Source organism: Acinetobacter sp. KH_038, from assembly GCF_057839405.1.
On record NZ_CM174489.1, the window covers coordinates 115,343 to 346,028 of the forward strand.

Annotated in this window: 195 protein-coding genes, 12 tRNA genes, 3 pseudogenes and 1 riboswitch (1 of these 211 only partly in view); of the genes and pseudogenes, 123 read left to right on the plus strand and 87 right to left on the minus strand. The window is 45.8% G+C overall.

What is annotated here, in order from left to right:
• Positions 1-24: 24 nt before the first annotated feature.
• Entirely contained in the window at positions 25-375 is a 351-nt protein-coding gene (locus AC3IT7_RS00535; RefSeq protein WP_489249964.1) for a Spx/MgsR family RNA polymerase-binding regulatory protein, read from the minus strand.
• Positions 376-818: 443 nt separating this feature from the next.
• Positions 819-1,637 (minus strand): exodeoxyribonuclease III, encoded by an 819-nt coding sequence (locus AC3IT7_RS00540; RefSeq protein ID WP_489249038.1) that lies wholly within the window; start codon positions 1,635-1,637, stop codon positions 819-821.
• Between the two features lie 40 nt (positions 1,638-1,677).
• On the opposite strand from AC3IT7_RS00540, the gene pyrE reads away from it, so the two are divergent.
• Positions 1,678-2,328, plus strand: a complete 651-nt coding sequence (pyrE, locus tag AC3IT7_RS00545) for an orotate phosphoribosyltransferase (protein WP_475654172.1) — start codon at positions 1,678-1,680, stop codon at positions 2,326-2,328.
• Between the two features lie 636 nt (positions 2,329-2,964).
• Here the strand turns inward: pyrE and AC3IT7_RS00550 are convergent.
• Entirely contained in the window at positions 2,965-3,174 is a 210-nt protein-coding gene (locus AC3IT7_RS00550) for a cold-shock protein (protein ID WP_004281299.1), read from the minus strand.
• Positions 3,175-3,722: 548 nt separating this feature from the next.
• Between AC3IT7_RS00550 and AC3IT7_RS00555 the strand changes: the two genes are divergently transcribed.
• Entirely contained in the window at positions 3,723-4,055 is a 333-nt protein-coding gene (locus tag AC3IT7_RS00555; protein WP_475654171.1) for a hypothetical protein, read from the plus strand.
• 203 nt (positions 4,056-4,258) lie between these two features.
• Here the strand turns inward: AC3IT7_RS00555 and AC3IT7_RS00560 are convergent, their stop codons facing one another.
• Positions 4,259-4,459 carry a DUF3565 domain-containing protein gene (locus tag AC3IT7_RS00560; RefSeq protein WP_475654170.1) on the minus strand — a complete coding sequence of 67 codons (201 nt, stop codon included), beginning with the start codon at positions 4,457-4,459 and terminating at the stop codon, positions 4,259-4,261.
• Positions 4,460-4,591: 132 nt separating this feature from the next.
• On the opposite strand from AC3IT7_RS00560, the gene gshB reads away from it, so the two are divergent.
• Positions 4,592-5,542 (plus strand): glutathione synthase, encoded by a 951-nt coding sequence (gene gshB / locus AC3IT7_RS00565; protein WP_475654169.1) that lies wholly within the window; start codon positions 4,592-4,594, stop codon positions 5,540-5,542.
• A gap of 47 nt (positions 5,543-5,589) precedes the next feature.
• Here the strand turns inward: gshB and AC3IT7_RS00570 are convergent, their stop codons facing one another.
• Complete coding sequence (locus AC3IT7_RS00570) at positions 5,590-6,792, minus strand: MFS transporter (protein WP_489249039.1); 1,203 nt, start codon at positions 6,790-6,792, stop codon at positions 5,590-5,592.
• A 423-nt stretch (positions 6,793-7,215) separates the two neighbouring features.
• On the opposite strand from AC3IT7_RS00570, the gene murG reads away from it, so the two are divergent.
• From murG to lpxC, 7 genes are all read left to right on the plus strand, one after another.
• A complete protein-coding gene (gene murG, locus AC3IT7_RS00575; RefSeq protein ID WP_489249040.1) occupies positions 7,216-8,313 on the plus strand; it encodes an undecaprenyldiphospho-muramoylpentapeptide beta-N-acetylglucosaminyltransferase in 1,098 nt (365 codons plus the stop codon).
• A gap of 12 nt (positions 8,314-8,325) precedes the next feature.
• The gene (gene murC, locus AC3IT7_RS00580; protein WP_475654167.1) at positions 8,326-9,774 is read left to right on the plus strand and encodes a UDP-N-acetylmuramate--L-alanine ligase; all 1,449 of its coding nucleotides are present in this window, start codon (positions 8,326-8,328) and stop codon (positions 9,772-9,774) included.
• A 57-nt stretch (positions 9,775-9,831) separates the two neighbouring features.
• Positions 9,832-10,761 carry a D-alanine--D-alanine ligase gene (locus AC3IT7_RS00585; RefSeq protein ID WP_489249041.1) on the plus strand — a complete coding sequence of 310 codons (930 nt, stop codon included), beginning with the start codon at positions 9,832-9,834 and terminating at the stop codon, positions 10,759-10,761.
• Positions 10,762-10,763: 2 nt separating this feature from the next.
• Positions 10,764-11,618 (plus strand): cell division protein FtsQ/DivIB, encoded by an 855-nt coding sequence (locus AC3IT7_RS00590; protein ID WP_475654165.1) that lies wholly within the window; start codon positions 10,764-10,766, stop codon positions 11,616-11,618.
• A 69-nt stretch (positions 11,619-11,687) separates the two neighbouring features.
• Positions 11,688-12,950 carry a cell division protein FtsA gene (gene ftsA / locus AC3IT7_RS00595; RefSeq protein ID WP_475654164.1) on the plus strand — a complete coding sequence of 421 codons (1,263 nt, stop codon included), beginning with the start codon at positions 11,688-11,690 and terminating at the stop codon, positions 12,948-12,950.
• 159 nt (positions 12,951-13,109) lie between these two features.
• Positions 13,110-14,300, plus strand: coding sequence for a cell division protein FtsZ (gene ftsZ / locus AC3IT7_RS00600; RefSeq protein WP_475654163.1), 1,191 nt, complete (start codon positions 13,110-13,112; stop codon positions 14,298-14,300).
• A 126-nt stretch (positions 14,301-14,426) separates the two neighbouring features.
• Positions 14,427-15,329, plus strand: a complete 903-nt coding sequence (gene lpxC / locus AC3IT7_RS00605; RefSeq protein WP_475654162.1) for a UDP-3-O-acyl-N-acetylglucosamine deacetylase — start codon at positions 14,427-14,429, stop codon at positions 15,327-15,329.
• 99 nt (positions 15,330-15,428) lie between these two features.
• On the opposite strand, the gene AC3IT7_RS00610 is transcribed toward lpxC, so the two are convergent.
• Positions 15,429-15,869, minus strand: coding sequence for a DciA family protein (locus tag AC3IT7_RS00610; protein ID WP_475654161.1), 441 nt, complete (start codon positions 15,867-15,869; stop codon positions 15,429-15,431).
• A 107-nt stretch (positions 15,870-15,976) separates the two neighbouring features.
• Here AC3IT7_RS00610 and AC3IT7_RS00615 point away from each other — a divergent pair, with 107 nt between their 5' ends.
• From AC3IT7_RS00615 to recJ, 10 genes are all read left to right on the plus strand, one after another.
• The gene (locus AC3IT7_RS00615; protein WP_489249042.1) at positions 15,977-16,660 is read left to right on the plus strand and encodes a M23 family metallopeptidase; all 684 of its coding nucleotides are present in this window, start codon (positions 15,977-15,979) and stop codon (positions 16,658-16,660) included.
• 329 nt (positions 16,661-16,989) lie between these two features.
• Positions 16,990-19,692 carry a pyruvate dehydrogenase (acetyl-transferring), homodimeric type gene (gene aceE / locus AC3IT7_RS00620; protein WP_475654159.1) on the plus strand — a complete coding sequence of 901 codons (2,703 nt, stop codon included), beginning with the start codon at positions 16,990-16,992 and terminating at the stop codon, positions 19,690-19,692.
• Positions 19,693-19,694: 2 nt separating this feature from the next.
• On the plus strand, positions 19,695-21,698 hold the full coding sequence (locus AC3IT7_RS00625) for a 2-oxo acid dehydrogenase subunit E2 (protein WP_489249043.1): 2,004 nt from the start codon (positions 19,695-19,697) through the stop codon (positions 21,696-21,698).
• Positions 21,699-21,806: 108 nt separating this feature from the next.
• A riboswitch (yybP-ykoY riboswitch) is annotated at positions 21,807-21,948 on the plus strand.
• A 72-nt stretch (positions 21,949-22,020) separates the two neighbouring features.
• Entirely contained in the window at positions 22,021-22,596 is a 576-nt protein-coding gene (locus tag AC3IT7_RS00630; protein ID WP_489249044.1) for a TMEM165/GDT1 family protein, read from the plus strand.
• A gap of 188 nt (positions 22,597-22,784) precedes the next feature.
• Positions 22,785-23,582: an oxygen-binding di-iron domain-containing protein gene (locus AC3IT7_RS00635; RefSeq protein ID WP_489249045.1), complete on the plus strand. Its 798-nt coding sequence runs from the start codon at positions 22,785-22,787 to the stop codon at positions 23,580-23,582.
• A 96-nt stretch (positions 23,583-23,678) separates the two neighbouring features.
• Positions 23,679-24,044 (plus strand): YkgJ family cysteine cluster protein, encoded by a 366-nt coding sequence (locus AC3IT7_RS00640; protein WP_475654156.1) that lies wholly within the window; start codon positions 23,679-23,681, stop codon positions 24,042-24,044.
• Between the two features lie 235 nt (positions 24,045-24,279).
• A complete protein-coding gene (guaB, locus tag AC3IT7_RS00645) occupies positions 24,280-25,746 on the plus strand; it encodes an IMP dehydrogenase (RefSeq protein ID WP_005095051.1) in 1,467 nt (488 codons plus the stop codon).
• A 122-nt stretch (positions 25,747-25,868) separates the two neighbouring features.
• Positions 25,869-27,200 carry a phosphoglucosamine mutase gene (glmM, locus tag AC3IT7_RS00650; RefSeq protein WP_489249046.1) on the plus strand — a complete coding sequence of 444 codons (1,332 nt, stop codon included), beginning with the start codon at positions 25,869-25,871 and terminating at the stop codon, positions 27,198-27,200.
• A gap of 11 nt (positions 27,201-27,211) precedes the next feature.
• Entirely contained in the window at positions 27,212-27,868 is a 657-nt protein-coding gene (pdxH, locus tag AC3IT7_RS00655; RefSeq protein WP_489249047.1) for a pyridoxamine 5'-phosphate oxidase, read from the plus strand.
• A gap of 2 nt (positions 27,869-27,870) precedes the next feature.
• Positions 27,871-29,571, plus strand: a complete 1,701-nt coding sequence (gene recJ / locus AC3IT7_RS00660; protein ID WP_489249048.1) for a single-stranded-DNA-specific exonuclease RecJ — start codon at positions 27,871-27,873, stop codon at positions 29,569-29,571.
• 51 nt (positions 29,572-29,622) lie between these two features.
• Here the strand turns inward: recJ and AC3IT7_RS00665 are convergent, their stop codons facing one another.
• Both AC3IT7_RS00665 and AC3IT7_RS00670 read right to left on the minus strand, forming a co-directional pair.
• The gene (locus tag AC3IT7_RS00665; RefSeq protein WP_489249049.1) at positions 29,623-30,378 is read right to left on the minus strand and encodes a putative porin; all 756 of its coding nucleotides are present in this window, start codon (positions 30,376-30,378) and stop codon (positions 29,623-29,625) included.
• A gap of 177 nt (positions 30,379-30,555) precedes the next feature.
• On the minus strand, positions 30,556-31,341 hold the full coding sequence (locus AC3IT7_RS00670; protein WP_489249050.1) for a putative porin: 786 nt from the start codon (positions 31,339-31,341) through the stop codon (positions 30,556-30,558).
• Between the two features lie 503 nt (positions 31,342-31,844).
• Between AC3IT7_RS00670 and prfB the strand changes: the two genes are divergently transcribed.
• From prfB to AC3IT7_RS00695, 5 genes are all read left to right on the plus strand, one after another.
• A protein-coding gene (gene prfB, locus AC3IT7_RS00675) for a peptide chain release factor 2 (RefSeq protein WP_475654151.1) occupies positions 31,845-32,940 on the plus strand; the annotation gives its coding sequence in 2 pieces (ribosomal slippage) (positions 31,845-31,916 and positions 31,918-32,940; 1,095 coding nt in all).
• Between the two features lie 146 nt (positions 32,941-33,086).
• The gene (locus AC3IT7_RS00680; protein WP_180077970.1) at positions 33,087-33,386 is read left to right on the plus strand and encodes an ArsR/SmtB family transcription factor; all 300 of its coding nucleotides are present in this window, start codon (positions 33,087-33,089) and stop codon (positions 33,384-33,386) included.
• 21 nt (positions 33,387-33,407) lie between these two features.
• The gene (locus AC3IT7_RS00685; protein ID WP_180077972.1) at positions 33,408-34,493 is read left to right on the plus strand and encodes an alkene reductase; all 1,086 of its coding nucleotides are present in this window, start codon (positions 33,408-33,410) and stop codon (positions 34,491-34,493) included.
• Positions 34,494-34,572: 79 nt separating this feature from the next.
• Positions 34,573-35,871 carry a 3-deoxy-D-manno-octulosonic acid transferase gene (locus tag AC3IT7_RS00690; protein ID WP_489249051.1) on the plus strand — a complete coding sequence of 433 codons (1,299 nt, stop codon included), beginning with the start codon at positions 34,573-34,575 and terminating at the stop codon, positions 35,869-35,871.
• A gap of 389 nt (positions 35,872-36,260) precedes the next feature.
• Positions 36,261-36,974 carry a 16S rRNA (uracil(1498)-N(3))-methyltransferase gene (locus AC3IT7_RS00695; RefSeq protein ID WP_489249052.1) on the plus strand — a complete coding sequence of 238 codons (714 nt, stop codon included), beginning with the start codon at positions 36,261-36,263 and terminating at the stop codon, positions 36,972-36,974.
• On the opposite strand, the gene AC3IT7_RS00700 is transcribed toward AC3IT7_RS00695, so the two are convergent.
• Both AC3IT7_RS00700 and AC3IT7_RS00705 read right to left on the minus strand, forming a co-directional pair.
• Positions 36,948-37,928, minus strand: a complete 981-nt coding sequence (locus AC3IT7_RS00700; protein ID WP_475654148.1) for a mechanosensitive ion channel family protein — start codon at positions 37,926-37,928, stop codon at positions 36,948-36,950. The genes AC3IT7_RS00695 and AC3IT7_RS00700 overlap by 27 nt on opposite strands.
• Positions 37,929-38,035: 107 nt before the next feature.
• Positions 38,036-38,614, minus strand: a complete 579-nt coding sequence (locus AC3IT7_RS00705; RefSeq protein WP_489249053.1) for a DUF805 domain-containing protein — start codon at positions 38,612-38,614, stop codon at positions 38,036-38,038.
• Positions 38,615-38,888: 274 nt separating this feature from the next.
• Here AC3IT7_RS00705 and acs point away from each other — a divergent pair, with 274 nt between their 5' ends.
• Entirely contained in the window at positions 38,889-40,835 is a 1,947-nt protein-coding gene (acs, locus tag AC3IT7_RS00710) for an acetate--CoA ligase (protein WP_489249054.1), read from the plus strand.
• Positions 40,836-40,967: 132 nt separating this feature from the next.
• Complete coding sequence (locus AC3IT7_RS00715; RefSeq protein WP_489249055.1) at positions 40,968-42,149, plus strand: acyl-CoA dehydrogenase family protein; 1,182 nt, start codon at positions 40,968-40,970, stop codon at positions 42,147-42,149.
• Between the two features lie 249 nt (positions 42,150-42,398).
• Here the strand turns inward: AC3IT7_RS00715 and AC3IT7_RS00720 are convergent, their stop codons facing one another.
• The 4 genes from AC3IT7_RS00720 to msuE form a co-directional block, all read right to left on the minus strand.
• On the minus strand, positions 42,399-43,814 hold the full coding sequence (locus AC3IT7_RS00720; protein ID WP_489249056.1) for a cryptochrome/photolyase family protein: 1,416 nt from the start codon (positions 43,812-43,814) through the stop codon (positions 42,399-42,401).
• Between the two features lie 131 nt (positions 43,815-43,945).
• The gene (locus AC3IT7_RS00725) at positions 43,946-44,560 is read right to left on the minus strand and encodes a riboflavin synthase subunit alpha (protein WP_489249057.1); all 615 of its coding nucleotides are present in this window, start codon (positions 44,558-44,560) and stop codon (positions 43,946-43,948) included.
• Between the two features lie 186 nt (positions 44,561-44,746).
• Positions 44,747-45,850 carry a dimethylsulfone monooxygenase SfnG gene (gene sfnG / locus AC3IT7_RS00730; RefSeq protein WP_489249058.1) on the minus strand — a complete coding sequence of 368 codons (1,104 nt, stop codon included), beginning with the start codon at positions 45,848-45,850 and terminating at the stop codon, positions 44,747-44,749.
• Positions 45,851-45,876: 26 nt separating this feature from the next.
• The gene (msuE, locus tag AC3IT7_RS00735) at positions 45,877-46,611 is read right to left on the minus strand and encodes an FMN reductase (RefSeq protein ID WP_489249059.1); all 735 of its coding nucleotides are present in this window, start codon (positions 46,609-46,611) and stop codon (positions 45,877-45,879) included.
• A 376-nt stretch (positions 46,612-46,987) separates the two neighbouring features.
• On the opposite strand from msuE, the gene AC3IT7_RS00740 reads away from it, so the two are divergent.
• A complete protein-coding gene (locus tag AC3IT7_RS00740) occupies positions 46,988-47,638 on the plus strand; it encodes a response regulator (RefSeq protein WP_218208566.1) in 651 nt (216 codons plus the stop codon).
• An 80-nt stretch (positions 47,639-47,718) separates the two neighbouring features.
• Here the strand turns inward: AC3IT7_RS00740 and AC3IT7_RS00745 are convergent, their stop codons facing one another.
• A complete protein-coding gene (locus tag AC3IT7_RS00745; protein ID WP_489249060.1) occupies positions 47,719-48,480 on the minus strand; it encodes a hypothetical protein in 762 nt (253 codons plus the stop codon).
• A 412-nt stretch (positions 48,481-48,892) separates the two neighbouring features.
• Positions 48,893-52,384 (minus strand): hybrid sensor histidine kinase/response regulator, encoded by a 3,492-nt coding sequence (locus tag AC3IT7_RS00750; RefSeq protein WP_489249061.1) that lies wholly within the window; start codon positions 52,382-52,384, stop codon positions 48,893-48,895.
• A 181-nt stretch (positions 52,385-52,565) separates the two neighbouring features.
• On the opposite strand from AC3IT7_RS00750, the gene AC3IT7_RS00755 reads away from it, so the two are divergent.
• The 4 genes from AC3IT7_RS00755 to AC3IT7_RS00770 all read left to right on the plus strand — a co-directional run bounded on the left by AC3IT7_RS00755 (position 52,566) and on the right by AC3IT7_RS00770 (position 57,704).
• Positions 52,566-52,898, plus strand: a complete 333-nt coding sequence (locus tag AC3IT7_RS00755) for a DUF485 domain-containing protein (RefSeq protein WP_475654138.1) — start codon at positions 52,566-52,568, stop codon at positions 52,896-52,898.
• A 1-nt stretch (position 52,899) separates the two neighbouring features.
• Positions 52,900-54,606: a cation acetate symporter gene (locus tag AC3IT7_RS00760; RefSeq protein ID WP_475654137.1), complete on the plus strand. Its 1,707-nt coding sequence runs from the start codon at positions 52,900-52,902 to the stop codon at positions 54,604-54,606.
• A gap of 232 nt (positions 54,607-54,838) precedes the next feature.
• Positions 54,839-55,555 carry an ion channel gene (locus AC3IT7_RS00765; protein WP_475654136.1) on the plus strand — a complete coding sequence of 239 codons (717 nt, stop codon included), beginning with the start codon at positions 54,839-54,841 and terminating at the stop codon, positions 55,553-55,555.
• A gap of 178 nt (positions 55,556-55,733) precedes the next feature.
• On the plus strand, positions 55,734-57,704 hold the full coding sequence (locus tag AC3IT7_RS00770; RefSeq protein ID WP_489249062.1) for a BCCT family transporter: 1,971 nt from the start codon (positions 55,734-55,736) through the stop codon (positions 57,702-57,704).
• A gap of 76 nt (positions 57,705-57,780) precedes the next feature.
• Here AC3IT7_RS00770 and omp33-36 read toward each other — a convergent pair whose 3' ends face one another.
• Positions 57,781-58,671, minus strand: a complete 891-nt coding sequence (gene omp33-36, locus AC3IT7_RS00775) for a porin Omp33-36 (protein ID WP_489249063.1) — start codon at positions 58,669-58,671, stop codon at positions 57,781-57,783.
• A gap of 1,127 nt (positions 58,672-59,798) precedes the next feature.
• Between omp33-36 and AC3IT7_RS00780 the strand changes: the two genes are divergently transcribed.
• On the plus strand, positions 59,799-61,505 hold the full coding sequence (locus AC3IT7_RS00780; RefSeq protein ID WP_489249064.1) for a GGDEF domain-containing protein: 1,707 nt from the start codon (positions 59,799-59,801) through the stop codon (positions 61,503-61,505).
• 120 nt (positions 61,506-61,625) lie between these two features.
• Here the strand turns inward: AC3IT7_RS00780 and AC3IT7_RS00785 are convergent.
• Both AC3IT7_RS00785 and AC3IT7_RS00790 read right to left on the minus strand, forming a co-directional pair.
• A pseudogene (locus AC3IT7_RS00785) lies at positions 61,626-61,742 on the minus strand (AbiJ-NTD4 domain-containing protein); the annotation flags it as partial.
• A gap of 216 nt (positions 61,743-61,958) precedes the next feature.
• Positions 61,959-62,075: pseudogene (locus AC3IT7_RS00790) on the minus strand (AbiJ-NTD4 domain-containing protein); the annotation flags it as partial.
• Between the two features lie 216 nt (positions 62,076-62,291).
• Here AC3IT7_RS00790 and AC3IT7_RS00795 point away from each other — a divergent pair.
• On the plus strand, positions 62,292-62,777 hold the full coding sequence (locus AC3IT7_RS00795) for an HIT family protein (RefSeq protein WP_489249065.1): 486 nt from the start codon (positions 62,292-62,294) through the stop codon (positions 62,775-62,777).
• A 122-nt stretch (positions 62,778-62,899) separates the two neighbouring features.
• Here the strand turns inward: AC3IT7_RS00795 and uvrA are convergent, their stop codons facing one another.
• From uvrA to tenA, 3 genes are all read right to left on the minus strand, one after another.
• Positions 62,900-65,731, minus strand: coding sequence for an excinuclease ABC subunit UvrA (gene uvrA, locus AC3IT7_RS00800; RefSeq protein ID WP_489249066.1), 2,832 nt, complete (start codon positions 65,729-65,731; stop codon positions 62,900-62,902).
• Positions 65,732-65,912: 181 nt separating this feature from the next.
• Positions 65,913-66,281, minus strand: a complete 369-nt coding sequence (locus tag AC3IT7_RS00805) for a hypothetical protein (RefSeq protein ID WP_489249067.1) — start codon at positions 66,279-66,281, stop codon at positions 65,913-65,915.
• Between the two features lie 216 nt (positions 66,282-66,497).
• Complete coding sequence (tenA, locus tag AC3IT7_RS00810) at positions 66,498-67,169, minus strand: thiaminase II (protein ID WP_475654129.1); 672 nt, start codon at positions 67,167-67,169, stop codon at positions 66,498-66,500.
• A 219-nt stretch (positions 67,170-67,388) separates the two neighbouring features.
• Here tenA and AC3IT7_RS00815 point away from each other — a divergent pair, with 219 nt between their 5' ends.
• The 4 genes from AC3IT7_RS00815 to ahpC all read left to right on the plus strand — a co-directional run bounded on the left by AC3IT7_RS00815 (position 67,389) and on the right by ahpC (position 71,535).
• Entirely contained in the window at positions 67,389-68,477 is a 1,089-nt protein-coding gene (locus AC3IT7_RS00815; RefSeq protein WP_475654128.1) for a DUF475 domain-containing protein, read from the plus strand.
• A 152-nt stretch (positions 68,478-68,629) separates the two neighbouring features.
• Positions 68,630-69,994 carry an MFS transporter gene (locus AC3IT7_RS00820; RefSeq protein ID WP_475654127.1) on the plus strand — a complete coding sequence of 455 codons (1,365 nt, stop codon included), beginning with the start codon at positions 68,630-68,632 and terminating at the stop codon, positions 69,992-69,994.
• A gap of 51 nt (positions 69,995-70,045) precedes the next feature.
• Positions 70,046-70,636 (plus strand): single-stranded DNA-binding protein, encoded by a 591-nt coding sequence (ssb, locus tag AC3IT7_RS00825; protein WP_475654126.1) that lies wholly within the window; start codon positions 70,046-70,048, stop codon positions 70,634-70,636.
• Between the two features lie 335 nt (positions 70,637-70,971).
• Positions 70,972-71,535, plus strand: a complete 564-nt coding sequence (gene ahpC / locus AC3IT7_RS00830) for an alkyl hydroperoxide reductase subunit C (RefSeq protein ID WP_475655105.1) — start codon at positions 70,972-70,974, stop codon at positions 71,533-71,535.
• A gap of 79 nt (positions 71,536-71,614) precedes the next feature.
• Here the strand turns inward: ahpC and AC3IT7_RS00835 are convergent, their stop codons facing one another.
• Complete coding sequence (locus tag AC3IT7_RS00835; RefSeq protein ID WP_489249068.1) at positions 71,615-72,538, minus strand: LysR substrate-binding domain-containing protein; 924 nt, start codon at positions 72,536-72,538, stop codon at positions 71,615-71,617.
• Between the two features lie 143 nt (positions 72,539-72,681).
• Positions 72,682-73,308: an isochorismate family cysteine hydrolase YcaC gene (gene ycaC, locus AC3IT7_RS00840; protein WP_489249069.1), complete on the minus strand. Its 627-nt coding sequence runs from the start codon at positions 73,306-73,308 to the stop codon at positions 72,682-72,684.
• A gap of 309 nt (positions 73,309-73,617) precedes the next feature.
• On the opposite strand from ycaC, the gene AC3IT7_RS00845 reads away from it, so the two are divergent.
• From AC3IT7_RS00845 to AC3IT7_RS00855, 3 genes are all read left to right on the plus strand, one after another.
• Entirely contained in the window at positions 73,618-74,496 is an 879-nt protein-coding gene (locus AC3IT7_RS00845) for a pirin family protein (protein WP_489249070.1), read from the plus strand.
• Between the two features lie 414 nt (positions 74,497-74,910).
• Positions 74,911-76,218 (plus strand): FAD-dependent oxidoreductase, encoded by a 1,308-nt coding sequence (locus AC3IT7_RS00850; RefSeq protein ID WP_489249071.1) that lies wholly within the window; start codon positions 74,911-74,913, stop codon positions 76,216-76,218.
• 3 nt (positions 76,219-76,221) lie between these two features.
• Positions 76,222-77,070, plus strand: a complete 849-nt coding sequence (locus tag AC3IT7_RS00855; protein ID WP_489249072.1) for an SAM-dependent methyltransferase — start codon at positions 76,222-76,224, stop codon at positions 77,068-77,070.
• Between the two features lie 76 nt (positions 77,071-77,146).
• On the opposite strand, the gene AC3IT7_RS00860 is transcribed toward AC3IT7_RS00855, so the two are convergent.
• From AC3IT7_RS00860 to AC3IT7_RS00870, 3 genes are all read right to left on the minus strand, one after another.
• Positions 77,147-77,222, minus strand: a tRNA-Thr gene (locus AC3IT7_RS00860).
• Between the two features lie 200 nt (positions 77,223-77,422).
• A complete protein-coding gene (locus tag AC3IT7_RS00865) occupies positions 77,423-77,650 on the minus strand; it encodes a hypothetical protein (RefSeq protein ID WP_475655102.1) in 228 nt (75 codons plus the stop codon).
• A 363-nt stretch (positions 77,651-78,013) separates the two neighbouring features.
• Positions 78,014-78,104: transfer RNA gene (locus AC3IT7_RS00870), tRNA-Ser, on the minus strand.
• A gap of 122 nt (positions 78,105-78,226) precedes the next feature.
• On the opposite strand from AC3IT7_RS00870, the gene AC3IT7_RS00875 reads away from it, so the two are divergent.
• Positions 78,227-80,107: a potassium transporter Kup gene (locus AC3IT7_RS00875; protein ID WP_489249073.1), complete on the plus strand. Its 1,881-nt coding sequence runs from the start codon at positions 78,227-78,229 to the stop codon at positions 80,105-80,107.
• Between the two features lie 74 nt (positions 80,108-80,181).
• Here AC3IT7_RS00875 and AC3IT7_RS00880 read toward each other — a convergent pair whose 3' ends face one another.
• The gene (locus AC3IT7_RS00880; protein ID WP_489249074.1) at positions 80,182-80,739 is read right to left on the minus strand and encodes a hypothetical protein; all 558 of its coding nucleotides are present in this window, start codon (positions 80,737-80,739) and stop codon (positions 80,182-80,184) included.
• A gap of 265 nt (positions 80,740-81,004) precedes the next feature.
• Here AC3IT7_RS00880 and AC3IT7_RS00885 point away from each other — a divergent pair, with 265 nt between their 5' ends.
• Together AC3IT7_RS00885 and AC3IT7_RS00890 are read left to right on the plus strand one after the other, a co-directional pair.
• Positions 81,005-82,087, plus strand: coding sequence for a DNA/RNA non-specific endonuclease (locus AC3IT7_RS00885; RefSeq protein ID WP_489249075.1), 1,083 nt, complete (start codon positions 81,005-81,007; stop codon positions 82,085-82,087).
• Between the two features lie 79 nt (positions 82,088-82,166).
• Entirely contained in the window at positions 82,167-82,412 is a 246-nt protein-coding gene (locus tag AC3IT7_RS00890) for a hypothetical protein (RefSeq protein ID WP_489249076.1), read from the plus strand.
• 138 nt (positions 82,413-82,550) lie between these two features.
• On the opposite strand, the gene AC3IT7_RS00895 is transcribed toward AC3IT7_RS00890, so the two are convergent.
• The gene (locus AC3IT7_RS00895) at positions 82,551-83,564 is read right to left on the minus strand and encodes an AraC family transcriptional regulator (protein ID WP_489249077.1); all 1,014 of its coding nucleotides are present in this window, start codon (positions 83,562-83,564) and stop codon (positions 82,551-82,553) included.
• Between the two features lie 108 nt (positions 83,565-83,672).
• Between AC3IT7_RS00895 and AC3IT7_RS00900 the strand changes: the two genes are divergently transcribed.
• Positions 83,673-84,317, plus strand: a complete 645-nt coding sequence (locus AC3IT7_RS00900; RefSeq protein WP_489249078.1) for a hypothetical protein — start codon at positions 83,673-83,675, stop codon at positions 84,315-84,317.
• 283 nt (positions 84,318-84,600) lie between these two features.
• Here AC3IT7_RS00900 and hisF read toward each other — a convergent pair whose 3' ends face one another.
• Complete coding sequence (gene hisF / locus AC3IT7_RS00905) at positions 84,601-85,359, minus strand: imidazole glycerol phosphate synthase subunit HisF (protein ID WP_475655095.1); 759 nt, start codon at positions 85,357-85,359, stop codon at positions 84,601-84,603.
• A 113-nt stretch (positions 85,360-85,472) separates the two neighbouring features.
• On the opposite strand from hisF, the gene AC3IT7_RS00910 reads away from it, so the two are divergent.
• Genes AC3IT7_RS00910 through AC3IT7_RS00920 form a run of 3 tightly spaced genes read left to right on the plus strand, consistent with a single transcriptional unit; the run spans position 85,473 to position 87,489 of the window.
• On the plus strand, positions 85,473-86,420 hold the full coding sequence (locus tag AC3IT7_RS00910; protein WP_489249079.1) for a homoserine kinase: 948 nt from the start codon (positions 85,473-85,475) through the stop codon (positions 86,418-86,420).
• A gap of 26 nt (positions 86,421-86,446) precedes the next feature.
• Positions 86,447-87,073 (plus strand): DUF1294 domain-containing protein, encoded by a 627-nt coding sequence (locus tag AC3IT7_RS00915; protein WP_489249080.1) that lies wholly within the window; start codon positions 86,447-86,449, stop codon positions 87,071-87,073.
• Between the two features lie 20 nt (positions 87,074-87,093).
• The gene (locus AC3IT7_RS00920; protein ID WP_489249081.1) at positions 87,094-87,489 is read left to right on the plus strand and encodes a DUF4870 family protein; all 396 of its coding nucleotides are present in this window, start codon (positions 87,094-87,096) and stop codon (positions 87,487-87,489) included.
• Positions 87,490-87,547: 58 nt separating this feature from the next.
• On the opposite strand, the gene AC3IT7_RS00925 is transcribed toward AC3IT7_RS00920, so the two are convergent.
• The 7 genes from AC3IT7_RS00925 to hisB form a co-directional block, all read right to left on the minus strand.
• Positions 87,548-88,480: a DMT family transporter gene (locus AC3IT7_RS00925; RefSeq protein ID WP_489249082.1), complete on the minus strand. Its 933-nt coding sequence runs from the start codon at positions 88,478-88,480 to the stop codon at positions 87,548-87,550.
• A gap of 66 nt (positions 88,481-88,546) precedes the next feature.
• Positions 88,547-89,281, minus strand: a complete 735-nt coding sequence (gene hisA / locus AC3IT7_RS00930) for a 1-(5-phosphoribosyl)-5-[(5-phosphoribosylamino)methylideneamino]imidazole-4-carboxamide isomerase (protein WP_475655092.1) — start codon at positions 89,279-89,281, stop codon at positions 88,547-88,549.
• Positions 89,282-89,480: 199 nt separating this feature from the next.
• The gene (locus tag AC3IT7_RS00935; RefSeq protein WP_489249083.1) at positions 89,481-90,251 is read right to left on the minus strand and encodes a hypothetical protein; all 771 of its coding nucleotides are present in this window, start codon (positions 90,249-90,251) and stop codon (positions 89,481-89,483) included.
• A 409-nt stretch (positions 90,252-90,660) separates the two neighbouring features.
• Positions 90,661-91,323, minus strand: coding sequence for a 3'-5' exonuclease (locus tag AC3IT7_RS00940; protein ID WP_489249084.1), 663 nt, complete (start codon positions 91,321-91,323; stop codon positions 90,661-90,663).
• Between the two features lie 107 nt (positions 91,324-91,430).
• The gene (locus AC3IT7_RS00945) at positions 91,431-91,964 is read right to left on the minus strand and encodes a DUF805 domain-containing protein (RefSeq protein WP_489249085.1); all 534 of its coding nucleotides are present in this window, start codon (positions 91,962-91,964) and stop codon (positions 91,431-91,433) included.
• A 161-nt stretch (positions 91,965-92,125) separates the two neighbouring features.
• The gene (gene hisH, locus AC3IT7_RS00950) at positions 92,126-92,743 is read right to left on the minus strand and encodes an imidazole glycerol phosphate synthase subunit HisH (RefSeq protein WP_475655088.1); all 618 of its coding nucleotides are present in this window, start codon (positions 92,741-92,743) and stop codon (positions 92,126-92,128) included.
• Positions 92,743-93,336, minus strand: coding sequence for an imidazoleglycerol-phosphate dehydratase HisB (hisB, locus tag AC3IT7_RS00955; protein ID WP_005095198.1), 594 nt, complete (start codon positions 93,334-93,336; stop codon positions 92,743-92,745). The genes hisH and hisB overlap by 1 nt, the downstream gene beginning before the upstream one ends.
• A 97-nt stretch (positions 93,337-93,433) precedes the next feature.
• Between hisB and AC3IT7_RS00960 the strand changes: the two genes are divergently transcribed.
• The 7 genes from AC3IT7_RS00960 to tehB all read left to right on the plus strand — a co-directional run bounded on the left by AC3IT7_RS00960 (position 93,434) and on the right by tehB (position 97,464).
• The gene (locus AC3IT7_RS00960) at positions 93,434-93,811 is read left to right on the plus strand and encodes a GNAT family N-acetyltransferase (RefSeq protein WP_004278652.1); all 378 of its coding nucleotides are present in this window, start codon (positions 93,434-93,436) and stop codon (positions 93,809-93,811) included.
• A gap of 203 nt (positions 93,812-94,014) precedes the next feature.
• Positions 94,015-94,090 (plus strand) — tRNA-Phe (locus AC3IT7_RS00965).
• A 135-nt stretch (positions 94,091-94,225) separates the two neighbouring features.
• Positions 94,226-94,301, plus strand: a tRNA-Phe gene (locus AC3IT7_RS00970).
• 223 nt (positions 94,302-94,524) lie between these two features.
• Complete coding sequence (locus tag AC3IT7_RS00975) at positions 94,525-95,028, plus strand: hypothetical protein (protein WP_489249086.1); 504 nt, start codon at positions 94,525-94,527, stop codon at positions 95,026-95,028.
• Positions 95,029-95,251: 223 nt separating this feature from the next.
• Positions 95,252-96,001 (plus strand): hypothetical protein, encoded by a 750-nt coding sequence (locus AC3IT7_RS00980; protein ID WP_489249087.1) that lies wholly within the window; start codon positions 95,252-95,254, stop codon positions 95,999-96,001.
• A 108-nt stretch (positions 96,002-96,109) separates the two neighbouring features.
• On the plus strand, positions 96,110-96,382 hold the full coding sequence (locus tag AC3IT7_RS00985) for a hypothetical protein (RefSeq protein WP_489249088.1): 273 nt from the start codon (positions 96,110-96,112) through the stop codon (positions 96,380-96,382).
• A 215-nt stretch (positions 96,383-96,597) separates the two neighbouring features.
• Positions 96,598-97,464 (plus strand): SAM-dependent methyltransferase TehB, encoded by an 867-nt coding sequence (gene tehB / locus AC3IT7_RS00990; protein ID WP_489249089.1) that lies wholly within the window; start codon positions 96,598-96,600, stop codon positions 97,462-97,464.
• A gap of 93 nt (positions 97,465-97,557) precedes the next feature.
• Here tehB and AC3IT7_RS00995 read toward each other — a convergent pair whose 3' ends face one another.
• The 5 genes and pseudogenes from AC3IT7_RS00995 to fadB form a co-directional block, all read right to left on the minus strand.
• A complete protein-coding gene (locus tag AC3IT7_RS00995; RefSeq protein ID WP_489249090.1) occupies positions 97,558-97,983 on the minus strand; it encodes a hypothetical protein in 426 nt (141 codons plus the stop codon).
• A gap of 126 nt (positions 97,984-98,109) precedes the next feature.
• The gene (locus tag AC3IT7_RS01000; RefSeq protein ID WP_489249091.1) at positions 98,110-98,901 is read right to left on the minus strand and encodes a hypothetical protein; all 792 of its coding nucleotides are present in this window, start codon (positions 98,899-98,901) and stop codon (positions 98,110-98,112) included.
• A 92-nt stretch (positions 98,902-98,993) separates the two neighbouring features.
• Positions 98,994-99,378, minus strand: a pseudogene (locus AC3IT7_RS01005) (YidX family protein); the annotation flags it as partial.
• A gap of 188 nt (positions 99,379-99,566) precedes the next feature.
• On the minus strand, positions 99,567-100,739 hold the full coding sequence (gene fadA, locus AC3IT7_RS01010; protein WP_475653828.1) for an acetyl-CoA C-acyltransferase FadA: 1,173 nt from the start codon (positions 100,737-100,739) through the stop codon (positions 99,567-99,569).
• A 12-nt stretch (positions 100,740-100,751) separates the two neighbouring features.
• Positions 100,752-102,902 (minus strand): fatty acid oxidation complex subunit alpha FadB, encoded by a 2,151-nt coding sequence (gene fadB, locus AC3IT7_RS01015; RefSeq protein ID WP_489249092.1) that lies wholly within the window; start codon positions 102,900-102,902, stop codon positions 100,752-100,754.
• A 584-nt stretch (positions 102,903-103,486) separates the two neighbouring features.
• Between fadB and AC3IT7_RS01020 the strand changes: the two genes are divergently transcribed.
• Positions 103,487-103,906 carry a PH domain-containing protein gene (locus tag AC3IT7_RS01020; protein WP_475653830.1) on the plus strand — a complete coding sequence of 140 codons (420 nt, stop codon included), beginning with the start codon at positions 103,487-103,489 and terminating at the stop codon, positions 103,904-103,906.
• Positions 103,907-103,912: 6 nt separating this feature from the next.
• Here AC3IT7_RS01020 and AC3IT7_RS01025 read toward each other — a convergent pair whose 3' ends face one another.
• Entirely contained in the window at positions 103,913-104,977 is a 1,065-nt protein-coding gene (locus tag AC3IT7_RS01025) for an AAA family ATPase (RefSeq protein ID WP_489249965.1), read from the minus strand.
• A gap of 224 nt (positions 104,978-105,201) precedes the next feature.
• Here AC3IT7_RS01025 and uvrC point away from each other — a divergent pair, with 224 nt between their 5' ends.
• The 3 genes from uvrC to pgsA all read left to right on the plus strand — a co-directional run bounded on the left by uvrC (position 105,202) and on the right by pgsA (position 108,606).
• Complete coding sequence (gene uvrC / locus AC3IT7_RS01030; RefSeq protein ID WP_475653831.1) at positions 105,202-107,001, plus strand: excinuclease ABC subunit UvrC; 1,800 nt, start codon at positions 105,202-105,204, stop codon at positions 106,999-107,001.
• 115 nt (positions 107,002-107,116) lie between these two features.
• A complete protein-coding gene (locus AC3IT7_RS01035) occupies positions 107,117-107,911 on the plus strand; it encodes a thioesterase family protein (RefSeq protein ID WP_489249093.1) in 795 nt (264 codons plus the stop codon).
• A 107-nt stretch (positions 107,912-108,018) separates the two neighbouring features.
• Complete coding sequence (pgsA, locus tag AC3IT7_RS01040; protein ID WP_475653833.1) at positions 108,019-108,606, plus strand: CDP-diacylglycerol--glycerol-3-phosphate 3-phosphatidyltransferase; 588 nt, start codon at positions 108,019-108,021, stop codon at positions 108,604-108,606.
• Positions 108,607-109,596: 990 nt separating this feature from the next.
• On the opposite strand, the gene AC3IT7_RS01045 is transcribed toward pgsA, so the two are convergent.
• A complete protein-coding gene (locus tag AC3IT7_RS01045) occupies positions 109,597-109,866 on the minus strand; it encodes an oxidative damage protection protein (protein WP_475653834.1) in 270 nt (89 codons plus the stop codon).
• A gap of 11 nt (positions 109,867-109,877) precedes the next feature.
• Positions 109,878-111,308 carry an argininosuccinate lyase gene (argH, locus tag AC3IT7_RS01050; RefSeq protein ID WP_475653835.1) on the minus strand — a complete coding sequence of 477 codons (1,431 nt, stop codon included), beginning with the start codon at positions 111,306-111,308 and terminating at the stop codon, positions 109,878-109,880.
• Here argH and AC3IT7_RS01055 point away from each other — a divergent pair.
• The 29 genes from AC3IT7_RS01055 to AC3IT7_RS01195 all read left to right on the plus strand — a co-directional run bounded on the left by AC3IT7_RS01055 (position 111,299) and on the right by AC3IT7_RS01195 (position 140,029).
• Positions 111,299-112,453: a sensor histidine kinase gene (locus AC3IT7_RS01055; RefSeq protein ID WP_489249094.1), complete on the plus strand. Its 1,155-nt coding sequence runs from the start codon at positions 111,299-111,301 to the stop codon at positions 112,451-112,453. The genes argH and AC3IT7_RS01055 overlap by 10 nt on opposite strands.
• A gap of 69 nt (positions 112,454-112,522) precedes the next feature.
• A complete protein-coding gene (locus tag AC3IT7_RS01060; protein ID WP_489249095.1) occupies positions 112,523-113,263 on the plus strand; it encodes a LytR/AlgR family response regulator transcription factor in 741 nt (246 codons plus the stop codon).
• A 107-nt stretch (positions 113,264-113,370) separates the two neighbouring features.
• Positions 113,371-114,294 carry a hydroxymethylbilane synthase gene (hemC, locus tag AC3IT7_RS01065; protein ID WP_489249096.1) on the plus strand — a complete coding sequence of 308 codons (924 nt, stop codon included), beginning with the start codon at positions 113,371-113,373 and terminating at the stop codon, positions 114,292-114,294.
• Complete coding sequence (locus tag AC3IT7_RS01070; protein WP_489249097.1) at positions 114,294-115,073, plus strand: uroporphyrinogen-III synthase; 780 nt, start codon at positions 114,294-114,296, stop codon at positions 115,071-115,073. Before hemC ends, AC3IT7_RS01070 begins: the two co-directional genes overlap by 1 nt.
• Positions 115,070-115,906, plus strand: a complete 837-nt coding sequence (locus AC3IT7_RS01075; RefSeq protein WP_489249098.1) for a hypothetical protein — start codon at positions 115,070-115,072, stop codon at positions 115,904-115,906. The genes AC3IT7_RS01070 and AC3IT7_RS01075 overlap by 4 nt, the downstream gene beginning before the upstream one ends.
• A 6-nt stretch (positions 115,907-115,912) precedes the next feature.
• Entirely contained in the window at positions 115,913-117,106 is a 1,194-nt protein-coding gene (locus tag AC3IT7_RS01080) for a heme biosynthesis protein HemY (RefSeq protein ID WP_489249099.1), read from the plus strand.
• 8 nt (positions 117,107-117,114) lie between these two features.
• Positions 117,115-117,543: an acyl-CoA thioesterase gene (locus AC3IT7_RS01085; protein WP_489249100.1), complete on the plus strand. Its 429-nt coding sequence runs from the start codon at positions 117,115-117,117 to the stop codon at positions 117,541-117,543.
• A gap of 143 nt (positions 117,544-117,686) precedes the next feature.
• Positions 117,687-118,013, plus strand: a complete 327-nt coding sequence (locus AC3IT7_RS01090) for an H-NS histone family protein (RefSeq protein WP_475653851.1) — start codon at positions 117,687-117,689, stop codon at positions 118,011-118,013.
• 180 nt (positions 118,014-118,193) lie between these two features.
• Positions 118,194-118,937 carry a type II secretion system protein N gene (gene gspN, locus AC3IT7_RS01095; RefSeq protein ID WP_489249101.1) on the plus strand — a complete coding sequence of 248 codons (744 nt, stop codon included), beginning with the start codon at positions 118,194-118,196 and terminating at the stop codon, positions 118,935-118,937.
• A complete protein-coding gene (locus tag AC3IT7_RS01100; protein WP_489249102.1) occupies positions 118,937-119,800 on the plus strand; it encodes a type II secretion system protein N in 864 nt (287 codons plus the stop codon). The genes gspN and AC3IT7_RS01100 overlap by 1 nt, the downstream gene beginning before the upstream one ends.
• Before the next feature lie 38 nt (positions 119,801-119,838).
• Entirely contained in the window at positions 119,839-122,091 is a 2,253-nt protein-coding gene (gene gspD, locus AC3IT7_RS01105; RefSeq protein WP_489249103.1) for a type II secretion system secretin GspD, read from the plus strand.
• A gap of 63 nt (positions 122,092-122,154) precedes the next feature.
• Positions 122,155-122,814: an FHA domain-containing protein gene (locus tag AC3IT7_RS01110; protein WP_489249104.1), complete on the plus strand. Its 660-nt coding sequence runs from the start codon at positions 122,155-122,157 to the stop codon at positions 122,812-122,814.
• A gap of 77 nt (positions 122,815-122,891) precedes the next feature.
• Positions 122,892-123,560 (plus strand): phosphoglycolate phosphatase, encoded by a 669-nt coding sequence (locus tag AC3IT7_RS01115; RefSeq protein ID WP_489249105.1) that lies wholly within the window; start codon positions 122,892-122,894, stop codon positions 123,558-123,560.
• A gap of 108 nt (positions 123,561-123,668) precedes the next feature.
• Positions 123,669-125,162 carry an anthranilate synthase component I gene (gene trpE / locus AC3IT7_RS01120; protein WP_489249106.1) on the plus strand — a complete coding sequence of 498 codons (1,494 nt, stop codon included), beginning with the start codon at positions 123,669-123,671 and terminating at the stop codon, positions 125,160-125,162.
• A 98-nt stretch (positions 125,163-125,260) separates the two neighbouring features.
• Positions 125,261-125,336, plus strand: a tRNA-Thr gene (locus tag AC3IT7_RS01125).
• Between the two features lie 54 nt (positions 125,337-125,390).
• Positions 125,391-125,474, plus strand: a tRNA-Tyr gene (locus AC3IT7_RS01130).
• Between the two features lie 38 nt (positions 125,475-125,512).
• Positions 125,513-125,588 (plus strand) — tRNA-Gly (locus tag AC3IT7_RS01135).
• Between the two features lie 17 nt (positions 125,589-125,605).
• Positions 125,606-125,680: transfer RNA gene (locus AC3IT7_RS01140), tRNA-Thr, on the plus strand.
• Between the two features lie 151 nt (positions 125,681-125,831).
• Positions 125,832-127,022 carry an elongation factor Tu gene (gene tuf, locus AC3IT7_RS01145; protein WP_489248589.1) on the plus strand — a complete coding sequence of 397 codons (1,191 nt, stop codon included), beginning with the start codon at positions 125,832-125,834 and terminating at the stop codon, positions 127,020-127,022.
• 52 nt (positions 127,023-127,074) lie between these two features.
• Positions 127,075-127,150 (plus strand) — tRNA-Trp (locus AC3IT7_RS01150).
• Positions 127,151-127,224: 74 nt separating this feature from the next.
• On the plus strand, positions 127,225-127,665 hold the full coding sequence (gene secE, locus AC3IT7_RS01155; RefSeq protein WP_489249107.1) for a preprotein translocase subunit SecE: 441 nt from the start codon (positions 127,225-127,227) through the stop codon (positions 127,663-127,665).
• A 7-nt stretch (positions 127,666-127,672) separates the two neighbouring features.
• Complete coding sequence (nusG, locus tag AC3IT7_RS01160; protein WP_475653724.1) at positions 127,673-128,206, plus strand: transcription termination/antitermination protein NusG; 534 nt, start codon at positions 127,673-127,675, stop codon at positions 128,204-128,206.
• A gap of 119 nt (positions 128,207-128,325) precedes the next feature.
• Entirely contained in the window at positions 128,326-128,754 is a 429-nt protein-coding gene (gene rplK, locus AC3IT7_RS01165; RefSeq protein ID WP_004278614.1) for a 50S ribosomal protein L11, read from the plus strand.
• A gap of 3 nt (positions 128,755-128,757) precedes the next feature.
• Positions 128,758-129,453: a 50S ribosomal protein L1 gene (rplA, locus tag AC3IT7_RS01170; RefSeq protein ID WP_475653723.1), complete on the plus strand. Its 696-nt coding sequence runs from the start codon at positions 128,758-128,760 to the stop codon at positions 129,451-129,453.
• Positions 129,454-129,777: 324 nt separating this feature from the next.
• Positions 129,778-130,284, plus strand: coding sequence for a 50S ribosomal protein L10 (gene rplJ / locus AC3IT7_RS01175; protein WP_475653722.1), 507 nt, complete (start codon positions 129,778-129,780; stop codon positions 130,282-130,284).
• Positions 130,285-130,332: 48 nt separating this feature from the next.
• Positions 130,333-130,698 (plus strand): 50S ribosomal protein L7/L12, encoded by a 366-nt coding sequence (gene rplL, locus AC3IT7_RS01180; protein ID WP_475653721.1) that lies wholly within the window; start codon positions 130,333-130,335, stop codon positions 130,696-130,698.
• A gap of 309 nt (positions 130,699-131,007) precedes the next feature.
• Positions 131,008-135,096 (plus strand): DNA-directed RNA polymerase subunit beta, encoded by a 4,089-nt coding sequence (gene rpoB, locus AC3IT7_RS01185; protein WP_489249108.1) that lies wholly within the window; start codon positions 131,008-131,010, stop codon positions 135,094-135,096.
• Between the two features lie 174 nt (positions 135,097-135,270).
• On the plus strand, positions 135,271-139,461 hold the full coding sequence (gene rpoC / locus AC3IT7_RS01190; RefSeq protein WP_489249109.1) for a DNA-directed RNA polymerase subunit beta': 4,191 nt from the start codon (positions 135,271-135,273) through the stop codon (positions 139,459-139,461).
• Between the two features lie 202 nt (positions 139,462-139,663).
• Positions 139,664-140,029, plus strand: coding sequence for a glycine zipper domain-containing protein (locus AC3IT7_RS01195; RefSeq protein ID WP_005095281.1), 366 nt, complete (start codon positions 139,664-139,666; stop codon positions 140,027-140,029).
• Positions 140,030-140,086: 57 nt separating this feature from the next.
• Here AC3IT7_RS01195 and AC3IT7_RS01200 read toward each other — a convergent pair whose 3' ends face one another.
• Complete coding sequence (locus AC3IT7_RS01200; RefSeq protein ID WP_489249110.1) at positions 140,087-140,581, minus strand: DUF4442 domain-containing protein; 495 nt, start codon at positions 140,579-140,581, stop codon at positions 140,087-140,089.
• Between the two features lie 116 nt (positions 140,582-140,697).
• Between AC3IT7_RS01200 and AC3IT7_RS01205 the strand changes: the two genes are divergently transcribed.
• The 5 genes from AC3IT7_RS01205 (at position 140,698) to htpG (ending at position 146,582) form a co-directional block, all read left to right on the plus strand.
• Complete coding sequence (locus tag AC3IT7_RS01205; RefSeq protein ID WP_489249111.1) at positions 140,698-141,579, plus strand: alpha/beta fold hydrolase; 882 nt, start codon at positions 140,698-140,700, stop codon at positions 141,577-141,579.
• Positions 141,580-141,679: 100 nt separating this feature from the next.
• The gene (locus tag AC3IT7_RS01210) at positions 141,680-143,044 is read left to right on the plus strand and encodes a Na+/H+ antiporter family protein (RefSeq protein WP_489249112.1); all 1,365 of its coding nucleotides are present in this window, start codon (positions 141,680-141,682) and stop codon (positions 143,042-143,044) included.
• Positions 143,045-143,374: 330 nt separating this feature from the next.
• Positions 143,375-143,977 carry an OmpW/AlkL family protein gene (locus tag AC3IT7_RS01215; protein ID WP_489249113.1) on the plus strand — a complete coding sequence of 201 codons (603 nt, stop codon included), beginning with the start codon at positions 143,375-143,377 and terminating at the stop codon, positions 143,975-143,977.
• Between the two features lie 182 nt (positions 143,978-144,159).
• The gene (locus AC3IT7_RS01220) at positions 144,160-144,504 is read left to right on the plus strand and encodes a lysozyme inhibitor LprI family protein (RefSeq protein WP_475653714.1); all 345 of its coding nucleotides are present in this window, start codon (positions 144,160-144,162) and stop codon (positions 144,502-144,504) included.
• A 158-nt stretch (positions 144,505-144,662) separates the two neighbouring features.
• Positions 144,663-146,582: a molecular chaperone HtpG gene (gene htpG / locus AC3IT7_RS01225; RefSeq protein ID WP_489249114.1), complete on the plus strand. Its 1,920-nt coding sequence runs from the start codon at positions 144,663-144,665 to the stop codon at positions 146,580-146,582.
• Positions 146,583-146,650: 68 nt separating this feature from the next.
• Here the strand turns inward: htpG and AC3IT7_RS01230 are convergent, their stop codons facing one another.
• The 4 genes from AC3IT7_RS01230 to AC3IT7_RS01245 form a co-directional block, all read right to left on the minus strand.
• Complete coding sequence (locus AC3IT7_RS01230) at positions 146,651-147,772, minus strand: hypothetical protein (protein ID WP_489249115.1); 1,122 nt, start codon at positions 147,770-147,772, stop codon at positions 146,651-146,653.
• Positions 147,773-147,864: 92 nt separating this feature from the next.
• A complete protein-coding gene (locus AC3IT7_RS01235; protein WP_489249116.1) occupies positions 147,865-149,247 on the minus strand; it encodes a hypothetical protein in 1,383 nt (460 codons plus the stop codon).
• 9 nt (positions 149,248-149,256) lie between these two features.
• Positions 149,257-149,436 (minus strand): hypothetical protein, encoded by a 180-nt coding sequence (locus AC3IT7_RS01240; RefSeq protein ID WP_475653710.1) that lies wholly within the window; start codon positions 149,434-149,436, stop codon positions 149,257-149,259.
• 266 nt (positions 149,437-149,702) lie between these two features.
• A complete protein-coding gene (locus AC3IT7_RS01245) occupies positions 149,703-149,870 on the minus strand; it encodes a hypothetical protein (RefSeq protein ID WP_475653709.1) in 168 nt (55 codons plus the stop codon).
• Positions 149,871-150,267: 397 nt separating this feature from the next.
• Between AC3IT7_RS01245 and AC3IT7_RS01250 the strand changes: the two genes are divergently transcribed.
• On the plus strand, positions 150,268-150,468 hold the full coding sequence (locus tag AC3IT7_RS01250) for a dodecin family protein (RefSeq protein WP_420937484.1): 201 nt from the start codon (positions 150,268-150,270) through the stop codon (positions 150,466-150,468).
• Between the two features lie 69 nt (positions 150,469-150,537).
• Here the strand turns inward: AC3IT7_RS01250 and AC3IT7_RS01255 are convergent, their stop codons facing one another.
• From AC3IT7_RS01255 to ompR, 4 genes are all read right to left on the minus strand, one after another.
• Positions 150,538-151,230 (minus strand): DsbA family oxidoreductase, encoded by a 693-nt coding sequence (locus AC3IT7_RS01255; RefSeq protein WP_489249117.1) that lies wholly within the window; start codon positions 151,228-151,230, stop codon positions 150,538-150,540.
• A gap of 233 nt (positions 151,231-151,463) precedes the next feature.
• Positions 151,464-152,981 carry a succinyl-CoA:acetate CoA-transferase ScpC gene (gene scpC / locus AC3IT7_RS01260; protein WP_489249118.1) on the minus strand — a complete coding sequence of 506 codons (1,518 nt, stop codon included), beginning with the start codon at positions 152,979-152,981 and terminating at the stop codon, positions 151,464-151,466.
• Between the two features lie 205 nt (positions 152,982-153,186).
• The gene (locus tag AC3IT7_RS01265) at positions 153,187-154,647 is read right to left on the minus strand and encodes an ATP-binding protein (RefSeq protein ID WP_489249119.1); all 1,461 of its coding nucleotides are present in this window, start codon (positions 154,645-154,647) and stop codon (positions 153,187-153,189) included.
• A 424-nt stretch (positions 154,648-155,071) separates the two neighbouring features.
• Entirely contained in the window at positions 155,072-155,836 is a 765-nt protein-coding gene (gene ompR / locus AC3IT7_RS01270) for an osmolarity response regulator transcription factor OmpR (RefSeq protein ID WP_280560924.1), read from the minus strand.
• Positions 155,837-156,172: 336 nt separating this feature from the next.
• On the opposite strand from ompR, the gene AC3IT7_RS01275 reads away from it, so the two are divergent.
• On the plus strand, positions 156,173-158,527 hold the full coding sequence (locus AC3IT7_RS01275) for a Tex family protein (RefSeq protein ID WP_489249120.1): 2,355 nt from the start codon (positions 156,173-156,175) through the stop codon (positions 158,525-158,527).
• Positions 158,528-158,581: 54 nt separating this feature from the next.
• Here the strand turns inward: AC3IT7_RS01275 and AC3IT7_RS01280 are convergent, their stop codons facing one another.
• The 6 genes from AC3IT7_RS01280 to AC3IT7_RS01305 form a co-directional block, all read right to left on the minus strand.
• Positions 158,582-158,899: a hypothetical protein gene (locus AC3IT7_RS01280; protein WP_489249121.1), complete on the minus strand. Its 318-nt coding sequence runs from the start codon at positions 158,897-158,899 to the stop codon at positions 158,582-158,584.
• A gap of 60 nt (positions 158,900-158,959) precedes the next feature.
• A complete protein-coding gene (locus AC3IT7_RS01285; protein WP_489249122.1) occupies positions 158,960-160,039 on the minus strand; it encodes a patatin-like phospholipase domain-containing protein in 1,080 nt (359 codons plus the stop codon).
• Positions 160,040-160,193: 154 nt separating this feature from the next.
• The gene (locus tag AC3IT7_RS01290) at positions 160,194-161,813 is read right to left on the minus strand and encodes an ABC1 kinase family protein (protein WP_489249123.1); all 1,620 of its coding nucleotides are present in this window, start codon (positions 161,811-161,813) and stop codon (positions 160,194-160,196) included.
• A gap of 12 nt (positions 161,814-161,825) precedes the next feature.
• Complete coding sequence (locus tag AC3IT7_RS01295) at positions 161,826-162,503, minus strand: ubiquinone biosynthesis accessory factor UbiJ (RefSeq protein WP_489249124.1); 678 nt, start codon at positions 162,501-162,503, stop codon at positions 161,826-161,828.
• 12 nt (positions 162,504-162,515) lie between these two features.
• On the minus strand, positions 162,516-163,460 hold the full coding sequence (gene ubiE, locus AC3IT7_RS01300) for a bifunctional demethylmenaquinone methyltransferase/2-methoxy-6-polyprenyl-1,4-benzoquinol methylase UbiE (RefSeq protein WP_159516177.1): 945 nt from the start codon (positions 163,458-163,460) through the stop codon (positions 162,516-162,518).
• Positions 163,461-163,606: 146 nt separating this feature from the next.
• On the minus strand, positions 163,607-164,311 hold the full coding sequence (locus tag AC3IT7_RS01305) for a DUF8198 family protein (RefSeq protein WP_489249125.1): 705 nt from the start codon (positions 164,309-164,311) through the stop codon (positions 163,607-163,609).
• Between the two features lie 211 nt (positions 164,312-164,522).
• Here AC3IT7_RS01305 and pap point away from each other — a divergent pair, with 211 nt between their 5' ends.
• Positions 164,523-165,935 (plus strand): polyphosphate:AMP phosphotransferase, encoded by a 1,413-nt coding sequence (pap, locus tag AC3IT7_RS01310; RefSeq protein ID WP_489249126.1) that lies wholly within the window; start codon positions 164,523-164,525, stop codon positions 165,933-165,935.
• A 54-nt stretch (positions 165,936-165,989) separates the two neighbouring features.
• Here the strand turns inward: pap and AC3IT7_RS01315 are convergent, their stop codons facing one another.
• Entirely contained in the window at positions 165,990-166,490 is a 501-nt protein-coding gene (locus AC3IT7_RS01315; protein ID WP_004278581.1) for a hypothetical protein, read from the minus strand.
• Between the two features lie 175 nt (positions 166,491-166,665).
• On the opposite strand from AC3IT7_RS01315, the gene AC3IT7_RS01320 reads away from it, so the two are divergent.
• The 5 genes from AC3IT7_RS01320 to pnp all read left to right on the plus strand — a co-directional run bounded on the left by AC3IT7_RS01320 (position 166,666) and on the right by pnp (position 179,857).
• Complete coding sequence (locus tag AC3IT7_RS01320; protein ID WP_489249127.1) at positions 166,666-170,370, plus strand: exodeoxyribonuclease V subunit gamma; 3,705 nt, start codon at positions 166,666-166,668, stop codon at positions 170,368-170,370.
• Positions 170,371-170,374: 4 nt separating this feature from the next.
• Positions 170,375-174,499 (plus strand): UvrD-helicase domain-containing protein, encoded by a 4,125-nt coding sequence (locus tag AC3IT7_RS01325; protein WP_489249128.1) that lies wholly within the window; start codon positions 170,375-170,377, stop codon positions 174,497-174,499.
• A 71-nt stretch (positions 174,500-174,570) separates the two neighbouring features.
• On the plus strand, positions 174,571-176,340 hold the full coding sequence (gene recD / locus AC3IT7_RS01330; protein WP_489249129.1) for an exodeoxyribonuclease V subunit alpha: 1,770 nt from the start codon (positions 174,571-174,573) through the stop codon (positions 176,338-176,340).
• Positions 176,341-177,250: 910 nt separating this feature from the next.
• Positions 177,251-177,520, plus strand: a complete 270-nt coding sequence (gene rpsO / locus AC3IT7_RS01335) for a 30S ribosomal protein S15 (protein WP_004637724.1) — start codon at positions 177,251-177,253, stop codon at positions 177,518-177,520.
• 249 nt (positions 177,521-177,769) lie between these two features.
• Positions 177,770-179,857, plus strand: coding sequence for a polyribonucleotide nucleotidyltransferase (gene pnp, locus AC3IT7_RS01340; RefSeq protein ID WP_475655390.1), 2,088 nt, complete (start codon positions 177,770-177,772; stop codon positions 179,855-179,857).
• Between the two features lie 198 nt (positions 179,858-180,055).
• On the opposite strand, the gene AC3IT7_RS01345 is transcribed toward pnp, so the two are convergent.
• From AC3IT7_RS01345 to AC3IT7_RS01365, 5 genes are all read right to left on the minus strand, one after another.
• Entirely contained in the window at positions 180,056-180,319 is a 264-nt protein-coding gene (locus tag AC3IT7_RS01345; RefSeq protein ID WP_475655378.1) for an HP1242/YdcH family protein, read from the minus strand.
• An 89-nt stretch (positions 180,320-180,408) separates the two neighbouring features.
• Complete coding sequence (locus tag AC3IT7_RS01350) at positions 180,409-180,741, minus strand: chaperone modulator CbpM (protein WP_475655379.1); 333 nt, start codon at positions 180,739-180,741, stop codon at positions 180,409-180,411.
• 918 nt (positions 180,742-181,659) lie between these two features.
• Positions 181,660-182,535, minus strand: coding sequence for an Hsp33 family molecular chaperone HslO (gene hslO, locus AC3IT7_RS01355; protein WP_489249130.1), 876 nt, complete (start codon positions 182,533-182,535; stop codon positions 181,660-181,662).
• Positions 182,536-182,585: 50 nt separating this feature from the next.
• Positions 182,586-184,439 carry a cation:proton antiporter domain-containing protein gene (locus AC3IT7_RS01360; protein WP_489249131.1) on the minus strand — a complete coding sequence of 618 codons (1,854 nt, stop codon included), beginning with the start codon at positions 184,437-184,439 and terminating at the stop codon, positions 182,586-182,588.
• Between the two features lie 75 nt (positions 184,440-184,514).
• Complete coding sequence (locus AC3IT7_RS01365; RefSeq protein ID WP_489249132.1) at positions 184,515-186,737, minus strand: primosomal protein N'; 2,223 nt, start codon at positions 186,735-186,737, stop codon at positions 184,515-184,517.
• 150 nt (positions 186,738-186,887) lie between these two features.
• Between AC3IT7_RS01365 and gspF the strand changes: the two genes are divergently transcribed.
• From gspF to AC3IT7_RS01380, 3 genes are all read left to right on the plus strand, one after another.
• Positions 186,888-188,093, plus strand: coding sequence for a type II secretion system inner membrane protein GspF (gene gspF, locus AC3IT7_RS01370; RefSeq protein WP_489249133.1), 1,206 nt, complete (start codon positions 186,888-186,890; stop codon positions 188,091-188,093).
• A 79-nt stretch (positions 188,094-188,172) separates the two neighbouring features.
• Complete coding sequence (gene gspG / locus AC3IT7_RS01375) at positions 188,173-188,607, plus strand: type II secretion system major pseudopilin GspG (protein ID WP_475655384.1); 435 nt, start codon at positions 188,173-188,175, stop codon at positions 188,605-188,607.
• 284 nt (positions 188,608-188,891) lie between these two features.
• A complete protein-coding gene (locus AC3IT7_RS01380; protein ID WP_489249134.1) occupies positions 188,892-189,224 on the plus strand; it encodes a hypothetical protein in 333 nt (110 codons plus the stop codon).
• Between the two features lie 150 nt (positions 189,225-189,374).
• On the opposite strand, the gene lnt is transcribed toward AC3IT7_RS01380, so the two are convergent.
• Together lnt and AC3IT7_RS01390 are read right to left on the minus strand one after the other, a co-directional pair.
• Entirely contained in the window at positions 189,375-190,934 is a 1,560-nt protein-coding gene (lnt, locus tag AC3IT7_RS01385) for an apolipoprotein N-acyltransferase (RefSeq protein WP_489249135.1), read from the minus strand.
• The gene (locus AC3IT7_RS01390; protein ID WP_489249136.1) at positions 190,931-191,770 is read right to left on the minus strand and encodes a CorC family transporter; all 840 of its coding nucleotides are present in this window, start codon (positions 191,768-191,770) and stop codon (positions 190,931-190,933) included. Before AC3IT7_RS01390 ends, lnt begins: the two co-directional genes overlap by 4 nt.
• A gap of 202 nt (positions 191,771-191,972) precedes the next feature.
• On the opposite strand from AC3IT7_RS01390, the gene tusA reads away from it, so the two are divergent.
• Positions 191,973-192,233: a sulfurtransferase TusA gene (gene tusA / locus AC3IT7_RS01395; RefSeq protein WP_475655388.1), complete on the plus strand. Its 261-nt coding sequence runs from the start codon at positions 191,973-191,975 to the stop codon at positions 192,231-192,233.
• 169 nt (positions 192,234-192,402) lie between these two features.
• On the opposite strand, the gene AC3IT7_RS01400 is transcribed toward tusA, so the two are convergent.
• Positions 192,403-194,115 carry an electron transfer flavoprotein-ubiquinone oxidoreductase gene (locus tag AC3IT7_RS01400; RefSeq protein ID WP_489249137.1) on the minus strand — a complete coding sequence of 571 codons (1,713 nt, stop codon included), beginning with the start codon at positions 194,113-194,115 and terminating at the stop codon, positions 192,403-192,405.
• Positions 194,116-194,301: 186 nt separating this feature from the next.
• Between AC3IT7_RS01400 and AC3IT7_RS01405 the strand changes: the two genes are divergently transcribed.
• From AC3IT7_RS01405 to AC3IT7_RS01425, 5 genes are all read left to right on the plus strand, one after another.
• The gene (locus AC3IT7_RS01405; RefSeq protein WP_489249138.1) at positions 194,302-194,913 is read left to right on the plus strand and encodes a DUF1285 domain-containing protein; all 612 of its coding nucleotides are present in this window, start codon (positions 194,302-194,304) and stop codon (positions 194,911-194,913) included.
• Positions 194,914-194,962: 49 nt separating this feature from the next.
• A complete protein-coding gene (murI, locus tag AC3IT7_RS01410; RefSeq protein ID WP_489249139.1) occupies positions 194,963-195,835 on the plus strand; it encodes a glutamate racemase in 873 nt (290 codons plus the stop codon).
• Positions 195,836-195,951: 116 nt separating this feature from the next.
• Positions 195,952-196,980: a DUF4062 domain-containing protein gene (locus AC3IT7_RS01415; protein WP_475655078.1), complete on the plus strand. Its 1,029-nt coding sequence runs from the start codon at positions 195,952-195,954 to the stop codon at positions 196,978-196,980.
• Positions 196,981-197,045: 65 nt separating this feature from the next.
• Positions 197,046-198,059: a ferrochelatase gene (hemH, locus tag AC3IT7_RS01420; RefSeq protein ID WP_489249140.1), complete on the plus strand. Its 1,014-nt coding sequence runs from the start codon at positions 197,046-197,048 to the stop codon at positions 198,057-198,059.
• A gap of 24 nt (positions 198,060-198,083) precedes the next feature.
• On the plus strand, positions 198,084-198,728 hold the full coding sequence (locus AC3IT7_RS01425; RefSeq protein ID WP_489249141.1) for an MBL fold metallo-hydrolase: 645 nt from the start codon (positions 198,084-198,086) through the stop codon (positions 198,726-198,728).
• Between the two features lie 38 nt (positions 198,729-198,766).
• Here the strand turns inward: AC3IT7_RS01425 and AC3IT7_RS01430 are convergent, their stop codons facing one another.
• A complete protein-coding gene (locus AC3IT7_RS01430; RefSeq protein WP_244783109.1) occupies positions 198,767-198,949 on the minus strand; it encodes a hypothetical protein in 183 nt (60 codons plus the stop codon).
• A gap of 177 nt (positions 198,950-199,126) precedes the next feature.
• Positions 199,127-199,300 carry a DNA gyrase inhibitor YacG gene (locus AC3IT7_RS01435; RefSeq protein ID WP_475655081.1) on the minus strand — a complete coding sequence of 58 codons (174 nt, stop codon included), beginning with the start codon at positions 199,298-199,300 and terminating at the stop codon, positions 199,127-199,129.
• An 85-nt stretch (positions 199,301-199,385) separates the two neighbouring features.
• Here AC3IT7_RS01435 and AC3IT7_RS01440 point away from each other — a divergent pair, with 85 nt between their 5' ends.
• A complete protein-coding gene (locus AC3IT7_RS01440; protein ID WP_489249966.1) occupies positions 199,386-200,030 on the plus strand; it encodes a class I SAM-dependent methyltransferase in 645 nt (214 codons plus the stop codon).
• Positions 200,031-200,034: 4 nt separating this feature from the next.
• Complete coding sequence (locus AC3IT7_RS01445) at positions 200,035-201,234, plus strand: TIGR03862 family flavoprotein (protein WP_489249142.1); 1,200 nt, start codon at positions 200,035-200,037, stop codon at positions 201,232-201,234.
• 153 nt (positions 201,235-201,387) lie between these two features.
• Here AC3IT7_RS01445 and AC3IT7_RS01450 read toward each other — a convergent pair whose 3' ends face one another.
• Both AC3IT7_RS01450 and AC3IT7_RS01455 read right to left on the minus strand, forming a co-directional pair.
• Positions 201,388-201,972, minus strand: coding sequence for a hypothetical protein (locus AC3IT7_RS01450; protein ID WP_489249143.1), 585 nt, complete (start codon positions 201,970-201,972; stop codon positions 201,388-201,390).
• A gap of 15 nt (positions 201,973-201,987) precedes the next feature.
• Positions 201,988-202,764 (minus strand): class I SAM-dependent methyltransferase, encoded by a 777-nt coding sequence (locus tag AC3IT7_RS01455; protein ID WP_489249144.1) that lies wholly within the window; start codon positions 202,762-202,764, stop codon positions 201,988-201,990.
• 113 nt (positions 202,765-202,877) lie between these two features.
• On the opposite strand from AC3IT7_RS01455, the gene AC3IT7_RS01460 reads away from it, so the two are divergent.
• The 3 genes from AC3IT7_RS01460 to AC3IT7_RS01470 all read left to right on the plus strand — a co-directional run bounded on the left by AC3IT7_RS01460 (position 202,878) and on the right by AC3IT7_RS01470 (position 205,515).
• The gene (locus AC3IT7_RS01460; RefSeq protein ID WP_489249145.1) at positions 202,878-204,149 is read left to right on the plus strand and encodes a hypothetical protein; all 1,272 of its coding nucleotides are present in this window, start codon (positions 202,878-202,880) and stop codon (positions 204,147-204,149) included.
• Positions 204,150-204,274: 125 nt separating this feature from the next.
• Positions 204,275-204,472, plus strand: coding sequence for a hypothetical protein (locus tag AC3IT7_RS01465; protein WP_475654009.1), 198 nt, complete (start codon positions 204,275-204,277; stop codon positions 204,470-204,472).
• 89 nt (positions 204,473-204,561) lie between these two features.
• Positions 204,562-205,515 (plus strand): 2-hydroxyacid dehydrogenase, encoded by a 954-nt coding sequence (locus AC3IT7_RS01470; protein ID WP_489249146.1) that lies wholly within the window; start codon positions 204,562-204,564, stop codon positions 205,513-205,515.
• Positions 205,516-205,583: 68 nt separating this feature from the next.
• Here AC3IT7_RS01470 and AC3IT7_RS01475 read toward each other — a convergent pair whose 3' ends face one another.
• From AC3IT7_RS01475 to glyQ, 5 genes are all read right to left on the minus strand, one after another.
• Complete coding sequence (locus AC3IT7_RS01475) at positions 205,584-206,078, minus strand: hypothetical protein (RefSeq protein ID WP_489249147.1); 495 nt, start codon at positions 206,076-206,078, stop codon at positions 205,584-205,586.
• Between the two features lie 227 nt (positions 206,079-206,305).
• The gene (locus AC3IT7_RS01480; protein ID WP_370981842.1) at positions 206,306-206,695 is read right to left on the minus strand and encodes a hypothetical protein; all 390 of its coding nucleotides are present in this window, start codon (positions 206,693-206,695) and stop codon (positions 206,306-206,308) included.
• 149 nt (positions 206,696-206,844) lie between these two features.
• Positions 206,845-208,773 carry an AAA family ATPase gene (locus AC3IT7_RS01485; protein WP_489249148.1) on the minus strand — a complete coding sequence of 643 codons (1,929 nt, stop codon included), beginning with the start codon at positions 208,771-208,773 and terminating at the stop codon, positions 206,845-206,847.
• 73 nt (positions 208,774-208,846) lie between these two features.
• Positions 208,847-210,916: a glycine--tRNA ligase subunit beta gene (gene glyS / locus AC3IT7_RS01490; protein ID WP_489249149.1), complete on the minus strand. Its 2,070-nt coding sequence runs from the start codon at positions 210,914-210,916 to the stop codon at positions 208,847-208,849.
• Positions 210,916-211,899 carry a glycine--tRNA ligase subunit alpha gene (glyQ, locus tag AC3IT7_RS01495; protein WP_489249150.1) on the minus strand — a complete coding sequence of 328 codons (984 nt, stop codon included), beginning with the start codon at positions 211,897-211,899 and terminating at the stop codon, positions 210,916-210,918. The genes glyS and glyQ overlap by 1 nt, the downstream gene beginning before the upstream one ends.
• A 303-nt stretch (positions 211,900-212,202) precedes the next feature.
• On the opposite strand from glyQ, the gene AC3IT7_RS01500 reads away from it, so the two are divergent.
• Positions 212,203-213,024: a transglutaminase-like domain-containing protein gene (locus AC3IT7_RS01500; protein ID WP_489249151.1), complete on the plus strand. Its 822-nt coding sequence runs from the start codon at positions 212,203-212,205 to the stop codon at positions 213,022-213,024.
• Between the two features lie 254 nt (positions 213,025-213,278).
• Entirely contained in the window at positions 213,279-214,388 is a 1,110-nt protein-coding gene (locus AC3IT7_RS01505) for an HPP family protein (RefSeq protein WP_489249152.1), read from the plus strand.
• A gap of 39 nt (positions 214,389-214,427) precedes the next feature.
• Here AC3IT7_RS01505 and AC3IT7_RS01510 read toward each other — a convergent pair whose 3' ends face one another.
• The 4 genes from AC3IT7_RS01510 to AC3IT7_RS01525 form a co-directional block, all read right to left on the minus strand.
• Positions 214,428-214,592 (minus strand): hypothetical protein, encoded by a 165-nt coding sequence (locus AC3IT7_RS01510; RefSeq protein ID WP_489249153.1) that lies wholly within the window; start codon positions 214,590-214,592, stop codon positions 214,428-214,430.
• Between the two features lie 432 nt (positions 214,593-215,024).
• Positions 215,025-216,437 carry an SLC13 family permease gene (locus tag AC3IT7_RS01515; RefSeq protein WP_475653413.1) on the minus strand — a complete coding sequence of 471 codons (1,413 nt, stop codon included), beginning with the start codon at positions 216,435-216,437 and terminating at the stop codon, positions 215,025-215,027.
• An 84-nt stretch (positions 216,438-216,521) separates the two neighbouring features.
• Positions 216,522-217,307, minus strand: coding sequence for a sulfite exporter TauE/SafE family protein (locus tag AC3IT7_RS01520; protein WP_489249154.1), 786 nt, complete (start codon positions 217,305-217,307; stop codon positions 216,522-216,524).
• Positions 217,308-217,524: 217 nt separating this feature from the next.
• Positions 217,525-217,800 (minus strand): PspC domain-containing protein, encoded by a 276-nt coding sequence (locus AC3IT7_RS01525; protein WP_489249155.1) that lies wholly within the window; start codon positions 217,798-217,800, stop codon positions 217,525-217,527.
• Positions 217,801-218,041: 241 nt separating this feature from the next.
• On the opposite strand from AC3IT7_RS01525, the gene AC3IT7_RS01530 reads away from it, so the two are divergent.
• On the plus strand, positions 218,042-218,734 hold the full coding sequence (locus AC3IT7_RS01530; protein WP_489249156.1) for a hypothetical protein: 693 nt from the start codon (positions 218,042-218,044) through the stop codon (positions 218,732-218,734).
• Between the two features lie 168 nt (positions 218,735-218,902).
• On the opposite strand, the gene AC3IT7_RS01535 is transcribed toward AC3IT7_RS01530, so the two are convergent.
• The 5 genes from AC3IT7_RS01535 to AC3IT7_RS01555 form a co-directional block, all read right to left on the minus strand.
• Positions 218,903-218,978, minus strand: a tRNA-Lys gene (locus AC3IT7_RS01535).
• Between the two features lie 72 nt (positions 218,979-219,050).
• Positions 219,051-219,126 (minus strand) — tRNA-Lys (locus tag AC3IT7_RS01540).
• A gap of 21 nt (positions 219,127-219,147) precedes the next feature.
• Positions 219,148-219,223: transfer RNA gene (locus tag AC3IT7_RS01545), tRNA-Lys, on the minus strand.
• 195 nt (positions 219,224-219,418) lie between these two features.
• The gene (locus AC3IT7_RS01550; protein WP_489249157.1) at positions 219,419-221,260 is read right to left on the minus strand and encodes a long-chain-acyl-CoA synthetase; all 1,842 of its coding nucleotides are present in this window, start codon (positions 221,258-221,260) and stop codon (positions 219,419-219,421) included.
• Positions 221,261-221,433: 173 nt separating this feature from the next.
• Positions 221,434-224,925 (minus strand): Rne/Rng family ribonuclease, encoded by a 3,492-nt coding sequence (locus tag AC3IT7_RS01555; protein ID WP_489249158.1) that lies wholly within the window; start codon positions 224,923-224,925, stop codon positions 221,434-221,436.
• Positions 224,926-225,691: 766 nt separating this feature from the next.
• On the opposite strand from AC3IT7_RS01555, the gene AC3IT7_RS01560 reads away from it, so the two are divergent.
• From AC3IT7_RS01560 to dmpG, 5 genes are all read left to right on the plus strand, one after another.
• A complete protein-coding gene (locus AC3IT7_RS01560) occupies positions 225,692-226,663 on the plus strand; it encodes an RluA family pseudouridine synthase (protein ID WP_489249159.1) in 972 nt (323 codons plus the stop codon).
• A gap of 200 nt (positions 226,664-226,863) precedes the next feature.
• Positions 226,864-227,532 carry an HAD-IA family hydrolase gene (locus AC3IT7_RS01565; RefSeq protein ID WP_489249160.1) on the plus strand — a complete coding sequence of 223 codons (669 nt, stop codon included), beginning with the start codon at positions 226,864-226,866 and terminating at the stop codon, positions 227,530-227,532.
• 407 nt (positions 227,533-227,939) lie between these two features.
• Positions 227,940-228,737 carry a 2-keto-4-pentenoate hydratase gene (locus tag AC3IT7_RS01570; protein ID WP_475653480.1) on the plus strand — a complete coding sequence of 266 codons (798 nt, stop codon included), beginning with the start codon at positions 227,940-227,942 and terminating at the stop codon, positions 228,735-228,737.
• Positions 228,738-228,761: 24 nt separating this feature from the next.
• Positions 228,762-229,658, plus strand: coding sequence for an acetaldehyde dehydrogenase (acetylating) (locus AC3IT7_RS01575; RefSeq protein WP_475653821.1), 897 nt, complete (start codon positions 228,762-228,764; stop codon positions 229,656-229,658).
• Between the two features lie 12 nt (positions 229,659-229,670).
• Positions 229,671-230,686, plus strand: the 5' portion of a protein-coding gene (gene dmpG / locus AC3IT7_RS01580) for a 4-hydroxy-2-oxovalerate aldolase (protein ID WP_475653820.1). It continues 4 nt past the right edge of the window; only the first 1,016 of its 1,020 coding nucleotides appear in the window; its start codon is at positions 229,671-229,673; its stop codon lies off the right edge, out of view.

The following is a 230,686-nucleotide window of genomic DNA, read 5'->3' on the forward strand; positions in this document are numbered from 1 at the left end:
TTGCAGATATGCTTTGCCCAATATTTAAGTGCTGAGACCGCGATAGGTTGCCTCATCAAAACCGGCAATAAATCCTGTCGCTGTCGCCAGGATCGGACGTTTAATCAAACTGGTATGGGTGGTTAATGCGCCAATCAATGCATTTTCACTAGATAATGCTGCTTGCTGCTCTGCTTCACTGAGTTTGCGCCAGGTCGTACCTTTTTTATTCAACACCACATCCTGACCCAGGGCATCCAGCCAGGTCTTGACCGTCTCGGCATCGATGCCCTGTTTCTTATAATCATGAAACTCATAACTCAGACCTTGCTCTGTGAGCAGATCAAAAGCTTTTTTCATCGAACTGCAGTTTTTAATCCCGTAAATTTTTAACATATTTGCCATCTAACCCATCTTCAGTCATGTCCTAGCTTAACCAAATTTTAATTGGCTGCAAAATCAAATCAGGCAGGGCAACAATTTAAGAGAGATAGACAGGGGCGTCATCAAAATGACATCAATGCGCTTTAAACTGATCAGCAAGAAAAATAATAATTTTAGGCAGTGGAAATAGAAAACCCGCATTTAATCATCCTGATCATGCGGGTCTCAATCCAACGTCCATTGTCACATCCATGCAAAACAGGCTACATCTATAGTCTGTTTTATTTTCGTCCTACGGCGTCCTGTCCTTATTTGGTCATCCTGACCTGTCCCTGTGCCGTAGCGCTATAATGCTAGGTTATGACTTTGAGATAAACCCAAAATATACGTCATGTGATGTAAGTTATAAGCCTTAATTGAGTGAACAGGTATTCACTCAATTGGCCAGATACATTTTAGAGCTTATAGTCGATGATCACAGGGGCATGATCACTAAACCATTGTTCTTTATAGACCCAGGCATTGACAGTACGTTCTTTCCAGTCGGGTGAACAGGCCTGGTAATCAATCCGCCAACCCACGTTCTTGGCTCGGGCTTGTCCTCGGTTCGACCACCAGGAATACAGTTCGGCTTCTTTGCGGACCTCACGGAAAGTATCGACGTAACCCAGCTCATCATAGATATGATCCAGCCAGGCACGTTCATGCGGTAGACAGCCAGAAGCTTTCTGGTTGCCTGACCAATTCTTGATATCAATGCGTTTATGCACAATGTTGTAATCACCGCAAACAATGACCGACTTATCTTCATCGCGCCACTGTTTCAGGATTTTTGCGTATTCTTCCAGAAAATGGTCTTTACGCGCTTGAGCTTCTTCTCCAGATGAACCGGAAGGCAGGTACAAGGAACAGATCTGGGCGGTTTTTTCCAGACCCAAATCAAATTCGGCTGCAATAAAACGGCCTTGCGAATCTGCCAGTTCAAAGCCCAAGCCATCGGTTATCGAAACAAAGGGCAGGCGGCTATAAATGGCAGTGCCAGCATAACCCGGGCGTTCAGCAGGGAACAGATGGGTATACCAGCCTTCCGGTTTGAATTTATCAATCCATTGCACATGGGTGATGCGGCTTTCCTGCATGCAGATCACATCGGCATCTGACTGTTCCATCCATTCCAATAAACCTTTGCTCACGGATGAGCGTAAGCCGTTGACATTAATTGAAACGACACGAAGAATTTTTTGATCACCTGGATAGCTACTCTTTGGTATCATGCGCAAGTCTTACCTTAATTAATGGATTTAGGAGCACCTCATGTCAACGCCAGCTCAGTTTAACCCGCAAGCTTTTATCGAACTCGCATTATCACGCGGTGTGCTTAAATTTGGTGAGTTTACTTTAAAATCGGGACGTGTGAGTCCCTATTTTTTTAATGCGGGTCTGCTCAATGACGGTGAAGCCTTGACATTATTGGCTTCTGGCTATGCAGCAAAATTAACTGAATGTGACCAGGTCGAAGTGGTATTTGGCCCGGCTTATAAAGGTATTCCTTTTGTGGCTGCGACGGCAGTGGCCCTATCGCAAAATCATGGCATCAGTGTGCCTTGGGGCTTTAACCGCAAAGAAGCCAAAGATCATGGCGAAGGCGGAGTCTTGGTAGGTGCGTCTGTAGAAGGTAAAAAAGTCTGGATTATTGATGATGTGATCACGGCAGGTACGGCCATTCGTGAAGTGGTGACGATTCTGAAAAATGCCGGCGCACAAATTGCCGGTGTACTGGTTGCGCTTGACCGTCAGGAAAAAGGTCAGGGTGATTTATCTGCGATTCAGGAAGTGCAGCAAGAGCTGGAAATTCCTGTACATGCCTTGATTACTATGAAAGATTTAATGGATTATCTGGAAGCTAAAGGCGATCTAGAGGCTTTGGCTAAAATGGAAGATTACCGGGTTAAATACGGCATCTAAGTTTTGATCATGCTACAAGAGGAAGCTTAGGCTTCCTTTTTTTATTGGCACCTCAAGGATTCTGGCTTTACAGGAAATTTACCCAGACAGCAGGCCAAAACCATACAGTGATATTTTAAGATTCAATTGATTTGCAAATTAAAATCTATATGAAATAATCCAAATTAATACTTATAAATTCAAATAGATGGTTGGGTTTTGTGGATTAAGAAAACTTAAACTACTGGAAATAGAAAACAATATTTAGTGATTTTTGTAGGCATTTGCTTACGTCCATGCAAGTCTTTTGCCTCTATTCGAGTCGAGCATGATTTCCTATGATGAACTCATCAGGAACAGGATGTTCCATAAAAGAATAACAATAAATAAATACAAGGACAGTCAGGTACGACAGGAGTTATACCGAGCGAACCAACACGAAAAACCCTTGGCAGGATGCCAGGGGTTTTTTATTTTGCACAGGTTATTTTGTCGGCTTTAAACACTTAGGCATTGAAAGGATCAATGAAGCGATCGCGCTGATTTGAGCGATAGCTATTGTTTATAAAGTAGCAAAAATTGATGGCGGGCTGAAAATTGTTAATCTGCAGAGCTAAAAAAAGCACCTCAAGGTGCTTTTTTTATTGCTGGGCTAAATTATAGCGCAACGATATTGATTGCATTCGGGCCTTTTTGACCATCAACTACGCTGAAAGAAACGCGTTGACCTTCAAACAATGTTTTGAAGCCAGAACTGCTGATTTCTTTAAAATGAGCAAAAACATCAGGACCTGATTCTTGTTGAATAAAACCAAAACCTTTAGTTTCGTTAAACCATTTAACTGTACCGGTAACTGTAGTAGACATAATATAACCTATTAAATTTTTAATAATTTTAGTCATGTAAATGACTATGGATAACTTTGAAAAACAACAAGAATTGAAATAAAGATCTGAAAAAACTGAGGATTATAAAATAACACTGCGGTACTTAAAGAAGTTTAACTAAACAACACTTTTTTCTAGTTAAGTACAGCATAACCTAAATTAGAAAATATTCAAGTTTTTTATATTTATTATTTATTTTTCTTATAAATATGCATGAATTTTTTATCTGCCAATTTCTTCTACTCGCTAAGTTTTTATGATTACCAATTGCAGTAAAGTTTTACATACCTAAACAACAAACCAACATTGCATTTACGATAGTTTAGGTTAGTCAAAATTGGTCAGTAAGTGACAAGATTTTCTTAAGTCAATGTATTTTAAATCTTTGGGTAAATTTATGGTTGTGAGATTAAGGTAGTTATAGTCATTGTGGATATACAAAAACAAACCTATATTAAAACTCAATGGAAAAATTAACTATAAGAATTTCTTAATTTTAATTTGAAATCAGAATAAGAGTGAGTTCCATGGATTACTGGAATAGTGTGTTACTTATATCTATCATGACAGTAGTAGGCCTGACCATAATTATCTTTGTGGTGGGCTGTAAAATGTGGAAAAACCTGGTGGTTACCTTACTGATTGCGACCCTCATCGGTTTTCTGATTATGGGTGCCATCAACTTTATTTTTGGCGATCGTATTCACTTTCTCTGGGGAAGCCATGAGACTGGAAATACCAAATTTATGCTGGAAATGGTGATGATGAGTGTATTAATTGGTGGTGTCAGTACTTTTATTATTATGCTCGGTACTTTAATTGGTAAAAGTAATACCAACAATCAAAGTGATGAATACTAGGATTTAGAAAAACACATTGAGCGACCCAGTATTTTTAAGCACTGATATACCGCTGATCGCTTTAAAATATAAAAAATAATATTGTTAAGACAAGTTTATGACGGTTATAGCTGCGACCTAGCTGTGCATAAATTGTTGAGACATGCTTGCGACTTTATAACTTCATCTCAAACGCCTTGGAATAAACTTATGCTGTGAGCATGTTATAGGTTCAGGTTTTCTTCTTCACATTTTTTGCAGTCCAACAGCATGCCGAGTTTTTCTTTGCGACCTGGCTCAGTCATTACCCAAGGGCGATTCTGCCAAGGGGGCGTATGCCTGACATGCTGGCCATGTCCACAGGCCAGTTCTGCGACCCAATGATTTTCTTCATCCAGATGAAAGCCGGTAATTGCCTGTTGCATTGCAAAATCCTCTCATTACAGCAAAATACTTCAGCACTTATAGAAAAATAGTCATGCAAAATCACAATAAACAAAAGAATCAGCACAGGCTATACTCATTGCCAATTCATTTTTAAAAAAGAGCACACAGATATGCGCGTACTTGTTGTGATGGATCCCATCGAAAATGTAAACCTGAAAAAAGACTCGACCATGGCCATGCTCTGGGCAGCATCACGCCGTGGGCATGAGCTTGGTTATGCATTACAACAAGATTTATATATTGAACAGGGCAAAGCTTTTGGTTTGATTGCGCCGTTACAGGTGTTTGAAGATTATGAGCATTATTATGAACTGGGTGAAAAGGCCAAAGAATCCATCGCCGCCTATGATGTGGTATTGATGCGTAAAGACCCGCCCTTTGATATGAATTTTGTCTATACCACTTATATTCTGGAGCAGGCAGAACGTGAAGGCGCATGGATCATCAACAAGCCGCAAAGCCTGCGTGACTGTAATGAAAAACTGTTTGCAACCCAATTCCCGCACCTGCAAGTCCCGACTCTGGTCACTTCACAGCAAAGCCTGATCCGTGAGTTTTTAAAAGAACAGGTCGATGTGATTGTAAAACCACTGGATGGTATGGGTGGTACAGGTATCTTCCGTCTGTATCAGGATGGCATCAATATTGGTGCAACTATTGAAATGTTGACTAACAATGGCACCCAGCCGATTATGGCACAGCGTTATATTCCGGAAATTGTCGAAGGCGATAAACGTATCCTGATGATTAATGGGGAGCCGGTTCCGTATTGTCTGGCGCGTATTCCGCAAAATGGTGAGGTGCGTGGTAATCTGGCTGCCGGTGGATTGGGAGAAGCCCGCCCATTGACTGAAAATGACAAAGCCATCGCTGCAAAAGTTGGCCCTTATCTGAAAGAAAAAGGTCTGGTTTTTGTGGGACTGGATGTGATTGGCAATTATGTCACTGAAATTAATGTCACCAGTCCGACCTGTATCCGTGAAATTGATGCCCAGTTCGGCACCTCGATTGCAGATGATCTGTTTGCAGTGCTGGAAGCAGGCCAGGCCAATCAGGTCTAAAGGCAAATCTCAGTAAAAAAGAGCCTGCTTATAGGCTCTTTTTTTTGTTATGCAGGATAGCGCTTAAATAAAAATGCCGTCATCAGGATGCCCAGCATCGAAAGGCAGACGGTGATGATGGCAAGATTGGCCCAGTATTGGGTGGCAGTGACCAGCGCAGCGCTCAGCGTCGGAATAAAAAACTGTGCGCAGGCTGAAATTTGTAAGACTAAACCGACACTGGCAGCCGCCGCATAAGCACGTGGCGCATAGTGCAGGGTAATGGCAAAAACAGTGGTTGGAATCATGCCGCCGATCAGTGAAAACAGCACCGCACTGACAAACTGTAATTCGAATAGCAGCCAGGAATTTGCTGCAAATACTAGGCAACTGCTGCCGAGCATGGCGATGAATCCGGTGGTGAGTAAGGTTTTTGGTTTCCAGCCACGTTGTAGCAACATGCCTGCACCAAAAGTTCCGCCCAAATTGGCCAGTACAACTATTGAAACCAGCATCCCGGCGAGTTTTAAATCTAGGTCCTGTTCGACATACAAGGTAGGCAGAAAGCCGGTGACGGTGATCCATTGACTGGTATAGCAGGCAAAAATAATTGCCAGACAGACAATCGGGGGATGGGTCAGGGTAATTTTAACGATCTGCCAGAATGAGATATTTTCTGTGCCGGTTTGTGGGTGATTCGGCTGCGTCGGTGTAGCAGGCTCAAGATGTAAATACTGTTTGATCATGAGCGCGATGACCAGACACAGGCTGCCCAAAATAGCCCAGATCGTTTGCCAGCTCAGGTATTCAAGCAGCAGCGGAATCGTCAGTACCGCCAGACTGACACCGATGCCCATATAGGAACTCCAGAGCCCCAGCTTGAGATTTAGTGTTTCAGGTCGGCTGATCCGCTTTAAAATGGCGGGCGCACACAAGGAAATGGTTAAAAAGCCAATTCCCTCAGTAAAGCGCAATACATACAAGGTGGCAGACTGCGTAATCCTGAGTCCGGCCAGACTACTCAGCCCTAAAATGATTAGGCCAATGATCAGACAGCGCTTTAAGCCGATTTTTTCCGAGAATGCGCCAATACAGAGCGCAAACAGCATCCCGGCCGCCTGCACCAGCGCCAGTGAAAAACCTGCCTGAGTAAAACTCAGATTTAAATCCTGCTGCAAAACAGGAATGATGGCAGAGAGTTTGCCGACATGGATCGCGGCCAGATATCCGGCCAGAATAATCCATAGATCACGCATTGATATTTTTGACATTTACTAGGCTTAAGTCCATTTAAAATATCTGCTTGTGAATCAAGCATCATTGATATATAAGTATGAATAACATGAAATTTTTATAAAATTAATAGGATTTAAGCCTAAGTTAATTCAGCAGGGATAGAAGGCTAGTTGACTGGAATTAAACTGAAAATCACTGTAAATAAAGCCATATGCATGACCAAGTCATAGATAATAGAATGAGAAATTAGTTTAAAATTGATATGGTGCTTCACTTAAGTCGAAGGAAAAGTGCAGACCTTATAAATAAAACGAGTCTAAACTTGAAATTTGCGTGAAAAAAACAATTAAAGCCTTGTTGAAATAAAGTAAATAAACTTTCAAGGCCTGACGATTGTGATTACAATTGATTACTTAGATCAGATTTCCTGCTCCATTTTAGAATTGAAGAATTAGACAGTGACCGACGCTCAGCAAAAACAGCCTAAACATGTCATGATGATGGCCGCAGGTACAGGTGGACATGTGTTTCCAGCGTTAGCTGTTGCCAAAGACCTACAACAACAGGGAATAACAGTATCTTGGTTGGCCACGCCTGCAGGCATGGAAAATCGTCTATTAAAAAATCAGAATATTCCTATTTATCAGATTGATATTCAGGGTGTGCGCGGCAATGGTTTTCTGCGTAAGGCCTTGGCGCCTTTCAAAATCATGACAGCGACGTTTAGCGCCATGAAATACATGAAACAGCTCAAGGTCGATGCTGTGGCCGGTTTTGGTGGCTATGTGGCCGGGCCGGGTGGACTGGCTGCGCGTATTCTGGGAATTCCAGTGCTGGTGCATGAGCAGAATGCGGTGGCCGGTTTTACCAATAGCCAGTTGTCGCGTGTGGCCAAGACCGTATGTCAGGCTTTTCCCAACACTTTTCCGGCACAAGATAAAATAGTCACTACCGGCAATCCGGTGCGACAGGAAATTAGCGAGATTTTAAATCCGTCCTGGCGTTATCAGCAGCGTGAAAAAGCTGGCTTGCCGTTACGTATTCTGATCGTTGGCGGATCTTTGGGGGCGCAGGCCTTAAATGAACGGGTGCCTGAAGCCTTAAAACAGTTTGATGTACCTTTAAACATTTATCATCAGTGTGGTCAAAACCATGCCGAGGCGACGCGTGCACGTTATGACAATGCACCATCCAATCTGCAAGTCGAAGTCCAGCCATTTATTGAAGATATGGCCAAAGCCTATAGCGAGGCCGATCTGGTCATTTGCCGTGCCGGTGCATTGACCGTGACTGAAATTGCCACGGCGGGTGTGGCTGCAATTTTTGTGCCTTTGCCAAGCGCGGTGGATGATCACCAGACTGCCAATGCCGGCTTTCTGGCCAATATCAACGCGGCAAAAATCTGCCCGCAGGCCAGCATGACCCCGGAAAGTTTAAAAACCTTATTAGAGCCGATGCTGAATCGCCAGTTGCTCATGGAAATGGCAGTAAAAGCACGCCGACAGGCTCAACCCGATGCGACTCAACATGTGGTCCGTTTAATTCAAGAATTGTAATTCGAGTAAATTATGTCCCCAACAACTCCAGCTGAACAAGCGAAAAAATTAATCAAAGTGCCGGAAATGCGCCGTATCAAACACATTCATTTTGTGGGTATTGGTGGCGCAGGCATGTGTGGTATTGCTGAAGTACTGAAAAACCAGGGCTATAAAGTTTCAGGTTCTGATATTAAGGCATCCAATACTACGGCACAGCTGGAAGCCAATGGGATTAAAGTCTATATCGGACATGCTGCGAACAATATTAAAGGTGCCAATGTCATCGTGGTCTCTACTGCGATTGACAAAGAAAACCCGGAAATCAAGACTGCGATTGAAACACGTATTCCCGTGGTGCGTCGTGCGGAAATGCTGGGTGAACTGATGCGTTACCGTCATGGTATTGCCGTTGCCGGCACCCATGGTAAAACCACCACCACCAGCCTGATTACCTGTATGCTGGCCGAAGAAAACATGGATCCAACCTATGTGATCGGTGGTTTGCTGAACCGTACCGGCATGAATGCTGCGCTCGGAGCCAGCCGTTATATCGTGGCAGAAGCCGACGAATCGGATGCCTCTTTCCTGCATCTGGAACCGATGGCTGCCGTGGTCACCAATATTGATGCCGACCATATGGATACCTATGGCGGTAGCTTCGATGTGCTGAAAGATACCTTTATCCAATTCCTGCAAAAGCTGCCATTTTACGGCTTGGCCGTGGTCTGTGGTGATGATGCCAATATCCGTGAAATCATGCCGCGGATTGCGCGTCCGGTACTGACTTATGGTTTCAATGAAGATAACGACATCCGCGCGATCGATGTCGATCAGGATGGCATGCAGACTCACTTTACCGTATTGCGTAAAGATCGTGAGCCATTACGTGTCACCGTCAATCAGCCGGGCTTGCATAATGTCCTGAATGCTTTGGCCGCGATTGGTGTCGCCACCGATGAGGGCGTGTCTGATGCTTCAATCTGCCGTGCACTGGAAGGGTTTAGCGGGGTAGGTCGCCGTTTCGAAGTTCAGGGCGAGTTTGAAATTGACGGTGGTAATGTGAAACTGGTGGATGACTATGGTCATCATCCGAAAGAAGTTGAAGCGACGATTAAAGCTGCGCGTCAAAGCCATCCGGACCGTCGTCTGGTGATGATGTTCCAGCCGCATCGTTATAGCCGTACCCGTGACTGTTTTGATGACTTCGTGGAAGTGCTTTCTAGTGTAGACCAATTGTTATTACTGGATGTTTATCCTGCTGGTGAAAAACCGATTGTGGGTGCTGACAGCCGTAGTTTAGCCCGCAGTATCCGTTTGCGGGGTGAAGTCGAACCGATTCTGGTCGATGCAGTGGACGGCAACCTGAATCAGATCATGAGAAAAGTATTGCAGGCAAATGACTTGTTATTAACCCAGGGCGCAGGTAATGTTGGAGCAATCTCAGTCGAGCTTGCGCAAAATCATTTATATGTAAAATAGTCATCTTGCGTGACTGAATTGAATTGACCAGATTGAAAAAAGTTTAAGGATATAAACGTGTCAAATGCTTCAAAATTCGGAAAAGTTGCTGTGTTGCTTGGTGGTAAATCTGCAGAGCGTGAGGTTTCTCTAGACAGTGGTACGGCGGTACTTGAGGCATTAGTGCGTTCAGGGGTCAATGCGGAAGCTTTTGATCCGCAGCAGCGTAGTGTCACAGAACTGCTCAATTATGATCGTGCTTTCATTGTATTGCATGGGCGGGGTGGTGAAGACGGCCAGATTCAGGGGGTGCTTGAATGGCTGAATGTGCCGTATACTGGTACAGGTGTACAAGGCTCTGCAATCGGCATGGACAAGGTCAAGACCAAGCAGGTCTGGCAGGGTTCGGAATTGCCAACAGCACCCTATAGGATTGTCAGCAAAGATTCTGATGCTGCAGATATTGTTAATTTTTTAGGTCTGCCTTTGATTATCAAGCCGGTACATGAAGGTTCCAGCATTGGTATGAGCAAGGTCGAAAAAATTGAAGACTTTGCAGAAGCAATTGCCAAGGCCACTGAACACGATGCTGTCGTAATGGCAGAAAAATGGATTACCGGCCGTGAATTTACCATTGTGATTTTAAATGGTCAGGCACTGCCAGTGATTCGTCTTGAGCCTCCTCAGGATGTCGCGTTCTATGATTATGAAGCCAAATATCAACGTAATGATGTGCAGTATGGCATCCCATGTGGTTTAAGCGAAGCTGAAGAGCAAAAGTTGCAGGCCTTGAGTCTGCGTGCTTTTCAGGCCGTCGGTGCCAGCGGTTGGGGCCGGATTGATGCGATGCAGGATCAGCAGGGCAATTTCTGGTTGCTGGAAGTGAACACCGTACCGGGCATGACCAGTCACTCACTGGTACCTAAAGCGGCAGCCGCGGTAGGGTATGATTTTGACGCCCTGTGTGTTGCGATTCTGGAACAGACTTTGACAGGTTCGGCACACTAAATATGGCTCAACTTCCTGCTTCCATGCGCCGTAAACGTGCTGCGATTACTTCAATTCATGACAAGCCGCCGACACGCAAAGAAAAGCTGTCCAATTTTGGTGGCTGGTTATTGTTATGTATCGCACTGCTGGTGCTGGCCTTCGGGATACTGGGTTTATATAGAGTCATGACCAATACCGAGGTGGCAGAGCTGGGTGTACTTGGCACCCGCTCGGCTGCTGAGCAGCGTCAGGTTATGCAATACGTGTCACCGGTTGTGACCGAAAATTATTTTACCTCGGACTTGGAAGCCATCCGTGATCGTGCCCTGGAATTGTCCTGGGTGGATCGTGTTGTGGTTTCGCGGGCCTGGCCAAATGGCATTCGGGTGCGGGTGATGCCGCATCATGCGATTGCACGTTGGGGTACCGGGCGCTTGCTGAGTGATAGTGGGGTGATTTTCACCGAAGTCACTCCCAAGAATTATCAGGAATTACCGTTGCTGCATGGGCCTGCGACACATGCAGAAACCATGATGCGCCGTTATAATGAAATCAATCAGTTATTTCTGCCACATGGCATTCGTCTAAAAGAATTATATCTCACCGAACGAATGACCTGGTTTATGCAATTTGATTCAGGTTTGCGCATTATTGTCGACAAAGATCAGACCATGAGCAAACTGCAGCGTTTGAGTCATTTATCTCAGAGCGACTTAAAACCGGTCTGGTCCAAAATTGCGGCCATTGACCTGCGTTATCGCAATGGATTATCGATTCAGTGGAAAAATTCAATTCCGCCAAAAATTGTAAATGGGCATTTTATTGTAACCATTGATGACACGGGCGTTGAGAATAATGTAACAGTAAAGCCATAATGACCGGCTTTAAAAAATAGAGGCATTCAAGCCATAAATCTAACAAACACGTAATGGTAGTAGTGAATAATGAGTGAAGCTGTTCCCTCGGTTGTGGCGATTGACATTGGGACACACAAAGTTTCAGTTTTGATTGGCAAGGTACACGCGCCAGACAATATCCAAGTGATTGGTATGGCCACCGCTCGTAACCGAGGCATGAGTAAAGGGAAAATTGTCAGTCTCGATAAAGTTATTACCGCAATTAAAAATGCCGTTCAAGAAGCAGAAGATATGGCGGAGTGTCGGGTACATTCTGCCTGGGTTTCTATTCCAAGTGCCGAATTAAAAAGCTTTTATGCTTCAGGTCGCACCTCGATCGACAACAGTGAACATGCGATTACCACCAGCGAAGTGGTGCGGGCACTGGAGTTGGCCAAAGCCAGTCATCTGACTTCCGATCATTATCTGGTCAGTGCTGTGCCTCTGGGCTTTGAACTGGATGATTCATCCGAATGGGTGATGAATCCGATTCGCATGTCTGCCCATAGCATGACCGGTCATTATCATCTGATGATGCTGCCGATCAGTACCATGCAAAATATTGACCGTGCCCTGAAAGGCGCCAATATTGGCGTGGAAAAAATGGTGGTTTCGAGTTTGGCGACTGCTGAAGCCAGCCTGCTCAAAGATGAAAAAGAATATGGCGTGTGTCTGGTCGATATCGGTGCCGGTACCACCAATGTAGCGGTCTATGTAGATGGCCGTTTGGCCTTAACGCATACCTTCCAGCGTGGTGGCGAGCATGTGACCCGTGATATTGCTGCGGTATTGCAGACCACGACCGAGGAAGCTGAACGCCTGAAACTGCTGTATGGCTGTGTCGATCTTAAGGTGGTCAAGCCCGATCATATGATTCAGTTTCAGGGAATTGATGGGCCACAAACCATCAGCCGGATTGAGCTGACCGAAATTATCATGGCGCGTTATGACGAGATTATTGGATTGGTACGTGACGAACTGGTAAAAAATGGTGCGATTCAGGGCCTGTATCATGGCGTGGTACTGACCGGTGATGCCAGTCATATTGAAGGTATGGTGAGCTTTGTGCGCCGTACTTTGGGTGTCTCGGCGCACTTAGGCAATCCACCGGCACAGGTCTATGCCGATGAACAGCATCAGGCAGCGCTACGCCGTTCGCAATATAGTACCGTGGCCGGTTTGCTGATGTTTAGTCAGAGTGACACTCAGGACACGATTGTGGAACAGGATGATGTCGAGCGATTATCGTTGACTCAGCGCGTCAAGCGGGCTTGGTCTGGCTTTAATGACACCTTGAAATCAATCTTTTAAGTCGATTTTTATTGTGAATATTGTTGAGAAGATGTAGTTAATCGGGCTTGTACTTGACAAGTGAACGCATGAGCAGCATTCTTAAAAACAATTTTATCAAGATTAAGGCAGTATACGGGCTTAGTGACTGCCAATTATGAATTAGGAATTTTATAGGTCATGGCCTCATTTGAATTTTTCGAAGACGATCATAGCGATAGCAATGGTCAAGCCCGTTTCACTGTGTTTGGTGTAGGCGGTGCGGGTGGTAATGCTGTACAACACATGTTGCAGTCCGATATCCAGGGCGTCAAGTTTGTTTGTGCCAATACGGACAAGCAGGCACTCGATCGCATGGAAGCCGAATTTAAAATTCAGCTGGGCGAACAAAGTACCCGTGGTCTGGGTGCAGGTGCAAATCCGCAAGTGGGTCAAACCGCAGCAGAAGAAAGCCGTGAACTGATCCGTCAGCAGCTTGAAGGGACCGATATGGTCTTTGTCACTGCAGGTATGGGCGGTGGTACCGGAACCGGTGCTGCCCCAGTCGTAGCTGAAATTGCCAAGGAAATGGGCATCCTGACCGTAGGTGTGGTGACCACGCCATTCAACTTTGAAGGCAAGCGCCGTTTACAGTCTGCGGAAAAAGGGATTGAAGCCCTTGAGCAGCACGTCGATTCATTGATCATCATTCCAAACCAGCGTTTATTGAAAGTCTTCCGTGATATTTCAATGAAAGATGCCTATAAAAAAGCGGATGATGTTTTACTGAATGCAGTACGCAGTATTTTCGACCTGGTGGTACGTCCTGGTCATATCAACCTTGACTTTGCCGATTTGAAAACTGCCATGAGCACACGTGGCTATGCCATGATGGGTGTTGGCTTGGGCCGTGGTGAAAACCGTGCCCGTCAGGCTGCTGAGCAGGCAATCCGTAGTCCATTACTGGATAACGTGACCATCATGAATGCCAAAGGTATTCTGATCAACGTGACCGGTGGCGATGATGTCACTTTCGGTGAAATTGAAGAAATTACCGATGTGGTTAACCAGATTGTCGACTTGGACGAAGGTCAGGTGTTCTACGGTACGGTATTTGATCCGGATGCACGTGATGAAATCAGTGTGACCGTGATTGCAACCGGTTTAACCCGTCATGCCGCGGATTCAGTTGAGCCGACCAAACGTACTAATGTACAGGCAACTCGTCCAGCAGCAGCCTCACAGGCGGTGGTCGAAGACGATGATGTGCCGGCAATTCAACGCCAACAGCATGAAACTGTTACAGTAGCAAGTCCTGCAGCATCGGTTTCAAGCCCGCGTCCAACGCCAATGAGCATTCAGGATTATCTTAAGAATCAACAGCGTAAATAACATGTAACATCATGTGTTTACCATGATTACACAGGAAAGGTGGCTTTTAAGCCACCTTTTTGTTTTTTATCAATGGCCAAATATGCTAACGTATAGCGGTTTTATTGATGAACAGATGAAAGAAGCATGTTGAAACAACGTACCCTGAAACGTATCGTGAAAGCGAGCGGAATCGGACTTCACAGTGGACAAAAAGTCATGATTAACTTTGTGCCGCACCATGCCGATGGGGGAATTGTGTTTCGTCGTATTGATCTGAATCCGCCAGTCGACATTCCTGCCGATGCCATGCTGATTCAGGAAGCTTTCATGTGCTCGAATCTGGTACAGAAAAATGCTAAAGTTGGCACCATCGAGCATGTCATGAGTGCGATTGCCGGTTTGGGAATTGATAACCTGATTATTGAAGTTTCTGCCTCTGAAGTACCTATTATGGACGGCAGTGCAGGACCATTCATTTACTTGCTGATGCAAGGTGGACTGCAAGAACTCGATGCTGCGAAAAAATTCGTCAAAATTATTAAACCGGTTGAAGCACTGATTGATGACAAACGTGCCATCTTTAGTCCACATGAAGGCTTCCAGTTAAACTTTACCATTGATTTTGATCATCCTGCTTTCAAGAAGGAACACCAGTCTGCCAGTATCGATTTCTCGACTGAAACTTTTGTTTACGAAGTCAGTGAAGCACGTACTTTTGGCTTTATGAAAGATCTGGACTATCTCAAAGCCAATAACCTGGCGCTGGGTGCCAGCCTCGAGAATGCCATTGGCGTCGATGAGACCGGTGTGGTCAATGAAGAAGGTTTGCGTTTCTCGGACGAGTTTGTACGCCATAAGATTCTGGATGCGGTGGGGGATTTATACCTGCTCGGGCATCAGATCATTGCCAAATTCGATGGTTACAAGTCGGGTCATGCCTTGAATAACCAGCTTTTACGGAATGTGAAAAGTGATCCAAGTTGCTATGAAATTGTAACATTTGATGACGAATCCAATTGTCCGATCATGTATGTAAATGTGACATAAGTCATTGTGTTTGTGTCTTTATGTTTTTGTTATGGCTCTAATACTGTGACATTCATCACATAATTCTTGCTTTTTAATTTATTACATTTGATTGCGATGTTACTTTTTATTGCTTGCCAAACGTAGTAAAGCTTGGCTAAGCTTAGGGTCGCTTATAAAGTCGGCAGCACTGCGAAGTAATTCCTGTGTTTCTGTATTTAGGGCTCTTTCAGGTGTTGCTGCAACAGGTTGCGTTTGCGAAGGATTCCGCAGGCAAACTTGAAGTTTAGTAAGATCTGTTAATTCATGTATTTGAGAGAGTTGTGAAATGTATTGCTTTTGAAGATAGGCCAATTGACTGATCATGGCCTGGTTTTCACCGGTAATCGTTAACACACCATTTTGATAGCAGACAACTTGCCAGCGTTCCGGTTGGGGCAATAGTGGTTGTACGAGTTTCGTAAGTTTCTGCCATGCGGCAACTTGTGATGAGAGAAACGAAAAGTTTCCTGTTTTTATCTGTTTTCTTGTTTGTTGAAAAACGTTGACAGGTTCCGACATACATAATTCCTACATATTTATGTCTTAATCTTATGCGCTTCTTTTAGTGGATATCAAGGATAGAGATCTTCAAGAAACTCGATTAAAGCAGTTTAGAGAGGTTTTTTATGCATATGCGACGTATTTTGTTGGCATTTTCTTTATCAGTTTCAGCTGCTTCAGTAGCATTTGCAGATTTAGTCAATCTAAATCAGGAAAATGGTTCAACAGATCGTATCGAGCAATTGACGCGTACTCTGGCACAGGGTGCATATACTCATCCCGATGATATCGACATTCCGGCACAGACCAAATTAGACGTTCAACTGCGTGAAAAGCCGGTTGAGCTGAACAATCAAACACTTGCCCAGAAGTATGCGAATACTTCATCCAACAAGGCAGCAGCAAACAGTACTTACTCTTGGCTAATTGCCCATCCCTTACCTAATTCTCGCGTAAGTTCAAATTACGGTGGCCGTACCATGAGTGGTCGTGCAGAAAATCATTCTGGCCTCGATCTGGCAGCGCCAAGCGGTACACCCATCTATGCCACAGGTCCGGGGATTGTGACCAAATCAGGTTGGGGTACCGGTTATGGCCAATACGTTGAGATTAATCATGGTAATGGCTATTTAACGCGCTATGCCCACGCTTCACGTCTGATTGCACGTGTAGGAGAGCAGGTGCAAGCAGGTGATCATATTGCCAATGTCGGTTGTACAGGTCGCTGTACCGGTCCACACCTGCATTATGAAGTAGTCAAAGACGGTCAACGTAAAAACCCATCTACTTATCTGGCGATGCTACCTTAAGTATAGACCTGAATTACATCGTAGATCTCTATACATAAAAAACCTCTAAACTGCATTTCAAAACCAATTAAGCTCAAGGCTCTTCAATTCAGTTGAAGGGCCTTTTTTCTTCATTGCTTTTAAGTCTCATATTATCACCAACTATTATAATGATTGTATAATAAATCGCCTTTATTGGCTATTTTTTGTTAGATTGTGTAATTGTACGTCACCCATCATTTAGTTCCTAAATAGTACTGCCAAATCGCATTCAGCTAAGACCATACCTGCTGAGGTCGCAAATATGGTACATATAAGACATTAGATTAGGCTTTTAGGAACTGTAGATTATGGCGTTTTATGGCGATACAGACGCGCAAGAAACCCAAGAATGGCAAGAGGCATTTGACTCCGTTTTGCAGCATATGGGTACTGAGCGTGCAGCATTTTTATTAGAAAAACTTTATCAACGCGCAATTGCAAAGCATGTTCCTATTCAGCGTTTAAATACTCCCTACTTAAATACGATTTCTGTTGAAGAACAACCGGCAATGCCAGGTGACCAGGACATGGAGCGCCGGATCCGCGCGCTGGTTCGCTGGAACGCCCTGGCTATGGTACTGCGTGCGAATAAAACCGGTGATGACCTCGGTGGTCACCTGGCCAGCTTTGCGTCTTCAGCAACGCTATATGATGTCGGTTTCAACCACTTCTTCCGTGCCAACAGCGACAGCTTCGGCGGTGACATGATCTATTATCAAGGTCACTGTGCTCCCGGTATTTACGCGCGTTCATTTTTAGAAGGCCGTTTGACTGAAGAACATCTGAATAATTTCCGTCGTGAAGTGGGTGGCAAAGGCTTGCCATCTTATCCGCATCCTTATTTGATGCCGGACTACTGGCAGTTCCCAACCGTATCGATGGGTCTGGGCCCAATCATGTCGATCTATCAGGCGCATATCCAGAAGTACCTGATGAACCGTGGCCTGATCAAAGAAGAAGATCGTAAGGTCTGGGCATATTTGGGCGATGGCGAGATGGATGAGCCGGAAAGCCTCGGTGCGATTTCACTGGCAGGTCGTGAAAAGCTGGATAACCTGATCTGGGTGGTGAACTGTAACTTGCAACGTCTGGATGGTCCGGTACGTGGTAATGGCAAGATCATTCAGGAACTCGAGTCACTGTTCCGCGGCGCAGGCTGGCGTGTGATCAAGGTTGTCTGGGGCCGTCATTGGGATCCGCTCCTCGACAAAGATAAATCTGGCGCACTGAAAGCGGTGATGGAAGAAGCGGTTGATGGTGACTTCCAGCGCTATCAGGTCAAAGGTGGTGCTTATGCACGTGAAAAGTTCTTTGGTAAATATCCAGAAGCCAAAGAGCTGGTCAAAGACCTGAGCGATGAAGATATTGATAATCTGAACCGCGGTGGCCATGACCCGTACAAAGTCTTTGCTGCTTATGCCGAAGCTTGTACTGCCAAAGGTCAGCCAACGGTGATTCTGGCGAAAACCGTAAAAGGTTATGGCTTGTCCGAAGAAATTGAAGCAGTCAACAAAACACACCAGATCAAGAAGATGCAAATCAATTCCTTGAAATATGTGCGTGACCGTTTCAACCTTCCATTTACCGATGAGCAGCTTGAAGAAGTACCGTTCTATCGTCCAAGCGAAAACTCGCCTGAACTGAAATACATGAAAGCACGTCGTGAAGCCTTGGGGGGTTACCTGCCGGCACGTCGTAAGGAAAGCGAGCAACTGGCGATTCCTGGCCTTTCAGTCTTTGATGCGGTCCTGGCTGGTTCAAATGGCAAAGAGCAATCTACCACCATGGTCATGGTGCGTTTAATCTCTGCACTGCTGAAAGAGAAAGCGATTAAAGACCGTGTGGTGCCGATCGTACCTGATGAAGCACGTACTTTCGGTCTGGAAGGCATGTTCCGTCAGCTCGGTATTTATGCTGCACATGGTCAGAAATATACCCCTGAAGACCAAGAACAGCTGATGCATTACCGTGAAGCCAAAGACGGTCATATGTTGCAAGAAGGGATTAACGAAGCCGGTGCAATGAGTGCATGGGCAGCGTTGGCGACCAGTTATTCAACCAATAACCTGCCAATGATCCCGATGTACATGTATTACTCGATGTTCGGTTTCCAGCGTATTGGTGATATTGCATGGGCAGCCGGTGATGCACAGGCACAAGGTTTCTTGCTTGGTGCAACTGCGGGTCGTACTACACTGAACGGCGAAGGCTTGCAGCATCAGGATGGTCATTCTCATATTCTGGCCAATACCATTCCAAACTGTGTCTCTTATGACCCATGTTTCGGTTATGAGCTGGCAGTGATCGTGCATGACGGTTTACAGCGTATGTATGTCAATCAGGAACGTGTGTTCTACTACCTGACCGTAATGAACGAAAACTATGAGCATCCGGAAATGCCGAAGGGTGTTGAAGAAGGCATCAAGCGTGGTATGTACTTACTGGAAGAAGATGAAAAAGCCACTGTTCAGTTACTCGGCTCAGGTGTGATCCTGCGTGAAGTGATCAAGGCGGCAAAAATTCTGCGTGAGGAATACCAGATTCACTCGAATGTCTACAGTGTCACCAGCTTCAATGAGCTGGCACGTGACGGTATGGCATGTGAAGAATACAACCGCCTGCATCCACTGGCTGAAGATGTGAAAGAAGCATGGGTATCAAAACAGTTACGCGGTACCGAAGGTATTGTGGTGTCTGCAACCGATCATATGCGTGCCTATAGCGAACAGATCCGTGCCTATCTTCCAGATGGCCGTCCATTCGTTGCACTGGGTACTGACGGTTATGGCCGTTCAGATACACGTGCCAACTTGCGTAGTTACTTCGGTGTCGATGCTGCCCATATTGTGGTGGCAACCCTGAAAAAACTGGCAGATGAAGGTGAAGTTGATGCGCGTCTAGTGAAAGATGCGATCTCGACTTTCGAGCTGGATACTGATCGTCCGGTGGCTTGGGCACCGCAAGAAACGCCATCAGTACATGCTGTTGCTGACTACAAAGAGGAGAACTAAGCATGCAAATTACGACTCCCGATATTGGTGTAGATAAGGCAACAGTGGCCGAAATTCTGGTCAACGTGGGTGATACGATTGCGATTGATGACAGCATCGTGTTGCTTGAATCTGATAAAGCCTCTGTTGAAGTGCCAAGCACTTCAGCAGGTGTGGTAAAAAGCATTCTGGTCAGCCAGGGTGATGAAGTGGCTGAAGGCACAGTACTGATTGAGCTGCAGGCTGAAGATGGCAGTGCGGATGTGGTCGAGCCACAGCAAGCAGATGCATCACAAAAAACTTCAGAAAATACCCCGACCTCTTTGCCGGATCAGGAGATCATGCAGGAGCTGGCATCGCATCAGCCAAAAACCTCTGCTGCGCCTGCGGCTCAAGCAGGCTCGAAAGTGGTCGATGTGCAAGTTCCGGATATTGGCGTAGAAAAAGCCACTGTCGGCGAAATTCTGGTATCGGTTGGTGATGAAATCGATGTCGATCAAAGTATCGTGGTGGTGGAATCAGACAAGGCAACAGTTGAAGTACCAAGTACTGTTTCAGGTACGGTGGAATCTATCGACATCAAAGAAGGCGACACGATTAAAGAAGGTGTGGTGATTCTGAAAGTGAAAACTGCGACTTCGGCAGCACCGGCAGAAGCACCGCAAGCCGAAGTTACTCAGCCGGCCACCGAAGAGAAAGCAGTCCAAGCATCGCAAACTGCAGCAGCACCTGCCGGTGATGTTGAAGTGATGGTGCCTGATCTGGGTGTCGACAAGGCCGCTGTGGCTGAAATTCTGGTTCAGGTAGGTGATACGGTCGAAAAAGACCAGAGCATCATCGTGGTTGAATCAGACAAAGCCACAGTTGAAGTGCCAAGCTCTGCGGCTGGGGTAATTAAAGCCATTCATGTTGAACTGGGACAGAATGTCTCTGAAGGCAATGCACTGGTGACGATTGAAGCTGAAGCAGATGCTGCACCGGTTGCAGCTAAGGCAGAAGCACCAAAAGCAGCTGTTGCACAAGTAGAGACAACTAAGGCAGTACCAGCTGCGTCTGCTAATACAGCAGTGGCGACGTCTGATAATGCAGACAAGCTGACCAAAGAGCAGAATGTCGCCAACTCGAAAGTCTATGCCGGTCCTGCTGTGCGTAAACTGGCACGTGAACTCGGGGTGGTCCTGGCAGATGTTCAGGCATCTGGCGCCAATGCACGTGTTATGAAAGAAGATCTGAAAGCTTATGTCAAAGCGCGTCTGACTACGCCGCAGGCTGCTCCTGTAGCTGCCGCTGCTCAAGTCGCAGGTTTGCCAAAACTGCCAGACTTCAGTGCATTTGGTGGTGTAGAAGAAAAAGCCTTGACGCGTTTGCAACAAGTCTCTATTCCGCAGTTGTCGCTGAATAATTTCATTCCGCAAGTGACCCAGTTTGATGCAGCCGATATTACTGAACTGGAAGCATGGCGTAATGAGCTGAAAGGCAACTTCAAGAAAGAAGGCCTGAGCCTGACCATTATGGCGTTTATCATCAAAGCGGTTGCGCACTTGTTGAAAGAAGAGCGTGAATTTGCTGGTCACCTGGCCGATGATGGCAAGTCAGTATTGCTACGTAACGAGATCCATATGGGTATCGCGGTGGCAACTGCAGATGGTCTAACGGTTCCGGTATTGCGTCATCCCGATCAGAAGTCAATCAAACAGATTGCCACTGAGCTGGGAACCCTGGGTCAAAAAGCGCGTGACAAGAAACTGTCACCAAAAGACCTGCAAGGTGCGAACTTTACCATTACCAGCTTAGGTTCGATTGGTGGTACAGCATTTACGCCATTGGTGAACTGGCCGCAAGTGGCGATTCTGGGTATTTCACCTGCCACCATGCAACCGGTATGGAATGGTGAAGGCTTTGATCCACGCTTGATGCTGCCACTTTCATTGTCATACGATCACAGTGTGATCAATGGTGCAGATGCAGCACGCTTTACCAATAAGTTGACGAAGCTGCTTAAAGATATTCGTACTTTATTGATCTAAGCCCTCTTTGTATTTCTCCCAGCGGGAGAAAGCAATAAGAGAAAAACCCTGCTTCGGCAGGGTTTTTTGCTGCTGCATTGAAAAATAATCTATTTGATTCTATACTTGGCGCACTTCATTGGGGAGTAGCCGCCTTTTGCGCAAAGCAGAAGGGTGATGGTCAACATATTTGCTCAACCGGGCATGGTCATCATAGCAAAGAACCAAGTCAGCTTTTCCAAGCTTTCTTTTGTTGGCAAGACCTTTGATTTACCACTCTGCAGATTTTGGCTAGCAGGAGCGGTGAGTCATTGGTATTGGATGCTAGCCAGAGAAAGACCTTATGTATGAATTCTTACTGTCGACTGCAATCGTGGCACTGGCTGAAATGGGTGACAAGACCCAACTGCTGGCTTTGCTGCTTGCCGCACGTTTTCGCAAACCTGTTCCTATTTTGGTTGCCATTTTATTGGCGACACTGATTAATCACGGCCTTTCTGCGGTATTGGGACAATGGGTAACCACCGTGATTGGGCCGGAAGTCCTGCTGTGGATCGTTTCGATTGGCTTTATCGCGATGGCAATCTGGATGCTGATTCCGGATGAACTGGGTGATGAAAATGCCAGTATCAATAAATGGCAAAAATTCGGGGTATTTGGTGCAACCTTCATTTTGTTCTTTCTGGCAGAAATTGGCGACAAGACCCAGATTGCTACAGTGGCACTGGCAGCACGTTTCGACAGCGTCTTCTGGGTGATGTTAGGTACCACGCTGGGCATGATGCTGGCCAATGCCCCTGCGGTATTTTTGGGTGATAAACTGGCGAACAGACTGCCGATCAGCCTGATCCATAAAATTGGCGCGGCCATTTTCCTGGTCATAGGTGTTGCGACACTGGTCCAATACTATTTATTTTAAAGCCTGAAACAAGAATTGCATGAATCCAATCCTGAGCTAAAAACTCAGGATTTTTTCTGCTTAAAATTCTCCGAAAAGCTTGATAAATATCGTGATATGGTCAGTTTTATAGATTGTAAATTCTATTAATTCCTTATATGTTGTACGGGTATAAAACAGCAGTTTTAACTATAAATTGGGGAATTTACATGGTTTTTGAGCGCACCACATCGCAAGTCCTGTTTGATAACGGGACACATAAATGCATTAGTTTTACCAGTCTGGTCAAAGGTGAAGGCGTTCAGGCAAACCAGTTTTTGATTATTGATAATGAGCGCGCTGCGGTACTCGATCCGGGTGGCGATTTGACCTATGTTCCGCTGACCATGGAGCTGAATAAATATACCCGCTTGACCCATCTGGACTATGTCATGGCTTCACATCAGGACCCGGACATTATCACTTCCATGCCGCGCTGGCTGGTATATACCGATGCCAAAGTGGTGGCTTCCAAGCTCTGGGCGCGTTTCTTGCCACATTTAAACTCGGCTTTTATGAGTGACCGCATGAAAGGCAACTGGCTGGATCGGCTGGTCGAGCTGCCGGATCATGGCCAGATCATTGCCTTGGGCAATTCTAATATCGTGGCAGTCCCGGCGCATTTTCTGCATTCGGTAGGCAATTTCCAGTTTTACGATCCGATTGCCAAAATCCTGTTTTCAGGCGATATGGGTGCCTCTATGGTGGATGATGCCGCCAAGCCACTGGAAAATTTTGCTGCGCATATTCCAAAAATGAAAAGCTTTCATCAACGCTATATGTGCAATAACAAGGTGATTCGTCTCTGGGTGAACATGGTGCGGGGCATGGAGATCGAGATGATTGTGCCGCAGCATGGCACGCCCTTTATTGGCAAGGAGCAGATTACCCAGTTCCTGGACTGGATTGAAACGCTGCAATGCGGCACCGACCTGATGGATGAGACCGTGTTTACCTGTCCGGAATAGTTAACAGAAAAAATAAAAAAATTCTTGTATAGAAAAACAACATTTTTTATATTTCTTCTCCAAAAAACTTTTTTTGATGATGAGAACTTATAAGAAATGTTATCTCAAGTTCCAACACCGGACGCGTGTCTAAGCTGCGGGGCGTGCTGCGCCTATTTCAGGGTTTCGTTTTATTGGGCTGAAGGGATTCATATGCCCGAGCACTATACCGAACCTGTGACTGCAGTCTATTCATGTATGGCTGGAACCAATCAAAAAAATCCACGCTGTATTGCCCTTGAGGGTGAAGTGGGCAAGCAGGTCAGCTGCGGCATGTATGAAGCACGTAGCTCAAGTTGCAAAGAAGTACAGATCGCCGATGAACAATGTAATAAGGCACGTCTGGCACACAACATGTTGCCCTTTATTCAGATTGAAAATGATGCAGCTGAGAATGATGACAGTTTTGAATCAGTCAGCTAAATCGACCCAAGCAGGGCTTAGGCCCTGCTTTTCAAGCTTTTAAAATATTCAGCTCTATTTATATTTATCATCTAGTTTATTCTGTGTTTGCTCCTGTCTTATCCTGCGATTGCTGTCCTGAAAAATAATTCAGCAGTGCAGAAGTCATTTCAATTAAAAATAATTTTGCAATAGCAATGAAATTTAAGTCGATATTTGTTTATAATAGTGCACGGAAATTACCAGTGAGACTGTTATGTTGACCATCGTTCAAGACGCGTTAACCTTCGATGATGTCCTATTACTCCCTGCCTATTCTACTGTTCTCCCAAAAGATGTCTCTCTAAAGACACGCCTGACCCGTGGCATTAACCTGAATATTCCTCTTGTGTCTGCAGCAATGGATACGGTGACTGAGTCCCGTATGGCAATTGCAATGGCGCAAAATGGTGGTATCGGTATTTTGCACAAGAACATGGATATCGCTGTTCAGGCTGCAGAAGTGCGCCGTGTGAAAAAATTCGAAGCGGGTATGGTCAAAGACCCGATTACAGTCACTCCTGAAACCACTGTACGTGAATTGATTGCCTTGACTCAAGCCAACAATATCAGTGGTGTGCCAGTGGTAAAAGACGGCAAAGTGGTCGGTATTGTCACCGGTCGCGATACACGTTTTGAAACCAATCTTGAGCAGCCAGTCAGCAATATCATGACCGGTCAGGATCGTCTGGTGACGGTTCGTGAAGGCGAATCCAAAGAAAATATTCAAGCTTTATTGCAACAGCACCGTATTGAAAAAGTATTGGTGGTCAATGATCAGCAAGAGCTGAAAGGCTTGATTACGGTAACAGATTTCCGTAAAGCTGAACTTTATCCAAACAGCTGTAAAGATGACCTTGGTCGTCTGCGCGTGGGTGCTGCAGTCGGTACCGGTGCAGAAACTCCAAGCCGTGTGGAAGCACTGGTTGAAGCGGGTGTAGATGCCATTGTTGTCGATACAGCACATGGTCACTCTGCGGGTGTGATTGAACGTGTGCGTTGGGTCAAAGCCAACTATCCACAAGTTCAGGTCATTGGCGGTAATATCGCCACTGGCGATGCTGCACTGGCCTTGCTTGATGCGGGTGCTGATGCGGTTAAAGTCGGGATCGGTCCTGGTTCAATCTGTACTACACGTATTGTTGCCGGTATTGGTATGCCGCAAATCTCTGCAATCGATTCTGTGGCCAATGCGCTGAAAGATCAGATTCCTTTGATTGCGGATGGTGGTATCCGTTTCTCTGGTGATATGGCCAAAGCAATTGGCGCGGGTGCAAGTACCATTATGGTGGGTTCATTGATGGCCGGTACTGAAGAAGCACCGGGCGAAGTTGAATTCTTCCAGGGTCGTTACTACAAAGCTTACCGCGGTATGGGTTCATTGGGTGCCATGGCGGGCGCAACCGGTTCTGCGGACCGTTACTTCCAGGACTCTAAAGCGGGTGCCGAGAAGCTGGTTCCTGAAGGTATTGAAGGTCGTGTACCTTACAAAGGCCCAATGGGCAATATCGTGCACCAGATGATGGGCGGTTTACGTTCTTCTATGGGGTATACCGGTTCTGCCGTGATTGAAGATCTGCGTCAAAATGCCAAGTTTGTGAAAATTACGTCAGCGGGTATGTCTGAATCACACGTGCATGATGTGACCATTACCAAAGAAGCACCAAACTATCGCGTGGGTTAATTTCCTGTGATTTAAAATTTTAAAAAGCCGTCATGCAAATGACGGCTTTTTTATTTTGGTGTAAAGTGTGGCACAAGGAAAAAATGGGTGAGATCAATCATCCGCTAAGAAGTGAGACAATGATGAGTTATTTTGGTACGGATGGTATTCGCGGAAAGTTTGGCGAATTGCCGATTACCCCTGAGTTTGCCCTGAAATTGGGGTTTGCAGCCGGTAAAGTTTTAAAGCGTCATAGTAAAAAAGCCAAGCCCTTAGTGGTTTTGGGTAAAGATACCCGTTTGTCCGGTTATATTCTGGAAGCAGCCCTCCAGGCTGGTTTAAATGCCGCCGGCGTTTATGTTCATCTATTAGGTCCACTGCCAACACCGGCGATTGCCCATTTGACTCGTGCCTTACATGCCAGCCTTGGTATTGTGATTTCAGCTTCGCACAATCCTTATTTTGATAATGGTATTAAATTTTTCTCTGCAGAAGGCAAGAAACTGCCGGATGTCCTACAAGATGAAATCAATCAGGAACTCGAACAGGACTTCGTGATTGAAGATACCGCAAGCCTGGGTAAAAGTATCCGGGTCAAAGATGCCAATGGCCGCTACATTGAATTCTGTAAATCGACTTTCCCGTATCATCTGGATCTGAATGAACTGACCATTGTGGTAGATTGCGCCAATGGTGCAGCCTATAACGTCGGACCGGCCGTGTTCCGTGAACTGGGCGCGCGCGTGATTGCGATCCATAATGAACCGACCGGTTTGAATATCAATCAGGACTGTGGTTCGACCCATCCGGAAAGCCTGCAACAAGCTGTCGTGCAGCATCAAGCCGATCTGGGTGTGGCCTTTGATGGTGATGCCGACCGTGTGGTTCTGGTCGACAAGGCCGGCAACCTGATCGATGGCGATCATATTCTGTATATTCTTGCTACACAAAGCTCGAAAAAACCGGCAGGTATTGTTGGTACCTTAATGAGCAATATGGCACTGGAACTGGCATTGGAAAAAGCCCAGGTGCCATTATTACGTGCCAAAGTCGGTGACCGCTATGTGTTGCAAGGCCTGGAAGAAAATGGCTGGACGATTGGTGGCGAGCCTTCAGGTCATATTCTGACCTTGGACAAGAGCACCACTGGCGATGCGATTATTGCAGCCTTGCAAGTGCTGACAGTCATGGTAGAGCAGAAGAAAGCCCTGCATGAGCTGGTGGCGGATTTTCAACTGTTGCCAAACGTCTTGGTCAATGTGCGTTTAGATGCCATGTTTGATCCTTATTCAGTACCGGCACTGGCCGCTGAATTTGCCAAAGCGGAACAGCAGCTTAAAGGGCGTGGCCGTTTACTGATTCGCAAATCGGGTACCGAACCGGTGATTCGCGTGATGGTTGAAGGCGAAGATTTAAGTGAAGTGACTGCACTTGCAAATAGCTTGGCAGATGCTGTACGTGCCAATGCCGCTTAGAGGAATACAGAATGAGTGATCTGATCAAGGATCTGAGTGAACTGCGCCTGAATTATCAGAAAGGCGAGCTGCAAGAACAGCAGGTGAATCCGAATCCGCATATGCAATTCTTGCAATGGTTTAATCATGCGCTGGAAGCAAAACTGCATGAACCCTATGCCATGTCATTGGCTACCGCCAATGCTCAGGGCCGTCCGCATGTACGTACTGTATTACTGCGCGGGGCGACCGAAGCCGGTTATGATTTTTATACCAATTATGACAGCCAGAAAGGTCTGGATCTGGCTGAAAATCCCTATGCAGAACTGTTGTTTTATTGGCAGGATCAGGAACGCCAGATTCGTGTTTCCGGTCGGGTGATGAAAATCTCGGAAGAAGAATCGATTGATTATTATCATAAACGTCCACGTGACAGCCAGATTGCTGCACATGTCAGTACGCCGCAAAGTGGCGTGATTGCTAGCCGTGAAGAGTTACAACAGCGTTTCTGGGATTTGCATAATCAGATGGCGAATCAGCAACAGCTGGATAAACCGGTGTTTTGGGGCGGTTACCGTCTTGAACCCGATTATTATGAATTCTGGCAGGGCCGTCCCAACCGTCTGCATGACCGTCTAAGTTATGAAAAAATAGATGGTACCTGGCAATTGCAACGCTTGATGCCTTGATTATGCCAAAACTCGAGATCAAGCAGCGTCCCTTTCTGACCCGTCCCGAAAACTTTCAGGCTGTGCCGGCTTTTGTGGCTGAAATTTTGGCCCGGCGTGGGGTAGAGTCCGAGCAGGAACTTGAGCTCAAGCTGAAGCATCTGCTGGCACCGACCATGAAGGGGTTGCCTGAAGCTATTGAACTGATTGATCAGGCGATTGATCGTGGCCAGAAAATCGTGATTGTCGGTGATTATGATGCCGATGGTGCGACCAGTACGGCACTCATGGTTCTGGCTTTGCGTGATATGGGGGCCAATGTCGAGTATCTGGTGCCAGACCGTTTTAAATATGGTTATGGTCTGACTGCGGCCATTGCCGATCTGGCTTTTGTTAATTTTACTCCGGATTTACTGATTACCGTGGACAATGGTATTTCCAGTCATGAAGGGGTGAAGCAGGCGCAAGATCATGGCATGCAGGTGATCATTACCGATCATCATCTAACTACCAAGCCGACACCTGAAGCCGAAGCGGTGGTCAATCCGAATCAGCTCGGTTGCGATTTTCCGAGTAAGGCCCTGGCCGGGGTCGGGGTGGCATTTTATGTGCTGGCCAATCTGTCGACCCATCGCAAGAAACTTGGAAAGTCGACCACTCAAATTATCAACTATCTTGATCTGGTGGCACTGGGTACTTATGCCGATGTCGCCAGTCTGGACTATAACAACCGGATTCTGGTTGATGCAGGTCTGAAACGCATTCAGCAAGGGCAGTGCCGTGCAGGAATCAGTGCACTGCTGGATATTGCCAAACGTGACCCTGCTGGTCTAAAAGCCCAGGATCTTGGTTTTGTTCTGGGCCCGAGAATTAATGCAGCCGGACGGATGGAAACCATGGATATTGGGATCGAGTGTCTGTTGGCACCTGATCTGGCCACGGCCTATCCACTGGCTGAACAGTTGAATCAATTGAATGTTGAGCGCCGTCAGGTCGAAGCGAAAATCAAGCAGGATGCCTTAAATGAACTTGAGAAAATCCAGTTAGATGCGACGGCATTACCTGCTGCACTGATCATGTTCGAACTGCATTGGCATCAGGGTGTGATTGGGATTGTGGCAGGACGTTTGAAAGAACAGTTTCATCGTCCTAGTATTGTTTTTGCTGCCGATGAAGACGGGGTCCATATCAAGGGTTCTGCGCGTTCGATTGAAGGGATTCATATCCGGGATGCGATTGAACGGGTGGCAGAGCAATATCCACATTTAGTCAGTCATTTTGGCGGACATGCCGCAGCAGCGGGTTTAACCCTGAAAAAAGAAAATTTCGCTGAGTTTAAGCAGGTTTTTGAAGCGCTGATTGCGACGATGGATGCGGATTTATTCACTGCGACTTTATGGACGGATGGGGAATTGTCCGCTTCGGCTTTCCAGATCGAGACAGTCGATATCCTGCAAAATCTAAGTCCATGGGGACAAAAATTTCCCCAACCCATTTTTGACGGTGTATTCAAGATCATGGACTATCGCTGGCTTAAAGATGTGCATCTTAAATTACGCGTGGCTTTGGAAAATGGTCAGGTGGTGGATGCGATTGCCTTCAATGCAGCCGATAAATATGACTTTGATCCGATGAAAGCTACACGACTGGTGTATGAGCTGGATAAAAATGTCTTTAATGGCAATGTCAGCCTGCAAATGCGGATTATGCATTTGGAACAATAGACCATAAAAAACCGCTCAAATGAGCGGTTTTTTTGCTTTTAATCGAAGGGATTAGAAGCGGTATGCACCACGTACGCCGAAGACATTCCCTGCATCAGCAAAATCAATTGATCCCTCTAGGCTGACTTGCTGATTAAAGAATTTCTTGGCACGAACAGTAAATACATCACTATTTTCTAGATCAGAATCAGAGAATCCAAGGCCAACACTGAAAGTTTTGTCGAGGTACAAATCTGCACCTAGGTTATAAGCATCTAGATCACCGAAGCTGGCGCCACCTTCAAAGTTCATGTCGTAAGCACCAACTTGGCTTACATATTTGGCACGTAAAGTCGGATCGACATCATCACCTGCATCATTGTCATAACCTAAAAGACCAACAGCAACCAACAAGCCTGGTACAGGTAAATAACCTAATTCAGCAGCATATACTGTTGTATCGAAATCTTTGAATCCTGTCTCTTTTTCCTGATTTTGGCCAATCATACCGCTGATATAAAAATCAGAGTTCGGTACAAAATATTCAACGCCTACACCAAAATTAGTTTCTTCAAACCAGTCATAATCTATATAAGAAATAGCTGCATTAATATTACTTGCACGGTTTAAAAAAGCTGCTTCATTCAAAGGCGAGTTTTTAACTTGCACTGGATTGAAATAATAAGTTCCATCAACCGCAAAACCAGTAGAAGTATCCCCATTATCTGGGTCTACAAGAGCAATTGTGCCCCCGATTTCAGTTTGATAAGCGTGTGCAGTTCCTAGGCCAGCAAGAAGTGCTGTAGCAAGAGCAAGTTTCTTAAACATTTAGATGTCTCTCTTTGTTATAAAAATATGACTGTATTATTAACAGTTGTAACAAATTGTACAGTTTATATTCGCCCCGTCAATGTACAAAAAATACCTAAATGCTGGTTAAAAGTGCAATAAAAAAACCCATCCGAGGATGGGTTTTTTTATGAATAACAAGTTTTTGGTTTTAGCTTAGAAGCGGTATTTCGCTGCTACGCCAAATTTGTTGTAATCATTGTTGCCTACTTCACCAAAACCAACTCGACCTTCGAGGCTGACTTGCTGGTTAATGAATTTACGAGCACTAATTCCGAACTCATTAGTATCGGTAAGGCCAAGATCTTTACTTGCGTAATCTACACCAACACTGAGTGTCTTATCGATAAAATAGTCTGCTGCCAGATTATATTCATCTAGATCACCAAAGCCTGCGCCAGCTTCAAGGTTAATGTCTTTACCATTGCTTAAAGTTGTTACATATTTAGCGCGAAGTGTTGGATCTACACCATCGCTATAATCATTGTCATAACCTTTTAGACCCGCAGCAATCAATAAGCCTGGAGCTGGAAGATAACCGATTTCAGCGCCATAAACGGTTTGATCAGAGTTAGGGAGATTGTCGCGTTTAACATCATCACGACCAATATTACCGCTTAGGTAAAAATCCGAATTTGGTACAAAGTATTCAGCACTTACACCGTAACGATGACGGTCATCATTACCAACTTCATCATACTGATATTGAGCACTTACATTGCTGGCACGGTCAAGGAATGCCGCTTCCGCTAATGGAGCATTACGTGTTTGAACTGGATTGAAGTAATATGTACCATCAACACCGAAAGAACCGCTAGTTCCGCCGAAATCCGGATCAATTACTCCTGCTGATGCACCGATTTCCGTTTGGTAGGCATGTGCTGCTGTACCAGTCAAAGCCATCGCTGAAAGTAGTGCCGAAGCAATCGCTAATTTTTTCATGGTTACTACCCCTCAAATCTTTAGTTAAAAACATTACACTTTTTGTTACAACTTTCAGTCTAGAGCAATTCCAAAGATCGTCAATCAAAGGAAAGTTACAGTAATGTGAATAGCGTAATCTTATGTAACATTTACCAAATAAGTAACTGAATAATAAAATTAAATTTATAATGTAGTGTTTTATTAAAACTGTGTAGATATTGTGGAATGTATTGAATTTGCTAATTTTTTATTCAATTTAGTGAGATTTTTCCAAGGAAGAAATCAATTGGAAAAATATCTTTTGACGGTAAATTCCAGACCCTAAATCCAATCAGGCTCCAGAGCAAAAAGACCCTTAATAGCCAATTGAAGCGTCAAATTTACCTGTCGAAAATAGAGCGCTAAATTGTGATGACATTCGAGCTTTGCACCGGATAGATCATACTAAAATAGCAGAAATAGACTGTGCTATAATCTCGGGCTAAATAATTTGTGCCTAATTTTGATTGAGAGTAATTCACGTGGAAATTAATCCGTATCTAAACCAATTAAAAGACTTAAACGAACGTGGTCAAACACTACGGGGGTATCTTTGACTACGATCTGAAAAAAGAGCGTTTAGAAGAAGTCCTGCGTGAATTAGAAGACCCAAGTATCTGGAATGACCAGAGTCGTGCCCAGGCCATGGCCAAAGAAAAAGGCGAGCTTGAAAACGTATTGAATGTGCTGGATGGTTTGAGCACACAACTTGAAGATGCACAGGCTTTGCTTGATCTGGCGGTTGAAGCAGATGATGAAAGCTTGCTTGAAGATGTACAGGCTGAATTAACCACGGCTGAAGAAGAACTGGCCAAACTTGAATTCCGTCGTATGTTCAACAATCCGATGGATCCAAATCCTTGCTATCTGGAAATTCAGGCCGGTTCCGGCGGTACAGAAGCACAGGACTGGGCATCGATGCTGCTGCGTATGTACCTGCGCTGGATTGAACGTCATGGCTTTAAAGCAGAAGTCATGGAAGAATCGGACGGCGATGTAGCCGGGCTTAAATCAGCCACGATTCGTGTCGATGGTGAATATGCCTATGGCTGGTTACGGACTGAATCTGGCGTACACCGTTTAGTACGTAAGTCGCCATTTGACTCGGGTAACCGCCGTCATACCTCGTTCTCTGCGGTGTTTGTGTCTCCGGAAGTGGATGACAATATCGAGATCGAAATCAATCCGTCGGATGTGCGTACCGATACTTATCGTGCCTCAGGTGCCGGTGGTCAGCATATTAACAAAACCGATTCTGCCGTGCGTTTGACCCATGCTCCGACAGGAATTGTAGTGGCCTGCCAGAACCAGCGTTCACAACATGCCAACCGTGACCATGCCTGGAAGCAGTTACGTGCCAAACTCTATGAATTAGAGATGAGCAAACGTAACGAAGCAGCGCAAGCACTGGAAGATTCCAAATCTGACATTGGTTGGGGCAGCCAGATCCGTTCATATGTACTGGATGATTCGCGTATTAAAGATTTGCGTACTGGCGTCGAAAACTCGAATACCGGTGCGGTTCTGGATGGCGATCTGGATAAATTTATCGAAGCAAGCTTGAAACAGGGCTTGTAAGAAGTCGTTTAAATAGCTGGCGTAACCAAGTTTGTACAGACTGTGACTCTTATATCTAAAATTATCGATATATAAATCGAGAAAATACGATATAATAATTTCAGATGCTGAACAAGTTTTGTTGCGCCACAGATTGTGATGTACCTATGGACCTTGATCTAATTTTTAAAGCCTTAGCCAATCCGATACGCCGGCAGATTCTGGAATGGTTGAAATCGCCAGAACATTATCTGTCTGCAGAAGAATGTGGCGGCTTTCAACGCGGGGTCTGTGCAGGGCAGATTGAAAAGTTAGGACAAGTCTCTCAGTCCACCATGTCCAATCATTTGTCTGTATTGCAGCAGGCCGGGTTAATTACCGCGACCAAGCACGGACAATGGTCTTATTTTTCGCGTAACGAAGCCTTGATTCAGCAATATATCGACTATATGCAACAACACCTTTAATTTAAACAGGTGGGAGTAACGATGGCTGAATTAAATTCTCCTTTAACGCTAGGCGCGTTAGAACTTAAAAACCGTGTCATCATGGCACCGCTTACACGTAGTCGTGCAACGGATGACCGGGTGCCAACGCCAATGATGGCCGAATATTATGCACAGCGTGCAAGTGCCGGTTTGATCATTTCTGAAGCCACGGTGATTTCTGAAGAAGCCAATGGTTACCGCAATACCCCGGGACTGTTTACTGATGCCCAGGTAGCAGGCTGGCAGCAGGTCACTCAAGCAGTACATGACAAAGGTGGCCTGATCGTGGCGCAGCTTTGGCATGTGGGCCGTGTTTCAGATCCTGAACTGTTAAATGGTGAAACGCCAGTATCGGCAAGCGCAGTACAGCAAGCAGGTCATGTGAGTTTATTACGTCCAAAACGTCCTTATGTGTTGCCACGTCCGCTGGAAATTTCAGAAATTCACGCCATCACCGAACAATATAAACAGGCAGCAATTCATGCCAAAGCAGCCGGTTTTGATGGGGTCGAGCTGCATGCAGCCAATGGTTACCTGATCGACCAGTTCCTGCAAACCAAAACCAACCAGCGTGAAGATGAATATGGTGGTTCTGTTGAAAACCGTGCCCGTTTCCTGCTCGAAGTCATGGATGTACTGATTGAAGTCTGGGGTGCAGACCGTGTCGGTATCCATCTGGCGCCACGTGGTGATGAACATGATATGGGTGACAATGATCCACGTGAAACATTCGGTTATGTGATGGAACAGTTGGGCAAACGTCAGATTGCCTTCTTCTTTACCCGTGAATATCTGGCAGAAGACAGTATTTCGGACGATATGAAACAGCGTTCAAATGGCGTGCCGTATATTGCCAATATGCGTTTGAGCCGTGAAGATGCGATTGAATTACTGGCTTCAGGCAAAGCCGAAGCAGTATCTTTTGGTAAGGCTTATATTGCCAATCCGGATCTATACGAGCGCCTGCTCGAAGATGCGCCACTGAATGAACTGAAGCTGGAAAATATGATCGGTACCAATGTTGCGGAAGGTTATATTGATTATCCGACCTTGGCTGAAGCAGACGCTTTAACTACAGTAGAATAATCTAAAAATGGGCCACATTGATTAACATGTCGATGTGGCTCTGTTATATTTTGCCGATTGAATCTGTTTCGAGGCGCATTTGGCTACTCCATTTTGGTATAACGCAGCGTTAGCTCTGATTAAACCCTTATATCAATCACGTATTCGTAAACGTGCGAGCGATGCTGAACAATTACAACAAGAGCTGACCGAGCGTTTCGGCCCATTTCAGCCGCCCAAAAATCTGCATGCCATCTGGTTTCATGTGGTCTCAGTGGGTGAGACCAATGCTGCCCAGCCTCTCATCGAGCATTATTTGAAACTTGGCCATCCGGTACTGGTCACCAATACCACCAAAACCGGTCAGGCACGTGCCAAATCACTTTTTTTAAAAGCACCTTATCTGGATTTATTTCAAGCGGTCTATTTACCTGCTGATCAGAAAGCATTAATCCGTGATTTTTATCAGCAGTATCAGCCAAAACTGTTATTGCTGATGGAAACCGAGCTGTGGCCAAATTTGCTGGATCAGGCACCTCAGTTCAATGTGCCGAGTGTGTTATTAAATGCGCGTCTTTCGGAAAAATCGGCCAGGGGCTATGCCAAGGTCAAAGGGTTGACCCGAGGCATGTTACAGCAGTTGTCGCAGCTTTTGGCCCAGGATAGTGCTACCCAGCAACGTTATATCCAGCTAGGAATTGCAGCCGAGAAAACTCAGGTTTTGGGAAATATCAAGTTTGATATTACTGCGCCCGAGCGCTTTATCCAGCAGGCAGACCAGCTGAAACAGGAGTGGCAGTTGGCTGCTCGAAAAATCATTACGCTGGCCAGCACCCATGCGCTCGAGGAAAAAGACATTCTAGGTGCTTTAAAACCCGCCTTAGATGCTGATCCAGATCTGGTTTGTATTGTGGTGCCACGTCATCCGGAACGTTTTGATGAGGTATTTCAGGCTGCACAGCGTTTGAATTTGACCACACAGCGCCGGAGTTCAGGTCAACGAATTGAAAGAGATACTCAAGTTTATCTGGCCGATTCCATGGGTGAAATGTGGCTCTGGTATGGTTTAAGTCAGGCCTGTTATGTTGGCGGTTCGCTGAATGAGCCAGGGGGCGGGCATAATATTCTGGAGCCGATTGCATTGAATGTGCCGACGGTTTTGGGTAAAAACTATTTTAATTTTCAGACCATCGTAGATGAGTTTGTGGACGCTCAGGCTGTGGAGATTGTAGATAATTTTAAACAGGCAGCAGAAACTTTACTGGAGCTTTTAAATCATTCAGAAAAGGCTGAAAGTTTAAATGCCGCGGCGCAAAAGATTATGCAGCTAAATACAGGATCGCTTGAGAAACATATTCAGGTGATTGATCAGTATCTCCAGAAAAATCAGTCCTCGTAAAAGCCAGTATTTGGGGAGGTGGGCGGCAGGGATGCCGCTGTTAGCCTGTGGTATAGGGATATACCATCAGGCTAACAAAAGCGTTTTGCCTACTTTTGCGCTGTCAAAAGTATGAAATGCCTGTGAAATAGCAAGTTTATATGGACAGATCAGTGAGGCCATGCTTCGTTTGATTCGTTTCTAGAACTCACTTTGAGTGAATAGACTGAGAACTTTACTTTTGTTTTGGCAAAAGTAACAAAACCATTTGTCATCCACAAAACTCGTTTAATACCATCTTTTTGCTTGAACATCGCAGAAACATTATTAATTGAATCGCGACCTGCCTCGGACAGTTGTGGATGACATTTTCGCGTATCCTATGATGGGATGAATAGAGTGAATGATTTATGAATATCGTCCTGCTTGATCCGCGTCAAACCGAAGCTGAATTCTGGTCGATTACCTCGACTCGGCAACTGGAACATTTACAGCAGCATGTGCAGATTCAAGTCGGAGATACCTTAAAAGTCGGCATTCGGGAAGGCCAGCGTTATCTGACTGAAATAATCGAAGTTTCTGAAAAAGCAGTGCGACTAAAACCCCTTCAAGAAGAAGCTGTTCCAGAAAAATTACCCGTGACCTTAATTGTGGCTTTGCCCCGTCCGAAAGTCTTGCGCCGTCTGATCATGGATAGTGTCACCTTGGGCGTGGAAAAAATTATTTTATTGCATAGCTATCGCGTTGATAAAAGCTATTGGCAAACGCCATTTTTACAGCAGTTAAATCACTATATCGAGCTGGGTTTAGAGCAGGCAGGAGATACGGTTGCACCTCAAATCGAGCTGTATAAACGCTTTAAACCTTTTGTAGAAGATATTCTACCGAGCTTGATTAGCAGTAACCGGCCCGCTTATGTGGCACATCCTTATGCCGGGCAAGTAATGCCCTTTGCGATTCAGCATCCCTGTACGATTATTATTGGTCCAGAAGGTGGATTTATCCCTTATGAAGTGGATTTACTCATCAAAAACGGCTGCCAGGCAATGAGTCTGGGCAGCCGTATTATCCGTACTGAAACCGTAATTCCGTATGTCTTAGGTCGTCTGTTTAGCGCGGGCTGAGGCATCATCATTGCCTTCGCCGCGATAGACTTTGACTTCCTGTACCGGATAAGGAATTGAAATATGATGTTCGGCAAATGCCTGAATCACCCGTTCCTGTACCGCACTGATTGAGGTTCCGGTTCCGGTTTCAGTGGTATCGACCCACCAGAGTGCTTTTAAGGTAATAGAAAAATCAGCCAGTGCGGTGACGTTGACACTAAAGCCAGGCTGACTGAGGATGGTCGGGTCTTTATCCAAAATGGCGGTAATCAGGTCTTTGGCTTTCTGGATATCATCCTCATAGCCGATTCCCACCACGAATTCGCAGCGGCGACGGGTATAGGCGGTATTTACCGTCACGGCACTGGTATACACCGTGGCATTCGGAATCACGATACGGCGGCCATCGGGTGAGCGTAAAAAGGTCGCACGAATCTGGATATCTTCGACTGTGCCTTCCATGCCATTAACGATAATATCATCGCCAATCTTGAAGGGTTCACTGAGCAGAATCAGCACACCAGAAAGCAGGTTCTGGAAAATATCCTTGAAGGCAAAACCGATCGCAACCGAACCAATCCCGAGGGCACTCATCAGCTGACCCGGAGTAAAGCCAGGAACGGCAATCACCAGTCCAATCAGAATCCCAAAGAAGATAATAAACGTACTGCCGACCCGGTTCAGGACCAGTACCAGATTCTGGCGGGTATAAGAACGGTTTTCCAGAGTCTTACGTATAAAAAATTTAAATACTTTGGAGAGTAACCAGAAAATCGTAATCACGATCAGTGCGATACAGAAATAAGGCACGCGTTCCCAGAAACCTTCCATGATCTTGTCAATGGTGCTATAGGCATCATTGTACTTGGCGGTATGTTCAATCACGGTCTGGGTGGTTTTTTCCGTTGCCTGATGTAACAGCTCCGTGGTGCCCTCAGTGACCTGGCTTAAGGTATTATTTTGCTCTGCCACATAAATTCCACAATTCAAATTTTGCCTATTTTGCCTGATGTTGAGCAAAAAATTAATAAGCCCGATTGGCCAAAGACCGAGATTGTCTAAAAATAAGCAGATTACTGTTAAAAGTATTGAGTAGTTTTTTGCATGATCTCAGGCGGGATCTGTGGCGGTTCTCCACCGCTCATATAACCCAGGATCGCCAGCGATCCCAATAGGCTCAGTAGTATCAGGACAATCATCAGCCAGGCAAGAATCTTTTCCCAGAGCAGAGTGATGCGTACAGGACCATAGGCATTCATGCTCCGATCTCCCGAACCAAAAACGATATAAAGCCATACAAAAATGTTCACCAGGGGCAGCAATAACAGCAGCACCCACCAGCCACTGCGGTTCATATCATGCAAACGGCGAACGGTCACCACTAAAGCGAAATATGCATAGACCAGAATCATGACCAGCACAGCGATACCGGCCAAGCCTTGGAGTGAAAGCAGCCAGTTAGAATCTGTGGAATAGGCGGCAATGTTCACAATATCAATACTTAAACCCAGCGCAATACTGCTAAACAGGAAGATGAAGTGCAGAAATGCTGACCATGCAATAAAACTCAGACGCCCGAAACGACCTTTTATGGACAAGGGATGATCCGTTGCCACTAAAGCCGGAGGGGTAAAATAGGGAGACTCTGGCGATTTCATAAACATGACCCTGAGCTGAACAAGACAAAATAAGAGCGAGCACTAAATTCTATTTTTTTAAAGGGCTTCGCTACAGATCATACACAGTTATCCAGAATATTCTGTACTGTAACTGGTCACTTATTTTGATTGAATTTGAATAAATAATCTACGACGAAAGCATGATTGTCGGATTGGAAATAAGCAGGCCATACTGCGATTATGCATAAAAAACAATCAACAACACAGCATTAACCTCTCGTGATGAGATAGAACAAAATCAAGGAAGTGACATATGCAAGAAATATATCCAGTACCCGAAGATTTTAAAAAAACAGCACGCACGCTCGAAGACCAGTATTTCGAACGTTATCAATATTCCATCGAACAGCCAGACGCTTTCTGGACAGAACAGGCACAGCGCCTGGACTGGATCAAGCCTTTTACCCAAGTCAAAAATACCAATTTCGATAAAGACAATTTTAAAATTGAATGGTTTGCAGATGGTCAGCTCAATGTCAGTGCCAACTGTCTGGACCGTCACCTGAAAGAACATCCTTACAAACCGGCCATTATCTGGGAAGGGGATCATCCTTCACGGCACAAGATTATTTCTTTTGCCGAGCTGCATGATGAAACCTGCCGTTTTGCCAATGTGCTGAAAAAAAATGGCATAGGCAAGGGCGACCGGGTGATGCTGTACATGCCGATGGTCTCTGAAGCAGCCATCGCGATGCTGGCCTGTGCGCGGATCGGGGCAGTACATTGTGTGGTATTCGGCGGCTTTTCCCCGGATTCCTTGGCCAGCCGGATTGAAGACTGTCAGGCCAAAATGGTCATTACCGCCGATTCCGGTATGCGTGGCGGCAAGCCGATTCCGCTAAAAGCCAATGTCGACGAAGCCCTGAAACTTGCAGGTACAGACTCGATCCAGAATGTGATGGTGGTACATCGCACCGGCAATCCGATTGAAATGCAGGAAGGCCGCGATCTCTGGTATCACATGGAAATTATGTCAGTAAATGACATCTGCCCACCGGAACCGATGAATGCCGAAGATCCGCTCTTTATCCTGTATACCTCGGGCTCTACCGGCAAGCCTAAGGGCGTAATGCATACCACGGGCGGTTATCTGACTTATGTCAATTGCAGCTTCCGTGAAGCTTTTGATATCAAGCAGGATGATGTGTTCTGGTGTACCGCAGATGTCGGCTGGATTACCGGACATTCCTATGTGCTGTATGGCCCATTATCCAATGGCACCACCACTGTCATGTTTGAAGGTGTGCCGCAGTATCCGAGCTGGGCACGAACCGGACATATTGTCGATAAACATAATGTCACTATTCTTTATACTGCACCGACCGCAATCCGCGCCATGATGCGTGAGGGCGATGCCTTTGTACGGGAAAGTGATCGCAGTAGCCTGAGAATTCTAGGTTCGGTGGGTGAGCCGATTAACCCTGAAGCCTGGAACTGGTATTACACCGTGGTTGGTGAAAGTCGCTGTCCAGTGATTGATACCTGGTGGCAGACCGAAACCGGCGGTTTCATGATTACGCCATTGCCGGGTGCGACAGATTTGAAACCCGGTTCTGCGACACGGCCTTTCTTCGGGGTACAACCTGCAATTGTCGATGCAGATGGCAAGGAGCTGGAAGGCGAAGCTGAAGGTAATCTGGTCATTAAAGACTCCTGGCCGGGTCAGATGCGAACCATCTGGGGCGATCCGGAGCGTTTCATTGAAGCCTATTTCTCGACCTATCCGGGAACCTATTTTACCGGAGATGGCGCACGTCGTGATAAAGACGGTTATTACTGGATTACCGGACGGGTCGATGATGTGCTGAATGTATCCGGACACCGTTTAGGCACAGCCGAAATTGAAAGTGCACTGGTGGCCCATGAGTCCGTGGCTGAGGCGGCCGTGGTTGGAATGCCACATGACATCAAAGGTCAGGGAATTTGCGCTTTTGTGACCTTGCAGGCTGATGTAGCCAGTTCAGATCAATTACGTACTGAACTGGTCAGCTGGGTGCGCAAGCTTCTTGGTCCGGTGGCGACCCCGGATGCACTGCACTGGGCACCGGCTTTGCCAAAAACCCGTTCCGGGAAAATTATGCGCCGGATCCTGAGAAAAATTGCCGCCAATGAACTGGACAGCCTGGGCGATACCTCGACCCTGGCCGAACCGCAAGTGGTGGATCATCTGATTGCCGAAGTACAGCGCAATACTGCTTAATCGCTAGAAGATAAAATACCGGCTGCATACAGCCGGTATTTTTACATCAGGAATAAGCTCTGCATGCTTTCGGATATAGGCCGGCGCCCTGATCTGCTAAGCTGCCCAGATGCTGAACATGAGTTAAAAATAATGAATGTACGATCACCATATTTAGATCAATCTCCTGTCGATATTGCCCGGAAACTAGCCCAGCAATTTGCCCAGACTGCCGCAGAGCGAGACAAGCAGGGCGGTAATCCAAAACATGAACGTGACCTGATCCGTAACAGTGGCCTGCTCGGCTTGTCGATTCCTGTTGCTTATGGTGGACAGGGAGCAGACTGGCAAACAATTTTTAAAACCATTCAGAGCATTGCGCAGGTCGATAGCTCGCTGGCACACGTCTATGGCTTTCATCATCTATTGATTGCCACCGTACAGTTATTTTCCCAACCTGAGCAGTATGCAACATGGTTTGCACAGACTGCACAAAATAATCTGTTCTGGGGCAATACTCTCAATCCGCTGGACCGCCGTACCACGGCAACTCAAGTCTCGGAAAATGAATATATTTTCCATGGCGATAAAAGCTTCTGTTCTGGCTCGATCGATTCGGATATGTTGCTGTGTTCTGGCTATGATGAAGCAGGAAAACTGCTGATTGGCGTGATTCCGACCCTGCGAGAGGGGGTAAGCTTTCTGGGCGACTGGAACAATATGGGACAACGCCAAACCGACAGTGGAACCAGTCATTTTGAGCAGGTCAAAATTCATGAATCTGAGTTACTTCTCAATCCGGGGCCTTTAAGCACACCATATTCAAGCTTACGTCCATTGATTGCACAGTTAATCTTTGTACATATGTTCTTGGGCGTGGCAGAAGGTGCATTTGAAACGGCAAAGCAGACGGTGCAAAACCAAAAAGCCTGGTCAAAATCTTTGGCTGAACATGCAGTCAATGATCCCTTTACCCAGAAGCATTTTGCCGAGTTTTATGTGCAGCTTGAAAGCGTGCGCTTACTGGCAGATCAGGCGATTCAGACCTTGCAGAAAGCCTGGAATGTGGGCCCTGATCTGACTGCTGCACAGCGTGGTGAAGTTTCAATTGCTATTGCCACAGCCAAGATTGCCGCGACCAATAGCTCTTTATATATTACCCAGAATATTTTTCAGGTCATGGGTGCACGGGCCACAACAGCTCAACTGAATCTGGATCGCTTCTGGCGCAATGTCCGGACCCAGACCTTGCACGACCCGGTAGATTATAAGTATCAGGAAGTGGGAGAGTGGGTGCTGACTGGAAAAGTGCCTGATCCAAGTTTTTATTCTTAATGGCTTCCAGGTCAGTTTGGCGTCTTTAGCATCTGATTTGAGATGCCTGATTTTTTAAATGTTACTTTTCTTTCGGGAAAAGTAACCAAAACCATGTTCATCCGCAAAACTCGTTCTATAGCGTCATTGATCTGATAAATCGCAGAAACAATATTGATTAATCTAGTCCTGACTCAGACAGTTGCGGATGATTTTTCATAGATCAAACTTAGTAGAGAACGTCCAACTTTATCATTGTCTAAAAACTGATTAGATCTGTTTAAAAGCTTCAATCGCACGAACACGTGAGCTTTTTAAATCCACAATCGGTTTTGGATAGTTGAGCTTTAAGTTTGGTTGCTTGGCAAAGGGCTCATGAATCATTTTGCTGTCTAGATGTTTAAGTTCAGGCACCCATCTTTTAATGTAATCACCATTTGGGTCAAAACGTTGGGATTGATTGACCGGATTGAAAATCCGGAAATAGGGTGCTGCATCCATACCTGTGGAAGCACACCATTGCCAGCCGCCGTTGTTGGCAGCCAGATCACCATCAATCAGATGTTGCATAAACCAACGTTCACCATGTCGCCAATCAATCAATAAATTTTTGCTCAGGAACATGGCCACCACCATGCGAACGCGATTATGCATCCAACCTGTTTCCAGCAATTGACGCATCCCAGCATCGACAATTGGAATCCCGGTTTGCCCTTGTTGCCATGCTTCTAAGTCGTCAGGCGCATCACGCCATTGAATGTTTTGCGTATTGTCTTTGAAGGGCAGGTGTTTCGATAGTTTGGGGAAATCAAACAAGGTATGTTGATAAAACTCACGCCAGAGCAGTTCATCGAGCCAGGTCTGTTGCCCTTCATTGTCTAGTTGAAAGTAACCCTGACTTGAAGCAAATAATACCTGCACACATTGGCGAATTGATAAAGCACCCATAGTCAAATAAGGTGACAATTGGCTGGTGCCATCAAGGCTTGGGATATCGCGTTCAGTTTTATAATATTCAAGCTGATCTTCAATAAAACGGTGTAAACGTGTCTGAATCTCGTGATCGCTCACTGACCAATACTGGGTAATTTTGTTTTCTGATTCAGCATGTGTAAATGTACTGAGATTGATTGAATATTCACTGAGATCAAGTGCAAGAGGTGCTTGTGCCTCAATATTGGGGAAGCAGCTGGGCACATCTAAAATCAGACGTTCATAACATTTCTTTTTAAATGCCGTAAAGACTTGATAGGGTTGTCCACTTTGATTTCGAATCGAGCCTAAAGGGAATAGGGTTCGATCTTCATATTGTTCAAATTCGATGTCGAAAGCCTGAAGTGCGTGTCGTACAGCTTGATCGCGTGCGATTTCATTGACACCTGTTTCAACATGACTATGCACGGTCTGAATTTTAAATTGCTGACACAGTTTGACAAACTGGCCTGGAATGTCTTGCCAGAGGGGAACATTTAAAACCATTAGCGGGATATTCAAGGCTGCAAGCTGTGTTTGAACCAACATTAATCGTTGTCGATATAACTCGACTTTAATTGCTGCATCTTGGTGTAAAGCCGATTGTTCGGGACTTAAAATGCACAGTGCGATGCATGGACCTTGCTGACGTGCAGACCACAGCGCCATATGGTCTTGAGTACGAAGATCTTGACGGAACCAAATCAGATGCATTGGACAGATTCTTTTTCTAAAGGACTAGAATAATTTTACAGTGAATGCTGTGAATTATATGTGTAGAAATCGGTAGAGATGGTATGTGGGTACAGTGAGTGCAACGCTTGCACTCGCTGTATATTCGAGATTTAACGACGATGAATATTTTCTAAAGTATCTACCAGCGTACGTGTGGTTTGGTCAATTTCATAATTCACATGGTCACCGACTTGGATGTTTTTCCATGTGGTCAGACGTAAGGTTTCAGGAATTAAATCAATTGAGATTTCATTGCTGTCACGATCGACACGGTTCACCGTCAGGCTACAACCATTCAATCCAATAAAGCCTTTAAGGAAAAAGTATTTGATATTTCCGTTTGGAATTCCGATATCGATATGGAAGGTTTCACCGCGTCGTTCAAGCTGTTTAATGCTGGCTGTACCTTCAATATGACCATACAAATTATGTCCGCCATTTTCACTGCCGACTTTGGCAGAGCGTTCAACATTGACCTCATCGCCAATTTTTAAATTTTTTAATGTGGTTAAATCGAGTGTGACATTGGAAATGTCAAAGTGAATCTGTTTTTGTTCACGCGCAATTTTTGTGACAGTCAGGCAGACACCATCGATGGCAACACTTGCACCAATAAATACATCTTCAAAAAAGCCTTGGGTATCACTGACGATAAGCGTGATGAAACCGTCACCTTGATGAATATCTTGAATTTTCTCTAAGCCTTGAACAATACCGGTATACATAATTTTTCGTCTAGTCTAAAAAGGGGTGCTTACAGCATTCTAAGGGGGATTTTCTTGATCTGCCACATCACATGTGAACAAAGCATATCGCTTAAAAAGAAAAAAACCCCTCAAGCCGAGCCTTGAGGGGGAGTTTGTAATGTGCCGTCATTATTATAGTATCTTGGGCATAAGCACCACTTAGACTTAAGCGGATTTAGCCTGCACAACCTGCTGTTGTTGTGCTTCTAGCTTACGCACCAATGGCAACACTTTTTCTCCAAAATATTCGACTTCTTCAATAAAATGCAGGAAGCCTGACAGAATTAGATCAACATCCACCTGCTTCAGCTCGACAATCCGCTCAGCAATCTGCTGTGGTGTACCGATCAGGTTGGTACGGAAACCGTCGTTGTATTGCACCAGATCATCAAAGGTCGATTTGGCCCAGTTGCCTTCGCCTTCCTTACTCGCAGCTCCGGCTTCACGGGTAGCTTCGCCAAAAGATTTCACTGCCTGCACGTTGGCCTTGCTAATAATTTCCTGCAAGACGGCTTGCGCTTCTTCTTCCGTATCGCGAGCGATAATGAAAGCGTTCACACCGATTTTGACTTTGTGATTGTTGGCTTTGGCTTTTTCACGAATATCATCGATCTGCTTTTTCAACTCTTCCGGGGTATTGCCATTGGTGAAGTACCAGTCAGACACGCGAGATGCCATATCACGTGCTGCCCGGGAACTTCCGCCCTGAAAGATTTCAATATGCGGTTTTTGTAGCGGTTTTGGACTTAAGCTATAGTCCTTGAATTGATAGTATTTACCCTCAAAACTAAAGTTATTTTGGGTCCAGACCCCTTTCAGACTACGGATAAATTCTTCCGAACGGGCATAACGTTCATCATGCTCCGGCCATTCTTCACCAATGGCATCAAATTCACCGCGGAACCAGCCACTCACGACATTGATCGCAATCCGGCCATTAGTCAGATGATCAATCGTTGCCAGTTGTTTGGCGGCCAGTGCCGGCTTCCATGGACCCGGCAGAATCGCGGCAATCACTTTCAGGCGTTCAGTTTTGGCCAGAATGCCATGACTAAAGCTGACCGATTCATGCTGGTTTTCTGCGTTATAGCCGGCAGTAAAACGGATTTGGGTCAGCGCATAGTCAAAACCTGCTTTTTCTGCTGTCTGTGCCAGACGTACGTTATAGTCATAGCTCCAGTCGGTGCGCTGTTCGATGTTGCTGACCACCAGACCGCCACTGACATTCGGCACCCAGTAAGCAAATACTATATTTTTATCATTCGACATGTTAGTCACCCTCTACAATCCAGCGGTTAAGCCACTTGAGTCTTTGGCGCTTTCTTGCTGTGCAAGCGTGATTCTGCGGCATCCAGGCTTGGCACGGCTGCTGAAGGCAGTACTTCTGCCTGCTCGATCTGTTTGTTAATGCCCAGGTTCTGGCTGGCTTGAAGCGTTTTTTCTTTAATAACTTCAGCACGCTGGCCTTTGGCTGGCGCCCATTCCAGAATAGGCAAGGCACGCGCTACCGCTAGCGTAATCCGGTCGCGGAGCAGTTCGCTATGAATGGTATATTCAGGCGTAAAATCACGGTCAGTAGCATAGACGCCAATCGGTAAAGTCTGTGCCTGGAAGAAGCTGAATAACGGACGTAATTGATGCTCTAGCACCAGCGCATGACGGTCACTACCACCAGAGGCAGCCAACAGCACCGGCACATCGACCAGCGCAGTTTGCTCGACAAAATCAAAGAAATGTTTAAACAGGCCGGTAAATGAAGCGCGATAAACCGGTGTACCCACAATCAGGGCATCAGCAGCTTCGACTGCAGCCAGATCATCCTGAACGCGTTGTGGTAATTGATTGCGATAAATCGCACCGCCCAACAGCGAGCCAATTTCGCTAAATTTAATGAAATGTACATTAATTGGTGTTGCTTCACCCAGTTCATCAATAATCGCCTGAACAAGGGCTTCGGTTTTTGAAGGGTGATTTAAACCGCCAGATACGGCAACAATATTCAATGGTTTTTGCTGATTAAAATTAGACATGCTTAGAACCTGAAAAATAGGGTGATCTCGGAATGTCCTTATTAATCCCGATCAGGCCGAAGGCTGTAAAATAACGAAAACCTGAAAAGTTATCTGATTTTGGTATATAACGCGCATGGCGCGTTTGAGCTTAGAGAATGATAGCTAATGGTTTGAAATATAAATTTATATTGAACAGCGATAAGCTTTTCTGAAAAAAGTACAACTTATATATAAAAAAGTGATGAGAATTAAACAATTATTGAAATAGTGCAAAATGCACCATTTTGAAGAAAAACTGCATATTATTTTAAAAATAATAGTGTCTTGCATATCCTTAATGAATTTGTGTGGTTAGAATAGGGCTACCGTGCATAAGATCTCTCACACGTTGCCTATGAATATTTTAATCGTTGATGATCATCCACTATTTCGTCATGCCTTGATTCAAGCCGTACGTTATAGCCTGCCACAAGCCCAGATTCATGAAACTGCGGCAGTCAATGAATTTTATGAACGTCTAGAAAATGGCCCTGAGCCTGATCTTGTGCTCTTGGATTTAAACTTGCCGGGCGCATCGGGTTTTTCTGCCTTGGTGCATGTGCGGGCTCAATACCCGTCATTGCCGATTATTGTCGTGTCTGCCCATGAAGAAGTCAGCATCATCCAGCGTGCCATTGCGCATGGTGCAATGGGCTATATTCCAAAATCGGCACATCCAAGCCATATTGGTGAAGCGATTCGTGAAGTGCTCGAAGGCGAAATCTGGTTGCCACCCAACCTGCCAGCCAACATGAACTTTGATCCGCGTGCTGCGGATGAAACTGCCCTGGCAGAACGGATCCAGTCTTTGACCCCACAACAGTTCCGGGTCTTGATGATGGTGGCTGAAGGTTTACTGAACAAGCAGATTGCTTATGAACTGGACGTATCCGAAGCGACCATTAAAGCGCATGTGACGGCAATCTTCCGTAAGCTTGGGGTACAAAACCGGACGCAGGCCGTATTGGCCATCAATGCACTAAATATTGAAGAACGCAAAATGTAAGCCGGATATGCCCGAATTGAAAAAGACCTCCTTGGAGGTCTTTTTTTATCTGAATAATTCAGTGAAAAGCTATCTATGCCTTAAGCGATATAATCCTGCTTGCGAGTGAAATCATCGCAGAACAGGGGATTTAAGGCGCATTGCAGTTCATCAATCTGATCTTCAGTGACATAGCCTTTAGATTTCAGATATTCCGCCACGCGATCATCACGCAGACTCAGGAAAGTCGCATCATAAACCCCGAGATCGACAAACAGCGCTGCAGTTTCCAGACTGTTAAAACGGTCCAGATAGACTTCATTGTCATACATCAGGAAGACATGCTCATCGCGCATGCTGGGATCGACATGCAGGCGCTGCGCCAGCTCATGCGGACAGGTTTTGATAAATAACAAATCCGACAGCTCGTCAAACTGGCTGGTGTCCAGACAATCTTGTTCATTTTTGACTTTACCCAGCCAAGCCTTGAACACCAGCACCGCGCCACCACGCAGCAGCATGCTCCAGATCTGATGGCGGGTTTTTGCCGGAAGATCTTCTACTTCTGCTTCCAAGGACTGAAGCAGTTTATCTTCCTGTTCGGCAATCTTTTCAAAGAGGCCCAGACCTTGTGGCTTGTAGGCATAAGGCTCAAAGACATCGAAATGTAATTCGTCGAAGACTTGCAGTGCCAGGGGAACTGCACTCTGATACAGCGTTTCCAGTGCCTGATACTGGGCATCATTCAGCTTGCTGTATTTAAAAATCTGTGCCCAGTCAATGCTTGGCAACAAGGCATTGGCACCATATTGACGGTGAAACTGCTGGGTCTGATTCAGGCCATGGTTTTGATCTATGTTCATGTGAAGAACTCCGATATGCAGAAATAGATCAGTGACCAAAAAAATGAAGACATGCACAAGATGGAAACTGATCGTTTCTTATTCCTCTATTTTTAGAGCCAAGTGCAGCAGATAAAAAATACGACTAAAGTTATAGTGGTGAAAAATCAACCTTTAATTTTTATAGTAAACAACAAGATAATTAATTGTAAGCAAGTGTACATATGTACATTAATATATTCGTCAGTTTTTGCCATAGTGAATTAAAAAATGATCATTTTGGTCAATTGAATACAGTATATTTAGGGTATTTATACTGCTTTTAGCACATCAGAATAAATTTTCTGCAATTCAGGTAAGTTCCTGTGGCAGTTGAGTATAAAAAATGCCCATTTCAACTTTTGAAATGGGCATTGCTCAGAGCATTCTTGTGTCAGGAATCGGAAATTTTCAGTCCAGATAACCATGAGCGTAAGGATGCCGGTTTCAGCGGTTTTTTCAGCAGTACAATATTGAGTTCCTTGAGGCGCTGCGGCAATTCCGGATCGGAATCGGCTGTGATCAGGGCAACCGGAATATCGCTACGACGATGCGCGAGAATAAAGTCCAAACCGATCTTGTCCTGATTCAGATGCTGATCTACCAGCCAGACCTGAATATTTTCCTGCTGGATCAGCGTTGCCGCCTGCTCAGGTTCGGTGGCTTTAAACACTTGATAACCCCATTTGCTCAATAAGGTCGACATGCCTTCCAGAATGGTTTCATCATTGTCCAGACACAGAATTTTAAAGGCTTTGCTTTTTAAAGGTACTGCCTGAACAGGTGCTGCAACGACTTTTGGGGCTGCAATGACCGGGACTTCAATCATAAAGCACGAGCCTTTGCCCAGCTCGGAAGAGACATGTACCGGATAATCCAGCATGCTGGTCATGCGTTGTACGATTGCCAGACCCAGACCCAGACCCTGTTCACCCCAAGGAGAGGTATGGCCGCAACGTTCAAATTCCTGAAACAGCTTGATGCGCTGTTGCTCGGCAATCCCGGGGCCGGTATCCCAGACGCCAATCCGAATATGATTCGGTCTGCTGCTCGAACGTAATACTCCGACCACCACTTTGCCTTTGGCCGTATAGCGCAGTGCATTACTGACAAAGTTCTGGATAATCCGGCGAATCCATTGCGGATCGGTATCAATCCAGAACTGCGCATCATGCACACTGAACTTGATGCCACGCTGAGCAGCGATGGATTTAAACTGCAGTTCCAGATCGCTGAGCAGGTCATGCAGCGGATAGGCCTGACGATTCGGCTGAATGGTCCCGCCTTCCAGTCGGGCAATATCCAGCAGGGCAGAGAGCATACTTTCTGCACCATGCAGGGCACGATCCAGTTGCTGCAGGGTCTTGCGGTCTTCATCATTTTGCACGCTTTGTTCCAGTGCAGTACTGAACAGACGTGCGGCATGCATCGGCTGTAACAGGTCATGACTGGCGGCGGCAATGAAGCGGCTTTTTGACATATTGGCTTTGTCGGCCTGTTCACGTGCCAGTTGCTGCTCGGACAGGGCATCGGCCAGCTGCTGGGTTCGGTCCTGAACCCGTGCTTCCAGTACGGCCTCATTTTCACGGAAGGCAGTAATGTCTGCAAAAGTGGTGACGAAACCACCACCTTCGATCGGATTGCCGCGCATCTGGATCACCCGGCCATCTTTACGAATCCGTTCAAATTCATGCGCACTGCCGACCTGCATCCAGTGAATCCGTTTCCGCACATGTTCTTCCACCGAACCCGGCCCACATTCACCACGCTCGGCGTTATAGCGGATCAGGTCGGCAATCGGACAGCCGACATAAACAATATCGGTCGGATAATCGAACAGTTTCAGGTACTGGTTGTTCCAGGCCACCAGACACATGTTCTCATCGACCACGCTGACCCCCTGGGTCATGTGATCAATCATGGTCATGATCAGGTTCTGATTAAAGCGCTGCCATTGCGAGGCCTGATCGAGAATATTGGCGACCTGACCCAGAGCCAGACCGTTGTTGACCATGGCTGTAGTCAGCAGGGTTCGTGCCGAAGCTGCCCCGATAGTACCCGCCAGATACTGTTCGGTGAAACGCCACCACATGCCATTGGCACTGCTGTTTTCATTCAGCTCGACACTGTTCTGGGTACAGAACTGCTGGAAAGCGCGCGTAGTTGGTCCTTCACCGGTAATCCGTTTAGCCAGGGTAATCAGATCGCCGACTTTTAAACGGGCCACATCCTGATGTGAATAGCTGACGTCGGTGGAAGGACTCTGCGAAGGTAGGGGCTTGGTTTCATAATAGAAGAAACTTTCGGCCTGAATCTGTTCGGCAATACTTGGACGGAAAATACGGGAGATCCAGATATACAGCAGGGTATTGAGACCCAGCGCCCAGACTACTCCATGCGTCAATGGGTCAAAAGACTCGAAACCGATCAGTGCTTCCGGTCTTAACCAGTTCCAGCCAAAAGGGCCTTCATTTAGCAGGCTGTGGCTGAAACTGTTATAGGCTTCGGGCAGGCTGCGCAAGATGGTTGGAAACAGCAGGGTATAGGCCCACAAGGCAAAACCGGTCAGCAGTCCAGCATAGACCCCCTGTTTACTGCCACCCCGCCAGTACAGGCCACCGATCAGGGCCGGGGAAAATTGTGCTACCGCACTAAAGGCCAACAGGCCAAAAACCGAGAGCTGATCAATATCATTAAAAAAGTTGAAGAACATGAAGCCCATCAACATCACGCCCAGAATACAGACCCGACGGGTAAATTTCAGCACCAGCGGCAAGCGCTTGTCATGCCGGGAAATCAGTTTTAAACGCCATAGTGCCGGCATGATCAGGTCATTACTGAGCATGATTGACAACGCCACCGAAGACACCAGTAGCATCCCGGTAGAGGCAGAAAAACCGCCGAGGAATGCCAATAAGGTTAGCCAGTCCTGGTTATAGCTGAGCGGCAACGACAGTACCGCCACATCCGGAATTGCCAGATATTGTGGTGCCGCATGTAAAGCCCAGCTCGCAATCGGAATAATCGCCAGGGTGGTCAGAATCAGATAAACCGCGAACCAGCGCCGTGCCCCGCGAATATGTTTTTCATCGCGCAGTTCAACCACGGCCACATGGAATTGGCGCGGCAGGCAGATAATCGCCAGTGCCGCCAGCAGGGTCTGAATCCAGAAACTTTGTGGCACGCCAAACAGTTGCACATCATGAAAAGTGGTACTGATATCGTTACTGATCTGAGCCAGATTTTCTGGTGCTTCAAACATGAAGAAACAGGCTACCGCCAACAGGGCAAAAAGCTTCACAAATGACTCAAAGGCCACGGCGAGCATCAGGCCGCCATGCTGTTCAGTATTGGCAATCTGCCGGGTACCAAACATCATGGCCAGGATCGCCAGAATACCGGTCAGGAAAAGTACACCATTGGTGGTGCCTGTTACCCCTGCAGAAGGTTCCAGAATGACCGCAGCACTCAGGGCGATGGCGCGTAGCTGCAAGGCCAGATAAGGCACAATGGCGACCACCGCCAAAATGGTTACCAGCGATGCCAGTGGACCACTTTTACCATAGCGTGCAGCGACAAAGTCCGCGATTGAGGAGATAGCATGATGCTGGCGTACCCGTCCCAAACGGCGCCAGATATCGTAGCCCACAGCCACGAATAACAGCGGGCCCAGATAGATCGGCAGGAAAATAATGCCTTCACGTACCGCTGCACCGGTGGCCCCGTAAAAGGTCCAGGAGGAACAATACACCCCTAAAGTTAAACTGAACAATAACATGCGCCCACGGGTACTCAGCCGGCTGGCATGTTTTTCTCCGTAAAAAGCGCAGATAAAGAGTAATGCGATATAGAGGGCAAGTACCCCTATGATGAGCCAACTGTTCATATAGCCTGATGTGTGCTGAGCATGCCGCTATGATAGCGCATCATGAACGCTGCAGTTTAAATTGATCATTTTTTAACGACCAAAGTCTAAATTACAAGCACATACGAATCTTGTTAACTTGTGATAGTGATAATTCGAATTAAAAATAGTAGGCCCATGGTTGGGCTACAGGAGTGTAACTATGGATGAGGCGCAAGTAGATCGAATTCTACAAAATCCAAAATTCAAAGAAATGGTCCGCAAGAAAAGTATGCTCAGCTGGACGTTGACCGGCATTATGCTATTTGTCTATGTGGGGTTCATGTTGCTGGTCGGCTACAACAAAGAGTTTCTACTGTCTTCACTTTCAGGTGGTGTCACGACATGGGGGATTCCTCTAGGTCTGGGCATCATTGTCTTGTCGTTTATTCTGTGTGGCGTGTATTCCTATATTGCCAACAATACACTGGATCAACTCACGGCAGAAGCCATGCGTGAAGTCGAAGCGATTACCCATGAAAAAGGACCACATTAAGATGAAATGGAATTCTCTTATCGCCCTTGCTGCCAGTGCAATGACCTCAGGGTTGGCATTGGCTGGGCCTGATCTGGGCGCAGCAGAACAGCAGGCAACCAACTGGCCTGCGATCATCATGTTCCTGATTTTTGTCGGGGCAACGCTGTTTATTACCAAATGGGCAGCAAAACAAACCACCAATACCAAAGATTTCTATACTGCCGGCGGCGGTATTTCCGGTTTCCAGAATGGTCTGGCAATTGCCGGTGACTATATGTCAGCAGCATCTTTCCTGGGTATTTCCGCGATGGTGTTCCTGTCCGGTTTTGATGGCTTGCTATATTCACTGGGCTTTATGGTCGGCTGGCCGATCGTATTGTTCCTGATCGCAGAGCGTCTGCGTAACCTGGGTAAATATAACCTGTCCGACGTAGTCTCGTTCCGTTTACAGGAAAAACCGGTACGTACCCTGGCGGCGTTGAGTTCGCTGGTAGTGGTTGCGTTCTACCTGATTGCACAGATGGTTGGTGCAGGTCAGCTGATCAAGCTGCTGTTCGGTCTGAACTACAACATTGCAGTGGTTATCGTTGGTTTGTTAATGATGGCTTATGTAATGTTTGGCGGTATGCTGGCAACCACCTGGGTACAGATCATCAAGGCAGTCATGTTATTGTCTGGTGCAACCTTCATGGCATTTATGGTCATGAAAGGTGTCGGCTTCAGCTTTACCAACATGTTTGAACAGGCAATTGGTGTCTATTCAAAAGTGCATGATCTGAGCCTTACCGATGCAACCAAGATCATGGGGCCAGGCAGTCTGGCATCCAATCCGATTGATGCAATCTCACTAGGTCTTGCATTGATGTTTGGTACGGCAGGTCTGCCACACATTTTAATGCGTTTCTTTACGGTAAAAGATGCCAAAGAAGCACGTAAATCAGTGGTCGTTGCTACAGGTTTTATCGGTTATTTCTACCTGCTGACTTTCATCATTGGTTTCGGTGCGATTCTGTATGTATCGAACAACCCACAATTCCTTGATGTTGCAAAAATGGCAGTGACGGGCAAGCTGGAGCTGGTCGGTGGTAATAACATGGCGGCGGTTCACCTGTCTGATGCAGTCGGTGGCGATCTGTTCATGGGCTTCATTTCTGCAGTGGCCTTCGCTACGATTCTTGCGGTGGTTGCAGGTTTGACCCTATCAGGTGCTTCAGCTATTTCACATGACTTGTATGCCAACGTATTGAAGAAAGGCCAAACCACGCCTGAATCTGAACTGCGCATGTCTAAAATTGCAACTTTAGGTCTTGCGATCTTTGCGATGATTCTCGGGATTCTGTTCGAGAAACAAAACGTGGCGTTCATGGTAGGTCTGGCATTCTCGGTTGCTGCATGTGCCAACTTCCCGGTGCTGGTATTGTCCATGTTCTGGAAAGGTCTGACCACACGTGGTGCAGTAATTGGTGGTGTTGCCGGTCTGGTGACCGCAGTAACATTAATTGTGCTTTCTAAAGCAGTCTGGGTCGACACTCTGGCTATTTCTGATACGCCGGTGAACCCGTTCAATGGTCCAGCAATCTTCGCGATGCCATTGTCATTCTTCTGCTGCTGGTTGTTCTCTGTGACGGATAATTCGGCACAGGCACAAGCAGAACGCAAAGCCTTTGATGCCCAGTTTGTACGTTCACAAACCGGTATCGGTATCTCGGGAGCATCAGATCACTAAGATTTGATCTCACCTAAAAAAAGTCCCTTAAGGGACTTTTTTTATGCCGCTAGGCTCAGACCTGGTTTATTGGGAGCATTGTCCTGAGTTGAATGCGCTGGATTTGACCACTAAACTCTCAGTAATTTTCATACAAATCCTGCATCTGCAAGCAAGCTTAATCATGCTATGTTTAAGCCTGATAAAAATAACAATGTGCGCTGTGCATGATGAGACAAACAAGAAGGGCATTATGAAGCAATCTTTGCGGCAGTTCTGGAGCAGTTTTAGCCATTTGCCTTCGGCATGGCTGCTTTGCTTGCAATTGCTGATCCTGATATTGTCCATGCTGAGTTATGAAAACCTGTCTTATCGAGCAGTCACCTGGGTGCTGGGAGTTCTGGTTTTACTGGTAATTGCCAGAGTCATTCGCCAGACGCCGATGTTTACCATTTTAGGGCTCAGCTTCGTGGCCGGGGCCATTCTATTTTCTTCGCTGCTGGTTTTGGGGCTGCGCCACACCTGGGTCTATGTAATCGCCAATCTGTTTGAAGCCAGTGCATATTTTAGTGCCGCTTATGGCCTGTTGCGCTACATGTTCCATGACCGCTATCTGACCAAAGATGAACTTTTTGCCGCTGGAGCGGTATTTACCTTATTGGCCTGGGGTTTTGCCTTTCTCTATAGCATCTGCCAGTTATGGGTGCCTTACAGCTTTTCTGATCCCGATCTGCAAGCTCATCAACCCTGGCTGGATCTGCTTTTTCTCAGTTTTAGTGTACAGTCTGCGACGGGCTTGTCGGATATGATGCCGGTTAGTCCGGCAGCACGCATGCTGGCCATTATCCAGATGTTTGTCGGGGTGATGTATCTGGCCCTGATCGTTTCACGCCTGATCGCCTTGCAGTATATTTCCTATCTTCCCAAACGTAATACAACACAAAACAAGCATAGAAGCCCGGATGAATAAGCGGCCAGTTCCGGATGGATCGGGTTACAGTAACTTCACTGCTTTCTTCTTCTGCTCATTTTAAAATACTGAAAATCAAAACGTATCTATGGCAGCAGTAGACTCTGCGCGATCGTTTGTACTTGTCAATAATGATTCAAGCCTAGCGGCAACTTAATTTATGAAAAATGGGGGATGTATGCCTTCCACAAAACCATCCTGGTTTGCCAATATCAATCCAAATGTTTTTATCAGTACCGTTGCAATTATTGCGGTTTTCTTGGCACTGGTCGTGTTTGCACCAGATGCATTTTCTGCGCTGACCCAGCAAATGAACCAGTGGATCACTAATTCCTTTAGCTGGTTCTATGTCTTGTCGGTCGCAGTCTTTTTGATTGTTCTGATTTATATTGCTCTGTCTGATATGGGCAAAATTAAACTGGGACCTGACCATAGTCAGCCCAAATATAGCAGTGCTTCCTGGTTTGCGATGTTATTTACCGCAGGCATGGGCATCGGCCTGATGTTCTTTGGTGTGGCCGAGCCGGTGATGCATTATGTCACCCCACCTGCCGGCGAACCCGAAACCGTGCTGGCGGCACAGCAATCCATGCGAGTAACCTTCTTTCACTGGGGGCTGCATGCCTGGGCCATTTATACACTGGTCGGTTTGTCGCTGGCTTATTTTGCTTACCGGCATCAACTGCCACTGAAAATTCGTTCAGCCTTGTATCCGCTGATTGGTAAAAAGATCTATGGCCCGATTGGAGACGGGGTCGATACCTTTGCCACCATTGGTACAGTGTTCGGTGTGGCCACCACTTTGGGCTTTGGGGTTACCCAGATCAATTCTGGTCTAAATTATCTGTTTGGAATTGAACAGGCACCCAGTACGCAGGTCATCCTGATTATTGTAGTGAGTGCCATGGCAGCCACCTCGGTATTTTTTGGCCTGGATAAAGGCATTAAACGCTTAGCCGAGCTAAATCTGGTGCTGGCGCTGCTATTACTGGTCTTTGTGTTCGTGGCAGGTCCCACCATCTATCTGTTACAGACCACCATTCAGAATGCCGGACAATATGTCTCGAATCTGTTTGCTATGACCTTTAACCTGTATGCCTATCAGCCGAGTGGCTGGATTGGCGGCTGGACCATCATGTACTGGGCCTGGTGGATTTCCTGGTCACCATTTGTCGGGATGTTTATTGCCCGGGTCTCGGAAGGGCGCAGTATCCGTGAATTTATTGTCGGGGTGTTGCTGATTCCGACCGGGTTTACCCTGATCTGGATGGGTTTTATGGGCAATGCTGCACTGTATAGCATTATGCACGAAGCCAATACCAGCCTGTTAAATGCCGTACAACGTGACTCATCTGTGGCGCTGTTCGAGTTTTTAGCGAACCTGCCTTTCAGTGCTGTGACCAGTATTATTGCAACTTTGCTGGTGATGCTGTTTTTTGTCACCTCTGCCGACTCGGGTGCTTTGGTCACTGATTATCTGACCGCGAAAACTGAAAACTCCCCGACCTGGCAGCGCCTGTTCTGGACCGTACTCATGGCTTTATTGGCCGTTATCCTGTTACTGGCTGGTGGACTGCAAGCCTTGCAATCGGCCACGATCATGAGCGCCTTGCCTTTTACCTTTATTATGCTGCTAATCTGCTGGGGCTTAATTAAAGCCTTGCATCTTGATGTGACCAAAATGCATGCATTGCAGGCAGCACGGATTACCCCGCGTGCGATTCAGAATCCACGCAGCTGGCAACAGCGACTGGGCCTGATCATGCATTATCCGCATACTCAGGAAGAAGTTCAGCAGTATATTCGCAGCACAGTCAACAAGGCATTTATCAGCTTTCAAACTGAGCTGAAACGACGCCAACTGCAGGTAAATATCAATGCGCTAGAGCAGGGAATACAGTTGCGTGTCGATCATCAGGGTGAAATCAATTTTATCTATCAGGTGGTTGCAACCGAGACTTTGAGTCCAAGCTTTATGTCAGAACTGGATCATGCAGGAGCAGCATCCTATCAGGCAGAAGTATTCTTGAGAGAAGGCGGGCAGGGTTATGATGTGATGGAGTGGACGCAGGAAGATCTGTTACAGGACATCATTGATCAGTATGAGCGGCATTTGCACTTTTTAAGTCTGGTACGTACACCGGAATAAAGTCATCTGAAAAATAAAGCAGCAATAAAAAAGGACGCATGTGCGTCCTTTTTTCTATTCAGTATCTAATCAGCAATTAGAAACGGAATTTAGCATTTACGCCAACAGTTTGTGTATCACGTACTTGTGCATCTTGCGCAAGATTTGCTTCGTAGTTCGCATTTACATAAGATGCGCCAACTGCAACAGCAGGAGTGATGAAGTAGTTTACATTCGCGCCCCAAGCTTTGTCTGGAGAATCGTTGTAGCTAGATTCCATATAAGATGCGCCAACGCTTAACTTAGGTGTTAAGAAAAGATCAGTTTTTAGGTTGTAAGCAGTATCACGACCATACACTAAACCAGTTTCAAAACCGATCGCCATATTTGTACCGTCGATTGCACCAACGTATTTAGTACGTGCAGTGATCGCATCTGTCTTATCAGCAATTGTTGCAGATTCAAGAGCAGCTTTAGCAACGCCGTTAGACACAATATTGAATGCATCTAAAGAAGCTTGGTCAGCAACGCTAGTATAACCAACAGCAACTAAGAAGTTAGGAGCAACTAAAGCACCAAGTTCTAATGCATAACGATCGCCATTGTCATCAGGATTACCAGTTTTGCTATCTACGATAGTATGGTTATAAGATGCGCTTGCATAAGCCGGAACAAATTGAGTTGGGATGTAAGCTTCAGCTTTAGCACCATACGCATGAACTACGTCACGCTCACCATCTTCTTTAGTTTCGCCATAGCTATACGCTAGAGCAACATTAGAAGCTTGGTTCAGGAAAGCAGCTTCAGCTAAAGGACCTTTAGAAGCGTCTACATCTTTGAAGTAGTAAGTACCTTGAACAGCGCCAGTGAAGTCTTTGTCATTTGCAGTGTTGTCGATGTACTCTGACTGACCTTGAACTTCGAATTGATATGCTTGAGCACCGGTCATCGCTAATAATACAGCAGTGGCTAAACCTAGTTTTTTCATGATATTTACCATTTTGTTACAAAAGATGTACAACATAGAACGTATTGTATTGTAACAATTTATTAAGTCAATCCACTATAAATTCAGTATTTTTTGGCCTAAAAATAATGTATTAATTTTGTGTAAAAATCCACTAATTAGCTTGAAATCTTATTTTAGCTAAAATCTGTTTTATAACAAAAAGCTAGCGTTTAAAAATAAAACACTGCCTTGAAGATTAAGAAGAAAATGTGGTGATATTATAATTTATTATTTCAATTGATTTTTTAATTATTATTGCCAAATCCAATTCATGCTTAGTTAATAAATTCATAAATATGTCAAATAACATCAGTAAAACTATTAAATTGATCACGTTTTATTTTAATTTGTGCCTTTATTAAGGCAAAATTACTTCGATATCAGAATAAATGTCTCTTTTTTGAACTAAATTGTGATTTTTTTAATTCCGAGTATATTAATCGGCTTTACATTGTTAGTGGATTTTTACATAATATCAGCATCAGGTTAAAGTTCATGTTTCATCATGATTTAGCGTGATCCTCCACAATTTTTGTTTTATTGGCCCAGCTTTCCCCAAGGTTGGGCTTTTTTTTATCCAGAATTTTTTACTTTGTTTTTATTATTTTTTCAGGCGAATACAGCTTTTTAAAAAATGGATTAAGCCAGCAATCCAGTTAAAATAATGCACCATAATGATGCATATTAATTGGAATAAATTGAAGTTAAAAATAGGATAGGCAAAAAAAATCCCAATTTTCATAGAAAACTGGGATTTTTTCGCCAAAATTTGCGGGTAAACTAAAATATCTGCTGAGGAATAATTTAACTCGCCCTAATGCGGTGCATTATGCACCTATTTGTTGCATGTGTAAATAGTGCGGAAAGCAAGTTTTTATATTTTTTTAACTGCCAAAATTCATAGGCTTTATCAGGCTTTATTTTGAGGAATAAGCCTAAAATTCTAGCTTAAGGTTTCAAAGGTATAATTTAAAAACTCGAATTTATAAAAATTATTAAAAACATCAGTTAACTACGACTAAAATCTTTAAGAAACCATGGTTTTATTTGTATAATATTCGCTCTAATTTAGGTTTGTTTGTCATATTGGGGCGTAATAAAACAGCATGAACACATTACGCTCAGGTTGGATCAGTAAACGTTTATACTGGTCCATGTCGATTATTATTTTAAGCCTGCTTTGTATCTGTATTCCCTTGATGGTGAGTAGTGGTCAAAGTTATTTAAAATCAAGACAAACCTATCACCAGCTGAATGCCTTGCAACAGGTCGCTGATCTGGCCAATAAAATCTCCCGTGAACGTGCGCCTGCCAACAAAGCCATGTCCAGTTCGGCTGAAGAATTTGCCCGGCATCAACAAGAATTGCTGATTTACCGCCAGCAGGTCGACCAACAGCTTGAGCATACTGTAGATGTATTGGCGCAATCTGGTTTTCAAGCCCTGAGTCAGCAGCTTTTACAGGTCAAAATCAGTCTGAACAATGGTCGTAGGCAGGTTGATCATTATACCCAGATACCGCGACAGCTGCGCAGCGCTGAAGAACTTGATCAGGCGATTCTGGCCATGTTTGCTGCATGGGACAGTTGTCGTGAGGTTTTACGAGGTGTAGTGGTTGCGTCAGATCGCTCATCGACTCAGCTTTCTAGATATATTAACCAGATTTTATTCCTGTCTGATTTACGTGATCAGGCTGGGCGTGTGGCTTCATCTGTTATGGCACATGTAACTTTTGCGGTGCCGCTTCCTACTGAAAATATCACACGCTCCTTACAGACGCAGCATCAGGTGCAATATCTTTGGGCACTGGTTGAGACCATGCAGCCTGCTGAAGATAAGACCGCGGAATTCATTCAATTGCATCGACGGGTAGAAACCGAGTTTATTCAGCAAGGCTTACCCATTATTTCTCAATTGATCAGTGATAGTCTGGAAAAACGTGCCTATCATTTGAGTGGAACACAACTGACCGAAGCCATTGTTGATAAATTTTCTAGCGTAGTCGATCTACAAAGTTATTTGCTGCAATACAGCAGGCAGGTGGCGATTCAGGAAATGAATACCAATAGAAATCATTTGATCTGGACCATACTGTTATCTCTGATTTCATTGCTGACCGCCATTTCGACTATGATCTTTGCGCGTAAACAGGTCTTTCTGCCGCTGGTTCATGCCCGTCACATGTTGTTGAACTTATCCAATAACTCGGCTCGGCACAAAATAGATATGCGGCTGCGTGAAGTGAATCATTCGGATTCCTTATTTGCCGCAATTCAGAAGCTGCAACAGATGTTGCAAGAGCGCGATGCCCTGGAATTTCGTTTAAAGAATATTGCCCATTCCGATTCTTTGACCGGGTTATCCAACCGTTTTGCGCTGGAAGAATATATCCGTTTTCTGGAAAATCAGCCGAGTCAACTCAGTCAAACCTGTTTGATGATTATTGATATTGATCATTTTAAACAGGTGAATGATCAATATGGGCATATTATTGGCGATCAGGTGATTCAACTGGTGGCCGAGCGTTTAAAGGCCAATGTCCGGGCGACGGATTTGCTGGTGCGCTATGGTGGCGATGAATTTCTGGTATTGATTGAAAATATCCAGATGGATCAGGCATTGATAGTGGCGGATAAGATCCGGGCTGAAGTGGCTGAGCGTCATATTCTGACTGCAGCAGGGGATGAGATCCAGATTTCGGTCAGTATTGGGGTTGCCATTGGGGCGGCATCCTGGATGGCTTTATTGTCAAATGCCGATGATGCTTTGTTTAAAGCCAAAGCTAAAGGACGAAATGTGGTGGCTGAGGTTTAGTCTAAAAGGTTTCTTCTCTACTTTTGACTGCACAAAAGTAGCAAAATGCATTTGTTCGACTGATGCTAAGTCCCTTTAGCACAGTCAAACAGGCAACATCCATGTTGCCAGTCATGTGGTCTAATTGGGATGATCTTTGGTTTTGTCGATGAGGTAGTTAATAAAATTTGTGCAGGCAACAAGCATAAATTTGGCATCGATATAACTTAGATTGGATACTTCTAAGATGGTATGGCGATTGAGGCGGTATCTTGGATGGCTTTACTGGTAAATACAGATGATGTTTTGTTTATAGCAAAAGCCAAAGGGCGGAATGTGGTGGCTGAGGTTTAGTCTAAAAGGTTCCTTCTCTACTTTTGACTGCACAAAAGTAGCAAAATGCATTTGTTCAACTGATGCTAAGTCCCTTTAGCACAGTCAAACGGGCAACATCCATGTTGCCAGTCATGTGATCTAATTTTGATGATTTTGGGTTTTGTCGATGAGATAGTTAATAAAATTTGTGCAGGCAACAAGCATAAATTTGGCATCGATATAAGAAAGATTTGATTCGTCTAATATTGCATGGCGATTGGGGCGGCGTCTTGGATGGCCTTATTGTCAAATGCCGATGATGCTTTGTTTGCCGCAAAGGCGAAAGGGCGCAATGCGGTAGCTAAGTTTTAAATTGCATGAGTATGCCACTCAAAATTTAAAAAATCATTTTAAGACATAGCTGATATCAAACAGTTTAAGTGCTATTTATTCAAATAAATAAAACATTATAAAATTTGGGGAGTATTAAAAATGAGTGAAAATTGCATTTTCTGTCAAATTGTTAAGGGTGAAATACCCGGTCATCTGATTGATGAAAATGACAGATTTATGGCTTTTCTGACCATCTTTCCCAATACTTTGGGCGCGACTGTCGTCATCCCAAAACAGCATTATTCGAGCTACGCATTCGAGCTGGATGATCAGGTTCTGACAGATCTGATGCTATATACCAAACAGGTGGCCTTAAAACTGGATCATTATTTTGAGGATGTGGGCCGAACAGGGATGATTTTTGAAGGTTTTGGTGTTGATCATGTGCATGCCAAGTTATTTCCGATGCATCAGACCCAAGGCCTGCATCAGAATTGGCAACCCGTGAATTCTTCAATCGATAAATATTTTGATGTTTATGAAGGGTATATTTCATCACATGATGCGCAAAGAGCAGATGATCAAGAACTGGCGCAATTGGCTAAAGCAATTCGTTCAATAGGAGAGGAAAATATAAAACGGTGAATAAATCACCGTTTTAGCATACTTATAAAATGAATTAAATCTTTCCTCATCCTGAGCCATATATGACGCAAGATAAAGAGGGAATTCCCCCTCTTTTTTAAAGAGGGGCTAGGGGAGATTTCTTATTTCAACAACGCTTTCAAGAATTTACCCGTATGTGACGCTTTCACTTTCACGACTTCTTCAGGTGTACCTTCCGCGACAATCATACCGCCACCAGAGCCGCCTTCAGGGCCAAGGTCTACGACCCAGTCAGCAGTTTTAATCACATCCAGGTTGTGCTCAATCACCACAATGGTATTACCTTTGTCACGTAGCTGATGCAGGATATCCAGCAGTTTGGCAATATCATGGAAATGCAGACCCGTGGTCGGTTCATCCAGAATATACAGAGTTTGACCTGTATCTCGTTTGGCCAGTTCACGCGCCAGTTTTACCCGCTGCGCTTCACCACCAGACAGCGTGGTCGCAGACTGACCCAGACGGATATAGCCCAGACCAACCTGATGCAATGTTTCCAGACGACGATGAATTACCGGAATCGCATCGAAGAAATGCATGGCATCTTCAACGGTCATCTGCAACACATCAGAAATATTCTTGCCCTTATAGTTCACTTCCAGCGTTTCACGGTTATAACGTTTACCATGACAGGCATCGCAAGGCACATACATATCTGGCAGGAAATGCATTGCTACCTTGATCATGCCGTCACCTTCACAGGCTTCGCAGCGCCCGCCTTTCACGTTAAACGAGAAACGACCCGCGGCATAACCACGCGCTTTGGCTTCCGGAGTTTGTGAAAACAGATCACGAATCGGGGTAAATAAACCGGTATAAGTGGCTGGATTGGAACGCGGGGTTCGTCCAATCGGACTCTGGTCAATATCGACTACTTTGTCGAGGAATTGCAAGCCATCAATTGATTCAAACTTTTCCGATGTTAAGGTGGTTGCACCATTTAGCTGGGTTGCCGCCAAAGGCAGCAGGGTACGGTTAATCAGGGTTGATTTACCCGAACCAGATACCCCGGTGACACAGGTCATAATGCCCAACGGAATGGTCAGATCGACTTTTTTCAGGTTATGCCCGGATGCCCCCATCAGCTTGATCTGTTGTTCAGGCTTAGGCGGTTGAATCCGTTTTTTCGGCACTTCAATTTTTAACTTGCCAGATAAATATTTTCCGGTTAGTGAGTCAGGATTGGCCAGAATTTCATCATAAGTGCCTTCGGCAATCACATGTCCGCCATGCACACCTGCACCGGGGCCAATATCAATAATATGGTCGGCAGCACGAATCGCATCTTCATCATGCTCGACCACCAAGACGGTATTGCCGAGATCACGCAGACGGATCAGGGTTTGCAGCAAACGGTCGTTATCACGCTGATGCAGACCAATCGAAGGTTCATCCAGCACATACATCACGCCCATGAGGCCGGCACCAATCTGCGAGGCCAGACGAATACGCTGCGCTTCACCACCAGATAAAGTTTCGGCAGAACGCGACAGGCTGAGATAGTTCAGACCGACTGATACCAGAAAGTGCAGACGTTCACGGATTTCCTTAAAAATCTTGTCGGCGATTTCACCGCGTGCACCTTCCAGGTTAATGTCCTGATAATAGCTTTCGGCATCGCCAATCGACATGCGGGTAATGTCGGCAATGGTCTTGTCCAGAATTTTCACATTACGCGAGATTTCATTCAGACGTGATCCATCACAGGCATCACAGGCAGCATTGGACAGATACTGTGCCAGATCATCACGCACATAGTTACTTTCAGTTTCACGGTAACGGCGTTCCAGATGCGGCAAAATTCCTTCAAAAGGAATCACCCGGTTATGACGGCGGCCACGCTCATCAATATAACTCAGATCAATTTTTTCTTTGCCAGTACCGTATAGGAATTTCTTCTTGGTATCGGCATCCAGTTCATTCCACGGGGTCTCTAGAGAAAAGCCAAAATGTTCGGCGACTTTCTGGATCATGCTGTAATAATACGGACGCTGACGATCCCAGCCACGAATGGCCCCCTGACTGACACTGACCTCCGGATTGGGAATCAGTTTGTCGGCGCTAAAATGACTGCGTGTGCCGAGGCCATCACAGACCGGGCAGGCACCAAAAGGATTGTTAAACGAGAATAACCGTGGTTCCAGTTCGGCAACAGCACGGTCACATTGCGGGCAGGAATGCTTGGCTGAAAAGACCCGATCCTGATGCTCATCCTTCATCCAGGATAAAATTGCAATATCGCCACCGAGGCGCAGGGCGGTTTCAAAACTTTCTGCAATACGGTTGCCCAGATCCTCACGGACTTTAAAACGGTCCACCACCACTTCAATAGTATGTTTTTTCTTTTTGTCCAGTTCAGGTGGCGGATCAATTTCCATGATCTCGCCATCGACGCGGGCACGTACAAAGCCCTGGCTCTGTAACTGTTCAAACAGCGCCGTATATTCACCTTTACGCTCACGCACCACCGGGGCCAGCAGCATCAGGGCTGTGCCTTCTTCCAGTGCTTTGACTGCATCGACCATTTCAGTGACTGTTTGTGCCACCATCGGCAGATCATGTTCAGGACAGAACGGTGTGCCGACACGTGCATATAGCAGACGTAAATAGTCATAAATTTCGGTAATAGTACCCACGGTCGAACGCGGATTGTGGCTGGTCGATTTTTGCTCAATCGCGATGGCCGGACTCAAACCCTCGATCGAATCGACTTCCGGTTTTTCCATTTGCGAAAGGAACTGACGCGCATAAGCAGACAGCGACTCGACATAACGGCGCTGACCTTCGGCATATAAGGTATCAAAGGCAAGCGAGGACTTCCCTGAACCAGACAGTCCCGTAATCACCACAAACTTGTCGCGTGGTATATCAAGGTTCACATTTTTCAGGTTATGGGTACGTGCGCCTCGAATACGGATGTGGCTTTGGCTCATGCAAGGATCCTAGAATATTCATCAAAAACCCTTATATGATACCGGATGAAAAATGTTCAAGTGCAAATAAAAGTATTTTAAACGTCAAGTTATGTCGGTGATTGGTCAATACATAACAACACAAGGGAATATCGCATCAGCTTACAGGACTATTCATCTTTTCTGGCAGACGGGAAAATGCTTAACATGCCATGGCATGGGCGCGTTCAAAGATTGATTCAACATCTTCAAATTGGATGTGACGTGGAATATCATGGTGCAGACGCGCATAAAAATTGACTTCATTCTCCAGAATTTGCAGAAAGTCTTCATAGTCTTTTTCAAAAAAATCCAGATCAAGCAAATCATCCCGACGGGCCTGGTGACAGCGATACTTTTCAATAAATTTCAGCAGACGTTTCTGGATATGTGGATTGGTATGATAAATCAGGTAAGTTGCTGCCGAACCACATTTCAGGCAGCCTTGTTCCAGATAGACTTCCTCATTATTCAGCCAGCAACATTGCAGGGTAAAAAAGGCGCGGATTGCCTCGATGCCTAAAGTGTCCATAGCTTATCCCTCATCCAAAATATAAATGATAATTATTCTCAAGTATTATGCGGCCATATGTTGCTAATATCTAGGTTTGGCCTGGTTGCCACACCTTAGTTTTATTCTTCTTTTTTTAGACTAAGCTGTTTTTATGATCAATTTATGACAGCAGATCAGATTTTAAATAGAAAGGGCAAAAAAGAGCCCTGTCTGAAACAGGGCTTTTTATCTGTATTATTGGTCCAGACCGGGCCACTGGCGTTGTTCAAAGGCACTGTCCCAGAATAACCATTCCAGACGGGCCGCATGCGTATAAGCCTGATGCATTTTTTCCAGTGTATCTGCATCAACACGTGCTGCCACACGGTCAATGGTCGCAATCACATTGCGTACTGCCGTATGGAACTCTTCTCCCGAATAAGTATCCACCCAGGCCTGATAAGGATTATTGGCCACAGAATGACTCACAATATCTTTGCCGACTTCCGCGTAAATCCAGAAGCACGGCAGCAACGAAGCCAGCACCACCGGGTAGCTTTCCGACCAGGCGGTTGAAGTCAGATAAGATGTATAGTGATGGCAAGCCAGCGTTAAAGGGGTACTTTCGAACTGGTCTTTGTGAATCCCGAATTCCTGCATAAAGCCGTCATGCAGGCTACGCTCTACCACAATCGCAATTTTGGCTGCTTCGGCAAACTGGATGACATCGTCTGCTTCAAAAGCTTTGGCAGCACAGACTGCGAGTGCACGGCCATAGGCCAGCAGATAATGCGCATCCTGAATCACATAATGACTGAAAGCATCGCGGCTTAAAGTGCCTTGTGCCAGTTGCTGATTAAAGGGCAGGGCCAGGGTGTTCTGGTAAAGTTCCAGATTACGTTGCCATACCTCTTGTGAGAAACTCATGCTGAAATCCTTCGCAGTTCAAGTTAAACCATGCGGCACTATAGCAAAGATCGCACTGTTTAAAAGATCGGCAGCTTTTTAAAACAGAAAATACTGTAAACAGTTCAGGAAGTGCTTTGGTTTATACGCTAAAAGTTTCATAATTAGCCGAAATTTTCCTATTCGTATCTCTGTCTGTGGCAGCAATACATTTATTTAGTTTATTCAAGGTCGTTGTATATGTTGAAACATTTTGGTTTCTCGATTGCATTTTCGATCGTGTGTCTTGGTTTGTCTGCATATTGGGGCTATACCCATGGGCCTGAAGCAGGCCTGCAAACCATGTTCACAGCGCTGACCATCACCGCTATTCTGGCGATTATGGAAGTGTCGTTGTCTTTCGATAACGCGGTTGTCAATGCCTCGGTCCTACGTGGTTGGGATCATTTCTGGAAAATGCTGTTCCTGACGGTCGGTATTCTGATTGCAGTCTTCGGGATGCGCCTGATCTTCCCAGTGGTCATTGTAGCAGTGACTGCAGACCTGGGCTTTATGGAAGTGGTACGTCTGGCCCTGAATGATCCGAAAGAATATTCAGCCCGTCTCATGGCACATCATCCAGAAATTGCAGCTTTTGGTGGGGCATTCCTGTTGATGGTATTCCTGAACTTCTTCCTGGATGAAGAAAAAGACACGCACTGGTTCAGACGGGTAGAACGCCGTCTGTCCAACCTGGCCAATGTGCCGGCGATGTCGGTGTTTATTGCACTGGTGGCCTTGTTAATCATGGCAGCCAATGTCGATGAAGCCAAGCGTCTGGCAGTGACCATGGCCGGGATCTGGGGTATCGTGATTTATATCGGTGTGCAGGTTCTCAGTCATATGCTCGGCGGTGAACCGGAAGTCGATGAAGAAGGCAATGCGATTCGTCATGATGAAAATGGCGTACCGACGGGTGTAGTGAAAGCCGGTATTGGTGGTTTCCTGTATTTAGAAGTCCTGGATGCCTCATTCAGTTTTGATGGCGTGATCGGTGCCTTTGCGATTACCTCAGACGTGGTTATCATTATGCTGGGTCTGGCAATTGGTGCAATCTTTGTCCGTTCCATGACCATTTATCTGGTTGAACAGGGCACATTGGATGCCTATATCTATCTGGAACACGGAGCGCATTATGCGATTGGTGCACTGGCCTTTATTATGATTGCCAGCGGAACCGGTCTGCATGTACCAGAAGTGGTTACCGGTCTGATCGGTGTCGCCTTCATTGTCTGGGCAGTGATCGCTTCAATCCAGTATAAAAAGCGTCAGGCCATCTTGGAAAAATAAAGCGCTGTACCTGATTGAAAAGCGTAGCTCCGGCTGCGCTTTTCATTTTTAGATCGGCATCATCTTTATTTCAAATAAAATTCATGTCTTCTTCCTGAGCTGAATGTCCTATAATCTGGGCTCCAGATTAATTAACCCAATCGCCATAACTTATGATGAATGCTTTAGAACGTCGTTCAACCTTTGCCCTGAGCAGTATTTTTGCACTGCGCATGCTGGGGTTGTTTATGATTATCCCGGTGTTTTCTGTGGCAGGGCAGGCCTATGAACATGCAACGCCTGCACTGATCGGTTTGGCGGTCGGGGTCTATGGGTTGACTCAGGCCTTATTGCAGATTCCATTCAGCCTGATTGCCGACCGCTATAGCCGTAAGCCGCTGGTGGTTTTAGGGCTGCTCTTATTTGCTTTGGGTGGTGCGATTGCCGCCATGTCCGACACCATTTATGGCGTGATTATCGGTCGTGCCATTGCCGGAGGTGGTGCCGTATCTGCGGTGGTGATGGCTTTGCTGGCCGATGTTACCCGTGAAGAAAACCGTATGAAAGCTATGGCCATCATGGGGATGAGTATCGGTCTGTCTTTCGTGGTGGCTTTTAGCCTCGGACCTTGGCTGACTGGTCTGGTGGGCATCTCGGGATTGTTCTGGGTGACGACTATCATGGGTCTGGCCGCGATTGCCATGCTGTTTATGGTGCCCAAAGTGACGCGACATCATAAAAACTTTCAGCAGGGCTATTTGCAGCAGTTAAAACAGGTGCTGAAAATTGCCGATCTGAATCGTCTGCATGTATCGGTGTTTACCTTGCATTTACTGCTCACTGCCATGTTTATTTATGTTCCATCGCAACTGATCGAGTTTGCGGATCTGCCACTTTCCAGTCATGGCTGGGTGTATTTGCCGCTGCTGGTACTGAGTCTGTTTTTTGCTTTTCCAAGTATTATCCTGGCAGAAAAATACCATAAAATGCGCGCGATTTTTCTCGTCGCGATTGCTGGTATTATTCTGGGGCTGATGGTGATGGCCTTTGGTTTTGAATCCAAATATATCTTGTTGATTGGTCTGGGCCTGTTCTTTATTGCCTTTAATGTCATGGAGGCCTTGTTACCTTCCTGGCTGTCGAAGGCGGCACCGATTCAGTCTAAAGCCACTGCAATGGGCGTCAATGCCAGCAGCCAGTTTTTGGGTGCATTTTTTGGCGGGATGATTGGCGGACAGCTGTTGTTGCTGAATAATACTTCCATGGGCTGGAGTATTCTAACCGGGATTGCGATAGTTTGGCTGCTGCTGAGCTTTGGTCTGGCCCAGCCCCGCTATCTGTCATCACTGGTGCTGCGTTTGCCGGAAAGCAGACAAACTGACGAATGGACTTCTCAGCTTTTGGCGATTCGTGGTATTGAAGAGGTCGTGGTGATGTCTGAACAGCAAGTTGCCTATATAAAAGTCGATAAAAAGCAGATTGATGATGCTTCGCGACAACAATTAACGTGCTTGTTGGGTAAAGAGGTAGCCATTTAAGCATAACTCTTATAAAGTAAAATACAGAAATATATAGGAAGTAAACAGCAAATGCGTGGTGTAAATAAAGTCATTTTAGTAGGTACTTTGGGTAAAGATCCGGAAACCAAAACTTTTGCAAATGGTGGCTCTCTGACTCAATTTTCGATCGCAACCAGCGATTCGTGGACAGATAAAAGTACCGGTGAGCGTAAAGAACAAACGGAATGGCACCGGATCGTGTTGCATAACCGTTTAGGTGAAATTGCACAGCAATATCTTCGTAAAGGTTCTAAAGTATATATTGAAGGTTCATTACGTACCCGTCAGTGGACTGATCAAAATGGTCAGGAACGCTATACGACGGAAATCCGTGGTGATCAAATGCAGATGCTGGACTCTAACCGTTCACAAGGCGAGCAGGGCGACAACAGTTTTAACCAGCCACGTTTTAATAACAATAATCAGGCAAATAATAACCAGGGCGGCGGTTATGGCAATAATCCGCAGTCAGGTTACGGCTCTGCGCCACAGCAAGGCGGTTTCAACAACAATCAGGGCAGCGGTTATGGCAATAATAACCCGAGCGGTTTTGCCCCGAAATCCGCACCTGCACCAACAGCAGCGCCTGCAGCAGATTTAGATGATGATCTTCCGTTTTAACTTGATCTAAAACGGTTGCTGGTATAAAGAAATCACCATCCAAAACCCACCCGAATACGGTGGGTTTTTTATATTTCGGAGCATTTTTTGCAGTATGAGTAAGTCCTATCCCTGTCTAAGGGCATGGAATGAGCTGTCTTAAATCGTTATTTAACTTCGTTTAAGCGCCTGGTCCTATATCTGATAAATCAATCAACTGAGCCAAAGTTATAGAAATCTTAAATCTAAAAAAACGATTATTTTTATAAAAACTTACGGTTTTACCTATTCTAAGAAATTCCGTATTCTCTCTATATCGAATGAACAATCTCATCAATATATAGAGGAAAGGTCTCATGAGTTTAATCAATACTGAAATCAAACCATTTAACGCAACTGCTTACCACAATGGTCAATTTGTAGAAGTGTCTGAGCAGGACATGAAAGGCAAATGGTCGGTTGTATTCTTCTATCCTGCTGACTTTACTTTTGTTTGTCCAACAGAATTAGGCGATCTTGCCGATCAGTATGCTGAATTCCAGAAAATGGGCGTGGAAATTTATGGTGTATCAACCGATACACATTTCACCCATAAAGCTTGGCACGATACCTCTGACGTAATTGGTAAAATCCAGTATCCAATGATTGGCGACCCAACCTGGACTTTGGCGAAAAACTTTGAAGTATTGATTGAAGCTGAAGGTCTGGCAGATCGTGGTACTTTCGTGATCGACCCAGAAGGCAAAATCCAGATCGTTGAAATCAATGCCGGTGGTATCGGCCGTGATGCAGCTGAACTGCTGCGTAAAGTGAAAGCGGCACAATATGTACATGCTCATCCAGGTGAAGTATGTCCTGCCAAATGGAAAGAAGGCGAAGCAACTCTTGCTCCTTCAATTGATCTGGTCGGTAAAATCTAATTCGATCAGTTTTGTCCAAGCAAAAAATCCAGCACAAGTTGCTGGATTTTTTATGGTCTGCCCAATATAAAAACGCAAGCTAAATGGTATAGCCCGGATGGCTTTCGGCTTGGGCACGCAAGCCTTCGACCAGATGCTCAATCAGTTTTTCCATCACCAGACGCTGACCTTTGCGTGAGGCATAGACCAGTTGTACAGTTCCCGTATTGGAACACCAGTCAGGCAGCAGATGTACCAGTCGACCAGCTTTAAGGTCTGCTTCCACAGTTAACAAGGGTAGGTCGGCAATACCCAGACCATCCAGTGCAGAATAGTAGACGCCGGCCAGATCATTACTTTTGATGCGGGGCTCTAAGGGAATGTCCATCTGTTCAGGACTGTCGGTACGATGTAGATGCCATTGATAGTGATTTCTTTGGGTGCCTAAAACAATGGTCGGAAAGTCATTGATCTCAGTGGGGTAGTTAATATGGCGATCTTTAAGCAGCTCCGGACTGGCCACTAGACAATGCGTGGTTTTAATCACATCACGGACGACAATACTGGAATCCTCATTGGCTTCAAAGTTGGTACGTATCGCCAGGTCAATCTCATCATGCAGGACATCGACACGCCGGCTGGCAATTTCCATTTCTAGCTGAACCTTGGGATAAGTCTTGAGGAATTCATTCAGCAGACTGCGGATCTGGTAGCGCATCATTACCGAAGGACAACTCAGCTTGACCAGACCTTGTGGTTCACTTTTCTGCTTGAGCAAGACATTGCGGGCGCATTCTACCTGTTGAATCAGCTTTTCACATTCTTCAAAAAACTCCTGGCCCAGCGATGTTACCTTAAAATGTCGGGTTGAACGTTGAATCAGGGTGACATTAAAACGAGCTTCTAATTCTAAAATACGTCGGCTAAGCTTGGACTTGGTGACCCCGGAGATGTCGCTGGCCGCACTGAAACCACCATGCTTGACCACCAGATAAAAATAATAATAGTCATCAAAAGAATGCACTTTTCACCTCAATCGCTCTGTGCTCATACAATTTTTATCATAGGGGAAATCCGAGTCAGGCTAAACTATTTTCACGCCAGATTAATTTAATTGTTCCAGCAAAAAGCGACCCGAAGGCCGCTTTTTTTAGAAATCACCACAGATTATTTCTGTACAGTATTCTGGTTATAGCTATTAATCAGGTTGCGATAGTCAGGAATATGATTGCTGAACAGGCTACCGAGACCTTCGATATCATTACGCCAGTCGCGGTGCAGTTCACAAGCCAGACCAAACCAGGTCATCAGCTGTGCGCCCGCCTGTGACATGCGGTTCCATGCCGCATCACGTGTCAGGTGGTTAAAAGTACCAGATGCATCTGTCACCACAAATACGTCAAATTCTTCTTCAAGTGCAGACAGTGCCGGGAAGGCGACACATACTTCTGTCACCACACCCGCAATGATCAACTGTCTTTTACCGGTGGCTTTTACAGCTTTGACAAAATCTTCATTATCCCAGGCATTAATTTGACCTGGACGGGCAATATAGGGCGCATCCGGGAATAGGTCTTTCAGCTCAGGCACCAGCGGACCATTCGGGCCTTGTTCGAAGCTGGTGGTCAAAATGGTAGGTAAATTAAAATATTTTGCTGCCGCTGCTAGAGCCAATACATTGTTTTTGAATTTATCCGGGTCAATATCACGCACCAGTGACAGCAAGCCGGTCTGATGATCTACAAGTAATACGGCTGCGTTGTCTTTGTCTAAACGTACATAAGGTTTTGCCATTTTTTTATTCCTCTCTATCAAAATTAGCATCCCGCCTTGGATAAAACGAAGGCTATTCCGGGATGTGGTGATTTTTATATTAGAGCTAAAAACAGGACAAAATAAGCCCGAATCTTGGGATAAATAATCTTGAAAATAGGATAATTAAAAATTTAGTCTAAAATTTTAAGTCAATTATATTGAACTGGGGAAGCTCAAGCAGGGATTGTCTTATATATAAGATACTGTATTCCAGTTTAAGACTATCGGTACATCTTGGCCCGGCATAAAATTACTGCATGTTCATCCTATCTTAATAGGAGTTAAAAGATGAAAAAAGTGATTGGTGTTTACCGTAATCAAAACATGCATTGGGTTGGCGATGGCTTTCCGGTAAAAAATTTGTTTTCCTATGACCGTTTAGGTCAGGCGATCAGCCCGTTTTTATTGCTGGATTATGCTTCACCCTACCATTTCGATCCGACCACTGTGCAGCATGGTGTAGGCTCACATCCACATCGCGGTTTTGAAACTGTCACCTTGGCTTATCAGGGTGCAGTCACGCATCAAGATTCAAGCGGCGGCGGTGGCACGATTCAGGCGGGTGATGTGCAGTGGATGACGGCAGGTTCAGGTGTGGTACATGAAGAATTTCATGCTCCGGATTTTGCCAGAGATGGCGGTCTCTTTGAAATGGTGCAGCTCTGGGTCAATCTGCCGGCCAAAGACAAAATGACGCCACCACGTTATCAAGCGATCACTGCCGCCGATATTCCGCGAATTGCAATGGACGAAGAGGCTGGGCATGTCCGGGTGATTGCAGGTGAATTTGCGGGTCATCAAGGTTCTGCCCATACTTTTAGTCCGATCAATGTCTGGGATGGTGAACTGAAAGCGGAACACGAAACCACCTTGCCTATCCCTGCTGGACATAATGCGCTGTTGGTCGTACTGAAGGGTGAACTGGTGGTCAATGCGACCCAGAAAGTCCTGGACAGCTCGATGGTGATGTTTGCCCTGGATGGCGATCCCTCGATTCAGTTACAAGCTTCTCAAGATACCCAGTTTGTGCTACTGACAGGTGAACCACTCAATGAACCGATTCAAGGTTATGGTCCATTTGTAATGAACAGCAAGCAAGAAATTATGCAGGCATTTCAGGATTTTAATCAGGGTAAATTTGGTGAAATCGCGGTACAGACCGAGTAGCACACTCAGGATTGAAACAAAGAAGCCTCTGCTTTCGCAGAGGCTTTTATTTTATAAGGCGCTGTAGTTTCTTGTCGTTTTAAATAATTTACGCATTAACTCATCTTAGTGGAATGTGATGGGTTCATGCTTTTGTTATGCCGGCAATCATACGATTTTTAGGCGTATTTGTCAACCAATGGTTATAAAACTGGTCAATTAAAACATTTGTTTTTAAAGTAATTTTTCTATATAAATTATAAAAAATTGAATGAAATCCTAGATTTGACTGATTTCGAGATAAGGCCGGGAAAACCGGTAAAAGCAAATCTCATTGCCTGAAAAAGCTTTTACGAAAAACATATATTCTGGAAGATTTTAATAACCTGTTTGATTGGCGCATGGTACATAATTTCTGTAGTTTTTCAATGACGGATGATCAGATTGGATATCGCAGTAATTGGTAGTGGCATGGCCGGACTGGCAACAGCCAGAATTCTCCAGGATGCAGGACATCACATCACGATTTTTGAAGCACTTCCAGGTCGCGGCATGGACAGTCATAGCCTTGAATTTGAGGGCGGACTGATTGATGCACCTTTACGTGTGATGAATCCTTATCTGTGGAAAAACACCCTGAGTCTGGCCACGCATCTTGGCATTAAAACCTATCCGGTGCGGACCTATATGGCATGCAGCTGGTTATTTGAAGATAAGACTGAAACTTGGCTGACCACATCGCGTAGCCGTATCGGTAATATTCCAATTATCAATAACCGTAAAGGCCTGCAACAGTATGGCTGGCGTCTGGTTAAAGGTCTGTTGCAGCTCAAAGTTGCCTTGACCAAATTCTTTAAGTCGAAAAATCAGGACATCAGCCTGGCAGAATTTATCAATCGTAACGAGATTGAAGAAGTGTTCTGGCACGGTGCAGTGATGCCGGTGCTGTATACCATTTGTACCTGCAATCCGAAAACTATTGGTGAATGGCCGGCGAAACCGTTATTAATTTTCCTGCGCCAACTGACCGATGGCGATGCTTTATTGCGCCTGCAAGGCGGTACACCAGCGCTGGTCGACAAACTGGTGGAAGGCATTCATATTGAAGACGGTTCAGCGATTACGCTGGTGCAAGAGCAGGGCGATCAGGTCAAAGTCGAAAATGCAGCCGGTTATTCCAAACTGTTTGACCGTGTCATTGTCGCAACACCGACCACCAAAATTGAGCAATTCCTGGATCCAGCCCAGTTTGCCAGCGAAATTGAATTATTGAAAAAATTCAAATTTGAACAGGGCGAACTGGTAATCCATACCGACGCCAGCGTGATGCCGCCAAAACGTAAAGACTGGGCTGTACTCAGCTACATGATGGATCGTAAATTTACCCGTCAGCAATTTACCGTGTGGCTCAACTCGATTGAACCTTCGCTGGTCGGCAAGTCGGCAGTATTCCAGACCTGGCGTCCGGTGACCGAGATTGACCCGAAAAAAGTCATTACCTCAGTCATGCTGACCCGTGCCGTGGTGGATGCCAATACTGTGGCGCTGAACAAGGAATTACAGCAGCGTCATCTGGAAACCAATCGTAAAGTCTTCTTCTGCGGCTCATGGTCATGTGACGGTTTGCCAATTCTGGAATCGGCTGTGACCTCGGCGATGAAGATTGCAGAGATTTTCGGTGCGCCTTTGCCGTTTCAAGGTTTAAAACCTGTAGTTGAGGTTGCTCCGCAACTGGGCTATTAATTGATGCAATGGCTTCAGGCACTGCGTCAGCGTCTTCCTCAGCATAAATATGCCATTCATGCAGCAGTGCTGGGGGATCAGGCGCAATTGTCTTGGAGCAATCTGGGCTACTGGCAGACAGGGCAGCAGGATTATGTCACTGCCTGTCGGACGCTGGCCGATCGGCTCGCAGATGGCGTCAATTTAAATTCAAAAGATAAATTGCTGGATCTGGGCTGTGGTCAGGGTGCAAGTTTGTTGCACTGGCAGCAGCAGTATCAGGTGCAATATCTGGCCGGTGTCGAACTACAAGCAGCGTATGTGGCCAATATCCAGCAGCATTTGCCAGAATTGAATGCCATTTATCAGGCTTCATTCTTGCGTTTAAAGGAATTGCCATTTTCTCAGCGTTTTGATGTGGTGCTGTGTCTGGATGCGGCCTATCACAGCCCGGTTCCGTTACTGCTGGAACAGATCAGCAGTGTTTTAAATTCAAAGGCGCGGATTGGTTTTCACCATCTGGTGTTATCGGAACGCTGGCACAATCTGAATGCCTTGCAACGGCGCAAATATCAGTTTTTATTAAAATCTGCCGATATAAATCTAAAAGAATTAATGTCTGTCGGTGCACTATATGAGTGTCTAGATCGTTTTGAATTTAAAAATATTCAGATTCAGGATTTGTCCGAAGCTGTATTTTCAGGCTTTGCAAATTATGTTGGGCAAACTTTAAATTCAAAACATGCTGCTCAGCATGCTCAAGGTTCAAGCCTGGATCATTTTAAAATTCAAATGACGGCGAAGCTATGCCAGAAATTATATCAGGAAGGGATCGTGAGATATGTGCAGGTAACGGCACAAGCGAAGCACTAGAAACAGCCAGCAATACTTAGCTGAAAACATCAGGCCCAGAAACATCAAAGCCTCACTAAAAAGCGAGGCTAAGATATGGTGCCGGCACACGGATTCGAACTGTGGACCTACTGATTACAAGTCAGTTGCTCTACCAACTGAGCTATGCCGGCATGGTGGGGTGCATTTTACAGACTTTTATTCGCTGCGCAAGCCAAAAAATAACCGTTCAATCTATTTTGACAGGATTTATCATTTTTCGGTTGATGGTATCTAATGTCTTTTCTAAGGCAACATAGAAAGCGCCCATATAAGCAGATATGGGCGAGGATCAATATATAGAGTCTGGTCGTGTTTAAACGCTTAACGGGAATTAGCGGTTTTTTAGAATCCGGTCTAATTCTTGTGCACATTCCTCTAAAGTAAAGGCCATATCAAGCTGCATTTGCGGTTTGAGTTCTTGAGCGAGGCTTCGCCACTGTTCGATGAGTCTCAGAGCTTTTTGGATTTTATGTTTATTGATGTCTTTGGCAATGGTTGGAGTATAACCGCCACGTTTTGCATTTTTGATCTGTTTTGCATAGTTTGCGCTGTTATTCATATTCGCTCTCCGAATAGCAGTGTATCTATTTAGCTTTAAGTTTAAATGGCTCGATCAATCATGTATTTGGTTCTATTTTATAGTTTTTATGCTCCTCTCAATCACTCTATAGGCAACATAACATAGCTTTGATGACAATAGAATTAAGCTATTTTTATGCCAGTTCTAAATTGAACCGAGAAAAGGACAAGAGCTTAAGAAAAATTTAAATATGGCGGATGATCACCCTGCAATAAACCTGTGCCTTGGCATCGCGTGGCTTGCATCATTCTGATGATGGATTGTTCAATTATTCTAAGCAGATGCGAGTTTAAAGTTCAGGCAATAAAAAACCCGAATCATGTGATTCGGGTTTTTAAATTCTGGCGGTGAAAGAGGGATTCGAACCCTCGAAACGCTATAAACGTTTACACACTTTCCAGGCGTGCTCCTTCAGCCACTCGGACACTTCACCATAGGCCGAGGATAATAGCGAAAAAAACCAGCTGTGCCAAGCTGAAACAATTGATTTGCAGAAAAACTTTTAACGTGGTGCTATGATTCGCAAAAATGCTTGTTCAAAAACGAAGACAATATATGCAAAGCACTGCACAAAAAGCAGCTCTCCCGGTGATTACACTGGCTGCGCTTGGGGTCGTTTTCGGAGATATTGGTACCAGTCCGCTGTATGCACTGCGCCAATGCTTCCTCACCGCACATCTCGCCATTAGTGAAGCTTCTGTACTGGGCATCCTGTCGCTGATTTTCTGGTGCATGATGCTCACCATCAGCTTTAAATATGTCACGGTGATCATGCGGGCCGATAACAATGGTGAAGGCGGGATCATGTCATTGCTGGCCCTAAACCTGCGAACCACACGGATTGCCGATCAAAAGAAAATTTTCCTGATTGCCTTGGGTTTTATTGGTGCATCGCTATTCTTTGGTGACGGGATCATTACCCCGGCCATTTCCGTGCTGTCTGCGATCGAAGGCCTAAGTATTGCAACCCCAATTTTCAATCAATGGCTGGTGCCTTTATCCATCGGGATTCTGGCCGGGCTGTTTATGGTGCAGCGGCATGGTACGGCCACCATGGGTAAATTTTTCGGGCCTTTAACCATGCTCTGGTTTCTGTCGATTGGCGGTTTTGGTTTGTGGAGCATTATCCAGACCCCGTCTGTGCTGTGGATGGTCAACCCTTACTGGGCATATCACTTTGTGGTTGATCAGCCCTATGTGGCTTTTCTGACCATGGGAGCAGTAATTCTGACCATGACCGGTGGTGAAGCAATTTATGCCGATATGGGGCATTTTGGCCGTCTGCCGATTCGTCTGGCCTGGTTTATTATTGTCTTGCCGTGTTTATTGCTGAATTATGCCGGACAGGGCGCATTGTTGCTGCGTAGTCCTGAAGCGCTGGCCAATCCTTTCTATATGCTGTTGCCGGACTGGGCCCTGTTCCCGATGATTGGACTGGCCACCGCAGCGGCGGTCATTGCCTCGCAGGCGGTGATTACCGGGGTATTTTCTATGGTCAATCAGGCCATTCAGCTGCGTTATTTGCCGCGTTTATCGGTCAAGCACACTTCGGCAGTCGAACGTGGCCAGATTTATCTGCCCTTTATTAACTGGATGCTGTTTATCTCGGTTTTGATCCTGATTTTACTGTTTGAAAATAGTGCCAATCTGGCCAGTGCTTATGGGGTCGCAGTGACCATGACCATGCTCTGCGGAACCATTCTGATCTCGATTCTGGCCTATGGTTTATGGCGTTGGCCGGTCTGGAAAGTGGCGCTGTTTGCTGTGCCATTTTTGGCACTGGACTTAGTCTTTGTTGCTTCAACTTCTTTAAAAATCACCTCGGGTGGCTGGGTGCCGATTCTGATTGGCGCGGTGCTGTTTACCATTTTGCTGACCTGGAAAGATGGCCGAGCTTTGGTGCTGAGCCGTCTGGAACAGGATGCCTTGCCGATTGATCTGTTTATTAAAAGTATTTCAATGGGAGAAGGTACCAAGTTTGTGCCGGGTGAGGCCATTTTCCTGACCGGTACACCGAACATTGTCCCGCATGCCATGTTGCATAATATAAAACACAACAAGGTCTTACATGAACGCAATATCATGCTCACGGTGATTACCCGGGATGTACCATTTGTAGACAGTCAGGATCGGGTTGAGCTGGAAAAGCTGAGCGAGCATTTTTATCGGGTATTTATTTATTATGGCTTCAAGGATCAGCCCAATATTCCGCAAGCCTTGCAACAGGCCTATCAAAAATGGAATTTTGAATATGACCTGATGCAGATCAGTTTCTTTATCTCACGGGAGCGGATTATGCATACTGTCGGGGAGGGCATGGCGCCATGGCGGGAAAAACTGTTTATCTCCATGCAGCGTAATACCAGTCCGGTCAGTGACTTTTATCAGATTCCGCCAAACCGTGTGGTTGAGCTGGGTACCCAGATTCAGATGTAAGCAATAAAAAAACCAGAGTTCGACTCTGGTTTTTTTAAGGGAGAATACAATAAAAATTAAATGAGTATTTTAGCTTATTGCTCAGGTTCTACTGCAGCTGGCATTTCCGGTGCTGCATTTACCGGCTCTTCCATCAGAACCGCTTCAGCATTGGCCTGAGCTGCAACTTCCGCTTGTTCATTCATGGCACTGGCTTCAGGTACAGCGGCTTGCTGTTGCTCTTCAAGCATCGTCTGCTGTTGCGGCTCAGTCATAGAAGTAGTGGCTTCTACTTCGGTATTGTTGCCGGGTTCAGTCAGATTGGCCGGCATTTCTGATTCATTCATGCCTGGTTCTGCCACCGGTGGTTGTGGAGATACCATCTCTGCATTGCCTGGGGCCTGCATCATGGACGGATCATTTGGAATCGCTGGCTGTGGCGCTGCGGTACGCGGATCGACCAGGCGCACTTGACCAGAGTTGACAAGAGTTTCCAAAGACGCTTGCTGACCATTTACCGTGGTAGTAATTTTAGCTTTAGACAAGCTTTCAAGTGTTTCACCCGGTTGAACCGGTGGCTCGGCAAATGCACCTGCACTAATTACACCTGTGAATAATCCTAAACCTAATATTTTAGTGAGTTTGGAATTCATAATTGACACCACTGCTAATAATTGTATGAACTGGAATAGGCGGTTAGCTTTACACACTCATCCGGCAACACCAATTAAAGCTACTCAAAGACTGCGAAACCTCATTTAAAAAGAAATAAAAAATAGACAGTTTGTTACAACTCTCGGGGTTTTTAGGCCAGTATTGTTCATTTGCTAAGCGAATGGCGGGGCCAGGATATACTTCATATATAGAGCTTGTTAAGCTCGGAAAAAGTCGGCATTGATCTAAAAAGTACGTGTAATAATGACCAAGAAGCAGCGTAAATCCAAGAACTCTTTTTTTCAGTTTTTAAATGAGAATAGTATTAAAGTCATCCTCGGCGTGGTGGCTTCGAGTAGTTTTGCCATTGCCTTTGGTCAGGAAAGAATCAGTCAATGGGTGTCTCTGTCTGCTTCATCCGATTCTGCCTGTCTGGCACAGTTTTATCGGGATGTACCGCCATATCTGATGAAAGACAGCCTGAAAAAAGACAGTTATTCACTGTGCTTCAATGGCTTTAATGTCGGTTATTCCGGAGTATCTAAAACACCGCTTTGGGTCGCCGAGGCACTGACCCCGGCACGTTTAAGCCAGAAAATTCCGCGTGAAGATAATTTTCATGAAGAAACCCAGGTCAAACCCGCACATCGGGCGACGCTGGCCGATTATCGTGGTTCAGGTTATGACCGGGGCCATATGGCGCCAAATGCCGACATGCCGAACAAGGCGGCACAGTCTGACAGTTTCTCGCTGGCCAATATGGTGCCACAAGCACCGAAAAACAATCAGCAGGTCTGGCGTGAGCTGGAAGAAGCCACCCGTGCTATTGTCACCAAACAGAAGCAGGATGTCTATGTCGTTACCGGGCCGGTATTTGCTGCGAAAAAGTTAAAGACCATTGGCAATGGGGTGATTGTCCCTACCGCGGTGTATAAGGCAGTTTATATGCCGAAAACCGGTGCGATTGGTGCCTATTATGCGCCGAATGATAATTCGCTCAAAGTGCGTGTTGTCAGTGTCTGTTATCTGGAAGAACAGCTCGGTATTAACCTGTTTCCGCAACTGACTGAAGAACAGAAACGCAATACCTATAAGCTGCCCCTTACAGCCAAGGCAGTCAAAGCCAATCAGAAAATCGAATATTCCAACTGGGATGCAGAAAGCCAGTGTGCCGAGGAAGTTCCTAAAGAAAAGCTGCAGGCAGTGCAAGCTGAGTTTAAATCTTCAGGTTCAGGCAGCCCGACCTCCTCAGCGACTGGCGGAGCGATAGATAGCGATACGCAAAATACAATTGTAAAACAGCTGATAGATGCGCTATTGCAATATATTCTGCAGTTATTGAAATAAGCTTGCTGAAAAAATCGAGATTCGGGTAGCATGGATCTCACCGCATCATTGAACAATAACAACGACAGGTGGAGACGATATGTTTAAAGCGTTTGAAAATGGCAGTGAATCCCATGCGATTCATGATCTGACCCTGGAAAATGATCTGGACTGCGTCAGCCTGTACGGAAACTTACAAATCACCAAGGATCAGGAAGGTCTTAAGGCCGCCAAGGCGTTGCAGGCTTTTGTAAATGATGTGGTGCAGCAACTGGAAAATACCGCCGATCTGCCAGAAAAGCTGCAACGTGACGATCTGGACGAAATCGAAAATCCATTTTTATAAAAAATTTTAGTATTTTTGCAGATGTTGCATCTGCAACAGGATGAACAGCCCAATATCGCGATTGGGCTTTTTACTGTTTGCCGTTTTAGTCTGGCAGTCTCTCAAGTGAGTCAAACCTTAGGCCATGAATACATGGTGCTAGACCGGGCGGGTCAAAGATTCCAAACGCCATTGTTGGGGTGTCAGCTGGGTCCATTGCTTGAATGCCCGCTGAAATGCACTCTGCTCGGAATAACCGAGCAGCATGGAAATTTCCTGTAAGCTCAGGTGCGGGTCTTTCAGATATTGCATCGCCATCATGCAGCGGATTTCCTGCATACGCTGCTGATAGGTTTTGCCCTGTTTTTGCAAATGCCGTTGTAATTGCCGTACAGAAAACTGCATTTGCTGGGCAATATGCTCGATCTGAAACAGGTTTTTTTGCAGGCCCACCAGAATGGCCTGCTGCAACTGCTGGTCAACCTGACTGGAATGGGGGAATTTTTCCAGTAAGGCTTCGGCCTGTTGCTGCAATAGCTTCTGCAAGGTCTGATCTCCCTGCTTGAGGGGCTTAGACAGTTCGCTGACAGGCATTAACACCTGGTTTTTGGCCTGGCCAAAACGGACTTTACAGCGGAAATACTGTTCATACAGGGCAATATTTCTGGGCATGGAATGCTGAAAATGTACCTCATGCAGATGTAGATGACTGCTATCCAGAATATTCGCTTTAACAAATTCAATCATCAGTGCAATGGCGATTTCATCGGTCAGCTGGGTACTCATCTTGAAAGGAACTTCTCCCCAGGCAATCGAAAGATAGTCTCCTTCATGCTGGATCTGCAGGGCACTGCCATCATAAATCAGACGATGGTAAGCATGATAGCGCATGAAGGCCTCACCCAGCGTATCGCTGGAAAGTGCCAGATAGCCAATAATGCCAAGGTGTTTGGTTTCGACCAGTTGGGCAATTTCCAGTCCTAGCGCTGGCCGTTGTAACTGTTGATCGAGTGTGGTCAGCAGCTCGCGCCACAGGACGAAATCAAAGCGTTCCAGGTTTTGTATGGCCAATAACTTCTCAGGGACCTCGAGCTGTTTCAGCTGATAATAGTCCAAAAGTAAATGTCCTAAACCACCGTATATCGAGCCTACGTAGTTTTTTAGAACCAGCATTTTTAATTCTTTTATTTTGTCGTATTTTGTCAATCATATTGAATATTTTGGTCAATATCTAGCCTTTTGTTTAGCCTATATTAAAAATAGGCCAAGAGGGAAAAGATCATGTGGAAAGGTTTTCTGGCAGGATTAGTCGTTGCCAACGGATTTGAATGGTTTGCGCATAAATATGTATTACACGGGATTCATCGCCAGGGACAGAGCCGCTATAGTCCGGTGCCTGAGAGTATGCGCTCACATTGGCAGCATCACCGGATTGTGCGCAAGACCGAATTTTCCGACTTTGGCTATGTAGAAGGGCTGGATAACTGGCGAACCCGCAATGAAATTGCTTCTCTTGCCGTTGTCGCGACCGTGTTTGGGCTGAGTTTTTATCCTTTTTCCAAAGGCATGTCACTGGCCGCCCTGTACAGTGCAGGTAACTATTATTATCTGCATCGGCGGGCTCATCTGGAACCGGAATGGGCGAAAAACAAGCTGCCCTGGCATTATGACCATCACATGAACAGCAATCAGGATGCCAACTGGTGTGTGACCAAGCCCTGGTTTGATTACCTGCTGGGTACCCGGGTGATTTCCTCTGCAGATCTACAGGAACAGAACCCTTTAGGTATGGTCCTGCCTGCACCCATAGCGAAAAAACTGAATAGTTGGGCAGCGCGCTATTGTCCGGCCACATGGGCACATACTCCGGCTAAAACAGCGCAAAACACTGCGACTCATCATTTAAATATGCCAGTAAATGGCTAAAAACCGGTTGTTGTCGTGATTTGTCAATAAAATACACTTGTATTGTCAATATTCTGCTGTTTATTTGCCCTATATTCACTGCTGTCGGTGAGTGAAGCCTCATACTGGAGTGTGTGGTGTAATAAGTTATTTTGAATACCAAGTGCTGTAGTCTTTTCTTGGTTTTACAGGGAGTCGAAAGACTCCTTTTTTTTGTCCATATTTGCCTGATTTGTTTTATCTGAGACATAAAAAAAGAGTGTTTATAAAAACACTCTTTAATTGAATCATCATCTAAAATAATTTAGAGGCGCATTTCAATGCCTTGGGCTGCCATATAGGCTTTGGCTTCCGGAATGGTGTGCTGGCCAAAGTGGAAAATTGACGCTGCCAGTACTGCATCGGCACCGCCATGAATAATGCCATCGGCCAAATGCTGTAACGTTCCCACACCGCCAGAAGCAATCGTTGGTACGGTGACCCGGTCATTGATGGCACGCATCAGGGCAATGTCATAGCCGGCTTTGGTGCCATCGGCATCCATCGAGGTAATCAGCAATTCACCTGCGCCGTAATTGGCCATTTGTTCTGCCCATTCCAAGGCATCAATTCCGGTCGGCTTGCGGCCGCCATGGGTGAAAATTTCCCATTTGTCTTCACCGGTTTTCTTGGCATCAATTGCGACCACGATGCACTGTGCACCAAAACGTTGAGATGCTTCCTGGACAAACTCAGGATTAAATACTGCAGCAGAGTTAATGCTGACTTTATCTGCACCGGCATTGAGCAGTAAACGGATATCTTCGACTTTACGTACACCGCCACCGACGGTGAGAGGCACGAAAACGGATTCGGCCATACGTTCTACGGTACGGTAAGTGGTATCGCGTCCATGATGTGTAGCGGTAATATCAAGGAAAGTAATTTCATCGGCACCCTGTTCATTATAACGGCGCGCCACTTCAACCGGGTCACCCGCATCACGAATATCAAGGAACTGGACACCCTTGACCACGCGGCCGTTATCCACGTCCAGACAAGGAATAATACGTTTAGCTAGCATAAATTTTTCCAATTATTACAGCCGATTATGAAACTCACCCACGCAAGCGCTACACCTTGGCAGATGGAAACGGTATTCTAGCAAAATTATGTAAGTTTTTTCGCAGGTTTTCTATGTCGGTTTATACCACTTTGACTTTAAAGGAAGTTCAGGATTTTGCAGCGCCTTATGGTTTAAAGGCAATTGACCTGATTCCGATTCAAGGCGGTATTCAAAATACCAACTATTTTCTGGTCTGCGAAGATGCGCAATATGTGCTGACCGTATTTGAAGATATGGATGAACAGGCCGCCGGTGAGATGGTGCCGGTACTAGAGCATTTAGGTCAGGCCGGTGTGGCCGTTCCGGTACCGTTATCACATTCAGGCAAAGCCATTCACAGCATTAAAGATAAACCGGCACAGATTGCACCACGTATGCTGGGTGAACATCCGATGCCATCGACCGTGGCACAAGCTGCAGCGATTGCCGTAGCGCAGGCGAAAATGCACGTGGCACTGCAAGACTTCCAGCTAGAGCGTAATTTCGTGCGCGACCATGCCTATTGGCTGGCAGTTTCCAAAGAGATCAAACCGAGTTTAAGTCCGGCCGACAAGGCCTTGCTGGCTAAGCTTTTAGGCCTGTATGAGGCTTTAACCGCAGTCTATCCTGACCGTCCACGTGGTTTTATTCATTCCGACCTGTTCCGCGACAATACCTTGTTTGAGGGCGATCAGCTGAATGGCATTCTGGATTTTTATGAACTGAATAAAGATGAACTGCTGTTTGATATTGCCATTACCTTGAATGACTTCTGCACTGATTATCCAGCGCTAAGCTTGAATGAAGAACGTGCAGTTGCTTTTTTAAATGCTTATGAAACTATCCGTCCCTTAACCCATGATGAAAAGGCCTGTCTGGAACTGTATCTGGCCATGGCCGCAGGGCGTTTCTGGATGATGCGTTTACAGGTGGCTCAGCGGAATGCGGCACTGGGTCGTACTGGTGAAGATATTTTGCAAAAAAATCCGGATGAAATGCGCAATATGTTGATTGAACGACTAAAATTCGTCACAGCTTAAGTATTCACATACAACAGGATAAAAAAATGCGTGATCAGGGACGTTTAGTGGAGTGGTTTGATGACAAGGGTTATGGCTTTATTCAACCGATTGATCCGGCCAAAGATCGCGTATTTCTGCATATCAAGGACTTTGCCAAGCAGGGGCCCCGTCCGATTGTCGGCTGTGCCCTGGATTATCTGGTCATTCTGGATGAGCGCGGACGTTATCGTGCGCAGCAGGTTATGTATCTGAAGGCATCACAAACCAAAACCTCTCAGGCCAAGCTCAAACCGTCCAAGCCACAGCAGGCACAGAAATTACAAGCAATGCAGATTGCCTGTGTGGTGTATATCCTGTTTCTAAGCGCTTTAACCCTGGGCGGGCTGCTTAGTGGACTGGTGTTATTGCTGGTCAGTCTGATGAATGCGCTCAGCTACTGGCTCTATGCACAAGACAAGGAAGCGGCCCAGCTGGGTAATCGCCGTATTCCGGAAAATACCCTGCATCTGCTGGCTTTTTTAGGTGGCTGGCCGGCAGCCTGGCTGGCACAGCAAAAACTGCGACATAAAACACAAAAACAACCATTCCGGCAGATATATTTTTGTACTATAGCCTTTAACATCATTTTGATTCTATGGCTAATTTCCCCATTTAACAGTTTAAATATTTAGGGGGAGCATCAGGAGGGGACGTGAACTATTCCATTGATAAAGACCCAAACCGCACACTGACTTTCGCACTCTACATCTTATATATTGTGGCCATTTTTAGCGCTGGCCTGTTGGCCATCGTGGCATTGATCATTAACTACGTCAAACGTGGCGATGTACGCGGTTCAATTTTTGAAAGTCATTTCACCTGGCAGATCCGCAGTTTCTGGTGGTATCTGGTCTGGAATGTCATCGCCTTTATTCCATTCTTGTTTCTGTTTTTTACCGGCGAAGACCCGAACCTGTTTGCAGGTGTGGCCTTTGGCGCATCCGCTTTCTGCTTGCTGGTGGTGTTTCTGGCCTGGGTCTGGATTGTATATCGCGCAATTCGCGGCATGATGCGTTTGAATGACAACCGGCCAATGTACACAAAATAATTTTAGTCCTCTTTTCTCAGGCAAAAAAATCCCCCTTGATTAAAGGGGGACTGAGAAGTCAGGAAAGATCTTGCTTGAATTCTTCTGCTCGGTTTTTTCTTAAAAACTTTGGTTTCCATTCACTGGCGATCACGCCCAGTACCACCATCAATCCACCCAGTAGCGCCAGCGCCGGCAGACGTTCTCCTGCAAGTCGGCCGAAAAGTGCAGCCCATACCGGTTCACCGGCGTAGATAATCGCGGCTTGAGAAGGCTCTACCATGCGCTGCGCCCAGTTCATGACCAGCTGAATCAGGGCACTGGCCATGCCTAAACCGACCAGAATTCCTGCCAGATGCCAGTGAAATTCAGGCAACTGGGATTCACCGAAAACAGGTGCGATCAGAAAACAGAACAAGGCCGCAAAAATCAGTTGCAGCACCGTGACCCGACGTACATTGACCTGCTGGGCAAAATGGCTGATCAGAATAATCTCCAGTGCAATGGCAATCGAACCGAGCAGGGTTAAGGCTTGTCCAAAACTGAGCTGAATGCCAGCAAAACCATTGCCGGTCAAAAATACCAGTCCTATAAACGCAAGCAGCGCTCCGATCCAGGTCATCACCTGCGGTTTTTTGCCAAACAGCAGCCAGAGCAGAATCGGCACCAGCGGAACATACAGGGCGGTTAAAAAAGCCGATTCACTGCTACTGATGGTCTGTAAGCCCACGGTCTGGGTGCCGTATCCAAAGGCGATCATCATTCCGATCATTGCACCGGCAAAAACTTCTTTCAGGGTCATGCCAGTCAGGGATTTGAACGAGATCAGGGTTATGGCAATAGCGGCCGCAGCAAAACGCAGACCGACAAACATAAGCGGGCTGCTAAAATTCAGTCCGTACTGTACGGTAATAAAACTGCCGCCCCAGATCAGGGTAATCAGGATCAAGGCGAATTGTGGAAATCTGGCCTTCAGGGCAGAAGAGCGAAAGCTGGAAGTGAGGGTCGGCATGTCAGGAGATCGGAAAATTTAAAAAATAAAAAAGAGGTCCGAAGACCTCTTTTACAGCAGACTTAATTATAGCGCCTGTTGTTCATCTAGCAATAACTGTGCTTCACGTAAGCTTAAGGTGCCTTCATAAATGGCACGACCGGTAATGGCACCCAGAATGCCTGGCTGGTCTTTCAGGTTACGTACGTCATCCATATTGGTTACGCCGCCTGAAGCGATCACAGGTAAACCTGAATATTGTGCCAGGTTCACGGTCTGCTCAATATTCACACCCTGCATCATGCCATCACGTGCAATGTCGGTATAGACAATGCTCGACACGCCTGCATCGGCAAAACGCTTGGCCAGATCGGTCGCTTTGACGTCAGTGACATTGGCCCAGCCATCGGTTGCGACCATGCCATTCATGGCATCAATGCCGACAATGATATGACCTGCGAATTTTTTGCATGCTTCCTCAACAAATTCAGGATCCTGAACTGCCTTGGTACCAATAATCACAAAAGATACGCCCGCTTGCAGATAATGCTCGATGGTTTCCATGGAACGGATACCACCGCCAATCTGGATTGGCAAGTCTGGCTGAGCTTTGGCAATCGCTTCAACCACTGGCTTATGGATAGGCGTACCTGCAAAAGCACCGTTTAAATCCACTAAATGCAAGCGGCGAGCGCCTTCATTTACCCAATGCTGTGCTGTTGCGACCGGATCGTCAGAAAATACGGTATCGTCTTCCATACGACCTTGCTTTAAACGGACACATTTGCCATCTTTCAGGTCAATTGCAGGGATGATCAGCATGCTTTCGCTCCTTGCTTAATCTTTAGAATGAATTTCAGTGGCTTCATCTTAGCAAATAAAGTCGAAATTTCTAACTCTTAAACAGTATCAATAAAGAAAACCTGTCCGGAGACAGGTCTTAGTCAGGTAATTTATTTTCATCATTTTAATGATTCAGCAACTGCGCATGCGATCTGCTGTATTTTCATCGTCACACTGATTAGACATAGCTATAAGTTTGAGACAGATGCTCCAGTGAATTGACCTGGCCCAGCTGCGCTCCCAGATCATAAAGCCCTTGATTCACGGCACTGACAGTTTCACCCACTAAACCGACCACCGCACCTGCAACTGGCAGGCTGCCCGCGACATCCGTAACCGGAGCAAGATCATTGAGCAGGGCATCGACTGTACCGGATATATCCTGAATCACGCCGCCAACACTGGCGACCGGATTTTCTAAGGTACTGTTCAGCAGCTCTAGCGGGTTGATCGCTGCGACATACTGTCCGGTTTCATCGATCAGACCACTCAGATTGCTGCCAGTTTGCCCAACTGCCGTCACCACATCGCCCAGTAACGGTAAGTTAGCCAATGGGGTGGTGAGTGGGGCCGTAGTCGCAAGCACGCTGTCCAGAATATCCGATACCCCCCCTAAACTCTGACCCAGCAGATCAGTTGTACCATTCAAGGCAGTATTAACACCGCCGCTTAGGTCTCCTGCAATCCACTGATCCGAGATGGCATGCACACCTTCACTGACACCGCTGACCAGGCCGGTGCTGACATTCAGGACGGTCGACAGCAGATCTCCCACAACAGGCAGTGTGCCGAGCTGATCGCTAACAGGCGCAGTCAGATCCGATACGGTTGATACCACCTCATCGACCACTGTAATCACGGTTTTAGTCAGCACCCCGAGTGCTGTGGTAATACCTTGCAGTGCCAGACTCAGCACGCCACTGATTTTTCCACTCAATAAACCGAACATCTGTATTTACCCTCTAAAAAATACACATCCTGACCGGATGATGAATAAGATGACTCATGTTTTAGCAAAATTTTTACGAAAAAACAGATCTGAAAAACTGTAAATAAATCATGAACAATAAACAAATTAAGAAAAAATTGAATATATTCAAATTGCTAAAGATAAAAATAGTTTTTGTTTTAAAATGTAAATAAAATCAGTAGATTAATTTGAATTTAATGGTGCTTTTTTCTGATTGCTGCTTCAAGCTTGGGCATAAATCCATCTGAATCTCGGTTTCAAGTGAACCAAGAGACTAAAATCCGACAGATTCACTTGGATTTAATAGGTGAGTGCTTGAAATATTGCCAGTTTTTGGAGCAGAATTTGATTTACACAAAGTTACAATATGAGGGGTAAGCCAAAAATTTTAAGCCCTGGATGATTGGCGTAAACGTAATTTTAGTGAGGTATTTGGAATCTCTTTGGGGAGCAGATTACGGCGCAGCAATTCTTCAAATACCAGTACTGGCGCATAGGCATCTGCGGCTGCATAGTCAATCTGGGCAGGCGTTAAATTCTTGCTGGCCCAATTTGAGGTGCTAATCCGTTTTGATTTAGGAAAATTCACTTGAAATAGCAAGGCCATGGCATTTTTCAGTCCGACCGGATTTTTTAGGCCAAAATCACCGAAGCATTTCGATAGCTCAATCACGCTATTCAGTTCAATGCCTTTTTTACGGAACAGGTGCGCATCATTTTTCAGCCCGAAACCGACCTTGATCTGGTCGCGACTGGCAAAAATTGGCGCAAGAAAAGCCCAGATGGCCGGATTCATTTGAAATAAATAGGCCTGGTTTAAAGTCGCCAGCTGAATCAGATGTGGCCCGGTCGAGACTTCACCGACCCTAAAGGTTGGCTTGGATTCAGAATCAAAACCCAGAACGGCACAGCTTTTCAGCTCCTGTTCCAGACTCAGGCAATGTTCCAGACTGTTAATCACCTGAATCTGCTGCACTGGAAGATTTTGAAATACTGGAAAGGCCTGAATCTGTTCTTTGCTCGGCAGTATTGTCGGCGGGAGCGCTTGCATAAGCATCAATAGTTCACTGGGTTTGGGAACTCAGCTTAATGGCTTTTCTGTGTTTAGGCAAAAATAAAGCCCATATCATATGAGCTTTATGCAGCGTTTAAAAAGAATTAATCAGCAGGCTGAATACTGGTGTGTATGTGTTTGTGTTGAATATGCGTCACATAGTCTTGATAGGCCGGAAGTACAATGGCAGCCAGAATTGCCATGGGGAAAATTAAAAAATAAATTCCCCCCAAAACCTTTTCCCATCCTCGGGTGCTACGTTGAGGGCCGTACAGGTTGATGCAGTCATCTCCTTTGGCAAAAATCAAGTACAGCATAAAGAACAGATTGATGATCGGAACGAAAATAAGGATGGATAACCAGCCGGTATGATTGCGGTCATGCAGGCGGCGGATCGTAAAAACAAAACTAAAATAAAACATCACCAGATAAGCGATGCCCATAATTACAGCTGCAACCAAAGATGAGCTGGCGAGCGCAGAAGAGTCTGTGAATAACCCGGGTGACAATGCTGCAAGCATGACAGTCAGGATCAGGACTGCAAAAATCATCAGCATGTTCCAGCCTAAATAAGACAGGCGACCAAAACGTCCACGCGGACTGAAGGCTGACTCACTCTCTGAATAGCTTCGATTCATTTTTTTATTCCCCAGAAAATTAATTATTATTTGAATATCAAGTTTTGTTTGATAATTATAACAATTAAATAGCGCAAAAAACAGTCAGATTTATCTTTGTCTAGTGAACTGCGCGTACAAAAAAGCCCGCAATTTGCGAGCTTTTCGGGGCAGAAGGGAAATCAGATTTTCCAGTCCACAAAGTTTTTCAATAACTGTAAACCGGCAGTATGACTTTTTTCCGGATGGAACTGGGTCGCAAACAGGTTTTCTTTATGAATTGCGGTACAGAACTCGATGCCATAAGTACAGCTGGCGGCTACCAGTGCTGCATCTTTTGGCTCTACATAGTAGCTATGCACGAAGTAGAAACGCGCATCCTGTTCGATGTTGTTCCACATCGGATGGTCCGGATCGGCCTGATGCACCTGATTCCAGCCCATATGCGGCACTTTCAGGCCGGCCATTTCCGGGAAATGCTTCACTGCACCTTCGAAGATACCCAGCGCATCTGCACCGCCATTCTCTTCAGAATGCTGCATCAAGGCCTGCATACCAACGCAGATCGCCAGTACCGGTTTGTTAAACACCGCGTTACGCACGACATCATCAATTCCGGCTTCATGCATGCCTTGCATGCAGTCACGCATGGCACCGACACCCGGAAAGACAATCTTGTCTGCTTGCGCAATCAGTTTGGGATCATTGGTGACATCAACCGTGGCACCGACATGTTCTAATGCTTTTGCCGCAGAGTGCAAATTTCCCATGCCATAATCAAGAAGGGCAATACGGGTCATTACAGCGTACCTTTGGTTGAAGCAACCGTATTGGCAGCACGTGGATCCACTTCACAGGCCATACGCAGCGCACGGGCAAAGGCTTTAAAGACACTTTCAATCTGGTGATGGCTGTTTTTGCCTTTCAGGTTGTCGATATGCACCGTCATCAAGGAATGGTTGACAAAGCCCTGGAAGAATTCAGAGAATAAGTCCACATCAAAACGGCCAATCATGGCGCGGGTAAATGGAATATCCATGAACAAGCCCGGACGACCAGACAGATCCACAACCACGCGGCTTAAAGATTCATCGAGTGGCGCATAGAAATGACCATAGCGTTTCAGGCCTTTTTTGTCGCCCAGTGCCTGTGCAAATGCCTGACCCAGCGTAATGCCACAGTCTTCTACAGTATGATGGTCGTCGATTTCCAGATCGCCCTCACAATGAATATCAATATCAAACAGGCCATGACGCTTGATTTGATCAATCATATGATCTAAAAATGGAATACCCGTGTTCAAGGTGCCTTGACCAGTACCGTCGAGGTTCAAACGAACCCGAATTTTGGTTTCGTTGGTATTTCTTACCACTTCACTGATACGATCTGTCATAGACACGTTCCTCAAATACGTCAAAATGATTGATGTAGAAAATATTTTTCGCCGTGACGAAGTCACCGCATATTAGATTGCTCAGGAGGGTTTATCAATGCCTATTACCGTACATGCTTATACTTCTTTAGAAAATGACGAAGTGCGCAGCCAGCTTGAGCGACTGTATGACACTAGCCCTGAATTTAGCGATGGGGCAGATGCCATGGAACAACTAGAGCAAAACCTTGCACAGTATACCTCAGTTTATAGCGCAGAATTTAATAGCAAGATTATTGGGGCCATCTGGTGCACCGGACAGGGTGAAAGCCGGATTCTGGAAAATATCGTGGTGCATCCGGCCAACCGTGGTCGCGGGGTCGCAGAAAGGCTGGTCAGTGAAGTCTGCCGGATGGAAGAAGAAAAAGGCGTGAAGAATTTTGTGCCAGGCTGTGGTGCGATTCATCGCTGTCTGGCCAATCTGGAAAAAATCTAGAGATAGAGCAACTATTAGCAGCCTTCGGGCTGCCTTTTTATGTAAATAACATTTTGAATGTGTTTTATTGCTCAGCTCTTTGGTAAAAACTGTTTAATTTATGATGCAAATTGGCTCGGTTTGTTGGAAAAGTAAACATTTGATGAAAAATATTCTTTCCGCTCTTGACGATTTAGAGCTGAAACTGTTTAATACGCGACATCGGCGTGATAGCTCAGTAGGTAGAGCAACGGATTGAAAATCCGTGTGTCCCCAGTTCGATCCTGGGTCTCGCCACCATATTCAAAACATTTTAAAGTTTTCAATCCCTGATCCCATCAGGGATTTTTTTTAGGCCAAAAATCAGCCACTCAAATATTTTTTTCATAATTTTGATTGACTAATGAGGCCAGATACGGCTTAATACACCGCATCGGCGTGATAGCTCAGTAGGTAGAGCAACGGATTGAAAATCCGTGTGTCCCCAGTTCGATCCTGGGTCTCGCCACCATATTCGAAAAAACCTCAAACCTTGTTTGAGGTTTTTTTTCGTCTGATGCAAAGTCAGATCAGCTTTAAATCGATATTTTCTCATCCTCCTGGCTGCATTCTTTACTATTTTTTTCCTTCTCTTTATTCATCCTGACCGTTTATCAAACTTAACAATAAGGGCTTGTATTACTTGTAAGCTGTAAATCTGAAACTTTCCCGATTGTCCACATGAGGGCTAAATCATGAATCTCCTCCAAGTGCTTGCCTCTGGTCTGCTCCCGGCCTGTGCTGCCTTGATAGTTCCTGTACTGAGTCATGCGACACCTGATGCTGCTTCCGAGCCGGTAGTATTGCCGACCCTGACAGTCATGGCCGAGCCGGAACTGCGCGCCGTGACTGAAAAAATGTTGCCTTATCAGGAACAGAACAGCCAGCGTAAGGCCCTGCAAATGCGCCTGATGAAAATTGAACGTGAAATTCAAGCCTATAGCGTAGATGGTGACATCGTCGCGAATATTGATGCAATGCGTGCGCCGGTCGATCCTGATCTGGACAGCCTGCCGGTGGTCTTCCGCGAATATGTACTGGCAGTGGCACAGGGTTTACAGTCTTCTGACCCCAGAAATGGTGTCTATGTACTGTTGCAACCGTTTGGCATTAACCGGGATGCTACCAATGTGCAGATCGTACGCGAGCAATTTGATCCGAACCGGCTGGAGCTGAGCCTGCCATTCAATAGCAGATAACCATTGCTGCTGGCTGCCTGGTTGAGCAAGCTCAGGTATTGGCATGCTGGTGATGTTAAGGTCGGCACGCAGCAGGGTGAGGGCTGCACTCCTTTTCGGGTGGAAGGATTGTGAGCTAAACACGGCATAGCATGAGAAAAATCAAATATCTTGAATTGCGTCTAAAAAATAAGCATAGTGTACATAATCAACAAGATCTGACCTGCAGAGCTGGAGCGTGTACATGCCGCGTGTTTTTATAATTATAGCCGGTGTTACGCTGGCGATTTTTATTGGGCTATTTTATCAATATTCTGTCCAACAAAAACATCAGGCTGAACTGCTCGAATATGAAACCGTACTGGAAGAAAAAACCCAGGCCATTGTGCAGCAAGCGCAGGACTGGTCGACCCCGATTCAGCTTGAGCTTGAAGATGAACGTCTGGATGGGGATCATGCCATCATGGCAGAATTTTTATTAACACAGATGCGAGACAGCGCCGAGGAACGTAATCAGTATCTGCGTGATTTGAAAGCGGCGAACTGGCCGAATTTTCTGAATATTGACCGGCTGGCTCAGGATCAGACGCAGGGCTATAAAGATACTGAGGCCATGTTGAAACAGGTGCACCAGATTGTAAAAGCGTATGAACAGCAAATTCAGCAACGCGAGCAACAGCAGCTACAACAAGTCAAACAGCTGGACATCAAAAACCGTTATCGCCAGCAACTGGCAGACAACCTGAAAGCCGATCAACAGCAAAGCAATGCCCATGCGATTTTTGCAATTGAAAAGCAAAGCCTGGCCAGAGCAGATGCCTTATTTGCAATATTGAAAAACAACAAATGGCAAAAGAAAAATAAAACTTTTATGTTCTATGAAGATAAAGCAGTGAAAGAGTTCAATGCGCTCTATAAGGAAATGCTGGATCTGAATAAACAGATGCAACAGATTGCGAGTGCCAACCAGAAAGCGGTTGAAAACAAGTTATAGCCGTCTACGATCACAGGATTGCCATCAGACTGTCATCTGCTGTTCAAACTCGGTGCTTAGATTGAATGTGTCGCACAGATCACGACATAACATTTAAGCAGGTGAGTCATGCAAACAGTTCAGGTTTTTGCTGATATTCAGCAGGTGTACGGTGAGTTTGTCGCAAATAAAATATGTCCAAAACTACAAAGTCTGAATAACGGCGACAGAAGCCGGTTTTTCCTGAATCAGTATTTCAAGCTGATCGAGGACTGGCACTATACCGAACAGATCGTGATCCAGTTCAATCAGCAGTATTTCAGTCTGGATCTGGGAAATGCACCGGATTTTATGGATCAGGATAAATATATGGATTGGCTGCAATCGGAGCTGCTGCACTAACCCAGTTAGCTTGGTCACTATTTGCTTAAACCCAAGCTGTCGAATCCAGGCAGCTTTTTTGTTTTATCGCGCTTATTTCACGCTCAGTACTCGATCAGCACGACGCAAACAGGCACGGATTCCAATTCCGACCTGAACAGGCTATGCTGAAATCAATAAGACTGCCGCTAAAATAAATTACAGCTGACACATGGCGGATATGGAGGGCGATATTGATGCAAGAACTGATCTGTTATAAGGAACTTCCGGTCTGGACCCAGCAGCAGATTCCTCAGGGCTTCAAAAAACAGCACAATACCAAAGCAGGGACCTGGGCCAAACTGACGGTACTCAAAGGCGAGCTGCATTTTGCCATGCTGGAAGAATCGGGTGCGGTGCTATCCGAACATGTATTTACACCAGCGCAGCAACCGCCGTTTATTCAGCCGGAAGCGTGGCACAAAATTGTCTCTGCCAGTGAAGATGTTGAATGCCAGCTACGTTTTTATTGCCGGCCTGAAGACTACTTCATCAAGAAATATCAGTTAAATCCGACCCATTCCGAAGTGCTGGCGGCCATGCCCTATTTAAACGGGGGCCGTGCGCTGGATATTGGCTGTGGTACGGGGCGTAATGCGCTGTATTTAAGTCAGAACGGTTTTGCGGTAGATGCCTGGGACGTCAATGAAAACAGTTTGCAAACCCTCAGGCAGATTGTACAGACCGAGCAGATTGATCATGTGCAGATCCAGCGCCGTGACCTGAATCTGGATACAGGCATTGCCGGTCATTATGATTTTATTTACTGTACCGTGGTCATGATGTTCCTCGAGGCCAAAACCATTGCAGCACTGATTGCACAGATGCAGCAGGCTACCGTGTCTGGCGGCTATAACCTGATTGTTTGTGCCATGGATACTCCCGATATTCCGGCACAGCCGGATTTTCCATTTGCTTTCCGACCGGGAGAGCTACGTGCTCATTATGAGGGCTGGAAGATTGTGAAATACAATGAAGATATCGGCGAGCTGCATCGGGTGGATGCACAAGGTCAGCGGATTAAACAGCATTTTGCGACCTTATTGGCGCAGAAGGTTGAATAACAGATTGACGGTTTTTTAGTTCTTGACTGAAAATGAAGGCCGCTAAAACAAAAAAAGATGTCGCAATGACATCTTTTTCATGTTCAAAAAGTCTTAAGCAGCTTTTTTGAACCAAGAGAACCAGCCTTTTTTCTCAGCTTTTACGTCCGCTTGAGCAGCTTCAGCTTTTTCAGCAGCCGCATCTTTTACTTCAGCAGCAGTTTCAACAGTTGCTTCTTTCGTTTCTGCTACTTGTGTTTTTGCAGCTTCAACTTGTTGTTCTGCTGTTGCTTGTGCAGTTTCTACTTGAGCAGTTGTTTCAGTTTTTACAGTTTCAATTTTTGCTTCAGTTGCTTGTTTTGCATCAGCAACAGTGGCTTGAGCAGCTTCAACTTTTGCTTGCGCAGGTACAGCCGTTTCTGTAGCAACAGTTTGAACTGTAGTCGTTGTAGCAGCAGGTGCTACTTGAGCTTCAGTTGCCATTGCAGATGCAGAAGTTGCTACGATTGCAGTCGCAAGCATTGTTTTAAGCATGTTCATATAAACCCCTTAAGGATGTAGTACAAAAGAGGCTTGATCATACACTTATAAAATTTAAGTGATTTATAAATATAATTTTATTGGTTGAATTTTCCACTAATTTTACAAAGGGATAACATTTAAAGATTATCTGAGCGAAGGTTGCTGAGTATAGATTTTTCGACAGGTACTGAAATTGGAACTTGTCAGGTTGGTATGATTCCCGGCTGAAAAATACCGATAAAGTTCACAACCTGTTGTACAGCGAAAACCTAAAAATGACTGTTGACCGAGGACTTGAAAGCTTGACTCATTTAATTGCGGTTCGTCTACGCTTCCACTATAGCAATAGGGATCTAAGTGATGGGTTTTATTGTCAAAAGTGAGTTGAATATTTAATTTATAGCTGACAGGGTCAATAATATAAGTCATCACTCTACCGCGTTTTACTTGAATCTCTTGCTGAAAATGTGGATTAACTATATGTCTTTCAGTTATGAAGATCTGCTTAGATGTATTTTCTCCAAGCTGTAAAGCAACTTGGCTCGACATTGCATTGAGGGAGGTATAGACCATTGTTTTAGCCATAGATCCAAAAAATAGACTTAAGCACATGCCTGAAATAAACAAGAATGTTCCTAAACTGTACTGTATGAATTTTTGGTGGCGATAATGCATTATCCATTCATAACTTGCCAGCAGAAAAACAGTAATGGTGATAAAACCGACAAGACATGCACTGATCCATGCCAATGTTTTATGGATATATAAACTTAGAGAAGATGGGTAATACGGTTGGTTAATAAGATCATTGTATTCAAAAAAATAATAGAGCCATCCTAATCCCACGAAAATCGCTACACAGACAAAGCCCCATTTCATAAAAAGGGGTATTTTCTTTTTAGCTGGTTTGGGTAAAATTTTATTATGGTATTTCATATGTAGAGCACTACATTTTTATCACTAGAAAATTATTATTTTGAAAATATCAATTGATTTTATAAAAATAAATTATATTTTTCAATTGCTTATTTATTAAAATCTTCCTGTAATTTGACATACTGCCAAGGGCAGAGTACCTCTGAAATAACCATCATTCTTTTCAGAATAAAAGCTTAATTCACGCATTATTTGAATATTTTTGAGATCTAAGTGATTAATAATATTGACAAACTGAGTTCCTCCTTGAGTCAGAATGTCACTATTTATATAACCTGCAATCACCAGGCTATTGGCTGGTAAATTGGCGACTGGTTGGGCGGGTCGACTGAAAGCAACCACGCTATCTTCAACTAGATTGACATGAACATCACGCGTATGAACCGAATCCTTATCGATCAGCTTTTTAGTAGCGCAGCCTGATAACACACTGGCGGATAGCATAGAAGTAAAAACTTTAAATAAGTTGGCAAACATGAAAGATGTTCCGTTGTTATAAGTATAAGCATGATGAAAGACAGAAAATAAATTTTTATGTTTATAAAATACGCAAATTTATAAATTGCTTTGAGTATATTGAACTTAAGCTAAAAAATCATGCAGAAAATAAGTCATAAAAAATCCCCGCATAGAGCGAGGATTTTCTTCAACAAAGTATTTAAGAATTAAACACGTTCGATAATTGTCGCAATACCTTGGCCTAAACCAATACACATGGTCGCCAGACCAATTTGCGTATCTTGCTGTTCCATCACGTTAAGCAAAGACGTGGTAATACGTGCACCAGAACAACCAAGTGGGTGACCTAATGCAATCGCACCACCATTATGGTTTACGATGTCCTGTTTGTCATAAATGCCTAAGCCTTTAAGCACAGACAGACCTTGTGCCGCAAAGGCTTCATTCAATTCAAAAGTCTGAATATCAGAAATCGCAAGACCAGCGCGTTTCAAGGCTTTTTGCGTTGCAGGAACCGGGCCATAACCCATGATCGCAGCATCACAACCTGCAACCGCCATAGAGCGAATCACAGCACGTGGCTTAAGGCCTAAAGCTTGCGCACGTTCAGCAGACATCAACAGCATTGCAGAAGCACCATCAGACAAAGCTGAAGAGGTCGCTGCAGTTACTGTACCGCCTTTCGGATCGAACACTGGACGTAAAGCACGGAATGATTCGATGTTGGCATCCGGACGGATTACTTCATCGATATCACATAGAACTTTATAGCCATCAGCATTGTGACCTTCAATGCCCACAATCTCGTTCTGGAACAGACCATTTTCAGTCGCAGCCCAGGCACGACGATGTGATTCCACACCAAACGCATCCTGTTCTTCACGGCTAATCCCGTTCATGCGACCCAGCATTTCCGCAGTCAAACCCATCATGTTGGATGCCTTGGCATAATGCTTAGACGCTTCCGGGTTCAGGTCGATGCCGTGCATCATGCCCACATGGCCCATATGCTCAACACCACCGATGATGAAGATATCACCCTGGTTGGTAGCGATTTGCGCCGCCGCAGTATGGATCGCCTGCATAGACGAACCACAAAGACGGTTTACGGTTTGACCGGCAACAGTTTTCGGCAGGTCTGCCAGTAATGCAATATTACGGGCAATGTTCATGCCTTGTTCCAGAGTCTGGTTCACACAGCCCCAGATCACGTCTTCAACTTCATTCGGGTCGAATTCGTTACGTACCATCAGGGCACGGACAAGTTCAGCAGACAGACTGTCAGCACGTACATTGCGGAACATACCGTTTTTGGTTTTACCCATTGCTGAACGTACGCCATCGACGATGACAACGTCACGTGGATTTAAAGTAGCCATTCACGTTGCTCCTTAACCGTAGAATTTTTTGTTGTTAGCAGCCATGTCACGCAGCATTTCTGGCGCTTCATAAGCTTTACCAAGGTGCGCATACTTATTGCAAAGCGCAACATACTCAGCTACACCGGTTTGATCGATGTAACGGCATGGACCACCACGGAATGGAGGGAAACCAACACCCATGATCATCGCCATATCTGCTTCAGCAGCAGTTGCTACAATGTTGTCTTCCAGGCAACGAACTGTTTCGTTACAGAAAGCCAGCATCATGCGGTCAATGATTTCCTGAGCATCAAATTCACGTTTTTCCGCAGTTGCAACAGAGGCCACCAGCTCATAGGCAGTCGGATCAACCACTTTGGCTTTTTTGCCTTTACGGTCAAGTTCATACTTGTAGAAACCAACGTCATTCTTTTGACCCAGACGTTGATTTTCGTACATCACCTGGATCGAGCCTTTGTAGTCAGGCTTCATACGATCCGGGAAACCTTCAGCCATTACTTCTGCACCATGCACACCAGTGTCGATACCGACCACGTCCATCAGATAAGCAGGGCCCATAGGCCAGCCAAATTTTTCCATCACTTTGTCGATTTGCTGGAAGTCAGCACCATCTTTAAGCAACAGGTCAAATGCACCGAAGTAAGGGAACAACACGCGGTTGACCAGGAAGCCCGGACAGTCATTGACCACGATTGGTGTTTTACCCATTTTCTGAGCCAGCACGACTGTGGTTGCAATCGCTTCGTCAGAAGTTTTCGCACCACGAATCACTTCGACCAGTGGCATCATGTGTACCGGGTTAAAGAAGTGCATACCCACGAAGTTTTCAGGACGCTGCAGGTTTTCAGCCAGACGCGTGATTGAAATCGTAGAAGTATTTGAAGCAATAATGGTGTTGTCACGGACTTTGGCTTCAGTTTCTTTCAGCACGATGCCTTTGACTTTCGGGTTTTCCGTTACCGCTTCAATCACGATGTCGACTTCTGTGAATTCGTCATAGCTTAGCGTTGGACGGATACGTGCAAGCGTTTCACCCATTTGCGCAGGCTTCATCTTCTTGCGCTCAACCTGTTTGGTCAACAAGCCATTGGCTTCTTTCATGCCCAAAGCCAGTTGCGGATTACCAATATCTTTCATAATGATTGGTGTGCCTTTGCTTGCCGCCTGGTAAGCAATACCGCCACCCATGATCCCTGCGCCGAGAACGGCAGCCTGATTCACTGGATGCGCACCTTTTTCATATTTCTTGGAGGTTTTTTTCACCACCTGATCGTTCAGGAACAAGCCGATCAGGGCACCTGCCTGAGGTGTTACCGCAGCTTTGGCAAAGCCTTCAGCTTCAGCTTTCAGCGCATCATCACGATGCAGGCTAGCGCCGGCTTGTAATGAATCAAGCAATAATTTTGGTGCAGGATATTGAGCAGGATTGGCTTTGGCCAGAACCATGCCTTTTGATGAATTGAACGCCATCATCTGTTCGATCGGGCTGAGTTTCACCGGATCAAGTTTTTCCTGACGCTTGGTTTTCCAGTCTAAACGGCCATGAATCGCCTGTTTCACCAGATCAATTGCAGCATCTTTCAACTTGTCAGCCGCAACCACCGCATCAACTGCACCATCTTTTAGTGCAGCAGCAGGTTTTTTCGGATTGGCCATGGCCATCCATTCTACGGCGTTGTCGATACCGATCAGACGGCTTAAACGCACTGTCCCACCGAAGCCCGGAAAGATGCCCAGCTTGATTTCAGGCAGACCGACTTGCGCCTGTTCTGACATGACACGGTAGTCACAGACCAGACACATTTCAAAACCGCCACCCAGTGCCATGCCATTGATGGCTGCCACTTTAGGAATATCGAGGTCTTCAAAGCTGTTAAAAATTTCATGTACCGGCATCGCCCAGTCAACAATCGCTTGTTCACCCTGAGCAAAGTTGTCACCGAATTCAGTGATATCGGCACCTACAATAAATGTAGATTTGCCTGAAGTGACAATCAGACCTTGAATATCGGCATGGGAGACGGCTTCGATAGCAGCCTTGAAATCTTCAATCGTTGCACGGTTGAATTTATTAACGGACTCACCTTGTAAGTCAAAGCGGAATTCTGCAATCCCGTCCTCTAGCATTTGGACGGTAATGGCATTGCCAGCGTGGATCATGCCCTGATCTCCTTTATTTTGGAGGACTTCTAAGTTGATGTTGTGAAGCAAATGCGCATATCCCGCGCACTTTTAGACTTCGCTAATCTTACGATAACTATATCCAAAAAGAACATAACAAGTTGTATCAAGCCGTGACGCAAGGGTCATCAATTTTTGCCAGATGAACCTGAGCTGTTATGCATTTTTACTTTAATTTTCCATAGTTATTTATACTGAAGATTTTGTTTCGATTCATTATTTTTAAACGATTAGCCTGATTGATATGGAGCAGTCTGGGCAATATTCAAGGGCAGGCTTTGCTGCTATTTGGTCAATTCAGTCAATTACCAGCCTGTAGAACAGGTACAATCAGGGCTGAAACTCGCTCAGTACAGGGCCTGCAGGCAGGCATAAATATATTCGGATCAGCCTAAATAAAAGTGCTGCCATTGCGATTGATCACAGCTTTTCTGAAGGTTTTAAACCCAGCATGTCCATATTGATGCCCAGTCTAAAATAAGCATGCTTCTGTGGGATTCAGGCTCTGTTATCTGCGACAAAATTGTTTATGATGAGCATGCACATAGATATGGGGGATATCGATGCATATATTTCGTTCCAAAAAAGACTGGTGGCTACTGGCTTTTCTGATCTGTATGAGTGGTTTATTGATACAACTGCTGCTGACCATGCAGGCCAAGGGCACCATGCAGCAATATCCGCTACATACTGCGATCTATATTCTGACCATTGTGATTCTGTGGTGGCCGCTATGGAGTACGCGCTATGTGGTGGAAAATGGAGTGCTGACCATCAACAGCCTGTGGTTGAGCTGGAAAATTCCGTTAAGCGCGATCCAGTCCATTCAGCCGACAGAGCATTCCATCATTGCACCGGCCCTGTCTTTGCAACGTCTGCGCATTGATTATAGCGAGGCAGGCGAGCAGAAATTTATTCTGGTTTCCCCCAAAGACCAGACGGCGTTTATACAGGCCATTCAGCCGAATCATCCAGCGCTTTAATCGGAGTCATTCAGGATTCTGTGGTTCAGGCACCACTACAAACTGTCCATCGGTATAGTCCAGATGCAAACGGAATTGCGCGGGCTGGCTTAAAAAATACAGTGCCAGAATTGGCTCCAGTTCAGTACGCAGCTTGCGCCCCAAATGCCGGGCGCCGTAACGAATATCATGATCCTGATAGAAATAGGCTTTGGCTGCAGCAGACAAATGTACCTGCCGGTTCTGATGCTGCAGACGTTTATTGAGTTTTTCCAGTTCAATCTCGACCAGACGTGGCAGGGCATCGCTGTGTACTGCCTGATAGTGCAGGCTGCGGTCGATCCGGTTCAGAAATTCAGGATCGAATTTACGCTGCATGACTTTTTCAATCACACGTTGAGTCGGTACTTTTGTTAAGCAAATTTTTTGTAATTTGGCCGGCAGGATGCTGATTTTATCTAGGTACTGCTGTGCCGCCTGTGCGCCGACATTACTGGTCATAAAGATCATGCAGTTACGAAAATCGATGGTTTTGGTGCCGGCAGTCAGGGTCAAACGGCCAGTATCCAGCACGTTCATCAAACCGCGAATCACTTCACTGCTGGCTTTCTCCAGTTCATCAAACAGCATAATTCCGGGACGGGTATGACTGCCGGCAATCGCGGCTTCATCAAACAGGCTATGACCTTCCTTGGAACCGACATAACCCGGCGGCGCACCGGTGAGGGCCGCAGCATAATGTTCCTGTGCCAGGGTATTCATATCAATCCGGCAGAACGCATCTGCACGGCCATAGATCGCTTCGGCAATTAAACGTACGGTTTCGGTTTTACCCACACCCGTCGGGCCGAGCATCAGGGTGACTGAAAGTGGACGATCCGGACTGGAGAAATCGGCCTTGACCACATGCAGCATTTTTTCAATCTCGTTCAAGGCGGCATCCTGCCCGATAATCCGTTCACGTAGTAGTTGCATCACGTGATTCGGCTCGAAATGAAAACGCGGTTTGCCAATTAAACGGTCACGCTCAGATGGGCTATGGGTGGAGGTGGATGGCTGAACAATATGGATGCCCGACTGCTGCATGGTCATGTGAATCATCTCAAAACTAGACTCTTCGAGCATAGCAAAGTTATCGCTTGAAATTTAGAGCTTTTAGCAATCAGAGCATGCTGCGAAGCTTATAGATTGCAAAAGTGACAAGGCCATATTTTTAAATTGGGTGTCAAGTTCAGGGTAATTTTGTGTCTTTGCTTGAAAATGTCGGAACAATCATCACATATATCTGCAGATTGCATGTGAAAAATAGGCTTTAGGTGAACGAAAACGCACGCCCCCATATCGAAAAAATCCTGGCCAATATGACCAGCCTGCCCGGGGTCTACCGGATGTATGGCAAAGACGGCGAATTGTTGTATGTGGGGAAAGCCAAAAACCTGAAAAACCGGGTCTCCAGCTATTTTGTCAAAACCCTGGATCATCCCAAGACCCAGGCCCTGGTGGCGCGGATTTATGATATCCAGACCCTGATTGTGCGTTCTGAAACTGAAGCCTTGCTGTTGGAACAGAACCTGATCAAGCTGCACCGTCCGCCGTATAACATCATGCTGCGTGATGACAAGTCTTATGTGTATATCTTTGTCTCGGCAGATAAGCCTTATCCACGGCTGGCCAGTGGTCGCGGCAAGGGCAAGCATCAGGTTGGCAAGTTTTTTGGGCCTTATCCAAGTGCCTATACTGCCCGAGATACCTTGGTGGTGCTGCAAAAACTGTTCAATGTGCGTTCCTGCGAAAACAGTTTTTTTGCCAATCGTACCCGTCCTTGTCTGCAATACCAGATCAAGCGCTGCTCGGCGCCCTGTGTCGGCTTTATCTCTCCGCAAGATTATAAAGAGGATGTCGATAACTCGATCCGTTTTTTGCAGGGCGATACCAAGGAGCTGAATCAGGAACTGATTGCCAAGATGGAAGCGGCAGCCGAAGCACTGGAATTTGAAAAGGCGGTGTTCTATCGTGACCGTATGGGGCTGTTAAGAGATGTGCAATCCCAGCAGGCGATTTATAAGCTCAAAGGCGAAGCCGATATCCTGTCGATTGCCTATCAGGCCGGGGTGACCTGTGTGCAGATCATGCATGTGCGCAACGGTAAAATGCTCGGTGGCAAAAGCTATTTCCCGGATATGCTCAGTGCTGATCTGGGGCAGATGCTGGCCGATTTTATTGCCAATTTCTATTTTCAGGTGGCCGATGAAATTCCGGCCGAGCTGATTGTCAATGTCGAAGTGGCTGACCGCAAGGAACTGGAAGCGGCCCTGTCGCAGCATTTTGACAAAAAAATCCAGATCAAGTCCAAGGTACGAGAAACCCGTGCAGAATGGCTGGAACTGGCACAAATGAATGTGCAGCATGCGATTCAGGGCAAGCTGGCCAATCATTTTGAACTGAATGAACGTTTCCATCAGCTGGAACAGGTGGTGGGCCGCCCGGTAGACCGGATCGAGTGTTTTGACATTTCCCATACCATGGGTGAAGACACTATCGCCTCCTGTGTGGTATTTGACAGTGGTGGGGTACGTAAACGTGATTATCGCCAGTTTTCCATCAATGACATTCAGGCGGGCGATGACTATGCCGCCATGCGTCAGGCCTTAACCCGTCGCTATAAAAAAGCCATGTTGCCAGATTTACTCCTGATTGATGGTGGTAAGGGGCAACTGCATATGGCCATGGAAGTGATGCAGGAACTGGGTCTGGACGCCTTTATGGTTGGGGTGTCCAAAGGCGAGGGACGTAAACCTGGTCTGGAAACCCTGCATTTTACCGATGGCAGCAAGATTCAGTTGCCTGAAGACCATAAGGCGCTGCATCTGATTCAGCAGGTACGGGACGAAGCGCACCGTTTTGCGATTACCAAGCACCGCGCCAAACGCGATAAAAAACGCGGTTCATCGGTACTGGAAGTGATTCCGGGACTCGGACCAAAACGCCGCCGCGACTTGCTGACCCATTTTGGCGGGATTCAGGGTGTGCTGAAAGCGTCAGAGCGAGACCTGCAACTGGTGCCGGGACTCGGTTCAGTCATGGCGCGAATGATTTATAAAGTGTTGCATGAATAATTTCCCTAGCCAATGCAAGGGCAAAAGTGCGCATTGACGCACGGGTCATTGATCATTCACAGCAGCGCGAGCTTGACTCAATATACTGAGGATACAGACTCACCGAGGGATCAACATGTCTTTGCATGCGCTGTATGCACAAATTGCCGAACAGGAATGGGTGGAATTTCCACAGGGATGGCTACAGGGACGTACCCTGTATGGCGGTCTGGCTGCCGCGATGATGATGCACAAGGCAGTCACGCAGATTAATGATCCGGCTCAACATTTACTCAGTTGCAGTGTGACTTTTGTCGGCCCGATTCAGCAAGCCAAGGTACGACTGAGTGCTGAAATCCTGCGGGAAGGCAAGTCGGTGACCACGATCGAAGTACGGCTATGGCAGGACGATGTAGTACAAAGTATTCTGATTGCCAGTTTTGGTATTTCCCGAGATTCCTGCATTGAGGTGCAACAACAAGCCCGGGCACCGGACTATGCTGCGCCAGAGCAACTGTTTCAGATTCCTGCGGGTTATGGTCTGCCAGAATGTTATGACCATTTTGAAATCGCATGGGCGGATGTCAATTTACCCTGTAGTGCCAGCTCACGTCCGGATTTTGGTGGCTGGTGCCGCTTTCATCCCGAAAAGCATAATAATCGTGAATTTCTGATTGCTGACCTGATGGCAATTTTTGATATCTGGCCACCGGGTGTGCTGCCGATGTTTGATAAAATGGCACCTGCGAGTAGTCTGACCTGGACCGTGACCTATGTGCAGCCGCTTCAGCATCAACTGCATGATTGGTTTAAATATAAAGTATTTACCGATCATGCTGCGCATGGCTATGCCACCGAGCATGCCTGTCTTTGGGATGCGGAAAATCGTCTGATTGCGATGGCAAGACAAACGGTGACAGTGTTTGCCTAGTGACACTGCCGGCCAATTCGTATAAAGTGATGCCTATTAATGATGGATCAAACCTCTAAAAAAGTGTGCATTTTCATCGTACATAAGGGGAACAATTGGCGGTGTCTATGACTACAGGTCGTATCCTGAATATTCCAAATATCTTGACCTTGGCGCGTATCGCTCTTATTCCGGTATTTCTATTGGTGGCTTATTGGCCACCTGCACTGGGCTTTGAGGCCAATTCCTCAGACATGACCCGGCATATTATCCTGACCACCATCTTTGTGGTTGCTGCGGTCACGGACTGGTTTGATGGCTATCTGGCACGAACTTTAAACCAGACCTCTGCTTTTGGACGTTTTCTCGATCCGGTTGCAGATAAGCTGATGGTGGCGGCTGCGCTGATTGTATTGGTGCAATGGCAACCTTCGATGTCGATGGCCTTTGCGGCAATTGTAATTATTTCACGTGAAATTACTGTGTCAGCATTACGTGAATGGATGGCAGAACTCGGTGCACGTACCAATGTCGCGGTTTCAACAGTAGGTAAATATAAAACAGCGTTTCAGATGATCGCCATTACTGTATTTTTGCTGAACTGGCCACCTCTGGAAATACTGGCCTATGCCTTGTTGTATACAGCAGTGATCCTGACCTTGTGGTCGATGTTCATTTATCTGAAAGCAGCTTGGCCATATTTGAAACAGCCTTAAGTGAAAGATCAAAAAAAGCTCCTTGAAAGGGGCTTTTTTTATGTCTCAAAAGCATTAAAAAATTGGCAAATAACAGGCAAAAAAATACCCAGCCTTTGGGGGAAGAACTGGGATGAAATCGGGGTATTTGTTACTTATTATTATAGTTATTCAAAGATATCTCATCTTGTTAGAGCCTATTATAAAGAGACGGTTTTTCAAAATCATATGGCTTCTTGTAGCAGATTGTTGTGTTTTGTGAACGCTTTGTATAGATAATTTACAATCTATTATTTTGATACAAATATGGATGTTTTTCAGCAGGATGTAAGCTGACGACTGGAGGAGAATAGCGTAGCTAAAAATTCTTTTTGCTCCATCAGCCTCTATCTGAAAAATGGCAAAATACTGGCCACCACTTCATCAAAATCTTGCACTCAACATATCAATATCCCGATGTGCTGCTATCTCAGCAGTTATTGAAATCTGAAAATGCTATTGGTGCCAGTGACTACAAATTTCGGTCATTAAAGCAGTCCTAAATAAGGCTGTTATTGCAGCTTTTACTCAGTCAGATTTCTGACATTTTGATGATGTAAAAAAATCCTATTAAGATGTATTTAGATTCAAGTCTATGCACATCTTGGGTATTGCTCAGGTATTTGGTTGCAGCAGAATTTGAGATGTTAAAAAGGAGTTTTCTCAGACTCTTTTACCATAGTTGAAACCAGGCGCTTTGTTTGTCTTGCCTAAAACAGAAAAGCAGTACTTTAGGTTTTTACTCGAAGCATCGCTTCTCGTCTTGCGTTTGGGTGGAGCAACGCTCTTTCCAATAAAAAAAAGCCTCAAAAGAGACTCTTTTCAGATTAAAGCCTGCACGCAGTATGCTTGTCTTGCGGTGTGGCAGCTCTTGTTAAACTAAAAAGGGAATCTTTAATGGATTCCCTTTATGACAATTAAAACTACGCGCTTCGCTTGTCTTGCGTAATGTTCAGAGCAGTGCTCTGAACATTACTCAGGCTTTAGCCCTTCAGCTTTTTCCAGAGTTTCATCATTGCTAAAGAACTTTTCACGTTGTTCTTCAAGAAACTTTTTCGCATCCGGTTCAAATACGTTTAAACGCTTTTCATTAATCAGCGTGGTCTGGTGTTTGAGCCATTCCTGCCAGGCCTGTTTAGACACGTTATCAAACAGCTCCTGACCTTTGGCACCCGGGAAGGGTGCAAAGTCGAGGCCTTCCATTTCTTGTTGATACTTACGGCAAAATACTTGTCGAGACATATCGGTCGTCCTTAAGCGTAAAGGTTTTCTAGGCGAGTATAAGCACGGGCAATTGCGGCTTCGACTTGCGCAGGTGCAGTACCACCAATATGGTTACGTGCATTGACAGATGCTTCAAGCGTTAACGCTTTCTCAAAAACATCGGCCTGAATCAGGTCAGAGAACTGTTGTAATTGTTCAAGTGTCAGCTCAGACAAATCTTTCGACTCTGCAACACCGAGGGCAACAGCTTTACCAACAATTTCATGTGCATCACGGAAGGCCACGCCATTTTTCACCAGATAGTCTGCAAGGTCGGTTGCAGTTGAGAAACCACGTAATGCTGCTTCACGCATTTCAGCAATATTTGGCACCAGTGCAGGAATCATGTCGGCGAAGGCCATCAATGAACCACGAACGGTATCAATTGCATCGAACAATGGTTCTTTGTCTTCCTGATTGTCTTTGTTGTACGCTAGCGGCTGGCCTTTCATTAGAGTTAAAAGGCTCATCAGGTCGCCATAGACACGGCCGGTTTTACCACGTACCAGTTCAGGTACATCCGGGTTTTTCTTCTGCGGCATGATCGAAGAACCAGTACAGAAACGATCTGGAATATTCACGAATTTGAACTGTGCAGAGGTCCACAGGATCAGTTCTTCTGACATCCGCGACAAGTGCATCATGATGAGAGATGCTGCAGCATTAAATTCAATCGCAAAGTCACGATCCGATACTGCGTCTAGCGAGTTTTCAGCCACGGCTTCAAAACCTAACAATTGTGCAGTATAGGCACGGTCGATTGGATAGGTCGTACCGGCCAGTGCAGCCGAACCGAGAGGCATACGGTTGACACGTTTACGGCAGTCAATCAGACGTTCCGAGTCGCGTACCAGCATTTCAAACCAGGCCATTAAATGGTGACCAAAAGTCACTGGTTGTGCAGTTTGCAAATGGGTAAAGCCCGGCATGATGGTGTCGGTATTTTTAGCCGCCAGACTTAAAATCCCTTTTTGGAGTTTTTCGAGTAATTTTAAAATGGCATCGATTTCATCACGGACATAAAGACGGATATCGGTTGCCACCTGGTCATTACGGCTACGGCCGGTATGCAGTTTCTTGCCAGTAATGCCGATACGCTGAGTCAGGCGCGACTCAATATTCATGTGCACATCTTCCAGGTCAATGCGCCATTCAAAGTGACCGGCTTCAATGTCGGCTTGAATGGCAGTCAGACCTTCGATGATGTCATCGCGTTCCTGTGCAGTCAGCACGCCTACTTTGGCCAGCATGGTTGCATGGGCAATCGAGCCGGCAATATCCTGTTTATAAAAACGTTGGTCAAATTGGACAGATGCTGTAAATTCAGCAACAAAAGCATCAGTCGCTTCAGAGAAACGACCGCCCCACATACCCGAAGTCTGGGCTTGTGATGGATTAGAGGAATTAGAAGATGTGGTCATGTCGGCTCAATCAGATTAAAAGCGGTAGAACGAAAAAGAGTATAACAAATTCAAAGCCTATTGCCGAAGTCACATCTGCTCAATCTTTCGCATCGGCATCTGGACAGGCACAAAGTTCCTATTTCTTTAGCCAGATTGGCAATCTTCGCTATTTGCTGGAACTGTTTGTCGGCGGCAATATTCTGGCCATGATTTTAGCACTGGCAGAAGCGCAATCCTGGCAGGCTTTAAATGGTATGCATCTGCTGCAATATATGCTGTATATCAACTGGGTACTGTTATGTTTTGCAGCGCTGGTAGAACTGTTCCATCAGGCCTTTCAGCATATGGGTATTAAACTGGCGCTCATGTCCGGATTTTTACTGTTACAGGCAATTGTACTGCTGACCACAGTCAGCCTGAATGTTTTGATACATTTTGGTGTTAATTTTAATTTTCAGCATTTAACGCTGGCAATTGCACTAGACCAGGTGGGACTGCATCTCAGTTTGGGTATCTTGCTGGGCATGTTTTGTTTTCGTTACCTGTATTTGCGTGAACAATGGGAACAGCAGCAGCATAGTGAGCTGAATGCGCGGATTCAGGCCATGCAGGCACGGATTCAGCCGCATTTTCTGTTTAATAGCATGAACAGCGTGATCAGCCTGATCAGTATCGATCCGGATAAAGCCGAACATATGCTGTTGAATCTGTCACGGCTGTTTCGTGCCAGTTTTCAGGAATTGAAACTGGTCAGCCTGCAAGAAGAAATTGATCTGTGCCAACGTTATCTGGAGATCGAACAGATCCGTTTGGGCGAACGTTTGCAGATTGAATGGAAGTTAGAAAACAAAGACTTATACTCACAAGTACAAATTCCATTATTAACTTTACAACCCTTGCTAGAAAATAGTATTTTCCATGGAGTTGAAAAAATTCTCACAAAGAGTACCATAAGCATATTGGTTGAAATATTGCAAAATCAAATTAATATCATCATAACCAACCCTTATACGCGAGATAATAAAACTTTAAAAAGGGGACATGGTATTGCAATAGAAAATGTCAGACAGCGTCTGCAAGCTTATTACGGATCCAGTATGACTTTTCAAACCTTTGCCGGCGAAGGGATGTTTACGACGGTAGTGCGATACCAATATAAATAAAAATAAATCAAAGCAATCACAGTTCGCTTTATCATTGATTTGATCAGGTTAACTGGGTAAGGAGGAGAAATGGACATCCTGATTTGTGATGATGAGCCTTTGGCCGTCGAACGATTATCACGTTTAGTCTCTCAGCTGGGGCATGATGTGGTGGCGACTGCAAATCATGGCCGCCAGGCCATCGATCTGGCTCACCAATACGAACCCGATGTCATACTATTAGATATTCAAATGCCTGAAATGAATGGTCTGGCCTGTGCGCAGCATTTGCGACAGCTGGATCCGATGCCGGCTATTGTTTTTTGCACGGCTTATGACCAACATGCGCTGGATGCATTTAAATCGAATGCCGAAGGCTACTTGCTTAAACCGGTGATGCAACAGGAATTGGCACAGGTTTTAGAGCACTTAACTAAACTTACCCAAGCTCAAATGAGCCAACTAAAACAAAAAGAAAATATGGACGAAATCAATATCAGCCGCCAGCAGATTGCGGCAAAGACCTATCGTGGTGTCGAATTGGTGCCAGTTGAAAATATCTATTATTTTCTGGCGGATCAGAAATATGTCACTGTACGTCATAAAAACGGCAGTGTGCTGATTGATGAAACCTTAAAGGAGCTAGAGCAGGAATTTGGGCACCAGTTTATCCGTATTCACCGTAATGCCTTGATCTCGGTGCATTATCTGGATGGTCTGGAGGTGGTCAGTTCGGGGCAGTATCAAGTGCGTTGTCGTGAGCTGGACGAACGATTGGCAGTGAGCCGACGCCATTTACCGTTTTTACGAGATCGGATTCAAAAGCTATAGCAGGGATAAATGAGAGCATTCAGTTGAAACTTGTATAAATTCACTTGCATTTTCAAGTGAGCAGGTTAAGTTTAGACTATTGTTCTCATTGACTGTTATTGAAATTTATGAAGACCCTAAAAATTGCAACTCGACAAAGTCCACTTGCGCTTTGGCAAGCGGAACATATCCGTGCACGCCTACAAGATTTGCACGCTGGCTTGCAGGTCGAGTTAGTCACTTTTGTTACACAGGGCGATAAAATTCTAGATACACCACTGGCTAAGATTGGTGGTAAAGGTTTATTTGTAAAAGAATTAGAAGCCGCTTTACTCGATGGTCGTGCCGATCTGGCCGTGCATTCAATGAAAGATGTACCTATGGCCTTGCCGGAAGGGCTGAGTCTGGCGGTGATCTGTGAGCGTGAAGATCCACTGGATGCCTTCGTATCCAATAGCTATGCCAGCTTTGAGGAATTACCCCAGGGTGCCAAAGTGGGTACTTCGAGTTTGCGCCGTAAAACCCAGATTTTAAAACAGCGTCCTGATCTTGAAATCATTGACCTGCGCGGTAATGTGGGCACCCGTTTGTCAAAATTAGATGCCGGTCAGTATGATGCAATTATTCTGGCCAGTGCCGGTTTGAAACGTTTGGGATTGGCAGAACGTATTCGTCATACTCTGACTCCTGAAATCAGTCTGCCGGCCGTGGGTCAAGGTGCATTGGGCTTAGAATGCCGTAGCCATGATCAGGCGGTTCTGGATCTGATTCAGCCATTATTACATGCCGAAACTGATGCCTGCGTGCGTGCCGAACGTGCCTTTAATGCCTATCTGGAAGGCGGATGTCAGGTGCCGATCGCAGGTTATGCCACGCTGCAGGACGGTGTAATTTCAATTGAAGGTCGTGTCGGCAGTGTCGATGGAACAGTTTTGCTGCGCGCGCAGCAGGCTGGAGAAATTGCAGCAGCAGAGCAACTGGGGGTTGAGTTGGCCAAGAATTTACTCGATCAAGGTGCAGGCGAATTGCTGAAAGCACTTTATTCAAACTGATGTTATTGATTAATACCCGTCCGAGTGACCGTGCTATGAGTCTGACCCGGCAGTTACAGGCAGCACAGGTCTCTGTGCTGGAATTGCCGCTGCTTGAACTGCATGCCGTGCCTTATTCTGATGAGTTGTCCAGCCTGTATCGCCAGTTGGCGCAGAGCAGGATCATTGTAGTGGTCAGTCCAACTGCTGCCCAGATTGGCATGCAATATTTACAGCAGGCGGGAATTAGCCTGTCCAGCCTGGTACATGTAGATTGGGTAGCGGTGGGTAAAGCCACTGAGCAGGCGTTGGCCAGCTATGGCATTCAAAGTCATGTACCTGAGGTGGAGACCTCGGAAGGCATGTTGCAGTTGCCCGTATTAGTGCAGTTGCCTGCTGAATCCGGTGTTGCCTTCTGGCGCGGAGAAGGCGGTCGTCAATTTATGATGGATCATCTTCGTGCAAGTCATATCAGGGTTTTAAATTTTATTTTATATCGGCGGCAATGCCCTGCAGGCACAGCAACAATTCTGGCAGAAAACCTCGCAGTGCTTCAGGCACAGCGGTGCTTTGCTGTGCTGATCAGCAGTGAAGCGAGCTGGTTAAACTGGCTGACATTAATTCAACATGATGCAGACCTCATGCATCAGGCCTGTTATTTGGTATTGGGGTCACGTTTGGCCGCTATTCTTGGGGAATATCAACAGCAGCATTCGGCAGCTTTTCAATTCGTGCAAATTGATGATTTAGAGGCGAATACGATCTTGCAAAAAATGGGGCAGATATTGGGGAACGCATGAAGAAGCTATTTATTGTATTTTTCATCTTGAGTTTAATGTGGCTCATCAAGCTCAGCTATGACCTTTATACGCTCAATGCAGCACAGACTGAGCTTCATCAGAGTGTAAAGCAGTTGCAGCAGCAAAATGCCAACCTGAATGACCAGTTCGTGGCCTTAAAACGTCAGCTTGCTGCGCGGCAGGAAAATACAGGCGCTCCCTCAGCTCAGTCGGCACATGCAGCAGCCACTGCGGAAGTACATAATGATATTGCTCTGATACAGCAACAGCTCGATCTGATTGAATTTGCACTACAACAGCAACAATATGCCACCGCTATTGAAAAATTAAACCATCTGCACAATGAGCTGGAAGATTATGGATTGGCACCCGCGCTGGAGAGCAGTTTGCAGCAAGTGATTGCTAAAGATCAGGACATGCTGAAAAAATTCGTTAACAGCCGTCTGGTGCAGCAAAATAAATTAAAAGAATTATTAATGCAGATAGATACTGAAATTGAAAAAGAAATTCAGGCGCCTCATTTGCAACGTCCGGAGAGTCAACGCTCTTTCTGGCAGCGCTGGATCCAGATTGAAGCTGTAGAGCAGCCAAGTACCGTATTGATGCAACGCCATCTAGTACTAAAAGAAGCCCAGTTGCGTTTGCTGATTGCACAAAATACTTTGCAGCAAAGTCAGTCTGTCGCTTTCCCGCAAGCACTGAATACGGTGATCGAGGTGCTGGAGCAATTGCCGGATGCACGTAGCCAGCACTGGATTGAGCAGCTGAATCACATCAAGGCTACTCCGGTTACTCCGACGCCTTTATTAAATACACGTACCTTAGTTGGCTAATTGCTTATGAAACAGATTTTGCTGGCCTATTTATTTGTCTGCTTGCTGGGGATAGCCGGGCTAAGTCTCCTGAGTTATGGACATGGGGCTGGCTATGTCTATTTATATTGGCGTGAGTGGCAATTGCAAACCACCATCTGGTTTTTGGCGGCCGCCCTGGTCACTGTAAGTTTCCTGATTCATTTAATCTGGTACGCCATCCGGCAGTATCGCAGTCGTGAGCAGCGTAAAAGTGAGACGGTATTTAGTTTTGCCCACTTGCATCCTTATGAACAACTGGCCGTCATCTGGTTATTAAATGCCGCTCAGGAACAACGGGATTTTATTCAGCAGTCTTTCAGCAAATCGGGCTTACTCAAACATATTATTGATGCACGATTATCTTGGGGACAGCAGCAATATACCGAGGCATTGACGACTTTAAATCAGTCCAATCCGATGGCATTTGAACTGGCAGAATTACAGCGTATTGAAATTTATTTATCACAGCAGCAAGGTGAGCAAGCACTGACCCATTTAGAATTTTTAAATCAGCATGAATTATCACCCTGGTTAATTCAGGTCAAAACTGCCTATGAACAGCGATTAAACACATTATGGGGAGTATTTGCACTGCAGTTTCCCTGGTTATATTTACGCTCGACTAAATATGGTCATTTAGACCAAGAAGTAAAAAAATCATGGCTGGAACAATTATTATTGGCCTATGATCAAGCCATACCCGATGATTTGATTTATTTACAGCAGCGCTATTTAGATTTAAAAAAGCAAGTATTTAATCGTGACTACGCAGTCAAGTTATTATGGCTAAAATTATTATTCAGAATGCCGGAAATGAGTGCCGAGCATGAAACCCTGGCAGTGCATTTACTAGAACAGCAGTTTAACCAGGATGTATTTTATTTATGGTTCCAGCAGCAGTTATTGCGACAAAACCCGGATTATGACTGTATTGCACAGCAGATTTCACATTGGGAAACCCGGTATCCGGCATTACCGATTTTGAATTTTACCAAATGGCATGTATTACAGGCCACAGGTTATACCGAGCAAGCCCAGCAACTGCTTCACCTGTATCCAGACGATATCCGTATGAGTTATCTGAGAATTAAAGCGGCCTTGCAAGACCGGGAAGACCTGCTCCAGCAGTTAAATGCAGTATTTGAGTCCAATGTAAACTTTATCGAAATTAAAATTTGAGAATCATGATGTCAGAATTAAAACAATATCCAGTAATTTATGCACAGAATGTGGCATGGGGAGATATGGATGCCTTGGGACATGTAAATAATGCCATGTATTACCGCTATATCGAAAATGCACGTCTGGCGTATCTGGGGGCATTGGATTTACTGAATGAAAGGGTATCTACCGTGGTCTCTTCAAATCAGTGTCGTTATTTAAAGCCGGTGGTTTTTCCAGATCATTTAAAAGTTGCAGCGCGTATTGAAGAGATCCGAAATAGTGCATTCAGAATGCATTATTTATTATGGAGTGAACAGCAGCAAAGTATCGTGGCCACTTCAGAAGCAGTTATTGTCTGTATTGATAAAAACACCTTGCAGAAAACAGAAATTCCGCAGTATATCCGTGAAAAAATCAAAACCCTTGAATTAACTGCGCAACATGAAATCTGAAAAATGAATTGATTATTTAATTTTGTGATTATTTTTAAACTTTATTGTTATTGCTTTAAATATTTATATTGAATGTTTTATTTAATATAAATATGATGGGGATATTATTTAACAAAACAAATAATATTATTTACTTGGAGAGCATTATGCCAGATATCACTCATTTATCCGTAGAAGAGTTGAAACGTTTACAAGCTGAAGCAGAATCACTAATTGCTTCAAAAAAAGACCAAGAGATTGAAGATGCTTATCAGCAAATCTTGGCTGTTGCTGAAAAAGTGGGCATGACGGTTGAGCAGTTGCTCGAATTTGGTGCATCTAAACGCAAGAAATCATCACGCAAGTCGGTAGAGCCACGTTATCGTAGCAAAAGCAATCCGGAAGATACCTGGACAGGTCGTGGTAAACAGCCGCGCTGGTTAGTGGCAGAACTGGATAAAGGTGCAAAGCTGGAAGATTTCCTGATCTAAGCCTTTTTTAAGATCGTCATTAGGCTGTCATACAGGCAGTCTAAGATGACTGAACCAAGCAGGAATGCTTGGTTTTTTTATATCTATGAATTGGCGTTGGGAAAAAAGTGTGCATAATGTGTTGGTATAAGGAAAAGATTATAAATGGGGATTTAGACTTGAGATATTGGTCGTGGTGGGATGAGCAATAAACCGAAAGCTTTACGATGGTTGATCCTTGCGCTTGTGGCGTTTTTTGTTTTTGTCATACTGCAAGTGCCTGCAGCCTGGTTGATTTCAAAATTTTATAAAAATAATCAGCTTTTGCATAATGTAAATGGGAATATCTGGCAGGGCAGTGCGGACTGGAAAAAAGGCAATCTCCGGGGAAGCCTGAACTGGAAAGTCCGGCCTCTGGATCTGCTGTTGCTGCGTGTTGCAGCCGATGTCGATTTGCATAGTGGCAATACCCAGCTTTCAGGGGTAATGGGGTATGGGCTGAATAAAGCCCTGATCGTTAAAAATCTTCAAGGTCAGCTTGCGCCTGAAACCTTAAAAAAAGTCGCAGACTGGCAATGGCCAAGTACGGCCATTCAGTTTAAAGATCTGGATTTTAAATATAAACAAGAACAAGGCTTCAGTCAGGTGGCCGGACAGATGCAATGGGCGGGTGGCGAACTGATTTATACCTTTGCTCAGCGTCAGGAACGTATGAATGTACCGGCCATGACCGGGCAGCTGGCAGATGAAAGCGGACAGCTATTACTCGATGTTCGGGACAGCCGAGATCAACGCATGCTGAATATCAAGCTTGACCCTACACTGATGCTGGATATCCAGCTTACCCAGCGCTTCCTGATGAATGCGCCCTCTTATGAAGGTAAAGCCGGTCTGGATACTTATGTGATCAGTACCCGCCAGCCGCTGATGGGAGGCTTGAAATAATGGCCATTTCTCTCGGCGATTTAAAAAATATCGATCTAAACCAGGCCAATCGTGTTGCGCCTGTCGTATTGCTGTTGTTGATTCTGTATTTATGCTGGAAACTGGCAGCCATGTTCTGGCTGCTGATTGCGCCACCTCAAGCCATGCAGCTGGATCGGGTGGAGCTGGGCTCGCAACAGGCTCAAATTCCCAATATCAGTGGCTTTTCCCTGTTTCAGGAAAGCGGACAGGCTACGGTCGGGGTAGAAGTTGCCAATATTCTTTTACAAGGTGTGGTGGTTGCCAGTCCAAGCTATAACTCTTCTGCGGTGCTGAAAGTCAACGATCAGGTGGATCGTTATCGCGTTGGAGAGATGCTGGGCAACAGTGGTTTTGAATTGGCAGAAGTGTATTGGGATCGGGTCATTTTGCGCAGAGCAACTGGTGCTACCCAGGAAGTTTTGTTCAAGGGTCTGGAAAATGGCTTAAATCAGCCTATTGTGCCGGCCACTCCACGATCCAATTCGCTGTCTGCGCCGTATACAGATACCAGTAATACGGCTGAAACACAGAACTCGCCTTCAGCGCAAAATGAAATTGGTCGCGCAATCCAGCAGATGCAGGAAAACAAGGACCAGTATTTACAGAATATGGGGGTCAGTGCATCGGACGGTGGCTTTGAAATTACCTCCCGCACACCGGCTGCACTGCGTAATCGGCTCGGTTTAAGACCCGGAGACCGGATTTTGTCTTTAAATGGCCAGACGCTGAGCCAGGGACAAACCGAGGCGCAATTACTGGAACAGGCTCGACGTGAAGGTCAGGTCAAACTCGAAATAAAACGTGGTGATCAGGTGATGACCATACAACAAGATTTGAAGTGATGTGTCATCACGTATAGGGTTAGGAAACACGAAAGTTTATGGCTTTATTTAATAATAATCGATCAGCATGGGCATTCTGTGTGGCGGCACCAGTCATCGCAATGATCAGTACGGCGGGCTATGCACAAACCTGGAAAATCAACCTGCGGGATGCTGACCTGACTGCTTTCATCAATGAAGTGGCCGACATTACCGGCAAGAACTTCGCGGTCGATCCGCGGGTGCGTGGCAATGTGACGGTGATTTCCAATAAAGCGCTGAATAAAAATGAAGTCTATGACCTGTTTTTAGGGGTGCTGAATGTCAATGGCGTGGTGGCAATTCCTTCGGGCAATACCATCAAGCTGGTGCCGGACAGCAATGTCAAAAGCTCGGGCATTCCCTATGATGCCAGAAGCCGTGCCAGTGGCGACCAGATCGTGACTCGGGTGTTGTGGCTGGAAAATACCAATCCGAATGACCTGATTCCAGCGCTGCGCCCCTTGATGCCACAATTTGCACATCTGGCAGCAGTGCCGGGCACCAATGCGCTGATTGTGTCGGATCGTGCCAATAATATTTATCAGCTGGAAACCATCATCCGTAATCTGGATGGTACCGGCCAAAATGATATTGAAGCGGTCAGTCTGCAATCGAGTCAGGCCGAGGAAATGATCGAACTGATCGAGTCGATGACGGCCACGGGTGCAGCCAAAGATGTTCGCGGTTCACGGGTGCGTGTCATCGCAGATACCCGGACTAACCGGATTATTATTAAGGGTGATCCCACGACACGCAAGCGCGTGCGTCAAATTATCGAAACCCTGGATGTGCCAGCGGCAGACCGTCTGGGCGGCTTGAAAGTCTTTCGTCTGAAATATGCCAGTGCCAAAAATCTTGCAGAGATCTTGCAGGGGCTGGTGACCGGGCAGGCGGTGAGCAGTAATGCAAACGCTAGTGGTAGCTCTTCGAGTTCATCTTTACTCAATTCTGGCAGTAATTTAAATAATAATAGTAATAGCAGCACTAACGGCAGTAATACTTCCTCCGGTATTCAGTTGAATACGGGTATGAATACCGAGCAGGGCGGAATTAGCAGCTTTAGCGCAAACGGGGTCAGTATTATTGCAGATGCCACACAGAACTCTTTGGTGGTGAAGGCCGATCCGCAATTGATGCGGGAAATCGAATCAGCAATTAATCAGCTGGATATTCGCCGTAAACAGGTGCTGATTGAAGCTGCCATTATTGAGGTCGAAGGTACAGATGCCGATCAGCTCGGGGTGCAATGGGCCCTAGGAGATATCAGTAGTGGTATTGGTCTGATTAATTTTGATAATTTTGGTGCCAGTCTCAAAAATGTGGCCGCCGGTTATCTCACCGGTGGTGGTGCAGGTGCGGCAAGTGCTGTCGGTGCAGGAACTTCACTGGTACTGGGCGATTATCGTGAAGGCAGTGATGGTTCACGCCGTTTATATGGAGCGCTGATTCAGGCCCTGAAAGAAACCACCAAATCGAATCTGTTGTCTACGCCGTCCATTGTGACCATGGACAATGAAGAGGCCTATATTGTGGTCGGTGAGAACGTTCCATTTGTCACCGGTTCGGTGTCTACAGGAGTGTCTGGTGTAGCCAATCCCTATACCACCATTGAGCGTAAAGATGTCGGGGTCACCTTAAAGGTAGTACCGCATATTGGCGAAGATGGCACAGTGCGTTTAGAAGTCGAACAGGAAGTCTCGGATGTCAAAGCCAGCAAAGGACAGGCACAGGATCTGGTAACCAGCAAACGTGCGATCAAAACCTCGATTCTGGCTGAACATGGGCAAACCATTGTGCTGGGGGGGCTGATTTCGGACAACACCAGTTATGGCCGTCAGGCGGTTCCAGGTCTGGGAGCCATTCCGGGGATAGGACGTCTATTCCGTTCTGAAGGAAAATCCAACCAGAAACGTAATCTGCTGATCTTTATCCATCCGACCATTGTGGGGGATAAAAATGAAGTCAGTAAACTGACCCAGAAACGCTATAGTCAACTCTACAGCCTGCAACTGGCACTGGATTCTGACGGGAACTTTGCCAAGCTGCCGGATCAGGTCGATGATGTCTATCAACAGCGTATTCCGGTCTCAAAAACCCCGCTGCAAAATTCGCCTTATCAAACTGTACCTACTGCACCAGTACCCGCTCGGCCGGCCGCTGCTGTAGTGACGCCTATGGCAATCGAGCCGGCATTGCAGTCACAACCGGTACAACAAGTCGAAAAGAGTCAAAATACCGTGACCACCACCACACTGCGACCGAAAAGTTAGCTGATGTAGCATGGACAGACAGCATGTTATGATAATGTCAAAGAGAAAAGAGAAGTAACTTTCATGACTTGGAAAATACACGCGATTACAGGCGACTTGACAGGGCAAGAGATTAGTATTGACCGCGATATGTTGGTAGGGCGTCATCAGGCCGCAGACATTGTATTGCAGGCCGCAGAAATCTCTCGCAAGCATGCTGCATTTTTACTGAAAGATGACGCACTCTGGGTGCAGGATTTGGGTTCATCCAATGGCACTTTTGTCAATGATGTGCAGATTGCGCAGGAAACCTTGCTCAAGCAGGATGATATTGTTCAGTTTGCCAGCCTGAAATTTTCCGTGCTGGCACCTGTTGCTGCAATAGAAGTCGCACCAGAGGTTGAAGCGACGGCAGAAAAAGTCGTGGAACAGGTGGAAGTGACAGAGCCAAGCCCTGCACAGCAAATGAATGAGCAAGGGATACCGGAACTGAAACAGCGCGATGCTTCGGTGCAGTTGACCCGAGACGGGATGCCAACCAGTGTCGGTATTCCAAAACCGGCACCGATTCCGGAAGGCGTAGATCTGTCTGCGGTGAAACCAGAACCGGTGCCAGTGCCGGTGGAGCAGCCTGTTTCACGGGTGGAGCAGGAAAAAGAAACCCAGAAAAATGTATCTGTTGGTCTGATTTCAGTAATTGTCTTGATTATTTTAGCGATTATGGCCTGGTTAATGTTCAAATAAGCCGATGATTGGTTACAATCAAGGCATGCACAACGCATGCCTTTTTTGTGGCTGCGAATACGATAAAGAGGGCCGGGATGTCTATTGCACAATTAGAAAAGCGCGAACTGATCTTATTTGATCTGGATGGCACCCTGGTGGATTCGGCGCATGACCTGTATCGTGCCATGAATATGAGCCTGAACGTGCTGCAATTGCCGCTGGTGACCGAAGAACAGGTACGGACTTGGGTGGGCAAGGGCACCTCGATATTTTGTGAGAGTGTGTTGCAGCATCTGGTCGGTGAAGTCACCCCAGCCCAGCATCAGGAATTACTGACCACTTTTCTGGATATTTATAATGTCGATCCTTGTGTCGATACGGTACCATTTCCCGGAATTCTGAAATTTCTGGATTGGGCCAAAGCACAGGGCAAGACCCTGGTCTGTGTCACCAATAAACCGGAACTGCCTGCTCGCGCGATTCTGGACACATTGGATATGGCGCATTATTTTGCCGATACTATTGGTGGAGACCGCTTTAGTGAGCGTAAGCCGCATCCGCGCCAGTTATTGCACTGTGTCGAACAGTATGGTGTAACCAAAGAACAGGTATTGCTGATCGGGGATTCCTCCAATGATGTGGAGGCCGCACGTCGAGCCGGGATTGATTGTATTGTAGTGAGCTACGGCTATAATCATGGTGAAAACATAGCAGACTGTCATCCGCAAGAAATTGTCGATGATCTACGTGAACTGCTTGCTTAATTAGGGTATTAGGAAAATAAAATGAATAGTTATCAGGTTTTTCGATGGCGTCGCTCAGTTCAAGTCTATTTACACACTGAGTAAACCCAATTTATAGAGAAGCATCTGATGACCACACAAGCACAATTTCAACTACTTGCTGCGCAAGGCTATAACCTGATTCCTGTTTACCGTCAGCGTCTAGCTGATACCGATACCCCACTTTCCATTTTTGCTCGCCTTAAACAGCATCAACAGGCTTATTTATTCGAGTCTGTCGAAGGGGGAGAGAACTGGGCACGCTATTCAATCATCGGGCTGGGTGAATCCACAGTATTCTCCTGCAATGCCGGCGAGCTGACGGTGCAGCATGCGGACGGCTCGCTTGAAAAGCAGCACTGTGCAGATCCTTTTCAGTATATCCGTGACTTTCAGGCCCAGTTTAAAGTGCCGACGCAAGCAGACTTGCCACAGCTTCCAAGCTTTACTGGCGGTCTGGTGGGCTACTTTGGCTATGACGCCGTGCGTTATATTGAACCAAAGCTGCAAAATGTCCCCGAAGCAGATCCGGTCGGTTTGCCAGATATCTGGATGATGCTCTCGAAAACCGTGATTGTCTTTGATAATTTGAAAGATACCTTATTCCTGATTGTGCATGCCGATGCAGCTGATCCGACTGCCTATGAAAAAGCACATGAACAATTAAATGAATTAGAAAACATTCTGGCCACACCGGTTAGTCTTAAGGCTGCAAAACATACGCCGCCACACTTTGAGTCCCTCACCGGGCATGACAACTTTATTGCCTCGGTAGAAAAGGTCAAAGAATATATCCGTGCCGGGGATGTGATGCAGGTGGTACCGGGGCACCGGATGGTCTCCGACTTCGATGGCGATCCTTTACAGGTCTATCGAGCGCTGCGTCATCTCAATCCATCACCGTACCTGTTTCTGGTACAAGGGCAAACCCTGGAAAACCATACGCCATTTCATATCGTCGGTTCTTCACCCGAGATTCTGTCCCGTCTGGAAAACGGGATTGCGACGGTACGTCCACTGGCAGGCACCAGACCGCGTGGCAAGACCAAGGAAGAAGATCTGGCTCTTGAGCAAGACTTGCTGTCGGATGAAAAAGAAATTGCCGAACATGTCATGCTGATTGATTTGGGACGCAATGACGTCGGACGCATCGCAAAAATTGGCAAAGTTCAGGTGACTGATCAAATGGTGATCGAACGTTATTCGCATGTGATGCATATTGTTTCGAATGTACAAGGCGAAGTGCGTGATGATGTCGATGCCTTGGATGTTTTTAAGGCAACTTTCCCTGCCGGTACGCTTTCAGGTGCACCAAAAATTCGTGCCATGGAAATTATTGACGAAGTTGAGCCGGTAAAACGTGGAATTTTTGGCGGCGCTGTCGGTTATTTAGGCTGGCATGGTGAAATGGACATGTCGATTGCGATTCGTACCTGTGTGATTCGTGAAAATAAGGTCTATGTACAGGCCGGTGCAGGGCTGGTGGCGGACTCAAATCCTGAATCAGAATGGAATGAAACCCAAATAAAAGCTCGCGCAGTGATCAAAGCGGTTGAATTATCATCAAATGGTTTGATTTTATGAGTTTTTGCGGTTTTTTTTGAAAAAAACACTTGCATGGTTTGAGAGTTTTGCTAAACTGCACACCGTTCCGATACGAAACGTACGAAACACTAAGAAACGCCGGCATAGCTCAGTTGGTAGAGCAACTGACTTGTAATCAGTAGGTCCACAGTTCGAATCCGTGTGCCGGCACCATCTTAGAGAGTTTCAAGGGTTGAGTAAAGAATAGCACTGATGTAAGTGTAAAATGGTGAGGTTCCCGAGCGGTCAAAGGGGGCGGACTGTAACTCCGCTACGAAAGTTTCGAAGGTTCGAATCCTTCCCTCACCACCAATTTTAATGCTTCAATAAGTGGTTTGTACCAACATCGTGCGGGAGTAGCTCAGTTGGTAGAGCGGTAGCCTTCCAAGCTACATGTCGCGAGTTCGACCCTCGTCTCCCGCTCCATTGAAGTACTAATATTTGCTCTTATAGCTCAGTGGTAGAGCACTCCCTTGGTAAGGGAGAGGTCTCGAGTTCAAATCTCGATAAGAGCTCCAGATTACAGTTTAGCAATTTTTATTGCGCAATATTCAGAAAGCAGGCTATTTAGTCTGCTTTTCAAGTATTTGGTATTTGGTTTTTTTAAACGACATGTCGGAACTGGGTTTTGACTCAGAATTGTGTTCGACGTAAACGAGGAGTATTAACATGGCTAAGGCTAAGTTTGAACGTAATAAGCCACACGTTAACGTGGGCACAATTGGTCACGTCGACCATGGTAAAACAACTTTAACAGCTGCAATTGCAACTGTATGTGCGAAGAAATTCGGTGGCGAAGCACGTGATTACGCTGCAATCGACTCTGCACCAGAAGAAAAAGCACGTGGTATTACAATTAATACTTCACACGTAGAATACGATTCTCCAACTCGTCACTACGCTCACGTAGACTGCCCGGGCCACGCCGATTATGTTAAAAACATGATTACTGGTGCTGCTCAGATGGACGGCGCGATCCTTGTATGTGCTGCGACTGATGGTCCTATGCCACAGACTCGTGAACACATCCTGCTTTCTCGTCAGGTAGGTGTACCTTACATCGTTGTATTCTTGAACAAATGCGACCTTGTAGACGACGAAGAGCTTCTTGAGCTGGTTGAAATGGAAGTTCGTGAACTTCTTTCTACTTATGACTTCCCAGGTGATGACACTCCAGTGATCCGTGGTTCTGCTCTTCTTGCACTTAACGGTGACGAAGGTCAGTACGGCGAGCAAGCAGTTGTTGCACTTGTTGATGCACTTGACTCTTACATTCCAGAGCCAGAACGCGCAATCGATCTTCCATTCCTTATGCCAATTGAAGATGTATTCTCAATCTCTGGTCGTGGTACAGTAGTAACTGGCCGTGTAGAGACTGGTATCGTTAAAGTAGGCGAAGAAGTTGAAATCGTTGGTATCAAAGATACAGTTAAAACAACTGTAACTGGCGTTGAAATGTTCCGTAAACTGCTTGACGAAGGTCGTGCAGGCGAGAACTGTGGTGTTCTTCTACGTGGTACTAAGCGTGAAGACGTACAACGTGGTCAAGTATTGACTAAACCAGGTGCGATCAAGCCACACACTAAATTCGATGCGGAAGTATATGTACTTTCTAAAGAAGAAGGTGGTCGTCACACTCCATTCCTTAACGGCTACCGTCCACAGTTCTACTTCCGTACTACGGACGTAACTGGTGCGATCGCGCTTAAAGAAGGCGTGGAAATGGTAATGCCTGGTGACAACGTTGAAATGTCAGTAGAGCTAATCCACCCAATCGCAATGGACCCAGGTCTACGTTTTGCGATCCGTGAAGGCGGTCGTACAGTTGGTGCTGGTGTAGTTGCTAAAGTAACTGCATAATCATAGAATAAGATAAACAGGTTGGGGTTTCGGCTCCAGCTTGTTATTTTACAGGTCAGTAGTTCAATTGGTAGAGCGTCGGTCTCCAAAACCGAATGTTGGGGGTTCGAGTCCCTCCTGACCTGCCAAGTTTTTAAAAAGACGCTTGATGTCGGCAAAATTGGTCATATAATAAGTCGCGAAACCTACGACGAGTACAAAAATGTCGAATGAAAAATCACGCGACGCATTAGGCGAAGCGGCAATTCCTCAAAGAAATAATCCTGCAGTAGATGTAAGTTCTGGTTCTCCATTAGACATGGTTCTATGGGTTATCGCCTTGATTTTATTGGTTGGTGCAATGATGGTAAACCAATATTTACCAGCATACTGGGCACCTGCGAATGATATCTGGGTGCGTGTTGGGGTGATTTTGGCTTGTATCGTCGCGGCATTCGGTTTATTATACGCCACCCATCAAGGCAAAGGCTTTATTCGTCTGCTGAAAGATGCACGAATCGAGTTACGTCGAGTGACCTGGCCTACCAAGCAAGAGACGATGTCCACATCTTGGCAAGTTCTTGTTGTAGTTGTCATCACCTCCATTGTGTTGTGGTGTTTTGACTATATTTTAGGCTGGTTAATCAAGTTTATTATCGGGTAAGAGAGCTATGAAACGTTGGTACATTATTCATGCCTATTCAGGTTATGAAAAACAAGTAATGCGTTCGCTTAATGATCGAATCCAGCGTAGCGCTGTTGCCGATAGCTTTGGTGAAGTCCTGGTTCCTACCGAAGAAGTGGTAGAAATGAAGGATGGCAAGAAACGTAAATCAGAGCGCAAGTTCTTTCCGGGCTATGTACTAGTCGAAATGGAAATGAACGATGATACTTGGCACATTGTTAAAGAATGTCCAAAAGTTTTAGGCTTTATTGGTGGTACGGCAGAAAAACCGGCGCCAATTACGCAAAAAGAAGCCGATGCGATTCTTGCGCGTGTACGCAATACTGGTGAATCTCCTCGTCCTAAGACGATGTTTGAACCAGGCGAAGAATTACTCGTAGTTGACGGTCCATTCACAGACTTTAAAGGTGTGGTGGAAGAAGTTCTATACGAAAAGTCACGTTTAACGTTGACCATTAATGTATTTAACCGTCCAACACAGGTTGAACTGGAATTTCGTCAAGTCGAAAAATCAGTTTAATTGTTTTGGGTTGAAAACGCCTGATTTGCGTGCAAATCAGGCATTGTTGTTGTAACGGTATCGTTACTTGAAATCATTGGGGAGCCTTCACCGGCGTTAGCACCCAGAGGTAATTTGAAATGGCTAAGAAGATTGACGGCTATATCAAGCTGCAAGTTCCAGCTGGTAAAGCGAATCCATCTCCACCGATTGGTCCTGCACTAGGTCAACGTGGTGTGAACATCATGGCATTCTGTAAAGAATTCAATGCTGCGACACAAAAAGTTGAAGCTGGTCTGCCAATTCCAGTTGTGATCACTGTGTACAACGACAAGTCGTTCACATTCATCATGAAAACTCCACCTGCTGCTGTTCTTCTTAAGAAAGCTGCTGGTATCCAGAAGGGTTCAGCTGTACCTAACAAAACTAAAGTTGGTAAGTTGACTCGTGCTCAAATCGAAGAAATTGCGACTACTAAAGAACCAGATTTGACTGGTGCTGATTTAGACGCACGTGTACGTACCATTGCTGGTTCTGCGCGTTCTATGGGCTTGGAAGTGGAGCTTTAAGACATGGCTAAATTAACTAAACGTCAAAAAGCGATTGTTGCTGCTGTAGAAGCGCACAAAGTTTACACGCTAGAAGAAGCTGTTGCAGTTTTGGAAAGCCTTCCGGCTCCTAAATTCAAAGAATCTTTGGATGTTGCGATCAACCTAGGTGTTGACCCGCGTAAATCTGACCAGGTTGTTCGTGGTGCGACTACACTTCCTGCAGGTACTGGTAAAACTGTACGTGTAGCAGTATTCGCTCAAGGCGCTGCTGCTGAAGCCGCTAAAGCTGAAGGCGCAGACGTTGTTGGTTTCGACGATCTTGCTGAAAGCATTCAAGCGGGTAACCTTGACTTCGACGTAGTAATTGCTGCTCCAGATGCAATGCGCGTTGTTGGTAAACTTGGTACGATTCTTGGTCCACGTGGCTTAATGCCAAACCCTAAAGTGGGTACTGTAACTCCTGACGTAGCAACTGCAGTTAAAAATGCAAAAGCTGGTCAAGCACGTTACCGCGTAGACAAAGCGGGTATTATCCACGCTGCGATCGGTCAAGTAGGTTTCACTGCTGAAGCTGTTCGTTCAAACGTTGAAGCACTTGTTGCTGACTTGAAACGTTTAAAGCCTGCTACATCTAAAGGCGTATACATCCAGAAGATCACTTTGAGCTCAACTATGGGTCCTGGTCTTACTGTTGATGTTGCTAACGTTTCTAAATAAGTCTCGACTTATTACAGAATTTTAAAGCCCTGAAGAAGTCTCCTTCTCCCTCTGGGAGAAGGTCGGGAAGAGGATTAAACCTCTCCCTAGCCCTCTCCTGTAAGGAGAGGGGATAATTTAGGCAGACTTTGAATTGATAAATGTAAATTTATCAGCGTCAAAGACCGCGGGCGAGGGGAGTTTTATGCTTCGCTCTTAATAGCCCAGCCTGCGTAGACGCGGTGGTGTGATTTGTTCATCCTCCGCGTGTGAGTCCAGTGATGGTCTTACGAATTGGGAGTGTACTTCGCGTAAGTACATAAATCACCGTTAGGAGGTTTTACAATGGCTCTTCTTATCGAAGGCAAAAAACAGATCGTAGCTGAAGTAGCTGAAGTTGCTTCTACTGCATTTGCTGCTGTTGTTGCTGACTACCAAGGTTTGACTGTAGAGCAGTTAACTACTCTACGTGTTGAAGCGCGTAAACTTGGTGTTACTACACGTATCGTGCGTAACACTTTGGCTAAACGTGCTCTTCAAGATACTCAATTCAATATCTTGAATGACAGCCTTGTTGGCCCAACAATCTTAGCTTTCTCAAATTCTGAAGACGACATGGGTGCTGCTGCACGTTTGTTCGAAGAATTTGCTAAAACTAATAAAGCATTTGAACTTAAAGCTGCTGCATTTGATGGCAAACTTTATCAAGGCGAAGAAGTAAGCGTAATCGCGAATCTTCCGAACCAAGAGAAAGCGCTTACTATGCTTGCAAGCGTTCTTCAAGCTCCTATTTCGAAATTGGGCCGCTTACTTACAGCGCTTCAAGAGAAAAACGAGTCAGAAGCTGCTTAAGCTCAAACTTACACACACATCATTCAATACCCATTTGGAGTTACTCTCATGGCTTTAACAAACGAAGAAATCCTAAACGCAGTTGCTGAAAAAACTGTTCTTGAGCTTGTTGAACTTATCTCTGCTTTCGAAGAGAAATTCAATGTATCTGCTGCTGCTGTAGCTGTAGCTGCTGGTCCTGCTGCTGCTGCTGTTGAAGAACAGTCTGAATTCAATGTTGAATTGACTTCTTTTGGCGCGAACAAAGTTGCTGTAATTAAAGCAGTTCGTGAAGCGACTGGCCTTGGCTTGAAAGAAGCTAAAGACATGGTTGAAAGCGCTCCTGCAGTTCTTAAAGAAGGCGTTTCTAAAGAAGAAGGCGAAGAACTTAAGAAGAAACTTGAAGAAGCTGGTGCTACAGTTACTCTTAAGTAATAGCTTAAGGGAGCCGGTTTTTTTATAATCAGCTCCAAAAATTGGCTGATGGCTCTTGGGTCATCAGCCTTTTTGCGTTACAATAATCGGCTCGATTTTTGTTTGCATGATATAAAAATCATACAAATTGAAAATAAACATAATGATCAAACGTTTACCAATATTTTTCAGTAAAAAAAATATTGATAAGCGTTTTAATACCACTAAAAATTGCAGCATTTGTAAAGAGTGGTGGCCATATCGGCCAGCGTAATTCCTTCTGAGCCCGTTCTGCAGGCGGGCTTGGTTTACACTTTCCGAGGACTCCAGATGGCATACTCATATACCGAAAAGAAACGGATCCGTAAGAATTTTGGTAAATTGCCTAGCGTTATGGATGCTCCGTACCTGCTCGCGATTCAAGTCGACTCGTACAGAACGTTCTTACAAGATGGCAAATCACCAAAAAACCGCGAAGATATCGGTCTCCAAGCCGCATTTCGTTCAGTTTTTCCTATAGAAAGTTATTCTGGCAATGCTGCTTTAGAATTTGTTGAGTATAGTCTTGGTAAGCCTGAGTTTGATGTACGCGAATGTATTCTTCGTGGCTCGACTTATGCAGCACCAATGCGTGTGAAAATTCGTTTGATCCTGAAAGATCGTGAAACGAAGTCAATTAAAGACGTACGTGAACAAGAAGTCTATATGGGCGAAATGCCATTGATGACGGATAACGGTACTTTTGTGATTAATGGTACCGAACGTGTCATCGTATCGCAATTACACCGTTCACCAGGCGTATTCTTTGACCACGATAAAGGCAAGACTCACTCAAGTGGTAAAGTCCTTTATTCTGCACGTATCATTCCTTACCGTGGTTCATGGTTAGATTTTGAATTCGATGCCAAAGATCTGGTCTATGTACGTATTGACCGTCGTCGTAAATTGCTTGCGACTGTGGTACTTCGTGCGCTGGGTTATAGCAACGAAAACATTCTCGACATGTTCTACGAGAAAGTCCCTGTCTATCTTGACATGGGTAGCTACCAGATTGATCTGGTGCCTGAACGTCTGCGTGGCGAAATGGCACAGTTTGACATCTTGGATAAAGATGGCAAGACAATCGTTGAGCAAGGTAAACGTATTAACGCGCGTCATGTACGTCAAATGGAAGCTTCAGGTCTTGAAAAACTTGCAGTGCCTGATGAGTACTTGTATGAGCGTATTACCGCTGAAGACATCGCGCTTAAAGATGGCGACGTGATTGCTGCAAACACCGTATTGAGCCATGAAATCATGGTGAAAATTGCAGAAGGCGGCGTGAAGCAGTTCAATGTCCTGTTCACCAATGATATCGATCGTGGTTCATTCGTTGCAGATTCTCTACGTGCAGATACCACGACGACTCGTGAAGAAGCACTGGTCGAAATCTACAAAGTAATGCGTCCGGGCGAGCCACCAACCAAAGAAGCAGCCGAGAACCTGTTCAACAACCTGTTCTTCTCTTCTGAGCGTTATGACTTGTCGCCAGTGGGTCGCATGAAGTTCAACCGTCGTTTGGGTCGTCCTTACGAAGTGGGTACAGACCAGAAGTCGCGTGAAGTTGAAGGCATTCTCTCGAATGAAGATATCACTGATGTACTTAAAACATTAGTTGAAATCCGTAACGGTAAAGGTGAAGTCGACGATATCGATCACCTGGGTAACCGTCGTGTTCGTTCTGTGGGCGAAATGACTGAAAACCAGTTCCGTGTCGGTCTAGTTCGTGTAGAACGTGCTGTTAAAGAGCGTCTATCTCAAGCTGAAACAGATAACCTGTCTCCGCAAGATTTGATCAATGCGAAGCCGGTGGCTGCTGCAATCAAAGAATTCTTTGGTTCAAGCCAGTTGTCTCAGTTTATGGACCAAAACAACCCGTTATCTGAAATCACGCACAAACGTCGTGTATCGGCGCTTGGTCCCGGTGGTTTGACACGTGAACGTGCAGGCTTTGAAGTACGTGACGTACATCAAACCCATTACGGTCGTGTATGTCCAATTGAAACGCCGGAAGGTCCAAACATTGGTTTGATCAACTCGCTTTCTGTTTATGCTAAAGCCAACAACTTCGGTTTCCTGGAAACGCCTTACCGTAAAGTAATTGATGGCCGTGTAACCATGGACATTGAATACCTATCTGCAATTGAAGAAGTGGGTACTGTGATTGCACAGGCCGATTCTGCAATGGATGCTGATGGTAACTTGACTGAAGAAGTTGTATCTGTACGTCACCAAGGTGACTTCGTACGCATGCCGCCTGAAAAAGTAACGCATATGGATGTATCTGCTCAGCAGGTTGTATCTGTAGCTGCGTCACTGATTCCGTTCCTTGAACACGATGATGCCAACCGTGCATTGATGGGTTCAAACATGCAACGTCAGGCTGTTCCTACGTTAATCGCTGACAAGCCACTCGTAGGTACGGGTATGGAAGCGAACGTAGCACATGACTCTGGTGTGTGTGTGATCGCACAGCGTGGTGGCCGTATCGAGTTTGTTGATGCATCTCGTGTAGTCATTCGTGTCAATGAAGAAGAGATGATCGCAGGTGAGGCAGGTGTAGATATCTATAACCTGATCAAATACACCCGTTCAAACCAGAACACCTGTATCAACCAGAAAGTTCTTGTGAACCTGGGTGATAAAGTTGGCCGTGGTGACGTTCTTGCTGATGGTCCATCGACTGATGGCGGTGAATTGGCACTGGGTCAAAACATGCGCGTTGCGTTCATGACCTGGAATGGTTACAACTATGAAGACTCGATCTTGTTATCTGAGCGTGTACTTCAGGAAGACCGTTTAACCTCGATTCATATCCAGGAATTGTCATGTGTCGCACGTGATACCAAACTGGGTGCGGAAGAAATTACGGCCGATATCCCGAACGTGGGTGAAGCTGCACTCTCTAAATTAGATGAGTCAGGTATCGTTTATATCGGTGCTGAAGTGACTGCGGGCGATATCCTGGTTGGTAAAGTAACACCGAAAGGCGAAACGCAATTAACACCTGAAGAAAAACTGCTTCGTGCAATCTTCGGTGAAAAAGCAGCTGACGTTAAAGATTCATCTTTACGCGTTCCATCAGGTACCAAAGGTACCGTGATTGACGTTCAAGTGTTTACACGTGACGGTCTTGAAAAAGACGAACGTGCTCAAGCTATTGAAAAAGCACAGCTTGATGCTTACCGCAAAGACTTGAAAGAAGAATTCAAGATCTTTGAAGAAGCGGCACGTGAACGTGTAATTCGTTTGCTGAACGGTCAAGAATCGAATGGTGGCGGCACTACTAAACGTGGCGACAAATTGTCTGAAGACATGTTGTCTGGTTTAGAGCTGGTTGATCTTCTTGAAATCCAACCGGTTGACGAAGCAATTGCTGAGCGTTTGACTCAAATCCAAGTCTTCTTGAAAGAGAAGAGCTTTGAAATTGACGAGAAATTCGCTGAGAAAAAACGCAAATTGTCTACAGGCGATGAACTGACAACTGGCGTATTGAAAGTTGTTAAAGTTTATCTTGCTGTAAAACGTCGCATCCAGCCGGGTGATAAGATGGCTGGTCGTCACGGTAACAAAGGTGTTGTATCAAACATCTTGCCGGTAGAAGACATGCCACACGATGCTAACGGTGTACCTGTTGATATCGTATTGAACCCGCTAGGCGTACCATCGCGTATGAACGTGGGTCAGATTCTTGAAACTCACTTGGGTATGGCTGCCAAAGGTCTTGGCGATCAAATCGACAAGATGATGAAAGAACAGCGTACTGTACTTGAGCTTCGTGATTTCCTTGACAAGATTTATAACAAAGTTGGTGGCGAGCAAGAAGATCTTGATAGCCTGACTGATGATGAAATCTTGAAACTTTCTGGCAACTTGCGTGCTGGTGTTCCTTTGGCAACGCCGGTATTCGATGGTGCTGAAGAAGGTCAGATCAAAGAGTTGTTACAACTTGCAGGTCTATCAAGTACTGGTCAGACAGTATTATATGATGGTCGTACTGGTGAACGTTTCGACCGTCCGGTAACTGTTGGTTATATGTACATGCTGAAACTGAACCACTTGGTTGATGACAAGATGCATGCGCGTTCAACTGGTTCTTATTCTCTAGTAACGCAACAGCCGCTGGGTGGTAAAGCACAGTTCGGTGGTCAGCGTTTCGGTGAGATGGAGGTCTGGGCACTAGAGGCTTACGGTGCAGCATATACGCTACAAGAAATGCTGACTGTGAAATCGGATGACGTTGAAGGTCGTACTCGTATCTACAAAAACATTGTAGATGGAAACCATTATATGGATCCGGGTATGCCTGAATCGTTCAACGTATTGACCAAAGAGATCCGTTCTTTAGGTATCAACATTGAACTGAAAAATGGTGACTAATTAGTTCCATTTAATCCCCCCAGCCCCCTTTATGAAAGGGGGAGTTCCCACTCGAAAGGGTAGGAGCTTCCCTCCTTAGAAAAAGGAGGGATTGAGGGAGGATTATTCAGTTAAAAAACAATATTTGTGACCCAGTCGAGAAGTGAAAATCTCCTCGACACACGGAGAAAAAAATTGAAAGACTTGCTCGATATCATGCGCAAAAAGACGGATTCAGACGGTCATGCTCCTGTAGAGTTTGACCGCATCCGTATTGGTCTTGCGTCACCAGAAATGATTAAGTCATGGTCTCACGGTGAAGTTAAAAAGCCAGAAACCATTAACTATCGTACGTTCAAACCGGAACGTGATGGTTTATTCTGTGCCAAAATTTTTGGTCCAGTAAAAGATTACGAATGCTTGTGTGGTAAATACAAGCGTATGAAGTACAAAGGCGTCATTTGTGAAAAATGTGGCGTTGAAGTAACCACTGCGAAAGTTCGTCGTGAGCGTATGGGTCATATTGACCTTGCGTCACCTGTTGCACATATCTGGTTCTTGAAATCATTACCGAGCCGTATCGGTCTTCTTTTAGACATGACGCTACGTGATATCGAACGTGTATTGTATTTCGAATCTTATGTTGTCACTGATCCAGGTATGACCCCGTTCGAGAAATACCAACTTCTGAACGATGAAGAATACTTCAATGCGTTGGAAGAGCACGGTGATGAATTCACAGCGAAAATGGGTGCAGAAGCTGTTCAGGACTTGTTGAAAGACATCGATCTTGAAGCTGAAATCGCGCGTTTACGTGAAGAAATTCCTGTTACAACTTCAGAAACCAAGCTGAAAAAAGCGTCTAAGCGTTTGAAGTTGATGGAAGCATTCAATGATTCAAACAACAAGCCAGAATGGATGGTGTTGACTGTACTTCCAGTTCTTCCACCAGATCTTCGTCCGTTGGTACCACTTGAAGGTGGTCGTTTCGCGACTTCTGACCTGAACGATCTTTATCGTCGTGTGATTAACCGTAACAACCGTTTGAAGCGTCTTCTTGACCTTGCAGCGCCAGACATCATCGTACGTAACGAAAAGCGTATGTTACAAGAGTCTGTAGATGCATTGTTAGATAACGGTCGTCGTGGTCGTGCAATTACCGGTTCGAACAAGCGTCCGCTTAAATCTTTGGCAGATATGATCAAAGGTAAGCAAGGTCGTTTCCGTCAGAACTTATTGGGTAAACGTGTCGATTACTCAGGTCGTTCAGTAATTACTGTAGGTCCGACTTTACGTTTGCATCAATGTGGTCTTCCGAAGAAAATGGCACTTGAACTGTTCAAGCCGTTTATTTTTGCGAAACTACAGGCATCTGGCCAAGCAACCACCATTAAAGCTGCGAAGAAAATGGTTGAGCGCGAAACGCCAGAAGTTTGGGACGTTCTTGCTCACGTGATTCGTCAACATCCAGTGATGTTGAACCGTGCGCCAACACTTCACCGTCTGGGTCTGCAAGCATTTGAACCGATCCTGATCGAAGGTAAGGCAATCCGTCTACACCCGCTCGTATGTGCTGCGTTTAACGCCGACTTCGATGGTGACCAAATGGCGGTACACGTACCATTAACACTTGAAGCGCAGTTAGAAGCGCGTGCGTTAATGATGTCGACCAACAACATCCTTTCTCCAGCGAACGGTGAGCCAATCATCGTACCGTCTCAGGACGTAGTGTTGGGCTTGTATTACATCACCCGTGATGCAATCAATGCCAAAGGTGAAGGCATGGTGTTTGCGGATACTCACGAAGTAAACCGTGCACTGGCAACCGGTCAGGTGGATCTACACGCTCGCGTGAAAGCACGTGTACACCAGACTGTCATCGATGAAGATGGTAACCGCGAACAGCAAACCATTATTGTAGATACGACACCGGGTCGTTGTTTACTTTGGGAAGTTGTGCCTGAAGGTATGGACTTCCAGCAAATTAACGTTGAGATGACCAAGAAAAACATCTCCAAGTTAATTAACTCTTGCTACCGTAAATTGGGTCTGAAAGATACTGTTATCTTCGCTGACCAATTGATGTACCTTGGTTTCCGTCAAGCGACGCGTTCAGGCGTATCGGTTGGTATGGAAGACATGGTTATTCCGCCACAAAAGCAAGCGATTATCGGTAAAGCCGAAGCTGAAGTTCGTGAAATCGAACAACAGTTCGAGCAAGGTTTCGTAACTGCTGGTGAACGTTATAACAAGGTTGTCGATATCTGGGCACGTACCAACGACCAAGTAGCGAAAGCGATGATGGACAACTTGTCTTTCACCACTGTTAAAAACAAACAGGGTGAAGACGAGAAGCAAAAATCATTCAACTCGATCTACATGATGTCTGACTCGGGTGCCCGTGGTTCGGCCGCTCAGATTCGTCAGTTGGCAGGTATGCGTGGTTTGATGGCCAAGCCGGATGGCTCGATCATTGAAACCCCGATTAAAGCCAACTTCCGTGAAGGTTTGACTGTACTTCAGTACTTCATCTCGACACACGGTGCACGTAAAGGTTTGGCCGATACAGCATTGAAAACTGCGAACTCAGGTTACTTGACACGTCGTCTAGTCGACGTTGCACAAGACTTGGTAATTACTGAGCCGGATTGTGGTACTTATGACGGTCTGGTAATGACTCCGTTCATTCAAGGTGGCGATGTAATCGAAAACCTGGGTGCACGAGTACTTGGTCGTGTGGTTGCTGAAGATGTGAAACGTGTAGGTACAGACGAAGTTCTGCTTCCACGTAATACATTAATCGACGAGAAACTGGCAACGTTTATCGAAAGCCAGGGTGTCGACGAAATTAAAGTACGTTCGGTTGTAAACTGTGCCTCTACTTTCGGTGTATGTGCGAAATGTTACGGTCGTGACCTTGCACGTGGTCATCAGGTGAACCCGGGTGAGTCTGTAGGTGTAATGGCAGCTCAATCGATTGGTGAGCCAGGTACACAGTTAACCATGCGTACCTTCCACGTCGGTGGTGCTGCGAGCCGAACTTCTGCTGCAAACAGCGTACAGGTTCGTAACCAGGGTACAGTACGTTTCCACAACGTGAAAACCGTACAACATGCCAAAGGTCACTTGGTATCGACTTCACGTTCAGGTGAAATCGGTATTGCGGATGATTTAGGTCGTGAGCGCGAGCGCTATAAACTTCCTTACGGTGCGTCTATCTTGCTGAAAGATGGCGAAGCTGTAGAAGCTGGCGGTATCGTGGCGACTTGGGATCCGCATACACATCCATTGGTAACAGAAGTTGCAGGTAAAGTACGTTTCAGCCAGATCGCTGATGGCGTAACCGTAACTTCGAAAACTGATGATGCAACCGGTATGTCAACGATCGAAATCTTGCCAGTGACTTCACGTCCTGCGTCAGGTAAAGATCTGCGTCCTGCTGTTGTTCTTGACACAGTTGATGGTGGCGAACAGTTCTACTTCCTGCCACAAAACACCATTCTTTCTGTCCGTGATGGCGAAACAATTGGTGTCGGTGACGTTATCGGTCGTGTACCACAAGAATCTTCACGTACCCGTGATATTACCGGTGGTCTGCCTCGTGTAGCTGACTTGTTCGAAGCACGTAAGCCAAAAGAGCATGCAATCCTGGCAGAAGTGTCTGGTGTGGTGAGCTTCGGTAAAGAGACCAAAGGTAAGAACCGTCTGGTGATTACGCCGGATGATGGTTCTGAGATTTATGAAGAGCTGATTCCGAAATGGCGTACCATTAACGTGTTCGAAGGCGAGCATGTGAACCGTGGTGAAACTATTTCTGATGGTCCACAGAACCCGCACGACATCTTGCGTCTGAAAGGTGAAGTGGCATTGACCAACTACATCGTGAACGAAGTTCAGGACGTATACCGTCTGCAAGGTGTAAAAATCAACGATAAGCATATTGAAGTGATCGTACGTCAAATGCTGCGTAAAGTTGACATCACCGATGGCGGCGATACCAGCTTCATCAAAGGTGAGCAAGTGGATTACATCCGCGTTGTTCAGGAAAACCAAGCTGTTCTTGCACAAAACAAGTTCCCAGCGAAGTTTGAACGTCTGTTGATGGGTATTACCAAAGCGTCGCTTTCTACTGACTCGTTCATCTCTGCTGCATCGTTCCAGGAAACCACACGTGTGTTAACTGAAGCTGCTGTAACAGGTAAAGAAGATGATTTACGTGGTCTGAAAGAAAACGTGGTTGTAGGTCGCCTGATCCCAGCGGGTACAGGTTTGGCTTACCATCTGGAGCGTCGTCGTCAGGAAGCAGAAGCTGCAGAATTTGAACTGCACAATGATTTCTCTGATGTAGATCAAGCTTTAAGTCAGGCATTTAACGAAGAATTCTAATTCAAGTTAAAGCTTAAAAAAAAAGACGCCTGCGGGCGTCTTTTTTTGTTTAAAGCACATGAAAATTAAAGCTTAAACAGCGGAATAATCCATTGATACTTACAAAACTCAGCAGGAATACCGAGAGAAGTAACACGCTGTAGATTTTTGTTTTATAAAATGAAGATAAGCTAAATTAAAACATGAAAGGAAGGCCAAGATCATGAAAAAACTAATGGGCGTTATGGCAGTTGCCACTCTCTCCACCTTTATGTTGGCAGGTTGTGAAAGTATGTCTGCCAATGAACAGCGTATCGGTGCTGCTGCCTTGGGCGGCGCAGTCGGTGGTGGTGTAGGGAATAGTGTAGGTGGTGGTCTGGGTTCTGCCGTCGGTGGTGGTGCAGGTGCAGCTGTGGGTAGTAAATCACAAGGTGGTTCAAACCGTAATGCGACCTATAGTGGTGTGGGTGGTGCCGTAGGTTCAGCTGTCGGTAAAAGCATCTTTGGTGGTAATGCCGGCGCTGCGATTGGTGGTGCAATCGGTGGTGGTGCAGGTGCTGCGATCGAGCAGGATAACCGTCGCCGTTAAGTCAAAACCGGGATCGAATTGATCCAGAGATAAAAGCGCCAAATTGGCGCTTTTATCTTATTGCAGTGTTTGAATTTTTCCTTTGCTTTGCTTGCGCCGGATATACACTGTCTTCTGTACTTCCGCGATTCGAACGCCTGCTTCATCGTAAATATTGAGCTGATAATGGCGATAGACCGGCGCAAAGTCGGCAGCCAAATCAATGATGGTGGTGATTTCTTCTGCAGAGATCCGAATGTCAGCATATACCGTGCCACGACCCGGTGCTAAAAACTGGATACTCGCACCTTTATCCCAGACAATATATTTTGATCCCAAATGATGCATTAACAATAACATGTAAAATGGATCGACCATCGAATACAGGCTGCCACCAAAATGGACGCCGACAATATTCTGGTTTTTACGGGTCAGCGGCATTTTGACCCGAATGTGATAATTATTAAAATCAATTTTATCAATTTCGATGCCGGCACCACGATAGGGCGCATAGCGGTTCAGAATAAATTTTGAAACCAGCGGCAGTTTTTGAATTTTTTGGAATAGGCTCATGCTGACATTCTTTTTTTGGTGTAGCCATGCATACTAGAGCAACAAAAATGCGCTGGCATTGATAAATTATTCCGATTTATAAACTATGCAGTCAATAACAACAACAGGATCAAAAAATGCAAATGCACATGCAATGGATCAATACCACTGATCAGCAGCGTCTCTGCGTCAAAACCTATGGTCAACCAGAACAGCCCGCTTTGGTGTTGATTCATGGTTATCCCGATCATCAGGCCGTTTGGGAGCCGGTTATTGCCCATCTGGGGCAGCACTATTTTATTGTGACTTATGATGTACGGGGCGCAGGAGAATCCAGTATTCCTAAAAAAATTTCCGATTACCGGCTGGCGCGTTTATGTCAGGATCTGCAGGAGGTGGTGAATGCCGTCTTGCCAGAACGAGCTTTTCATCTGGCCGCACATGACTGGGGTTCCATTCAGGCCTGGGAAGCAGTAACTGAAGCAGGCTTTCAAGGTCGAATCCTGTCTTATAGTAGTATTTCCGGGCCCTGTCTGGATCATGCCGCTTTCTGGATGCGTGAACAGTTCCAGCAGAATAAAGCCAAATTCTTCAAGCAAATGAGCAAGTCCTGGTATATCGCCGTGTTCCAGTTGCCTTGGGTGGCGCCCTTGACCTGGAATTTCTTTAATGCAGAGCGCTGGGCCAAGATCGTGCAGCAACTGGAAAAACGTGATGATCTGCCGCTGAATCCGCATATCGTCAAGGATGGCAAGTATGGGGTGAATCTGTATCGGGCCAACTTTTTGCCACGTTTGACTCAACCACGGCAGCGTTTTGCGATTTGTCCTGTACAAGCCATCGTATTGAAATATGACCAGTTTGTCGGTCCTGAACTGGTTGACGAGATGGCAAAATGGGTTGATGATTTCTCTAAGGTCGAACTGGCGGCCAATCACTGGGCCATTTTGAGTCAGCCTGAGCGAGTTGCTCAATTTATTCATAAATTTATCCAGCTTAAAGCTGCTGAAGTGGCTTAACTCATTTCAGTACTGCACATGACTGGACAAGGGAAAAGTGGCAGAATTTTTATCCGCATTTTCTGATAAAATAGCCACTTTCTCTCAAATCCTATTCATTATGTTCGCAATTCTTGCTGCTATTGGAGTCATGTTCGGACTCTCATTGGCACGTGTACCTGTGGTTTTTGCCCTGGTCATTGGTGCTGTTACGGGTGGTTTACTGGCAGGTCTCGGCCTTCAGGGAACTTTGGACGCATTTAACAATGGCTTGGGTGGCGGTGCTAAAATTGCCTTGGCTTACGGTATTTTAGGTGCATTTGCGCTGGCGCTGGCTCGTTCAGGCCTGCCGGATTTATTGGCTTATAAAATGATCAACACCTTAAAAGGTGAGGCTGATCTTAAAGCACAAAACCGGGTGAAATATCTGATTTTCACTACCGTTGCGATTGCGGCTGTATTCTCCCAGAACGTGATTCCGGTACATATCGCCTTTATTCCGGTACTGATTCCACCACTATTGACTGTATTTAACCATTTAAAGCTGGACCGCCGTTTGATTGCCTGTTTGCTGACATTTGGTCTGGTGGGAACCTATATGCTGATTCCAGTCGGTTTTGGTGCGATCTTCCTGAATGATATTCTTGGACATAACATCAATACCTTTGGTAAGCCTTATGGTTTCGAGATCACTTATGACCAGATTCCTTCTGCGATGGTGATTCCGGTCATTGGAATGCTGGTCGGGCTATTGATCGCAATTTTCTTCTCCTATCGTAAACCACGTCAATACAAGGATATTCAGGTTCAGGAGCAGCAAAGTATTTCTGCTGAACTAGGAGTAGAACCACAGCTTAAGCCGCAAATTTCAAGATTTACCATCTGGATGGCAGGCCTGGCAGTATTGGCAACTCTGGCAGTGCAACTGTATTCAGATTCGATGATTCTGGCCGGTCTGGTCGGTGTTGCGATTTTAAGCTGTGCTGGCATTTTCAAGTGGAAAGAAGCGGATGATGTGATCATTACCGGTATGCGCATGATGGCACTGGTCGGCTTTATTATGATTGCGGCACAAGGTTTTGCAGCGGTTATTGAAGCCACCAATCAGGTCCCTGCGCTGGTAGAAGCTTCGGTAAACTGGATTGGTGACAGTCAGGCACTGGCCGCATTCCTGATGCTACTGATCGGTTTGTTGATTACTTTAGGGATCGGTTCATCTTTTTCAACTGTGCCCATTCTGGCCATTATCTATGTGCCGCTGTGTATCCAGTTTGGTTTTAGTCCCGCAGCAACCATTGCCATTATTGGTACGGCAGCAGCACTGGGCGATGCCGGTTCTCCAGCTTCAGACTCTACCTTAGGCCCAACTTCGGGCTTAAATATGGATGGTCAGCATGATCATATGAGAGACAGTGTGGTTCCAACTTTCATTCATTTTAATATCCCGCTGATGATTTTTGGCTGGATTGCAGCGATGGTGCTGTAATTTAATTATACTAACTTGAGTGAATATTAAATTCACTCAAGGGTATTTTAAATAGCTTTATAATATATATTTAAAATACATGTTTTAATGATTTTAAATATAAAAATGAGTTGATTTCATCTAAATATTGCTATTTAATTCTGATTAGATTGGTTGGTATTAAAACCAACCAATTTAGTATATTTAAAATAAATAATATATAAAAACAATAACTTAAATAATATTTATAATTTAGTTTTATAATAACTATTGCATATTAAATCCCTCCATGTTTATCATTAATTAATATTTAAATTCTTAATAAATGATCTTCCAGTGGGGTATTTAAAAATGTTGAAGCAAGTTGCTCTAATTGCATTAATGGGTCTTTCTGCGTCAGCGATGGCGGGTCAATGGCAAGTGAAAGTTGGTGGTTCAGTAGTATCACCGACTGGCGACTATCAACTTTCTCCTGGTGCTGAATTAAAGGCTGCCGATGAACTAGCATTTACACCATCTGTTGAATATTTCTTTAATGATAATTTCTCGGCAGAATTACTTTTGGCAGCACCTGTTAATCACGATGTTGAATTGAATGGTACGGATGTAGTACGCATTAAACATTTACCGCCGACATTGACTGCAAAATACCACTTTAAAAATTCAACTCGCTTTACCCCATATATCGGAGTAGGTGGTACAGCATTTGTTGCTTGGGATGAGCGTACAAAAGGTCTAGGCAATACTGATGTTAAAGTTAAAGAAGATTTCGGTTTCGCAGGTCAGGTTGGTTTTAACTTCCAGCCAGCAGATGCCAAAAACTGGGGCGTATTCTTTGATGCACGTTATGCACAAATTAGCCCTGAAGTTACTTTGAGTGGAGATGTAGCAGCTAAGTTTGATCTTGATATTGACCCAATGATCTATACTCTCGGCTATAGCTATAAATTCTAAGCTTGCATTTTTCTGGATTGATTTTCCAAAAGCCTCATCTTGTATGAGGCTTTTTTTTCAAAATAACAACGATTTATAACCTATTGAAATTGAGCAGATTGGCAATGTTCAAATATATTAAAGCGAATAAAGTAAATATTAATTGAATACGACTTAATAATTGAATAATAAGGAAGATCAGCATGAGATTTTTAATGAAGAGTATTGTGATCTTCTGCGGCCTGTTGGCTGCACCTGCCTATGCAGCAAGTTTTGATTGTCAGAAAGCTGAAACCGTGACCGAAAAAGCCATTTGTGAGCACCGCCTGCTCAATGATGCCGATGTCAAAATGAGTACCAGCTATCATATCTTACGCCGGATGGTCCCGATGGGAACACGTTCAGTCATTCAGCGCGATCAGGTCAAATGGCTGCAGTTTCGTGACCAGTGTCAGGAATCGGTCTCTTGCCTGAGCCAGGTCTATAATATGCGGCAACAGCAGCTGGACTTGCAGTTTCAGCGCATTTATAAGCTTGGGCCTTATTAAGTCTGGCAATCAGTCTTGCCAAGACCAAAACCCTGCCAGATCAAGCGCTCAAAAATATCTTGAGAAAAAATATACCCCTGACTATTGAAAATTGAGGAACTCACTCCATTCATATAGGCAACAGTGTTGACCTGTATTTAAAATAAAAGGAGTGATTAATGAGCGAGTCTAGCGCACAAAAACATAGTTTCCAGGCTGAAGTGGCTCAGTTACTACATCTCGTGACCCATTCGCTTTATTCAAACCCTGAAATTTTCCTGCGCGAATTGATTTCGAATGCTTCAGATGCCTGTGACAAATTGCGTTTTGAAGGGATCAATCATCCGGAATTTTATGAAAATGATCCGGATTTACGCGTTCGTGTCAGCCTTGATGCAGACAATAACACCATTACCATTTCAGATAACGGTATTGGTCTAAGCGAACAGGAAGCCATTGATAATTTAGGTACGATTGCCAAATCGGGTACCAAAGACTTTATGTCTAAGCTGACCGGCGATCAAAAGGCCGATGCCCAGCTGATTGGCCAGTTCGGGGTCGGTTTCTATTCCGGTTTTATTGTGGCAGACAAGATCACGGTAGAATCACGTCGTGCCGGTGCAGATGTATCTGAAGGTGTACGCTGGATCAGTGGCGGCACTGGTGAATTTGAAGTTGAGCAAATTCAAAAAGCAGGCCGCGGTACCGATATTATTCTGCATCTGCGTGAAGATGCGCTGGACTATTTGCAAAGCCATAAAGTCAAACAGATCATCAATAAATACTCAGACCACATCAGCCTGCCAATCCAGATGCAAAAAGAAGTCTGGCAGGAAGAAGAAGCTGCTGAAGGTGAAACACCGAAAGGCGGCCAGTATGTCAAGACTGATGAATGGGAAGCGATTAACTCGGCCAGCGCACTCTGGACACGTAACAAATCTGAAATTACTGAAGAACAGTATGTCGAGTTCTACAAAAATTTAAGTCATGATTTTGCGGCACCATTGGCATGGGCGCATAACCGGGTTGAAGGCAGCACTGAATACACCCAGTTATTGTATATTCCAAGCAAAGCGCCACATGACATTTTCACCCGTGAATCAAAGGCCGGCATCAAACTGTATGTGAAACGTGTCTTTATTATGGATGATGCGGATAACCTGATTCCGAATTACCTGCGCTTTGTACAAGGCGTGGTAGACAGTGCCGATTTGCCACTTAACGTCAGCCGTGAGTTGCTGCAAGAAAGCCGCGATGTGAAAACCATCCGTGAAGGTAATGCCCGTCGTATCCTGACCATTCTGGACAGTCTGGCCAAATCTGAAGATGAAAAGGATCAGGAGAAATTCAAGACTTTCCATCAGGAATTTGCTTCAGTGTTGAAAGAAGGCCTGGGCGAAGATTTTACTAACCGTGAACGCATTTTGAAACTGCTGCGTTATGCAACGTCGAACAATGACGAAGTCAACACCTCATTGGCAGACTATAAGGCACGTATGAAAGATGGCCAGAAAGCCATTTACTATGTGACTGCAGACAGCCTGAATGCTGCGAAGAATTCACCGCAGCTGGAACTGTTCAAGAAGAAAGGCATTGAAGTTCTGCTCATGACCGAACGCGTAGATGAGTGGGCGATGAACTTCGTGAATGAGTTCGATGGTACGCCGTTGCAAAACGTCTCTAAGGGTGCAGTTGATTTAGGCGATCTTCAGGATGCCGAAGAGAAAAAAGCACTCGAAGAAGCTGCAGCACAGTTTAAGCCTGTGGTCGAAAAGCTGACTGACTCATTAAAAGACAAGACCAAAGAAGTACGTGTGACTACGCGTCTGGTCGATTCACCGGCCTGTCTGGTGACTGGAGAAGGGGAACTCTCTCCACAATTAATCCGTATGCTAAAAGATGCAGGTCAGCCTGTACCGGACATGAAGCCGATTCTGGAAATCAACCCTGAACATCCTTTGGTGAAAAAACTGGATGGCTCAGCGCAGTTTGATGATCTGGCCAATGTAATCTTTGATCAGGCGGTGATTGCAGAAGGCGGATTGCCAGAAAATCCTGCTGAGTATGTGAAGCGTATCAACAGCTTGTTGCTGGCTTAACAGATCAGGCTTTAAGCTAAAAAATCCCTCTACGGAGGGATTTTTTATATCTGCACTGTGCTTAAAATTTAAAACAATGCTTCTAAACGCACCAAAGCACCGACATAGTGATCACGATCTTCGCGATGATCATTCAGATAGTTCAGGTCAGTCTGGACAAAAAACCATTCACGTAAAAAAGGTTGTCTCCAGGACACATACGGTCCCCAGCGATTCAGGCGTAGATCTTTGTCATTTAAATAACCGCCGGTATAAATACCATAGCTAAAGCGGTTGTTCTGAAAAAACTGATGTTGCCTAAAAGTGTAGTTGTCCCAGGTCAGATCATCGTCTTGATCGTCGGCATAGGTCAGGCTGAGCTGATTGGAAAAGAAGGCCTGATTGGGACGGGCATGGATCAGCTCCAGGTTAGTCCGTAAATAGTTTTCACTTTGAATCCCGTAGCGATAAATCTGTTCAGCATGAAAAAAGTAATCATTTTCCAGTGTCCAGTCTTTGCTGGCTTTGACACGCAGGTAGATATCATCTCCGGAGCGTAAACCCAGATCCAGATCGGTCTCGAAAGGAATGCGATCGGACCACTCTGACCAGCGCAAGGCAAATGAGCTGTTATCTTCGCGTGCGCGCTTGGTATCTAGACGTTTATCTCCAGACGCGGCTGGATTTTCATTGGTAATCGCGACATTATTCTCTAATTCGTTGTCCAGACTGTCATCACCAAAGACCAGACTCAGCTTTTGTTCCAGGGTTGGAAGTTTAATTTTGCCGCGAATACGCGGTTTAATCTCATAACCTTCATATTCATCCCAGCGATTATCCAAAATAACCCTTAAGGTGGCTGCAGCCGGCTGATCCGGATCGGTTTCACCGAACCAGTTGTCAATCTTGTGCGCAGTACGATCTGCCCATTCCCGGATGCCTTTCTGTTTCTGATCGGCCCAAGAATAGTTTTCTGTTTCCAGTGTCGGTGGAACGATGGCTGTATTGGACTGTTCTGGCAGAATGGTCGGTGTTGCATCAATCAAACGCGGGATCTGGTCCAGAAGTCCGGAGCGGCTCGGTTCAACACTCTCCGAGTTTTTTCCCTGATCTGAAGAAGCATCTTTTGCTGGATTTGCCCAAGCCATGCTGCTGCTGATTCCTACGCCAAGAGAGAACAGGAAGATCTGAGTAATTCGATTTATTTGCATGAGATATTTATTACTCTTGTATTCTTTTATTCAGCTGTAGTTTTCTAAAAAATAGCGATAAAAAGCAAGTTAAAGCTACAAAATAACAGCAATTATTCAATGATTTGAGTCTGAATTGCCTGATAAAGTTCCATCACCTGAATCGGTTGCGGCAACATTAAAATAATCGCGTGAATCTTTTGCCAGTTTAGCTGTTGATCGCGTTGCAGCAAGATATGTGGATAGGCAGGTTCATTCTCTGTAACAGACAGGCGTTTTTCACCATGAATCACGCGTATTTTCTGATGCTCTTGCAGCAGAAGGAGTGGCGTAGAAAAATCTGCAGCAGCCTCTTCAAATAAGATCAGTTTCTGCTTCTGGATCAATTGTGCCGGAATATAAGGATAATAATCGGCTTGGGTCCAGACTGTTTCAGCTTGCTGCAGATAGGCTTTTATAAAGAGATCGGCTTGAGTAAAAATGGTAGTTAATGATGACCATGCCAGCGCTTTAATCGCAGCAGCCCGGCGTTGCTGCAGCCCTAGCCAGTGCTCAATACAATAGTGCGCCTGTAATTGACTGGATGCACCCAAAAGCATCAGGTATTTAATGAACTGGCCTTGCAGATCCAGCTGCTCAACCAAATAGACCTGACGTGCCTGCCAGTGATCTTCTGCCGCATAATACAGCAGGATATCCAGATAGGCTGGATGCTCGGCATCAGGTTCCAATACTAAAGCACAAAGCCGCTGAAGATTGGCCTGTTCCAAACCCAGGCAACGCACACGAGCGTTCAGTTGGCCTAATTGGATCTCTACAGGAAATTCAACCGGTGTAGAAAGCATGATTTGTGCTGGCGGAATTGTCATCTGGTCTTTTAGTGAAGGATCTGCTACTTCAAGCTCAGCGTATATTTGAATCTGGGTTTCATCAGAGGAAGCCAATTCTGGTGGGTAGTTACCTGTTCTTGGCCGGCCCCGATGGTATCGCGTCATTTCTTCCGGTTTGAGGCTATTTTCTGCTTCGCTCAGGGACAAGGCCGGTACAGCCAAGGGTGGATCTGCTTTGAGCTGTTGTTGTGACAGCCAGCTAGAACATTGTTGTAATTCGTGCCATTCACTGTGCAGTACAGGAGGTTGTGGCTCCGAATGCAGCCAGATCTGCCAGCCACGCTGGGGATGATGTAAAATTGCCCAACCTGAATCTGGCCGAGTGTAGAGTGCTTTTTCCAAAGCACTGATCTCGGTGAAATAACCACGAAAGCTCAGGTGATAGGGCGTGCTGGCAGAAAACTGATAGGCAGCAAGTTCAGGCTGAGTACGGGCTGTAAATGCTAAAATCTGGGTTTTAAAAATAGGTTCATCACAACGCTTGAAAATATCGTGAATTCTTTTTTTAGAACGGGCCACTTGGTACAGAGGCAGAACTTCATGCTCCAGCTGCCGGGTCAATTCCTGCAATTCCTTGACTAAGTGTGCTTTTTCTAAAGCATTCATTTTATCTCTCTAGATATGTTGTAGCGCGTTATCCAGGCTTTGCGCCAGCATCATATTCACCGCCAGCTCGATTAATTTGTATTCAGCAGAATGAGGATCTGTATAGCACTCTGCCATTTCAATTAAAAAATCAACAGAAATAGATTGAGGGGGAATTTTGCCCTGTACCAAGGCCTGCAGTCTGTTCATAACAAAAAATTTGTGTCGTCAGTATTTTTATAGTGCTGTAATTATAGGCGTAGATCACATGAAATAGGGATTTATTTTGAGTGTTTTATAGTCAAAATCTAGCGGGTTGAATTGATGAAAAGTGATGAATATCAATAGAAAATAGTAAATTATGAAATGATCGAGAGTTTTTAAACTATAGGTTTTTGAAGCAGAGAGTAAGCTTTCAATATGTAAAAAAAACAGGCTGTATCAAGCAGCCTGTTTGAATGCAAAACTGTGCAGCTTTAAGCTGTTTTTTCAGTTGCCTGAGTCGCAGTCTCGGTATTTACGCTTTCAGCAGGTGCTTTGCTTGCCGGAAAGTCTGGCAGATAAACCACTTGTGCCATTTGCGCTGATGCTTGAACAGAAAAAGCCATAACAGTTGCTGCGAAAGCAAAACGAAGAGCATTCATAGGACGACCTTTCATATCAGAGTGTTCAATAACTTGAACAGAGGAGAGTATTTAAACTTAATTCGATTGAAATAATAGCAAATAAGACTTAATAGGAAATGATAGATTCGGCAAATTCAAGGATTAAAATTTAGATAAATTACTCTATAAAACAATAAATTAGTATATTTGCTCTAATAGTTTTTCAGGCATTTATACGACTTCTACAGGATATAAAAGCGATTAAAAACTGCAATTTATCGCCCCTAAAAATACGCTAAAGATATTGTTATGGGCTTAAATTAAGGCTTTGTTCACTCCATGTAAGTTTTTGCTGTCACTTGTTTACCAGCCGCTGTAATCCTGGAGGAATGGACTAAGATGGAATTTCATTCATTTTCACAATGAGGGTTCTATTATGGCAATTGCAAAAGTGGTGGAAGTTAATTCAAGCAGCAATAAGAGCTTTGAAGATGCGATTCAAACCGGCATTCAAAAGGTCACAGAAACCATCAAAAATGTACAGGGTGCCTGGATCAATGAACAGAAGGTTGTCATTAAAGAAAATAAAATTACAGAATATCGGGTAAATTTAAAGATTAGTTTCCTGGTCGACTAAATCAATGCAGTTAAATGACAACCAAAAAAATCCCCATCGATAATGGGGATTTTTTATATAAAGTTTTTCTTATTCGGGTTGGGGTGGCGTATCGCAAACCTCGGTTGAGCATTGTGCTGCAGAACTGTCTGTTGCAGTCTCGAGTGCTTTTTCAAATACCTGCAGGAATACTTCTTTAGGCTGGGCACCTGCCAATGCCACACGTTGATCAAAAACAAAGAACGGCACGCCCGTCACTTTCAGCTGATCTTGCGCCACTTCCTGATCAAATTTAACAAAATCGGAAAATTCGTCAGAGTCGAGCAAATCATCGACTTCGACTGGATTCAGGCCAATACGTGCTGCGACATCTTCCAGAGTTTCACGCTCTCCAATTGCCAGACCTTGGGTCATATAGCTATAGAAGAAGGCTTCCTGTGCTTCAGTACCCAAGCCTTTGCTTTGCGCAAGATGAATAATGCGATGCGCATTAAAGGTATTGCCGGAATTGGCACCTTCCCAGTTAAATTCAATGCCTTCAGCTTTGGCCATCTCAGCAATATTACGCTGCATTTCTTCTACTTCAGCCACAGTGCGGCCATATTTTTGCGCCAGACGTTCAGAGTTGGAAATTTCCTGACGTAGCGGTGCTTCAGGATCCAGCTGAAAACTGTGCCAATGTACTTCAAGCTCAATTCCGGCTTCCTGTGCAGCAGCTTCTAAACGTTTTTTACCAATATAGCAGAAGGGGCAAACCACATCTGACCAGATATCTACGCGCATGTCATGTCTCTAATTTTGCTCTTGTATTCAAGTATGAGGGTGAAATAGCAGAATTTAAAGTCCTGACTGATCAGAAGTGTATTTCTACAGCACATTGGCAGCTTTTCAGAAAAGAAGAAAAAACCGCGAATACTTAAATGACTTCTTTAAATGGATTTGATTGCCGTCATTCAAGAGGAGCAGAAAAATGCCATAAAAAAACGCCCCGTAGGGCGTTTTTTGAATACAGTCAATTAAGCAGTTTTAACTTCAGCTTGAGCTGCCAGCATGTGACCATTTTCTTCAAAGTTTGAGTGCCAAGAAAGCGCTTCACGAAGAAGATGAGGAGTGTGGCCACCTTTTGCACATGAACGATCAAAGTAATCATTCAGGGCATCACGGTACATCGGGTGCGCACAATTATCAATCACGGCACGGGCACGTTCACGCGGCGCCAAACCACGAAGATCTGCAAGACCTTGTTCAGTCACCAGGATATCTACATCGTGTTCTGCATGGTCGATATGTGAAGCAAATGGAACCACAGAAGAGATGTCGCCACCTTTCGCGATTGATTTGGTCACGAAGATCGCCAGGTGCGCATTACGTGCAAAGTCACCTGAACCACCAATACCGTTCATCATTTTAGTACCGCAGACGTGAGTCGAGTTCACGTTACCGTAGATATCAAACTCAAGTGCAGTGTTGATACCAATAATGCCTAGACGACGTACCAGTTCAGGATGGTTTGAAATTTCCTGTGGACGCAGTACCAGTTTGTCTTTGTATTGCTCAAGGTTGTTAAATACTTTCTCGCCATATTTCGCAGAAAGGGTAATCGAAGAACCTGAAGCGAACTTCATTTTACCGGCATCGATCAATTCAAAAGTACAGTCTTGCAGTACTTCTGAGTACATGATCAAGTCTTCAAAGTTTGAATCTTTCAGACCGGTCAATACCGCATTGGCAATTGAACCAATCCCGGCTTGCAGAGGTCCGAGGTTTTTCGGTAGACGCTCTTCAGCCACTTCTTTTTCAAAGAAAGCGATCAAATGGTTGGCGATACTTTGCGTTTCATCATCTGGTGCAGTCACGGTAGATGGAGAATCATGCAAGTCGCTGTTAAATACGATACCAACGATTTTTGATGGATCGATATTGATGGCATGGGTACCGATACGCTCATCGACTTGAGTCAATGGAATCGCTTGACGGGTCGGACGGTAAGTCGGGATATAGATATCGTGCAAGCCTTCGAAAGCCGGGCTTAAGTTGGTATTGATTTCTACAATGACTTTTTCAGCAAAAATCGCAAAACTTGCAGAGTTACCTACTGAAGTTGTTGGAATGATGCCGCCATCTTCAGTAATTGCCACAGCTTCAATGATCGCAACATCTGGTTTTTTCAGTTGCAGGTTACGCATCTGTTCAACCGTTTCAGACAAGTGCTGGTCGATGAACATTACTTCGCCGTTGTTGATGGCTTTACGTAAAGTGTTGTCGACCTGGAACGGTAAACGACGTGCCAATACGCCCGCTTCAGTCAATTGTTTGTCTAGATCGTTACCCAGTGACGCACCAGTAATTAACGTAATCTTAAGTGGATTTGCTTTTGCCTGCTGAACTAAAGCTAAAGGAACCGCCTTCGCTTCACCAGCGCGAGTAAAGCCACTCATGCCCACAGTCATGCCATCCTGGATGAATGCAGCCGCTTGTTCAGGGCTGATGACTTTGTTGTGTAGGGAGGCTAAACGGATACGATCTAAAGACATCTTAACTCTCAATAATTCTTAAACTATGATACGGATTGTACCGCTCAAAAAATGTATTGTGCATAGGTGTTAGGCTAAGGTCTAATTTTTTAGCTAAATGCGGGTATAATAAAAAATGATGTTTTTTAAGTGATTGAATTAGTAAAATATAAAATGAATTGTATAGAAAAACTAAAAAATCGTTTGTTGAAAGAATGATCGCTTCTTAAAAGCGATCAGTCAGGGTTTGGCGAATTTTATCTAGGGTGGTGGCTGTGGTCGCGGTCTCTGGCTCGGCCATATTTAAAGGAAGTGAAATAATGGCTTCGAGTCCACCTGCAGCACGATTATGAATGTGCAATTGACCCTGGTGAATATCAACAATCCGCTTTACGATTGCGAGCCCCAAGCCACTGCCTTGAACGGTTCGTGCCGAATTACCTCGCACAAAGGGTTGCATCAGCGCTTCGATCTGATCTTCCGGGATACCTTCGCCATGGTCTGCGACACAAATCAATAGCTGATTGTCCTCGACATGCGCAGAGAGTTCGATCGGTTCTGAACCATAACGTTTAGAGTTGTTAATCAGGTTGCCAATCAGTCGTTTCAACGACATGCTGCGGGCCTGAATGGTCGGTATCTCTTGTGGGCTGAAACGGATATCCAGCGGTTTAAACTGCTTGACCAGCTCCTGTAACAGCACATTGACATTGGTGTCCTGCGGCTCTTCATCGGAGCCATCACGCATATAGGAAATAAACTGATCCAGAATCGCATCCATATCCTCGACATCATAAATCAGGCCTTCTTTGAGAAAGTCTTCATCGGGCATCATTTCGGCACTGAGGCGGATTCGGGTCAAGGGTGTACGCAAGTCATGGGAAATGCCGGCCAGCATGATGCGGCGTTCCCGCTCGGTCTGATCCAGAGTATAAATCATCTGATTAAAGGCATGATTGACCTGACGGATTTCCAGTGGGCCATGGTTGGTGTCCAGATAAGGCGCTGAACCGATGCGGCTATAACTGTTAGCAGCCTCCTGCAAGCGGCGCAGAGGGCGGTTGAGCTGACGTACCAAGGTCAAAATAATGATACCGACAATAATCGGCGTGCCCAGCAGCCAGCCCAAAATCAGCTCATTACTGTAATTGGCATAGGTTTTTAAAGGCTCCTGTACCCAGTGACCATTCATTTCAGGAGTCTGGATCCAGATTCGTGGACTCGGCTTGAACTGGAAATAAACCGTGGCTTCTTCGATGCGTAACTCTTTGGCCAGCTTGGTTTCGATCTGCCGGGTGAAAAACTCTGCAATTACCTTTTCCCGCACAGTGGGATATTCTGCCGGATTGGTGACGTATTCAATGCCGACCCGGTTCTTTAACCAGGCATCAATATCGACTTCCTGCTGTTTATGGTACAGGCGCAGATCGGGGTTATTGAGAATTTCCAGTTCCATGGCCAGATAGCGTGCATGTTGCTGGATTTCAGGTAAAAACAAAGTACGCCAAAAAAACCACAATGACATAAACAGGCTGAAACAGACCACAAAGACCACCAGTACCGTGGTGCGCATGGCAGCAGAGCGTGGTTTGATCTTGTCCAGAAAGCGTTCCCAGCGGGTACGTTTCTTTTCCGAGTAGCTGACAAAGTCGGTAAATTTTTGTGGGTCGATGGGGTCGAGTTTCACTGCGCAATCCTGTGTTATGACTTCAGCAAATGATTAGAATTCTTTTATAAATAATTTTTTAATTACTATAAAGAAAATTCCCTCTCCTTATAGGAGAGGGTTAGGGAGAGGTTTTACTCAAAAATCTCCTCATCCTCTTAGGAGTAATGCTTATCACATCCAAGTTAAACTATTTGAAATTTAGATGAAGCTTGAAACTTTCGGTTCGACCTACTTTTGTTTTGACAAAAGTAGGCAAAACCATCTTACGGAGCAGGGCTCCTCATCGCAAAACTCGTCAAAATGCATTACGTCATCAAGGTGTCGCAGAAACATGAGAGATGAATACCTCCTGCCTCAAACAGTTGCGAATGAATTTGTCACGTAATTCAAAATCAGAAAAATATATACAGACAAATCATCTTATTTTTCTGATACGAAAGACTTACTCAGCACCATCTGGAACAAAGACATAACCCACACCCCAAACGGTCTGGATATAACGCGCACGTGCCGGGTTTTCCTCAACCAGACGACGTAAACGTGACACCTGAACATCAATAGAACGTTCCATGGCACCCCATTCACGGCCACGCGCCAGATTCATCAGCTTGTCACGGGTTAGCGGTTCACGTGGATGCTGAACCAGTGCTTTTAATACTGCAAATTCACCTGTGGTTAGAGTCACGACTTGACCTTCACGGGTCAGGGTGCGGGTAGACAGATCCAGTGACCACGGGCCAAATGACACCACTTCCATTTGCTGGCTTGGTGCACCCGGTACTTCACGCACCTGACGGCGCAATACCGCACGAATACGTGCCAGTAATTCATTCGGATTAAATGGTTTTGGCAGGTAATCGTCGGCACCTGCTTCCAGACCGGCAATACGGTCAGAATCGCTACCACGTGCGGTTAGCATAATGATTGGTGTGTCGATATTGGACTGGCGTAAACGACGACAGATACTCAGGCCATCTTCAACAGGCAGCATAAAGTCGAGCACGATCAGAGAGAACAGTTCCCGCTGTAAAAGACGATCCATCTGGGTGGCATCATGTGCAGTTTTGACCACAAAGCCTTTATCTTCGAGGAAACGCTGTAACAGGGTACGTAGACGAACATCATCATCAACAACCAAGATGCGTTCGACTCGGTCTGTGTCGCTATGTACGGCATCGGCTTTTTCAGCAGGTACAACTAAACTCATGAGATGCTCCTTTATTCTTTATTATCGTCATAAACAAAAAATGAAATATGCTTTGAGTATACGATTCATTGATATTAATTGACTATGCTCTAAAGCACCAAATATTGCAGTTAAAATCAAGACATAGATACCAAATATATACATCTAAATGGACAAAAAATATGATTTGCAGCGAGATAAAAAGCAAACTTCATGCAAACTATATTCAGAAAAGCTGAAAACTGTTGCACTTCATAATATAAAGTTAAGACAAATTAATAAAAACAATGGTGGATTTTATAGACCTGGTCTTTATAATCATGCCATTTAGTACTTATCCTTGTGGGATCAAACACGATGACTGACTTAGTTCAGCAGTTGGCAAAAGAACTTGCCGTACGTCCAAACCAAGTTGAAGCTGCCATCAAGCTTATTGATGAGGGTGCCAGTGTTCCTTTTATTGCACGTTACCGTAAAGAAGTAACGCAAGGCTTAGACGATACGCAATTACGTCAACTCGATACGCGTCTATCATACTTGCGTGATTTGTATGAGCGCCGTGACAAGGTGATTGAATCACTCAAAGAACAAGATAAATTGTCTGATGACTTATTGGCGCGCGTGAATGCAGCGGAAACCAAAAATGCATTGGAAGAAATTTACGCGCCGTACCGTCCAAAACGTACCAGCAAATCATTCAAGGCCAAAGAAGCCGGTTTAGGTCCGATTGCCGAGAAAATCTTTGCCGAAGCGGTAGATCCAGCAGAAGCGCTGGCCGGTTTTAGCCATGAAGATTATCCGGATACAGAAAGCCAGCTTGATGCGATCCAGCACATCCTGATTGATGACTGGGCGCAAAATATTGCATTGACCACTGAACTGAAAGCTACTTTTGCCAAAACTGCAGTGCTGAAAAGTCTGGTTGCGAGTGAAGAGAAAAAAGAAGTTGGCAAAAAATTCCGCGATTATTTCGATTTCTCTGAAAACCTGAACAAAGTGCCTTCACATCGTTTACTGGCGATGCTGCGTGGCCGTCAAGAAAACGTCTTGGGCCTGAAGGTTGATGGCGAGGATGCTGCACCATTGGTGCGCATTGAGACTGAATACAATTTAGAAACGATTCAGCCGCAAGCCCGTCAGGATTTCCTGAAGCAAACTGCAAAACTGTTCTGGCTCGGCAAAGTCCGTCCAAGCATTGAACATTCATTGCTGACTGAAAAACGTCTGGCTGCTGAAACAGAAGCCATGAACGTATTTGCAGAAAACTTGCGTCATTTGTTACTTTCTGCACCGGCAGGCGCACGTACCACGCTAGGTGTAGACCCGGGCATCCGTACCGGCGTAAAACTGGCGGTGGTGAATGCATCCGGCGATGTGCTGGCACACAGCACGATTTATCCATTTGCACCTAAAGATGATAAGGCAGGTTCACTGACTGAGCTGGCACGTTTATGCCGCGAGTTCAATGTTGACCTGATTGCAGTGGGCAATGGCACAGCAAGCCGTGAAACTGAAGCGCTTGTTGCTGAAATGATGGCGGCGAACAGCGATCTTAAACTGACGCGTGTTTCTGTATCTGAAGCAGGTGCATCGGTTTATTCTGCTTCTGAACTGGCATCTCAAGAACTGCCTGAACTGGATGTTTCGATTCGTGGTGCAGTTTCGATTGCACGCCGTTTGCAGGATCCATTGGCTGAACTGGTGAAAATCGATCCGAAATCGATTGGTGTGGGTCAGTATCAACATGATGTAAACCAGACCGGTCTGGCAAAAACTCTTGAAGCCGTGGTAGAAGACTGTGTCAACTCGGTCGGTGTCGATGTCAATACGGCATCTGCTGCGATTCTGGGTTATATCGCCGGTCTGAACAAATCGATTGCCCAGCAAATTGTGGAATTCCGTAAGGAAAATGGCCGTTTTGATAACCGCCAGTCCTTGAAAAAAGTACCACGTTTAGGTGAGCGTACTTTTGAGCAGGCTGCAGGCTTCTTGCGTATTCAGGATGGTACAGAGCCACTCGATGCTTCTGCAGTACATCCAGAATCGTATGCTTTGGTCAGTAAAATTGTTGAAGCGAAAGCAACGACTGTAAAAGACATCATTGGCAATACTGAAATCATTCGTCAGGTCAATGCTGAAGAATTTGCAGATGAGCAATTCGGTCTGCCGACCATTCAAGACGTATTGGCTGAACTGGAGAAACCGGGCCGTGACCCGCGTCCAGAATTCCGTACCGCGAAGTTCCGTGATGACATTACTGAAGTTGCGCAATTGTCTGAAGGCATGCAGCTAGAAGGCGTAGTGACCAATGTCACTAACTTCGGTGCATTTGTCGATGTCGGTGTACATCAAGACGGTTTGGTGCATATTTCTGAACTTGCCAATGAATTTGTCGCTGATCCGCATAAAGTGGTGAAACCGGGTCAAATCGTGCAAGTGCGTGTCTTGAATGTCGATGCTGAACGTAACCGCGTGAATTTATCGATGCGTCCTGAAGGTTCTGAAGCGCCAGCAAAAGCACCACGTCAGCCACGCCGTGAAAACAATGAACAGCGCGGTGAGCGTAAGCCTCAAGGCAAACGTCCACAACAAGCACGTCCGCAAGGTGAGCGTCCTCAGGGCAAGAAACCGCAAGCGGCTAAACCACAAGAGCAAAAAATTGGTGGTTTGGGTGCGTTATTACTTCAAGCAGGGATTAAAGGTTCGAAATAATCTTTAATTGCTAAAAGAAAACCTCCCGATTGGGAGGTTTTTTATATCTGATGTTTAGGAGTTAATCATCGGTACAATCCAGCTGGTAATGATCAGCAAAATACCCAGATGTCCCATTTTTCGTGTGACATACACCAGTTTCGACGGTGGCTGTTCCAGTCGTTTTGCATATTCTTCCATGGTAATGCCTTGTTTGCCTTTACTGGTCAATAAAAATACGCCCAAGTCAATACAGATCAGAATCGTACCAATATCGGCTACCAGTTCCATCAGAACAAAATCTTGGGTATAGAGTGCCATGCTCACGCTGTAGATCAGATAAGCGGCAAAGGCCAGACACAGGTATTGCAGGACCACTAAAAACTTCTGCATAAATCTCAACAGTTCACAAAATGAAAGTAATTATACAAATAATCGGGCACTCGCGGCCAATTACAAGCTCTGCATCACTTCAGCAAAATTCTGCTTCTCGACCAGTTCCAGAAATTCATCGCCTAAACGCTGACTTTCAGCAATACAGGCTTTCCAGAATTTGATCCGCTCCGCCTGATCTAAGCCCTTCAAGGTGAAATCCTTACGGTCAGGCAAACGGCCTAAAGGCAGACTTTGCAAATAGTCCTGCGATGGTGAAAGCAGCAAGGTGCGGGATTGATTCTCCGGATTGGCAGTACGTTTAAATAACTTGTCAAACCAGCCCGGAGTAATGCTGTCAGTAAAATGCGGATACAGCACAATGCCTTTGCTCTGGAAGGGCAGGTCAATATGATAATCAATCAGACCGCCATCCCGATAATAACCCTGTGGTGCATCCGGAATGTCGCGCATTGCCGCCATGACCCCCGGAATAGATGCCGATGCCATTAACCAGGACAACACACTTTGTTTGGTCAGGGCGTGATAATGCGTGGTAAAACCGTCTTCGGCAATTTTAAACTGTTCACCACTGACCGGCTGACTAATCACACGCTGCATAAAGTGACGGCTGTGTTTACGTGCAACAGCAGTGGTACCAATAATACCTGCAACTGAAGCCAGTAAAGGTAGTGCCTTGTCACTCTGGAAAATATGCTGGGCTTTAATCGAAATCACTGCAAGATGGTAATCAGGATGCTGAATCAATTCAGCTTCTTTGCCCTGTACCAGATCCAGCAGCATGCCACGGCAAACTTCACTGACCTCCTGGCGGGTCATTTTCTTGTGAAAGAAGAGATTGGTATAAAGTTCTGCCAGACGCTCAGTACCTGTTTTGGCCCCCCAGGCAGTGACACTGGCAAAGCGCCAGCTACCGATGGATGAGCCCACCAGCGTACGCCGTTGTGGCGCACGGGGGAAAAACTCGCCAAAAATGGCTTGATCCAGACCCTGAATGCCGATGCCTTTCGGGCCACCCGCAGCACCGGGGACGATATCGACCTGTTCGGGTTGCAAACCTTCTTTCAGAATCAGCTCACGTGCCAGATGACCGGCACGAATGGTCAGCGCAGGCGCACGTTTTTGTAAAATCTGTAGCATGGTCTAACCCAGAGCAGCCAAATGTGTGCTTATTTTAAGCGATGCGGGTTTAGACCCAATGGCGAGAATGACCCAAAGGTGACTTTGCAGTCACCCTGATCTTTCAGAGATAAAAAAGCCTGAACTTGCTCAGGCCTTGATTTACTCAACTTGCTTATTTTGCGATGCGCCATACAGCCAGCACACTGGCCAGTACAATCAGAATGACCGACACAAACCATGGCGAGATAATTGCAATCGACAGCAGAATTGCCATGATGCTGCCAAACATCCAGCTACGTTTTTGCTGATGCTCCATTTGCAGGCGCATGCTTTGCAATTCATTCAGCTGTTTGGCATGCCAGGCTGACTGGTTTTTCAGGCCGTTCAGGCTGTCAATCATCAGGGTCGGTAGATCCTGCGCACCCAAGAGCAGATCTGGAATTTTCTGTCCCAGTTCTTTCAGGTTTTTCTGCGGATTCATCTGCGCCTTGATCCAGTCGGTCAGGATCGGTTTGGCCAGACTCCAGATATCCAGTTCCGGATACAGGTCAGTGCCTAGACCTTCGACATGCACTAAGGTTTTGAGTAACAGCATCAGTTGCGGTGGAATTTCCAGATGGAAGCGGCGCGCAATGTCCATCACTTCGATCAGAATGCCAGCAAAATCCAGCTCATGCATCGGTTTAGAGACCATTGGCCCGACACTACGGCGCATTTCCCGTGCCAAGGCATCCTGATCGGTGCCTGGTGGAATCCAGCCGGCCTGATGTACCACCTGAATCAGCTGCATAAAGTCGCTGTTCATGACCGCCAGCAGCATGCGTGCCACCGTCATCTGGTCATGTTTGGACAGCTCGCCCATAATCGCGCAGTCCAGTGCGATAAAGCGCGGATTGCCCGGATTGATGGTTTCAACAAAGACATTGCCCGGATGCATGTCGGCATGGAAGAAGTTATCGCGAAACACCTGGGTAAAGAAGATGGTCAGGCCTTTACGCGCCAGATCGGCACGATCCATGCCGAGTCGGTCAAAGGTCGCGATATCTGAAATCGGTACTCCGGTAATGCGCTCCGCCACCAGCACATCTTTGCTGTCCATATACACTTCCGGCACGTACATCATGCTCGAGCCGGTAAAGTGGTGGCGCATGCGGCGGGTATTGTCCGCTTCCAGGGTCAGATCCAGCTCATTTAAAATGATCTGGCGATAATCCTGAATAATTTCAGATAAATGTAAGGCACGCGCCGCTTCAAGACGTTTTTCCAGAAAGTCCCCCAGCCATTGCAGAATTTCAAAATCCTGCAAAATCTGCTGGCGAATATTCGGACGGGTCACCTTGACCACCACTTCACGGCCATCATGCAGGGCAGCGGTATGAACCTGTGCAATCGAGGCAGCAGCCAGAGGCTGGGTGTCAAAACGGGCAAACAGGGTATTTACATCGGCTTTCAGGGATTCCTGAATGCGCATCTTGGCCACGTCATTGTCAAAGGGCTTGACCTGATCTTGGAGCAAGACCAGTTGCTGTAACAGTTCAGGTGCAATCAGGTCGCGACGTGTAGAAAGTAACTGGCCCATTTTAATGGCCAGCGGACCCATTTCCTCTAAAGCCAGTTTTAGCTTGAGCGGGTTTTTACGTTCACGACTGGACCAGGCCGCCGGATGCATGCGGATCAGAGACAGAATATGCCGGGCTTTTTCTGGTAATTCTTCCGCAGGAAACAACGTGTCGAGTCGATAGTGCGCGGCGATGCGCCAAAGTTCGAGTAAACGTGAAACATGCGGAATCATAAAGCGGCGTACCTAGTCTTGAGTAGAGTGATTTGAAGCATCGATCTGGGCCTGAAGCTGCTGGATTTTCGCTTCAACCCGATCTAGATTTTGATTCAGGATCCGGGTGTCCTGATTCAGGTCATCCATTTGCCAGCGTGGGGCAAACAGACCACTGTCTTCTTTTAGGGCATCTTCGGCAAAGAACAGCTGGCTTTGCAAGGTGCGTTTCAGTTGCTGAGGGAGCAGTTGCAATTTGCCAATTTCATGCGCCAGTGCAGGGCCAATCCAGGGGCTTAAATGCGCCGCCAGATCCAGCTCGGCCTGTTGCATGATGCGCTGGATTTCCTGCAATAACTTGTAGTCGCCTTGCAATGGAATATTGCCGACTTCATCGGACAGCAGCAGCTTGAGTAATTCCACCACATTGCTGACCTGCAAGATTGCAGTCGCTTCAGTCGTTGTAGATGCGCCAGAATCAAAGGGACGCTGTTCAAACACTGACGGTGTTTCGCTATGACCTGTTGCCGTGGGTTCCAGACGAAGCTTGCCTTCATCAAAAAACACATCAACCGAAAGCTGCGGTGAGGCAATCACCACCCGCAGCATTTTACCGGATAAGGCATTGAACTGGATGCGGGTAATTGCATCCAGATCAATCATATGATGAATCACGCGTTCAACAGCACCGAGTGCCAGAATTGACCACATAGGGAATGAACCTTAAAGTTTAAAACCGCGGTGAACTGCCACAATGCCGCCAGTCAGGTTGTGATAATCACAATTCTGGAAGCCGGCATTTTCCATCATGCCTTTCAGGGTGCGCTGGTCTGGATGCATACGGATCGATTCGGCCAGGTATTTATAACTTTCAGAATCGTTGGCGATGATTTTACCCATGATTGGCAAGGCTGTGAACGAATACAGGTCATATAGCTTAGAGAATGGCTCAAACACCGGTTTAGAGAATTCCAGTACCAGTAAACGGCCACCTGGCTTCAACACGCGGTACATCGATGCAAGTGCGGCATCTTTATCGGTCACGTTACGCAGGCCAAAAGAAATGGTCAAAAGATCAAAGCTGTTGTCTGCAAATGGCTCTAGAGTTTCGGCATTGGCCAGTACGAAATCGACATTGGTACAGCCGGCATCGATCAGACGGTCACGACCGACATTCAGCATTGACTCGTTAATATCAGACAGCACCACATGACCGGTCGGGCCCACTTCACGGCTAAAGACTTTGGCCAGATCACCGGTACCGCCGGCGATATCCAGCACATGCTGGCCACGGCGTACACCCGACATATTGATTGCAAAACGTTTCCACAGACGGTGAATACCGAAAGACATCAGGTCATTCATGATGTCGTATTTGCTGGCGACAGAATGGAAAACTTCTGCGACTTTTTGGGCTTTTTCTTCGCTGTTTACCGTCTGATAGCCAAAGTGCGTGGTTGCGCCGACATTGCCGGTACTGGCACCACGTGGCAGGTTATATTTTGGCACCGAGCCTGTTACCGGGGTGTCGGTCAGACGTTGTTCGAGAGATTGTTGCTGACCTTGCGGTGTACCCTGTGGAAGAGGTTCAGTTAAGAATGGGCTCACTTTGTCTGTCTGTTGTGCCGACTCAGGGGTAGGGGTAGGCGTTGTATTTTCATTCGACATTGGAGTCACTCCTAACATATCAATCGGGTTAATCTTGCATTGTCTGCATCATGACAGATTCTAAAGGCTTATTCAGCAATCATGATGCAATTGTTATGAATAATATACAGAAAAATGCACGCTTGTCAGAAATACTGTACTGCTATTTATTGAAACGGTAATGCATCGCCAGAGTGTACTTTATCAATAATCTGGCGTTCGGTTGCAGTAAATTCACGAACAAATTTTTCTGCCGATTTGAGTGGCTTCATCGCCAGGAAACCATCCTGCATAAACTCATACATCACCTGAAAATTATATTTATGTGCTGCGCCCTTACACATTTTGAAGGCCGCATAAACCATAAAGGAACGCATGTATTTATCCAGGCTCATGCCGAGCTGATCGAGCAGATCCAGCTGTTTCAAGCGGGCCTCGCCTTGATCCAGTTTTAAATAGGTCAGGCGCATCATCTCATCGGTCAGTGGTTCATGTGGATGATAATCCTGTAATAGCTGAATCGCGACCTGTTCATCCAGCTGTACTGCCAGAATCGCCAGCTCCACACCCAAGGTGCCGGTTTTAATGGCATTTTCCGGAATGACTTTTTCTGCCTTATGCGCATATTTCATCAGCCGGGCAATCTGTTCTGCCAGTGCATCAAATTCGGCACCACCATAGAGACGGTTCAGGAAATATTCGGACATCAGCTGATTGGCTTTTTCCGCAAAATGCGCCTGATGGGTTCGCTGCATGCGAACTTTCTGCCAGGCCTGTACATCCTGCAAACGGCTCAGAATGTCCGGTCGGGTATGATAACCCAGCTGATAATAATGCTCTAACAGATCATCGAGAACGGCAAGTTTGGACATGAGGCTTCAATTATAGTTTGAGGATGCAAGAATCTTAGAGGCTGGCGCACAATCCTGCTATGACAAATTGAACAGAGATCGGACATTTGTAGGTCAATCTGTTGTTTAAATAGCCAATTTAATCGTGTGAAAAACGTTGCCAAAGCTATTTTTGCGCCAAAACTCATCGTTATACTGCATATAAAATAAAAGATCAGGGTTGAAGACAGATATGGCACAACCACAATTTCAGTTAATGGATGAAGATCAGTTATCGGTCGAGCTGATTGATGCCCAGTATGATTTAAAAAAAACACGCGGCCGCAAAAATGCCAAAAGTCTGTTGATTCTGGTCAACGGAATTGAGCTGGCCGGTAAGGGTGAAGCGGTCAAGCAGCTACGCGAATGGGTCGATCCGCGTTATTTGCGTGTGAAAGCGGATGCACCGCAAGTGGCCGGACCGAAACAGACCTTGTGGCAGCCTTATGCGCATTTCATTCCGGCCGAAGGGCAGATTATGGTGCTGTTTGGTAACTGGTACAGCGATTTGCTGAGCAGTGCCATGCATGCTTCAGAACCGATCACGCATGCGCAGTTTGATGCCTATCTGGAAGAGATGCAGGCCTTTGAACAGGATCTGAAAAACAATCATGTCGATGTGGTCAAGGTCTGGTTCGACCTGTCCTGGAAAGCCTTGCAGAAACGGCTGGATGCCATGGATCCGAGTGATGCGCACTGGCATCAGCTGCATGGTCTGGACTGGCGCGACAGAAAAAAATACGACACCTTGCAGCGCTTGCGCCAGCATTTTACCGAGGACTGGTTCATTATTGATGGCGAAGATGAACAGCAGCGTGACCAGCAATTTGCCCAGCATATTCTCGGTGCTCTCAAAGATTGTCCCAATCATCCGGCCAGAGCCAGTGGACGATGGAAACAGGCCAAGATTCCCGAGCAGTTAAAACAGCCGTCCGAAACCCGCGCCAAGGCAGAGGATTACAAGCCAGAACTGAAAAAGTTAACAGCTAAGGTGGCCAAGGCCATGCGTTCCGATCCGCGTAATGTGGTGATTCTGTTTGAAGGCATGGATGCGGCCGGCAAGGGCGGTGCGATCAAGCGCATTGTAAAAAAACTTGATCCGCGTGAATATGAAATTCATAGCATTGCTGCTCCGGAAAAGTATGAACTCAGCCGGCCCTATCTGTGGCGTTTCTGGACCAAACTGCAAACCGATGATGATATCTGTATTTTTGACCGTTCCTGGTATGGCCGGGTGCTGGTGGAACGGGTAGAGGGCTTTGCCAGTGCTGTCGAATGGCAACGTGCTTATGCGGAAATCAACCGTTTTGAACAGAGTCTGGTCAAGCATCAGACTGTGGTGATCAAGCTATGGCTGGCCATTTCCAAAGATGAACAGGCCGCACGTTTCAAGGCGCGTGAAGAGACGCCACATAAACGCTTTAAAATTACTGAAGAAGACTGGCGTAACCGGGAACGCTGGGATGATTATCTGAAAGCGGCAGCTGACATGTTTGAGCATACCTCGACCGACTATGCACCCTGGCATATTATTGCGACTGACGATAAAAATACGGCACGGGTAGAAGTATTAAAGGCCATTTTAAAACAGCTTCAGGCAGAATGATCTGCCTGAAGTGAGAGTATCTAGAGAGCTGAAAAAATTCAGCTCACGCAGATTTTAACCTTGTGCTACCTGTTTTTGCTGGATATTTTTAGCCGCACGGTAGCATTCCTCTACATGTGCTTCAGCAATCTTTTTCATGACAAAATAGCCCAGACTTGCTGCCACCAGTTGACCACCCAGCGGAATGAATTTTGTGACTTGCTTTGTGATCACTTTCGCTGCAACATTGTTCAAAGATTTTTTGACAGCAGTACGCGCCACCACCAGACCGGAAAATTCTACGCCGCGTTTGCGCAGCTCATTCCAGTGTACCTGACGGGTTTTTGGATCATAGACACTGATCTGGTCAGGCGCCAGACCGAAGCGGGCATTGATCTCGGGAATCAATTGCGACAAGATACCGATATCGATGACCACGTCCATAAACGGCACTGGAATAACCGCAGCACCGGCAGAATAATAGGCGCGTTTTTTGGTGAGTTCCAGGCACTCGGCGCGGATTTGTTCCAAATCTAGGCTTGGATCGAGACGTTCAGGAATTTTATCTAATTTCATGGGCACTACCTAAGCTCTATGTTGTTTTTTTCTATTCAAGCATCATTAAGATGCTTTTTTCAAAGAAATTTTTCGACTGAAGTGTGGTTTTAAGGTGTCATACGGCGTTCGAGATGTATAGTAACTAATCTTTATCATTTTGTAGTGAAACACGTTCAGCAGTTCAGGGGAAACAATGGCAATCCATGTTATTCAGAGTCAACGCATTGATGTGCTTTTGGATAGTATGTTGCGTATTGTCAATCAAACTGCCCAGCATCCGTTTGAGGTATTACAGACCCGGTATTTTATTGTGCCTTCTCCAGCCGTAGAAAGCTGGCTGACCCAGAAGATTGCCGAGAAAAAAGGCATCAGTGCCAATAGCCAGTTTCATCACCGGATCCGTGCCTTTCAATGGACTTCCTATCAATGGGTGCTGAATGCTCCCAAGGAAGTGGAACAGGTGCGGGAAGCCAATATTCCACGCATTATCATCAAATGGCGGGTGTTTCAGGCGCTGCGCAAATGCATTCTGCCCGAACAGATTCCACTCGAGGTCGATCATCCGCTGTATCCGATTGTAAAGCGCATTTATGACAGTGCCGACCGGCTGGAGCAGAGTACAGAAAAACAGCTGAAAAAACAGAGCATGCTGTACTGGGTGGCCGAGCAGGTGTCGCGCTTGTTCAGCCATTATATGGATTATCGTGGCTATTGTGCCCGCAACTGTCCGCCGCAAAGCTGTAGCTGTCCCAGCAACTGGCTTGAGGCTTGGGGACAGGATATTGCGCTGGATATCGAGCAGATGATTTATAGCCCCAAAGATGAAAATGGTCACGAGATGCAGGTGGCCGATTTCGTCAAAATTCAGGCGCGTGAGCTGGAAGCCTGGCAGCGCTGGTTGTGGCAGCATGTATTTCAGGATGACTATGCCAAAATCCTGGAAATTGAACGCCTGTATTGGCAGCGGCTGGAGAATCCGGAAACCCGCAGCGAAGCGCTGAAACGCTTGCCGGCACAGATCGTGGTATTTAGCCTGCTGGAACTTCCGCCCAGCCAGCTGGACTTTTTACGCCGTCTGGGTCAGTACATAGACATTTATATCTTTCATTTTAACCCCTCGCAGGAATACTGGGCCGACAGTGTCGATCCGGACTGGAAAGCCCGATTTGATCTGCAACGGGAAGAGCGTTTTATTCAGCGCTTTGAAAAAACCCGCCAGCGTAAACCGAATGATGCCGAGCTGCGAGAGTTTAGAATTAAGCAGCTCAACTTTAATGCCGAAGATCGTGAATCGCGGCATCCGCTGCTGACCCGGTTTGGCAAGCAGGCGCGTGATCATTTTTCTTTACTCTCCAAACTGTCTTCGGGGGAAGAAGGTCTTTGGGCCGATGTCTTTGTCGATGAATATCAGGATAAACTGCTGGCCAAAATCCAGTCAGATATCCTGTATTTACTAGAACCTGAACAGCATCAATATGCTTTGAATCCAGCCGATGATTCGGTACAGATTCATGTCTGTCATTCCTCATTGCGTCAGCTGGAAGTACTCAAAGAACAGGTGATTCACTGGCTGGCACAAGGCACGGAACAGGAGCCACGGCAACCAAGCGACATTCTGGTGCTGAGTCCGAATCTGAAAGAACTGGAACCGGCAATTCGCAGTGTCTTTGCCCCGCCACCCCGTGAGCGCGAGATTGGCAGTAAACGCCTGCAAAAAGATAACCTGTATTTACCGATCCAGATTGCCGGAGTGTCGCGTCTGGATGTCAGCAATGCCTGGCGCGCGGTATTGGGCCGGATTCAATGGGTACGTGGTCGTTTTAGTATCGAAGATTTTGCCGACTGGCTGAGTTTAAATGCTACCCAGCAACGGTATGCGCTGGAATATAGCCAGGTAGAGCGAATGTTGGCACTGCTCGGTGATGCCGGTTTCAAGCGTGGTCTGGATCAGCAGCATTTGCAGCAAAGCCTGAGTGCAGGTGATGAAGACTACCGTTTCAGTTTTAAGTTTGCGCTAGACCGTCTGGCTTTGGGTCTGGCGGTTCCTGAACATACGCTGTTTGAAAATACCTTGAGTTATGCCAAGGTTCTGACCAGTGATTTCCCGTTGATTTCAACCCTGATCCAGATTTATCAGGATCTGGTGCAGCGCCGTGACTGGCTGACTTTGCATGAAACCGGACAGCGCACACCGGTAAAAACCTGGCTGGAATATTTGCGGGCTGACCTGAATGAGTTTCGTGAGGCCGGGGTAGAATCGCTCAAAACCGTGGCCGAGATTATTGACAAGCAGATGCGTATGCTGACCCTGGCCGATTATCATGAGCAGGACGATCCGCATGCCAGTCAGGAACTGGTGGCGCTGAGTCTGCCTCTGCCTTATGTGCTGGAAGAAATTCAGAATACTCTGGAGATGCAGCTGGATCAGGCCGAGCCGACCGGACAGATTACCTTTAGCCAGATTGGCCAGATCCGTCCATTGCCTTATAAACTGGTGGTGATGCTGAATCTGGATAGCGGTAAATTTCCAAGCCGGAATCAGCAGGTGCCGTTTGACCTGATGCGCAGCCTGAAGCCGCAACTCGGTGACCGTTCCCGTCTGGATGACGAGCAGGGGGCTTTTCTGGATGCCTTGCTACTGGCGCAGGACAATTTATGGCTGTTCTATAATGGCTTTGATCTGGACGATGGCGAGGCCCGCGATCCCTCCACTGCCTTGCAGGAACTGATTCAGCATATCGCGCTGATCTGTCAGTCCGAGCAGCCGGATGCCGAGGTCGATCCGGTGGTGGACATCAACGGGCTTTCGGTCGCCCAGCATATCCGGCAGCTGTATCATGTACATCCCTTGCAGCCTTTCGATCCTGCCGGATTTGCAGATGCGCAAACACCGCGTTATCAGGACCAGTGGTTTGCGGTGGCAGAATATATTCGAAGTGCCGAAGGCAAGCGCAGCAGCTGGATCAATACGCATTATCCGGCAGTTGAACAAAAAGAACTTCGGGTGCTAAAAGGTGATGAATGGATTCGGGATATGATTTTCCCGGCACGGCTGTTTCTGAAAAGTGTCGGAATTTCCACGATTCGCTATGCAGATTTGCCAAGTTCACGAGAACCTTTGTTATTAAACAAGCTGGAACAGTATCAGGTACGGGATTTCCTGTTGCAACAGGAGCAGCAGATTGAGCCGAGACTGATGCTGGACCGTTTGCCGGTGGGTAAAACCCAGCAAGCCACCTGGCTCGGCAGTCAGCAGGAACAGCAACTTTTACAGGAGCGTTTGCTGCAACTCGGTAAAGAGCTTACGGCTGTGACTCAGCAGTCGCTACAGTTTAATCCTGAACTGATCATCCATATTAATGTGCCCAAAGTCCCGCACAGCAGTTACTGGTTAAGCATGCAATCTTCTTCGGCCTCGGAAAAACGTCGTGCCCAGGTCTGGCTGGAATATCTGTTGTGGCTGGCTTACTTCAATGATGATGTGCGCTCACCGCAACTGGAACGTATTGTGATTTTCAGTAATAAGACCCTGAAATTTTCTGGGTTGAGCTCAGGTAAAGCGCGTGAGTATTTACAGTTCTGGTTAAAAGCCTGGGAAATCGGACAAAAGCAGCCACTGGTGTTGCCGGCAGAATTGTTGATGAAAAAAGACTGGCAGTGGGCTGAAAATGAACAGGGTGAAATGACGATTGTAGAAATGCCGGAACTGCTAAAAGCCTGGAACAATAGCTATGAGAGTGCCAAGCCTCTGGCTTCGGATGAGTCCAGTCTGTTGCATCAGGACTGGCAGTTTATTTTACAGGATCAGGACCCGGATCTGGCCTTGCAGCGCTGTTGTCATGACTTTGCTCATGCCCTGTATGCACCGATTCATCAACATCTGGAATGGGTGAAATAGCCGCATGACCGTCTTAAAACAGCAGATGCAAAAAGCCATTTCGACCAATCCGATCCAGGACATGAAGTTTCGGGGCTTACACTGGATTGAAGCCTCGGCAGGTACAGGCAAGACCTATACCTTGTCCAGTCTGATGGTACGGATTTTTCTGGATCAATATTATCCGCATCAGGTGATTGCCACCACCTTTACCCGCAAGGCAACCGCTGAACTGAAAAACCGGGTACGGCTACGGGTCGAGGAAACCTTGGCCTATATCCAGCGTCATCAGCAGCTTAATTCGGTGGAAATTGCAGCCAAAATCCAGAGCGAAACAGATCCGTTGTTTCAGCAAGTTTTGAAAGATTATGGCAGTCGCATGGATTATGCCCGCCGCCGTCTACGTCTGGTACTGAACCAGCTGGATGAACTGTTTGTCGGCACTTTGGATAGTTTTAGCCAGAAACTATTACGTGAATTTGCTTTTGAAAGTGGCAAGATTGAACGTGCAGAACTGACCGAAGATCAGGATCTGTATATCCAGCAGCTGATTCATGATGTGCTGCGTGACTGGATTCAGCAGCAACCGCAATATCTGGTCAATCATCTCTATGTCCAGAATCTGCTGAAACCGGTGGAACATTATACCGGACTGGTGCGTGATGCCCTGAACTTCAGCAAGCAGCATTTCCAGAAAGTTGAGCCGGTCGAATGTGATCTCAGCAAACTAGAAGCCTGTATTCACCAGCTGTCGAATATTCAAGAGCATGATCTAGCCATCATGCGGCGCTATTGTCAGGAAAGTCCAAAGTATTTTCACAAGAGTTTTTTGACCAAGTTAACCGAAGTTTGTGAAAACTTTATGACCTGGAGTGCAGCCCTGCAAACTCAGGGCGGCATGAGTTTCTTTGATGCGGAATTGCAACCGATCTTGTTGAATCTGTGCTATTTACGCCGTAAAAAAACCGATTTCCAGCCGACCACTCAGGTCTTTAACAAAAGCTGTCCGGAAGCCGAACAGCAGCTGATTTTGCAACATGGTCTGATCGTGGCAATTGATGCACTCTGTGAGGTCAAACAGTATCTGGATGAGCAACTGAAACAGCTCACGCTCTATCTGGAATATCATGTGATTCGCAGTGTGCAGACCCGGTTGCCACAAACCCTGCAACAGCAGGGCGAAACCACCTTTTCCCAGCAGATTCGTACACTGGCAGAAGCCTTGCAGGGTCAGCAGGGCCAGCGCTTTGCCCAGTTTGTGCAGGCACGTTATCCGCTGATTCTGGTCGATGAATTTCAGGATACCAATCAGGATCAGGATGATCTGCTGGCCAAGATCTGGCGTGATGCCAACCGGGTGCAAGCCGGCTGCATGATTATGGTTGGCGATCCGAAACAGGCCATTTATGGTTTCCGTGGCGGCGATATGCTGACCTATAACAAGGCGCATGCCGATGTGCTGCGCAAGCAGGGTTGTGAATATACCCTGATGCAGAATCATCGTTCGGTCAAACCGCTGGTGGAAGTCGTAGATGCACTGTTTCAACGCCAGATGGACTTTGGTGAACAGGTGCAGTACACCCTGATTCAGGCCGGCAGCCGGCCACATCCGGATTTAATCGACAGTGGTGCCTGTAATCCGCAGCCGCTACGCTGGATCCAGTTGGGTGAAGCCGATGTAGAAGCCGATCAGGTGGCCTGGAAAATCCGTGCACTACTGAATCAGTCTGCCCAGCAGCAACTGTATTTTCAGCAACAGGACAGTATTCAAAGCCTGAGTGCCGATGATATTGCGGTGCTGGGGTCCAAGCATTATGCGCTGGAACAGGTCAAGCAACGCCTGCAGCGTATGGGCATCCCTTGCTATAAAGAATCCAAACAAAGTGTCTTTGCCAGTGCCATCGCGCAGGATGTGGCGGCGGTTCTGACCGCCATCATGGATCCATTCAATGAAGCCAAAGTCAAACGTGCTTTATTAACCCGTCTGCTGGGTTTCAATCTGAAAAAACTGATTGAATTGCAGGAACAGAGTGATGGACTGAGTCGCTATATCGCTGATCTGGATGCGATTCGGGAAATGTGGTTTGAGAAAGGCTTTTTGACGGCATGGAATTATGCGTTAAACCTGTTTCAGGTCTGGACCCATCTGGTCGCCAGTCAAAGTCTGGACAATGAGCGGGTAGTGGTCAATCTGCGCCATCTGAGCGAAATTCTGAGTCAGCAAAGCGAATATTATCAGGGTGCGCAAAAACTCTATCACTGGTATTTACGTCAGCTCCAGTCGCCTTCAGGCAAGGACAGTGAAAAAGAACGCAAGCTGTCCGGAGATCACGGCGTGCAGCTGATGACCATCCATGCTTCCAAAGGACTGGAATTTAAAGTGGTATTTCTATTGGAGGCAGATGCCGTTGTCGATGTAAATAAAGGCAATCTGAACTTTTCCCTGTCTGCAAATGATCAGGACAATATCCTGCAACAATCCCGGGTGATCGCAGTCAATCATAAGCAGCTGCATGAACAGGCAATTTTACAAAATGCTGCCCGCAATGCAGCGGAAAATCATCGGCTCTGGTATGTGGCGCTGACCCGTGCCAGTCACCGGGTATATGCCATGTTACAAGACCACACGGCGCAGTCCGATTCGGGCCTGGCATTTTGGCGTGGTCAGGGAGATACCCTCTTTGAACATGCTTTAAGTCTGCTGGAATCGCCCTTGGCTCAGGAACCGCAAAGACGGGTTGAACAGTCACAAAACAGTGCCATAGAAATGCAGGCACAACCTTTGCCAGAGCGACAGTTTTATCCGCGAACCAAGACCAGTTTTACTGCATTGTCACAGCACCAGTTACATGCCCATCTCCTGCAGGATGATCTGGTCAATGCGCAGGAACGGCAGGACAGTGCAGCGGATGAAATTCATCTGTCTGGACTGGAACAACAGGCAGCAGTCTTGCCCTTAGACTGGATCAGATTGAATTTTCCTAAAGGCACAGTCGCCGGAACCTTCTTGCACAGTATTTTTGAACATATCAATTTTCAGGACAGCAGTTACTGGAATCTGGAAATTCGCCGCCGATTTAAAAATACCGCGCCGCAAATCTGGCAGGAACTGAAAGATAAATTCGGACAGGCTTTCCCCTTAGCTGCGGTGCTGCAGCAGGCCTTTGCACCACATTATCAGGCTGCAACCGTGAATCTGCGAACCCTGTTTCAGGCGGCAGCTCAAGCAGACTTCAAAGCAGATGAATTGGGGCAGAGCATGCAGCGGGTGCTGTCCAGCCTGAACTATAAAGTACTGACCGGCATTCGCCTGCATGACCAGAGTGAGGCCTATCGACAGCACTGGCGCCAGTTTTTTCAATCGGCACAGCAACTGGACCGCCCGGCCCTGGTGCTATTTTTAAACCAGTTTCAGCGTTATTTTATCGAGCTGGAGGATGACAGCTTTATCCAGTTTTTTGAGCAGGAAATGAGCCAGCTTGTACCTTCTGCAAGTACAGTTCAGCTCGATATAGAAAGCATCCTGCAGACGGCTCTGGATAACTTGATTGATGAAATTAGGGAAGATATTTTACTGAATCTGATGCATGACTGGGTGCATGACATTCTGGCTACCCCGATTCAGAACGATTTTGCTTTGGCCCAACTGGATAATCAACAGTATCTGTCAGAATTTCCGTTCTATCTGTCCCTGACCGATGCACCTTTGCAGATCCGGCAAATCCATCAGCTTTTTCTCGAATATGAGCTTGTCATCAGTGATTTTAATGAAGCCAAATCGGCACGCTATCTGACCGGTTCTATCGATCTGGTGTATTTTGATGGTCAGCGTTACCATATTGCCGATTATAAAAGTAACTTTCTCGGGCCAGATCAACAGCATTATACAGCCGAGGCAATTCAGCAGAATATGAGCCAGTCCAGTTACTGGTTGCAGGCCGCTTTGTATCTGGTGGCCCTGCATCGTTATCTGGGCGCAAATATGCAGGCATATTCAATCCAGCAGCATCTGGGCGGCGCGAGCTATTTATACTTACGCGGCATGAATGGGCAGGCACAGCTGGGGGCTTATCATTGGCAACCAGACATCGAATTCATTGAAAAACTGGATCAAATACTGGGCTATTTTGAGCAGAAAAAAACAGCATAATTTGGCCGTTTAACAAAATATATAGAGATTAAACATGAAATTATCCTGTGGATAACTTTGAGGATAACTGTGTGGAAAATGAGCAAAATCACGTATCGCAACAAAGCTCCAATGTACTGGCCTGGATTGACTATTTATGTCAGCCGCCATTTAGCTCGGCGAGATTTGATCCGGCAGCAAAATTACTGATTCAGCAATTACTTGAGGCCATGCAGGCCGGCGATAGCTGTATTGAAGCGCTTCCTGAGCAAATAGCGTTATTACATAATCTGGTGCGTGATCATGCTCAGCAAAGTACCGGGATTGCGCCCTTGGTATTTGCAGACCAGCATTTATATCTGTACCGCTACTGGCAGCTGGAACAGGCTGTCGCAGCGCATGTGGCACGGATCAAATCCCAGCCTATTGCTGCTCTGGATTTAACAGCGCGTGATCGCAGCCTGCTCTCAGACCCACAGCAGCAAAAAGCCCTGCAGATGGTGGCACAGCAAGCCTTGAGTATTATTACTGGCGGGCCGGGAACCGGTAAAACCTATACGCTGGCGCATATTATTGCGGTCTTGCATGAAGCGATGCCGACTATCCGGATTGCCATGGCTGCACCTACCGGTAAGGCAGCACAGCGCATGAAAGAGGCCCTACAGAAGGCCTTGCACAGTGAAGCTTTACAACAGTTTGAAATAGATGCCTTGCAACAATTACGACCCGTGACCTTGCACCGTTTACTGGGATTAGGTACTCGTGGTCAGCCCAGATTTCACGCCAAACAGCCATTGCCCTATGATGTGATTGTAGTCGATGAAGCCTCGATGCTGGATTTGAATCTTTCGCACATGCTACTGGCAGCAGTGCCTTCACAGGCCCGGCTGATTCTACTGGGTGATGCAGACCAGCTGGCCTCTGTCGATGTCGGAACGGTACTGGCCGATCTGCAACAGGTGGCCACGCTGCAAGACAATCGGGTCAATCTGATCACGACGCGGCGTTTTGCAGCAGGGGCCAAGATTGGGGCAATGGCTGATTTTATTCAGCAGCCACATGAAGCTGCCAATGTCCTGCAAAAATTTGAGCAGCAGCTTGTCACCGCCAGCGAATTACAAGCTATCGTTCTGGATCAGGTCGAGATTGACCAGGTACAGTTGCAATACCTGGTTTCAGGTACTGACCAGACGGCAGCGATATTGGATCAATATTATGATCAGCTGATGTATGGCTATCAGGCATATGCACAGGTGATCAAAAATAACCAGAACTCAGACGATTTTGAACAGTATGTACAACAGGTGGTCAGCACATTTGACAATTACCGTATTTTAACTGCGATTCGGTCGGGTGATTTGGGCCTGTTCAAGATCAACTTGCAGATTGAACAACGCTTTTTAACCGCCCAGGGCCAGTTGAAGCAGGGTGACTGGTATGTTGGCCGGCCGGTGATGATGACTTATAACGATTACCAGTTAGGCTTGTCCAATGGTGATATCGGCATCTGTTTTTTACCTGAGCAGTCTGGTCAGCGACAGTTTGAAGTGTATTTTCCGAGTCTGGACAAATGGGTGTTGGCTAGCCGTTTACCGAAGAGTATAGAAACCGCCTTCGCCTTAACCATTCACAAATCTCAAGGTTCAGAATTTACCCATACCGCGGTGGTGCTGGATCAATATGCAAAAAACCTGTTAAGCAAAGAGTTGATTTATACCGCAATTACTCGTGCCAAAAAAGTGGTGAGTTTATTGGTAGATCATGACGCTTTTACACAAGCGCTTTGTGTGCGTACCACACGTAAAAGTGGTTTAAGTCAAAAAATTCTTGAACAATCTACCAATTTGATTGGCAAAACATGATCAAACTTTGTAGGTAAAAGCTTACATGGATTCAGGAAATTGACGCATAGAGCTTTGACTGAGTTTTTGAGAAGATTGGTTCTACAAAATAACTCAACATGGAAAGTTGAGCATAATCGCAAAATGATAATAATAATGTCGGTAGACAGCGAACTTACAGTGAAGTGAGTAAAAGAGGAAACTTACAGCCGCTAAGCCTTGTAGTTTTGGGAGAGACTACAAGGCTTTTTTATATGCTGATTTTATCGTTGTGATTGCTAGATTTTTACTCTAATTCTCTGCTGTGATACCTGAGCTTGAATCACTAGATTGCAGCAACTAAACCAAAATAAAGTGAGACTAATGTCACATTATGTAAATTTTAGCGGAAATATTGTACGAAATAGCTTACAGCAAGAGGCGATAAACACCTCTATCCGTCTGGCCTGGATATGGCAAAATCTACCACACAAGGAAGGTGATTTTTCAACAGGATGTTTGAAAATAACAACAAGCGTAAAACGCCACAAAAACAATAAATAATAACGATAAGAGAAAGAACTACAGCGCCAAAAAGCCCGAGTTTACTCGGGCTTTTTTTTATCCAGTTTTTAGATAGACCGGCTGTAGCTTGAAACCATCCGGAATGGCTTTGGCTTGTATGAGCCTATTTAGTTCTCTACCGAAGCGATATTGGCCATATTTCATTAAACCGGGTAGCGATGCTGCTATATTCAAGATCAATAAAAAAACAGCTCTGATCTAAGCAGATGACCAATTCGGCACCTGCAAAAATGCTGATCTATTTTTGCAATTTGACGCATTTTCCCTTAAAATATGCAACTTGCTGTAGTGATGCACGGCAGTCAAGGTTTTGAATTCTCATTACTTTGATTTTTATCAAAATATATAAGCATCTCGGAGAAATCGAATGGCTTTAACTAACGCAGATCGCGCAGAGATCATTGCTAAATTCGCTCGCGCTGAAAACGACACAGGTTCACCAGAAGTTCAAGTAGCGCTTTTGACTGCTCAAATCAATGATCTACAAGGTCACTTTAAAGAGCACAAACACGACCACCATAGCCGTCGCGGTCTAATCCGTATGGTTAACCAACGTCGTAAGCTTCTTGACTACCTAAATGGTAAAGACCACGGTCGTTATGTTGCTTTGATCGGTGCTTTAGGTTTACGTCGTTAATTCGATTTAAACTTTATTTTCGGGTTTATTGCATGCTTTGTGCTTTTTTACTGAAAACTAAAGTCGGCTTGGCTTTTGGCTAGGCCAGTGGAAGGGGCGAATGTTTCGCTCCTTCTTTGTGTTTAAAAATAGTATTTAATCTGGTGAGGTCGGCTTCTAAGCTTTGTCATTTATTCGTCCATCTGGTCGAGAATGCCAAACCTTAGGGGTCTCCACTAGAAGAAAATTAGGAAAAAATAAAACATGTCGATGTTTAATATTATTCGTAAAGAATTTCAATTCGGTCAACACAACGTTATTCTGGAAACAGGTCGCGTTGCACGTCAGGCAAACACTGTAGTGATCACCATGGGTGGCGTACAGGTTCTTGTTGCCGTAGTTGCACAGCCTAAAGCAAAAGCCGGTCAAGATTTCTTCCCACTGACTGTAAACTACCAAGAAAAGCAATATGCTGCAGGTCGTATCCCGGGTGGTTATGGCAAGCGTGAAGGCCGTCAGTCTGAAGCTGAAACGTTAATTTCACGTCTGATCGACCGTCCAATTCGTCCGTTGTTCCCGGAAGGTTACTTCAACGAAATCCAGGTGACTGCAACTGTAATTTCATCTGACAAAACCATGGATGCTGACATTGCTGCAATGCTCGGTACGTCTGCTGCATTGTCGATTGCAGGTACGCCTTTCCGTGGTCCAATCGGTGGCGCGCGTGTTGGTCTGATCAACGGTGAATACATCCTGAACCCGAACCACGAACAATTGAAAGAGTCTGATCTTGATCTTGTGGTTGCCGGTACAGAAGCTGCAGTCTTGATGGTTGAATCTGAAGCGAAAGAACTTTCAGAAGACCAAATGCTTGGCGCTGTATTGTTCGGTCATGACGAAATGCAAATCGCGATCCAGGCGATCAAGGAATTTGCTGCAGCTGCCGGTGCAGTTGAGTCAACTTGGGTTGCTCCAACCAAAAACGAAGAACTTCTTGCTAAATTGAAGGAAGCATTCGAAGCGAAAATCTCTGAAGCCTACACGATTGCAGTGAAACAAGACCGTTATGCGGCACTTGATGCGCTTTATGCAGAAGCTGTTGCTCAGTTTGTTCCTGAAGAAGACGAAACTGGCATTGCTGACGAAGTAAACGAACTTTTCGAAGATCTTAAATACCGTACCGTACGTGACAACATCTTGTCTGGTAAGCCACGTATTGATGGTCGTGACACCAAAACTGTGCGTGCAATTGACGTACAAGTAGGTGTATTGGGTCGTGCTCACGGTTCAGCACTGTTTACACGTGGTGAAACTCAGGCGTTGGTAACTACAACTTTGGGTAATACACGTGATGCGCTCATGGTTGATACCCTTGCTGGTACCAAAACTGACAACTTCATGTTGCATTACAACTTCCCTGCATACTCTGTAGGTGAAACTGGTCGTGAATCTGGTCCTAAACGTCGTGAAATCGGTCATGGCCGTTTGGCGCGTCGTGGTGTGCAAGCTGTTCTTCCTGCAGCAGACCGCTTCCCGTACGTGATCCGTATCGTATCTGACATCACTGAATCTAACGGTTCATCTTCAATGGCTTCTGTATGTGGTGCTTCACTATCCCTTATGGATGCAGGTGTTCCATTGAAAGCACCAGTTGCTGGTATCGCGATGGGTCTTGTGAAAGAAGGCGAGCGTTTCGCAGTTCTTTCTGACATCCTGGGTGACGAAGATCACCTTGGCGACATGGACTTTAAAGTGGCAGGTTCTGCAAACGGTATTACTGCACTGCAAATGGACATCAAGATCGAAGGTATTACTGAAGAGATCATGGAGTCTGCGTTGAACCAGGCTTATGCTGGTCGTATGCACATCTTGAACGAAATGAACCAGGTGATTTCACGCGCTCGTCCTGAAATTTCTATGCATGCACCGACTTTCCAGGTGATCAACATTAACCCGGACAAAATCCGTGATGTGATTGGTAAAGGCGGCGCGACAATTCGTGCGATTACTGAAGAAACTAAAGCGGCAATCGATATCGAAGATAACGGTACAGTTCGTGTATTTGGTGAAACTAAAGCGGCTGCTGCTGCTGCGGTTGCAAAAATCCAGGCGCTTACTGCTGAAATCGAGCCAGGTACAATTTACGTAGGTAAAGTCATTCGTATCGTTGAATTCGGTGCATTCGTTAATATCCTTCCGGGTACAGACGGCTTGCTACATATCTCTCAAATTTCAAACGAACGCATTGCCAACGTGGCAGATGTATTGAAAGAAGGTCAAGAAGTGAAGGTTCAGGTTGCAGATGTTGACAACCGTGGCCGTATCAAATTGACGATGAAAGACATCGAACAAGTTTAATCGTCTAAATTCCCCGTGAGTTAACTCGCGGGAATGAGATATAAAAAGCCCTGAGCCTGGTCAAAGTGATTACTTTGCTTGGTTCGGGGCTTTTTTATGCATCAGTATATCTTGGCACACATGGCAAAAGTCCCTGAACCGGGCTACTGGCTGCCAATGATTAGATTGACGATCTCAGCGTGTATTATCCGGCGGATATTAGGTCAGGGGATCCGCTTCCGAACTTTTTAACAGACGATAAATTTCATCTTTCAGTTTCAGTTTTTTGCGCTTGATCGCTTCAATATCATTGTTGATATGATTGACCGGATCGAGTTCAAGCTGGCTGATTTTCTTGTCCAGCTCATTATGCTCCTCAAATAATTTGGCAAAGTAGGGGTTTTCCTCGCGAAGTTGCACAATCAAATCGCGGTATTCGGGAAACATGTATTTGATTTTCTTATTACAATCTTTGGTTTTCATAGGGATTCTTATACTCTGATCATAAAATTAAACGTAAATATGCCCTGATCTATGCTGCAGAAAGACAGATAGACAGAGCATCAAAGGACTTACTTAAAGTGCAGATGTTTGACCTCGCGGCGTAATTCCTGCACTTCATCGATAAGGTCCAGCATCATGGCAACTGCGGTAAATGACGCATCAAAATCGCGTTGCAGGCGATAGGCGCGTTGTGCACGCGAAATGTCTTCACCGAGAAACATACTGGCTGGCGTGATAGGAGACCGATCGGGCAGAATTCCATGTTCAATCAATTGCATTACCCATTCCGGGCTTTGACCGCATGCTTCTGCAAAGTGAATCAGGTCAAATGAGCGATCGTCCATAATTTCTGATGGGGGATAGTCGTGTGAAAAACTTTCTTGATACTGAATCGTAGTCATGGGTCTACTCCTTAAACAGCCAAGTGGGCAACGCTCAGAGAATCAGAAGCTGTTGCAGCAAAGTGCTTTCCGTGCTCTGGACTTGCACACTCAGAGTGATGACTCAAATGCGCATGAGAAAAAAATCGGTAGGCTCCGGCATGGGACAGATCAGGAATTCTGATCGCATCGGTCGCAGAAGCACGCGAAAAAAAGAGGGTGAAAGTGAACGCTGTTTTTATAGTTTTATGTTTTATTGACCGAGTGTATTCAAACACTTTCCTGTGCTGAATATAAGCTGTCATATCAGGGTGGCGAAGCAGACCTGATGACAGAATTGGACAAGGTTGAAGATTGATCATTATAAATGGATAAAAAATAACCGTCTTCGATCCATTATTATGACTTTGGCTATCTCAAAACAGTTTTTATTTGTACTTTATTGTTTCAAATCATGACAAAGACAAAGTGTTCAATCGCAGAGCTTTAAAAATCTTTCTGAAATTAATGTTTTAGTCTTGGAAAATGGCAACCCATTCCGCTTATTCCACATAAATATCTAAGGCCAGATTTATTTTTTTAAGCACTTCTATCTCAAAAAATAGCCTGAGCATGCATCGACAGGATTTCCTTGAATCCATAAAACGTTTTTAGTCATCCAAGCTCACCCGCAAGCTAAGGCCAAAGTTCCCTGCTGATCAGTGTGGTCATATTTTTTATCACACTGCACAATTGCTCATTCATCAGGTTGTATGTGTAGAGCTTATCCAACACTCACAACAATTTTGTCTTGCGAGGGGTATGAGCCTAGATGCAGGGAATAGAGAGAGTTAAGTACTAAAAATGATCTCTTTTTATCATGGTCATACAGATTTTACCTGCATAAAAAAAGCACTCCTGAGGAATGCTTTTTTTTAAAAACGGCTGGCAGAGAGCTGCTTAGCTCAGATGTTCACCGCATAGACCCAAAGCTTCTTCAGCGGTAAAGGTATACTGGCTATTACAGAACTGACAGTCCATCTCGATCGGATTCTGGAATTCCAGCGTTTCACGGATCGACTCTACACCAATCTGTTGCAGGGCCACTGCACAACGTTCTTTGGAACAGGTACAGCCAAATTTCAAGGCTTCAGTTTCTGGCAGGCGCACTTCTTCTTCGTTGTATAAACGGTAAAGAATTTCGGTGGCTTGCAGGCTGATCAGCTCTTCAGCTTTCAGGGTTTCTGTGAGCATGGTCAGACGCGGCCATAAATCTTCATCAACACGGCGCTGTTCTTCTTCACTGTTACGCGGCAAAAGCTGGATCAGTAAACCGCCGGCACGTTGATGATCGCTTGCCAGTACAATACGGGTTGGAATCTGTGCAGACAGATCATAATACTGCATCAGGCAACCCGCTAAATTTTCTTTATCGAGTGGCACGATCCCCTGATAACGCTCACCAAATTCCGGTTCGATATTGATAAACAGGACGGGAGAAACCAGGGTCTTCAAGACTGTGCTGCTGTCCTCGCCAACCAGAAAGTGCGGATCTTCTTCATAGTCAGCCAGAGCGCGAACTTCACCCAGGTGGCTGCATTCAGCCATTGCCCATTTAAATGTACCTGATGCCTGAATTTGCAGGCTGATCCGCCCTTTAATTTTCAGGGTACTGGCCAGCAGCGCAGTTGCCGTAAGCATTTCACCTAACAGGATCTTGACTGCAGGTGCATAGTCACGTTGCGCTAAAATGGTTTGTAAAGCTTCTTCAAGATGCACCACTTCACCACGAACAGGGCTATCTTCAATAAAAAAGCGTTGGCGTAAATCAGACATAAAATTCTCCATAACCCTGCTTTAATGGTGTCACTATTGTAAAACACAAGTTATGACAGATCATCTCTTAACGCATCAATTCCTGTGCCGTTTGTATCCTGTTGCTGCTGTGTATCCGGTTTTTCGGCTTTGTTGCGTTGATCCTGCGCAAACAGATGTTCCAGTTCAGCCAGACTGCTACGATAAATTTCATTATCTGGATGTTGATCCGGGTCCAGGTGATATTGGCTGTCGAGCAGCTTTTCATCATGACTACGGAAGCTTTCAATCTGTTGCTGGCTTGTTTCCGGATCTGCATTGATCTGGGTCAATAAGGCCTGACTCATTTGCAGTGCTGAAAAGTAGCTTTCACGCCAGATTTTGTCTACACCCAAATCCTGCAAGAGATGTACATGATGCCGGTCACGCGCACGTACCCATAAGGGAAGTTCCGGATAATTCAGCCGGATATGCCGCACGATCAGCATCGAATCTTCAATATCATCAATGGCAACAATCACTTGCTGCGCTGTGGTAATCCCGGCATGAGCCAGGGTTTCCGGTTCTGTTGCATCGGCCTGATAAAAGGGGATCCGGTACTGGGCAAGCAGTTCAGTGGCGGGTACATTGCTGTCCATGACACTGAATGCATGCTGCTGTTGCAGTAAAATCCGGGCAATAATCTGCCCAAAACGGCCAAAGCCAATCAATAGAAGAGCGGTGCCGGTTTGAGGACTGGAATCAGTTTCGAAGGTTGCCGCCAGATGGTTGTTTTGATCCAGACGCGGTAAAATCTGGCTGTGCAATAACCAGTAAAATGCCGGCGTAAGTAATAAGGAAAAACTCACCATCCACAGCAACACAGAGAGCAGATTGACCGCAATAATCTGGTCGGATACTGCAATCAGCAGCGCCAGCAAGGCAAATTCGCCACCTTGAGCCAGACTGGCTGCCAGCAAGGTACTATTGCGCCAGCTATTTCGATGATAACGTGCCAAGGCTAACGTAATGGTAAACTTGAGCAATAGCAAAGCTAAAGCACCGGCCAGAATCATCCAGGGCTGATTCAACAGATCGGATAGCTGTAAGGACATGCCCAGACTGATAAATGCCAGACCAATCAATATGCCTTGAAAAGGCCGGATTGTACTTTCTACCGTGGGCCGGAAATCTGAGTCGGCCAGCAGAATCCCGGCAAACAAGGCACCGAGAAAAAAATTCAGCCCAAGGGTATTCATCAGCACTAGCAATGCCAGAGTTACTGTAATCGCTACAATCGCATGCAGTTCATGACTGCCACTGCTTGCAATCCAGCGATACAGGGGCCGCATCAGATAACGATTGCACAGGAACAAGCCGCTTAAGCTGGCAATCAGTGCCGCAAAATAAGCCACGCCGTGTTCGGTCGAGGCAATCCCGCTAAATAAAGGAATGGCGGCAATGACAGGAATGGCCAGCAGGGCATGTATCAGCAAGATTGAATAGGCCTGCTGACCGTAGCTAGTGGCAAACTGTTCCTGCTGGTTCAGTTGCTGAATCACTAAAGTCATGGCCGACAAACTGCCAGCAAGTCCAATTACAATGCTGGCCAGCAGGCTTTGTTGCAGAAAAAACCAGGCCAGCAGGCTAAAAATCAGGGTACTCAGCAGTACCTGTACAGTCGCCATTGTCCATAATGATGGACTGATCTGGAGAATGCGTTGCGGTCTGAGTTGCAGACCGATCCAGAACAGCAATGCCAGCAGGCTGATATTCATGAAACTGTTCATCAGGTCTGGAGCCTGAATCAGATCTAACATACCTGGACTCAAGATCAGTCCTGTTAACAGATAGCCCAGCACGCTTGGCAGTCTGAGCCTTTTGCTCAGTGGCACCATCAGCAGTGCGATTAGCAGAACCAGTGTTATTTGTAACAGTATCGACATTTTCCTGCCCTAAATTTTATGCTTGATCCAGACCTTGGTTGCATGTCTTGAACATGTGCGAAGACACAGCGGCTCTTAGCTGAGTTCTTGCGGATCAATGTCCAGCGTCAGCTTCATGCTGGACGGTTTGTCCTGCAGCATATTTTGCCACCAGCTGCGCACATAGTAATGCAAACGGGGACGGTCCGCAGATAACAGCACCATATGTGACTGATAGCGTCCGGCTTTACGCTCCATCGGTGCAGGAATCGGTCCCCAGATGTCCAGTTCCAGATCGGAATATTGCCTGAGTGCAGCTGCATGTTTCTGTAAGAATTCGGTATTTTGTGCCTGATCCTTGGATTCACAACGAATCAGGATGGCATAACGGTAGGGCGGCATTCTGGCGATCTGCCGTTCTTTCAGGGTCTGCTGGGCAAAAATGCGATAATTTTCATTCACCAGGGTATTCAGCAGAGTGTGATCCGGTCGCAGGGTTTGTAGATAGACATCGCCTTTGTGTTCACCGCGCCCGGCCCGGCCGGCGACCTGAACGATCAGCTGTGCGGTACGTTCGGTGGCACGGAAATCGACACTGAGCAAGCCGGAATCGATATCCAGAATTGCCACCAGAGTTACATAAGGAAAATGATGACCCTTGGCCAGCATCTGGGTGCCGAGCAGAATCGCCGGTTCACTCTTTTGAATCTTGTCGTAAATTTTTTGCCAGCTGCCGACACGACTGGTGGAATCACGATCGACCCGAATCACTTCATGATCCGGAAAGAGTTCATTTAAATGTTCTTCGACTTTGCCGGTGCCCATTCCCAGCGTGACCAGTTCCTGATGCTGACACTGCGGACACTGTTCCGGCATACGGTGAATGGTTCCGCAGTGATGGCAATGCAGATGCTGATACGGCTGACGGTGTACGGTAAAGTTGGCATCACAGTGCGGGCATTGGGCCTGCCAACCGCAACTGCCACAAAGCAGCACGGGAGCATAGCCACGGCGGTTTAAAAAGATCAGCACCTGTTCTTTTCTCTCCAGCCGTTTTTTGATGTCCTGAATCAGATGCAGGCTGATACCATGCTGCTTTTGTGCGACTTTTAAATCCAGGATATGAATTTTCGGCATCAGTGCAGTACCGGCACGTTGATTCAGCTCCAGTACCTGCATTTTGCCATGTTCAACCAGTGCATAACTGTCAATACTTGGCGTGGCTGAGCCCAACAGCACCGGACATTTTTGCAAATGCCCGCGATACAGCGCCACATCACGGGCATGGTAGCGGAAACCTTCCTGCTGCTTAAAAGACAGGTCATGTTCTTCATCCAGAATGATCAGTCCCAGATTTGGTATCGGGGTATAAATCGCGGAACGAGTGCCGAGTACAATCGAAGCTTTTCCTGTTTCTGCCGACTGCCAGGCCTGTAGCCGTTTGGAGTCATTCAGACCCGAGTGCAGCAGGGCAATATGACAATGGAAACGCGATTGAAAACGGCTAATGGTTTGTGGCGTCAGGCCGATTTCCGGTACTAAGACCAGTACCTGTTTGCCCTGTTTCAGTACCTGCTGCATGATTTGCAAATAGACTTCGGTTTTGCCGCTGCCGGTCAGACCATCCAGCAAAAAAGCCTGATACTGATTGCGGTATTTCAATACCTGATCAATGGCATGCTTCTGTTCAGGATTGGCCGTCAGTGGCATCTGTGCCAGTTGCATCGGCTGCGGACTGAAATCTTGCGGCTCCAGTACACAGGCACAAATCTGTTTCTTCTCCAGTGCTTTTAAGGTCGCGGTTTCGATTCCGGCCATATTCAGCACATTTTCTGTGGTTCCCACCGGATGCAGTTTTAAAATCCGATAGGCTTCCTGCTGTTTTTCCGAGCGGCGTACTTTCGCTTCAGCATCAGGGTCAAGCAGTTTCCAGGTACGTGCCAGCAAATTATAAGGCTTGCCCTGGCGTAACAGCGTCGGCAAAGCACTGTGTACCACTTCACCGATTGGAAACTGATAATATTGCGCCGACCATGTCAACAAACTTAAAACTTTCTCATCTATGATGGCACGTTCATCCAGCAGTTCAGTGACAGGCTTGAGTTTAAAACGTGGGTCGACAGGCGTATCGGCGGCCAGTTTTTCGATAATCACCCCGACCAGATTCTGCCGTCCAAACGACACCAGGACGCGTGCACCGACCTGGGCCTGCTTAAACTGTTCTGCATTCATGCTGTAATCAAAACAATCGAATACATGCACCGGAACAGCAACGCGTACGCGACAAAGTGGACTGGAATCGGGATGAGAATTTTGCATATCTTGGGCTGGATATCCTGAAGAAATTTCGTCGTGCTTAAAGTATGGTTATGGTAGAGTGAACAGATAATTTATATCAAAGAATATGAATGATTTCGGTGGTCTGACGCAACAGCGTTGAGCAAAATTTTGGAAAATTAGAGCATTACAATGCCTGCATATCAGTTTATTGCGCTTGATGCTTCAGGAAAGCAGCAAAAAGGCGTGCTGGAGGGGGATTCTGCACGTCAGATCCGGCAACAATTACGGGATAAGGCACTTATTCCGGTTTCTGTTGATCCTGTCGAGAAAAAAGACAAACATTATCGGCGTAAATGGTTTGAAAAAAGCATTACCGCCTATGATCTGGCCTTAATGACCCGGCAACTCTCGGTGCTGGTGGCGGCCGCCATTCCGCTGGAAGAAGCCATTCGCGCCGTCGGCAAACAAAGTGAAAAAGTGCATGTGCAAAACCTGCTAATGTCAGTGCGTTCCAAGGTGCTGGAAGGGCACAGTCTGGCGCAGGGTCTGCAGCAGTCCGGGCGTTTTCCGGAACTGTATATTGCCACGATTGCAGCCGGTGAGCGTTCCGGACATCTGGATCTGATTCTGGACCAGCTGGCGGACTATACCGAAAACCGTTTTGCCATGCAGAAAAAAATCCAGGGTGCGATGGTCTATCCGATCATCCTGATGTTGATGTCCTTTGCTATCGTGATGGGCCTGATGACCTATGTTGTGCCGGATATCGTCAAGACCTTTGACCAGAGCAAAGATGCCTTGCCCTGGATTACCGTAGCCCTGATGAAAGCCAGTGATTTTATCCGGATTGCCTGGCCATTTTTACTGATCGGTAGTGGTTTGGGCGTTTTCCTGCTGGTGCGTTTTTTGAGAACCACGGCCGGGCATTATGCCTTTGACCGCCTGACCTTGAAACTGCCGCTATTTGGAAAATTGTCTCGCGGGATTAATGCGGCACGTTTTGCCAGTACCTTGTCCATTTTGACCCAGTCAGGTGTGCCTCTGGTGGATGCATTGCGTATTGGTGCAGCGGTCAGCAATAACTGGGTAATTCGTGATGCGGTCAATCTGGCAGCCGAAAAAGTCACCGAAGGCGGCAACCTGGCGACCCAGCTGGAACGCAGTGGTTATTTCCCGCCGATGATGGTACAAATGATCAAAAGTGGTGAAGCTTCCGGTGAACTGGATCGAATGCTGGAACGTGCATCCCAGATGCAGGATCGCGAAGTGACCACACTGATTTCGACTTTACTGGCTTTATTGGAACCTTTAATGTTGGTGCTGATGGCCAGTATTGTGCTGGTGATTGTGATTGCGGTGATGCTGCCAATTGTGAATATGAATAATATGATTTAAATACAAGTCGCTTAGAATCCTGCTGTGCTCAAGCTACAAGTGGAAATTCTGAATGATGCAAATGCATGAGAGAGATTAAATGAAAAGGAATCAATTAAATAAACAGACGGGCTTTACCCTGATCGAAGTCATGGTGGTAATTGTGATTCTAGGAGTGCTTGCTGCATTAATCGTACCGAATGTGATGGGACGTGGTGAAAAGGCCAAAGTCGATACTACCGTAATCAAATTGCAGAGCATTGCAGGTTCACTGGATCAATATAAGCTGGACAATGGTAAATATCCAAGTATGCAGGAAGGCGGACTGGATGCACTGGTTAACCAGCCGGCAACAGCCAAAAACTGGGTACCCGGCGGTTATGTAAAAGGGGGCTATCCTAAAGACAGCTGGGATAATGACCTGCAATATGTGATGCCAGGCAGCAATGGCCGTACTTTTGATCTGTATTCATTTGGTGCAGATGGTCAGGCAGGCGGTGAAGGAACTGATGCTGATATTTATTATCAGCCTTAACTGAGAATCATTATAAATTTCCGATAGATGGAATATATCACTTCACTTGATAGGCTATTTTAATACCAGGTGAAGTGATAATAGGTCTTAATTATAATAAATAATACAAGCTGCTGAAAAACAATAAGATTTATTAATAAAGACTATATGCGAGTTATAATAAGAATTATTCCCATATTTATCTATTACAATTATCGTAAAATATGAATAAATATACACTTTCTATTTACACAAAAAAGCTCATAATGATCTGAACGGCACTTGACGAGCCAACGGAGAAGCATATGAAAGCATTAATCTTAGGGGATGAAATAAACCAATTTCATTGGTCGATGCTGAAATCTGTTCTTCTGGTTTTAAGCATGTTACCCATGAGCCAGGGCATCTTGCATTTATGGCAGACCACTGAAGGCAGCAGCCAGATTATGGTGGGTTTCTTTGCGATCAGCTTGATGAGTTCTTTATTCGTATTGTGCTTCTGGTCAGCGCTTAAAGCTTCCGTGTTGCAGTTAGGACAGCAGGTTTCTGTATTTGAAAACCTGTTGCTGCAGATTTACCGTTATCTTCCGATGTTATCCCTCGCCAGTATGATCTCGTATTTGGCGATACAGTTCTAACATTTGAAATATAAAAAACCGAGGCACTTGACCTCGGTTTTTTATTGTCCTGAGAGTACTTCCCTTGAGTCAAGGGAGGCTAGGAGAGACTGATAAGAGCGATCTGGAATCTCCCTGGATCCTTGTTTGTAAAAAGGGGGCTTGAGCGAACTATCTTCTCGACTTAAAGCTGACATCCACCTTGCGCGGACGGAAGCGCCACCCCAAAAGCAAGAGTAGAACCGAGAAGATCATCACTGGCCAATCACTTAGCTTCATATAGGGTGTTTCGCCTTGCATCGCCGGCAATTCACCACGCAATACTGCTTCCTGATCCATCGGGGCTTTTTTCACAATGTGGCCATTGTGGTCAATAAAAGCCGTCACGCCGGTATTGGTGGCGCGGATAAACCAGCGGCCATTTTCCTTGGCGCGCATTTGTACCATCTGCAGATGCTGCAAAGGTCCCGCAGTGCCGGTAAACCAGGCATCATTAGACACGGTCACCAGAAAATCACTCTGGCTGGCATTGCGGCGGGTCAGGTTTGGATAAGCCACTTCATAACAGATCGCAGAGCCTAAGGGATGATTTTTCACATTCAATGGCTTCTGGTCATCTGCACCACGGGAAAAACCGCTCATTGACGGGTCATTTTGTAGCGCCGGCAGAACCCAGCTTAACCAGCCTGAAAGTGGAATGTATTCACCAAAGGGCACCAGACGCTGCTTCTTGTAAAGGCCGTCAGCCTCATCACCACTGGCCATGATGCTGTTGTAATATTTTGGATAACCTTCAGCTTGCGACTCTGGCAAATCCCAGTAAGGAATCCCAGTGACCCAGGCAGTCCCGGATTTTTCTGCCTGAACTTTCATGGCTTCCAGAAAGGCTTCAATATCGGTCTGGAACATCGGAATCGAAGATTCCGGCCAGACAATCAGGTCACGGCCCCATTCGGTCTTGCTCAGATTGGCATAGATCAATAAGGTTTTTACCTGATATTCGGTCAGCCATTTCAGATCTTGCGGAATATTGCCCTGAATCAGTGAAACTGTCAGTGGCTTCTTATCCTTTTGTTCCACAAAAGTCAGCTGTGCTGCACCCCAGGCACCGAGCAGTAAAACTACGGCTGGCACGGCCCAGAACAGACGTCGGTTCAGGATCTCGACCAGCGCACAGGCCAGGATAATCACCACAAAAGACACCCCAAACACCCCGAATAATGGCGCGTAGGCATCGAGGTAGCGTTCGGTAAAGGCATAACCTGCAAATAACCACGGGAAACCGGTGAAGACCCAGGTTTTAGACCATTCAAACAGCACCCAGAGCGGGGCAAAGGTCAAAGGCGTTTCCGGAAAAAAGCGCCGATAGAGGAAGGTCTGCACCGCAGTAAACAGCCCCATCACCAGCGCCATGATCAAAATCATCACCACACTGAGGAAGGCACTGGTATCGCCGTAGACATGGATTGAGGTATACAGCCAGAAGGCGCCCACAAACCATAAGCCGATCCCATAGGCCCAGCCAATGCCAAAGGCCTGTTTGGAAGTACGACCGCGCAAACAGGCATACAGCAGTGCCGGAGACAGAATCGCCAGCCACCAGTAATGATAGGGAGCCAAGGCCAGACTGAAGATCGCACCTGCGAATAAGGCAATTAAGACCGGATAGATGAGCGGTAACGGTTTTTGCTGTTGAGACGAACTCAACAGCTTATCGAAATACGCCCTCATTGGCGCACAGCTCGAATCAGGTGAATGGAGCGTGAATCTGCTTCAAGAATGGTAAATTGCCAGTTTTCCAGCTCGATGGTTTGACCTTCAAGGTCATTGACCAGACCAATTTCCTGTAATAACAAGCCGCCCATGGTTTCTACTTCATCGTCAGAGAAAGTTGCATCCAGCATGTTATTAAAATGTTCAATCGGCGTCAGCGCTTGTACCACCCAGGTATTGGCAGTAGCCGGGTCACTGTCCGGAACAATGAACTGTGCTTCTTCATCGGCATTGTCATGTTCATCTTCAATTTCCCCGACAATTTCTTCCAGAATATCTTCTAGCGTCACCACTCCGGATGTGGTGCCGTATTCATCAATCACCACGGCAATATGGGTCTGGGTGTTTTTCAGCATGCGCAGCACCTGATCCGAACGGGCACTTTCTGGTACAAAAAGAGGCTGACGCATGAGGGAGCGAATATCGACTTTAGCATTCGGTTCGGTCAGAAAAGGCAATAAATCCTTGGCCAGCAGAATTCCGACCACGTTATCGGTCTGATCGGATGAAAATACCGGAAAACGTGAATGCGCAGATTCGACCAAAACATGCAGGATGTCCAGCAGTTGGTCATCTTCCTGTAAGCTAATCATTGACGTACGGGGCGTCATGACTTCACGAATTTTGGTTGCCGGAAGGTCAAGTACGCCTTCAAGCATGGCAACCGTATCGGGTTCTAAAAATCGACGTGAATCTTGTACTAATTTTAGCAGTTCGTCGCGAGTTTCGGGTGCAGTTCCCAGCCATTTGCGTAAGCCGCGCATACCCCACGACGGGCCTGATTCCTCGTGCATGATTTTTCCTGAAGACTCTTAATATCTAAAAAAATGTAATTTTATCATACCGCAGAAAATACGCTTGTCTATTGCAAATATTATGTGCAGTCATGATCGCCTGAGTCAGGGTCAGGTTTAGTTAGATGCACTCTGGCAAAGCAGCAATGCAACAGCGGGATTATGCTAAAATATTTTCAGTCTTCCACTGCTGAGTATAGCGATGTCCGCAACTGAAATTATTCCAAGCCTGCAACTGAATACCCGAGGTTTACGCTGTCCTGAGCCGGTGATGATGTTGCATCAGGCGATCCGTAAATCCAAGGCCGGTGATGTGGTTGAGGTGTTTGCTACCGACAATTCAACCTCTTGGGATATTCCGAAATTTTGTATGCATTTGGGGCATGAGTTGCTGTTGCAGGAAGAGCGACTGGATGAAAATGGCCATAAAGAGTTTCATTATCTGGTGAAAAAGGGCGGCTGAAATAACAGCTATAAAAAATCCCTGCACTTGGCAGGGATTTTTTTGGCTGAAGAAAAATCAAAGATTTTTCTCTTGCACGATGGTCGAGCAGTGCTCGACTTAATCATCGCTCATATCTAAATTACATATTTGGATATGAGAAGCATTGCTTCGCAAGGTTATCCTAACGTTACATGTTAGGATAATTAGGACCACCGCCACCTTCCGGTGTTACCCAGGTGATGTTCTGCGACGGATCTTTAATGTCACAGGTCTTGCAGTGTACACAGTTGGCTGCATTGATCTGGAAACGCTTGGAACCGTCATTATTTTCCATGATTTCATACACACCCGCCGGGCAGTAACGCTGTGCTGGTTCATCCCATTTAGGTAAATTCACTTCCACCGGAATCGAAGCATCAGTCAGCTTTAAATGCGCAGGCTGGTTTTCTTCATGTACGGTATTGGATACAAATACTGAAGACAGACGGTCAAAGGTCAGCTTGCCATCCGGTTTAGGATAATTCGGTTTAAACGTTTCAGCCGCCTGAGTTTTCAGTGCCGCATGGTCTTGTACCAGATCATGCAGGGTAAACGGTACTTTAAACACGTTCTGATCGATAAAGTTAAATGCACCACCGATCCATTGACCGAATTTATGCATTGCCGGGCCAAAGTTACGCGAGTTATATAACTCTTCTTTCAGCCAGCTTGCATCAAACTTGTCTTTATAGGCGGTCAGTTCTTTGACAAAGAAATCTTCGCCTTCAACTACACGCGCAACCGCCAGATCACCGCCTTTTTCCACACCAGCCGCAATCGCTTCAAATACCGCTTCACCGCAAAGCATGCCGGACTTCATTGCCGTATGTGAACCTTTGATTTTGGCAAAGTTCAGGAAACCAGCATCATCACCAATCAGAGAGCCACCCGGGAAAGTGAATTTCGGTAGCGAGTTAAAACCGCCCTTGGTTACGGCACGCGCGCCATAAGAAATACGCTTGCCGCCTTCCAGATATTGCTTGATTAGTGGATGGGTTTTCCAGCGCTGCATTTCCATAAATGGATACATATGCGGGTTGGTGTAGGACAAGTCCACGATCATGCCCAAGGTCACCTGGTTGTTTTCGGCATGGTACAACCACCAGCCGCCACTCGAGCCGGTTTCATTGAGTGGCCAGCCAGCACCATGCATCACCAGACCCGGTTTGTGCTTGGCCGGATCAATTTCCCACAGTTCTTTGATCCCGATACCGTAATGCTGCGGATCTGCATCTTTGGCCAGGTTGAACTGTTCGATCAGACGTTTACCGAGGTGACCACGACAGCCTTCAGCAAAAATGGTGTATTTGGCATGCAGTTCATAACCCGGAGTAAAGTTATGCGTTGGTTCGCCATCTTTACCAATGCCCATGTCACCGGTCTGGATGCCTTTCACGGTACCGTCAGCATGATACAGAATGTCCGATGCAGCAAAGCCCGGGAAGATCGACACTTCCAGTTCTTCCGCTTTCTGGCCTAACCAGCGCACCACATTGCCCAGCGAGATGACATAGTTGCCATCGTTATGCATGGTTTTTGGCACCATCCAGTGCGGGGCTTCTTGTGATTTTTCATCTGAAAGCAGGAAGAAAGTTTTATCTTCGGTCACCGGCACATTGAGCGGTGCACCTTGCTCTTTCCAGTCCGGGAATAATTCATTGATGGCACGTGGTTCAAGTACCGCACCTGACAGGATATGTGCACCGACTTCGGAGCCTTTTTCTACGACACAAACGGACAAATCATTTAAGTTGTTTTCAATTGCAAGTTGACGGATCTTGATCGCAGCAGATAGACCTGCAGGGCCTGCGCCGACGATGACGACGTCAAACTCCATCGATTCACGTTCGATGTGTTCCATGTAGGACTCCTCATATTACTATTCGGTGGCAACCATAATCGGGTGATTGGGTGCTGCCATAAGTGTTCTTGGTTCCTAGACACAAAAATACAGGTGTCTTTGATAATCTCGGCTAGTATAGTTTTAAAGCCGGTTTTAGCCAATTGGCTGAAACATATTATTTTTCCGTCATTAAGGTCTTCTTTTATGGATAAGCCAGTACCTAGCATACATCCGACGAAAAAAGTAACTTCTTCCGATGATAAAAATTTAATGGATATCGCACAATACTTAAAAGATGCACAAGGCAGTCACAAAAGGTCAATACCCCCTTTGGAACAGTGGCAGCCAAAGCATTGCGGCACAATGAATCTGAAGGTTTTAGCCAATGGAGAATGGTGGCACGAAGGTCAATTGATCAAGCGTCAGCCGATGATTGACCTGTTTGCTACGGTGCTCTGGAAAGAAAATGATAAATTCTATTTAAAAACACCGGTAGAAATGATTGAAATTGAAGTTGAAGATGAACCTTTATTTGTCAATCAGGTCGATCAGGTCGAGATCAATGGAATGACTTATCTGCAACTGGGCACGACCACGCAGGACCTGATTATTGTGGATGCCGAACATCCAGTTTTTATGCGTGAATATCAAGGTGAACTGCGACCTTATGTACATGTGCGTTTTGGAATCAATGCCCTGATTCAGCGTGCAGCATTTTTACATCTGGTCGAGATGGGAGAGTTGAGTGAAAATGCCGATGCTGAGGCAGTTTTAAGCTTGAAAAGTGGTGATTTAGACTTGCATTTGAGCACCTGAGGTTTAAGCTTGTTCGCTAGAGTTTTTGCAACAAGCCACCTGCAAAGTTATGAGCGCTATTCAACCCGTTTCCCCGCTATTAGACCCGATGCCCCATGCTACGCCAGATGCGCCGATTGGTATTTTTGACTCGGGCGTCGGTGGCTTGTCGGTGGCGTTGGAAATTGCCCGCTATTTGCCCAATGAGCGTTTCATCTATTATGCCGATACTGCACATGTACCCTATGGCCCCAGAGATGATCAGGAAATCCGTGCCCTGACTGCTCGCGCGATTGAATGGTTATATCGTCAGGGCTGTAAGGTTGCGGTAGTAGCCTGTAATACAGCCTCTGCTTTCAGTCTAGATTATTTGCGTGAATATTATGGCGAAAACTTTCCTATTATCGGTCTGGTACCTGCACTGAAACCTGCGGTCTTAAATACTCAGTCTAAAACAGTTGCGGTATTGGCAACACCGGCCACCTTTCGCGGGCAACTGATTAAAGATGTGATTTCCCGTTTTGCCGAACCTGCCCAGGTTAAAGTGCTGCCGGTTACCAGTCTGGATCTGGTGCCCTTTGTCGAAGCGGGTGCGCAAATGAGCGCAGCCTGCTTGCAGACTTTAAAAGAGATTTTACAACCAGTTGTAGATCAGGGCGCTGACTATCTGGTACTGGGATGCACGCATTACCCCTTCCTAAAATCGTCAATTCAGTATATTTTTGGTCAAAAGCTGACATTAATTGACTCGGGATTTGCAGTTGCGAGACAAACGGCCCGAATTTTAATTAAAAATGAGTTATTATTTGAGCATGAACGTAAACAAAGTGTGAAAATTGAATTGGTGCTGAGTGGGCAGAATGCTGAACAACTCCGGCCGATTTTGCAGCATCTGATTCCTGCCGACATAAAATGGCAGGTCAGTAATATGAGTGCAGTTTAAAACTCATTTTTATAATTTTAAAAGAAAGATATTTTTATTTTGGGGTGGTCATATTGTGTCAAAAATGCATGAGCTCTGCATTTTTTATGCAAATGTACAGGAGAAGAGGATAGCCCATGCTGGATAAACGGTACCAAGTGTTCATCTCAACCTCTGGGGCAGAAATGCAGCCAGAGCGTATCATCTTGTCTCAAACATTAGTGGGTATGGGCTTTTTCTCGTGGGGGCTGGAGCAGCGTACACCGTTAAATACGGCTTTTTCACGCCGCCAGATTGATGATTGTGACTATGTGGTGATTTTGTTGGGGAGCCAGTATGGGGAGCAGTCAGTATCGGGTGTCGGGTACATGCACCTTGAATATATCTATGCTGTAACCAAGCAAAAACCGATTATCGTGTTTATGCATGATGATCCGGCATCACGTGAGAGTGCATTGCATGATGCCAAGCCGGAATTACGGGAAAAATTTAAGGAATTCCGTCAATTATTACAACAGGAAGTAGATCAGGTCTTTACTTATCGCAGCCTGCGCGATCTGGAAATGGCAGTACGCTTTAATATGCCGCAAATGCTGGAGCGCTATCCGGTAACCGGCTGGGTTCGACCACAAAACACCCAGGCCCTGCATGACGAGATTGACCAGCTGAAGGCGAAGGTGGCCCAGCTGGAACGTGATGGCGGAACAGCGAAAGTAGATCCGTTCCTGAGCCTGCCCAAAGTGTCCATGCATGAAGTTTTTTCTTTTGAATATCGGATGCAGGCCTATCAGGATGGAAATTTTAAGGAAATTAAAGTTCAGAAAAAACTCACTTGGGCGCAATTGCTGGCCTTGTTGGGATCTACCTTTGTCAATCCAACACCGGAAGAGTTTTTCTCCAAGCGGATGAATGAATATTTAAATGAAACCGGTCTGGATGATGCACGTAAAGAAATGCCGCGTGCACATGCCGTGGCCCGTGCCCAGATGAATATTCGTGCCTTGCATAGCCTGAAAATCCAGATGCGCCAGAATGACTGGATTGTGCCATCGGGTCGTGATGACCGGCAGCGCATGCTCTGGCAGATTACCTCGAAGGCACAAAAATTACTGGACAGCAGCTTGCTGGATTTAGATCGTACTTTTCAATCTAAATCAGCGTATTAATCCATATAGAGAATCAATCAAAAACTGTTAAAGTACAGGGGTTGATACCATGACGGATAAACTGAATGTATTCTCCTGCTAAACCGAAAGTGACGATTATATTGGCAAACTTGGGTACGCCAGATGAACCCACGATTCCAGCAGTACGCCGTTTCCTGAAGCAGTTTTTGTCGGATCAGCGGGTGATTGAAATTCCAAAACCTGTCTGGCAAATTATCCTGCGCTTGTTCATTTTGCCATTTCGGCCTAAGCGGGTTTCACAGGCCTATGCACAGGTCTGGGGACAGGATTCACCGATGCGTGAAATCCTGTTGCAGCAAGTCGATGCAGTCAAAACCCATTTGACCCAGCGCTATCCGCAGTTCGAGTTAAAGGTGGTACCGGCAATGAGCTATGGCAATCCGAATATTCAGCAGGTTTTGGCCAAAGTGTCTGAGCAGCCACAGGAACACGTGATTTTATTTCCCTTGTTCCCGCAATATTCCGCCACTTCGACTGCGCCCTTATATGATGCTGTAGCAAAATGGATCGTCAAGCAACGCAATTTGCCCGGTTTGAGTATTATCCGGGATTATTATCAACATCCTTTATTTATTCAGGCTCTGGCGCAAAGTGTGCGTGATTATCAGGCAGTGCACGGTCAGCCGGAAAAACTGTTAATGTCTTTTCATGGCATTCCGCAGCCCTATGCCGACAAGGGCGATCCCTATGCCGATCGTTGTCGTATTACCGGACAACTGGTTGCGCAGGAATTGGGACTGAATGCAGAGCAATATATGATTAGCTTTCAGTCACGTTTTGGCAAACAGGAATGGATCAAGCCCTATACCGATGTGGTGCTAGAAGACTGGGCGAAACAGGGAGTGAAATCGGTGCAGGTGATGAGTCCGGCATTCTCGGCTGACTGTCTGGAAACGCTAGAAGAACTTGCCATAGAAAATGCCGAGACTTTTAAATCCCTGGGGGGCGGCAGTTACAGTTATATTCCGGCTTTAAATAGCCGCGATGACCATTTGCAATTGCTCAACAGTCTGTTACAGGCTAATCTGGATGCATTGACACAAACGCTTGCTCATTAATTTTTCACTAAGGTGTTTTGCCCTATGTTACAAGTCAAAATTGTTCCGGTTACTGCATTTCAGCAAAACTGTTCCATCGTTTGGGATGCGGACACCAAAGAAGCCATTTTGATTGATGCGGGCGGCGAAGCTGAGAAACTCAAAGCAGAGGTTGAGGTTTTGGGCTTAACCGTGAAAGCTTTGTGGTTGACGCATGGCCATCTGGATCATGCCGGTGCGGTAGGGGCCTTGAAACAGGCCTGGAATGTACCGGTTATTGGTCCACATAAGGAAGATGCATTCTGGCTGGACATGATTCAGGAAGTTTCAGCGCGTTATGGTTTTCCGATTCCGGAAAAAGTTGAAGTGACCCAATGGCTGGAAGGTGGGGAAATACTCAAGCTCGGTAATGAAGAGTTTGAAGTACGTTTTGCACCTGGACATACTCCGGGCCATGTGATGTTTTATAACAAAAATTATGCCTTGTTATGGACCGGTGATGTATTGTTTAAAGGTTCGATTGGCCGGACTGATTTCCCGCGCGGGAACCATCAGCAGCTATTGGATTCGATTCAGCGTGAATGTTTCAGCTTGCCGGATGAAACCCAATTCATTTCAGGACATGGGCCAATTAGCACGATTGGTTTTGAAAAGCAGCATAATCCCTTTGTTGCAGGTAAAGCTGGTTAAATATGCAAGGAAATAAAAGGCCAGGCAGTCCTGGTCTTTTATTTTGAAAATGGATCACTGCCAAATTGACGGGTTTGCATGTGAATCAGCCAGGCCATAAAGGCAAGAAGCACACTCAATACGATAAATAAGCTATCTTGTTGGAAAATACCGACCCCTAGAGACAGAAGAGCCAGCAGACCCACTCCAACTAATATGACTTTTAAAATAATATAACCCATATTATTGCTCTAAAAATAATGTGAAAATTTAGAGTAGAACAATAATACTCAGGCATGCACAATGGTGTTACTTCATGTTGCCTTTTCTTGGTAATTTTATGGACTTCATGTGAATTTTTAGCTAACTTTTTACATAATTCCAGTTTCAGAAGAAGAAATATTTAACCTGAAGAAATTCTAATCTTCAGAAGCATCGGCCTGTGGCGCATCTTGAGTGGGCAAGCTATATTCTTCATTGGCCCATGCCCCTAAATCAATCATCTTGCAGCGTTCCGAGCAGAAAGGACGGAAATCATTTTCTTCCCAGGTAGTCAGTTTGCCACAGCGCGGACAGTTTAAAGTAGTGGGCATAAGGCAACTCCAAAGAAAAAACAAAGCTTCGATTAGGCAAATATAGCCGCACTTGTTAGACTTATGCGGTTTTTATTAGTTTGATCTGATTATGCCGATTCGTCAATTTCAAGCACAGCGTATGCATGCACCCCGTGATTTTCAAAGCATCAGCCCTGAAGCGGTTTGTGTGGAAGTCGGGGCCGGTAAAGGCAAACATGCTTTGTTATTTAGCAAGACCCATCCCGACACTCAACTGATTGCAATTGAGCGTACCCGCGAAAAATTTCTGGCGATGCAAAAACAGCATGCTCTTGAAGGTCAAACCAATTTACGGACTGTTCATGCCGATGCTTTGCCATGGATTGTGCATGCGTTATACCCACAGCAGGTAGAACAATTTTTTATTTTATATCCAAATCCTGAACCGCATAATCCGGCGCAGCGCTGGGTCAATATGCCGTTTTTCGAGTTCTTGCTGTCCCGTTTAAAAACTGGTGGCAGCATTACACTGGCCAGCAATATTCCTGCCTATATCGAAGAAGCTGAACAGCAGCTACAGCAGCTCTGGAAGCTACCCTTTGTCAAAGAAAAAATTGCCGCAGATTCGGCGCGAACCCATTTTGAAATTAAATATCTGGAACGTGGAGAATTGTGTCAGCAACTGATCATCAGCAAGCCCGCAGACTATGTAACGCGTTTTGACGACTTTCAGCCATTGCAAGGGCAAAATGCCGCTGTTGCGGAATAAGCCGATGAGCAAGCGTATTGCCATTGTTGGTGCAGGCCCTGCCGGCTTAATGGCCGCAGAAGTCCTCAGTCAGTTTGATTATGAGCTGCATGTTTACGAGCAGAAACCCTCTGCGGCGCGTAAATTCCTGATGGCAGGTAAAACTGGCCTGAATATTTCCCATGCCGAGCCTGTAGCACAATTTGTACAGCGTTATGATCAGGTAGAATGGTTATCACCTTGGATCAAGCAGTGGGACGCTGTGTGGATTCAAAACTGGATGAAGGCGTTGGGCATTGAGCCTTATATTGGTTCATCCGGTCGGGTATTTCCCACAGAGATGAAAGCTGCACCCTTGCTGCGTGCCTGGCTTAAGCGCCTGGCCAGTCAGGGTGTCCAGTTTCATTATCGGCATAAAGTCAGCCAGTTGCAGCAGCAACAGCTTGAACTGCATGATCTGAAAAATCATGTCCATCGTACTGAAAATTTTGATGCGATTATTCTGGCTTGTGGTGCAGTGTCCTGGTCAGAACTGGGCAGTGACGGAGCCTGGCAAGCCTGGCTAAAGCCGGATCAAATCGAGCCGTTTCAGGCCAGTAATGCCGGAGTGGAATATCCTTGGTCCAAATTTATGCAGCCTGTCTTCGGTCAGCCTTTAAAGCGTGTCGAGGCATGGGTCGGACAAGGTGAAAAGACTGTGGGTGATATCGTGATCAGCCACTATGGTCTGGAAAGCGGTCTGATCTATAAGCAGGGCCGTGGCCTACGGGAGCAGCTGAAACAGGGTCAGGCTATGCAGCTGCATCTGGATTTATTTCCAAATCACAACATTGAACAGCTTGCTCAAAAATTACAGCCGAGTAAGAAGCAGTCTTTAAGCAATGTCTGGCGTAAAGCGGGATTGGAGGGTGCCAAGGCTGCCTTGGTGCGTGAATTACTGCCCAAGACCTTATGGCAAGATGCTGCTGAATTGGCCAAGCAGATAAAACATCTGACTATTCCAGTCACAGGTTTCCGCCCGATTGAAGAAGCCATCAGTTGTGCAGGGGGCGTCAAGCGTCAAGTCCTGTCAGAACAGCTACAACTTAAATCCAACCCCTATGTATTTCTCTGCGGCGAAATGCTGGACTGGGATGCACCGACAGGAGGTTATCTGCTGACAGCCTGTTTCGCGACTGGACGTGCGGCAGGTGAAGGGGTGCATCAGTTTCTCAAGCGTAACTAAGTCAGTTTATTCTCAGGACGATCTGCTTCTACTGAAATTCAGGCTGGGCAGAGCCTGTCTTTATTGACCAGAGCATTTTACAGCGGCCAACTCGACTTCAATGCGAGTTGGGTATGTCCACTCCGCTTGGTGCATAGCGCTGACCCGATTGAATTAGCTGGCTACGCGGGCAGCTGCCTTGTTAGGAGCTAGATCTGGATACTGCGAACGCCAGCGTTCCAGCTGTTCCTGGGCATGCAGATATTTCCCCAGACCTTTGACATTTTCACTGGCTTCATTCACCGTGGTGGCTTGGGTATGGGGGCTATTGAGCAGCTTGTCCTGATGCTCCCAGTATTGATACATCATGCCCTGAATATAACGGCCCTGTTCAGTTTTTAGTTCTAAATCCTTCAACATGGTCAGGGCTGACCGTACATGATCGCGTTGTCGTTGCTGAATAAATTCCGGACTCAGACTGTCTTCATCACGCATGCTGTTTAATTCTTTTTCCAGTTCGTTGCTCATGTCCTGAAAGCGCTGTTCATAATCCGTCAGTGCAGCAATATCATGTGGATCATCGCTGCTTTTAGGGAAATCTTTGAGAGGTTCGGTTTTCAGTTCTTGCATGACTTGATCTGAAGCGGTGCTATCTGTGGTGGCTTCAGTCGGACTTTCCGTTGTTTTCTGATCACATGCCATGAGCAGCATTGCCGCTGCGAACAGCGCCGTTCGAGTCATTCCTGATAATTTAGGCATGATCGCCTCCTGTTTTTAATTGCTTTTCTTGAATACATAGATCTGGGTAATATAAGGGAAATCTATCATTTCCTTTGCATTTTTGGCGGTATATTGCTGGATAATCTGTTCAAATTGTTGTTTTAATTCTGTCTGTTGCTGCACAGGTAGGGCAGCAATAAAACTGGTCGAGAGTAGTCGTTTTGATACCACCTGTTCTACACTGCCATGTTGTTGCTGGGTCATGCTGGTTTCGGCATAGGACTGAAAAAGGCTTTGCTGTGCAAAGACTTCACGCCAGGCGCCACTATGATAGCGTGGGGTATCACCTTCCAAGGGAGCAATATGATCGGCTAAGGCCTGAACCCAGTCTACCCGGGTGTCGCGCTGGTTCCAGATTAACACCAGATAGCCCTGCGGTTTAAGTACCCGGTCTAATTCTGTTAAGGTGGCGGAATTGGCAAACCAGTGAAATGACTGTGCACAAAATACCGCATTCAGGCTATGATCGGGCAGGGCAAGCTGATGGCTCAGACCTTGAACCGTCTCAATGTCCGGATGGGCCAGTTTTAATTGCGCCAGCATTTCTGCCACCGGATCGACGGCGATGATGTTGTTGCTCAGCGGGCGTAAACAGGGAATAAACTTGCCGGTGCCACTGCCCAGATCCAAAAGATGCGCATCTGCAGGCAGATTCAGTGTCTTGGCCAACCATGGACTGATCTCTGCCGGATAGTCAGGGCGTACTTGCTGATACAGCTCAGCAGACGCACTAAAACCCTGTTTTGCTGCAGGATGTAATGATTGTGTCATATTTTGCGCTTTTTAATCTTTTTGATCGATATAAAATAGCATATTCACTTTTTTGACAGCATTCATTGACTGAATTGTTGTGGAAGGGTTCGATTTACCAGCACGGGAAAGTTATGGACAAGCAGATTGTTTTTGAAGATGAACATATACGCGCGATTTTTATGCCGGGATCTTCTTCAGAACTGATTTTTTCATTTGGCGATTTGATTACCCGTGCCAAGGGACTCAACATCAATGCAGAAAAGTCGCTGCAGAAGTTTGAATTTAATGTGCTCGGTATCATGCCCAAGCATAAATCCTGGTTTCCACAAGGTTCCATGTGGAACATGTTGCAGGCAGTCGCTGAACTGATTGCGCCCTTTCAGCAGCGTGTTGCTTATGGCGGCTCCATGGGGGGCTATGCCGCAATCAAGTATTCCCGTGCTTTAGGCGTACAACGGGTGGTGGCCATGGTGCCACAATATTCGATTGATCCGGAAGATGTACACGATGCCCGCTATAACATGTTCTATCAGCCAGAGCTGAATGCCGGCATGCGGGTTGAAGCCGAAGATATCGACAGCACCTGCGAATATATTATTGTCTATGATCCTTACTGTGCCGAAGATCGCGCCCATTATGTGAAACTGCAAGCACTGATTCCACAGCACCATGTGCTGCATCTGCCTTTTACCGGACATGATGCCATCGCCGTTCTGGCCAGCTCGGAACTGCTGTATGACTTTTTGGTACATGACTATGAGCCGAGTTATTTCTACCAGAAAATGCGCCGGGTCAAGAAAAACAGCAAGTTCTATTATCGCAAGGTGATTGAAAATGTCTTGCCACGACACCGCATGGCTTTGGGACAGATTCTGAAAAACAATGACCTGCAACTGGATAACCAGTTTTTTGATGCCAGCCAGAAACAGGTGATTCTGCGGGAACTGTTACGCAACAAGCAGGTCGATCAGCATGATCTGCTCAAGCTTGGCATTCATGTGAATTTGCCGCAGGAAAATCGCCAGTTGCTTCTGGATCAATATGGACATGGTCTGGTATTTAATGTCATCAGTCATAAAATCGAAAGCTATGCAGAAGGCGCAATTGCCCTGAACCATAAATTCCTGATTCCAATTTATGCCAAAGGCAATGGTTTATTGAGCATTAACCTGAATGATGAACGTTATCTGGTGGTGATGAATGACCGGCATATTATGAAACTGATCAAGGAACAGGATGAGCTTAGTCTGGGCATGCACCCGATCTTAATGAAACGCTATAGCGATTTTTATATGTTCAGCTATAAGCACTTGAATTTAAGTACCAATGAGTATGGCGCTGCAGCCTTTATCGATGGAAGTGACAAAAATACACAGTTTGTGACGCACAACGAGATAAACTAGCTTTATTTTTAATAAAAAACAATTACTTGACATGTGATAGGCTTGGCATAATATAGAGATAAGCGGTACAAATAATATCCACCGGTACCGCTCCCGATAGTTGAAACGAACCAGGGGGTCTCTATATGATGCAATCTACCCAGATAATACAAGTCTGTTTCATTGTCGGTTTAGCGCTGCCCAATCTGGCGCATGCAGCAAGTGTGCATCCTGCGGTCATCATGATGAGTGCATCGATTATCTTCATGATCATTCTGGCAGTCTATGTGATCTATAAAATCCGGCGTTCATTGCGTAATCATCTCGATAAACCGCTGGATTAAGCCTGGCAGACCGGAAACTGCTTGAAAAGCCTCAATGACTTGTTTTAAATGACAAAGATCAATGATTCAACAGGATTGAGGGAACAGCCATGAAAGCCGTTTATTTAGACTATGCTTCTTTAGACCAGCAGGATTTAGACTTTCAGGCACTGCATGCAGCATTTGATCAGCTTGTATTGTATCCAACGACTTCGGCTGCCGAGATTGCTTCCCGTGTGGCCAATGCTAATGTGATTATCACCAATAAAGTACTGATTGATGCTGCGACCATTCAGCACTGTCCTGAACTGAAACTGATCCTGATTTCTGCGACGGGCACCAATAATGTCGATCTTGCAGCAGCCAAGGCCCGTGGCATTGTGGTCTGTAACTGTCAGGCCTATGGAACGTCTGCGGTTGCACAACACACGATCATGCTGATGCTGAATCTGGCCACTTCATTCCTGTCTTATCAACGTGCACTGCAACAAGGCCAGTGGCAAAAATCCTCACAGTTCTGTTTGCTGGATGCACCAATTGTAGAGCTGAGCGGGAAGACTTTAGGGATTGTCGGTTATGGTGAGTTGGGGCATGCCGTGGCCAAACTGGCTGAAGCTTTTGGCATGAAGGTTTTAATTGCGGCGCTGCCAAACCGCCCAGGTGATGCATCCCGTGTGCCATTTGCCGAGCTTTTGCCTCAAGTCGATTTTTTAAGCTTACATTGTCCTTTGACAGAAGATACCCGGCATTTAATCAGTCATGCTGAACTGGAAGCCATGAAATCCGCTGCATTTTTAATTAATTGTGCGCGTGGCGGGATTGTTGATGAAGCAGCCTTGGCGCAGGCTCTGCGTGAGGGTCAGATTGCCGGAGCAGCGACCGATGTTTTAACGGTGGAGCCACCCAAAAAAGGCAATGTCCTGCTCGATGCTACAATTCCAAACCTGATTGTAACCCCGCATAATGCCTGGGGCAGTGTTGATGCACGGCAGCGCATTGTGGATCAAATGGTGGAAAATGTAGCAGCATTTAAACAGGGTCAGCCGATCCGGCAGGTGAATTGATGTTAATCATTCTGTTGAAATGAATCTTTTCTGCTAGAAAATATAAAAAAGCCCATTACGGGCTTTTTTTACAGATCAGTCACCGCATAACTGGTGGCAGTGCCGGAACCGGATTGAGGCTGCATCTGCGGTGTAGTGGTTTGCTGAGGCGCAGAAGATTCACTTAAAGGCTGCTGCACAATCGGTGCTGCTTGTGAGGAATTGCCGCGCCAGACTTCTTTGGTTTGCTGAATTTTCTGATTGGTTTGCTGGGCTGCCTGCGTGGCACCCTGATCGACTTTCTGTGCAGTTTCTGACGCTGCTGCCTTGGTATTTCCCCAGGCACGATCTACACCTGGTTTGACTTTGGCAATGCCTTTTTCAGTCACTTCACCGACTTTTTCTGCGGTATTGATGACGCCTTCCTGAGCTTTATAGGCAAAGACATGCAAAAGATTTGGATTGGCACCATATGGCGCAATCGGTTTGCTGGTTTGTGTTTCTGATCCGCTTGCAGCTTGTGCCAGTGCCGGAATACAGACTAAAAATGCAGTACCGAGAATAATAGCTTTTTTCATAGTCATGATGTGATCGACCTCGAAGTAGTCAAATAGCGATCTTTTGTTTGATTTTGAGTGTAGCGGATAAAGTCACGAAAACAATGAAGATCTGATGGATTCGCTAGCGCTTCCCGGAAGTACAATTTAGCTTTTTTGTAATTGAAGACGATCGAATGAAAAGATGAAACCGGTTTTTATTTATTTTAGATAAAAAATGGCCCCATTTTCTGAATAAAAACAGGGCAGGAGGCTTAGTCACATTGAGCTAAGGCATCTTTGGCAAAGTGATGGCGTAGTGCAAGAAAATTCTTTTGTACATTGGCAGCATGCATATCAAACTTTTGTGCGGTGCTGGTTCCATCGCGCTGGAAAGTTGCTGAACCGGCATCTATCAGGGTAAAGCCTTTAAATGACCATTGTTCGATGACGCGGTTATTGCCAAGATCGCCGGTGAATTCAATCACACATTTGTCGAGGACCTTGGTCAGTTTTGCCTTGTTGTTGGTAGTTTCTGGAGATACTTCGAGGTCTTGTACTTCCTGTAAGACGCCAACTTCAAGCTGCGGGATTTTTGGTGCAGATGTACATGCTGTAACTGCGATACTCGCAATACCCGTCAAAATAAGAGCTTTAAATTTCATATGATTCTTTCTTGTTGAGTGTTGTTAGGTTGAGTATATGAAATATATAGTGATATTCCTATAGTGTTAGGCAAAGCCTTTTCCTTTATTTGTTAGTTAAATGATTCAAAAAGCTTTTGCTAAATAACTAATGTAATTTGATATAAATATTATTTATCAAACCATTCATACAACTCTTGTATCCAATCAGGTATTTCATGGTCATGTAATTTAGCTAATTCAATATAACTTTTTGAGAACTTATACTTAATTCCATCTTCCTTGAAGAAGTTCTTGATTTCTTTTTTGTGATGAGGTGGCAAGACATAACACCATGCAGAACAATATTGTTTATAAAATTGAGCTGCTTCAAGAAAGTCCATCTTGTATTCATCTTTAAATAATTCAAGAGTTTTAGAGTAAATATCACCATTTAATACATCCTCAATAACTGTTGGAGATGTCATTTTATTATCATCGATTTTAACTAAATGAGTATTAAATTCAGCTTCTGAATTTGCAAGTCGTTTACATCGTAAATTTTTATGTTGGTCATCGTTTTTAACAGAGAAGCTAACTAATTGTTCATCAGTATCTGTTAATAAAAATATTTTACCTTTAATTTCAGTTTTAAAGTCCTCATATGCTGTTGATATATAACTATATAATTGCTTTATTGCTGAAGCCGAACCAACTGGGATAATTCTTAATTTTTTAGTTTCGACTAAATCATTTAGGTAGTAATTTAAATAGACTTTATCTGAAGAGCCTTCACATATTAACCAATTATATGGTTCATCGCTGGTTGAACTAGTAATGATAGATTGAACTAAATCATTTGTGCTTTTAAGCCTAATATTCGATGGAAAACTACCCTTAGAACTTGCGGTAAGTGATTTAATTTGCTCTTTATAATGGTAAAGATTTACTAAGTCTGCGGTATGAGAATCATCATTTGCTTTTGTGATAACAGTTGAATTTCCGTTAGAGATTATAGGTAAAAAACCATACCAATGAGTAGTAAATAATAATTGATGACAATTTGAACTCATATTGTGAAGTTGATTAAAAACCTCATAACATGATGACATATGTAAAGATGATTCTGGTTCATCTATTGCTAGAATTACATTTTGCTTATTGGCATTTCTTTTCTCTAAGAGATTTTCTGCGATATTCAATAAAGCTTTTTGCTTTTCACCTGAACTTAATTTATGAATTTCTAACCAATCATTATTCTCTTTTTTGCAAAGTTTTCTAATGTTGAAAAAAGCTTGAATTACAAGATTGTATAGTTGTTGTGCTTTTAAATTTTGTTGACGTTGCCCAGAAGTTCTATATGTATATTCAACTAAATCATTTGATAAATTATCAATATAGCTATTCAATTTTTGATTTATTTCTTTAATATTTGCAACCGTAATAAGTTTTTCTAACTCCTCATATAAATTTTCACCCATTAGTTTTTGGATTTCGTTTGTCTCAAGTTGTGTAAAAGTTTCAGTATTAATTTCTCTCGGAATATAAATATATTCAAAATGCTCTTTAATTTTAGTATAGATTTTACCTAGTATTTCATTGTAGAGTGTTAAAACATTATCATCTTGTATTTCTTCATTTGTATAGTAAATATTTATTCTATGAAAAATTGATAAATTTATATTTGATAAAAAGTCTTTTCCAAGGGCAATTAAAAAATATTCATCAGTATCAGTGTATTTTAATAAACTATCTCGATGTTCTAAAAACTTTTTAAGCTGAGAAATATTAGGTCTAGGTACATCTGTTTTGTCATTAGCATGCATTAAAAAATCATGCATAGGCTGAAGTGTTAGTGCTTCTTCAGCGGAAAATAGTGTTTTTTTTAATAAAAAAATAGGTACTAAATGTGGTAAATTTTTTGGATCAGGTGTTTGTTTATATGAAAGGTTTGGATTGATAGGACGATCATTAAAGAAACTATCTAATGCTTCTAAAATGGAACTTTTACCTGCACCATTGTCACCTAGTAATCCACAAAATTTTTCACCATCACTGATTGGAATGTAGGTTATTTTTCTATAAGTTTTAACATTCCTTAAGAACATCCCAATAATCATTTCTTCTATTTCACGATATAAAAAAACCGTTATAAAGATAACGGTTTTTTTATTATTTTACAAATGCTTAGTATTAGTGCTGAAGCACCGAAATATCAGCCACTTTTGTGAACAAGTCACGAAGCTGAGCAAGCATCAACAAACGGTTTGACTTCAAGTTTGCATCATCCGCCATCACCATTACACCGTCAAAGAACGCATCTACTGGTGCACGTAATGCAGCAAGTGCAGACAAGGCAGCAGTGTAGTCTTTGGCAGCAAATAACGGCTCAACTTGAGGCGTGATTTTTGCAAGTTCAGCGAACAATGCTTTTTCAGCATCTTCAACCAGGTTTGCTTCAACCACAGCACCTTCAGGTGCAGCTTCTTTGGCAAGAATGTTGGCAACACGCTTGTTGGCAGCAGCAAGCGCAGCCGCTTCAGGCAATGCGCGGAAGTGATTTACCGCATTAACACGCTTGTCAAAATCAAGTGGAGATTTTGGAGACAAGGCTTGAACAGCCTGAATCACATCAACAGCAACGCCTTGGTCTTCGTATTTGGCACGGTAACGACCTTCAAGGAATGCAACCGCATCGTTTAAAGTCTTATCATGATCTTTCAATACATCGCCATAAACAGCGAGTGCAAGTTTGATCAGATCTTCAATCGATACATCAAGCTCGTTTTCAGTCACAAGACGCAAGATACCAATTGCAGAACGACGCAGTGCAAATGGATCTTTAGAACCTGTAGGCGCTTGACCGATACCGAAAATACCGGTCAAGGTATCTAAACGGTCAGCAAGGGCAATGGTTGTACCTGTTTTAGTTTTTGGTAAAACGTCACCTGCGAATTTAGGTAAATATTGCTCACCTAAAGACTCAGCAACTTCAGCATTTTCACCTTCAAGACGTGCGTAGTAAGTCCCCGCAATCCCTTGAAGTTCAGGGAATTCACCTACTAATTCAGACGTTAAGTCACATTTTGCAAGCAGTGCAGCTTTTTCAGCATCCGCAGGGTTTGCACCTGTAATTGGTGCGAGTGCTACAGCGAGTTTTGCAATACGTTCAGACTTGTTCCAAAGCGTACCCAATTCTGCTTGGAAGACCATGTTCGAAAGTTTCTCTTTACGAGAAGCAAGCGGTTGTTTTTGGTCTTGCAAGAAGAAGAATTCAGCATCCGACAAACGTGGACGAACCACTTTCTCGTTACCTTCAATGATCTGTGTCGGGTCTTTCGACTCAATGTTAGACACAGTAATGAAGTACGGTTGCAGTTTATTATCGCTGTTCACTAAGCAGAAGTACTTCTGGTTGTCCTGCATCGTCGTGATCAATGCTTCTTGAGGAACTGCAAGGAAGCGTTCTTCAAAGCTGGCACGAAGCGCAACAGGCCATTCAACCAGTGCAGTCACTTCGTCACGAAGATCAGCAGGCACAATCGCAATTGCATTTACTTCGTCCGCTAATGCTTTCACTTGTTGGTCGATGATGGCTTGACGCTCTTCAAAAGAAGCCACAACATGAGCCGCTTTTAATTTCGCAAGGTATTCATCTGCATGCGCAAGTGTAATTGCTTCAGGTGCATGGAAACGGTGACCATAAGTCACATTGCCTGCTTTGTGATCTTGAATGGTTGCTTCAACCACATCGTTGTCTTTCAGCAATACCACCCATTTGACCGGACGTACGAATTCAGTACGGCTTGCTGCAGAACGCATGCGTTTTGCGATTGGCAGGTTGTCCAAGGCATTTTGTAGAATTTGCGGTAAAAGGATGTCTAGGCTTTGACCTTTGACATCTTTTAGGTAGCACACTTTTTCAACTTTACCGGCCTGGAAGGTCGATACTTGATCAACCGTGATGCCTTGACCACGCATAAAGCCTTCTAAAGCTTTAGTCGGCTTACCTTCCGCATCGAAAGCGGCTTGTTTCGCAGGGCCGTCAAAACGTTTTTGTGTGTCTGCTTGCGCGCCATCTACATTGACGATTTTTAATGCCAAACGACGTGGTGCTGCGTATGCTTCGATTGAGTCGAACGCAAGACCAGCATCTTTTAAGCCTTTTACGGTTTCAGCTTGCAGCGCATCACGTAATTTTTTTAAGCTTTTTGGAGGAAGTTCTTCACAACCCAATTCGAACAAAACGGTATGTTTAGACATTATTTGCTCTCCTTAGATTCAACTTTTGCTTCCGCTTCAACTTGTGCTTTTAACTGCGCTAACACTTCGTCACGAAGCTCAGGCTCTGCCATCGGAAAGCCAAGCTTGGCACGGGCAGCGACATAAGCGTTTGCAATTGAACGCGCTAAAGTACGTACACGTAAAATATAACGCTGACGTTCAGTCACAGAAATCGCACCGCGTGCATCAAGCAAGTTAAAGCTATGTGATGCTTTGATCACTTGCTCATAAGCAGGCAGTGGCAGTTCAGCTTCGATTAAACGCGTTGCTTCAGCTTCGTAGAAATCGAACAGCTCAAACATTTTTTCAACGTTTGCATATTCAAAGTTATAGGTGGATTGCTCAACTTCATTTTGATGGAACACATCGCCATAAGTCACAGTACCGAACTGACCTTTGGTCCAGACAAGATCGTAAACAGAATCTACACCTTGCAAGTACATGGCAAGACGTTCAAGACCGTAAGTGATTTCACCTGTGACCGGGTAGCATTCAACACCGCCAACCTGCTGGAAGTATGTGAACTGCGTCACTTCCATGCCGTTTAGCCACACTTCCCAGCCAAGACCCCAAGCGCCGAGTGTTGGCGATTCCCAGTTGTCTTCGACAAAACGGATGTCGTGTACCAGCGGGTCAATACCAATCGCTTTCAGCGAGTCGAGGTACAACTGTTGGATGTTGTCCGGGTTTGGCTTCAGTACTACCTGGAACTGGTAATAATGTTGCAGACGGTTTGGGTTTTCGCCATAACGGCCATCTTTCGGACGACGTGAAGGCTGAACGTAAGCTGCGTTCCAGGTTTCAGGACCAAGCGCACGTAGGAATGTCGCAGTGTGGAATGTCCCTGCGCCCATTTCCATGTCGTAAGGTTGCAAAATCACACAACCTTGTTCAGCCCAGTAAGTTTGTAAGGCAAGAATTAAGCCTTGGAAGGTATCAATATGCGATATGGCGCGACTCATGGTCATCCACTTAAAATTAGAGAAAAATTGTGCCCAATTATAAGGGCTTTGTCGGGGAGTGGCAAAGGGTTAATGTGCCGATACTTTTTTGGAAAAAATACAAATAGCCTGCGCCAGAAACCTTGTTTATGAAGATATGCTGATTTCAGTTTTGAGGACAGACTGGAGCTGACCGGAAAATCAGCACTACATCAGCTAAAAGGCATTAAAAGAATCGCGTTAAAGTTAAACTGATCTCATACGAAGATCAGCATGAAACTGGTTTAATCTTCATAAAATAATGCTGAAAAAATAAGGAAATTTATGACAACCTGTCAAATTCAATGCCATTTAAAGTACAAGGTTGTCCAGACCACAGAATTTGTTTTCCTGATTCAGGCAGCACATTATCCCGATCAACGCATTCTTGAAGAAAACCTGAGCTTTAATATGCCTGTGGCATGGCATGAATTTCAGGATTTAAAACATCAAAACCGTTATATACGCCTGCATGTAGAACCCTGTGATATTTTTGAAGTACGTTATCGTGCGGCAGTTGAATATCATCCAGTGAGCCATACAGATTTGCAGCACAATCTCAATGAAGTGTTGATTGCGGACCTGCCTGATGAGGTGCTGCCTTATTTGCTGGCCAGTCGCTATTGTAATTCGGATTTATTTACAGAAATGGCCAACCGCTCCTTTGGCTGGATGACACCGGGCTATAGTCGGGTCAAAGCGATTGAACAGTGGATTTATAACAATATATTTTACGTTTCTGGCAGTTCGGACCAGTTTACTACTGCAACAGACGTACTGATCCATCGGGCGGGTGTGTGTCGTGACTTTGCCCATTTGGGCATTTCATTGTGCCGTGCTTTGGGCATTCCGGCACGCATGGTGGTGGGATATGTCGAAATTGAAAAGTTTTTACCCGATTTTCACGCTATTTTTGAAGCCTATTTGCAGGGTGGCTGGGTACGATTTGATCCGACCCGTCTGGCACCTGTAGAAAATTTAATCCGGATTGGCACCGGTGTAGATGCCGGAGATGTGGCATTTTCAACGTTCTACGGTCAGGTCGAGCTGATGAAAATTGAGCCGATTATTCGCTATGCAGCCGATGCAGATCCGTTATTAAAATGAAATAAAATTGCTGCAAAGTAACATGATTTTAAACAGATCGATCGGCTTCATCCTGCCTCATTAGTATATTGAAATGGGGCTAAGCCATGCAGTCTCAGCTTTTCAAAACATTTTGAGCATGAATGCCTGTTTGATGATTTTGCTTTCCGATCAGCAGGCAGAGATGCATTGTTAAAAGATATAAAACAAATATACCTTTTAGATGGCTTGGTTTTATAATGCGGAAAATCGATAAAAAGCAAATCAGGCAGACTGTGTTTCACTCCAATTTAGACTGGCTCAATACCTTAAAACCCAACTTCAAAGTCCTTCCATTCAAAGATCGTCTGTTATGCGGCATCGGTGCCCTGATTGGCCTGGCAGTCTCATCATTACTGAGTTTGTGGATTCTGGGCGATTTTAAGGCCTGGTATATTGCGCCGATGGGAGCTTCTTCAGTATTGCTGTTTGCAGTGCCGGCCAGTCCTTTGGCACAGCCCTGGAATATTATGGTCGGTAATACCATTGCTGCCTTTGTGGGGGTGACCTGCGCCTTGCTGATTGCCAGCCCGACCGAAGCCTTTAGTGTTGCCGTGGCCTTGTCGATTATGCTGATGATGAGCACCGATTCGCTGCATCCACCGAGTGGTGCGGTGGCGATTACGGCGGTTTTGGGCGGTAACGCCGTCCATGATCTGGGCTATGCCTTTGTGTTTTATCCAGTGCTGTTAAATTCCCTGTTGCTGATGATCATTGCCATTATTTTTAACCGCATGATCGGGAAGAGCTATCCGCAGCAGGCACAACTGAATACACGTTCCAAAGATCCGACCCCGACCCAGAAAGTTACGATTCAGCCACAGGATATTCAGGAAGTACTGGATCAGCGCACCGAGTTGCTGGATATTAGTGAGTACGATCTGCAAAAAATTATTCTGGAAGCACAGGATAAAGCCAATGCCCGTGCGGTGCATCAATTTACCTGTCAGGACATTATGACCAAAGACGTGGCTACGCTGCATGAAACGGATGATATTCATCATGCGCTGGACAAGTTTAAGCAGATGAACCTGATGAGCTTGCCGGTGGTCAATGCAGAAGAAAAACTGGTGGGTACTCTGGCGATGTATGAGGTGGTGGAGTGGTTTAAGCGTGCTTCAGATATCCGCAGTAGCTGGGAAGATCAGGTCAAGCATATTATGACTTTAAAGGTGGTGACGGTGCAGCCCACCCAGCCAATCCAGGATCTGGTACCGTATTTTGTGGAACGTTCTTTTAATTACATTCCGGTGGTCAGCGAGCAGCGACTGGTGGGAATTATCAGTCGTGCCGACATCATTGCCGCGCTGAATCAGGAGCTTAATCATTTAAAAATGAAAGCTTAAAATGAGAGAGCATGCATCCGCTTAACAGTTATTCATTGATTAATTCTGCTTGGCTTGCCAGCTTAAAAAAATGTAAAACAGTGCCATCGGCAGGGAAAAACAGGATAGAAAGAAAAACTGGGAAATCAACAGCTCGAACTGATGTGCTGAGATGCAGGTCAGAATCAGGGTTCCCAGTACGCAGCTGAGCAGAATTGTTGTCATATTGAATTGCTGATAATGTCGCAAAAGCAGATGGATGATGAGCAAAAAGGGAAAGACCATGATCCAGTAGCTCAGGCAGACAAAAAAACTGATAAAAAGCGCCGAAAACAGGCTCTGCAATGGTGCAAATTGTCCAGATGTGGCTTCAAGAAGCAGTATATAAGGCAATAAAAGCACTAGCATAATCAAAGGAGCGAGTGTCAGGTTGATGATTATTGTCCAGGGAGAATTCTGGATCGGTTGAGACATCCAGTGCAATATCCTGTGCATAATCGATCTGCCACCTTGTTGATATTGAGCATATAAGAGAATTTATATGTATTCTTTTTAATAGAATAGGACTTTTCGGCCTAACAAAGATTAAAAATCTAGATGAATCATGCAAAGCACACCGCAGTGTGCTTTGCAGATAGTTTTTAACAACCGGGAGGACTAGAGGAAGAACCAGTAAACGAAGAATGAAATGATGAAAATACACAGAATATTCAGCACAAAGCCGACTTTGATCATCTCAGATTGCTGTACATGGCCGGTACCAAACACAATCGCGTTTGGTGGTGTGGCGACAGGTAGCATAAAGGCACATGAAGCACCAATACCAATAACAATCACCAGAATTTCTTTAGGCATTCCCATCTGATCGGCAATTGCGGCAAATACCGGCACCAGCAGGGCGGCAGACGCTGTGTTACTGGTAAATTCAGTCAGAAAGATAATGAAAATGGTGACCACAAAAATAATCACCAGCGGTGAGGCATCACCAAAAGCATTGGCCACTGTTTGACCGAGCACCAGTGAGCTGCCTGAATCCTTTAAAATTGCACTTAAGGTCAGGCCACCACCAAACAAGTACAGCACGCCCCAGTCGGTATTTTCTGCAATCTGTTTCCAGGTTGCGGTGCCCAGAACCACCACCAGACAGGCTGCCAGCAGTGCAATCCAGGTATCAGGCTGGCTGATGCTAAACATTTCCGTCAGTCGTTTGCTGAAAATCCATGCCAGCGCCGTACAGATAAACAGTAGCATGGTGGCAATTCGTGTAGCCGTCCATGGAATATCTTCTGTGACAAACTTGATTTTATGATTCAGTTTCGGACGCAGCACGATATATAAACTGATCAGCATGGCGGGAAGCAGAATCAGCATCATGGGTAGGCCGATTTTCATCCAGTCGGCAAAGTCATAACCAATCGCCTTGGCCGCAATCGCATTTGGTGGAGAGCCTACCAATGTTCCCAGTCCACCAATACTGGCTGAATAGGCAATCCCCAGCAGGATAAACACAAAGGTTTTACGCTCTTTTTTGATATCCAGATGTGACAATAGTCCCAGTGCCAGCGGGAGCATCATGGCTGCTGTTGCCGTATTTGAAATCCACATGGACAAGCCAGCCGTTACTGCAAAGATCGCCAATACTGAAATTCCCAAATGTCCACCCGACATGGAAATAATCCACATGGCAATTTTTTTATCCAGCTTTTGAATATGCAGCGCGGTCGCTAAAGCAAAACCACCAAAAAACAGGAAAATGACCGGATCGGCAAATGTGGTTAAAGCTGCTTGGGTGGTGATGGGGACCAGTGCCCCGTCAGAAGCCATCGGCATGGCGAGTAGGACTGCTAGTACTGGCACTAACAAAGCGGTAATCGTGATATGAATTGCTTCTGTCAGCCAGAGAATACCGATAAAAGCCAGCAGAGCCAGACCCTTGCTGGCATTCTGGTCATAGGGCAGGTAAAGATAGAGGCTATAGGCCACAATAGCCGCAACAACAATAAGGATCCAGCCCTTAAGTACTCCTTTCGGCATGGCATTGGTCGGGGTAGCTAGATTGGTCTGAGTCATATGCACTCCTTGCAAGTTTTTATTTAAGTCATATTTTTAGATTGATTTTAAATATTTGATTGTTTGGTGTGTTTAAAAAACATCCTACTTGAAAATGCTGTAGTTCGACTGTTGTATTAATGCAGCGCTTTGCCAAAGCGCATACAGGCCAAGTATAAAAAGCAGACTTAGTACAATATATTTGAAATGCTGCTGAGATAAACGGTGGCGTATTTTCCCCCCGATCCAGACGCCAGCAAGGGCAAATAAGCTTATTCCGATCAGAATATGCTGTTGGGGGGCTTCAAAGGCGATCAGAACTGGAAAGAGCAGGGTCAACTGAATCAGTTTGCTGGCAATAAAATTGAGATTACTGATAATCACAATATCGGTTTTGGACAGTTGGCAGCTCATCAGATACATCATCAGAAAAGGTGCCATGGCATTGGTCGCGCCGCCAATGATGCCCGCGAGTAAGCCAAAACAGAGCATACTGAAAATATGCTGACTGACTTGCAGCGGCCGTGTCCGTAACTGATCCAGTACATACGATATCATCACCAGACCCAGCAATAATTTCAGAATCCCTTCATTCAGCCAGAACAGTAACTGAACTCCGAGCATGCTTCCCAGCAGGCTGCTCAGGATCAATGGCCAGTAATGTTTTAGATAATAGCCAATACTGCTGAACAGGCCATGTTGTGGATCGGCATTGAGCATAATCAGGTTGAGCAGCAGGCAGGGCAGAATCACAAGCGTCACTGCTATACTGAGCGGATATGCACTGGACAGCACAGCCGTACTCATCATGGGAAAGCCGAATCCGCTTAAACCATGCAGCAGTGCAGCCAAGGCGCAAAGCCAGAGCATTATCCATTCTGCCTGCGTCATCTGAGATCCATTCTAATAATTAAGAATATTAAACTTAGCGTTAATTGAGCTGAAAGATAAAGTAGAAAGCTGTAATACGAGGCAGAAATAACAAAAATAGAGACAAAAAAAGCCACGATAATCTGGGGGAATTATCGTGGCATCAAAATTTCACCACATTCAATCGGGGTGAAAGAGGAAGACCTTAGACAGGATTTATTGCAAATAACTGCCGGACTTAATAACGTTTATCCTGATTGACTGTACGTACAGGATTTTGATAGCCCTGAGCTTGCTGAGCCGCATTCTGCTCAATTCTATGCTGTTGCTTCGGCATGATTAACCACAGCACCAGATAGACTAAAATACCCGGAAAGGCAGCGCTCATCACCGAAATGATTACAAAAATAAGCCGCAACAAATTTGCGTTCCAACCAAAACGTTCAGCAATACCACCCATCACACCTGCAATCATGTTTGAGCGGTTAGAGCGATATAAACCAACATTGGCCATTAAAATCTCCTGATAAAATAGGGGTGAGTTCCAAAAGAAACTCATACTTCTAGAAATGGAGTTGGATTAATTTTTTTAAAGTGCTGATTAAAAATAAATTCGTTAAGTAATGTTAATAAAGATTAAATACAGTTATAAGACCTACTAACATAGTGAAAATTCTATTGAACTCTTATATAAAGTTCATCGGCTTACGATGTACTCTGGACTTGCTGTGTTTCCTATTTAGGTATGTTTTAAAATGAAATTGGGTGTATCAAGTTGTACATTAAGCAGTTTTTTTAAATTTGGCCTGATGCTGGGGAGCATCGGGCTACTACAGGCCTGTGATCGTCATGAAGTCAAGCTTGAACCGGATTTTCAGACGGAAGCAGAACAGGAGGGGGTCAGAATTTCTGCTGCAAACGTACCGCCTGAGGTGGTTCCGGTAAGTGCAAAATCCTTAACCCAGGTGGCAGGGCAGGCGACACTTCGGGCAGAAACCGATTTAAATCCGGTGGTTGTCCCGGATTATGCCAAAGATTTTATTGGCCGTTATCATACCGAGATTGAATGTGATGGCAGTTTTGCACCATGTAATGAAGGTCGGGCAGAATTTATCCTGAGCCTGATGCCTGATGGTACCGTGCATCGCAGTATTTTGCAGTATGGTAAAGTATTTGTTGATAATACTAAGACCCACACAACTCATAATGTCACTTATCGTAAAGACCGCTGGACTGTTAATCCGGAGCGCACGGAACTGGTGGTAAACCGTAAAGAAGGGGCGAGCTTTTATTACAAGATTAAAGATTCCAATCATCTGGTGATGAATCTGGAAAAAATCTACAGTGAAAAGCAGAAAACCAATCAGGAATTATTTGATAGTGGTTTTCCGGCACCGACCAAAGCCTATGAACTGATCAAAGATACTTCTTTTCATATTCAAGAATGAGTCAGGCTAAAATGGGCAGCCTGGAAGATACCTGATTTGAAAACAATTCAGATTATAAAAGCCAGTGATAGCAGCGCATCAAACTATATCTAGATGTAGAAATAGAGCTATAGCAATTAAATTGAAATAAAGAAGAGGAATGTTGCAGAACACATTCTAGGAGGAGAATGGTGGGTCGTCCGCGATTCGAACGCGGGACCAACGGATTAAAAGTCCGCTGCTCTACCAGCTGAGCTAACGACCCTGAGGAATAAAAATGATGATCATTTCTATGACGTAAGAGTTTGGTATACTTTTACGTGATCCTTTCGGAAGATGGTGGGTCGTCCGCGATTCGAACGCGGGACCAACGGATTAAAAGTCCGCTGCTCTACCAGCTGAGCTAACGACCCATCAAGGAATATCAAAGGAAGTGGTGGGTCGTCCGCGACTCGAACGCGGGACCAATGGATTAAAAGTCCACTGCTCTACCAACTGAGCTAACGACCCTGAACCAGCATTCAAACCAGGTTTGAATGTGCAGTGCAATACAAGCTAAAGAGCTTAAAGCACCACTTTGTTTGATGGAGCGTATTGTAGCAAGATCTCATTTCAGCGCAAGTAAAAAATAACAAAGTTGCCTATGTTTGATTATAAATACAACAATTCCGCTTTATCTAAACAAAAAATAGGCAACTTCAGTACTTAGAAGCGATATTGATAGGCCTGAATATTCTCAAAAATCTCTGCTGTCAGATCAGAATAGGCAGTTGCGCCTGGCAATAAAACCAGTAAACGTTCGTCGGTTTTACTCGGATCGAATGCTTGCTCTTTCAACCTGTTTTTCTGATATTTAAAGGTGCCAGTTGTTTCGACTTGCTGCTGGATACGTAAAAATACCGGAACGGCATAGGCTGGTAAACACTGTTTAAAGGTGCTGGTCATCTGTTGCAGGTCATCTTCATTCAGCTGCACATCCGGTTGTAATGTCAGTGCTGCCATACCGGCACGACCGTTGGTATTCGGAATTTCGACCCCATACACCACCGCTTCAGCAATCTTGTCATACTCAGTCAGCATATTTTCGACTTCGGTGGTGGAAACGTTTTCACCTTTCCAGCGGAAAGTATCGCCCAGACGATCGACGAACTGTGCATGACGGAAGCCAATATTGCGTACCAGGTCTCCGGTATTGAAATAAGCATCCCCTTTAGCAAAAACATTCTGCATGATCACGGATTTGTTTTTTTCTGGATCGGTATAACCATCAAACGGGGAGCGGCGGGTAATTTTACCAATCAGTAAACCTGTTTCACCTTTTTTGACCCGTTTGCAGCGACCCTTGTGATCTCGCAGTGGCTCATTTTTGTCTTTATCAAAGGCAATAATTGCATAGGGGGTTGGCGAGAAACCGACGGTATTGTCAAAATTGAAAATATTACTAAAACCGACATTGCCTTCACTCGAGGCATACAGTTCCAGTACTTCCTGAATGCCAAAGCGCGACTTGAACTTGTCCCAGATATTCGGACGCATGCCATTGCCAATCATTTTGGTGACCCGATGGTCTTTTTCCAGTTCGGAGGCAGGGGCATCCATCAGATAGCGGCACAGTTCACCGACATAGCCAATCGCAGAGGCATCAAATTTTTTTACATCCTTCCAGAAGGAGGATGTCGAGAATTTACGGCGAATCGCCAGCGTACCACTCGCTGCAATCACGCCGCACCAGCACACCACCATGCCTGTGGCATGATAAAGCGGCAGGGTGCAGTACATGACATCATCTTTGTTCAGATTCAGCACATGGCCATAGGTGCCATAAGCCAGTGTCCAGCGCCCGTTACTAAAGATCACTGCTTTGGGCAGGCCGGTGGTGCCTGAGGTATAAATGTAGAACAGTCCATCTTTGCCCTGCACCGAGTGCGTCGTCGGCGGATTGAATTTAGGGAAAAGATCGGCTTTTTCGGCAAGGTTAATAAAACCTTCAGGGGCCTGGCCAGAATTGGCCTGTGTATTTTGATCGGCAAACCAGTGAAAGTGTTCGCTAGCAATATTCAGCTCATCACGAATTTCGTTGACGGCATTCTGGCACTCTTCACCCACAATCACGGCAATCGGTTTGACCAGATTGATACTATGCGCCAAGACTTTGCCCACTTGGGAAGTGTTGACCAGAGCACTGGTTACACCGAGTTTGGCCAGAGCGATCACACTGGCAATCAGTTCAGGGCGGTTCTCGACCATTACCGCGACAACATCGCCTTTCTTAGCGCCCAGGGAAATATAGAAATGTGCAATCTGGTTGGCCCAGGCATTGAGCGCGGCATAACTATAGCTTTGTTCTTCAAAACGTAATGCAATACCTTCCGGATGGCGCTGTGTGGCTTTTTCAAAAGCCAGACCCAGACCGGCCGGTGTATTCGGAGTACGTAAATAAGCCTGTCTTAGCCCGGTCAATAAATTGGGCACTTTGGTCAAGAAGGCCGGGATTTTGGCAGCGACATCTGCAATACCAATCAGGTCATGTGATTTCATTTGGGTCATGAGCATCCTATTTATTTTTCGTATCCGGTACGTTTAATTTATATACAGTAGATGAGCTATCCATCTTTTAACGTTAAAAAGCTAGTGCAATCAACCTATTCTCACCAAATCTAGCAAAAAAAACCTAGTCACCGAAATGACTAGGTTTTTTTATATCACTGCAATTGGGCTAATTATGACTCAGTTGCAGTATTGGCTTTTTTCGGTGGACGGCCACGTGGGCGACGCGGGCGAGCAGCTTGCTTTTCAGCTTTTTCTGCTTCGCTGGCTTCAGTTTCTTCTGTGGTCACTTCTACCGGATCTTTGTGCTTTGCAACCGCTGCTTCTGTTTCAGTACTCGCTTCAACTGGAGCAGCTTCTTCGGCCTGAACTTCAGTAACTTCGGCTGGTGTAAGCTCAGTGGCGACTTCAGCTGTTGCTGCAGTTTCAGTCGCGGTCTCTTCTGCTGGCTGAGTATTTTCAGTCGCTTCAAGCACTGCTTCCGATGCTACAGGCGCTTCAGTTGCAGCTGCTTCAACAGGCTCAGCTTGCGCTTCTGCTGCAGGTGCTTCTGGCGCAGTTTCAACTGCCGGAGCGGCTTCCACTTTTGCCTGTTGTTTGGCTTGTTGCAAAGCCTGTTCTGCAGCCTGTTTGGCCAAACGGCGACGCTCACGCGGATCGTTGGCAACACGCTTGTCCGAGACAGGCTTAGGTGGGTTCAGATCCAGGACTGGAGCAGGCTCTGCTTCAACCTTGGCTACGGTCACTTCAACATCACGGGTGACCGGTTTCTTCTCTGCAGCAGGAGCTGCTGCAGCTACCAGACTTGCGTTGTACTCTTTCGTGAACTTTTCTAAAGCACGGTTGAACGTTGGCAATAAACCAAACTGTTCGATCAGTACGGAGCAGTCTTCACCATAGACATGACGAATCAGGCTGCCAATGGTGAACTGACCCAAAGTCGGTACTTGTGAAGGTCTTAACTGCTGAGTTGCAGGCTGTTGAGACTGTGCTGCACGCTGCTGGCGACGACGCTGACGCGGATCGTTGCTGGCACGTGTTTTTTCAGAGGTTGCTTCAGCTGCTACAGCCTCTTCCACAGGAGCTGCGGTAAGAGTAGCTTCAACCACATTTTCAGCTGCAGCCGCTTCAACAGGCGCATCTGCCGGGGCAGTAACCTCAACTGCTGGCGTTGCCACTGTAGCATTGTCATTCAATGCCACGATTTCGCTTTTCGCCTGATCAACATTCACCACCATTGCTGTTGGCATGACTTCTTGACGCGGTGCATCAACCAGTTCAACACGAAGCTGCTTGTCATTGGCTGCAGCAGGTGCTTCAACAACTGCAGGAGCGGCCTGAGGCGCCTGTTCGTTCAGCACGCTTGGATCGCGGTGGCGATTTGGACGCTCTGGACGTTGCTGGTTACGGCGGTCGCGACGCGGCATGGTCTGCGGCTGTTCATTGTTTTGAACATCGTTTTGCTGCGCTGGCTCGTTATGATGCTGACGGCGAGAGTTACGCTTGTTTTCACGTGCTTCATGACGTTGTTCTTGACGAGACACCTGAACCACTTCTTCATGCACTTGATGCTGCTGAGGCGCTGCAGTTTCAGACTGAACTTGCTGCTCACGCGGTTCTTTGTGCTTAGGGTTCGGGTTGCGCGGTTTTTTGTTGTGACGTGGCGCTCTTTCTTCACGCTCTGCCGGTTTTTCTACCGCATCACGTTCCTGTTTTTGTGCAACAGTCGATGGTGCCAAGTAAGCATTGCTATTTGGCGTCGCCGCAGCTGGAGACAATTGCTGTGCTGCAGGTTGGGTAGCTGGTGCAGCCACCTGGCCAAACTGGCCACGACTTACCGCACCGCCATTGATCATTTGTTCAATTGCTGCAGCAGCATTGTTAGCAGTGCGTGATGGATCAACCGTAGCGGCCTGCTTCTGAACAAACAGGTTTTCTAACCATGCACATGGGCTGCTTGACGCTACTGGAGCTGCTGCCTGAACAGGAGCCTGTTGTGCAACTTGCGGTTGAGCCGGCTGGTTTTGCTGATTACGACGTTTATTGTTATTACGGCCGTTATTTTGTTGTGGTTGTGCAGGCGCTGGTGCGGCATGTTGCGCATGCTGTTCTTCTTCCAGATGCCATTCAGAAGACTCATAACCCAACTCTTTCTCACTTGAACGAGTTGCTTCGGTACGCTCATAGCTGGTTGGTGCAAAGCCTTCAGCATTATACGTGATTTCATAATGCGGAGTTTCCAGATGCGGATGCGGCAATACCGTAACGCGTACATTTGAGGTCTGTTCCAGATATACCAGGGTATGACGCTTTTCATTCAACATGAATGCAGCAATTTCGACCGGAACTTCGACCTGAACTTCACCTTGACGTTCACGCAGTGCAATCTCTTCCACTTTACGCATGATTGAAAGTGAAAGTGAACGCAGGTCACGCACCATACCGGTACCGTGACAGCGCGGGCAGACATAGCCAGTTGCTTCTTCAAGAGAAGGACGCAGGCGCTGACGGCTCATTTCCATCAGGCCAAAACGTGACAATTGACCGAATTGAATACGGGCACGGTCACTTTGCGTCGCTTCACGAAGTTTCGCTTCAACCATGCGCTGGTTGCGGTCTTTGGTCATGTCGATAAAGTCAATCACCACCAGGCCACCGATATCGCGTAAACGCAATTGACGCGCAATTTCTTCTGCTGCTTCAATGTTGGTATTGAGAGCCGTATCTTCAACATCGCTACCGCGGGTTGATTTTGCCGAGTTGATATCGATGGATACCAACGCTTCAGTTTGGTCGATTACGATCGAACCACCAGAAGGCAGTTTCACTTCACGTTCGTAGGCCGTTTGGATCTGGCTTTCAATCGCAAAATGGGCGAATAAAGGCTCATTTAACGTATAGGTTTTGAGCTTGTCGAGTTGACGTGGCATTACTGCTTTTACGAAGTTATAGGCTTCGTTATAGGCCTGCTCAGAGTCGATCAGGATTTCAGCCACATCATCACGTAAGTAATCACGAATCGCACGTGTTACCACGCCCGCTTCCTGATGCACCAGCATTGGCGATGGACCCGAATTTGCAGTGCTCTGGATTTGCGCCCAAAGGTCAAGCAAATGTTGAAGGTCTAATTGAAGTTCTTCTTGTGAACGGCCGATTCCGGCAGTACGCACGATCACGCTCATGCCACGCGGCACGTTTAAAGATGCCAGCATTTCTTTGAGTTCTTCACGCACTGCACCTGAAATCTGACGGCTGATACCGCCACCTTTCGGGTTATTTGGCATTAGAACCAGGTAACGGCCAGCCAGTGAAATAAAGGTAGAAAGGGCAGCACCTTTGTTGCCACGTTCTTCTTTTTCCACCTGAACCAGAAGCTCAGTACCTTCAGTAATCAGTTCGCGGATATTTGAAGTCTGGCGCGGATCGGCCTTGTAGTATGAATTTGCGATTTCACGCATTGACAGGAAGCCTTGACGACCTGCACCGTATTCAACAAATACAGCTTCTAGAGAAGGCTCAACGCGAGTCACGTGACCTTTATAGATATTGGATTTTTTTTGTTCACGGGTACGATTCTCTAAATCAAAATCGTAAAGACGCTGACCAGTGACAAGTGCAACGCGAATCTCTTCGGCATGTGTTGCATTAATCAACATACGTTTCATGGGTGTAACACCTTATAGTGATACACAGCAAAAAATCGCTATACACGTAGCGAACATCACACATCACGGATCAATGGCTCAAATCTGCAATGAATTTCATTGTGGTTTGAGTCTTTTATTACCGGCTTCTATTTGTATAGATAGGCTTCGGTTTTGATTCACGTATTGATGATGGCAATACGGCTTCAATCTTTAAACGGATTAAAGTCACCTGAACGCTTCACTGGCGGACGAGCGGTGCATTGGATGTGTGTAACTTTCACTGTCACATTGCTCGAAGATCATCCCTTCTTTATAGAAAGTGTCTTGATACGGAATTGTCGTCGTATCTTTACAAACTGTGCAGATCCAATGCATCGACGCTGTAGCCTGAAGTCGTCTTCAGGGTGCGACTAATCTGATGTGTATCAGTTTACGTTTAAAAACCAACGAAAGTTGGCGACATATTTTTTAAGACAAACTGATTTATGTACCTGAGGTACAATTAAACGCAACAGTTTGCTTTGTTTGCCGATATAATAAGCCTTCGGCGTCGGCATAATTCTTTGGGGACCTTCCCGTATCATGTGAGTCTTTAATTGAACAATCAAATTCAGAAAAATCTGAAATGATTCAACTTTTACTCACAAACGATGGTTTCCGTGCGCTGACTATATCAAACCTTGCATCATCTGCCTATGGGTTAAGCTTAGGTTTCTTGTGTAAAGCATAATCTAAGTGATCAGTTTTTAATCAATTTTAGTAATTTTTGGGTCATAGTAACTGTATGAATTCTACGCAACAATGGCAAGACGTCACTTGGTTTGAAGTGGATGAACATCAAGATGGACAACGCATCGATAATTTCCTGTTTAGTCGTCTGAAAGGTGTGCCAAAAAGCCGTATCTATCGTCTGATTCGTGAAGGCCAGGTGCGGGTCAATAAAAAACGTGTCAAGGCGGAAACCAAACTGGCAATTGGTGATCAGATTCGCGTTGCGCCGATCCGTTATGAGCAAAAAGATGAATCTGCTGCACCAATCTCTGACAAGGTTGCCAATGGTCTGTTAGCCCGGGTAATTTATGAAGATGAAGGGCTGATGGTGGTCAACAAGCCTTCAGGTATTGCGGTGCATGGCGGCAGTGGTGTGGCCTATGGCCTGATTGAAGGTTTACGTGCCGCCACCGGTAAAAAATACCTGGAACTGATTCACCGTATTGACCGCGATACTTCAGGTCTGGTGATGATTTCAAAAAAACGCAGTGTGCTGAAAAGCTTACAGGACATGCTGCGTGAACATAAGATCAAGAAAACCTATGCTGCCGTAGTGAAGGGCAAGGTTGCTTTAGATAAACAGCTGATTGATGCACCTTTACATCGCTATGAGCTGGCCAATGGCGAGCGCCGTGTCTGTGTATCACCGAAAGAAGGTAAAGAGTCTAAAACCCAGTGGAATGTGCAGGAACGCTTTATGCATGCCACACTGGTCTATGCCTCTCCGCTTTCAGGTCGTACCCATCAGATTCGTGTACATGGTCTGAGTATTGGTCATCCGCTGGTGGGCGATGAAAAATACGGTCATGAAACTGGTTATAACGGGCCGAAACCACGTCGTTTATGTCTGCATGCCATGCGTCTGGATATTCCGGGATATCCAACCATTGAAGCGCCATTACCTGAGGATATGCAAAGTCTGGTGGCGCAACTTCGTGCGCAGAAGGCGGATAAAGTGGTTGCACCTGAAGTGGATGATGAGTGATTTTTAATTAATCCTCTCCCTAGCCCTCTCCTTTAAGAAAGGAGAGGGGATGTCACGTAAAATATTTCGTCCTCTACTTAAGCGGTATGTTGATATTTTGATTTATTAAAATTAGTAATTACGGTTTTTTCCCTCTCCTTGTAGGAGAGGGTCAGGGAGAGGTTAATAATCCAACCCTGAATCAAATCTAGGAAATCTATATGAACTCACCTGTAAAACTGGTCATTTTCGATTGGGATGGCACTTTATTTGATTCAGTCGGTCAAATCGTGGCAAGTTTACAGTTCGCGGCACAACAGTTTCAGCAGCCCTTAACCGATGAGGATGCCAAAAGCATTATCGGTCTGGGGTTGCCAGAAGTGGCCCAGCGTTTATTTCCGACTGTACCTAAATTGCATACCGAAATTTTACAAAGCTATTCGGAGCATTATGTGGCGAATTCATCCGGTGATTCCTGGTTCGAAGGCGTCGCTCAGATGCTTGCAGAGTTGCAGCAACACGGTGTGAAGCTGGCCGTGGCGACTGGAAAAAGTCGTAAAGGACTGGATCGGGTATTAAAACAGACGGGGAGTGTCGAGCTTTTTACTGCCACGCGTGCAGCAAGTGAAACCAGATCCAAACCGCATCCACTCATGTTGCAGGAAATTCTGGCTGAAACGGGAGTGCAGGCCGAGCATGCGATCATGGTCGGTGATACTTCGTATGATCTGGAAATGGCACAAAATATTGCCATGCCAAGTATCGGGGTCAGCTATGGCGTGCATGAACCTGAACTGTTAGCGCAATTCAATCCGAGCTGTATCGTGGATGATGTAACTGCGTTGCATGCAGCACTGTTGGCTAAAGTTCAATGGAAACAAGCGATTTAATCTATTATCTTGACTGTCATGCACATTCGGCATTTCCCCGGTTTGCAACTGCTGGGGATTGCTGCAGATTTAAGCATCTGTTCTTATCTTTTAGTCTAAAGTCGCAATTAGGTTGATTTTATTCAGCCATATTCACAGCGTTATTCTGCTAAATCATGACCTATTTTAAATAATAAATTTTTGTTTTATATTGATTTTTATAAATTCCCTTTATAGCTAATAGCTATAGCGAAAAATAAAATAACTATTGGCATAAAAGCCGTATTTTTCCCATGCTAAAACTGTTTATTCCTATGCTCGCTCTGAGAAAAGTAATCCCGACGGATTATCGGCCTGATCATGTCTATCTTGTCTGTCCATCTTAGATCCCGGCATAAGCCTAATTTTTGCAGTTTAAGGAAACATTGATGTCGAATTCTGCTGTTGTTGAATCAGTTGCACAAGCACTTCGTAGCGCTGAATTATCACAAACTGCGATCGCGCCGATTCGCCCAGAACTGGGTGGTGAAGGTGCTGACGTAGATATCGCCTATGCCGTTCAAGAAGTGAATACTGAGCGCGCTTTGTCTGAAGGCCGCCGTCTGGTTGGTCGCAAAATTGGTTTAACCTCTAAAGTGGTTCAAGCGCAACTCGGCGTAGATCAGCCGGACTTCGGCATGTTGTTTGCTGACATGGCCTATGGCGATGGTGAAGCAATTCCTGCAGGTTTGCTGATTCAACCTAAGGTTGAAGCGGAAATCGCATTGGTGATCAACCAGGATTTGACCAAAGAAAAACATAGCTATGCTGACATCATCAGCGCCACTGACTATGCGCTTCCTGCTATTGAAGTCGTGGATAGCCGTATCGAAAACTGGAAAATCTCGCTGATTGATACTGTGGCGGACAATGCATCTTCTGCAGCATTTGTATTGGGTTCACGTCCAGTCAAGCTGGAAAATCTTGATCTTGTGAACTGCAAAATGGTCATGACGCGTGGTGACGAAGTTGTGTCTCAAGGGGTAGGTAAAGCATGTCTGGCAAATCCACTCAATGCCGCAGTTTGGCTGGCAGATGAAATGGTACGCCGTGGTCGTCCATTACTTGCAGGCGACATTATCTTAACAGGTGCCTTAGGGCCTATGGTTGTGGCTCAACCAGGCGATGAATTCAAAGTTGAAATTGAAGGCTTCGGTTCTGTTACAGCTGCATTTGCTGCTGAATAATCGAGATTCCAAGAGAGTACATTCATGAAAAAGATTAAATGTGCAATGATCGGTCCAGGTAATATCGGTACTGATTTGCTTTATAAATTACAACGTAGCGAATGGTTAGAGCCAGTGTGGATGGTGGGTATTGACCCAACTTCTGAAGGTCTGGCACGTGCTGCAAAAATGGGTTTAAAAACCACCGCTGAAGGTGTGGATGGTCTTCTGCCTCACGTGATTGCTGATGATATCAAAATTGCATTCGATGCAACGTCTGCATACGTACACGCAGAAAACAGCCGCAAGTTAAATGAACTTGGCGTGCTGATGATTGACTTGACGCCTGCGGCGATTGGTCCATTCTGTGTACCACCTGTAAACCTTGAAGCATTGCTTGCTGCCGGCGAAGTGCCAAACGTAAACATGGTGACATGTGGTGGTCAGGCAACCATTCCGATGGTTGCTGCAGTTTCTCGCGTTCAGCCAGTTGAATATGGTGAAATCATTGCAACGGTATCGACCAAGTCTGTAGGTCCAGGTACACGTAAAAACATCGATGAGTTTACCCGTACTACTGCCGGTGCAATTGAGAAAGTGGGCGGTGCCAAACAAGGTAAGGCGATCATCATCATTAACCCGGCTGAGCCACCACTGATGATGCGTGACACGGTTCACTGTCTGGTAGAAGGCGAGCCGGATCAAGCGGCGATCACTGAATCAGTGCACGCGATGATCAAGGAAGTTCAAAAATACGTACCAGGTTACAAACTGGTAAATGGTCCAGTATTTGATGGCAACCGCGTATCAATTTACTTGGAAGTTGAAGGTCTGGGTGACTTCCTGCCGAAATATGCAGGCAACCTGGATATTATGACTGCAGCAGCTGCGCGTACCGCAGAAATGTTTGCAGAACACGTATTCAACACTGCTGAAGCTTAAGGAAATACCAAAATGTCTAAGATTATTGTTCATGATATGACTTTGCGTGATGGTATGCATCCACAGCGCCATCAAACCACTGTTGAGCAAATGATTGCGATTTCAACAGCACTTGATGATGCAGGCGTACCTTTAATTGAAGTAACGCATGGTGACGGCCTTGGCGGTTCATCAGTAAACTACGGTTTTGCTGCAGCAACAGATGAAGAATACCTGTCTGCTGTTGTGCCACGTATGAAAAATGCAAAAATTTCTGCATTGCTTCTACCTGGGATCGGTACGGTTGACCATTTGAAAATGGCGCACGAAATTGGTGTATCTACCATTCGTGTGGCAACACACTGTACAGAAGCGGACTGTTCTGAACAGCACATCACCGCTGCACGTAAGCTGGAAATGGACACCGTCGGTTTCTTAATGCTTGCTCACATGGCGTCACCTGAAAAATTGCTTGAAGAAGCAAACAAAATGGTGTCTTACGGTGCAAACTGTATCTATGTAACAGACTCTGCGGGTTATATGCTTCCTCAAGACGTCATCGATCGCGTAGGTCATTTACGTCAACACCTTGATCCAAGCATCGAGCTGGGTTTCCACGGTCACCATAACTTGGGTATGGGTGTATCGAATACTGTAGCTGCGGTTCAGGCCGGTGCAGTACGTGTTGACTTGGCATCTGCTGGTCTTGGTGCTGGTGCAGGTAACACGCCACTTGAATTGTTCATCGCTGTGGCTAACCGTATGCAAATGGACACTGGCGTTGACTTGTTTAAAGTACAAGACGTTGCCGAAGACCTTGTGATTCCAATGATGCACAATCCAATTCGTGCCGACCGTGATGCAGCAACTTTAGGTTATGCGGGTGTTTACTCGTCATTCCTGTTGTTCGCGAAACGCGCTGAAGCGAAATATGGCGTTTCTGCTCGTGAAATCCTGATGGAACTGGGTCGTCGTGGTACGGTTGGTGGTCAGGAAGATATGATCGAAGACTTGGCTTTGACCATGTCGAAAGCACGTGAATTACAAGC

Excerpts from the sequence above, each read along its gene's own strand:
- AC3IT7_RS00535 (WP_489249964.1), bottom strand. The coding sequence starts at position 375 with ATGTTAAAAATTTACGGGATTAAAAACTGCAGTTCGATGAAAAAAGCT.
- AC3IT7_RS00540 (WP_489249038.1), bottom strand. The coding sequence starts at position 1,637 with ATGATACCAAAGAGTAGCTATCCAGGTGATCAAAAAATTCTTCGTGTC.
- pyrE (WP_475654172.1), top strand. The coding sequence starts at position 1,678 with ATGTCAACGCCAGCTCAGTTTAACCCGCAAGCTTTTATCGAACTCGCA.
- AC3IT7_RS00550 (WP_004281299.1), bottom strand. The coding sequence starts at position 3,174 with ATGTCTACTACAGTTACCGGTACAGTTAAATGGTTTAACGAAACTAAA.
- AC3IT7_RS00555 (WP_475654171.1), top strand. The coding sequence starts at position 3,723 with ATGGATTACTGGAATAGTGTGTTACTTATATCTATCATGACAGTAGTA.
- AC3IT7_RS00560 (WP_475654170.1), bottom strand. The coding sequence starts at position 4,459 with ATGCAACAGGCAATTACCGGCTTTCATCTGGATGAAGAAAATCATTGG.
- gshB (WP_475654169.1), top strand. The coding sequence starts at position 4,592 with ATGCGCGTACTTGTTGTGATGGATCCCATCGAAAATGTAAACCTGAAA.
- AC3IT7_RS00570 (WP_489249039.1), bottom strand. The coding sequence starts at position 6,792 with ATGTCAAAAATATCAATGCGTGATCTATGGATTATTCTGGCCGGATAT.
- murC (WP_475654167.1), top strand. The coding sequence starts at position 8,326 with ATGTCCCCAACAACTCCAGCTGAACAAGCGAAAAAATTAATCAAAGTG.
- AC3IT7_RS00590 (WP_475654165.1), top strand. The coding sequence starts at position 10,764 with ATGGCTCAACTTCCTGCTTCCATGCGCCGTAAACGTGCTGCGATTACT.
- ftsA (WP_475654164.1), top strand. The coding sequence starts at position 11,688 with ATGAGTGAAGCTGTTCCCTCGGTTGTGGCGATTGACATTGGGACACAC.
- ftsZ (WP_475654163.1), top strand. The coding sequence starts at position 13,110 with ATGGCCTCATTTGAATTTTTCGAAGACGATCATAGCGATAGCAATGGT.
- lpxC (WP_475654162.1), top strand. The coding sequence starts at position 14,427 with ATGTTGAAACAACGTACCCTGAAACGTATCGTGAAAGCGAGCGGAATC.
- AC3IT7_RS00610 (WP_475654161.1), bottom strand. The coding sequence starts at position 15,869 with ATGTCGGAACCTGTCAACGTTTTTCAACAAACAAGAAAACAGATAAAA.
- AC3IT7_RS00615 (WP_489249042.1), top strand. The coding sequence starts at position 15,977 with ATGCATATGCGACGTATTTTGTTGGCATTTTCTTTATCAGTTTCAGCT.
- aceE (WP_475654159.1), top strand. The coding sequence starts at position 16,990 with ATGGCGTTTTATGGCGATACAGACGCGCAAGAAACCCAAGAATGGCAA.
- AC3IT7_RS00625 (WP_489249043.1), top strand. The coding sequence starts at position 19,695 with ATGCAAATTACGACTCCCGATATTGGTGTAGATAAGGCAACAGTGGCC.
- AC3IT7_RS00630 (WP_489249044.1), top strand. The coding sequence starts at position 22,021 with ATGTATGAATTCTTACTGTCGACTGCAATCGTGGCACTGGCTGAAATG.
- AC3IT7_RS00635 (WP_489249045.1), top strand. The coding sequence starts at position 22,785 with ATGGTTTTTGAGCGCACCACATCGCAAGTCCTGTTTGATAACGGGACA.
- AC3IT7_RS00640 (WP_475654156.1), top strand. The coding sequence starts at position 23,679 with ATGTTATCTCAAGTTCCAACACCGGACGCGTGTCTAAGCTGCGGGGCG.
- guaB (WP_005095051.1), top strand. The coding sequence starts at position 24,280 with ATGTTGACCATCGTTCAAGACGCGTTAACCTTCGATGATGTCCTATTA.
- glmM (WP_489249046.1), top strand. The coding sequence starts at position 25,869 with ATGAGTTATTTTGGTACGGATGGTATTCGCGGAAAGTTTGGCGAATTG.
- pdxH (WP_489249047.1), top strand. The coding sequence starts at position 27,212 with ATGAGTGATCTGATCAAGGATCTGAGTGAACTGCGCCTGAATTATCAG.
- recJ (WP_489249048.1), top strand. The coding sequence starts at position 27,871 with ATGCCAAAACTCGAGATCAAGCAGCGTCCCTTTCTGACCCGTCCCGAA.
- AC3IT7_RS00665 (WP_489249049.1), bottom strand. The coding sequence starts at position 30,378 with ATGTTTAAGAAACTTGCTCTTGCTACAGCACTTCTTGCTGGCCTAGGA.
- AC3IT7_RS00670 (WP_489249050.1), bottom strand. The coding sequence starts at position 31,341 with ATGAAAAAATTAGCGATTGCTTCGGCACTACTTTCAGCGATGGCTTTG.
- AC3IT7_RS00680 (WP_180077970.1), top strand. The coding sequence starts at position 33,087 with ATGGACCTTGATCTAATTTTTAAAGCCTTAGCCAATCCGATACGCCGG.
- AC3IT7_RS00685 (WP_180077972.1), top strand. The coding sequence starts at position 33,408 with ATGGCTGAATTAAATTCTCCTTTAACGCTAGGCGCGTTAGAACTTAAA.
- AC3IT7_RS00695 (WP_489249052.1), top strand. The coding sequence starts at position 36,261 with ATGAATATCGTCCTGCTTGATCCGCGTCAAACCGAAGCTGAATTCTGG.
- AC3IT7_RS00705 (WP_489249053.1), bottom strand. The coding sequence starts at position 38,614 with ATGAAATCGCCAGAGTCTCCCTATTTTACCCCTCCGGCTTTAGTGGCA.
- acs (WP_489249054.1), top strand. The coding sequence starts at position 38,889 with ATGCAAGAAATATATCCAGTACCCGAAGATTTTAAAAAAACAGCACGC.
- AC3IT7_RS00715 (WP_489249055.1), top strand. The coding sequence starts at position 40,968 with ATGAATGTACGATCACCATATTTAGATCAATCTCCTGTCGATATTGCC.
- AC3IT7_RS00720 (WP_489249056.1), bottom strand. The coding sequence starts at position 43,814 with ATGCATCTGATTTGGTTCCGTCAAGATCTTCGTACTCAAGACCATATG.
- AC3IT7_RS00725 (WP_489249057.1), bottom strand. The coding sequence starts at position 44,560 with ATGTATACCGGTATTGTTCAAGGCTTAGAGAAAATTCAAGATATTCAT.
- sfnG (WP_489249058.1), bottom strand. The coding sequence starts at position 45,850 with ATGTCGAATGATAAAAATATAGTATTTGCTTACTGGGTGCCGAATGTC.
- msuE (WP_489249059.1), bottom strand. The coding sequence starts at position 46,611 with ATGTCTAATTTTAATCAGCAAAAACCATTGAATATTGTTGCCGTATCT.
- AC3IT7_RS00740 (WP_218208566.1), top strand. The coding sequence starts at position 46,988 with ATGAATATTTTAATCGTTGATGATCATCCACTATTTCGTCATGCCTTG.
- AC3IT7_RS00745 (WP_489249060.1), bottom strand. The coding sequence starts at position 48,480 with ATGAACATAGATCAAAACCATGGCCTGAATCAGACCCAGCAGTTTCAC.
- AC3IT7_RS00750 (WP_489249061.1), bottom strand. The coding sequence starts at position 52,384 with ATGAACAGTTGGCTCATCATAGGGGTACTTGCCCTCTATATCGCATTA.
- AC3IT7_RS00755 (WP_475654138.1), top strand. The coding sequence starts at position 52,566 with ATGGATGAGGCGCAAGTAGATCGAATTCTACAAAATCCAAAATTCAAA.
- AC3IT7_RS00760 (WP_475654137.1), top strand. The coding sequence starts at position 52,900 with ATGAAATGGAATTCTCTTATCGCCCTTGCTGCCAGTGCAATGACCTCA.
- AC3IT7_RS00765 (WP_475654136.1), top strand. The coding sequence starts at position 54,839 with ATGAAGCAATCTTTGCGGCAGTTCTGGAGCAGTTTTAGCCATTTGCCT.
- AC3IT7_RS00770 (WP_489249062.1), top strand. The coding sequence starts at position 55,734 with ATGCCTTCCACAAAACCATCCTGGTTTGCCAATATCAATCCAAATGTT.
- omp33-36 (WP_489249063.1), bottom strand. The coding sequence starts at position 58,671 with ATGAAAAAACTAGGTTTAGCCACTGCTGTATTATTAGCGATGACCGGT.
- AC3IT7_RS00780 (WP_489249064.1), top strand. The coding sequence starts at position 59,799 with ATGAACACATTACGCTCAGGTTGGATCAGTAAACGTTTATACTGGTCC.
- AC3IT7_RS00795 (WP_489249065.1), top strand. The coding sequence starts at position 62,292 with ATGAGTGAAAATTGCATTTTCTGTCAAATTGTTAAGGGTGAAATACCC.
- uvrA (WP_489249066.1), bottom strand. The coding sequence starts at position 65,731 with ATGAGCCAAAGCCACATCCGTATTCGAGGCGCACGTACCCATAACCTG.
- AC3IT7_RS00805 (WP_489249067.1), bottom strand. The coding sequence starts at position 66,281 with ATGGACACTTTAGGCATCGAGGCAATCCGCGCCTTTTTTACCCTGCAA.
- tenA (WP_475654129.1), bottom strand. The coding sequence starts at position 67,169 with ATGAGTTTCTCACAAGAGGTATGGCAACGTAATCTGGAACTTTACCAG.
- AC3IT7_RS00815 (WP_475654128.1), top strand. The coding sequence starts at position 67,389 with ATGTTGAAACATTTTGGTTTCTCGATTGCATTTTCGATCGTGTGTCTT.
- AC3IT7_RS00820 (WP_475654127.1), top strand. The coding sequence starts at position 68,630 with ATGATGAATGCTTTAGAACGTCGTTCAACCTTTGCCCTGAGCAGTATT.
- ssb (WP_475654126.1), top strand. The coding sequence starts at position 70,046 with ATGCGTGGTGTAAATAAAGTCATTTTAGTAGGTACTTTGGGTAAAGAT.
- ahpC (WP_475655105.1), top strand. The coding sequence starts at position 70,972 with ATGAGTTTAATCAATACTGAAATCAAACCATTTAACGCAACTGCTTAC.
- ycaC (WP_489249069.1), bottom strand. The coding sequence starts at position 73,308 with ATGGCAAAACCTTATGTACGTTTAGACAAAGACAACGCAGCCGTATTA.
- AC3IT7_RS00845 (WP_489249070.1), top strand. The coding sequence starts at position 73,618 with ATGAAAAAAGTGATTGGTGTTTACCGTAATCAAAACATGCATTGGGTT.
- AC3IT7_RS00850 (WP_489249071.1), top strand. The coding sequence starts at position 74,911 with ATGATCAGATTGGATATCGCAGTAATTGGTAGTGGCATGGCCGGACTG.
- AC3IT7_RS00855 (WP_489249072.1), top strand. The coding sequence starts at position 76,222 with ATGCAATGGCTTCAGGCACTGCGTCAGCGTCTTCCTCAGCATAAATAT.
- AC3IT7_RS00865 (WP_475655102.1), bottom strand. The coding sequence starts at position 77,650 with ATGAATAACAGCGCAAACTATGCAAAACAGATCAAAAATGCAAAACGT.
- AC3IT7_RS00875 (WP_489249073.1), top strand. The coding sequence starts at position 78,227 with ATGCAAAGCACTGCACAAAAAGCAGCTCTCCCGGTGATTACACTGGCT.
- AC3IT7_RS00880 (WP_489249074.1), bottom strand. The coding sequence starts at position 80,739 with ATGAATTCCAAACTCACTAAAATATTAGGTTTAGGATTATTCACAGGT.
- AC3IT7_RS00885 (WP_489249075.1), top strand. The coding sequence starts at position 81,005 with ATGACCAAGAAGCAGCGTAAATCCAAGAACTCTTTTTTTCAGTTTTTA.
- AC3IT7_RS00890 (WP_489249076.1), top strand. The coding sequence starts at position 82,167 with ATGTTTAAAGCGTTTGAAAATGGCAGTGAATCCCATGCGATTCATGAT.
- AC3IT7_RS00895 (WP_489249077.1), bottom strand. The coding sequence starts at position 83,564 with ATGCTGGTTCTAAAAAACTACGTAGGCTCGATATACGGTGGTTTAGGA.
- AC3IT7_RS00900 (WP_489249078.1), top strand. The coding sequence starts at position 83,673 with ATGTGGAAAGGTTTTCTGGCAGGATTAGTCGTTGCCAACGGATTTGAA.
- hisF (WP_475655095.1), bottom strand. The coding sequence starts at position 85,359 with ATGCTAGCTAAACGTATTATTCCTTGTCTGGACGTGGATAACGGCCGC.
- AC3IT7_RS00910 (WP_489249079.1), top strand. The coding sequence starts at position 85,473 with ATGTCGGTTTATACCACTTTGACTTTAAAGGAAGTTCAGGATTTTGCA.
- AC3IT7_RS00915 (WP_489249080.1), top strand. The coding sequence starts at position 86,447 with ATGCGTGATCAGGGACGTTTAGTGGAGTGGTTTGATGACAAGGGTTAT.
- AC3IT7_RS00925 (WP_489249082.1), bottom strand. The coding sequence starts at position 88,480 with ATGCCGACCCTCACTTCCAGCTTTCGCTCTTCTGCCCTGAAGGCCAGA.
- hisA (WP_475655092.1), bottom strand. The coding sequence starts at position 89,281 with ATGCTGATCATCCCTGCAATTGACCTGAAAGATGGCAAATGTGTCCGT.
- AC3IT7_RS00935 (WP_489249083.1), bottom strand. The coding sequence starts at position 90,251 with ATGTTCGGTTTATTGAGTGGAAAAATCAGTGGCGTGCTGAGTCTGGCA.
- AC3IT7_RS00940 (WP_489249084.1), bottom strand. The coding sequence starts at position 91,323 with ATGCAAGCGCTCCCGCCGACAATACTGCCGAGCAAAGAACAGATTCAG.
- AC3IT7_RS00945 (WP_489249085.1), bottom strand. The coding sequence starts at position 91,964 with ATGAATCGAAGCTATTCAGAGAGTGAGTCAGCCTTCAGTCCGCGTGGA.
- hisH (WP_475655088.1), bottom strand. The coding sequence starts at position 92,743 with ATGACCCGTATTGCCCTTCTTGATTATGGCATGGGAAATTTGCACTCT.
- hisB (WP_005095198.1), bottom strand. The coding sequence starts at position 93,336 with ATGACAGATCGTATCAGTGAAGTGGTAAGAAATACCAACGAAACCAAA.
- AC3IT7_RS00960 (WP_004278652.1), top strand. The coding sequence starts at position 93,434 with ATGCCTATTACCGTACATGCTTATACTTCTTTAGAAAATGACGAAGTG.
- AC3IT7_RS00975 (WP_489249086.1), top strand. The coding sequence starts at position 94,525 with ATGAATCTCCTCCAAGTGCTTGCCTCTGGTCTGCTCCCGGCCTGTGCT.
- AC3IT7_RS00980 (WP_489249087.1), top strand. The coding sequence starts at position 95,252 with ATGCCGCGTGTTTTTATAATTATAGCCGGTGTTACGCTGGCGATTTTT.
- AC3IT7_RS00985 (WP_489249088.1), top strand. The coding sequence starts at position 96,110 with ATGCAAACAGTTCAGGTTTTTGCTGATATTCAGCAGGTGTACGGTGAG.
- tehB (WP_489249089.1), top strand. The coding sequence starts at position 96,598 with ATGCAAGAACTGATCTGTTATAAGGAACTTCCGGTCTGGACCCAGCAG.
- AC3IT7_RS00995 (WP_489249090.1), bottom strand. The coding sequence starts at position 97,983 with ATGAACATGCTTAAAACAATGCTTGCGACTGCAATCGTAGCAACTTCT.
- AC3IT7_RS01000 (WP_489249091.1), bottom strand. The coding sequence starts at position 98,901 with ATGAAATACCATAATAAAATTTTACCCAAACCAGCTAAAAAGAAAATA.
- fadA (WP_475653828.1), bottom strand. The coding sequence starts at position 100,739 with ATGGCTACTTTAAATCCACGTGACGTTGTCATCGTCGATGGCGTACGT.
- fadB (WP_489249092.1), bottom strand. The coding sequence starts at position 102,902 with ATGATCCACGCTGGCAATGCCATTACCGTCCAAATGCTAGAGGACGGG.
- AC3IT7_RS01020 (WP_475653830.1), top strand. The coding sequence starts at position 103,487 with ATGCATATATTTCGTTCCAAAAAAGACTGGTGGCTACTGGCTTTTCTG.
- AC3IT7_RS01025 (WP_489249965.1), bottom strand. The coding sequence starts at position 104,977 with ATGACCATGCAGCAGTCGGGCATCCATATTGTTCAGCCATCCACCTCC.
- AC3IT7_RS01035 (WP_489249093.1), top strand. The coding sequence starts at position 107,117 with ATGTCTTTGCATGCGCTGTATGCACAAATTGCCGAACAGGAATGGGTG.
- pgsA (WP_475653833.1), top strand. The coding sequence starts at position 108,019 with ATGACTACAGGTCGTATCCTGAATATTCCAAATATCTTGACCTTGGCG.
- AC3IT7_RS01045 (WP_475653834.1), bottom strand. The coding sequence starts at position 109,866 with ATGTCTCGACAAGTATTTTGCCGTAAGTATCAACAAGAAATGGAAGGC.
- AC3IT7_RS01055 (WP_489249094.1), top strand. The coding sequence starts at position 111,299 with ATGTGGTCATGTCGGCTCAATCAGATTAAAAGCGGTAGAACGAAAAAG.
- argH (WP_475653835.1), bottom strand. The coding sequence starts at position 111,308 with ATGACCACATCTTCTAATTCCTCTAATCCATCACAAGCCCAGACTTCG.
- AC3IT7_RS01060 (WP_489249095.1), top strand. The coding sequence starts at position 112,523 with ATGGACATCCTGATTTGTGATGATGAGCCTTTGGCCGTCGAACGATTA.
- hemC (WP_489249096.1), top strand. The coding sequence starts at position 113,371 with ATGAAGACCCTAAAAATTGCAACTCGACAAAGTCCACTTGCGCTTTGG.
- AC3IT7_RS01070 (WP_489249097.1), top strand. The coding sequence starts at position 114,294 with ATGTTATTGATTAATACCCGTCCGAGTGACCGTGCTATGAGTCTGACC.
- AC3IT7_RS01075 (WP_489249098.1), top strand. The coding sequence starts at position 115,070 with ATGAAGAAGCTATTTATTGTATTTTTCATCTTGAGTTTAATGTGGCTC.
- AC3IT7_RS01080 (WP_489249099.1), top strand. The coding sequence starts at position 115,913 with ATGAAACAGATTTTGCTGGCCTATTTATTTGTCTGCTTGCTGGGGATA.
- AC3IT7_RS01085 (WP_489249100.1), top strand. The coding sequence starts at position 117,115 with ATGTCAGAATTAAAACAATATCCAGTAATTTATGCACAGAATGTGGCA.
- gspN (WP_489249101.1), top strand. The coding sequence starts at position 118,194 with ATGAGCAATAAACCGAAAGCTTTACGATGGTTGATCCTTGCGCTTGTG.
- AC3IT7_RS01100 (WP_489249102.1), top strand. The coding sequence starts at position 118,937 with ATGGCCATTTCTCTCGGCGATTTAAAAAATATCGATCTAAACCAGGCC.
- gspD (WP_489249103.1), top strand. The coding sequence starts at position 119,839 with ATGGCTTTATTTAATAATAATCGATCAGCATGGGCATTCTGTGTGGCG.
- AC3IT7_RS01110 (WP_489249104.1), top strand. The coding sequence starts at position 122,155 with ATGACTTGGAAAATACACGCGATTACAGGCGACTTGACAGGGCAAGAG.
- AC3IT7_RS01115 (WP_489249105.1), top strand. The coding sequence starts at position 122,892 with ATGTCTATTGCACAATTAGAAAAGCGCGAACTGATCTTATTTGATCTG.
- trpE (WP_489249106.1), top strand. The coding sequence starts at position 123,669 with ATGACCACACAAGCACAATTTCAACTACTTGCTGCGCAAGGCTATAAC.
- tuf (WP_489248589.1), top strand. The coding sequence starts at position 125,832 with ATGGCTAAGGCTAAGTTTGAACGTAATAAGCCACACGTTAACGTGGGC.
- secE (WP_489249107.1), top strand. The coding sequence starts at position 127,225 with ATGTCGAATGAAAAATCACGCGACGCATTAGGCGAAGCGGCAATTCCT.
- nusG (WP_475653724.1), top strand. The coding sequence starts at position 127,673 with ATGAAACGTTGGTACATTATTCATGCCTATTCAGGTTATGAAAAACAA.
- rplK (WP_004278614.1), top strand. The coding sequence starts at position 128,326 with ATGGCTAAGAAGATTGACGGCTATATCAAGCTGCAAGTTCCAGCTGGT.
- rplA (WP_475653723.1), top strand. The coding sequence starts at position 128,758 with ATGGCTAAATTAACTAAACGTCAAAAAGCGATTGTTGCTGCTGTAGAA.
- rplJ (WP_475653722.1), top strand. The coding sequence starts at position 129,778 with ATGGCTCTTCTTATCGAAGGCAAAAAACAGATCGTAGCTGAAGTAGCT.
- rplL (WP_475653721.1), top strand. The coding sequence starts at position 130,333 with ATGGCTTTAACAAACGAAGAAATCCTAAACGCAGTTGCTGAAAAAACT.
- rpoB (WP_489249108.1), top strand. The coding sequence starts at position 131,008 with ATGGCATACTCATATACCGAAAAGAAACGGATCCGTAAGAATTTTGGT.
- AC3IT7_RS01195 (WP_005095281.1), top strand. The coding sequence starts at position 139,664 with ATGAAAAAACTAATGGGCGTTATGGCAGTTGCCACTCTCTCCACCTTT.
- AC3IT7_RS01200 (WP_489249110.1), bottom strand. The coding sequence starts at position 140,581 with ATGAGCCTATTCCAAAAAATTCAAAAACTGCCGCTGGTTTCAAAATTT.
- AC3IT7_RS01205 (WP_489249111.1), top strand. The coding sequence starts at position 140,698 with ATGCAAATGCACATGCAATGGATCAATACCACTGATCAGCAGCGTCTC.
- AC3IT7_RS01210 (WP_489249112.1), top strand. The coding sequence starts at position 141,680 with ATGTTCGCAATTCTTGCTGCTATTGGAGTCATGTTCGGACTCTCATTG.
- AC3IT7_RS01215 (WP_489249113.1), top strand. The coding sequence starts at position 143,375 with ATGTTGAAGCAAGTTGCTCTAATTGCATTAATGGGTCTTTCTGCGTCA.
- AC3IT7_RS01220 (WP_475653714.1), top strand. The coding sequence starts at position 144,160 with ATGAGATTTTTAATGAAGAGTATTGTGATCTTCTGCGGCCTGTTGGCT.
- htpG (WP_489249114.1), top strand. The coding sequence starts at position 144,663 with ATGAGCGAGTCTAGCGCACAAAAACATAGTTTCCAGGCTGAAGTGGCT.
- AC3IT7_RS01230 (WP_489249115.1), bottom strand. The coding sequence starts at position 147,772 with ATGCAAATAAATCGAATTACTCAGATCTTCCTGTTCTCTCTTGGCGTA.
- AC3IT7_RS01235 (WP_489249116.1), bottom strand. The coding sequence starts at position 149,247 with ATGAATGCTTTAGAAAAAGCACACTTAGTCAAGGAATTGCAGGAATTG.
- AC3IT7_RS01240 (WP_475653710.1), bottom strand. The coding sequence starts at position 149,436 with ATGAACAGACTGCAGGCCTTGGTACAGGGCAAAATTCCCCCTCAATCT.
- AC3IT7_RS01245 (WP_475653709.1), bottom strand. The coding sequence starts at position 149,870 with ATGAATGCTCTTCGTTTTGCTTTCGCAGCAACTGTTATGGCTTTTTCT.
- AC3IT7_RS01250 (WP_420937484.1), top strand. The coding sequence starts at position 150,268 with ATGGCAATTGCAAAAGTGGTGGAAGTTAATTCAAGCAGCAATAAGAGC.
- AC3IT7_RS01255 (WP_489249117.1), bottom strand. The coding sequence starts at position 151,230 with ATGCGCGTAGATATCTGGTCAGATGTGGTTTGCCCCTTCTGCTATATT.
- scpC (WP_489249118.1), bottom strand. The coding sequence starts at position 152,981 with ATGTCTTTAGATCGTATCCGTTTAGCCTCCCTACACAACAAAGTCATC.
- ompR (WP_280560924.1), bottom strand. The coding sequence starts at position 155,836 with ATGAGTTTAGTTGTACCTGCTGAAAAAGCCGATGCCGTACATAGCGAC.
- AC3IT7_RS01275 (WP_489249120.1), top strand. The coding sequence starts at position 156,173 with ATGACTGACTTAGTTCAGCAGTTGGCAAAAGAACTTGCCGTACGTCCA.
- AC3IT7_RS01280 (WP_489249121.1), bottom strand. The coding sequence starts at position 158,899 with ATGCAGAAGTTTTTAGTGGTCCTGCAATACCTGTGTCTGGCCTTTGCC.
- AC3IT7_RS01285 (WP_489249122.1), bottom strand. The coding sequence starts at position 160,039 with ATGCTACAGATTTTACAAAAACGTGCGCCTGCGCTGACCATTCGTGCC.
- AC3IT7_RS01290 (WP_489249123.1), bottom strand. The coding sequence starts at position 161,813 with ATGATTCCGCATGTTTCACGTTTACTCGAACTTTGGCGCATCGCCGCG.
- AC3IT7_RS01295 (WP_489249124.1), bottom strand. The coding sequence starts at position 162,503 with ATGTGGTCAATTCTGGCACTCGGTGCTGTTGAACGCGTGATTCATCAT.
- ubiE (WP_159516177.1), bottom strand. The coding sequence starts at position 163,460 with ATGTCGAATGAAAATACAACGCCTACCCCTACCCCTGAGTCGGCACAA.
- AC3IT7_RS01305 (WP_489249125.1), bottom strand. The coding sequence starts at position 164,311 with ATGTCCAAACTTGCCGTTCTCGATGATCTGTTAGAGCATTATTATCAG.
- pap (WP_489249126.1), top strand. The coding sequence starts at position 164,523 with ATGGCACAACCACAATTTCAGTTAATGGATGAAGATCAGTTATCGGTC.
- AC3IT7_RS01315 (WP_004278581.1), bottom strand. The coding sequence starts at position 166,490 with ATGAAATTAGATAAAATTCCTGAACGTCTCGATCCAAGCCTAGATTTG.
- AC3IT7_RS01320 (WP_489249127.1), top strand. The coding sequence starts at position 166,666 with ATGGCAATCCATGTTATTCAGAGTCAACGCATTGATGTGCTTTTGGAT.
- AC3IT7_RS01325 (WP_489249128.1), top strand. The coding sequence starts at position 170,375 with ATGACCGTCTTAAAACAGCAGATGCAAAAAGCCATTTCGACCAATCCG.
- rpsO (WP_004637724.1), top strand. The coding sequence starts at position 177,251 with ATGGCTTTAACTAACGCAGATCGCGCAGAGATCATTGCTAAATTCGCT.
- pnp (WP_475655390.1), top strand. The coding sequence starts at position 177,770 with ATGTTTAATATTATTCGTAAAGAATTTCAATTCGGTCAACACAACGTT.
- AC3IT7_RS01345 (WP_475655378.1), bottom strand. The coding sequence starts at position 180,319 with ATGAAAACCAAAGATTGTAATAAGAAAATCAAATACATGTTTCCCGAA.
- AC3IT7_RS01350 (WP_475655379.1), bottom strand. The coding sequence starts at position 180,741 with ATGACTACGATTCAGTATCAAGAAAGTTTTTCACACGACTATCCCCCA.
- hslO (WP_489249130.1), bottom strand. The coding sequence starts at position 182,535 with ATGTCTGATTTACGCCAACGCTTTTTTATTGAAGATAGCCCTGTTCGT.
- AC3IT7_RS01360 (WP_489249131.1), bottom strand. The coding sequence starts at position 184,439 with ATGTCGATACTGTTACAAATAACACTGGTTCTGCTAATCGCACTGCTG.
- AC3IT7_RS01365 (WP_489249132.1), bottom strand. The coding sequence starts at position 186,737 with ATGCAAAATTCTCATCCCGATTCCAGTCCACTTTGTCGCGTACGCGTT.
- gspF (WP_489249133.1), top strand. The coding sequence starts at position 186,888 with ATGCCTGCATATCAGTTTATTGCGCTTGATGCTTCAGGAAAGCAGCAA.
- gspG (WP_475655384.1), top strand. The coding sequence starts at position 188,173 with ATGAAAAGGAATCAATTAAATAAACAGACGGGCTTTACCCTGATCGAA.
- AC3IT7_RS01380 (WP_489249134.1), top strand. The coding sequence starts at position 188,892 with ATGAAAGCATTAATCTTAGGGGATGAAATAAACCAATTTCATTGGTCG.
- lnt (WP_489249135.1), bottom strand. The coding sequence starts at position 190,934 with ATGAGGGCGTATTTCGATAAGCTGTTGAGTTCGTCTCAACAGCAAAAA.
- AC3IT7_RS01390 (WP_489249136.1), bottom strand. The coding sequence starts at position 191,770 with ATGCACGAGGAATCAGGCCCGTCGTGGGGTATGCGCGGCTTACGCAAA.
- tusA (WP_475655388.1), top strand. The coding sequence starts at position 191,973 with ATGTCCGCAACTGAAATTATTCCAAGCCTGCAACTGAATACCCGAGGT.
- AC3IT7_RS01400 (WP_489249137.1), bottom strand. The coding sequence starts at position 194,115 with ATGGAACACATCGAACGTGAATCGATGGAGTTTGACGTCGTCATCGTC.
- AC3IT7_RS01405 (WP_489249138.1), top strand. The coding sequence starts at position 194,302 with ATGGATAAGCCAGTACCTAGCATACATCCGACGAAAAAAGTAACTTCT.
- murI (WP_489249139.1), top strand. The coding sequence starts at position 194,963 with ATGAGCGCTATTCAACCCGTTTCCCCGCTATTAGACCCGATGCCCCAT.
- AC3IT7_RS01415 (WP_475655078.1), top strand. The coding sequence starts at position 195,952 with ATGCTGGATAAACGGTACCAAGTGTTCATCTCAACCTCTGGGGCAGAA.
- hemH (WP_489249140.1), top strand. The coding sequence starts at position 197,046 with ATGTATTCTCCTGCTAAACCGAAAGTGACGATTATATTGGCAAACTTG.
- AC3IT7_RS01425 (WP_489249141.1), top strand. The coding sequence starts at position 198,084 with ATGTTACAAGTCAAAATTGTTCCGGTTACTGCATTTCAGCAAAACTGT.
- AC3IT7_RS01430 (WP_244783109.1), bottom strand. The coding sequence starts at position 198,949 with ATGGGTTATATTATTTTAAAAGTCATATTAGTTGGAGTGGGTCTGCTG.
- AC3IT7_RS01435 (WP_475655081.1), bottom strand. The coding sequence starts at position 199,300 with ATGCCCACTACTTTAAACTGTCCGCGCTGTGGCAAACTGACTACCTGG.
- AC3IT7_RS01445 (WP_489249142.1), top strand. The coding sequence starts at position 200,035 with ATGAGCAAGCGTATTGCCATTGTTGGTGCAGGCCCTGCCGGCTTAATG.
- AC3IT7_RS01450 (WP_489249143.1), bottom strand. The coding sequence starts at position 201,972 with ATGCCTAAATTATCAGGAATGACTCGAACGGCGCTGTTCGCAGCGGCA.
- AC3IT7_RS01455 (WP_489249144.1), bottom strand. The coding sequence starts at position 202,764 with ATGACACAATCATTACATCCTGCAGCAAAACAGGGTTTTAGTGCGTCT.
- AC3IT7_RS01460 (WP_489249145.1), top strand. The coding sequence starts at position 202,878 with ATGGACAAGCAGATTGTTTTTGAAGATGAACATATACGCGCGATTTTT.
- AC3IT7_RS01465 (WP_475654009.1), top strand. The coding sequence starts at position 204,275 with ATGATGCAATCTACCCAGATAATACAAGTCTGTTTCATTGTCGGTTTA.
- AC3IT7_RS01470 (WP_489249146.1), top strand. The coding sequence starts at position 204,562 with ATGAAAGCCGTTTATTTAGACTATGCTTCTTTAGACCAGCAGGATTTA.
- AC3IT7_RS01475 (WP_489249147.1), bottom strand. The coding sequence starts at position 206,078 with ATGACTATGAAAAAAGCTATTATTCTCGGTACTGCATTTTTAGTCTGT.
- AC3IT7_RS01480 (WP_370981842.1), bottom strand. The coding sequence starts at position 206,695 with ATGAAATTTAAAGCTCTTATTTTGACGGGTATTGCGAGTATCGCAGTT.
- AC3IT7_RS01485 (WP_489249148.1), bottom strand. The coding sequence starts at position 208,773 with ATGATTATTGGGATGTTCTTAAGGAATGTTAAAACTTATAGAAAAATA.
- glyS (WP_489249149.1), bottom strand. The coding sequence starts at position 210,916 with ATGTCTAAACATACCGTTTTGTTCGAATTGGGTTGTGAAGAACTTCCT.
- glyQ (WP_489249150.1), bottom strand. The coding sequence starts at position 211,899 with ATGAGTCGCGCCATATCGCATATTGATACCTTCCAAGGCTTAATTCTT.
- AC3IT7_RS01500 (WP_489249151.1), top strand. The coding sequence starts at position 212,203 with ATGACAACCTGTCAAATTCAATGCCATTTAAAGTACAAGGTTGTCCAG.
- AC3IT7_RS01510 (WP_489249153.1), bottom strand. The coding sequence starts at position 214,592 with ATGACAACAATTCTGCTCAGCTGCGTACTGGGAACCCTGATTCTGACC.
- AC3IT7_RS01515 (WP_475653413.1), bottom strand. The coding sequence starts at position 216,437 with ATGACTCAGACCAATCTAGCTACCCCGACCAATGCCATGCCGAAAGGA.
- AC3IT7_RS01520 (WP_489249154.1), bottom strand. The coding sequence starts at position 217,307 with ATGACGCAGGCAGAATGGATAATGCTCTGGCTTTGCGCCTTGGCTGCA.
- AC3IT7_RS01525 (WP_489249155.1), bottom strand. The coding sequence starts at position 217,800 with ATGGCCAATGTTGGTTTATATCGCTCTAACCGCTCAAACATGATTGCA.
- AC3IT7_RS01530 (WP_489249156.1), top strand. The coding sequence starts at position 218,042 with ATGAAATTGGGTGTATCAAGTTGTACATTAAGCAGTTTTTTTAAATTT.
- AC3IT7_RS01550 (WP_489249157.1), bottom strand. The coding sequence starts at position 221,260 with ATGACCCAAATGAAATCACATGACCTGATTGGTATTGCAGATGTCGCT.
- AC3IT7_RS01555 (WP_489249158.1), bottom strand. The coding sequence starts at position 224,925 with ATGAAACGTATGTTGATTAATGCAACACATGCCGAAGAGATTCGCGTT.
- AC3IT7_RS01560 (WP_489249159.1), top strand. The coding sequence starts at position 225,692 with ATGAATTCTACGCAACAATGGCAAGACGTCACTTGGTTTGAAGTGGAT.
- AC3IT7_RS01565 (WP_489249160.1), top strand. The coding sequence starts at position 226,864 with ATGAACTCACCTGTAAAACTGGTCATTTTCGATTGGGATGGCACTTTA.
- AC3IT7_RS01570 (WP_475653480.1), top strand. The coding sequence starts at position 227,940 with ATGTCGAATTCTGCTGTTGTTGAATCAGTTGCACAAGCACTTCGTAGC.
- AC3IT7_RS01575 (WP_475653821.1), top strand. The coding sequence starts at position 228,762 with ATGAAAAAGATTAAATGTGCAATGATCGGTCCAGGTAATATCGGTACT.